This is a genomic window from Bacteriovorax sp. PP10, assembly GCF_035013165.1.
GTDB lineage: Bacteria > Bdellovibrionota > Bacteriovoracia > Bacteriovoracales > Bacteriovoracaceae > Bacteriovorax > Bacteriovorax antarcticus.
This window is the reverse complement of sequence record NZ_JAYGJQ010000003.1, coordinates 1-230,686: the sequence shown is the minus strand read 5'-3', so window position 1 is coordinate 230,686 and position 230,686 is coordinate 1. Positions and strand designations below refer to the sequence as shown.

Annotated in this window: 216 protein-coding genes and 1 pseudogene (1 of these 217 cut by a window edge); 108 read left to right on the top strand and 109 right to left on the bottom strand. The window is 38.9% G+C overall.

Annotated features, from left to right (window positions below; translation table 11 throughout):
• Together SHI21_RS18850 and SHI21_RS18845 are read left to right on the top strand one after the other, a co-directional pair.
• Positions 1–936 carry the 3' portion of a S8 family serine peptidase gene (locus SHI21_RS18850; RefSeq protein ID WP_323578639.1) on the top strand. It extends 462 nt beyond the left edge of the window, so 936 of the gene's 1,398 nt are visible here — the last part of the coding sequence; its start codon lies off the left edge, out of view; it ends in the stop codon at positions 934–936.
• 136 nt (positions 937–1,072) lie between these two features.
• Positions 1,073–1,771, top strand: a complete 699-nt coding sequence (locus SHI21_RS18845) for a hypothetical protein (RefSeq protein WP_323578638.1) — start codon at positions 1,073–1,075, stop codon at positions 1,769–1,771.
• Positions 1,772–1,795: 24 nt separating this feature from the next.
• On the opposite strand, the gene SHI21_RS18840 is transcribed toward SHI21_RS18845, so the two are convergent.
• From SHI21_RS18840 to SHI21_RS18825, 4 genes are read right to left on the bottom strand one after another with little or no spacing between them, the layout of a single operon-like run.
• Positions 1,796–4,498, bottom strand: a complete 2,703-nt coding sequence (locus SHI21_RS18840) for a phosphoenolpyruvate synthase (RefSeq protein ID WP_323578636.1) — start codon at positions 4,496–4,498, stop codon at positions 1,796–1,798.
• 10 nt (positions 4,499–4,508) lie between these two features.
• Complete coding sequence (locus SHI21_RS18835; RefSeq protein ID WP_323578634.1) at positions 4,509–5,408, bottom strand: UbiA family prenyltransferase; 900 nt, start codon at positions 5,406–5,408, stop codon at positions 4,509–4,511.
• 2 nt (positions 5,409–5,410) lie between these two features.
• Entirely contained in the window at positions 5,411–7,834 is a 2,424-nt protein-coding gene (locus SHI21_RS18830) for an AMP-binding protein (protein WP_323578633.1), read from the bottom strand.
• A complete protein-coding gene (locus SHI21_RS18825) occupies positions 7,831–8,595 on the bottom strand; it encodes a formyltransferase family protein (RefSeq protein WP_323578632.1) in 765 nt (254 codons plus the stop codon). The genes SHI21_RS18830 and SHI21_RS18825 overlap by 4 nt, the downstream gene beginning before the upstream one ends.
• A gap of 125 nt (positions 8,596–8,720) precedes the next feature.
• Here SHI21_RS18825 and SHI21_RS18820 point away from each other — a divergent pair, with 125 nt between their 5' ends.
• From SHI21_RS18820 to SHI21_RS18795, 6 genes are all read left to right on the top strand, one after another.
• Positions 8,721–9,686 (top strand): diacylglycerol/lipid kinase family protein, encoded by a 966-nt coding sequence (locus SHI21_RS18820; protein WP_323578630.1) that lies wholly within the window; start codon positions 8,721–8,723, stop codon positions 9,684–9,686.
• Between the two features lie 2 nt (positions 9,687–9,688).
• Positions 9,689–10,696, top strand: a complete 1,008-nt coding sequence (locus tag SHI21_RS18815) for an SDR family oxidoreductase (protein WP_323578629.1) — start codon at positions 9,689–9,691, stop codon at positions 10,694–10,696.
• Positions 10,697–10,723: 27 nt separating this feature from the next.
• A complete protein-coding gene (locus SHI21_RS18810; RefSeq protein WP_323578627.1) occupies positions 10,724–12,763 on the top strand; it encodes a hypothetical protein in 2,040 nt (679 codons plus the stop codon).
• A gap of 23 nt (positions 12,764–12,786) precedes the next feature.
• On the top strand, positions 12,787–13,875 hold the full coding sequence (locus SHI21_RS18805; RefSeq protein ID WP_323578626.1) for a DUF3419 family protein: 1,089 nt from the start codon (positions 12,787–12,789) through the stop codon (positions 13,873–13,875).
• A gap of 148 nt (positions 13,876–14,023) precedes the next feature.
• Positions 14,024–17,818 carry a hypothetical protein gene (locus SHI21_RS18800; RefSeq protein ID WP_323578624.1) on the top strand — a complete coding sequence of 1,265 codons (3,795 nt, stop codon included), beginning with the start codon at positions 14,024–14,026 and terminating at the stop codon, positions 17,816–17,818.
• 150 nt (positions 17,819–17,968) lie between these two features.
• On the top strand, positions 17,969–21,745 hold the full coding sequence (locus tag SHI21_RS18795; protein WP_323578623.1) for a hypothetical protein: 3,777 nt from the start codon (positions 17,969–17,971) through the stop codon (positions 21,743–21,745).
• 63 nt (positions 21,746–21,808) lie between these two features.
• On the opposite strand, the gene SHI21_RS18790 is transcribed toward SHI21_RS18795, so the two are convergent.
• A complete protein-coding gene (locus SHI21_RS18790) occupies positions 21,809–24,175 on the bottom strand; it encodes a ribonucleoside-diphosphate reductase subunit alpha (RefSeq protein ID WP_323578622.1) in 2,367 nt (788 codons plus the stop codon).
• Between the two features lies 1 nt (position 24,176).
• The gene (locus SHI21_RS18785) at positions 24,177–25,163 is read right to left on the bottom strand and encodes a ribonucleotide-diphosphate reductase subunit beta (RefSeq protein ID WP_323578621.1); all 987 of its coding nucleotides are present in this window, start codon (positions 25,161–25,163) and stop codon (positions 24,177–24,179) included.
• Between the two features lie 565 nt (positions 25,164–25,728).
• Between SHI21_RS18785 and SHI21_RS18780 the strand changes: the two genes are divergently transcribed.
• From SHI21_RS18780 to SHI21_RS18750, 7 genes are all read left to right on the top strand, one after another.
• Entirely contained in the window at positions 25,729–27,555 is a 1,827-nt protein-coding gene (locus SHI21_RS18780; protein WP_323578620.1) for an APC family permease, read from the top strand.
• A 187-nt stretch (positions 27,556–27,742) separates the two neighbouring features.
• The gene (locus SHI21_RS18775) at positions 27,743–29,254 is read left to right on the top strand and encodes a GH3 family domain-containing protein (RefSeq protein WP_323578618.1); all 1,512 of its coding nucleotides are present in this window, start codon (positions 27,743–27,745) and stop codon (positions 29,252–29,254) included.
• Position 29,255: 1 nt separating this feature from the next.
• On the top strand, positions 29,256–29,858 hold the full coding sequence (locus tag SHI21_RS18770) for a LysE family transporter (RefSeq protein WP_323578617.1): 603 nt from the start codon (positions 29,256–29,258) through the stop codon (positions 29,856–29,858).
• A gap of 11 nt (positions 29,859–29,869) precedes the next feature.
• Positions 29,870–31,891 carry a C45 family peptidase gene (locus SHI21_RS18765; protein ID WP_323578616.1) on the top strand — a complete coding sequence of 674 codons (2,022 nt, stop codon included), beginning with the start codon at positions 29,870–29,872 and terminating at the stop codon, positions 31,889–31,891.
• 82 nt (positions 31,892–31,973) lie between these two features.
• Positions 31,974–32,468, top strand: coding sequence for a TetR/AcrR family transcriptional regulator (locus SHI21_RS18760; RefSeq protein ID WP_323578614.1), 495 nt, complete (start codon positions 31,974–31,976; stop codon positions 32,466–32,468).
• Positions 32,469–32,793: 325 nt separating this feature from the next.
• Positions 32,794–33,426 carry a response regulator gene (locus tag SHI21_RS18755; protein ID WP_323578613.1) on the top strand — a complete coding sequence of 211 codons (633 nt, stop codon included), beginning with the start codon at positions 32,794–32,796 and terminating at the stop codon, positions 33,424–33,426.
• A 215-nt stretch (positions 33,427–33,641) separates the two neighbouring features.
• Complete coding sequence (locus SHI21_RS18750; protein ID WP_323578611.1) at positions 33,642–34,013, top strand: lysozyme inhibitor LprI family protein; 372 nt, start codon at positions 33,642–33,644, stop codon at positions 34,011–34,013.
• Positions 34,014–34,113: 100 nt separating this feature from the next.
• Here the strand turns inward: SHI21_RS18750 and SHI21_RS18745 are convergent, their stop codons facing one another.
• Positions 34,114–35,067 (bottom strand): acyl-CoA desaturase, encoded by a 954-nt coding sequence (locus SHI21_RS18745; protein ID WP_323578610.1) that lies wholly within the window; start codon positions 35,065–35,067, stop codon positions 34,114–34,116.
• A 173-nt stretch (positions 35,068–35,240) separates the two neighbouring features.
• Positions 35,241–36,044, bottom strand: coding sequence for a TIGR02147 family protein (locus SHI21_RS18740; RefSeq protein WP_323578609.1), 804 nt, complete (start codon positions 36,042–36,044; stop codon positions 35,241–35,243).
• A gap of 171 nt (positions 36,045–36,215) precedes the next feature.
• Between SHI21_RS18740 and SHI21_RS18735 the strand changes: the two genes are divergently transcribed.
• The gene (locus SHI21_RS18735) at positions 36,216–37,289 is read left to right on the top strand and encodes a hypothetical protein (RefSeq protein ID WP_323578608.1); all 1,074 of its coding nucleotides are present in this window, start codon (positions 36,216–36,218) and stop codon (positions 37,287–37,289) included.
• Positions 37,290–37,341: 52 nt separating this feature from the next.
• Here the strand turns inward: SHI21_RS18735 and SHI21_RS18730 are convergent, their stop codons facing one another.
• Genes SHI21_RS18730 through lysC form a run of 4 tightly spaced genes read right to left on the bottom strand, consistent with a single transcriptional unit; the run spans position 37,342 to position 41,049 of the window.
• The gene (locus SHI21_RS18730) at positions 37,342–38,094 is read right to left on the bottom strand and encodes a 2,3,4,5-tetrahydropyridine-2,6-dicarboxylate N-succinyltransferase (protein WP_323578606.1); all 753 of its coding nucleotides are present in this window, start codon (positions 38,092–38,094) and stop codon (positions 37,342–37,344) included.
• Entirely contained in the window at positions 38,094–38,987 is an 894-nt protein-coding gene (dapA, locus tag SHI21_RS18725; RefSeq protein ID WP_323578605.1) for a 4-hydroxy-tetrahydrodipicolinate synthase, read from the bottom strand. Before dapA ends, SHI21_RS18730 begins: the two co-directional genes overlap by 1 nt.
• Position 38,988: 1 nt before the next feature.
• Positions 38,989–39,666 carry a 4-hydroxy-tetrahydrodipicolinate reductase gene (locus SHI21_RS18720; RefSeq protein WP_323578603.1) on the bottom strand — a complete coding sequence of 226 codons (678 nt, stop codon included), beginning with the start codon at positions 39,664–39,666 and terminating at the stop codon, positions 38,989–38,991.
• A gap of 3 nt (positions 39,667–39,669) precedes the next feature.
• Entirely contained in the window at positions 39,670–41,049 is a 1,380-nt protein-coding gene (gene lysC, locus SHI21_RS18715; RefSeq protein WP_323578602.1) for a lysine-sensitive aspartokinase 3, read from the bottom strand.
• A gap of 119 nt (positions 41,050–41,168) precedes the next feature.
• On the opposite strand from lysC, the gene asd reads away from it, so the two are divergent.
• The 3 genes from asd (at position 41,169) to ribB (ending at position 44,499) form a co-directional block, all read left to right on the top strand.
• Positions 41,169–42,293: an aspartate-semialdehyde dehydrogenase gene (asd, locus tag SHI21_RS18710; protein WP_323578601.1), complete on the top strand. Its 1,125-nt coding sequence runs from the start codon at positions 41,169–41,171 to the stop codon at positions 42,291–42,293.
• 87 nt (positions 42,294–42,380) lie between these two features.
• Positions 42,381–43,874 (top strand): YiiX/YebB-like N1pC/P60 family cysteine hydrolase, encoded by a 1,494-nt coding sequence (locus SHI21_RS18705; protein WP_323578600.1) that lies wholly within the window; start codon positions 42,381–42,383, stop codon positions 43,872–43,874.
• Between the two features lie 10 nt (positions 43,875–43,884).
• Positions 43,885–44,499, top strand: coding sequence for a 3,4-dihydroxy-2-butanone-4-phosphate synthase (gene ribB, locus SHI21_RS18700; RefSeq protein ID WP_323578599.1), 615 nt, complete (start codon positions 43,885–43,887; stop codon positions 44,497–44,499).
• 2 nt (positions 44,500–44,501) lie between these two features.
• Here ribB and SHI21_RS18695 read toward each other — a convergent pair whose 3' ends face one another.
• The 4 genes from SHI21_RS18695 to SHI21_RS18680 all read right to left on the bottom strand — a co-directional run bounded on the left by SHI21_RS18695 (position 44,502) and on the right by SHI21_RS18680 (position 49,927).
• Entirely contained in the window at positions 44,502–44,813 is a 312-nt protein-coding gene (locus tag SHI21_RS18695; protein WP_323578598.1) for a c-type cytochrome, read from the bottom strand.
• Positions 44,814–44,862: 49 nt separating this feature from the next.
• A complete protein-coding gene (locus SHI21_RS18690; protein ID WP_323578596.1) occupies positions 44,863–45,594 on the bottom strand; it encodes a urate hydroxylase PuuD in 732 nt (243 codons plus the stop codon).
• Between the two features lie 128 nt (positions 45,595–45,722).
• A complete protein-coding gene (locus SHI21_RS18685) occupies positions 45,723–48,998 on the bottom strand; it encodes a response regulator (RefSeq protein ID WP_323578595.1) in 3,276 nt (1,091 codons plus the stop codon).
• Between the two features lie 128 nt (positions 48,999–49,126).
• Positions 49,127–49,927: a response regulator gene (locus SHI21_RS18680; protein ID WP_323578594.1), complete on the bottom strand. Its 801-nt coding sequence runs from the start codon at positions 49,925–49,927 to the stop codon at positions 49,127–49,129.
• Between the two features lie 79 nt (positions 49,928–50,006).
• On the opposite strand from SHI21_RS18680, the gene SHI21_RS18675 reads away from it, so the two are divergent.
• Positions 50,007–50,993, top strand: a complete 987-nt coding sequence (locus SHI21_RS18675) for a tyrosine-type recombinase/integrase (protein ID WP_323578593.1) — start codon at positions 50,007–50,009, stop codon at positions 50,991–50,993.
• Between the two features lie 97 nt (positions 50,994–51,090).
• The gene (locus SHI21_RS18670; RefSeq protein ID WP_323578592.1) at positions 51,091–52,854 is read left to right on the top strand and encodes a hypothetical protein; all 1,764 of its coding nucleotides are present in this window, start codon (positions 51,091–51,093) and stop codon (positions 52,852–52,854) included.
• Between the two features lie 14 nt (positions 52,855–52,868).
• On the opposite strand, the gene SHI21_RS18665 is transcribed toward SHI21_RS18670, so the two are convergent.
• Entirely contained in the window at positions 52,869–53,549 is a 681-nt protein-coding gene (locus tag SHI21_RS18665) for a hypothetical protein (RefSeq protein WP_323578591.1), read from the bottom strand.
• 45 nt (positions 53,550–53,594) lie between these two features.
• Between SHI21_RS18665 and SHI21_RS18660 the strand changes: the two genes are divergently transcribed.
• The 6 genes from SHI21_RS18660 (at position 53,595) to SHI21_RS18635 (ending at position 59,257) form a co-directional block, all read left to right on the top strand.
• Complete coding sequence (locus SHI21_RS18660; protein ID WP_323578589.1) at positions 53,595–54,362, top strand: tRNA (5-methylaminomethyl-2-thiouridine)(34)-methyltransferase MnmD; 768 nt, start codon at positions 53,595–53,597, stop codon at positions 54,360–54,362.
• 49 nt (positions 54,363–54,411) lie between these two features.
• Entirely contained in the window at positions 54,412–55,755 is a 1,344-nt protein-coding gene (locus SHI21_RS18655; protein ID WP_323578588.1) for an HD-GYP domain-containing protein, read from the top strand.
• 73 nt (positions 55,756–55,828) lie between these two features.
• A complete protein-coding gene (locus SHI21_RS18650) occupies positions 55,829–56,689 on the top strand; it encodes an alpha/beta fold hydrolase (RefSeq protein ID WP_323578585.1) in 861 nt (286 codons plus the stop codon).
• Complete coding sequence (locus tag SHI21_RS18645; protein WP_323578583.1) at positions 56,673–57,506, top strand: helix-turn-helix transcriptional regulator; 834 nt, start codon at positions 56,673–56,675, stop codon at positions 57,504–57,506. The genes SHI21_RS18650 and SHI21_RS18645 overlap by 17 nt, the downstream gene beginning before the upstream one ends.
• Before the next feature lie 163 nt (positions 57,507–57,669).
• The gene (locus SHI21_RS18640) at positions 57,670–58,284 is read left to right on the top strand and encodes a sensor histidine kinase (RefSeq protein ID WP_323578582.1); all 615 of its coding nucleotides are present in this window, start codon (positions 57,670–57,672) and stop codon (positions 58,282–58,284) included.
• 19 nt (positions 58,285–58,303) lie between these two features.
• On the top strand, positions 58,304–59,257 hold the full coding sequence (locus tag SHI21_RS18635; RefSeq protein ID WP_323578580.1) for an NAD(P)H-dependent flavin oxidoreductase: 954 nt from the start codon (positions 58,304–58,306) through the stop codon (positions 59,255–59,257).
• Between the two features lies 1 nt (position 59,258).
• Here SHI21_RS18635 and htpX read toward each other — a convergent pair whose 3' ends face one another.
• The 5 genes from htpX to SHI21_RS18610 all read right to left on the bottom strand — a co-directional run bounded on the left by htpX (position 59,259) and on the right by SHI21_RS18610 (position 63,979).
• Complete coding sequence (gene htpX, locus SHI21_RS18630) at positions 59,259–60,152, bottom strand: protease HtpX (protein WP_323578579.1); 894 nt, start codon at positions 60,150–60,152, stop codon at positions 59,259–59,261.
• A 108-nt stretch (positions 60,153–60,260) separates the two neighbouring features.
• Positions 60,261–60,989: an alpha/beta fold hydrolase gene (locus SHI21_RS18625; protein ID WP_323578578.1), complete on the bottom strand. Its 729-nt coding sequence runs from the start codon at positions 60,987–60,989 to the stop codon at positions 60,261–60,263.
• Positions 60,986–61,960, bottom strand: a complete 975-nt coding sequence (locus SHI21_RS18620) for a M14 family zinc carboxypeptidase (RefSeq protein ID WP_323578577.1) — start codon at positions 61,958–61,960, stop codon at positions 60,986–60,988. Before SHI21_RS18620 ends, SHI21_RS18625 begins: the two co-directional genes overlap by 4 nt.
• 7 nt (positions 61,961–61,967) lie before the next feature.
• Positions 61,968–63,314, bottom strand: a complete 1,347-nt coding sequence (locus SHI21_RS18615) for a KamA family radical SAM protein (RefSeq protein ID WP_323578576.1) — start codon at positions 63,312–63,314, stop codon at positions 61,968–61,970.
• Between the two features lie 50 nt (positions 63,315–63,364).
• Positions 63,365–63,979, bottom strand: a complete 615-nt coding sequence (locus SHI21_RS18610; RefSeq protein WP_323578575.1) for a DedA family protein — start codon at positions 63,977–63,979, stop codon at positions 63,365–63,367.
• Positions 63,980–64,099: 120 nt separating this feature from the next.
• On the opposite strand from SHI21_RS18610, the gene SHI21_RS18605 reads away from it, so the two are divergent.
• The 4 genes from SHI21_RS18605 to SHI21_RS18590 all read left to right on the top strand — a co-directional run bounded on the left by SHI21_RS18605 (position 64,100) and on the right by SHI21_RS18590 (position 68,736).
• Positions 64,100–66,130: a hypothetical protein gene (locus SHI21_RS18605; RefSeq protein ID WP_323578574.1), complete on the top strand. Its 2,031-nt coding sequence runs from the start codon at positions 64,100–64,102 to the stop codon at positions 66,128–66,130.
• 170 nt (positions 66,131–66,300) lie between these two features.
• Entirely contained in the window at positions 66,301–67,332 is a 1,032-nt protein-coding gene (locus SHI21_RS18600; RefSeq protein WP_323578573.1) for a tyrosine-type recombinase/integrase, read from the top strand.
• A gap of 56 nt (positions 67,333–67,388) precedes the next feature.
• A complete protein-coding gene (locus SHI21_RS18595) occupies positions 67,389–68,129 on the top strand; it encodes a lysophospholipid acyltransferase family protein (RefSeq protein ID WP_323578572.1) in 741 nt (246 codons plus the stop codon).
• Entirely contained in the window at positions 68,122–68,736 is a 615-nt protein-coding gene (locus SHI21_RS18590; protein WP_323578571.1) for a tRNA-uridine aminocarboxypropyltransferase, read from the top strand. Before SHI21_RS18595 ends, SHI21_RS18590 begins: the two co-directional genes overlap by 8 nt.
• 19 nt (positions 68,737–68,755) lie before the next feature.
• On the opposite strand, the gene SHI21_RS18585 is transcribed toward SHI21_RS18590, so the two are convergent.
• Positions 68,756–69,169, bottom strand: coding sequence for a hypothetical protein (locus SHI21_RS18585; protein ID WP_323578570.1), 414 nt, complete (start codon positions 69,167–69,169; stop codon positions 68,756–68,758).
• A 1-nt stretch (position 69,170) separates the two neighbouring features.
• On the bottom strand, positions 69,171–69,449 hold the full coding sequence (locus SHI21_RS18580) for a hypothetical protein (protein ID WP_323578569.1): 279 nt from the start codon (positions 69,447–69,449) through the stop codon (positions 69,171–69,173).
• Positions 69,450–69,633: 184 nt separating this feature from the next.
• On the opposite strand from SHI21_RS18580, the gene SHI21_RS18575 reads away from it, so the two are divergent.
• From SHI21_RS18575 to SHI21_RS18565, 4 genes and pseudogenes are all read left to right on the top strand, one after another.
• On the top strand, positions 69,634–70,197 hold the full coding sequence (locus SHI21_RS18575) for a pseudouridine synthase (protein WP_323578568.1): 564 nt from the start codon (positions 69,634–69,636) through the stop codon (positions 70,195–70,197).
• Between the two features lie 66 nt (positions 70,198–70,263).
• Complete coding sequence (locus SHI21_RS18570; RefSeq protein WP_323578567.1) at positions 70,264–73,356, top strand: efflux RND transporter permease subunit; 3,093 nt, start codon at positions 70,264–70,266, stop codon at positions 73,354–73,356.
• A 106-nt stretch (positions 73,357–73,462) separates the two neighbouring features.
• Positions 73,463–73,756, top strand: a pseudogene (locus tag SHI21_RS20710) (FHA domain-containing protein); the annotation flags it as partial.
• Positions 73,757–73,807: 51 nt separating this feature from the next.
• A complete protein-coding gene (locus SHI21_RS18565) occupies positions 73,808–76,168 on the top strand; it encodes a coiled-coil domain-containing protein (RefSeq protein ID WP_323578565.1) in 2,361 nt (786 codons plus the stop codon).
• On the opposite strand, the gene SHI21_RS18560 is transcribed toward SHI21_RS18565, so the two are convergent.
• The 4 genes from SHI21_RS18560 to SHI21_RS18545 form a co-directional block, all read right to left on the bottom strand.
• Positions 76,165–78,687, bottom strand: a complete 2,523-nt coding sequence (locus SHI21_RS18560; RefSeq protein ID WP_323578564.1) for an FHA domain-containing protein — start codon at positions 78,685–78,687, stop codon at positions 76,165–76,167. The two genes, SHI21_RS18565 and SHI21_RS18560, sit on opposite strands and share 4 nt — an antisense overlap.
• Positions 78,688–78,706: 19 nt before the next feature.
• Positions 78,707–79,612, bottom strand: a complete 906-nt coding sequence (locus SHI21_RS18555) for a hypothetical protein (RefSeq protein ID WP_323578562.1) — start codon at positions 79,610–79,612, stop codon at positions 78,707–78,709.
• A gap of 41 nt (positions 79,613–79,653) precedes the next feature.
• A complete protein-coding gene (locus SHI21_RS18550; RefSeq protein WP_323578561.1) occupies positions 79,654–81,291 on the bottom strand; it encodes a hypothetical protein in 1,638 nt (545 codons plus the stop codon).
• Positions 81,292–81,556: 265 nt separating this feature from the next.
• The gene (locus tag SHI21_RS18545; RefSeq protein WP_323578560.1) at positions 81,557–84,052 is read right to left on the bottom strand and encodes a U32 family peptidase; all 2,496 of its coding nucleotides are present in this window, start codon (positions 84,050–84,052) and stop codon (positions 81,557–81,559) included.
• A gap of 43 nt (positions 84,053–84,095) precedes the next feature.
• Here SHI21_RS18545 and SHI21_RS18540 point away from each other — a divergent pair, with 43 nt between their 5' ends.
• Genes SHI21_RS18540 through SHI21_RS18525 form a run of 4 tightly spaced genes read left to right on the top strand, consistent with a single transcriptional unit; the run spans position 84,096 to position 86,908 of the window.
• Positions 84,096–84,671 carry a LemA family protein gene (locus SHI21_RS18540; protein ID WP_323578559.1) on the top strand — a complete coding sequence of 192 codons (576 nt, stop codon included), beginning with the start codon at positions 84,096–84,098 and terminating at the stop codon, positions 84,669–84,671.
• Positions 84,671–85,408 (top strand): TPM domain-containing protein, encoded by a 738-nt coding sequence (locus SHI21_RS18535; RefSeq protein ID WP_323578557.1) that lies wholly within the window; start codon positions 84,671–84,673, stop codon positions 85,406–85,408. The genes SHI21_RS18540 and SHI21_RS18535 overlap by 1 nt, the downstream gene beginning before the upstream one ends.
• A gap of 24 nt (positions 85,409–85,432) precedes the next feature.
• Positions 85,433–86,053 carry a TPM domain-containing protein gene (locus tag SHI21_RS18530; protein ID WP_323578556.1) on the top strand — a complete coding sequence of 207 codons (621 nt, stop codon included), beginning with the start codon at positions 85,433–85,435 and terminating at the stop codon, positions 86,051–86,053.
• Positions 86,054–86,056: 3 nt separating this feature from the next.
• Positions 86,057–86,908, top strand: a complete 852-nt coding sequence (locus SHI21_RS18525; RefSeq protein ID WP_323578555.1) for a hypothetical protein — start codon at positions 86,057–86,059, stop codon at positions 86,906–86,908.
• 77 nt (positions 86,909–86,985) lie between these two features.
• Here SHI21_RS18525 and SHI21_RS18520 read toward each other — a convergent pair whose 3' ends face one another.
• The 5 genes from SHI21_RS18520 to SHI21_RS18500 all read right to left on the bottom strand — a co-directional run bounded on the left by SHI21_RS18520 (position 86,986) and on the right by SHI21_RS18500 (position 89,055).
• On the bottom strand, positions 86,986–87,315 hold the full coding sequence (locus SHI21_RS18520) for a hypothetical protein (protein ID WP_323578554.1): 330 nt from the start codon (positions 87,313–87,315) through the stop codon (positions 86,986–86,988).
• A gap of 137 nt (positions 87,316–87,452) precedes the next feature.
• The gene (locus tag SHI21_RS18515) at positions 87,453–87,740 is read right to left on the bottom strand and encodes a hypothetical protein (protein WP_323578553.1); all 288 of its coding nucleotides are present in this window, start codon (positions 87,738–87,740) and stop codon (positions 87,453–87,455) included.
• Between the two features lie 39 nt (positions 87,741–87,779).
• The gene (locus tag SHI21_RS18510; protein ID WP_323578552.1) at positions 87,780–88,091 is read right to left on the bottom strand and encodes a hypothetical protein; all 312 of its coding nucleotides are present in this window, start codon (positions 88,089–88,091) and stop codon (positions 87,780–87,782) included.
• A 168-nt stretch (positions 88,092–88,259) separates the two neighbouring features.
• Positions 88,260–88,628: a hypothetical protein gene (locus SHI21_RS18505; RefSeq protein ID WP_323578551.1), complete on the bottom strand. Its 369-nt coding sequence runs from the start codon at positions 88,626–88,628 to the stop codon at positions 88,260–88,262.
• A gap of 37 nt (positions 88,629–88,665) precedes the next feature.
• On the bottom strand, positions 88,666–89,055 hold the full coding sequence (locus SHI21_RS18500; RefSeq protein WP_323578550.1) for a hypothetical protein: 390 nt from the start codon (positions 89,053–89,055) through the stop codon (positions 88,666–88,668).
• Between the two features lie 99 nt (positions 89,056–89,154).
• On the opposite strand from SHI21_RS18500, the gene SHI21_RS18495 reads away from it, so the two are divergent.
• From SHI21_RS18495 to SHI21_RS18485, 3 genes are all read left to right on the top strand, one after another.
• Positions 89,155–89,952, top strand: coding sequence for a hypothetical protein (locus SHI21_RS18495; RefSeq protein ID WP_323578549.1), 798 nt, complete (start codon positions 89,155–89,157; stop codon positions 89,950–89,952).
• Positions 89,953–90,092: 140 nt separating this feature from the next.
• Positions 90,093–90,737, top strand: a complete 645-nt coding sequence (locus SHI21_RS18490) for a hypothetical protein (protein ID WP_323578548.1) — start codon at positions 90,093–90,095, stop codon at positions 90,735–90,737.
• A gap of 135 nt (positions 90,738–90,872) precedes the next feature.
• Complete coding sequence (locus tag SHI21_RS18485; RefSeq protein ID WP_323578547.1) at positions 90,873–91,181, top strand: hypothetical protein; 309 nt, start codon at positions 90,873–90,875, stop codon at positions 91,179–91,181.
• Between the two features lie 55 nt (positions 91,182–91,236).
• On the opposite strand, the gene SHI21_RS18480 is transcribed toward SHI21_RS18485, so the two are convergent.
• From SHI21_RS18480 to SHI21_RS18470, 3 genes are all read right to left on the bottom strand, one after another.
• The gene (locus tag SHI21_RS18480; protein WP_323578545.1) at positions 91,237–91,725 is read right to left on the bottom strand and encodes a dihydrofolate reductase; all 489 of its coding nucleotides are present in this window, start codon (positions 91,723–91,725) and stop codon (positions 91,237–91,239) included.
• A gap of 9 nt (positions 91,726–91,734) precedes the next feature.
• On the bottom strand, positions 91,735–92,529 hold the full coding sequence (locus SHI21_RS18475; RefSeq protein WP_323578544.1) for a thymidylate synthase: 795 nt from the start codon (positions 92,527–92,529) through the stop codon (positions 91,735–91,737).
• Positions 92,530–92,853: 324 nt separating this feature from the next.
• On the bottom strand, positions 92,854–93,321 hold the full coding sequence (locus tag SHI21_RS18470) for a GNAT family N-acetyltransferase (RefSeq protein ID WP_323578543.1): 468 nt from the start codon (positions 93,319–93,321) through the stop codon (positions 92,854–92,856).
• 125 nt (positions 93,322–93,446) lie between these two features.
• Between SHI21_RS18470 and SHI21_RS18465 the strand changes: the two genes are divergently transcribed.
• Positions 93,447–94,637, top strand: a complete 1,191-nt coding sequence (locus SHI21_RS18465; RefSeq protein WP_323578541.1) for an exo-beta-N-acetylmuramidase NamZ family protein — start codon at positions 93,447–93,449, stop codon at positions 94,635–94,637.
• A gap of 115 nt (positions 94,638–94,752) precedes the next feature.
• Here SHI21_RS18465 and SHI21_RS18460 read toward each other — a convergent pair whose 3' ends face one another.
• Positions 94,753–95,286 (bottom strand): hypothetical protein, encoded by a 534-nt coding sequence (locus SHI21_RS18460; RefSeq protein WP_323578540.1) that lies wholly within the window; start codon positions 95,284–95,286, stop codon positions 94,753–94,755.
• Positions 95,287–95,361: 75 nt separating this feature from the next.
• Positions 95,362–95,622, bottom strand: a complete 261-nt coding sequence (locus SHI21_RS18455; RefSeq protein WP_323578539.1) for a hypothetical protein — start codon at positions 95,620–95,622, stop codon at positions 95,362–95,364.
• 230 nt (positions 95,623–95,852) lie between these two features.
• Here SHI21_RS18455 and SHI21_RS18450 point away from each other — a divergent pair, with 230 nt between their 5' ends.
• From SHI21_RS18450 to SHI21_RS18405, 10 genes are all read left to right on the top strand, one after another.
• Positions 95,853–96,980 (top strand): ABC transporter substrate-binding protein, encoded by a 1,128-nt coding sequence (locus SHI21_RS18450; protein WP_323578538.1) that lies wholly within the window; start codon positions 95,853–95,855, stop codon positions 96,978–96,980.
• A 179-nt stretch (positions 96,981–97,159) separates the two neighbouring features.
• Complete coding sequence (locus SHI21_RS18445) at positions 97,160–98,287, top strand: ABC transporter substrate-binding protein (RefSeq protein WP_323578536.1); 1,128 nt, start codon at positions 97,160–97,162, stop codon at positions 98,285–98,287.
• A gap of 2 nt (positions 98,288–98,289) precedes the next feature.
• Complete coding sequence (locus SHI21_RS18440) at positions 98,290–99,186, top strand: branched-chain amino acid ABC transporter permease (RefSeq protein WP_323578535.1); 897 nt, start codon at positions 98,290–98,292, stop codon at positions 99,184–99,186.
• Complete coding sequence (locus SHI21_RS18435) at positions 99,187–100,059, top strand: branched-chain amino acid ABC transporter permease (protein WP_323578534.1); 873 nt, start codon at positions 99,187–99,189, stop codon at positions 100,057–100,059.
• A complete protein-coding gene (locus SHI21_RS18430; protein WP_323578533.1) occupies positions 100,060–100,845 on the top strand; it encodes an ABC transporter ATP-binding protein in 786 nt (261 codons plus the stop codon).
• Positions 100,845–101,570, top strand: a complete 726-nt coding sequence (locus SHI21_RS18425) for an ABC transporter ATP-binding protein (RefSeq protein ID WP_410198834.1) — start codon at positions 100,845–100,847, stop codon at positions 101,568–101,570. The genes SHI21_RS18430 and SHI21_RS18425 overlap by 1 nt, the downstream gene beginning before the upstream one ends.
• 12 nt (positions 101,571–101,582) lie before the next feature.
• On the top strand, positions 101,583–101,783 hold the full coding sequence (locus SHI21_RS18420) for a hypothetical protein (RefSeq protein ID WP_323578531.1): 201 nt from the start codon (positions 101,583–101,585) through the stop codon (positions 101,781–101,783).
• Positions 101,784–101,811: 28 nt separating this feature from the next.
• Positions 101,812–103,401: a lysine--tRNA ligase gene (gene lysS / locus SHI21_RS18415; RefSeq protein ID WP_323578530.1), complete on the top strand. Its 1,590-nt coding sequence runs from the start codon at positions 101,812–101,814 to the stop codon at positions 103,399–103,401.
• A 148-nt stretch (positions 103,402–103,549) separates the two neighbouring features.
• On the top strand, positions 103,550–104,149 hold the full coding sequence (locus tag SHI21_RS18410; protein ID WP_323578528.1) for a hypothetical protein: 600 nt from the start codon (positions 103,550–103,552) through the stop codon (positions 104,147–104,149).
• Positions 104,150–104,200: 51 nt separating this feature from the next.
• The gene (locus SHI21_RS18405; RefSeq protein ID WP_323578527.1) at positions 104,201–104,857 is read left to right on the top strand and encodes a hypothetical protein; all 657 of its coding nucleotides are present in this window, start codon (positions 104,201–104,203) and stop codon (positions 104,855–104,857) included.
• A 68-nt stretch (positions 104,858–104,925) separates the two neighbouring features.
• Here the strand turns inward: SHI21_RS18405 and SHI21_RS18400 are convergent, their stop codons facing one another.
• From SHI21_RS18400 to SHI21_RS18390, 3 genes are all read right to left on the bottom strand, one after another.
• A complete protein-coding gene (locus SHI21_RS18400) occupies positions 104,926–105,180 on the bottom strand; it encodes a hypothetical protein (RefSeq protein ID WP_323578526.1) in 255 nt (84 codons plus the stop codon).
• A 189-nt stretch (positions 105,181–105,369) separates the two neighbouring features.
• Positions 105,370–105,777, bottom strand: a complete 408-nt coding sequence (locus SHI21_RS18395; protein WP_323578525.1) for a hypothetical protein — start codon at positions 105,775–105,777, stop codon at positions 105,370–105,372.
• 121 nt (positions 105,778–105,898) lie between these two features.
• Positions 105,899–106,885, bottom strand: a complete 987-nt coding sequence (locus tag SHI21_RS18390; protein WP_323578522.1) for a polyprenyl synthetase family protein — start codon at positions 106,883–106,885, stop codon at positions 105,899–105,901.
• 112 nt (positions 106,886–106,997) lie between these two features.
• Here SHI21_RS18390 and ubiE point away from each other — a divergent pair, with 112 nt between their 5' ends.
• The 8 genes from ubiE (at position 106,998) to SHI21_RS18350 (ending at position 115,169) form a co-directional block, all read left to right on the top strand.
• A complete protein-coding gene (gene ubiE / locus SHI21_RS18385; protein ID WP_323578520.1) occupies positions 106,998–107,711 on the top strand; it encodes a bifunctional demethylmenaquinone methyltransferase/2-methoxy-6-polyprenyl-1,4-benzoquinol methylase UbiE in 714 nt (237 codons plus the stop codon).
• Positions 107,711–108,967 carry an isochorismate synthase gene (locus SHI21_RS18380; RefSeq protein WP_323578517.1) on the top strand — a complete coding sequence of 419 codons (1,257 nt, stop codon included), beginning with the start codon at positions 107,711–107,713 and terminating at the stop codon, positions 108,965–108,967. Before ubiE ends, SHI21_RS18380 begins: the two co-directional genes overlap by 1 nt.
• A 7-nt stretch (positions 108,968–108,974) precedes the next feature.
• Positions 108,975–110,723, top strand: coding sequence for a 2-succinyl-5-enolpyruvyl-6-hydroxy-3-cyclohexene-1-carboxylic-acid synthase (menD, locus tag SHI21_RS18375; RefSeq protein ID WP_323578516.1), 1,749 nt, complete (start codon positions 108,975–108,977; stop codon positions 110,721–110,723).
• Between the two features lie 10 nt (positions 110,724–110,733).
• The gene (locus SHI21_RS18370) at positions 110,734–111,615 is read left to right on the top strand and encodes a 1,4-dihydroxy-2-naphthoate polyprenyltransferase (protein ID WP_323578514.1); all 882 of its coding nucleotides are present in this window, start codon (positions 110,734–110,736) and stop codon (positions 111,613–111,615) included.
• Entirely contained in the window at positions 111,612–112,532 is a 921-nt protein-coding gene (locus tag SHI21_RS18365; RefSeq protein ID WP_323578513.1) for an enolase-like domain-containing protein, read from the top strand. The genes SHI21_RS18370 and SHI21_RS18365 overlap by 4 nt, the downstream gene beginning before the upstream one ends.
• A gap of 103 nt (positions 112,533–112,635) precedes the next feature.
• Positions 112,636–112,821 (top strand): hypothetical protein, encoded by a 186-nt coding sequence (locus SHI21_RS18360; protein ID WP_323578511.1) that lies wholly within the window; start codon positions 112,636–112,638, stop codon positions 112,819–112,821.
• A 39-nt stretch (positions 112,822–112,860) separates the two neighbouring features.
• Complete coding sequence (locus SHI21_RS18355; protein WP_323578509.1) at positions 112,861–114,063, top strand: hypothetical protein; 1,203 nt, start codon at positions 112,861–112,863, stop codon at positions 114,061–114,063.
• 170 nt (positions 114,064–114,233) lie between these two features.
• The gene (locus SHI21_RS18350; RefSeq protein WP_323578507.1) at positions 114,234–115,169 is read left to right on the top strand and encodes a trypsin-like serine peptidase; all 936 of its coding nucleotides are present in this window, start codon (positions 114,234–114,236) and stop codon (positions 115,167–115,169) included.
• Positions 115,170–115,188: 19 nt separating this feature from the next.
• Here SHI21_RS18350 and SHI21_RS18345 read toward each other — a convergent pair whose 3' ends face one another.
• From SHI21_RS18345 to SHI21_RS18330, 4 genes are all read right to left on the bottom strand, one after another.
• Positions 115,189–116,235, bottom strand: coding sequence for a HoxN/HupN/NixA family nickel/cobalt transporter (locus SHI21_RS18345; protein WP_323578505.1), 1,047 nt, complete (start codon positions 116,233–116,235; stop codon positions 115,189–115,191).
• 7 nt (positions 116,236–116,242) lie between these two features.
• A complete protein-coding gene (locus SHI21_RS18340) occupies positions 116,243–116,515 on the bottom strand; it encodes a metal/formaldehyde-sensitive transcriptional repressor (protein WP_323578504.1) in 273 nt (90 codons plus the stop codon).
• A gap of 260 nt (positions 116,516–116,775) precedes the next feature.
• Positions 116,776–117,765, bottom strand: a complete 990-nt coding sequence (gene hemB / locus SHI21_RS18335; protein ID WP_323578502.1) for a porphobilinogen synthase — start codon at positions 117,763–117,765, stop codon at positions 116,776–116,778.
• Between the two features lie 14 nt (positions 117,766–117,779).
• Complete coding sequence (locus SHI21_RS18330) at positions 117,780–118,214, bottom strand: SufE family protein (protein WP_323578500.1); 435 nt, start codon at positions 118,212–118,214, stop codon at positions 117,780–117,782.
• 146 nt (positions 118,215–118,360) lie between these two features.
• Between SHI21_RS18330 and SHI21_RS18325 the strand changes: the two genes are divergently transcribed.
• The gene (locus SHI21_RS18325; protein WP_323578499.1) at positions 118,361–119,479 is read left to right on the top strand and encodes a hypothetical protein; all 1,119 of its coding nucleotides are present in this window, start codon (positions 118,361–118,363) and stop codon (positions 119,477–119,479) included.
• A 1-nt stretch (position 119,480) separates the two neighbouring features.
• Here the strand turns inward: SHI21_RS18325 and SHI21_RS18320 are convergent, their stop codons facing one another.
• The 5 genes from SHI21_RS18320 to SHI21_RS18300 form a co-directional block, all read right to left on the bottom strand.
• Complete coding sequence (locus SHI21_RS18320; RefSeq protein WP_323578498.1) at positions 119,481–119,885, bottom strand: hypothetical protein; 405 nt, start codon at positions 119,883–119,885, stop codon at positions 119,481–119,483.
• Between the two features lie 90 nt (positions 119,886–119,975).
• Complete coding sequence (locus SHI21_RS18315) at positions 119,976–120,635, bottom strand: RluA family pseudouridine synthase (RefSeq protein ID WP_323578496.1); 660 nt, start codon at positions 120,633–120,635, stop codon at positions 119,976–119,978.
• Positions 120,625–122,238: an asparagine synthase B gene (gene asnB, locus SHI21_RS18310; RefSeq protein WP_323578494.1), complete on the bottom strand. Its 1,614-nt coding sequence runs from the start codon at positions 122,236–122,238 to the stop codon at positions 120,625–120,627. The genes SHI21_RS18315 and asnB overlap by 11 nt, the downstream gene beginning before the upstream one ends.
• A gap of 68 nt (positions 122,239–122,306) precedes the next feature.
• Entirely contained in the window at positions 122,307–123,233 is a 927-nt protein-coding gene (locus SHI21_RS18305) for a SelL-related redox protein (RefSeq protein ID WP_323578492.1), read from the bottom strand.
• Positions 123,234–123,297: 64 nt separating this feature from the next.
• Positions 123,298–123,987: a DUF4097 family beta strand repeat-containing protein gene (locus tag SHI21_RS18300; RefSeq protein WP_323578491.1), complete on the bottom strand. Its 690-nt coding sequence runs from the start codon at positions 123,985–123,987 to the stop codon at positions 123,298–123,300.
• Between the two features lie 58 nt (positions 123,988–124,045).
• On the opposite strand from SHI21_RS18300, the gene SHI21_RS18295 reads away from it, so the two are divergent.
• The gene (locus SHI21_RS18295) at positions 124,046–124,945 is read left to right on the top strand and encodes a DMT family transporter (RefSeq protein WP_323578489.1); all 900 of its coding nucleotides are present in this window, start codon (positions 124,046–124,048) and stop codon (positions 124,943–124,945) included.
• Here SHI21_RS18295 and SHI21_RS18290 read toward each other — a convergent pair.
• Positions 124,924–125,529 (bottom strand): murein L,D-transpeptidase catalytic domain family protein, encoded by a 606-nt coding sequence (locus tag SHI21_RS18290; protein WP_323578487.1) that lies wholly within the window; start codon positions 125,527–125,529, stop codon positions 124,924–124,926. The genes SHI21_RS18295 and SHI21_RS18290 overlap by 22 nt on opposite strands.
• A gap of 217 nt (positions 125,530–125,746) precedes the next feature.
• Here SHI21_RS18290 and SHI21_RS18285 point away from each other — a divergent pair, with 217 nt between their 5' ends.
• The 4 genes from SHI21_RS18285 (at position 125,747) to SHI21_RS18270 (ending at position 127,990) form a co-directional block, all read left to right on the top strand.
• Entirely contained in the window at positions 125,747–125,959 is a 213-nt protein-coding gene (locus SHI21_RS18285) for a hypothetical protein (RefSeq protein WP_323578486.1), read from the top strand.
• A 101-nt stretch (positions 125,960–126,060) separates the two neighbouring features.
• Positions 126,061–126,873, top strand: a complete 813-nt coding sequence (locus tag SHI21_RS18280) for a class I SAM-dependent methyltransferase (RefSeq protein WP_323578485.1) — start codon at positions 126,061–126,063, stop codon at positions 126,871–126,873.
• Positions 126,870–127,463, top strand: coding sequence for a hypothetical protein (locus SHI21_RS18275; RefSeq protein WP_323578484.1), 594 nt, complete (start codon positions 126,870–126,872; stop codon positions 127,461–127,463). The genes SHI21_RS18280 and SHI21_RS18275 overlap by 4 nt, the downstream gene beginning before the upstream one ends.
• Positions 127,464–127,591: 128 nt before the next feature.
• A complete protein-coding gene (locus SHI21_RS18270) occupies positions 127,592–127,990 on the top strand; it encodes a response regulator (RefSeq protein WP_323578483.1) in 399 nt (132 codons plus the stop codon).
• Between the two features lie 12 nt (positions 127,991–128,002).
• Here the strand turns inward: SHI21_RS18270 and SHI21_RS18265 are convergent, their stop codons facing one another.
• The 3 genes from SHI21_RS18265 to SHI21_RS18255 are packed head-to-tail and all read right to left on the bottom strand — an operon-like array spanning position 128,003 to position 130,491.
• Positions 128,003–129,331, bottom strand: a complete 1,329-nt coding sequence (locus SHI21_RS18265; RefSeq protein ID WP_323578481.1) for an exonuclease domain-containing protein — start codon at positions 129,329–129,331, stop codon at positions 128,003–128,005.
• 33 nt (positions 129,332–129,364) lie between these two features.
• Positions 129,365–130,018, bottom strand: a complete 654-nt coding sequence (locus SHI21_RS18260; RefSeq protein ID WP_323578480.1) for a thermonuclease family protein — start codon at positions 130,016–130,018, stop codon at positions 129,365–129,367.
• Positions 130,018–130,491 (bottom strand): hypothetical protein, encoded by a 474-nt coding sequence (locus SHI21_RS18255; protein WP_323578479.1) that lies wholly within the window; start codon positions 130,489–130,491, stop codon positions 130,018–130,020. Before SHI21_RS18255 ends, SHI21_RS18260 begins: the two co-directional genes overlap by 1 nt.
• 270 nt (positions 130,492–130,761) lie before the next feature.
• Here SHI21_RS18255 and SHI21_RS18250 point away from each other — a divergent pair, with 270 nt between their 5' ends.
• The 3 genes from SHI21_RS18250 to trxC all read left to right on the top strand — a co-directional run bounded on the left by SHI21_RS18250 (position 130,762) and on the right by trxC (position 132,652).
• Entirely contained in the window at positions 130,762–130,929 is a 168-nt protein-coding gene (locus SHI21_RS18250) for a hypothetical protein (protein ID WP_323578478.1), read from the top strand.
• Positions 130,930–130,988: 59 nt separating this feature from the next.
• Positions 130,989–132,059 (top strand): hypothetical protein, encoded by a 1,071-nt coding sequence (locus SHI21_RS18245; protein ID WP_323578476.1) that lies wholly within the window; start codon positions 130,989–130,991, stop codon positions 132,057–132,059.
• Positions 132,060–132,226: 167 nt separating this feature from the next.
• Positions 132,227–132,652: a thioredoxin TrxC gene (gene trxC, locus SHI21_RS18240; RefSeq protein ID WP_323578474.1), complete on the top strand. Its 426-nt coding sequence runs from the start codon at positions 132,227–132,229 to the stop codon at positions 132,650–132,652.
• Here trxC and SHI21_RS18235 read toward each other — a convergent pair.
• Positions 132,649–133,503, bottom strand: a complete 855-nt coding sequence (locus SHI21_RS18235; protein ID WP_323578473.1) for a LysR family transcriptional regulator — start codon at positions 133,501–133,503, stop codon at positions 132,649–132,651. The two genes, trxC and SHI21_RS18235, sit on opposite strands and share 4 nt — an antisense overlap.
• Positions 133,504–133,601: 98 nt before the next feature.
• Between SHI21_RS18235 and SHI21_RS18230 the strand changes: the two genes are divergently transcribed.
• Together SHI21_RS18230 and SHI21_RS18225 are read left to right on the top strand one after the other, a co-directional pair.
• The gene (locus SHI21_RS18230; RefSeq protein ID WP_323578472.1) at positions 133,602–133,940 is read left to right on the top strand and encodes a hypothetical protein; all 339 of its coding nucleotides are present in this window, start codon (positions 133,602–133,604) and stop codon (positions 133,938–133,940) included.
• A 106-nt stretch (positions 133,941–134,046) separates the two neighbouring features.
• The gene (locus SHI21_RS18225; protein ID WP_323578470.1) at positions 134,047–135,222 is read left to right on the top strand and encodes a polysaccharide deacetylase family protein; all 1,176 of its coding nucleotides are present in this window, start codon (positions 134,047–134,049) and stop codon (positions 135,220–135,222) included.
• A gap of 45 nt (positions 135,223–135,267) precedes the next feature.
• On the opposite strand, the gene SHI21_RS18220 is transcribed toward SHI21_RS18225, so the two are convergent.
• From SHI21_RS18220 to SHI21_RS18210, 3 genes are all read right to left on the bottom strand, one after another.
• A complete protein-coding gene (locus tag SHI21_RS18220; RefSeq protein ID WP_323578469.1) occupies positions 135,268–136,125 on the bottom strand; it encodes a hypothetical protein in 858 nt (285 codons plus the stop codon).
• Positions 136,126–136,223: 98 nt separating this feature from the next.
• Complete coding sequence (locus SHI21_RS18215; RefSeq protein ID WP_323578467.1) at positions 136,224–136,487, bottom strand: hypothetical protein; 264 nt, start codon at positions 136,485–136,487, stop codon at positions 136,224–136,226.
• 77 nt (positions 136,488–136,564) lie between these two features.
• Positions 136,565–137,989, bottom strand: coding sequence for an L-serine ammonia-lyase (locus tag SHI21_RS18210; RefSeq protein ID WP_323578466.1), 1,425 nt, complete (start codon positions 137,987–137,989; stop codon positions 136,565–136,567).
• Positions 137,990–138,132: 143 nt separating this feature from the next.
• On the opposite strand from SHI21_RS18210, the gene SHI21_RS18205 reads away from it, so the two are divergent.
• Positions 138,133–138,612: a GlcG/HbpS family heme-binding protein gene (locus tag SHI21_RS18205; RefSeq protein WP_323578464.1), complete on the top strand. Its 480-nt coding sequence runs from the start codon at positions 138,133–138,135 to the stop codon at positions 138,610–138,612.
• Here the strand turns inward: SHI21_RS18205 and SHI21_RS18200 are convergent, their stop codons facing one another.
• From SHI21_RS18200 to SHI21_RS18160, 9 genes are all read right to left on the bottom strand, one after another.
• The gene (locus tag SHI21_RS18200; RefSeq protein WP_323578462.1) at positions 138,613–138,954 is read right to left on the bottom strand and encodes an FKBP-type peptidyl-prolyl cis-trans isomerase; all 342 of its coding nucleotides are present in this window, start codon (positions 138,952–138,954) and stop codon (positions 138,613–138,615) included.
• Positions 138,955–139,002: 48 nt separating this feature from the next.
• Complete coding sequence (locus SHI21_RS18195) at positions 139,003–139,719, bottom strand: substrate-binding periplasmic protein (protein WP_323578461.1); 717 nt, start codon at positions 139,717–139,719, stop codon at positions 139,003–139,005.
• Between the two features lie 239 nt (positions 139,720–139,958).
• Positions 139,959–141,224: a non-hydrolyzing UDP-N-acetylglucosamine 2-epimerase gene (gene wecB / locus SHI21_RS18190; RefSeq protein WP_323578460.1), complete on the bottom strand. Its 1,266-nt coding sequence runs from the start codon at positions 141,222–141,224 to the stop codon at positions 139,959–139,961.
• Entirely contained in the window at positions 141,221–142,963 is a 1,743-nt protein-coding gene (locus tag SHI21_RS18185) for a hypothetical protein (protein WP_323578459.1), read from the bottom strand. The genes wecB and SHI21_RS18185 overlap by 4 nt, the downstream gene beginning before the upstream one ends.
• Entirely contained in the window at positions 142,960–144,786 is a 1,827-nt protein-coding gene (locus SHI21_RS18180) for a DUF2334 domain-containing protein (protein WP_323578457.1), read from the bottom strand. The genes SHI21_RS18185 and SHI21_RS18180 overlap by 4 nt, the downstream gene beginning before the upstream one ends.
• Positions 144,783–145,856, bottom strand: a complete 1,074-nt coding sequence (locus SHI21_RS18175) for a glycoside hydrolase family 26 protein (RefSeq protein ID WP_323578455.1) — start codon at positions 145,854–145,856, stop codon at positions 144,783–144,785. The genes SHI21_RS18180 and SHI21_RS18175 overlap by 4 nt, the downstream gene beginning before the upstream one ends.
• Positions 145,856–147,115, bottom strand: coding sequence for a glycoside hydrolase family 113 (locus SHI21_RS18170; RefSeq protein WP_323578454.1), 1,260 nt, complete (start codon positions 147,113–147,115; stop codon positions 145,856–145,858). Before SHI21_RS18170 ends, SHI21_RS18175 begins: the two co-directional genes overlap by 1 nt.
• A 15-nt stretch (positions 147,116–147,130) precedes the next feature.
• Entirely contained in the window at positions 147,131–148,540 is a 1,410-nt protein-coding gene (locus SHI21_RS18165) for a glycosyltransferase (RefSeq protein WP_323578452.1), read from the bottom strand.
• Positions 148,540–149,274 (bottom strand): hypothetical protein, encoded by a 735-nt coding sequence (locus SHI21_RS18160; protein ID WP_323578449.1) that lies wholly within the window; start codon positions 149,272–149,274, stop codon positions 148,540–148,542. Before SHI21_RS18160 ends, SHI21_RS18165 begins: the two co-directional genes overlap by 1 nt.
• 340 nt (positions 149,275–149,614) lie before the next feature.
• Between SHI21_RS18160 and SHI21_RS18155 the strand changes: the two genes are divergently transcribed.
• Positions 149,615–149,782: a hypothetical protein gene (locus SHI21_RS18155; RefSeq protein WP_323578448.1), complete on the top strand. Its 168-nt coding sequence runs from the start codon at positions 149,615–149,617 to the stop codon at positions 149,780–149,782.
• Between the two features lie 26 nt (positions 149,783–149,808).
• On the opposite strand, the gene SHI21_RS18150 is transcribed toward SHI21_RS18155, so the two are convergent.
• Positions 149,809–150,174 (bottom strand): hypothetical protein, encoded by a 366-nt coding sequence (locus SHI21_RS18150; protein WP_323578446.1) that lies wholly within the window; start codon positions 150,172–150,174, stop codon positions 149,809–149,811.
• A 326-nt stretch (positions 150,175–150,500) separates the two neighbouring features.
• On the opposite strand from SHI21_RS18150, the gene SHI21_RS18145 reads away from it, so the two are divergent.
• Both SHI21_RS18145 and SHI21_RS18140 read left to right on the top strand, forming a co-directional pair.
• Positions 150,501–150,701, top strand: a complete 201-nt coding sequence (locus SHI21_RS18145) for a hypothetical protein (RefSeq protein ID WP_323578445.1) — start codon at positions 150,501–150,503, stop codon at positions 150,699–150,701.
• A gap of 122 nt (positions 150,702–150,823) precedes the next feature.
• Complete coding sequence (locus tag SHI21_RS18140) at positions 150,824–151,585, top strand: glycerophosphodiester phosphodiesterase family protein (RefSeq protein ID WP_323578444.1); 762 nt, start codon at positions 150,824–150,826, stop codon at positions 151,583–151,585.
• Positions 151,586–151,588: 3 nt separating this feature from the next.
• Here the strand turns inward: SHI21_RS18140 and SHI21_RS18135 are convergent, their stop codons facing one another.
• The 7 genes from SHI21_RS18135 to SHI21_RS18105 form a co-directional block, all read right to left on the bottom strand.
• Positions 151,589–151,915 (bottom strand): hypothetical protein, encoded by a 327-nt coding sequence (locus SHI21_RS18135; protein WP_323578443.1) that lies wholly within the window; start codon positions 151,913–151,915, stop codon positions 151,589–151,591.
• 15 nt (positions 151,916–151,930) lie between these two features.
• Positions 151,931–153,124, bottom strand: a complete 1,194-nt coding sequence (locus tag SHI21_RS18130) for an alpha/beta hydrolase (RefSeq protein WP_323578441.1) — start codon at positions 153,122–153,124, stop codon at positions 151,931–151,933.
• A 118-nt stretch (positions 153,125–153,242) separates the two neighbouring features.
• Positions 153,243–153,566, bottom strand: a complete 324-nt coding sequence (locus SHI21_RS18125; protein WP_323578440.1) for a hypothetical protein — start codon at positions 153,564–153,566, stop codon at positions 153,243–153,245.
• A 118-nt stretch (positions 153,567–153,684) separates the two neighbouring features.
• A complete protein-coding gene (locus SHI21_RS18120) occupies positions 153,685–154,239 on the bottom strand; it encodes a dihydrofolate reductase family protein (RefSeq protein WP_323578439.1) in 555 nt (184 codons plus the stop codon).
• Between the two features lie 98 nt (positions 154,240–154,337).
• Positions 154,338–155,468 carry a tRNA 2-thiouridine(34) synthase MnmA gene (gene mnmA / locus SHI21_RS18115; RefSeq protein WP_323578438.1) on the bottom strand — a complete coding sequence of 377 codons (1,131 nt, stop codon included), beginning with the start codon at positions 155,466–155,468 and terminating at the stop codon, positions 154,338–154,340.
• Positions 155,469–155,492: 24 nt separating this feature from the next.
• On the bottom strand, positions 155,493–156,542 hold the full coding sequence (locus tag SHI21_RS18110) for a M28 family peptidase (protein WP_323578437.1): 1,050 nt from the start codon (positions 156,540–156,542) through the stop codon (positions 155,493–155,495).
• On the bottom strand, positions 156,487–157,716 hold the full coding sequence (locus tag SHI21_RS18105; RefSeq protein WP_323578436.1) for an aminomethyltransferase beta-barrel domain-containing protein: 1,230 nt from the start codon (positions 157,714–157,716) through the stop codon (positions 156,487–156,489). Before SHI21_RS18105 ends, SHI21_RS18110 begins: the two co-directional genes overlap by 56 nt.
• Before the next feature lie 128 nt (positions 157,717–157,844).
• On the opposite strand from SHI21_RS18105, the gene SHI21_RS18100 reads away from it, so the two are divergent.
• Positions 157,845–158,552, top strand: a complete 708-nt coding sequence (locus SHI21_RS18100; RefSeq protein ID WP_323578435.1) for a hypothetical protein — start codon at positions 157,845–157,847, stop codon at positions 158,550–158,552.
• Positions 158,553–158,594: 42 nt separating this feature from the next.
• Positions 158,595–159,737: a DNA cytosine methyltransferase gene (locus SHI21_RS18095; protein ID WP_323578434.1), complete on the top strand. Its 1,143-nt coding sequence runs from the start codon at positions 158,595–158,597 to the stop codon at positions 159,735–159,737.
• On the opposite strand, the gene SHI21_RS18090 is transcribed toward SHI21_RS18095, so the two are convergent.
• Genes SHI21_RS18090 through mtgA form a run of 5 tightly spaced genes read right to left on the bottom strand, consistent with a single transcriptional unit; the run spans position 159,727 to position 166,339 of the window.
• Positions 159,727–160,872, bottom strand: a complete 1,146-nt coding sequence (locus SHI21_RS18090) for a HAMP domain-containing sensor histidine kinase (protein WP_323578433.1) — start codon at positions 160,870–160,872, stop codon at positions 159,727–159,729. The genes SHI21_RS18095 and SHI21_RS18090 overlap by 11 nt on opposite strands.
• 38 nt (positions 160,873–160,910) lie before the next feature.
• Complete coding sequence (locus SHI21_RS18085) at positions 160,911–162,776, bottom strand: ABC transporter ATP-binding protein (RefSeq protein ID WP_323578432.1); 1,866 nt, start codon at positions 162,774–162,776, stop codon at positions 160,911–160,913.
• Positions 162,776–164,470 carry an ABC transporter ATP-binding protein gene (locus SHI21_RS18080; RefSeq protein WP_323578431.1) on the bottom strand — a complete coding sequence of 565 codons (1,695 nt, stop codon included), beginning with the start codon at positions 164,468–164,470 and terminating at the stop codon, positions 162,776–162,778. The genes SHI21_RS18085 and SHI21_RS18080 overlap by 1 nt, the downstream gene beginning before the upstream one ends.
• Positions 164,471–164,499: 29 nt before the next feature.
• The gene (locus SHI21_RS18075; protein ID WP_410198833.1) at positions 164,500–165,546 is read right to left on the bottom strand and encodes a lipoate--protein ligase; all 1,047 of its coding nucleotides are present in this window, start codon (positions 165,544–165,546) and stop codon (positions 164,500–164,502) included.
• Positions 165,479–166,339: a monofunctional biosynthetic peptidoglycan transglycosylase gene (gene mtgA / locus SHI21_RS18070; protein WP_323578427.1), complete on the bottom strand. Its 861-nt coding sequence runs from the start codon at positions 166,337–166,339 to the stop codon at positions 165,479–165,481. Before mtgA ends, SHI21_RS18075 begins: the two co-directional genes overlap by 68 nt.
• 146 nt (positions 166,340–166,485) lie before the next feature.
• Here mtgA and SHI21_RS18065 point away from each other — a divergent pair, with 146 nt between their 5' ends.
• The gene (locus SHI21_RS18065; RefSeq protein WP_323578425.1) at positions 166,486–166,827 is read left to right on the top strand and encodes a hypothetical protein; all 342 of its coding nucleotides are present in this window, start codon (positions 166,486–166,488) and stop codon (positions 166,825–166,827) included.
• 6 nt (positions 166,828–166,833) lie between these two features.
• Here SHI21_RS18065 and SHI21_RS18060 read toward each other — a convergent pair whose 3' ends face one another.
• Entirely contained in the window at positions 166,834–167,496 is a 663-nt protein-coding gene (locus tag SHI21_RS18060) for a response regulator transcription factor (protein ID WP_323578423.1), read from the bottom strand.
• A 103-nt stretch (positions 167,497–167,599) separates the two neighbouring features.
• Between SHI21_RS18060 and SHI21_RS18055 the strand changes: the two genes are divergently transcribed.
• Entirely contained in the window at positions 167,600–168,805 is a 1,206-nt protein-coding gene (locus SHI21_RS18055; RefSeq protein ID WP_323578422.1) for a sensor histidine kinase, read from the top strand.
• Between the two features lies 1 nt (position 168,806).
• Here SHI21_RS18055 and SHI21_RS18050 read toward each other — a convergent pair whose 3' ends face one another.
• Both SHI21_RS18050 and SHI21_RS18045 read right to left on the bottom strand, forming a co-directional pair.
• Entirely contained in the window at positions 168,807–169,580 is a 774-nt protein-coding gene (locus SHI21_RS18050) for a TIGR02147 family protein (RefSeq protein WP_323578421.1), read from the bottom strand.
• Positions 169,581–169,605: 25 nt separating this feature from the next.
• Positions 169,606–169,971 (bottom strand): hypothetical protein, encoded by a 366-nt coding sequence (locus SHI21_RS18045; protein WP_323578420.1) that lies wholly within the window; start codon positions 169,969–169,971, stop codon positions 169,606–169,608.
• A gap of 325 nt (positions 169,972–170,296) precedes the next feature.
• Between SHI21_RS18045 and SHI21_RS18040 the strand changes: the two genes are divergently transcribed.
• Positions 170,297–170,653, top strand: coding sequence for a hypothetical protein (locus SHI21_RS18040; protein ID WP_323578419.1), 357 nt, complete (start codon positions 170,297–170,299; stop codon positions 170,651–170,653).
• Positions 170,654–170,848: 195 nt separating this feature from the next.
• Here the strand turns inward: SHI21_RS18040 and SHI21_RS18035 are convergent, their stop codons facing one another.
• The 4 genes from SHI21_RS18035 to SHI21_RS18020 form a co-directional block, all read right to left on the bottom strand.
• Positions 170,849–173,005, bottom strand: coding sequence for a DUF7844 domain-containing protein (locus SHI21_RS18035; RefSeq protein WP_323578417.1), 2,157 nt, complete (start codon positions 173,003–173,005; stop codon positions 170,849–170,851).
• Between the two features lie 129 nt (positions 173,006–173,134).
• Positions 173,135–173,623: a hypothetical protein gene (locus SHI21_RS18030; protein ID WP_323578416.1), complete on the bottom strand. Its 489-nt coding sequence runs from the start codon at positions 173,621–173,623 to the stop codon at positions 173,135–173,137.
• Positions 173,620–174,147 carry a D-glycero-alpha-D-manno-heptose-1,7-bisphosphate 7-phosphatase gene (locus tag SHI21_RS18025; RefSeq protein WP_323578415.1) on the bottom strand — a complete coding sequence of 176 codons (528 nt, stop codon included), beginning with the start codon at positions 174,145–174,147 and terminating at the stop codon, positions 173,620–173,622. Before SHI21_RS18025 ends, SHI21_RS18030 begins: the two co-directional genes overlap by 4 nt.
• Positions 174,140–175,177, bottom strand: a complete 1,038-nt coding sequence (locus SHI21_RS18020; RefSeq protein ID WP_323578414.1) for a hypothetical protein — start codon at positions 175,175–175,177, stop codon at positions 174,140–174,142. The genes SHI21_RS18025 and SHI21_RS18020 overlap by 8 nt, the downstream gene beginning before the upstream one ends.
• Before the next feature lie 110 nt (positions 175,178–175,287).
• On the opposite strand from SHI21_RS18020, the gene SHI21_RS18015 reads away from it, so the two are divergent.
• The 3 genes from SHI21_RS18015 to pyrF are packed head-to-tail and all read left to right on the top strand — an operon-like array spanning position 175,288 to position 181,341.
• Positions 175,288–176,238, top strand: coding sequence for an aspartate/ornithine carbamoyltransferase family protein (locus SHI21_RS18015; protein WP_323578413.1), 951 nt, complete (start codon positions 175,288–175,290; stop codon positions 176,236–176,238).
• On the top strand, positions 176,222–180,646 hold the full coding sequence (gene carB, locus SHI21_RS18010; RefSeq protein WP_323578411.1) for a carbamoyl-phosphate synthase large subunit: 4,425 nt from the start codon (positions 176,222–176,224) through the stop codon (positions 180,644–180,646). The genes SHI21_RS18015 and carB overlap by 17 nt, the downstream gene beginning before the upstream one ends.
• Positions 180,646–181,341: an orotidine-5'-phosphate decarboxylase gene (pyrF, locus tag SHI21_RS18005; protein WP_323578409.1), complete on the top strand. Its 696-nt coding sequence runs from the start codon at positions 180,646–180,648 to the stop codon at positions 181,339–181,341. The genes carB and pyrF overlap by 1 nt, the downstream gene beginning before the upstream one ends.
• A 1-nt stretch (position 181,342) precedes the next feature.
• Here pyrF and SHI21_RS18000 read toward each other — a convergent pair whose 3' ends face one another.
• Positions 181,343–182,641: an inosine/guanosine kinase gene (locus SHI21_RS18000; protein ID WP_323578408.1), complete on the bottom strand. Its 1,299-nt coding sequence runs from the start codon at positions 182,639–182,641 to the stop codon at positions 181,343–181,345.
• Positions 182,642–182,665: 24 nt separating this feature from the next.
• On the opposite strand from SHI21_RS18000, the gene SHI21_RS17995 reads away from it, so the two are divergent.
• Positions 182,666–183,607 (top strand): hypothetical protein, encoded by a 942-nt coding sequence (locus tag SHI21_RS17995; RefSeq protein WP_323578406.1) that lies wholly within the window; start codon positions 182,666–182,668, stop codon positions 183,605–183,607.
• Here SHI21_RS17995 and SHI21_RS17990 read toward each other — a convergent pair whose 3' ends face one another.
• The gene (locus SHI21_RS17990; protein ID WP_323578405.1) at positions 183,608–184,876 is read right to left on the bottom strand and encodes a hypothetical protein; all 1,269 of its coding nucleotides are present in this window, start codon (positions 184,874–184,876) and stop codon (positions 183,608–183,610) included.
• Between the two features lie 140 nt (positions 184,877–185,016).
• Here SHI21_RS17990 and SHI21_RS17985 point away from each other — a divergent pair, with 140 nt between their 5' ends.
• Positions 185,017–185,670 (top strand): hypothetical protein, encoded by a 654-nt coding sequence (locus tag SHI21_RS17985; protein ID WP_323578404.1) that lies wholly within the window; start codon positions 185,017–185,019, stop codon positions 185,668–185,670.
• Between the two features lie 6 nt (positions 185,671–185,676).
• Here SHI21_RS17985 and SHI21_RS17980 read toward each other — a convergent pair whose 3' ends face one another.
• Both SHI21_RS17980 and SHI21_RS17975 read right to left on the bottom strand, forming a co-directional pair.
• Positions 185,677–186,534 (bottom strand): hypothetical protein, encoded by an 858-nt coding sequence (locus SHI21_RS17980; RefSeq protein WP_323578403.1) that lies wholly within the window; start codon positions 186,532–186,534, stop codon positions 185,677–185,679.
• Positions 186,535–186,585: 51 nt separating this feature from the next.
• Positions 186,586–187,476, bottom strand: coding sequence for a hypothetical protein (locus SHI21_RS17975; protein ID WP_323578402.1), 891 nt, complete (start codon positions 187,474–187,476; stop codon positions 186,586–186,588).
• Between the two features lie 264 nt (positions 187,477–187,740).
• On the opposite strand from SHI21_RS17975, the gene SHI21_RS17970 reads away from it, so the two are divergent.
• The 3 genes from SHI21_RS17970 to SHI21_RS17960 are packed head-to-tail and all read left to right on the top strand — an operon-like array spanning position 187,741 to position 189,527.
• Positions 187,741–188,052, top strand: coding sequence for a hypothetical protein (locus tag SHI21_RS17970; protein WP_323578401.1), 312 nt, complete (start codon positions 187,741–187,743; stop codon positions 188,050–188,052).
• Positions 188,053–188,055: 3 nt separating this feature from the next.
• Positions 188,056–188,340 carry a hypothetical protein gene (locus SHI21_RS17965; protein WP_323578400.1) on the top strand — a complete coding sequence of 95 codons (285 nt, stop codon included), beginning with the start codon at positions 188,056–188,058 and terminating at the stop codon, positions 188,338–188,340.
• On the top strand, positions 188,337–189,527 hold the full coding sequence (locus SHI21_RS17960) for an Hsp20/alpha crystallin family protein (protein WP_323578398.1): 1,191 nt from the start codon (positions 188,337–188,339) through the stop codon (positions 189,525–189,527). The genes SHI21_RS17965 and SHI21_RS17960 overlap by 4 nt, the downstream gene beginning before the upstream one ends.
• 14 nt (positions 189,528–189,541) lie before the next feature.
• Here SHI21_RS17960 and SHI21_RS17955 read toward each other — a convergent pair whose 3' ends face one another.
• Positions 189,542–190,282 (bottom strand): MgtC/SapB family protein, encoded by a 741-nt coding sequence (locus tag SHI21_RS17955; RefSeq protein WP_323578397.1) that lies wholly within the window; start codon positions 190,280–190,282, stop codon positions 189,542–189,544.
• Between the two features lie 66 nt (positions 190,283–190,348).
• Here SHI21_RS17955 and SHI21_RS17950 point away from each other — a divergent pair, with 66 nt between their 5' ends.
• Positions 190,349–191,512, top strand: coding sequence for a phosphatase domain-containing protein (locus SHI21_RS17950; protein ID WP_323578396.1), 1,164 nt, complete (start codon positions 190,349–190,351; stop codon positions 191,510–191,512).
• On the opposite strand, the gene SHI21_RS17945 is transcribed toward SHI21_RS17950, so the two are convergent.
• A complete protein-coding gene (locus SHI21_RS17945) occupies positions 191,473–191,712 on the bottom strand; it encodes a hypothetical protein (protein WP_323578394.1) in 240 nt (79 codons plus the stop codon). The genes SHI21_RS17950 and SHI21_RS17945 overlap by 40 nt on opposite strands.
• Before the next feature lie 30 nt (positions 191,713–191,742).
• Here SHI21_RS17945 and SHI21_RS17940 point away from each other — a divergent pair, with 30 nt between their 5' ends.
• From SHI21_RS17940 to SHI21_RS17930, 3 genes are all read left to right on the top strand, one after another.
• Positions 191,743–193,365, top strand: a complete 1,623-nt coding sequence (locus SHI21_RS17940) for a C45 family peptidase (protein ID WP_323578393.1) — start codon at positions 191,743–191,745, stop codon at positions 193,363–193,365.
• Between the two features lie 24 nt (positions 193,366–193,389).
• Entirely contained in the window at positions 193,390–194,043 is a 654-nt protein-coding gene (locus SHI21_RS17935) for a class I SAM-dependent methyltransferase (protein WP_323578391.1), read from the top strand.
• A 78-nt stretch (positions 194,044–194,121) separates the two neighbouring features.
• Positions 194,122–194,775 (top strand): hypothetical protein, encoded by a 654-nt coding sequence (locus tag SHI21_RS17930; RefSeq protein ID WP_323578389.1) that lies wholly within the window; start codon positions 194,122–194,124, stop codon positions 194,773–194,775.
• 35 nt (positions 194,776–194,810) lie between these two features.
• Here the strand turns inward: SHI21_RS17930 and SHI21_RS17925 are convergent, their stop codons facing one another.
• Both SHI21_RS17925 and SHI21_RS17920 read right to left on the bottom strand, forming a co-directional pair.
• Positions 194,811–195,704 (bottom strand): chemotaxis protein CheX, encoded by an 894-nt coding sequence (locus SHI21_RS17925; RefSeq protein ID WP_323578388.1) that lies wholly within the window; start codon positions 195,702–195,704, stop codon positions 194,811–194,813.
• A 125-nt stretch (positions 195,705–195,829) separates the two neighbouring features.
• Positions 195,830–196,261 carry a hypothetical protein gene (locus tag SHI21_RS17920; RefSeq protein ID WP_323578387.1) on the bottom strand — a complete coding sequence of 144 codons (432 nt, stop codon included), beginning with the start codon at positions 196,259–196,261 and terminating at the stop codon, positions 195,830–195,832.
• 166 nt (positions 196,262–196,427) lie between these two features.
• On the opposite strand from SHI21_RS17920, the gene SHI21_RS17915 reads away from it, so the two are divergent.
• Genes SHI21_RS17915 through phnE form a run of 3 tightly spaced genes read left to right on the top strand, consistent with a single transcriptional unit; the run spans position 196,428 to position 199,206 of the window.
• Positions 196,428–197,333, top strand: a complete 906-nt coding sequence (locus SHI21_RS17915) for a phosphate/phosphite/phosphonate ABC transporter substrate-binding protein (protein ID WP_323578386.1) — start codon at positions 196,428–196,430, stop codon at positions 197,331–197,333.
• Between the two features lie 32 nt (positions 197,334–197,365).
• The gene (gene phnC, locus SHI21_RS17910; RefSeq protein WP_410198832.1) at positions 197,366–198,130 is read left to right on the top strand and encodes a phosphonate ABC transporter ATP-binding protein; all 765 of its coding nucleotides are present in this window, start codon (positions 197,366–197,368) and stop codon (positions 198,128–198,130) included.
• Between the two features lie 26 nt (positions 198,131–198,156).
• Positions 198,157–199,206 (top strand): phosphonate ABC transporter, permease protein PhnE, encoded by a 1,050-nt coding sequence (gene phnE, locus SHI21_RS17905; RefSeq protein WP_323578383.1) that lies wholly within the window; start codon positions 198,157–198,159, stop codon positions 199,204–199,206.
• 39 nt (positions 199,207–199,245) lie between these two features.
• Here the strand turns inward: phnE and SHI21_RS17900 are convergent, their stop codons facing one another.
• A complete protein-coding gene (locus SHI21_RS17900) occupies positions 199,246–200,697 on the bottom strand; it encodes a sensor histidine kinase (protein ID WP_323578381.1) in 1,452 nt (483 codons plus the stop codon).
• Between the two features lie 186 nt (positions 200,698–200,883).
• Here SHI21_RS17900 and SHI21_RS17895 point away from each other — a divergent pair, with 186 nt between their 5' ends.
• The 5 genes from SHI21_RS17895 to SHI21_RS17875 are packed head-to-tail and all read left to right on the top strand — an operon-like array spanning position 200,884 to position 206,310.
• Positions 200,884–202,464 carry an ABC transporter substrate-binding protein gene (locus SHI21_RS17895; RefSeq protein WP_323578379.1) on the top strand — a complete coding sequence of 527 codons (1,581 nt, stop codon included), beginning with the start codon at positions 200,884–200,886 and terminating at the stop codon, positions 202,462–202,464.
• A 6-nt stretch (positions 202,465–202,470) separates the two neighbouring features.
• Positions 202,471–203,487, top strand: a complete 1,017-nt coding sequence (locus SHI21_RS17890; protein WP_323578378.1) for an ABC transporter permease — start codon at positions 202,471–202,473, stop codon at positions 203,485–203,487.
• Complete coding sequence (locus SHI21_RS17885; protein ID WP_323578377.1) at positions 203,488–204,354, top strand: ABC transporter permease; 867 nt, start codon at positions 203,488–203,490, stop codon at positions 204,352–204,354.
• A 1-nt stretch (position 204,355) separates the two neighbouring features.
• Positions 204,356–205,357 carry an ABC transporter ATP-binding protein gene (locus SHI21_RS17880; protein WP_323578376.1) on the top strand — a complete coding sequence of 334 codons (1,002 nt, stop codon included), beginning with the start codon at positions 204,356–204,358 and terminating at the stop codon, positions 205,355–205,357.
• A complete protein-coding gene (locus tag SHI21_RS17875) occupies positions 205,354–206,310 on the top strand; it encodes an ABC transporter ATP-binding protein (protein WP_323578374.1) in 957 nt (318 codons plus the stop codon). The genes SHI21_RS17880 and SHI21_RS17875 overlap by 4 nt, the downstream gene beginning before the upstream one ends.
• Here SHI21_RS17875 and SHI21_RS17870 read toward each other — a convergent pair.
• Positions 206,297–207,139: a phosphatase domain-containing protein gene (locus SHI21_RS17870; RefSeq protein WP_323578373.1), complete on the bottom strand. Its 843-nt coding sequence runs from the start codon at positions 207,137–207,139 to the stop codon at positions 206,297–206,299. The genes SHI21_RS17875 and SHI21_RS17870 overlap by 14 nt on opposite strands.
• 98 nt (positions 207,140–207,237) lie before the next feature.
• Here SHI21_RS17870 and SHI21_RS17865 point away from each other — a divergent pair, with 98 nt between their 5' ends.
• A complete protein-coding gene (locus tag SHI21_RS17865; protein WP_323578372.1) occupies positions 207,238–207,825 on the top strand; it encodes a hypothetical protein in 588 nt (195 codons plus the stop codon).
• Between the two features lie 3 nt (positions 207,826–207,828).
• On the opposite strand, the gene SHI21_RS17860 is transcribed toward SHI21_RS17865, so the two are convergent.
• The 8 genes from SHI21_RS17860 to SHI21_RS17825 all read right to left on the bottom strand — a co-directional run bounded on the left by SHI21_RS17860 (position 207,829) and on the right by SHI21_RS17825 (position 215,808).
• Positions 207,829–208,836, bottom strand: a complete 1,008-nt coding sequence (locus tag SHI21_RS17860; protein WP_323578371.1) for an alpha/beta fold hydrolase — start codon at positions 208,834–208,836, stop codon at positions 207,829–207,831.
• Positions 208,837–208,869: 33 nt separating this feature from the next.
• The gene (locus tag SHI21_RS17855) at positions 208,870–209,610 is read right to left on the bottom strand and encodes a 2Fe-2S iron-sulfur cluster-binding protein (protein ID WP_323578370.1); all 741 of its coding nucleotides are present in this window, start codon (positions 209,608–209,610) and stop codon (positions 208,870–208,872) included.
• Positions 209,611–209,617: 7 nt separating this feature from the next.
• Complete coding sequence (locus SHI21_RS17850) at positions 209,618–209,902, bottom strand: polyhydroxyalkanoic acid system family protein (protein WP_323578368.1); 285 nt, start codon at positions 209,900–209,902, stop codon at positions 209,618–209,620.
• Positions 209,903–209,924: 22 nt separating this feature from the next.
• On the bottom strand, positions 209,925–210,392 hold the full coding sequence (dut, locus tag SHI21_RS17845) for a dUTP diphosphatase (RefSeq protein ID WP_323578367.1): 468 nt from the start codon (positions 210,390–210,392) through the stop codon (positions 209,925–209,927).
• A gap of 3 nt (positions 210,393–210,395) precedes the next feature.
• Positions 210,396–212,525, bottom strand: coding sequence for a polyribonucleotide nucleotidyltransferase (gene pnp, locus SHI21_RS17840; protein WP_323578365.1), 2,130 nt, complete (start codon positions 212,523–212,525; stop codon positions 210,396–210,398).
• Between the two features lie 229 nt (positions 212,526–212,754).
• Positions 212,755–213,033, bottom strand: a complete 279-nt coding sequence (gene rpsO / locus SHI21_RS17835) for a 30S ribosomal protein S15 (RefSeq protein WP_323578364.1) — start codon at positions 213,031–213,033, stop codon at positions 212,755–212,757.
• An 80-nt stretch (positions 213,034–213,113) separates the two neighbouring features.
• Positions 213,114–214,079 (bottom strand): RNA polymerase factor sigma-32, encoded by a 966-nt coding sequence (locus tag SHI21_RS17830; protein ID WP_323578363.1) that lies wholly within the window; start codon positions 214,077–214,079, stop codon positions 213,114–213,116.
• A 52-nt stretch (positions 214,080–214,131) separates the two neighbouring features.
• Complete coding sequence (locus SHI21_RS17825) at positions 214,132–215,808, bottom strand: hypothetical protein (RefSeq protein WP_323578362.1); 1,677 nt, start codon at positions 215,806–215,808, stop codon at positions 214,132–214,134.
• A gap of 41 nt (positions 215,809–215,849) precedes the next feature.
• Between SHI21_RS17825 and SHI21_RS17820 the strand changes: the two genes are divergently transcribed.
• Positions 215,850–217,262, top strand: a complete 1,413-nt coding sequence (locus SHI21_RS17820) for a hypothetical protein (RefSeq protein ID WP_323578361.1) — start codon at positions 215,850–215,852, stop codon at positions 217,260–217,262.
• Positions 217,263–217,271: 9 nt separating this feature from the next.
• Here SHI21_RS17820 and SHI21_RS17815 read toward each other — a convergent pair whose 3' ends face one another.
• Genes SHI21_RS17815 through SHI21_RS17805 form a run of 3 tightly spaced genes read right to left on the bottom strand, consistent with a single transcriptional unit; the run spans position 217,272 to position 221,967 of the window.
• Positions 217,272–218,765 carry a SpoVR family protein gene (locus SHI21_RS17815; RefSeq protein ID WP_323578360.1) on the bottom strand — a complete coding sequence of 498 codons (1,494 nt, stop codon included), beginning with the start codon at positions 218,763–218,765 and terminating at the stop codon, positions 217,272–217,274.
• Positions 218,766–218,768: 3 nt separating this feature from the next.
• A complete protein-coding gene (locus SHI21_RS17810; protein WP_323578359.1) occupies positions 218,769–219,884 on the bottom strand; it encodes a DUF444 family protein in 1,116 nt (371 codons plus the stop codon).
• Between the two features lie 25 nt (positions 219,885–219,909).
• Positions 219,910–221,967 carry a PrkA family serine protein kinase gene (locus tag SHI21_RS17805; RefSeq protein ID WP_323578358.1) on the bottom strand — a complete coding sequence of 686 codons (2,058 nt, stop codon included), beginning with the start codon at positions 221,965–221,967 and terminating at the stop codon, positions 219,910–219,912.
• A gap of 197 nt (positions 221,968–222,164) precedes the next feature.
• On the opposite strand from SHI21_RS17805, the gene SHI21_RS17800 reads away from it, so the two are divergent.
• The 5 genes from SHI21_RS17800 to SHI21_RS17780 all read left to right on the top strand — a co-directional run bounded on the left by SHI21_RS17800 (position 222,165) and on the right by SHI21_RS17780 (position 229,557).
• Positions 222,165–222,908, top strand: a complete 744-nt coding sequence (locus SHI21_RS17800) for a Stp1/IreP family PP2C-type Ser/Thr phosphatase (RefSeq protein ID WP_323578357.1) — start codon at positions 222,165–222,167, stop codon at positions 222,906–222,908.
• A 127-nt stretch (positions 222,909–223,035) separates the two neighbouring features.
• Positions 223,036–224,151 (top strand): M23 family metallopeptidase, encoded by a 1,116-nt coding sequence (locus tag SHI21_RS17795; RefSeq protein WP_323578356.1) that lies wholly within the window; start codon positions 223,036–223,038, stop codon positions 224,149–224,151.
• A 45-nt stretch (positions 224,152–224,196) separates the two neighbouring features.
• Positions 224,197–226,755, top strand: coding sequence for a preprotein translocase subunit SecA (gene secA / locus SHI21_RS17790; RefSeq protein ID WP_323578355.1), 2,559 nt, complete (start codon positions 224,197–224,199; stop codon positions 226,753–226,755).
• 16 nt (positions 226,756–226,771) lie between these two features.
• The gene (locus SHI21_RS17785) at positions 226,772–228,112 is read left to right on the top strand and encodes a hypothetical protein (RefSeq protein WP_323578354.1); all 1,341 of its coding nucleotides are present in this window, start codon (positions 226,772–226,774) and stop codon (positions 228,110–228,112) included.
• Entirely contained in the window at positions 228,109–229,557 is a 1,449-nt protein-coding gene (locus tag SHI21_RS17780) for a glycerol-3-phosphate dehydrogenase/oxidase (protein WP_323578353.1), read from the top strand. Before SHI21_RS17785 ends, SHI21_RS17780 begins: the two co-directional genes overlap by 4 nt.
• Here SHI21_RS17780 and SHI21_RS17775 read toward each other — a convergent pair.
• Positions 229,550–230,506, bottom strand: a complete 957-nt coding sequence (locus tag SHI21_RS17775; RefSeq protein WP_323578351.1) for a hypothetical protein — start codon at positions 230,504–230,506, stop codon at positions 229,550–229,552. The two genes, SHI21_RS17780 and SHI21_RS17775, sit on opposite strands and share 8 nt — an antisense overlap.
• Positions 230,507–230,686: the final 180 nt, after the last annotated feature.

The following is a 230,686-nucleotide window of genomic DNA, read 5'->3' as shown; positions in this document are numbered from 1 at the left end:
TTAATTCCTACTGAAGTAAAACTTCCAGGAAAAGAGTCTGCTGATCTAACAATTACAACTGGTGATAAATCAGAAGCTGTTGGAACAAACGATAAAGGATTAAAAGAAACGTTAATTAAAAAAGCTCTTGAAGCTCTAGCAAAACAACAAGCAACGACTTTTGGTGAAATCGGAAGATACATCAACGGTTCTAAAGCTGCTGTTATGAACGGATCTTTCGGGACTTCATACGATGCTATCTCGGGAGTGATCTCTCAAATTTACAAATCGATCTTCAAAAAAGATCCAACAGCAGAAGAATTAAAAACTTATGTTGATCATTACTTTGTGACTGCTGTTGAACAAACGAAAGCATTCACAAGTTCTGCTCCCAACACACTTTTCATCTTTGCTGCTGGTAACGATGGATCAAACAACGACATTAAACCAACAACTCCAACAAACGTTGTAGCTGAAAACAAAATCTCAGTTGCGGCAACTCTTGGTGACCAAGCTCTTGCAACTTTTTCTAACTACGGTGTGAAGAATGTTGAAGTAGCAGCTCCTGGTGTAGGAATTCTTTCGACTTCTCCAAAAGACACTTATATCCACGTATCTGGAACGAGCCAAGCTGCTCCATACGTAGCTGGTGTTGCTGGTGCAGTTAAAGATGCTAACCCGAAACTAGACTTCCGTGGAATCAAGAAAATCATTCTTGAAACTGTAGACGTTAAAGAATGGTTAAAAGGAAAAGTAACAACTTCAGGTCTAGTGAACCCAACTCGTGCAGTAAGAGCTGCTGAGCTTTCTCGTTCAATGGATTTAGGAGCTGCTATTGCTCAATCTAAAGTTGATGTTCTTCCAAAATCAGACAACGAAAAAGCAATGGGAAGACAATATTTCCAAGTAGAGAAGTCACTAATCATGCCTCTACCAAGCACTATCATTGTTAAATAATCTTAATATACCTAGATAAAATAAATTGGGCCTCCTTCGGGAGGCCCTTTTAATTTGTACAACTTGTATTCAAATCTGCACTCATTAATCAATTCTATCTTTGTAAACTTGCTTCATTGGTTTAATTTAAACTTCAATGACGACAGCAAATACCAAAAACTATTACGAGAGTATCGATAACTTTCGCTGCAATGAATATGAGTTTAAAAAGACCGCAATGGAATTTTGTGAGGCCCTGAAAGTTGTAGGGATTCATACATTACCATTTCATTCCAGCTACGATTTGCATTTTTCAAAACGCTCAAAAAAAGACCAGAAAAAAATTCTTGCTTACCTTGATATCAGTCTCTCTGTTTTAAATGAATGTATCATGTCTGGTGAAGATGCATTTGATAACAGAGTTTTATTATGGCGGGTTTTTAAGAAAATTGGCGGAGCACCTCAGGACGATCTGTTTGATAAAATAGGTGACGACGATTTAGTGGAAATTTACTTTCCTGATCACACACCACTTTTTAGAAATTTAAAATTCTACCGCGAATTTTCCTACACAGTTGACGAGGCCTTATGTCAGACCTGGTATCAATTCTGTCGCAGAGATTTAGTCGTCACTCTTAAGACGATGAGATTTGCTCTCAATTTTATGAAGGATAGCAGACATACAAAGGCCTGGACGATTCCTCCTCATTACGTTGATGAGAGAGGAACTGCGATGGAGTACAGGGCCTTGATGATTCAAAAATATCTTTCAGGGATTCATAGTGGCGGAGAGTTGAAGGCCATCATTAGCACCAGCGACGTGACCATCGTTGGTGCTAAAAGAAAGCTTTTCTAGGCGGTACTGGGTAATCCTCGAGGATTACTCATCAAGAATATCAATAATCCCGGTCTCACCGTTAATTCTGATTCTCATTCCCGATTTTAATTTTTTTGTCAGACCTTTAATCCCAACAATCGTCGGAAGTCCCATTTCACGGGCCACGATGGCCGAGTGAGACAGAAGTCCACCGCGCTCGACTAATAAGGCCGACAGTGAAGGGTAAAGTGGAATCCAGCCTGGATCTGTCCTCTCTGTGACCAGGATTTCCCCATTTAACGTCATATCGTCGTTTGAATCAATAATGACCTTCACGATTCCTTCAATGACTCCTGGAGAGCATGGGATACCTCTCATTTGATTTGGAAGTAGTGTCGACTCATCGAAAACAACTTCCTCTTCTTTTGGCATGTGTTGGTTGTTCCAATACACAGGGCCGCGAGTAGCAAAACGAGAAGCAGGTTCTGCGTCTTTATACAGGTCGTATTCGGCCTTTCTTACATTGATGACTAAACGAAGATTTTGAATCGTATTGGTTCCTTCAAGAGCTCCTTTTAATTCCTCAAGAGACAAGAAGAAGATATCTTCTTTTTTGTCGATGATATTGCTCTTTGTGAAGTCTTCACCGATCGCATAGAACATAGCGCGGACCACACCATAGATGCGCGTTCTGCAAAATCTTGTGTTCTCGCGGTTCATAACGGCTTTGCGTGCATGCTTAAGCGACCATTTGTAGATAATTTTTTTATACCCAGAGATATTTTTATCTAAAAGTGCTTCAGCATTTTCTCTGATTTCTTTTTCACGTTTTTCATACTCGTGAAGATCTACTTGTCCGCAGTTGATTAAGTTTTTCAGGAAAACGAAAAAGAGACCAGGCTCCTGGTGTAAATCTTTTTGCTCCAACTTCATTTCACTCATACAACGGAAACCATACTTATCAATGTACTCTAAAACCATATGGTAGAATTCTTGAAAAGGGGATTGGTTGATGGCCTCAAGACACATATCGTTTGGTGTCGTCAGAATGAGCTCTTTTAATTCCGGTTTTCTGGAAACATAACCAGACATCACGATTAAACGTTTTGTTGGCTCTGCCGATTCAAGATTTCCATTTCCGGCAAGCAGGTCATTGTGGAACGAATCACCTAAATGACTTAACCATTTAGAAGTTAGTTTATTAAAAATCCCGTAGTGGATCATACATAAAAAGTCGTTGATGATGGGTGCATGCCACTGCCATAACATTTCACGTTCCAGGGCCTGGTAGTGTTCATAAACTTTGTCGGCCGAAAGACGGTGGTATTCAATCTTTCTGAACTTGTTATACACGATATGGAAATTTGTTAAGAAGTCATCGACAACATTTTGAATGTTTAAGTGGAAATAGAAAAACTTCATTCCCGTCACGAATGAACGAACTTTTGCTCCAGCACCATTATGGAATTCAGGTGGCTTCACTCGTTCTGCAATTTCTTCCTGCAGGGCCTCGTTAGTTCCCATCATCGTTTCCATGAAGGCACGATTGTATTTGTACCCTGGAAGAATCGACGTTAATTTATACCAGTTTAAAAGGTTGTAATAAACGCGGCCGTAAAAAAGACCTAACATGTTTTTTAAGAAGTAATCCATTTCTTTAATGCGCGACTGTGGCACTAAAAGGATTTCACAAAACTGCACGTAAACCTGGTGGTAAACGTAATGAGCAAAACCGTAAGTTAATGGCATCGTTAATCCACCATAACTTTCTACGATATTTGAGTTATCCCATAAGTATAAAATCCCGCGGCTGTTTTCAATTCCAGTTGTCACCGGACGAGACTGAAGAATGAAGAGTTCACCATCTTTGATGGCCCACTCAACGTCTTGTGGTCTTCCGTAAAAGTTTTCAATCTTGTTGGCGATTTCAAAAAGAGCTTTTAAATCGTGATGACTGATTGATTCAGCATTTTGTTCATTTAAATGCACTTCGACTTCAAGACACTTTTGCTCTTTTGCATCTCTAATAAGTTTTTTCGTTTTTTCAACAATGTTTTTTTCAATCACTGTTCCGTCTTTTTTATTCAAGACGTAAGTGTCCGCATCGAGAAGACCAGACACTAAACCTTCACCAACACCATAAACTGAGTTGATAAAGATCTGATCGTTTTTACCGTTGATCGGATTACATGTGAAAAAGACCCCACTGATATCCGGGTCAATCATCTCTTGCAGGATAACAGAAACTTTGATGTTCAGTGTATCAAGCTTATTGATTGTTCTGTAGTGAAGTGAGCGCTCAGAGTAAGCAGAGGCCCAGCATTCTTTAATCGACTTAACAGTGTTATCAAGGTCGGCAATGTAGAGATAACTGCTCAACTGGCCGGCAAATGAGTGCAGAGCACTGTCTTCATCGTGGGCACTTGATCTCACCGAGATTAAATCTTTTTCTAAGGCCTCATAGGCCTTGGCAATCTCTTCAAAAACCGGCAGAGGCATGTTGGTTTCAACAATCTTAGCTCTGATTCTGTCAGCGATTTGAACCATCGAGAGCGTACTATCAACCAGGATCGCCTGAAGTTCAGCATCAATCCCGCTTTGAGTTTTAAATTCCTCAAAGAAGTTTGGTGGCAACGTTATATACTTTGGAACTTTGATTCCATTGGTACTTAAAAGATAAAGATTGTGTCCTTTACCGCCCGACTCTTTTTTAGCAAAGTGGTGGGTACTTTCATTGGTGATTGTGTACAACTTACTGTGTTTCATTTTTTGCCTTTTAAGCTTTTAGGTATGAGAAAATTAATATTAAGTAAAAAACGATAATATAAACTGAACTAAATAATCTGAAGCGTTTTGCTGTTTTTGAACTGTCTGCAAAAATGTAGTGCAGAGATAAAACGGCCAGTAAAACAAGTAACGATCCTAAACCCCAAAATAAAATAGTGGTATTAGAACCAGTTAAAGTTGTGGCCAGGTAGTAGGTAATAACAGCTTGAGACGCCACTAACACCACGGCACCAGTGCGGCCAAAGAGCGATGAGTAAGTATCGACACTTTGTCTTTCTTCAGAGCTGGCAAAAGTCTTTCTTCCGAATTCAAAAATGTTAAACAGCAGCCAGTTGGCCATGGCAAAAGAAAGAAATGACGGAGTCATGATGATTTGAATGATTGTTAATTTCGTTAAGAAACTAAAAATGGCAAAACTTAAAAGTGTGGTCACGATCGTATGAATGAGAGCGTACGTCGTTAAGTAGGGTCTGATTTTTTCAGCGATAAAAAACTCTTTATACATCAGTAGAGAATAAAGAATCGCGATCACGATACTGATAAAACTCTCGAGGCCCATTAAAGAAAAACAAACCAATTCAATCGCGATACAAATCGCCATTCCTCGGTACATGTCTTTATGGTTTAAAAGCCCGCGAGGAAGTGGTCTGGTTTTATTGATCACGACATCGAGTTCATAGTCTTTGACTTCGTCGTATAAACGAAGTTTAAAATAAAAGGCGATGACACCAATAAGCAACACCAGATAGTTCATAGATGAGGCCACGAGGGGCACCGTCGCTTTTGCTACCAGAATGTGAGCGATGATAAAAACCAGAATCATAGTTAAATGACTAGCTGGCTCGAATCTTTCTTTGGTGAACTGCCACCAGGCCTGTTGTTTTGTCATTATTAAGCTTTCCCTAATATTTTTTTCTTCAGGACTTCATACTCAACCTTACTATGGTGGCGTGGGTCCATCGGAATGTCATCAACATGCAGGATTTCATCAACGATAAATTGATTTTTTTCCATAACGCGCTTAATTTCTTTTTTTGCTTCTTCAATGTTTAGATTTTTATCTTCACTTGAAAAAACTGCGTAGGTTTTTTCGTTAAGAGTTGGATCAGCAATTCCTAAGAAGGCCGCTCTGTGAACGAACGGGAATTTCTTTAAGATGATTTCCGCGCGGACAGGGAAGAAGTATTGCCCTTTTCTGTTAATAGCGTTGTGAACGCGACCAACAATCCAAAGATTATTGTGCTTGTCTAGTTTTCCAAGGTCTCCGGTTCTGTGCCATACTATACCTTTTTCATCGCGGATTTTTGCACGGAAGAAGGCCTCTTCGTTATTGAAGTAGCGCTCGCACACGTGTTCACCTGCAACGATTAACTCTCCGACCTCTCCAGGTTTAACTTCTAATTTATCCCAATCAGAACTTGCTTTGACATAAACAGCGTCTTTTTCAATATGAATAAATTTATATTGAAGACCACTATCAAGCGCTCCAACGTTAACACCTGCTTCAACGATTTCAGGATCCACGTCCTGAGTTTCGGCCAGCATTTCTACCGCTTCAATATGGGCCATTGGTTCAACTTCAGTTGATCCATAAAGAACAAGGATTTCAGCGTTTTTAGCGACACTCTTCATTCTTGCGACGTCATCTCTCGAAATAGGCGCTCCACCTGTTACAATGCGCTTTAAGAAGTCCAGGCGAAGGTTTTTTTCGATACAGAATGTCGCCAGGTGATTAAACAGTGAAGGTGATAATGTCGTGCACGTGACACCTGCTGATTTCATCTGAACGAATAAAACAAGTGCGTCTGTCGGTTGTGGTTGACCTACATCGATTGCTGGAATGATTGTTTCAACTCCGGCCGCAAGGTTGTTTAATGAGAAAATAGGGAACACTGGTAAATCTTTATCGCCATCAGCGTATGGAAGGTGGCGGTTTAAAGCGTAATGTTGAGCAGCTAAGAAACGATGGCTTCTGTCGGCACCTTTTGGTGTCCCGCTTGATCCAGTGGTAAAAGTAATAAGAGCAGGATGCTCTTTTTCAACCGGAAGATCACTTGCTGGAGTTTTACCTTGAAGTAAAACTTCTAAGCGAGCTGTGTATTTAATTTCCGATGTCACTTCACCGGCAACAATCTTAATGGGAATTTGTGCGATCTCTGGAACGTCAGCAAGGTAAGTAAAAGCACGATCAGCACTAATCATTGCTGTTGGATTGGCAACCTTGGCACTGACACCCATCTGGTCACGTCTTGCCCATGAATCAAGGAAAGTTGGAATCGCTCCCATCTTTTGAAGGGCAAACATCGCGGCATACATATAAAGAGACATTGGTAAAAATAGAATAACTCTGTCACCAGACTTGATGCCCTGGTTTTTAAACTCAGTTGCAAGAACGGCAACTAAATGATCAAGCTCGGCCACTTTAACTGACTGGTGAGGCAGTGGCGTATTAATATCGCCGTTCCAGTTTTTGATATCAGCAGGGTTAACCCACGTTAAAATATTTCTCGTTGGAAATTTTTCTTTGTGATCTCTCAGGAAGCTTGCCACGTTATTGTTGGCATCGGCCCCATCGAAATAACCAAATTTTTTATTTTTTTTATCACTACCGTTTGATTGACCCATAAATTTCCCCATGGATTCTTCAATTAAACCGGCAAGCTCTTTTGTGTGAGTCCACAATAGGGCGTGTCCACCGTCTTGAAGTAATTTGATATTAATATTTTTAAAAGTAAGTAATGGATTGAATTGGCGCTCGCGGTTGATCCCTTTATAACAAGTCTGATCACCTTCACCCATAATGACGACAACTGGAACGTTGTTGTCTCTTAGAGTTTCTAGCATTTTATAAACTTCAGAGTGTGAAATATCTTTTTCTAAAAGCGACATCGCCAAACGTTCGGCGTTGTAATACTCAAGCGAGTCTTTGATGTAATGATCAGGGGCCTGTTTCGGGTGAGAGCTTTCTTTTACCATCTTCTCAATGCTTTTTTTCGCCAGCATGGGAAGAGCGACATTTCTAAAAAGATCACTTAAAAGTAACGCCTTCATTAGTGCGCCAGGTTTTTTCGCTGGAAACATATAGGGAGCAACGAGAATAACAAGTTTTGTCGTTTTGTTTTGCACAGCTTGTTTAATCGCTTCGACACAACCAAATGAATAACCCAGTTGAATATCAGCGGCTTCAATTTCTTTTGTACTAGTTGCAAGAACACGATCGTAATCGATGATCTCTATATCTTTTAATTGGTTTTTTAGATGTGCGAAGTCCGATCCCTTTCCAGGTGAGCCGTGGTGAACAATCATTTTCGTCATAGTTCTATGCCTTTTTGTAACAACTTCCTGATATCTAAAAATTTAGGATTTTTAGTGTAAACAGGATTAAGTGAAATATTGTCTGCCTGTATCGGTAGGTTATAATTTTTTTTGATAGTTAAAATGGTTTTTGCCATCTCTATTCCTTCGATTCTTGAGCTTTCTTTTATAAGTGTGGCAAAATTCGATCGAAGTGGGTTTCCCAGGACGCTGGTTTGGACTGTTCTAATGATAGCGCCGTTGTCTATTTTTTTATCCATTACGTGAATGGTGAACCCGGTAGGACGGTCTTCCTTCAAGGCCCATAGGTCGCACATGGTTCCACGGTAATCGGGAAGCAGACCGTGATGAATATTGATGGCCGCAATCTTGGGAAGTTTTAGTGTTTTATTTTTATAAATAAAGCGCGTGCGTGCATTGATTAAAAGATCAGTCTCATGAGTCCTAATAAATTCTCTGAACTCCGGTGTATTGGGGTTTTCAAAGTAATGGGTTTTAATTTTAAACTTATCAGTTAATTCTTTGCGGTCTTTGAAAGCGGCCTTTAAAGTATTTTTCATCAAGTGAAAGCCGATGTGCCTGGCCCCCATAAGAGCGAGAGCAAGACCCTTGGCCGTTAAGGCCGGTGAGTTGTTCTTTAGGATCACAAGCTCAAGAGAGAGTTCATTTTCAGAGGACAATTCACTAAACAAACCCTCCAGAAACAGGTTGTAATTTTCAGGGACAAAAGTAACTTCGCTAGTAACTACCAGTATTTTCATATGACTCCAAAAAATCAGTTGTTTATAGTTTAGCCATGTAATGTATTTTTTTCAAAGGCAATCGGTTTAATCCGTGGGCAAGTTAAGATAGGGGGTAACTAATATTAAAACGCCCGAGGAATCTTATGCAGAACATATCGGTCTATCTGAACCAGAAAGCTTCGAATGGAAGTCGTGATTGGCAAGGAATGATTAATAATGCTCTTTTCAGAAGCCAAATCGAGTACCCCATTTCAAATTCTATTGAAGAGCTTCACGAAAACCTGGATCGCGATCTGGAAAATAAGGTCGATGCTATTTTATCAGTTGGTGGAGACGGGACAGTTCATTCTATTATCCAAAAACTTGCCGGCACAGGAGTTGGTCTTTTGGTTGTTCCTGGTGGGACAGCAAACGATTTTGCTCGTGTAATTGGATCAAGCGGTAACATCAAAAAAATTACGCAAACTCTTAGACAAAATACCAGAAAAAAGATCGACTTGATTAACATCAACGGAACTTTCATGGCCACAAACGGTGGTTTAGGTTTTGCTGCTGAAGTGGCAAACGAAATTAATGAATTAAGAAAAGCTTATCCGAACTTCAAAAAGTTTATGAAGTTTTCAGGAAAGAATATCTACTCACTTTTCATTGCTAAAAAAATGTTAAAGAGAGAGATTACAAGTTATAAATTTAAAATTGCTTCAAAAGAATATAATGAAGTTGTAGTGGCACCACTTATTCTGATTAATAATCAGCCAATGCTTGCCGGAAGTTTTGAAGTAGCACCTAATACTAATCATCAGGATGGAACTTTTAATATCATGATTCTAAAGCATGAAAACCGTCTGGAGTTGATTAACTGTTTACTGAATATCTTAAATGGAAATTTCCCTCATGATGATAAGAACTTAATCACGTTTGAAACTGAAGAAGCAAAAATTGATTTGCTTGATGGTGCAGACCAATTATCATTCTTTGGTGACGGAGAAATTTTTAATGCAGCTAAGAGCTGGAATGTAAAATGTCTTCCAGGTGCTTTAACTGTTTTTTCTCCAAAGGATCAGACTGACCTATCTAACTTTAGTGGTCAGATGGTGAGTCTTACATAACTATGAATATCTTAATTACAGGTGCGACAGGATTTTTAGGTGGGTATCTCATTCGTGAGTTAGCTGCTCAATATGAAAATATCTATGTGGTGTCCCGCAAAGAACAACTTTCAAAATTTACTGAATTCCCCAACGTAAAATGCATCAAAGGTGATATCACAAGTTTGGATGTTATTTCACTGGAAGGATCTGAGAAAATAAAATTATTGGATTCAATTGATGTCGTCTTACATGCGGCAGCTTTATATGATTTAAGTGCAAGTTACTCGGACTGCTTCCTGCAAAATGTTGTGGGAACTCAAAATATGCTTCACCTGTTAAAAGGGATGAAAAACTTAAAAGCATTCTATTATGTTTCAACGATCGCCGTTGGCGATCCTGAGGTGTATTTCCTGGATGAAAATCAACTTCCAAAGAGAAATAATTTTGGAGATAGTTATTCAGAGACAAAATACTTAGCAGAACAAGTGGTAAGAGATAACGTGAACGAGCGCTTTGTTACTCGTATCATCAGGCCAGGAATCATTATTGGTGATTCTGTGACACTTGAAATGGAAAAGATCGATGGCCCTTATTATTTCTTAGAGGCCTTCAAAAAATACTCTCATTTATTAAAATACACTCCGATTGTTCCATTAAGCTTTAACCCACGCTCAAAGCTTCCGATCATTCCGGTAGACCATTGTGCTCATTTTATTAAACTCCTGATCGAAAGAGACAACCATAAAGTGAATCTTAAAACTTACCATCTGGTAAGTTCTGAAATTCCAACTCTTATGGAATTCCTGCGCGACCTGAATAAAAAATTCGGAGTTAAGACCCATTATTTTCCGGTAAAAGAAAACCGTATTCACAATTCACTACTAAAACTCTTAGGTATTCCCGAAGAAGTTTTACCATTTATGTTTTCACGAATTTCATACGATAAGACCAGTACTTTAGAGGATTTGCCTGAGATCAATGAGAGTACGTACAGTACTTTCAAAAGTATTCTATTTGGCAAATCATAATCTATTAAACTGATTATTGAGTAAATTATGAAAACGATTCTTTCATTGGCCTTTGCCCAGGATCAATACAATTTTGATGAAGAGGTAGACTTCTTTGGTGAAGTTTATCGAGTCATCCAGTACTCTACAAATTTTGATGTTGAACTCACAGAAAGTTTAATTAAAAAATATGATGGGCAGTGTGATGTCATTTGTATAAGCGGGATTCCGCAAAAGATTAAATTCAAAAAAGGTTTTTTTCTTCACCCGTTAAGCTCACGTTTGAAAACGGCAGCTAGGTACACGCCGATTGTGGACGGACAAATCGTTAAAGACGTTTACGTCCCGTATGCATTAAGACTTTTTCATCTTAAGAATCCGATGTTTTTTAATCGCAAATCAATTGGTTTTTACTCTGGTGGATTGCAGATTAGTTTCGTTGAGCCTTTATCAGAGTTGTGCAACAAACTGGTTATGGCCGATCCGTTTTTCCTTTTAAAACTTCCATTTAATCTTCATAGTCCACAAACGCTGGAAAAGTTTTTAAAGACTTTAAGTCCGGTTTTAAAGGCGATGAAAGTTCAAAAGAATTTTATTCCTGATTTTGATAATAAATCAATGTTTAAAAGTAGAGCACTCAATGAATTTTTGAGCTGTGATATTTTAGTTGGTAACGAAGCCAACATTAACTTTCTTAATCTGTCGCACTTAAAAGGGCGCACATTGATTATTGATATTGTTTCACCACAATTAGAAAAGAAATTAAAAGAAGCAGGGCTTAAAGAAGCTCTTGTTTGTCTTCCTCAGTTATCTGACCCTAAGATGAATTATGCTATTTTAGAAGGGATTATTCAGATTAAAAAAGGTGAAGGTCTGTCGGTTAAACAAGACGACGTCATCAAAATGGTAGAAGAAGTTAAATTCTCTCCGGAGATTAAATCTTTTAATCTGGATACAGATGAAGTGATTAAATTCTCTTTTGTAATCCATCCACTTTCCTCGAGTTATTTATTTAAGCATCCCTACTTAAAGTTCATGAGAAAATACTCAAAACCTCTTGAAAAATTAACTGAAGAAGCACTGACTTTGTCTCCAGGTTTTTACTATGGAAAAATTCAAGGTGTGGTCAGTGAGAAGAATGGAAGAAAGGTCGAAGGATTAATTTATACAATTACAGAAACTCCCAAAAAGATGATGCAAGCAGATGCCAGCGTTATCTATAATAAGATTTTAAAATTATGTGAGAAAGCTTCTACCGCCGGATCAAAAATCATGGGGCTTGGTGCTTACACGAAAATTGTAGGTGATGCGGGGGTGACGATTGACCGTTTAAGTCCTATTCCGGTGACAACTGGAAACTCTTTATCGGCCGCTTCAACTCTTTGGGCCGCAAAACTTGCGGTAGAGAAGTTAGACTTCGTTAAAAAAGTCGACGGACATTTTAAAGGGACTGTAATGGTTGTTGGTGCAACCGGAAGTATTGGAGCTGTTTCAGCAAAAATTCTGGCGCTTACGTGGGATAAGATTATTATCGTTGCTCCTCGTGCTTATAAGTTAATGGAGCTTAAAGACGATATTCTAAAAATCAATCCAAAAGCAAATGTGGAAATTTCAACTGACGCTGATAACTTCTCTGACGTGTGTGATTTGATTATCACGACGACTTCAGGGCAAGGGAAAACCGTTTTAGATATTATGAAAGTAAAACCTGGATGCGTGATCTGTGACGTGTCTCGTCCGTTTGATATTAAAGAAGAAGACGCCATCAGAAGACCGGATGTTTTAGTTATTGCCAGCGGAGAGGTGACTCTTCCAGGTGAAGTGCATATGAATATCGATTTAGGTCTGGAAGGAAATATCGTTTATGCCTGTCTGGCCGAAACGGCACTTCTGGCGATGGAAGGAAAGTATGAGTCTTTCACACTTTCAAGAAACATCAATTACGAAAAAGTTATTGAGATCGACCGTCTGTCTCGTGAGCACGGAGTGCGTTTATCGCAAATCATGGGGCACAGTGGATTTATCACTGATGCTGAATTTGATTTATGTAAAGAGCATGCTGAGAGAAAATTAAAAAAATCTAAATAATAATATTTATAAGTGAGAGTTAAATGGGACAAAAGTATTTTTCTGGACTGAACTATACCTTAGGTAACGAAGACACGAGTGTTGAAATTGAAATGATTAAAGCACTAAAACCCGTGAATGTTTTTTCTATCTGTGGCTCAGGAGGAAGATCGCTTCCGCTAATGCATGAGAAGGCAGAAATCTTATCTTTGTCAGATTTATCTAAGGAACAGTTGAGGCTGGCAGAATTGCGACTTGCAACTTACAGAGAATTAACTCATGAACAATTTTTAATGTTCTGGGGTTATTATCCTTATTCAGATGATAACAATAAAACGGAGCGCAAAAAATTATTTGCTCAGGTCACTTTAAACCCTGAAACCAGAGAGTTTTTCACACAAGTCTTTACTGAAATCGATTTCGATTCACTTTTATACTTAGGAAAGTGGGAAAGAACATTTGCGGTCTTTGCAAAAGTTAACCGCGTTTTATTAGGGGCCGATTACGATCGTATTTTGCGTTTCGATAATCTTGCTGAGCAAACAGAATACTATCGTACAAAATTTCCAATGAAGAGATGGAAGGCCTTAATCCAGATCCTTGGGAACAAAGCAATGTTCAATGCCCTTTTATACAAAGGGGACTTCATTACTAAAAACTCTCCACTGTCTCATTTTGATTATTACTTTCAATCTTTTGAAAGACTCTTCACGAGGGACCTTGCTCAGAAAAGTTTTTTCCTGCAGTTATGTTTTTACGGAAAAGTTAAATCCCTTCTAGGTGTTCCGGTTGAAGCGCAAAAGGAAAACTTTGAGCGAGTGAATCACTCAAAAACAAAAGTGGATTATGTGCAGGAAGATTTTGTGAGCTATCTTGCAAAAGGTGAAAAGCAATATGACTTCCTTTCTTTAAGTGATGTTCCTTCATATTTTCAAGGGGGCCTTGAAAAAGAATTCATGCAAAAAATTAAACCAGGCCTGAAGCCTGGGGCGATATTAGTTTCTAGGTATTACCTGAGAAAATCAGAATGTGATTTAACTGGTTATGTTGATATCACTGAAGAGTATCGCGAAGTCATTGATCTTGAAAAAGTGCAGATGTATGACATCCGCGTTTATAAATATCAATCGTAAATATTTAGTTATTCAACAGTAATCTGTTTCTTTTTAAAAAAAGAAACAGATTATTAAAAAATAGTTCTATATCCTTAATAAAAAACTTCATTGTAATCGTCCACTATCCGAAGAAACCCTTGAACGAAAGCTGACAAGTACGTTAGCAATGACAACGGGTTTTATTTACATGAAGATGAATGCTCTTCTCCAGGCCCTCATTTTACTTATCTTGGTTGCTTCGTGCGCGAAAACACCGGGAAAGACCGATGCAAAATTCAAATTAAAAATTTCATCTCTTACTGATCTTGGAAGTGCTGGTGCAGGTGGTGCCATGCTTTGGGGGAAATCAGATAAAGGGGATATGTTCGGTGTAAATATCTCTACAGGTTCAGAGCTGAGTCTCGAGCTTGCTAATGGATCATGGTCTTTCTGGTCTGTTGCCTGGGAAGGCAAAAATACTATTTATAATTTTCAAGGTCTCACTCGTTGTGCAAAATCCAATTCTATTTTTAATGGAACAGATGCACAGATCAATATTAATTTATCCAATGCGACTTGTGCTGATAGCGATTTCTCTCCGGCCGTAAGTCTTCGTTCTGGAGTTTATGAATTTCCGACTATCTCACGTTTTGAATGTGACAAGTTAAGTAATCACAATGGACTTGGTTGTGGAGTGGGCGATCTCTCTGGCAAAACGACATCAAGAAGACTTCTTATGCCTGCATTTAAAAAGGCAAGCGGCGGGGCCATTGAGTTCAGCGGAGGCGCTTTAGTTTCAGCATGTCACAGTGGCGGCACAAATGAAATGATTGATACTCATCTGCCAGTTGGAAATGGTGTCATTCCAGCGTTTACAGTTCTACAGTCTTTTTTCAGCGTTTCATCATGTGATGAAACAGATCCAAAAGGTTTTGCCAAAGAAAATTTTGAAATGGGATTGAAGGCCACTCCTAATCCAAATGCTATGACCTTTATTAACAACGGAACTTGTAATGGATCCAATTTTACCGAGACCAGCTGCGGACTTTTTGGCGGAAGTTATTCAGCAGGAGTCTGTAATGGTTTAATAACATATGTTCAAACTGAAATTTCTGAAAATGCCTGTATCGCTTACGGCGGAACTTATACCGTGGGCCCAATTAAGAAATTCGAATTGATTACAACCATTCCCGATGATGTTTTATGTAGTGGAAAAAGAATTGATCCAGCTGTTAAATCCCCTCATGTGTTTGCAGCGGGAGTAGGAATACCTGCTAATCCTTTTCGAATTTGTAAAGAGTATCAACTCAATAGTATTGGAGCTGCTTACACTGATAAGTCTTTCTCCCTTCATGCTGACCTGGATATGAATGTTACTTCTGTTTTGGGAAATGGGCCGGTGAATTCTTGTTTAGGCCCTGGGGCCAATTTTATTCCCATTGGTGGATTATATGATGAGAGCTGTAATGAAATTCCTGCAGTTCATTTTGGAACCGGTGTATTCAGAGGGAATAATCACACTATTTCAAATATCAGACTGCATAGTAAATTAAGCAATATTGGTTTTATTCGAGATGGCGGATCAGTTTTAAATCTGACACTAAATAATATTGAAATTGAAGGGACGTCAAACGTCGGTGCGTTTTCGGGATCGACATCTGGAGTGTTATCAAACCTGTCACTTAAAAAATCAAAAGTCAGAGGGCAGACCGCTGTCGGAGGAATTGTTGGGACCTATACTCCAACAGTCGCTGTTTTAAATAATCTAAACGTTAAAAAAAGTTTTATTCGAATTGATGGCACTCAAGGATTTGGAGGAGGTCTGGTTGGCGATACTAAAATGCTTGATATTCCACTCACCATTAATAAATCTTCTTTTGAAGGTGTGATTACTGCCGCTGGGACACAGGTCGCTGCTGGAGGTCTGGTAGGAGCAGCTTCGATCACTCCTTTAACCATTAATGAATCCTATAGCTCAGGAGCTGCTCTTGTTCATGGATCATCTTGGGCCGGTGGTCTGGTTGGTGCGGCACCTCTAGGAGTTAATATTAACAATAGTTACTCCCGCATGAATTTCGGACCTGGCACATATGATATTGGTGAAGGTGGTAATATCGGAGGCCTTGTTGGTAAGTGGGCCATTTTTTCGAATGTCACTAATTCTTTTTATCATGGCTCAATCATGCATCCATGTTTTGAAAAAAGCACTCCTTGTAGTGTTGGCCCTCTTAGTGGTGGAGCTCCAGCAACTGTTGTAAATTCTGAAGGAACACTTCTTTATAGAGCTTGGTTTAGTGGGATCACCCTAGGGAATACGCAAGAATTATCAACATTTGAAACCACTACAACTAAAAATAATTTCATTCAATCCAGTACACCTTCACTATTTAAGGATACGGGAGCTTCATTTCCAAGACTTGCTTGGGAGTCTGGAGAATGTGCTCTTAATACAAATAATCTTTCAGTGGCCTTGCAATCGAAAACAAAAGGCTCGTTAACAAATCCAATTGTTCTTTGTAATAAAGAGCAATGGAAGGAAATAAAAAATTACCCAACGCTTAATTATATTGTGGCCGATAATCTTGGTATTGGAGAAATCGCAGCGATCGATATCATACCTTCTTTTTCTGGAACCATTAACGGTAATGGAAATGTTATTGGTGGTATTTATAATCTGGCCACGACAACCACATCAGGAATCATTGCTAACAATTATGGAAAAATTAGCAATACTATTTTTGCAGCTTCTTATCTCGATATTATTAGTATGGCCAATCCTGCAGCAGGACTTGTCGGAGTTAATCAACAAGCAGGGCAGATTTTTGATAATCAATTTTTATCTGTGAATATAAAAAAGAGTACGGCCGATATGACAGGTGCTGTGGCCGGAATAAATTATGGGCGCATTTATCGCAATAAAATTTCTTCAGTGAGTTCAATCACAAATAGTGGTGGATTACTTGTTGGATCGAATATGAGCGAAGGTGTGCTGACGGGGAATCAAGTCTCCGGGACTCTGACCTTATTAGCAAATACAGATAATATCTACGTTGGTCTGGCCGCAGCGACTAACTCTGGAAAGATTTCAGAAACAGATATCAGTGGAACTATTGTAAATTCAGCAACAGGTAATACCGGATCTGGTTCTGGTATTGGTGCTTTTGTTGGGAGTCATTTTGGTGTTGCCGAAGACATTCTTGTAAAACCTTCTGCTAAATTAATAATCGGAATCGCTGGTCCTACTTATGGCCAGGTCTTTGGACAAGTTCTCGATGGGGCCAAAGTTAAAAATGTATTAGCTCTTAATGAAACACCTATTCCTTTAAGTGCAACTAGTGCAAACGTACAAAGTTTTGCAGGTTTTGGTGATTCATCCGCCACTTATAAAAATTCATATCAGTTAACAGGAAATGTTTTTAGATTTAGTTCATCGCCGGTAGTTGTTAATGGATGCAATCAAACTGGAAATATATTCACTTACGATCTAAGTGCTTTTTTGGTTTTAACATCTCCTTATCTGGATGGATTATATCTTCCAAATATATCTGGAGCTCATGTTAGTTCACGAATTACATCCACTCTTTCAAATGGGATAGGGTCGATCGTCTCTAATCTTGATGATGGACATTTTGTACTTCCATGCAGTGCTGGCGGTATTGCAGTTGGAACGACGACTTTTTATCCGATTAAAACTGAACCTGATTTTAGTCATGCAGAAGTTCACAGCAGTTCAATGCGTAACTTAAAAAGTTTTGAGTATTTTTGTCCTTCAAGTTTATCTGTTTCAAGTTCGTCTAGAACCTATGCATTTTGTGGTTCAGGAGAGCTGAATATGGTGGAGGATGCAGGTGCCTTCGGATTTGGTTTTCAACGTCTTTTGAGTGCTCATAAGACTTGGCTTCAAACTGGATATCCACCGGAAGACAGGCCGGTTTGGGTTATGTCTGACGAAGGATACCCTAAGTTATTTATAGCTCATTAAAGAGGCCATAAGAGCCTCAAAATTAAGGCAGTTTTTTAGGGGTGTTCTCTTGAACATTGCTATAAGTTTATAGGATTAAATAAATCACAGGCACCTGCCGATAACCTACTAGAATAGTATGAAAAACTAGTTGGTTTCTTGGGGTATGTGATGATGACAAAACATAAAATTGTAATTTCGATTCTCATCAGCTTTTTAGTTGTGTCCTGTTCGCAGGCAACTAAAAAAACAACAGCGAAATTAAAATTAAATCTTTCAGGCATTACCAATTTAAGCAGCGGCATCGGAAGTGGTGGCGCGATTTTATTCGGAAAAAATTCGGCCGGAGATACATTCGGTAAAAAAATAAATGCCACAGAAGAAGACCTGGAACTTCCCAACGGAGCGTGGGTTTTTTATGCTTTAATGTGGGGGAACGACTCAACTGCAATGAATGGAAAAGTTCATTGTGGAAAAAGCATCAATCAATTAAATGGAACTGCTGCAACGATCTCGATGTCACTGACTAATGCCAGCTGTACTGATGCTGAGTTTTCTGGTGGGAAGTCTTATTTGGCCTCTACACTCAATCGCTTTGCAGATATTTTTATTGAAGAATGTGATGGGATAAATGCGACGACTGGCTTTAGTTGTGGAAAGCAAAATCAAGGTAGTGCTCTTTCTTATCGTTTTGTTTTTAACAATTATAAAAAAACTGGTGCCGGAATTTCTATAGAAGGTGAGTCACTTGTTTCTGATTGTAAAATGATTGATAGTGCGAATACGACACCTAATATTTATTCTTCAGGATTGCCGATTAACTTCCCAAGTGGAGGTCTCGGAACTCCTTTTATTGGTAGTATTGAATTTTTCATGAGTTCTGTTAACTGTGATGTGAATGATCCAAAAGGTGTTTATAGATTTCCACTTAATCAGGGATTGGCCACTTCGACAGCTCCAGAACATCATGTTTTAGTTTCAAGCAGCACATGTGCACCATCAACTCCTGATTTCACTGGTACTGAAGAAGATAAAAAAAATAAATGTGATCAGTTTTTTGGGACATGGAATGGAACAAATTGTAGTGGAACTTTCTTACCAGTTGCGACTAAATTTGGAGCAAGTGCCTGCACTTCTACTTCTCCTGTGGCCTCGAACATCGCGATCAAGCATCAATTTTCTCTGCCTAGATCTGTTTTATGCGCGCCTTACATAAATAATTCTACAACTATTGGGTCACACCCATTTGCCGGCGGCGAAGGATCAGCAATACGTCCTTATAAAATCTGTACTGAATGGCAGTTAAACCAAATTGGTGAAAGAAATACGCTCTTAGCTACTTACGATAGTGCAAACTATAAACTTGTTAATGATCTTGATATGAATAAAGCTTCAAATCTTCCGGGTGTAGGATCTTATTCAGCTCCAATTTGTTCAGGGAATGTTGGTTCAGGTGTTGATAAGTATCATAATTTAAATCCACTAGACGGGCACCTTTGTGGCTCTGGTGTCCCGACAAGTGATGTTGGTTTTATTGGGACCTTCGATGGTGCCAATTACACAATTGCCAATGCACGTATTACTGCTGAATCTCTTTCTGAGATCGGTTTTGTACGTGTACTTGGTACTAGAGAAAATAATGGAAGTTCGGGGACTATTAAAAATATCAATTTCAAAAATCTTTCAGTGAGAGGTTTAGGTTACGTTGGTGGAATTGCCGGAGAAGTTAATGGAAATGGTTTAATTTCAAATATTAAAATTGACGGTGGTGAAGTTGAAGCGCGAAGCAATTACTCGGGTGGTATTTCCGGAAACTCACAAGGGACTGGATTCATCTTTGAGAAAGTATTATTAAAAAAATTCAAAGTCCGTGGAACTGATTATGTCGGAGGCCTTGTCGGTCAGTTTACTTCAATTTTAAGAGGCTCAATGTTCTCTGGAATTGTGACCACTGATCAATCAAATGCTTCTGTTCCAGACTTTGCAGGAGGTCTGGTTGCGACGAATGCCGCAGGAGGAATGATTTCATCTAGTTTTTCTGAAGGATATATTGCAACTAATACCAATTATACTGGTGGAATTGCCGCAAAAAATTTTGGAACGATGGAAAATATCTATTCAACTATGGCGATCTCATCTTTAAGAAATCAGCCTGGAACTTTTAATGCCGGTGGTATTACCGCTTATAATTCAGGAACTATTACCAATTGTTTTTCAGATACAAAACAATTGTATACTGGTGCTGGGACTATGACTTATTCAGGGACTGTTGTCGGAGCAGGCGGAACTATCAACACTTGTTTTACAGATGCAACGAACATTCCTACAGCTCACGTGGTGGACTCGTATTCGAATTTAAGAAGTGTCAGTTGGCAAAGTGCAAACTTCTTAACGAGTGTGAGTACTCCTACTGCATGGAAATTGGCCGCAAGCGACGGTATGACTCCGAGATTGAGCTGGGAAAATAGAGAGTGTTTAGTGGCCAACAATCTTTTAAGTATTCCACTTCAGGTCTCAACTCTTGCCAGAGGAACTCAAACAAACCCTATCGTCATTTGTACGCTTAATCAGTTTATAAGTATGAACGGACGCAGTTCATCTGAGTATTATCGTATGGCGGATTCAATTAACATTTCTTCTCTCAGCGTGGTAGCGAGTGCCGTTGTTGCTGTTGATACCTTTAACGGAAAATTAAATGGAGAAGGAAACGCTCTTTATGGATTAAATGTTAATATCGACAACGTAATGGACAGTGAAGTCGGAATATTTAAAACGATTTCAAATGGAGCAGTTGTCTCTAATTTAAATTTATATGCTAATAGAGTTTATACAAGTGCTGATAGTGTAAGTAATGTAGGACTTCTCTCAAGCATCAACAATGGTGAAATTACAAATGTAAAATCTTTCAGTTCTTCTATTATTGCCAACTCATTCCTTGGAACTTTAGCGTTTCAAAACAATGGAGTCATTAAAGATTCAAACTTGCAAGGTGTGCATATGGTGGGAGATTCAAATTATGGTGGAGTTGTCGGGGCCAATAATGGAACTATTTTACGAGCATCTGCTGAAGTCAATATTGTAGACTCAATATTTGTACCTGCTAGTAAGGTTGGTGCAATCGCTGGGGTCAACTTATCAAGTGGAGTCATCAACCAAGTAAGAGCTAGCGGACAAATGAATTTAGTTAGTGGTCCACCTACGAAAGTTGGTGGTCTTGTTGGTGAAAATGGCGGGATACTAAGAAACGCTTACGTCTCTCAAATGGATATGAATCTTGCGATTAATTCTTCTGCTAGTGGCATTGGTGGACTTGTAGGAGAAGACGCTTCAGGTTCTATTGAAAATGTATTTTTCGCAGGGAAAATTGTTGGGACACAAAGTTCAGGTGATTTAACAGTAAAAGTTGATACTGATAATACAACTGATGAAAGAACAATTGGACCAATCATTGGAAAAATTAATAGTGGAAGTGTTGCGTCTGCATTATCTTTAAATGATTACCTGGTGTGGGGACCAACTAATTTAACAGTTAGTTCATGTGATCCGGGAACTAATACAATTTCAATGTCTGGAAGTTTTGGTTCGGGAACAGGAGCTCTTGCTCATCGCTCAACACCATTTTTAATTCCTTTTACTGCAGCATCCAGCACAATTTCACTTTCAAGTATCTCTTCTTTACTTGGAACTTGTCCTGCTAATGGTGAATCTCTTGCTCTTTATCAAAGTTACCGCAACTTTGCCGAACATGGAGAGCTGGCCACATTTACTGACTTAGCAAGTCTTCCATACTTCGCAACTAGAGGATTCAATATCACTTTAGACGATGATAACCGTGCCCTTTCTTATCACCTGGCACTAATGAATGGAACACCTGTTCCTGCGACTGCCCCAATCTGGACATTAGAAGATGGGGATGAGTATCCAAAACTTTTGCAACTTGAACACTAAAATAAAAAAGGCCAGCTTTACAGCTGGCCTTCTTATTTCAAAATAATTTTTTAATCTAAAAAATTAAGACCCACACATTACACAGTCTTCTGGATTGTCGATTGAACAAACCATTGCTGCCATTTGCTCTTCAGTAGACTTAGCAACTGGAGCATCATTCTTAACTGTGAACTGAACAGCGTTAACAGCTGCACGAGTTCTTAAGTAATACATCCCCGTCTTAAGTCCTGCTTTCCATGCATAAAAGTGCATTGAAGACAGTTTTCCGAAGTTAGGATCTTCCATAAATACGTTAAGCGACTGCCCTTGATCGATGTATGGACCGCGACCTGCTGACATGTCGATAACAGACTTTTGCTTAATTTCCCAAATCGTTTTGTATAGAGCTTTAACTTCGTCTGGAATTGAGTTTACGTTTTGAACCGAACCATTGTTAGCAATGATTTCGTTTCTCATCTTATCATCCCACAGACCAAGCTTAATCAGATCGTTTACCAGGAAGCGGTTAACAACAGCGAACTCTCCACTCAGTACACGTCTAACATAAATGTTTGAAGTGATCGGCTCGAAACACTCGTTGTTCCCAAGAATTTGAGATGTCGATGCCGTAGGCATTGGAGCTACTAGAAGTGAGTTTCTTACTCCGTAAAGAGCGATCTCAGATTTTAGTGCCGTCCAATCCCAGTTTCCTGAAGTTGGTTTCACGCCCCACATATCAAATTGTAAAATACCTTCTGATACTGGAGATCCTTTATAAGTTTCGTAAGGGCCAAATTTCGCTGCTAGATCTTTTGAAGCTGTAACAGCTGCAAAGTAAATAGTCTCGAAGATGTCATTGTTTAATTTAAGCGCTTCTTTCGATTCGAAAGGAAGTCTCATTTCAAAGAATGCATCCGCTAGTCCTTGAACACCTAGACCAATTGGTCTGTGTCTCATGTTCGAGTTACGAGCTTCTGGAACCGGGTAGTAGTTGATATCGATAATGCGGTTTAAGTTAACCGTCATTTGATAAACAACATCGTATAGTTTCTTGTGATCGTAGAACGGAGTTGATCCCGCTTTATCTACGAATCTGTTAAGTGCTACTGAAGCAAGGTTACAAACAGCTACTTCATCTGGAGCTGTGTACTCAAGGATTTCTGTACAAAGGTTAGATGACTTAATCGTTCCCAGGTTTTTCTGGTTAGATTTTTCGTTAGCTGCATCTTTGTAAAGCATGTACGGCGAACCAGTTTCAATTTGCGATTCAAGAACAGCAAACCAAAGGTCTTGTGCGCGGATAGTTTTCTTTGCAAGTCCACGAGCTTCGTAAGAAGTATAAAGTTCTTCGAACTTTTTCCCAGAGCAATCTGGAAGTCCTGGAGCTTCGTGTGGGCAAAATAGTGACCACATTCCATCTTCTTCAACACGCTTCATGAAAAGATCCGGGATCCATAGAGCGTAGAATAAATCTCTTCCTCTTTGCTCGTCTTTACCTGTGTTCTTTTTCATTTCTAGGAAGTCGAAAATATCAGCATGCCAAGGCTCAAGATAAATAGCGAAAGCACCTTTTCTCTTTCCTCCACCTTGATCAACGTATCTAGCTGTATCGTTGAAAACTTTTAGCATTGGAACGATACCGTTTGAAGTCCCGTTAGTTCCTTTGATGAAAGTTCCTTTTGCACGAACATTGTGAACCGCTAGACCAATACCACCAGCTGATTGAGAAATCAGGGCCGTTTGTCTAAGAGTATCGTAGATACCTTCGATCGAGTCGTCTTTCATAGTTAACAGGAAACATGACGAAAGCTGAGCTTTGTTTGTTCCAGAGTTAAATAGAGTAGGAGACGCATGTGTGAAATATTTTTCAGACATTAGGTTGTATGTTTTAAGCGCAGACTCGATGTCGTTTAAGTGAATCCCTAGAGAAACTCTCATTAACATTTGTCCCGGGCGCTCAACGATTTTTCCGTTCATCTTTAGAAGGTAAGACTTCTCAAGAGTTTTGAATCCGAAGTAATCGTAGTTAAAGTCGCGTTTATCAACAACAGACTTATCTAGGATTTCAGCGTTCTTCATAACAGCTTCATATAGGTCTGAAGAAACTAGTGGTGAATACTCACCAGTAATCGGGTTATGGTAGTTGAACATTGCTTTGATGTTTTCAGAGAAACATCCACGAGTTTCTTTATGAAGGTTAGACACAGCAATTCTACCCGCCAAGGTAGCATACTGAGGGTGTTGAGTAGATAAGTATGCCGCTGTTTCAGCTGCAAGTTGGTCTAGCTCACCAGTCGTGATTCCATCATAAATCCCTTCGATAACTTTTTTAGCGATCTTCATCGGATCGATAAAGCTGCGATCTAGGTCGAAGCATAGTTGTTCAATTCTTTCTGTAATTTTGTCGAACTTAATTGGCTCTCTTTCGCCACTTCTTGTAATAACGTACATGTTAAAACTCCGCGTCTATTGTGAATGTGTGTGATTGTTTCTCTCCGAGAATTCCAGGTCTTTGGTACTCAGAAACTCGTTTTTCAAAAAAGTTTGTCTTCCCTTCAAGCGAAATTAATTCCATCCACTCAAACGGGTTTTTAGTGTTGTAGAACGTTGGTGCTCCTAATTGAGTTAACCAGTGATCTGCAACGAATTCAATGTACTGAGACATTGATTCAGCGTTCATTCCAATAAGTGATACTGGAAGAGACTCAAGGATGAATTCTTTCTCAATTTCTACTGCTTCAGTAATGATCGCAGTAATGTCTTCAACTGATAATTGCTCATCAGCATCTAACATTGAGTGAAGAAGACATGCGAACTGGCAATGAAGACCTTCATCACGAGAGATGAATTCATTTGAAGTACAAAGACCGGCCATCAGTCCTCTTTTCTTCAACCAGTAAATTGCACAGAAAGATCCAGAGAAGAAAATCCCTTCGATCGCAGCGAAAGCTACTAGTCTGTGAGCAAATGATTTCTTAGATGAGATCCAGTTAAGGGCCCACTTAGCTTTCTTTGCAACACACGCCATGTTTTCAGTTGCGTGGAATAGCTTATCTTTTTCTTTTGCGTCTTTGATGTATGTATCAATTAGAAGTGAGTACGTTTCAGAGTGGATGTTTTCCATCGCAATCTGAAATCCGTAAAAACATCTTGCTTCCGGAATTTGCACGTCTTTGTAAAAACGAAGTGCAAGATTCTCGTTAACGATCCCGTCACTTGCAGCGAAGAACGCTAGAACGTGAGAGATGAAATATCTTTCGTCATTGTTAAGTTTGTTTTCCCAGTCATTTAAATCTGGAACTAAATCGATCTCTTCTGAAGTCCAAAAAACCGCCATGTGTTTTTTGTACATCTCCCAGACCTGGTGATATTTAATTGGAAAAAGCACGAAGCGATCATCGTTCGGTGCTAAAATAGCTGACTTGGCATCCTTTACCATAGTGTTGACTCCTGAATGTCTCTAGTATCGTTGTGTGTGTGTATAAAGTTCTTAAAACATTTCTAAAAAAACTTTTGAGCTCCAATGCTCGCTAATTTCTCGTTAAAGATTTGATAAAATCACTCTATAAAATAAAAGATAACAAGATATGGTGAGTTTAAAAACTAATTAATTCCCAGACGAGGGCCAGCAATTAATTGACTATTTTATTTTATCATTTTTCGTAGATTCGGAAAATATGTATTTTTCCAAACACTTATACTAGGCAAAAATGGTCCTATGAATCTATTTTTTCACATCTAATTAAAACTTACATCGAGAAAATTTAAGTGTAATTAAATAAAAAAAAGCTAAAAAAAGGCCGGACCACCACTATATATAGTGCTACAACACCTTCAACCCTCATATATCTTGTAGGGTGTTACTGGTTTTTAAGCGTCATTCCGTAAAGATTTAGTAAAGATTTAGTAAATTTACACCCATTTATTTACGCTTTTTTGATTTCCTAAAGTACTGGGAGTACCATGCAATCTTTTCGAAATTGAATACAAAAGGATGACGGCAAATGTTGATCTCTAGGATTAAGCACGTTTTTATTGGTAATCCACTTACATTAGATAAGTTGGAAGAAGAAAGAATTCCCAAATGGAAGGCCTTGGCCGTTTTATCTTCAGATGCTCTTTCATCAGTGGCCTATGCTACTGAAGAAGTTCTTATCCCTTTATCTCTTTTTGCAATCACGGCGATGGCATGGTCAATACCAATGGCCATTGGAGTTGCAGCTCTTCTTTTAATCATTACACTTTCATATCAGCAAACGATTAGTGCTTACCCTCACGGTGGTGGAGCTTATACTGTTGCCAAAGAAAACTTAGGTGAGAACGCGGGCCTTGTTGCAGGTGCTGCACTTTTAATTGATTACATTTTAACGGTGTCAGTTTCGGTTTCAGCAGGTTTAGAAAACATTGGATCAGCTTTTCCTTTTATTGCAGAACACCGGGTTGTCATTGGTGTTTTAATTATTTTTACTATAATGATGTTAAACCTTCGCGGTCTACGCGAGTCTTCTAACATCTTTGCTTACCCCACATACTTTTTTATTTTTTCAATTCTCTTAATGGTCTGTGTTGGTGCTTATAAAATCTTTATGGGTTATGCACCTGTGATTCATCCGGTAATCCATGAGTCTTATCCGGAAGTGCCGCTGTTTTTATTAATGCGCGCTTTTGCTTCAGGGTGCTCGGCCTTAACAGGTATCGAGGCCATCTCTAATGGTGTTCCTATTTTTAGAAAACCTTCTCAGCACAATGCTAAAGTTACGATGCTTTGGATGGCCTTTATTTTAGGAAGTTTCTTCTTAGGAATTACATTACTTGCTCACGTTTATGGAATCGTTCCATCTCACGGTGGTGAAACTGTCATGTCTCAACTGGCACGTCAGATTTTTGGACACAACGTTTTCTATTATGCCACTCAAGTTGCAGTAGCATTAATTTTATTACTGGCGGCCAACACAAGTTATGCAGACTTTCCACGCTTAACTTCTTTAATCGCCAAAGATCGTTTTTTACCAAGACAAATGTCGAGTGTAGGGGATCGCTTAGTTTTCTCAAACGGAATTATCGGCCTTACTTGTGCGGCCGCATTTTTATTGATTGCTTTTAAAGGATCAACCCACTTACTGATTCCTTTATATGCTGTTGGAGTATTTTTATCATTCACACTGTCTCAGACTGGAATGATTATTCACCATATAAAATATAAAGAAGCTCACTGGAAAAAAGCACTTTCAATCAATGCACTCGGAGCTCTTACAACACTTAGTGTTTTGATTGTAATTGGAATCACAAAATTTATGTCTGGTGCATGGATGGTTATTATCCTTATCCCATCATTAGTTATTTTCTTTAAACAGATTAAAAGCCATTATGTGGCCGTTGGTCACCAGTTAGCACGCGATAGCTACCATCAGGATATTGATCTTAAAACGACCGAGCATTTTACTGCCATCGTTCCGATCTCGGGGATTCATCCTGGCGTTGTGAAGGCCGTAAGATACGCTTTAACCGTGAGTGACGATGTACGCGTCTGTTATGTTGACGTTGATAAAGAAGCGACGGCAAAGATGTTAAAGGTGTGGGATAAGTGGTCTCAGGGATTACCGCTGGAAGTTTTAGAGTCGCCTTATAGATCGGTTTTAAGTCCGCTATTAGCTTATATTGATAAGGTTCATGTTGAGTCAGGTAAAGAAATGATTTCGGTTATTGTTCCGGAATTTATTACGAAGAGTTGGTATCACCAGTTCTTGCATAACCAGATGACTTTTGTTTTAAGAGCAACGTTAAGGTTTAAGCCTGGGAAAGTTGTGACCGCTATTAAGTATTATCTTTAAAATAAAAAGGGCCCTCAATCGAGGGCCCTTTTTTTATACGCCTACGAAATTTCTCCTATTTCTTTGACAAAAAACCGCATCATCCGTCAATTTTGACAAAACCACTCAAATTCTGTCGAGGCCTTGTCGTGCACTGTAACGCCTCACTTGATAAAAATTCGTTGCAACAAAAATTAGTGAGGGTTTTATGAAAACAATCAAAAGAATTATTTCTAAAATTATTTTAAAAAATAAATACCAAAGTCTGGCACTATCGCAGTCTCAATTTTTACAAGTGCAACGTGAGAACTTTGAAATACTAAAAACAGAACTTGATGGAACAGATATCTATAATGACCTGGGAATGGATAAGATTTTTACCTATGAACAATTCATTAATGAAGTCAGCGTTCGTGGTTACGATGAATTCAAGCCTTATATTGATAGACTCATTGATGGTGAGAAGAACGTTCTGTTTAATAATAACTCGCTTTATTTTGGATTAACTTCCGGAACGAGTGGGAAAGACTCAAAGAAAATTCCTTATAACAAACAAATGATTGCGACTTTCAAAGACTCACAACAAATGCTTGCTTCAGTTGTGAATGAGTTGGTGGAAGGCATCGATCTGGTGAATTCTGCAAGATTAACTTACGGATCAAACCCAGAAACTTATGAACACAATGGAATTAGTTACGGTTATATTTCAGGAATTCTAAGTGCTCAGACTCCTTACGCCTTAAAGAATGTCACTTTCCCAACGAATGATATTCTTGCCATTGAAAACTGGGAGCAAAAACTTGATAAGTTAAGTGATCAGGTTATCCCAATAGATATTAAGGTGGCCTCAGGTATTCCTTCGTACTTAATTTCTATTTTCGAATACGTTTTAGAAAAGACTGGTAAAAAAGAAATTAAAGAAGTCTGGCCGAACCTTGAAACGGTTATTTATGGTGCGACTTTAATCGATCCATACAGAGACAGACTTAATACTTTAGTTGGAAAGAAATTAAACTATTTTGGAATTTATGCTGCGACAGAAGCTCCACTTGGAATTTCTATTAATAATGCCCGCGATGAAAAACAAATTTATGCTTTTCACCCGAAGATGCTTTTTACATTCACTGATGCAGACGATTTATCCAGAACAATTGGTGTTGGGGATATTGAAGAAGGGAAGTCTTACTTCGTCAATACATCGGCCTCTAATGGGTTTGTGAACTACACAATGAAAGACATCATTAGAATTAAGTCGGTAGCACCTATTTTAACTTTCGAAATTTTAGGAAGAATGGGAAGTGGGATCAACTTAGCAGCGGAAAAAACAAGTGATGAGCATGTTTTGGATTCAGTTTTAACACTGAATAAAACGCTTTCAGTAAATGTTGACCACTACTTCTTATGCCCATCAAATAGAAAAGGTATTCCTTGTTACCAATGGACAATTTTTTCTGATGAATTAAAAACGAAAAACGAAAAAGAAGTGTCAGATTTATTAGACGCTATTATGTCTGAGCAAAATAAAGACTACTCTGATTGTAGAGAAGACTTCATTCTTGCAGAACCGATTGTTAAAATTGTTTCACCGATCCACTTAAAAGACTACTTCAATGCTAATAAAGACCGCGGCCAGTTTAAAATGAAAACTGTTTTCTCTTGCCCGGAAACATTCACTGAGTTTATCGCACAGGCCTTTCCTGCTCTTTTAGGAAACGTTTAATATGATAACTCCAATCATCTTTTTATGGGCCTACCTTTTAGGTGTGGCCTCGACTCTACCTTTAGGCCCGAGTGGAATGTGCATCGTCAGCGCATTTGCACTTAAGGGGTCTAGAAAAGGTCATACAGCACTTTTGGGTCTGCTTTCGGCAGAACTTCTTTATATGGGGTTAGCACTTGTTCTAAGATGGATCGGAGTGCTGGCCCTTTCTCATTCAGTGGAAGTTTTCTTCACGCTGATTTTTTCTCTCTTTTTAATTATTTTCGGATTAACAACTTTTAAGAATTCAAAAAAAGAAGATATTGAATTCCCTTCGAAGTTTTTAAACGTCTTCGCTATTTCAGCAATGAATCCTACGATCCTTATTTTCTATCTTGGACTTATTATCACCATTGAAAAAAGCTTTGGGCCGAATTTAAGTTCAGGTCTGTTAATTGGATTAGGTTCAGTATTTCTGATGGGAGCGATGAGCACCCTGATTGGACTTGGAGAGATCGCTAGAAGAAAAGGCGATTTTATTAAAAACAATATGGTTAAGATCAAGGTTGTTCTTGGACCGCTATTTATAATTTTAGGAATTGGCTCTGCCATTTATTCACTATAATGAGGTTCACAATGAAAGGCCTAGTATTTACCATTTTCATGTCTCTCTTTTTTATCACTGTCACTCACGCTCGCGCAGATGAATGCCGTGAAGTGAATTCTGAAAACGGACAAACTCACTCAGTTTGTACAATTGAAGGAAAGGATTTTCACTTTTTAGATATCCATGGTTCGATGAATGACCTGGCCTACTATCATGGGAAGTTTTTATCTTCTTATATGAAAAAGGGAGTTCTTCAAGCGGTGCTTGATAGAAGAGATGAATCCCTTGCAGCTATGTCTAAAAGTGACAGAGCTCAATTTCAAACGGTCTACTCATGCATTATGGGAAGATATGAAAGAAGTGTGGGCAAAGGTCTTATTTCAGAATTCGAATCCCTGGCACAGGGAACGAGAGATGGTGGAACTTATGTAAGCGATAAAGATGTTATCGAAGCTTCACTTATGATTGAGCTTTCAGGTTATGTCGATTCACTGATGCTTGAAATGGAACAAAATAAAACGAAAGCGACAATGGAATTATTTTCTCGTTGTGGATTGAAGTTAACTGCGAATGCCGCTAAAGGCGCTCTAGAAAAACTATCAAGACCACTGAGAAATATGAAAATGGGTTGCACGGGATTTGCGGCCTCAAATGAATTCACGCAAACTGGTGCAGACATCCATGGAAGAAATTTCGATACAGGATTTGTCGGAGTCTTTGAAAAATACCCGGTTATTTTAAGACATACTCCAACAACAGGTGTGCCTTATATGGGAATGTCGACAGTTGGTCTTCATTACTCTGGTGGTATCTCAGGAATGAATGCGGCCGGAATGAGTATATCAACTCATGAATTAAGAACAACGAACTACAGAACTCTTTATCCATTAAAACTTGATTTAAAACCTTTTAATGGAAAACTTTTTAAAAGAGAACTGGCCCTGACAGGCCCTTACCTTGCTAATAAAATTTTAAAAGAAGCAAAAAATATTGATGAGGCCGTGGTACTTGTAAAAAGAACGGGGAACTTCGGAGCATGGTCGTTTTTAATCACTGACGCTAAAACTGGTGAAGCGGCTTCAATTGAAATTTCAGGTGACATTGTAAGAGTTGCTAAAAGAGCAAAAGGATCAATGGCCCAGACGAATCACTTTTTATCTCCTGATACAAAAGCAGATAACTTCGAGCACTCAATTAATAAATCTCTTGAGTCACGTGCGAGATTAGCACTGGTTGAAGAGTCCTTAAAAAACAGCAAGGGAAATATCGATATCAATTGGGGAGTTGAACTCCTAAGTGGTCACAGAGACTATTACCAAGGTCTAAGATCTTTTGGGCGAACTGTTTCAAAGGCCTACACATCAATGACTCATGTGATGGATGTGACGAATAAAGAATTTTGGTTTTCGATTGGAAACACATACCCGACAAATCTTTCAAACTTTGCGGGAATCAAAATTGATTTCAAAGCAAAAAAAGATTTCTTTCAATTGATTAACAAAGTTGAAGGGCAAAAAGACTTAAAGGCGAGCATGCCAAATTTTATAAGCTCATTACATGAATACACGATGGCCTACTTTTCATACAACTCTGCAAAGGGTGAAACTGCAATTGGCCTGAAAGAAACGCTAGGGCACTTAGAAACTGCAAAATCGATGTCGATGCTTGACGATGTCCAGGACTTTCCGACATCCATTATGATTTCTCGTGTAGCGATTAAGCTTTATGCAGATACAGGTGATGTGGAATTTTTAAACAGAGCAGACCAGGAGCTCACGACTATTTATACTGGCGACTTCGCAAGTCTGCACACAGCTGAGCGCTCACAGGTTATGCAGGATATAGGAATCGTCTACTTCTTCAAAGGACAGCGTGAGCTTAGTCAAAAATACTTTAAAGAAGCACTGAGACTGCTGGTTCCGTTGCAAAAGCAGTTTCCCGATCACTTCTATTTACAGAAGTTGGTAAGCACGATTAATAATTATGAAAACAACGGTTTAACTGTGGCGGACGTAAAGCTCAACCATCTTGATTTCGCAACAGTTGAATAAGTAAGCGGGGGAGGAATCCCCCTCTTATGAACTTTTTTCAGTAGTACTGTTAAGTGCCTGTCTCATGCGATATTGTCCACTTATGTTGGAATTATCAAAAAAAGAACAAGTTTATTTTAAGATATGTGACAGCGTCCTTTTCTATGAACTTTTTAAAGGTCATTTGAATTGGTCGCTTTCAGATATTTCAAAGCACAGTGGTGTCACTCGTTCGCTTATTTACTATTACATGGGTAAAGAAAAAGAGCAGATCCTTCAGGAAGCTGTTCGTTTTATGCTAGAGCTTTTTTTCAACACTAATCACGAAAAAAGCTTGGGTGTTGAAGAGCGCATGGTGATGGTTCTCACTCAAACCAGACAAATGCCTCATATCTTTTTGTATTACTCTAGTGAACGTATCAAAGATTCTGAGTACGGGAAAATTATCAGAGATGCTGAAGAAGGTCTGTTTGCTTATATGGAAAAAGAGCTTCATGTAGATCGTAAAACAGTTTTAAAACTGTTTTTGATGGAGCTTGGTGCTTGTGCCTTTCAACTTGAGCCAGAGAAGGCCTATGAGTTCTTTAAGCTGAAATAGCAGAGTCATATGAAATAATTCTTAATATTTTTATTCATATGTTTCACAACGAAGGTTCATGCCAACGATTGTATTTTTTATTCTCATCCAAAAATCATTTCACAAGAATCCCCCAGATACTGATCCTTATGGTGAAATATGAAGTTTAGAATCTCGAGCTCACGATAGAGCAACTCAATTTATGCTTATATTAATCTAATTGGAATAGTGTGTTACTGAACGTAATTTTGAATTCGAGGACTTACAAAAAAAATTAATCTTGGCAGGTCGTTTAACCAAGAGCAACCTATTCAATAGGGCCATTATGCGAAAGCAGGGAGGACCAATGAGATTGGCAGATAAAATTCTCGGTGGAACTAAAATTTTATGCGTAGATGATTCTCTTGATGTGGTGGAGTTTCTAAGTACTTTCCTGATCAAAAAAGGCGCGGAAATCACGACCTGTATCTCAGGAGAAGAAGCGGTTACAATTCTTATGAAGGAGCGCTTCGATATTTTGATTTCAGACCTCTCAATACCAGCTGGACTTGATGGCTATGATCTCGTGCATGCGCTTCGAAAAATGGAAAAAGAAAATCCAGATAGGAAGGCGACACCTTCGATAATGATATCAGGTGATGCTTTACGGCCATCTAGGAAGAGACGCTTCGCTGACTTTCAGGTGTATATGCCAAAACCTTTCGATGCAACACGCTTGGTTTACATCATTGAACGTCTCGCTGAAGCTGATGCCGAGGCGGTGAAGATGGGGTCTCTCGCTGGCTGGGAGGCAAAACAAGCAACTGAAGCCGCATTGATTGCTACAGAGGTCGCGGCGGCGGCCACCGCAGCAGCTACAGATGCAACACTTGCTGCACTCAATGCCACGAAGTCGGCAGTGAAGGCAACAGAAATGGCTTCAAAGGCCGAGATGGATGCAGTTACTGCATCTGTCAGTGCACCACCACATCATTCTTGAAATTTTTGCTTCACTATAAATTTATTAACGTCGAAAAAAATCTTCTATCACTTTTTTACTGGTCAAAAGAGTTAGAAGATCTTTAAAAAAAATTAAGGTAACACTAAATTTTTCTATAAGTTTTTCAGGCCAATAAACTAAGAGCAATTTCAAAGTTGTTAAAGAAAATTAAATAAATTAAGATCAATTCTTATTGAAGCAATAAGGAGTTTTCTTTGAGAAAGACATTGATCGTTGCGGGTATTCTAATCCTTTCAACAAACATTCAAGCAGAAGTTATAAAGGACACTGCCAAGTGCGATGGAACAACTGTGCAAATGAATGATTGCTTAAGCGAGAAAATCAAAGCTGCGGATAAAAAGCTTAACGATGAATACAACAAAATTATGGATACCCTTAAAGATAAAAAACAACTCAATCTTTTAAGACAGTCACAAAAGGCCTGGCTTACTCATATGACGAAAGAAATCGAATTCACGAGTTTGTATTTTAGCGGTGGAACTTTTGGTTCTATTCGTGCTGGAAATTTGAAGTTGGATTTCTTAGAGAAGAGAGCTCGCGACTTAGCAGAATTAACTAAATTGTAGTAATAAAAAAAGGCCCTCTTTCGAGGGCCTTCATATTTTAAGCAACTTTCTGATATTTTTTCATTGTGCGACTGAACTCTTAATACGAAGTTCAAATCATTTATTTTCCAAGCGCAGTAAAATTGCTTGTGCAATTTTTCAGTCGCATTTCAAGCTTCGCCTGATTGATCAATTTCTCAGGAACCATTTTCAAATCATTAGTAAAACCAACGTATGAAAGAGTCTTGATTAACCACTTCGTTGGATCGAAGTGAAACCATCTGATCCCATTTCTATAATCAGTTGGGAAGTAGTGGTGGTAGTTATGGTAACCTTCTCCGTAAGAGAATACGGCCATCACAGCTGAGTCTCTTGCAGTGTTTGTATCAGTGTAAGGACGAGTCCCGACAATGTGACAAAGAGAATTGATAAAGAATGTACAGTGGTGAACGAATACTACACGAGCAAGTCCTGCTAATGCGAATCCACCAAGTGCTGATCCCAGGAAGTAACCAATAAGAGTTGGAAGACCAAATCCCATCACTACACAAAGGATCCAGTAGTACTTGTGTTGCCACATAACTAATTTATCGTTTGTTAAGTCTTTCGGGAACTTTTGGTCAACGATCTTCTCTTGATAGAAAATCCATCCAATGTGAGCGTACCAGAAGCCTTTATTGATGTTGTACGGGTCTTTCTCACCATCAACATGGTTGTGGTGAATACGGTGGTCAGAACACCATTTTAAAGCTGAGTTTTGGAAAGTCGCTGCACCAAAAAGAAGGTACACAAGCTTAACAAAATTATTTGCTTTATATGCTCTATGTGACAACAGACGGTGGTATCCACCTGTGATCGACATTCCTGTCACGAAGTAAAATATGACGGCCAATGCAACTTGCGACCATACTAGACCGTTGTTTTTGAAAAACAACCAGCTTAGTGCAATTGCTGCAATTGGAGTAGAAGTTAAAAAGATAGTGTTAACCCAATCAAGTTTCGCAACTTTCTTTTGAGTCACGTGAGCTATATCCATGCCCACTTCTAAATTTGTTTCAAAGCTTTCTGGCTTCATAAGCGTTCTCCCTATGTCATAAAGTGTAACAGGGTGGAGAAGCATGAACTGTAAAACAATTGTCACAATTGGTAGGGAATACGCGCCCTAAATAAATGGCGTTTTAGAGGGGATTGTCTCAAGTAGCAGAAGTCTCACACTTTGTGTCATTGATATTGGCCTAAAAAACTCTATTACTGGTTGGTAGCTTCAGGAGAGTCCAGGCGAAAGAATGAAGTTGTCAGGCAAAAAACACTGTCATGCCCGTCTCCAGTTTGTACACGGGAAGCTATATCCCTTCTGGCGTCCTTAAGCGTTTTTACCACAGATTCCATTTCCGAGGCCCGCATTCTAATCATAACAGAAGCAATATCTCTCGACGATCTTTCGACTTCATCAAATGAGCGCGTGATTTTTTGCAGGACCTGAGTTTGAAAATGTTTTGCAGCGGCCGAAGGGGCCTTTGAGAGAACGATCAGATAATCACTCGTCGGACGAAGTTTGCCTTTATGCATCTCTACAATTTCTAAGCGTACTAATCTCTCTAAACTATCCTGAGCTTCTTCTTCAGTAATCTTTAGTCTTTTAGCAATCCATGCAGCTTCAGGTTTAAAACCCTTGATAAGAGTAAGCTCCATTATTGCAAGATGAAACCAGTCTTTGATCACATGAAAAATATCTGCTTCGACACTGCTGTATCTTGTCTCGTATCGAAATAATTTTGCGCTAGCGATTTGTCTTTCAGTTTTACTTTTTGCACATGTTGACTGAACGAGATCCTGGAAGAAGTCATTTTCATCTGGAGGCAGTTGAAGTTTTTGTGAAACTGAAGCTGCCTTTTTTTGAGAAAGACCTGCTTTCTTTTGCAGAATTAAAGAAAGAGTTGCAGGTGAAATATCCAAGTCTCTGGCAAATGCGCGCAACGAATAACCTAAGGGGTTACGCTTTAAGCGAGCATTGAACTCCTGTTGGATAATTTCAGAAAAATGATTGGGCATGGGTTGCATTTTATTATTTTTATAGAATGGGCAAGGAAAGGCAAGTTTCTATTATGTATTACTGTTTACTGCTACTTGGGGAAGGCTAAACAGTTTGTTGGCAGGTAGATAAAGTTGCACTCGGTAAACCCGATAAGGCCAATAGGTGTCATCGAGAGTGGAGGATGTGTCATGGGAAGATTTTTTGTATTAACGGTCTTAATGGTGTTGAGTTTAGGATTTGGAAAAGATGTTTTAGCAGAAGAAAAAGGTGGAGAGGTTGGTAACCCCATTAGAGGATCGTTTGAAGAGTACTTCCAGGCCCTAAACTCAGATCCGCAATTTGATCGCCTTAAAAAAGCTGCTGCTGGAGATAAGTCTATGGCCGGCGAAGAAGTCGGAAGATTTGTGACTGAGTACTGTATGCAAACTAAAAAATGTTATACTTATCCAGATCCAGAAGGATTTAAAAGTGAGGTTGCAGTAGCATTCGCCAAAATTCATCTTAAGACAATTGAGGAGTCTAATAAAAAATACGCTGAAGCACTGATTGAATTCAATAAGCAATTAAGTGAATGCCAGGAAAAAACAGCGACTCTTTTTTCGCAAGATTTTAAAGAAAGTTGTTCTGAAGAAATTGTCTGCAAAGGGAAAAAGGCAGAAAGACTAAAAGAACTATTTAAAGAATATAAAGGTTTTGAAAAGAGCAGAGTTGGAGTCGTTCACCGAGAACTTAGCGAAGAAGAAAAAATGGTTGGTGGAGAGGACATTTCTTTTATGCTCAACAAACCAGTAAGGGAAGAGAAGATATTTGATATGAATATCGACTCTGTTTATCCGAAATTTTCGATGGCCCCTGTTTTAGGGCATCGAGATCTCAATACACGTGAAAAGAAAATGTTCAGTACAAAAACTGAGGCCATTAACTACAAAGAAGTTAAATTTGATAAAAACTATATTCCGAATGGGATCATGGCCTTGAGGGCCCTAAAATGTGCAGACGAGAAAACTGTGAAAGGTGATCAAGTTAAAATAGATGACTTTGGTTGCCGTATTTATATCGGTAATACAGAGGTCGATAACGACTCAAAAGATAGAAAGAGTTGTTTGGTTCCTGAAGAAAAAGGTCTGTTTGCCTCATTTAAAAATCTATTTAAGAAAAAAGATTCTGTGGAAGTTGATGATAGTGGGCGTAGCAAGGTGAAAGCAGCAGAGATTGAAACATCAGGAGCTCAGCAGAAAGCTAGTAAGGGTTCAGAACGATAATTAAGCGAATAAGTAAAATAAAGGCCCTCTGTAAAAAGAGGGCCTTTTTATTTTAGCGAAGAAAATCTTCTAAAACTAAAGACGTTTCACTTTTTTCATCACGGTACTTTACGATAATTGCACATTGAAGAGTTAACCCCAATTGAGTCGCATAAGCATTGTCCGACTTAACCGGTCTATTCCCCGGAACAACAACTGCGTTCTCAGGAATCGGCTCACCTTTATCAAGCATTCTTCCATTAACGATATCGTACACAGGAATCCCTTTAGAAAGAATTACACCCGGAGCGATTACAGCTCTTCTCTTAACGATAATCCCTTCAACGATAACAGCTCCTGCACCGATGAATGCTTCGTCTTCAATAACTACTGGAGCAGCTCCAATTGGCTCTAGAACTCCACCAATTTGAACAGCAGCAGATAAGTGAACACGTTTTCCAATTTGAGCACATGAACCAACTAGAACGTGTGAATCAACCATTGTTCCTTCGTCTACGAAAGCACCAACGTTGATATAACTTGGTGGCATGATGATGACACCTTTAGCGACGTGAGCTCCACGGCGAACTGATGTTCCACCAGGAACGACGCGAACTCCGTGTTCAAGTCTAAAATTTTGTGGCATCAAGTTGTGTTTATCAACGAAGCCGTTTTCTTCTTTTAAGATACCAGCTTTGAAAGCTTCAAGGATTTGTTGTTTGATGGCCGTATTGGCAACCCATTGTCCGTCGATGAAGTTAGCAGAGCGAACTCTTCCTGCTTCAAGTTCATTTAATGTTTTTTCCCATTCTGTAACTGCAACCATTATAAATTCTCCTTATGCCATTGTTTAATTTTTTTATCTGCTTCTAATACCGGTGTATTGTCGGCCAGGTCTCTATGATCCAGAGGTGCACGAAGCACGTTTGTTTTTAATTTACCTTGAGCGTGCATCAGGTTTTTTACAGGCACTGGGTTAGCTGCGATAAAAAGAGTATCGCAAGACTTTGCCCATAACTCAGCTTCAGCTTTTGATAATTTTCCTTCAAGCGTTTTTGTCACATAGGCACGAGTTTCAACCGGCCATGCATTCGATGCTACTGAAACTAATCCAACACATCTGTGTGGTTGAAAGTCAGGAACCATTCCGTCATCACCACTATACATGCGAGCGTTAGGTGCCATTTCCCCGTATTTCTTGAAATCTTCTACCGATCCACTTGCTTCTTTAATTGCCCAAAAGTTTTTGTGGTTTGAAAGATTTTTAATGGCATTGAAATTCATTTTTACGCCAGTTCTTCCTGGAACGTTGTAAAGCATACAAGGCCTGTTTGCTAAATCTAAAATAGTTTTAAACCATTCAGTTTGTCCGAATTCACCTGGCTTTGCATATAACGGTGTCACGACTAAATAAGCGTCTAAACCTTTTAGTGAGTTTAAATAAGTCACGTATTCAAGAACGTCTTTTTGTCCGAATCCACCAATCCCAGTCATAACCGGAACTTTTAAATTAAGTGATAATCCGAATTCTAAAACTTTTTTGCATTCTTCTTTTGTTAAGTTTAATGCTTCACCAGTTGAACCTAAAATAACAACAGCAACGTCAGCAGCTTCTTGTTCTCTTAAAATCTTTTCAAACGTCGGGTAGTCGACAGATGAATCAGCATTCATTGGTGTAACGATCGCAGTCCATAGTGGATAGTTGTTCAGGTTTTTCATTTTAGTTTCTTCCTTTGAGAAGTTCTTTTTGAACTACATCTTGAAATTGATGAAGTCCGGGATTTAATGTTGTTATTTTGTTAGCAGCAAAAAGAGCGCCTTCAGCGAAAATCTTACGATCCTTTGCTTCGTGTTTTAATGTGATTTCTTCAGTTGGAGTAGATAGTTTTAATTCGTGGATTCCTATCACGTCTCCGATTCGTTCAGAAGTAATATCCACTTCGTGATCTAACCATTTTTTCCAAGACAATGCAGTCCCTGATGGAGCGTCTAGTTTTTTAGTGTGATGAATTTCGTTCATTGAATAGGTAACACCTTTAATGATTGAATCAGCTTCTTTCATAATCAGGATCATCTGGTGAACGATATTCATTCCAAGACTAAAATTCGTCGCATAGATCCACTTGGCGTTTTTTTCTTTTAGTTTTTTATCGAAATCTAAAGGCCATTCCATTCCTGTACTTCCTGTCACAACAGGGAGAGTAGAGTCGAGTAGAAGTGGCATGTATTCTTTGAAAACATCACCTGATAAAAAAGAGATGACAACGTCATGTCCTTTCAAATTTTCAAGGGTTGGTTGGTTTTTAGAATCAAAAATAGTATGGGGAATCTTCCCTTCAACTAGAAGCTCTAAAACTTTTCCGCCGGTCTTTCCTTTACCTAATAGTGCTATTTTCATTAATTACCCAATAAAAGTTTTGTGTAGTCTCTTGATTGCTTCTTCACCGTGAGCACCGTCTACAATAAAGCAGAAGTTGTGTTTACTTGCTCCAAGACAAATCATACGAACGTTGATGTCGCTGATGGCATCAAAGATTTTTTTAGCAAGGCCTGGTGTGTGATTGATGTTGTTACCAATCAAAGAGATGAGAGATAAGTCTTCTTCAACTTGAACGTCAGCTTGCTGTTCAAGATCGCGGATCAGAGCTTTATTTAAAAGAGCTGAATCATCTAACGTCATTGAAACTGAAATCTCACTTGTCGTGATCGCATCAACGCTGACTTTGTGGTCGTTAAAGATTTTAAAAATCTGAAATAAAAATCCGTGGCTATATAACATTTCAGGAGTTGATAAAGTCACGAGTACTTGTTTTTTTCTAAGGGCCATAGCGCGAACCAGGGGGGTGTCTTCCACATCTTTTTTTACCCATGTTCCACCTAAGTGAGCACCAAAACTGCTTCCCACAAAAACTGGAATTTGTGATCTGATAGCTGGCATAAGAGTCGCTGGGTGAAGAATTTTTGCACCAAACGTTGCAAGCTCTGAAGCTTCTTTAAAAGAGATTTCAGAAATCGCGCGGGCCTCAGGACAAATGCGTGGATCAGTTGTGGCGATACCAGCAACGTCAGTCCAGATTTCTAAAATGTCCGCTTTAATTCCTTCAGCTAAAATAGCTGCCGAGTAATCACTTCCACCGCGACCTAGAGTTGTCGTCATTCCATCGATTGTTGATCCGATAAAACCTTGAGTCACATAAACTGTATTTTCGTGTTTGATGGCCCCTAGTTTTTTAGCGCATAATCTTGCGATCTCTTGAGTTTCAGGACGGGCCTTTCCAAATTGATTATCAGTAATTAAAACTTCTCTGGCATCAAGCCACTCTGATTTTGATCCTGGATTAGATTTTTTTAAAACGATGTTCATCGCTTGAGTAAAAAGAATTGAAGAAAGTCTTTCTCCAAAACTCTGCATTGAATCCATGGCCTTTAGTGAGCAGTCTTTTAAAAGATGAATCCCGCGAGACATTGATTCAAGTTCCACTAACATTTCGTTCATGATTTTTAACTGAGACTCTGGAAGCTCCAGATCTGTTGCAATTTTTTCATGTTTTGTTTTGATCTTATTGATAATAACCGATGCTTTTTCCCAACTGCTTTTTTCTGCCGTCGTCGCAAGCTCGATCAAATCGTTTGTCGTTCCTGATGTTGCAGACACAACAACTAATTTAGATCCTTGTTTGAGTGAGACTTCAGCGCTTCTAAGCATGCACGCGGCATCGCCCATAGAAGTTCCACCAAATTTAGAGACAACAAGTTGATCTGCGTTGTATGCTGTTTTCATAAAAAAGACCCAATCAGGTTAGAGTTTGAAAATATTGTTTCGAGAATCAGAAATACATTTTACAAAACATTCTAAAAGATAAAAAATTGAGTGAAAACATCAAATACAGGAAAAATCATATGAAGTTAGGGATTGTTGGATGGCGTGGGATGGTTGGACAAGTTTTAATGGAGAGAATGCTCCAGGAAAACGACCTAAGTCACTTCGAAACGACCTTCTTTTCCACTTCAAATGCCGGTGGAGACCACCCTTTTTCCAAAATGCCTAAGGTCGATCCCAAGCTAAAAGACGCTTATTCGCTTCCAGACTTGAAGTCTATGGACATCGTTTTAACGTGTCAGGGCGGAGATTACACAAAAGAAGTCTTTAAAAACTTACGCAATTCAGGCTTCAAAGGCTTTTGGATTGATGCAGCTTCGGCCATCAGAATGGACGAGGCGAGTACAATCATCCTTGATCCAGTGAACTTAGACGTGATTAAGAAGGCCCTTAAAGACGGTAAAAAAGACTTTATCGGTGGGAACTGTACAGTTTCACTGATGCTTTTAGCACTTGGTGGATTATTTAAAGCAAACCAAATTGAATGGATGACGACGATGACTTACCAGGCTGCAAGCGGTGGTGGTGCTCGTCACATGAATGAACTTTTAAACCAAATGAAATTCGTCACTGACCGCGTGATGGATAAAGAAACAAATCTTGCGAGCAGAATCCTTGAAGTTGAAAAACGTGTCACAGGATTAATGGGGGACCCTGCTTTTCCAAAAGAAAATTTTGGTGCACCTCTCGCTTGTAATTTACTTCCATGGATTGATTCAGATCTGGAAAATGGTCAAAGCCGTGAGGAATGGAAGGCCTCTGCTGAAGGAAACAAAATCCTTCAAAGTGTAAAAGACATTCCTATCGATGGGACTTGTGTGCGCGTTTCTTCGATGAGATGCCACGCTCAAGGAATGACGATTAAACTAAAAAAGAATATTCCAATTGAGGAAATCGAGTTGATGCTGGCGGAACACAACCCTTGGGTTAAAGTGGTCGCTAACAATAAAACCGATTCACTTAAGTATTTAACTCCAGAATTTGCCAGCGGAAAATTAACAGTTCCCGTCGGACGTCTTCGCAAAATGTATATGGGAGACGACTATCTCAATGCTTTTACAGTGGGAGATCAACTTCTTTGGGGAGCTGCTGAACCACTAAGACGTATGCTTCATATTATTTTGGAAAATAATACCAGGGCCTAAACGCTCTGGAAAAATACACGATAATCGACTAAACTTATAGCTAGCTTGCCTAGGATAGGACGAGAAAAAAATCAGGAAGATGTAACAATGTTCAGAAAAAATAATAGAAAATTTTTAGGGCCCCTTATTGTCGCAACAATGCTTTCAGGTTGTTCAACTGGCAGCAATCGAAATCCATCTTCCGAACAAGATGTGACTCTCGCTCAGATTATTGAAGGCATCAGGCTGACTTCTGAAAGACAAAAAACGGACCACTCAATCTGTAAACCTGCCTACGATAGTCTTTACCAACAATTATTTAATCTCGCTGGCGACACAACTTATTTTGACATGAATAATATTGAGGCCATCGATCGTGAAATTAAAGCGAGCTGGAATGCAAGAATTGCTCTTAAAGCAACCTTTAAAGATTTCGATGCAGATCCTGACTGTTTAAAAAGTGCTACCGATGTTTTCAGAGGTCTAAGATACGTTGAAGACTACCTGATTGAGATGCGCGTTTCACTGATGGCCAATGCTCCAGTGGAATACACAAATTTAAAAGGTGAGTTCCCATACATGCTGGTGAACCCAAAATATGAAACTGAATTTAAATCATACGAAGACTTAAAGTCCGGTGATGTGATTTTATCCCGAGGTAATGCTTTTTCATCGGCGGCCATCGCCAGAATTGGCTCTAATGATTATCAATTTTCACACTTAAGTTTCGTTTATAAAAATCCTGAATCACAGGAAACTTATACAACTGAAGCGCACATTGAAATTGGAAGTGTGACAGCTCCAATTATGGAACACGTAAGTAGTAAGAATGCCCGTGAAGTGGTCTTCCGTTATGAAGACGCTGACGTTGCTCACCGTGCTTCGAAGTATATGTATGACCGAGTCCTGGCAAAACAGAAAACAAAAAAGACCATTGAGTATGATTTTTCGATGAACTATAAAGATGACGAAAGACTATTTTGTTCTGAAGTTGTCTCTAGTGCCTTCAAAAAAGTTTTACCAGACGCAGATTACTTCCCGATCTTCAAATCAAAGTTTACACCTGGAATGATTCCTTTTATCAATACAATCGGAGTTCCGGCGACTAAAGAAAATATTGGTAAACTAGATGTGTTTTCTCCCGGTGATATCCAGTTCGACCCAAGGTTTGACCTGGTGGCGGAATGGAGAAATCCTAAAAAAATGGAAGAAAACAGGCTTAAAGATTTCATCCTGACAAAAATTTTCGAGCGTATGGAAACTGAGAGTTACAAAATTGATCCTACGTTTAAAATGGATGCCCAGTCGAAGACATTCTGGCTTCTAAGAAGACTTCCTATTGTTAAAAAATTCGTTGCGGATAAGTTCCCGTTAAATATGTCTCCGTCTCAAATGGAGCTTTTTATGGCCTTAGATAAGCTGGGTGATGCGATCTACAAAGAAGTGGAAAAAGCATCTCTGGAGTATGACCGTCCGATGACGCCTAAAGAAATTTACGTTGCTTTAGACAACTTTTTTAAGCAAGACTTTGAGCTTTATAAGCGTTATAAGAAAGGACAAGAAGTGACGAAACCTTCTTTTCACTTATTGTTTCATCCATAGGTCGTGCCCATTGTCTCATACAATTGAACAAGCGATTTCTGCACTTAGGCTTGGTAAATTCATTCTGGTTTGTGATGATAAATCACGCGAAGATGAAGCTGACTTAATTATGGCCGCGCAGTTTGTGACCAAGGAACACGTCAACTTTATGATCAATAACGGACGTGGATTAATCTGTGTTCCGTTATCCAATGCCACAGCAAAAAAACTCAATCTTCCTTTAATGGTTCACGAACACGTGGGCACATACGAAACTGCTTTTACAGTTTCAGTCGATGTTAAAGCGGGAACTCATACTGGTATTTCATCTAACGATAGAGCGCTGACAATTTCAGCTCTTGGAAACGCTAACAGTGTGGCAGAAGATTTCGTTCGCCCTGGACATGTCTTTCCTTTAATTGCTTGGGATGAAGGTGTTTTGGTTCGTCCAGGACACACAGAAGCTTCTGTAGACTTGATGAAAATAGCAGGCCTAAATCCTGTAGCTGTTTTATGTGAAACGCTCTCAAACGAAGGTGTGCCACTTAAAGGGGCCGAGCTTGAGGCCTTTGCAGCACAATTCCACATCCCGATTATTTCAATCGTCGATTTAATCGATTACAGACGCGAACGCCAGATCTCTTAATTCTATTTTTTAATAAAAGTATTTAAGTAAGCATGAAGCGCAGGAACGTCATCTTTTAGCTGCGGAAAATCCGGCATAACATCAGAGTTTCTTTTAGGTTTATACCCCGGCGGATAATCACGTGTTAAAACACGGTGAGTGATCAAATCCAGACTTGATCCCGCAATCGCAGGCCCAATACTTCCGTCCATTGATGGGTTGGGATTATGGCAAGCAATGCAGTTAGAGAGGAAGACGCCTTTTCCGCGTGACTCTAGAGACGAAAGTGGTTGTTTAGGAACGTCACTTTTTTGGCAAGAAACTAGTGAGAGCATTGCTGCTCCCACTAGAATTACAAATTTAGTATTTTTTAAAATCATAGAATTAGAATTTTTGTACGCCAAATTCAATTACGAAGTAAAGAATTGCAGTTAGTAAAATTCCCATGTGAACAACACCCATAACAGATGTAATTTTCACGTGATCTGTTTTTCCTTTAATCGCGTTTAGCTCTAGAGCTCCGATGATTACAAGAAGAACTAAAAGAAGAAGTTTTCCGTTGTACTCAGGGTTTACTTGAGCTGGAAGGTGAGAAGCCGCCCCCATTAAAAACAACATTGGAAGAGAAAAAAGTGTGTTGTGACGAGAAGCTAATCCCGCTTTTCCTGCAGCTGCAGCAGCTTCTGGAAGAGCAGTTCCACCACCAGCAACTTGTTTAGCTGAAGCGATAACGATCTTTTGATTTGGCCAGATAATCAACCATACGTTTAAGAACATGATCGTTCCTAAAAGAGCTCCAGTTCCGATGAATGCCCACCAAGATGTGTTGAACATTTCTGAACCAAAACTTTGTCCTTTAATTCCAAGAATAGCTACCCCTGAAATGAAAGTTGCAAGAGCACCATATCTGAACCAAGCAAGAACTCTTGGCACTAGTGTTCTAACTGCAACACCACGAGAAGATTTAATAGCGTCGTTAGCGTCTAGTTCTTTGAACCATTCACCTTGAACGAAGTTAAAGTAATAAAGCATTCCAATCCAGATCACTCCAGAAAAGTAATGAATGTAACGAAGAAACAATTCAAGGCCCGCGCCTGAGAATAGTGAAAATGTCATTGGTCCCCCAAAGGTTTAATGTGTAACTATAAATTCATATTATTACTAATATTCAAATGGAATAGCTGATTAAAGTCAATCAATATACTATTTTATAGGTCGTAGATTCCTGTGCGTTTTTTTAAAAACTAAATGAAAGTCTTCAGCTTAATAAAAAAGTCATTCGGACGGAATGGCTTAGTCACAAAATCGTTCATGCCAATAGATTGTAGGGAAGACACAGACTCCGTCATAACGTCGGCCGATAGACCGATGATAGGCGTGTCCTTATTGAACTCTCTAATCTTTTTCGTCGCTTCAAAACCATCCATAAGCGGCATGTGAAGGTCCATTAGGATTAAATCATAGCGAATAGCACGCACGTGATTGACGGCCTCTAAACCATTTATAGCAACGTCTACTTTAAGGCCCCATTTTTCTAAGAATTTTTTAGTCACGATAATATTGACCTGGTTGTCTTCAACTAAAAGGATTCTTTGCCCTTCAAAGCCAACTTGTTCTTTTTGAGATGAATTAGATGTAACGCTCATAGAAATTTCCGGTCTAAGGTTAAAATGAATCGTGAAAACAAAACTCGTTCCTTGATTGTTGTTTGAAGTTACATCAATGCGTCCGTTTTGGATTTCAACCAGACGTTTTGTAATCGCAAGCCCAAGGCCAGTTCCACCATATTTGCGGGTGTGATCGCTTTCTGCCTGAGTAAAATCTTTAAAGATTTCACGTTGCTTATTTTTATCAATACCAATACCTGTATCGCTGACTTTAAATTCAATCACACAAGAGTCTTCTTTTTTCTGCTTTAGGCGCACAAACAAGGCCACTTCACCGGACTCAGTAAACTTAAGTGAGTTACTAAGCAGGTTGTTTAAAATCTGCGTGTTTCGGTATTCATCGCCAATAACTTCGGCCGGAATCTTTGGATCAAATTCCAGGGTAAGTTTAAGATTCTTTTCAATGGCCTTCGGACGGTGAATTTTTAAAATGTTTTCACAAAGATTCTTTAAATTAAAGACTTTCTTTTCTAAAACGATCTTTCCTGACTCGATTTTGTTGTAATCTAGAACTTCATTAACAATATGAAGCAGGTTATCGGCCGAATATTTGATCGTTTCTAAGTCTTCTCTGATTTCTGATTTTGGATTTTCATCTAAAATGATATTAATCATTCCGATAACACCGTTTAATGGGGTTCTGATCTCATGACTCATCGTCGACAAGAAGTTCGATTTTGCTCTGGCCGCATCTTCAGCTAGCTCTTTAGACTTCGTAAGGTTTTGCTCAATTTTCTTTCTTTCTGAAATGTCTCGTACAACTGCCTGATAAATGAATTTGTCGTTAACTTCAATATAGTGTAAGTGCATTTCGGCAAAGAAGGGGAGTCCTGAGCGCAGGCAAAAGCACTCAAATTTCACCATTTTTTTGTACTTAACTTCACGGACCTTGCTCTCAAATAGATTGCTGCTTTCAACTGAGCCTAAGTCTCTGATCGAAAAGAAGTCGTATAAAGGCGTATTGAGAAGGTCTTTTTTTGAGCGTTTTCCAAAGAGTTCTAAACTCTCCGGATTGCAATCGATAATTTCATTGGCATTGAATAAAATAACGGCATCACTTGAGTTTTCAAAAAGTGATTTAAATTTTTCTTCTGATTCACGTAACTCAAATGTTTTACTGTCGGCAATTTTGTTGGCCTTCACACTGATGAGTTTAAGATTTAAAAAGAAGCCGGTAAAAATTAAGCTGAAGCATGAGCCCACTAAAATAAGCAGCGCATTTTGTGAACTATGAGATGTTACATAACGGAGAGTTTCATTCCAATCAATTGTAAAACTGTGATCGGCGAGTAAGACATTTGTAATTCTCGAATAAGGAGATGGCCCCTGTCTTAGACGTTCATCGACAATTTTACTATAAACTTTCTTTTGATCAATATTGCTGTCGCCATCATAAATATCAATATCGATGGCCGGGTATCTGACTTCGGCCACTGATTTAAAAAAGAGATCCATTTCAATCGGCGCAATAATCCATGCGACAAAACGGTCATTTTTCTTTACAGGATGGATTAAAAACGAAACTAACTTCTCAGCTTTTCCGTCCAGGTTAATTTTAATTGCCGGTGATAAAAGCGGTTTATCGCGATTAATGGCCTGTTGAAGCAGGCTGAACATTTCCGGATGATTAACAATGTTTTCAAAGTTGCTGTTAAAATTTAAATCTTCAGGAAAAACATAAACATGAGAAGGTGATTTATCAAGCTTGGGATAAATAATTCCAACGCCATCAATTCCACTTAATTTATCAACCACAGAAATAGATCTGACGTATTCGCTCCATTCATCTTTTTGAACGGTCATCGATCCGGCGACAAAACCAGAAGCGCCTCTGATCGAATTTTCATAAAAACTCATCTTTTCAACCAGGCGTGTTTCAAAATCCTGGATAACATTCGTGATGATTTTCTCATTCGTAAGGTCTTTTTGCGTGTGATAATGGTAATAAACAATGCCGGTCAAAAGCCAGAAGGATAACAATGGCGGCAGCGCACTTTTAAAAAGATTCGTCTTTTTAAATCCTTCCAGACATAGCGCTGTTATCGCTGCGGCCAGCAGGAAAAACTGCATAGAAATCATGTTTTCCTGAAAACTTCCCAATGAAAATGGCCCCGCATGACCTACTAAAAACCAATTTAGTGTCAACGCGACAGCAATAAGCGAATAATAAATCCCCATAACAGAGCCAAAAATGGCCGGGACTAAAAGTGTTAAAAATAAGAGAAACAGATACGGCGCCATAGTCTCTATTTTGAATAAAAGCGTAAATCCGATCGCTATCACAGGCGCAAAAAAATCGAATATCCGGTGCTTTTCACGTTGAGACGCTATAAAGGCCGGCAATATGATCAAAATACTTAAAAAGTCACCCGTATACCAAGTGATGAAATTGGTAAAATAGCTCGTATCCGGGATGATTCCCAAATAATAGAGATTGGTGACGCCTAAAAGTGCTGAAAATATCGGTGATAAAAGGCCCACTAAAACGACTAAGGTTAAATGGGACTGATATTCGAAGAACTCGTCGATTAAATAGCGGAATGAATTGTAGAGATAATATCCGATGTAAGCTTCAACACCGCTGGCAGTACAACTAATAAAATTTTGATACAAACTGCGGTCATGGGAAATTCCCAGGATGAATTTTGCCAGGAAAATAATCGGTAGAAATCGGACCCCAAAAACGATCAATATGGCGATGCTTAAACCGGCCGGAATATAGAACGCTGAAACCTGGCCCGGGACGGCCGTAATTAACAGGGAGAATTCTGCGACATAAAATGAAACGACGCCAACAATGATGGAGATAATAAGAAACTTGGTAATTTCGGCAAGATTAGGCTTTGAATTCATGGTTCATTGTTATCGCATTTTCCATGAAATGTGACCAGTTTTTGTTTAATTTTGGCCTTAGATTCTCTACCCGATAATGGAAGTTATCAGGTAGAGGTGCTATTTGAACCGTATTTGATTATAGAAGCTTAGATCCTTTTGACGTTCTTTTCAACTGCATATCCAATTTTATCTTCAAATTCCTGAAAACCAAATGGTTTTATGATGTGGTCATTAATTCCGTACTTCAATAATGTCATAATATCTTCAACATCATCACGACCCGTTATAACCACGGTTACAGCGGCCTTAGTTCTGGAACTAACCGGATTATTTTTGATAAAATCGATCACATCAAAACAAGTTCCATCATCTAAATTCCAGTCTAATAAAAGTAAGTCGTAATCTTTGCTTAAAAGGAATTTTTTAGCGGCCAGGATATCTGTGCATAATTCAATTTTTTCATGACCGAGTTCCTGCAGATGCAGCGAAATCACTTCAAGGATTTCAGGGCTGTTGTCTAACACTAAAACATTAAAATCTTTTGGGATAACCGGCATCAAATTTTTAACGATTAATTTTCTTAGATTTAAAATGACATTGTTTAATTCAAATGAAAGATCAAAAATATAATCAGAATTTAATTCATAAAATTTGTTATCTACTTTTTTTAGATTTGTAGAAAAAATAGATATCACCGACTTTTTATACTTTGGATTTCTTTTTATCTGATCGACCAAATCGATGGCTGCACAATCCTTGTATCTTTCTTCGACAATGAAACAATCAATTTTGTCGGCATTGGTAATTTTTAATAAAAAATCACTAAAAGTCGGCGCGATAATGAAATGAATATTGGGTGCAATTTCTTTTAATTGTTCACTCAGAGTTATCGCCTCAGTTTCACTGTTAAAACAAAGTGCAATATTAATCTGTTCTGAAAATAGCATGACCCCTCACCTACTAAAATTTGCCTGTTTATTTAAAAACTTTTATTCCGTATCGTATGTATTACAATCAAAGTTAACTATGAATACTCCAGTAAGAAAAAATGATAGTTCTCTTAAAGTTCACAATCAGGGTTCATTTAATTATAAACTAGAGTATGAATTCTTTAGTAACTTTGAGTCCCTTCATACACGTAAGTCATATCGTATCGACATCACTCAGTTCTTTGAATTCCTAAAGGAAAACTTTAGAGAGGTAAACGGCTATACTGGAGTTGAGCGAGTGCATGTTGTTGCCTTCAGAAATTGGCTTACCGATAATGGACTTGCCCCAAAAAGCATAAATAGAAAGATAGCGGCGAACTCTAGTTTCTTTGATTTTTTAATCGAAAAATCGATGATTCAGTTTAATCCCTGCTCATCTATCAAACGTCCACGACAGGAAGTTGTTCAGCCAACTAATGATCTTAGTGATGATCAAATTTCTGATTTACTCTCCCTTATAGAAGATCTAAAAGGCCCAGGACTATTGCATAAAGCGGTGATTTACACGCTTTTTACAACCGGAATTAGAAAGGCAGAATTAATCAATCTTCGCCGCAAGAATTTCAGCATCCGCGATTCACATTATGTGATTGAAGTACGCGCCAAAGGCGGAAAGCAATTAACAAAAGTTGTGCATCCGAAATGTGCTGAAGTGATTTTAGAATACATCAATCACCTGGAGAGTTCAGGTGAAAAAGTTCATGCAGAAGACTGGATTTTCAGGCCTTCAAAAAACCCGCTTGAGCCTACTCATATTATTAAACCTCTCAATCCTAAGTCTGTAGACTACATCGTAAAAACTTGGTGCAAGAAGGCCGGAATCCATCACAGGATCTCTCCCCATTCAGCGCGCGCAAGTTATATAGGATCGGCCCTCGATGCTGGGATTGATCTTTATAAGGTCTCTAAGGACGTGGGGCATGCTTCCGTTAAAACCACTGAAGAGTACAATAAAAGACGCCAAAAAATGGAAGACAGCCCGGTCTTTGGATTAGGGTTCTTAAAGGCCAAAAAAGAGTCATAAGCCACGATATTTGGGCGCCCTTTTCCCTAAAAACCATCGAAAATACAGTTTTTACAGGAATAACCGATAAGTTTGGTAGAATAAACTATCGGGGTCTATGAAAACATACTTCATCATTATCTTCATTCTTATGAATGCCATCGCGATGGCAGCAGATTCTACGCCTAAAAAAAATGACGTGAGCGGTGGAATTGTTATTAATGATTCTCTTCAAAAACTTATGAAGATTGAAGGTGTCGAGCCGATCTATGCCGATTGCCAAAAACGATATGCTGTAGAAACAGAGACGCAGACAAGCGATACATTTACTTGTTTGTGGGATGCCGTTAAAAAAAATACCGCACTAAAAAAGCAAGTTCAGGAAGTTTACGCTCAGGAATTAAAGGGTGAAAAAACTGCTCCTGAAGAAGGGCGAGCTCCGGCCAGCACTTCACAATTAAGTCTAACAGCTAGAAAGGCCAGTATCGCAACTGACTATGAATCTGATCCAGCGGTAGCGGCACTCTCCGATTATTATGGTAAAAAACTGGATGTTATTTTAAATCCTGACGTGGCATTAACTGTTGAAGAAAGAAAAAAGAATACCATTCTCTCAGTTGATCACAGACAGTTTATCGATCTTTATAAATCAGAACTTGGTAAGACGATCATCAGTGCTTTTACTTCTTACTGTCTTGATACCGTCCCGGATTCATGTGCTTGCTCTCAAGCAGAGCAAAAAGTATGTGTCGAAGATAAATCAAAATGTACGTGTGAATCTTCAAGCTGTGTGATCTCTAGTGACGAAACTCAACGTAAAAAAGACCGTGAATCTAACTTAAAATCTCTTAGATCAGCTGACTTAAAAAGTAATAGTTCTGACGGTATTAAATGGAACATGTGTATTGGTTCCGTTTCTAAAGCATGTGTTAAAGACCCTTCTTCTGATCATGCCGAGACCAGTAAGAGGGCCTGCCTGATTATGGACTACGTGAAGTCTGCCAGAAAAAACATTATGGTCGCCGACACTCAACTGACTTTCTATAATGATTTAAATTCTACTCAAACGGCCAATATCGCTTCAAACATGAAGGCCATCACTGATCTTAAAAAGACTTCATCAGACGCTTTACTTGATATGACTTCTACAGACGTCAAGACGGCGCTGGAAAAGCCTCTGAACAGCAAGCTCAAAGATCTTGAAGGCTGTTATAAAGACGGCGTGATCGTCAATGCGAAAGCTTGTGAAAAATACCTGAGTGTTAATAAAGATGAAAATGATAAGGCCCTGGCAGAGCTTGGTATGCGCCAGATTGCTCAGGAAAGTATTTTAGAAGAAGAGCTTTCTTCGTCTCCTCAAAAGGTTAAAGATTATTTAAAAGAAGAAGGATACAGCAAACAAGAAATTGAAACGATGACTGCCGATCAAAAAAGTATTGATCAGGTTAAAAAAGAAATTCTTGATCGTTACTCCAATCAAAAAGCTGCCATTATTAAAGAAATGGCCGAACGAATTGCCGCTAAAACATCCGCGACTGACGGCAAGATTGAAAACGTTGATGCCAATATAAATAAACTTGATAAGATCAAAAAAGAGCTGGAATCAAGAAGCTCTGATTTACAGAACCTGGTTTACTTCAACAACGTGGTGTCTTCATACCTGGAAGTTGATGACCGCAAAGGAAATAGCTCCCGCAACACGGCTTCGTTATTTGCTGAAGCCAACTCTCTTGAAGATGATCAGGGCAAGCTGATAAAAGATCAAATCAAGAACGCAAGTCTGAAGGACCAGAAAGGAAATGCTGATACCACGAACCTTGAAGTTAAGACGATCAACGATGCCTTCCTGAAATATTCAGTCCAGAAAGATAAAAATAAATAAATTTTTTTTGAAAGTTATAGGAAGTTGATAAAGTTCTGATTGAACTCAGAGTACTTATCGCTGGTTCCACAGGTCTGTTGGATCGTATACTTCTCATCCATTCCCAGGATTCCAGTGCTCGAGTCCGTTCTTACCTTGATAGTTTCAGCACTCGTAATCTTCATCGCACCGTTAGTTCCGGTTGGTGTAAAATAACGGAGAGTATAGCTATCAAGAGTGTCCTTAAAGAATCTAATTTGAATTTTTGTCGACGTTTCCGTCACTGTATTACTAACTGGTTTATTGCTTCTGATCTTCGCACATAACTGAGTCAGGTAACCTGTCGTATCTGTCTGAACTGTTTTTTGGAAAGGTTTAGCTGTGTCCGGCTCCATAGTCATAGGAACAGTCAGGGGCTTTAGAACAGCATTCACTGTATAACTTGTACGAGCGTCTACACAGTTTCTCGAATCGATATTATAAATGAAACTTCCAGCATTATAGGTTTGCCCCCTGAAGCTTGAACTCTTTGATTGATACGCGTAACAAATACGAGTAGCAATCGATCTTTCTTCAGTTGATAAATCCTGAACTACTGACATTTGAGCATTATTCGAATATCCTGTGGGATCTTTACTACCAGCTCCACCGCAACCAGCTAGTGCCAGCATGAAGGTTGATGTTAAGAGTAAATGTGTTCTACGCAAGTTGCTCATAGGCACAGTATCGGTACTAACAAAATTTAATTAATAGAAGGCCATATGGATTTCACCGGAAAATTAGGAAAATATAAAATCATTGAAACTGAAGATCAGACAAAAACACTTTGGTCGGAATTCTTCAATGAGGCCTGTCACAATCTTTCCGGCGCTTACGATGAAACAGTTTACAACTATATTTTAGGTTGCCACGTCGATGATCAACTTAAGGCCCGCCAGAATGTTCATGTTTTAGATGTGGGTTTCGGTGTGGGAATTGGTCTGAAGGCATTTATAGACGAAGTCATGAAGCACGACTCTCACAGTTTGGAGCTTAGTTACACTTCCATCGAACTCGATGAAGTTCTTTTTTTATGGTCGGCCAAAGAAACATTTCCCGATTACGTTTTTCATAAGCAAAATGAGACTTATGTCTGTCAATTAGATCTTAAAGCAGACACTCGCCTATCGATTACAATCTTTATCGGCGATGGCCGAAAGACTCTTCCTGAAGCATTTAAGTTAGGTTTATTGCCAAAATTCACGGCCATTTTTCAGGACGCTTTCTCCCCTAAAAGAAACCCTATGCTCTGGACGGTTGAATGGTTTGATGACCTAAGGATTATGTCTGCACCCGAGGTTTTTTTATCAACTTATAGCGCTTCAGAAAGTGTCAGGAAGTCTATGATCGCCTCTAGATGGAAACTCGAAAACAAAAAAGGCTTTGGTCAGAAAAGAACGATGACTAAGGCAAGACTCATTGGAGTAACCGACGAGGCCATTGCGGCAGATCTCTCCAGATCACCTGCGCTTGAATTAAGGGATAACTAAGCTAAAATAATAGAGACAAGTAAGATAGTTTTTTCAAGGATAGTCTCTTATGGCACAAGTCATTCTTATTGAAAGCAACAAGACGATGAATGATTTAATTTCAGTTAACCTTACAACTTATCTTGGAGTTGATCTTATTCATCGAACAAATGCACAAGATGCTCTCAACCTGCTGGCGATTTTACCAAGCATTGATTTGATCATTACCAACTCTTTTGTCGACGGCGAAGACTCGGCCAATATGATTAACGATTACCTGATTGAAAACCAACTCGATATCGGCCTGATTGTTTTGGGAGGTAAAACGAATAAATCTTCTGAGCACACTGTTCACATCCCCAGCAATACTGACTGGGAAAAAGTCATCCAGACAACGGCGAAGATTCTAGGGATCAATGAAGAGGTTCTGGCGAGAAAGGCCGTGCCTGACTACGTCTCTATCCCGGTAAGATATTTTTTCAATCTCGATTCAATTAACTGCGATGTCTTTATTCGTATTAAAAAATCTCCGACTGAATTCCAGTTCGTAAAAAGGATTCATAACGGAGACGCGATCTCCCTGGAACTGATTCAAAGATACCAGGAACAAGGCCTGGAGTTTTTCTATATTCCTAAAGAGCACCATAGAAACTTTACGATCTTTTTATCCAACCGCCTGGTTGATAAAATCGAAGCACCGGGAATCGATGAAGTACAAAAAATTCAAGTCATGGGAGAGTCTTTCGATATAGCCACAAAAGAAATTGTGACGTTGGGCTTTAACAGCGAGACCATCCAGTTAACTGACACCATCATTGAAAATATGATTAAGAATTTTCAGAAGTCTCCAGAAATGTCGGGGCTACTTCATAAAGTTATCAACTCAAAGACCGGACCTCTTTACCAAAAAAGCCATATGACTTCTGTCGTGGCCTCTGAAATGGTGAAGAACTTAAAGTTCAGTGATCCTCTGGCCTTTGAAAAAATCGCCTTTGCTTCTTTCTTTCACGACATCATGCTGACAGAACGAGAAGACCTGGCAAAGATCAACTCCTTTGAAGAACTAGAAAAGGCCCACTTGTCTGAAGAAGACTGGGACCTGGTGTTCAACCACGCTAACGAGGCTTCTCAATTGATCAAAAACCATCCTGAAGCGCCGCTGGGGGCCGATGAAATCATTCGCCATCATCACGGTGCCTTTAACGGAAAAGGCTTCTCAAATGCCATCGAAAAGCTCCCTGATCTTTCTAAGATCTTTATTATCGCTCACCATTTCACACTTGAGCTGATGAGATTTAAGGAAATTGGCGGACAACCAAAACCGGTCACTGAAGAACTATTCAGACGTTACCCGAGCCCGGATGCGGCCCTTATAATTAAGGCACTTGAGCGTACTCTTAAGAAGAAGAAATAGTTACAAAACGCTTTTCCAATGGTATTTCATTAGGGATTAATTAATTGGGCCTTGCCCAAAGAAGAACCCCTCTATGAAAAAGCTTTCCATTAATGGTGTAAGTTTAAACTTTATTGAAAAAAATATTGAGCAGGAATGCGCCATTATTTTTCTTCATGGCAACTCTCACTCTCTAAGAACTTTTTCAAAACAAATGGAATCACCTCTTCTAAAAAACTACCGTCTTGTTTTTGTAGACCTACCTGGTCATGGCGAGAGTTCAGCGCTGGAAACATATTCTGTTAAGATTTTGTCACAAATCTTGTCGGAGTTTTTAAAAACTCTAGAAATTAACAAATTTATTTTTGCCGGCCATTCACTGGGTGGGCACGTTGCGATCAACTTTTTAAAAACAGAAATTAAGCCTTACGGATTATTTTTATTTGGAACACCTCCGCTTAAAAACCCCTTTGATGCTAGGGCCTTTACTCCTAATCCCAATGCTTTTCCTATGGGAAAAAGCGAATCCAATTATGTAGAAATCTCCACATTAATGGATGAAATGAATTATGTCGGGCCTGAGAAAGCCATCGCAATTGGGGATTTCTTGAACACCGACCCTAAATTCCGATTAGGTATTTTGGAGGACGTCACTTCCTTCAAGAATGAAGACGAGGTAGAATTAATTAAGAGTTTCAATGGCGCCGTAATGTTTTTACTAGCAACAAAAGACTCTCTGATTAATAATACTTATATTAGTCAGGAATGTTTTTCGAATTTAAGTCAGGTTCATTTTAATGAAATTGAAGCCGGACATTCACCTCACGTAGAAATGGATGTAGACTTTAATCGAAAACTGGCAGAATTTTGTAATAAGGCCTTTAACGAAAAAATAGAAATAGAATTTAAAAATGACCGCCAACATGAGAGAAGTCAAAATGAGCAAAGAAATTAACAGTAGCATCGCTGTTTTATTTAAATCAACCCGTAAATTTCACCGTCTGCAGCAGACAGAATTTTCGGCCATTTTAGGTGTTACTCAAGGGACAATTTCAAAAATTGAAGCTGGATCAATGAGCCCTGAGCTTGGATTATGGTTTAAATTCCTTCGTGCTTTTAATATTCAGGATCCATACTGCTTCACATATTATGGACTAGAGCTTAACGAAAGCGCTTTCCAAAATCTTAAAACTGAAGGGGCCGCTCTGGCGTCAGGATTTGATTTCTCAAAAGGGAACTACATCTTCAGCGTAAGAAAAATTCGCCCTCTTTTTGATTTCCTGGTCAAAAACCATAGCAAGACATTTGAAGCATTCTTAAAACAAAATGGAATTGCTAAGGAAATTTTCTATATTTTAAATCATCCAATCACAACGGAGCTTGCTGATACGTTTTTCTCATTTTTGGAAGACAACAAGATCAACGCAAAATCAGTGGCGCTACTAGACCTGAACTTCGATCACGCTCTTGGGCGTCAGATGAAGCAATTGGCGTCTTCAGAGTCTGTAGCTGATCTTTTTACTATCATCAATAATGACGAAGACAGCATTCTGGAATACGAATTCACTGGAACAAAAGGTGAGTACTTCGTTAATTTAAAGAAAAAGAATCTTCCATTCATGAAGTCGCTTGAAAAATCAGACCTGGTTATGAACTACAGCTTCCTGTATCCATTCCATGTGATGAAATCGACAAAAAGTATCAAAGGAACAGGTCCTGCGATCCACGAAATTAAAAAAGACCAGAGATGGCAAGTCACTTACGCTTCATAAAAAACACAATTCTAAAAGGCCAAGAATCAAAGAGAGATCCTTGGCCTTTTTAGTCTAAATAAACAAACCTTATTTTTTCGTTAATGGGCAACATGTCCCCCCTTGACGTATTCGTGGCGGAATATAAAATTCCTACTAAGGTACATTTAGGAGTCCATAACTAATGCTTACTTATTTGCATGATATCCGCAATAAGCTAACACTTATTTCAGGCCATACGGCCATTCTTTCCAAGAAATATGGAGAGGAGGATTTTCACGCGATCAGAACAAACCTCATTCGCATTAATGAAATCATCAATGACGCCTACAAATTTATGCAGGAAGGATACGAAGAGTGCAAACTCTCCTTCACTTCGATTGAATTTATCCGCCAAATGGATTTATTAACAGAAACGATCAGCTTTCTTTATCCTATCGAAGTCATCAACGAAACACGCGACTACAAACCGAAATCTGACTTTAGTATTGATTTCAATATCAATTTAGTTTTTCAGGTGATCGAAAATGCCATCGACAATTCCCTTAAAGCAAAGTCGACAAAATTAATTATCAGACTCCTTGAAACCGGTAACCATTGTGTTTTTGAAATCGTTGATAACGGCATGGAAAAAAAACAAACTGAAAACAGTTTTGAAGAAATCTCTATTATCCCGCACGGTATTGGCAAAGCAATTATGAATGACAACATGAAGAAGGTTAACGGGAAGATCGAATGGGGCCGTCGCATTGATAACTCAGGCATGATTGTCAGATTATACTTTCCTAAAAAAGCTTAAATTCGCTATCATAGTGAATATGAATAATCCCATCACAAAACTTTTTAATGTTAAATACCCTATCGTTCAAGGTGGTATGGTTTGGGTGTCTGGTGCAAAACTGGCGGCCGCTGTATCAAACTCAGGTGGCCTGGGTTTAATTGGTGCAGGCTCTATGAAGCCTGATCTTCTACGCACTCACATTATTAAGGCACAGGGGCTAACGAATAAACCTTTTGGTGTGAATGTTCCGCTACTCTATCCTGGCGCTCAAGAGCAAATTGAATTAGCGCTTAATCTTGGAGTGAAAATCTTTTTTACTTCGGCCGGATCTCCTAAGAAATTTACAAATTTTTTAAAAGATAAAGGGGCCACTGTCGTTCACGTAACTTCTTCGCCCGAACTTGCCGTTAAATGTGCTGATGCCGGCGTGGATGCTATTGTTGCTGAAGGCTTTGAAGCTGGTGGCCATAATGGGCGCGAAGAAATCACAACACTCACTTTAATCCCCCAAGTAAGATCTGCTGTAAAAATCCCGTTGATCGCTGCCGGTGGAATCGCTTCTGGAAGCGCTATTGCCGCTGTCCTTGCTCTTGGTGCCGACGGTGTTCAATTAGGCACGCGCTTTCTTATGACCCGTGAATCAAGCGCTCACGACAACTTTAAGAAGCTTGCTTTAAACGCACTTCCTCACTCAACTCAAATGGCGATGAGAAGCACTGTTCCCGTCAGGCTTTTATCAAATCAATTTGCTCTTGAAATCAAACAAATTGAAAATCAGTACATGGGCGATGAACTCAAAACAAAACTAGATGAGCATCTTGGAAAGTATCGTGCGATGAATGGAATGCTTAATGGTGATGTTGATCAAGGGGAATTAGAAGTTGGTCAGATTGTCAGTTTGATTAAAGATATTCCGTCTGTCGAAGAAGTCATGAAAGAGTTAGTTAGCGATTACCAAAAAACTCTCTCACGACTACCTGTCAGTTTGTAAATTACATAGCTTTTTTAAGGGCAGCAATTCTCACGTCTAATGGCGGGTGAGTTGAAAACAATGCCATGAAACTTCCCTTTGATGAAATTTGCATCGAACGGAAATTTGGTTCTGCTTCATTCTTACCTTCCGCTAATTGTGGGTAAGCTCTCTGAAGAGACTCAAGTGCAGCAATCATTTTTTCTCGTCCAGCAAGATCTGCTCCGCCTTTATCTGCACGGAACTCTCTGTAACGAGAAAACCATGCGATGATTGGCATTGCTAAGAATCCGATGACAACATCTAAGGCCATAGTGATAAGCATATTGGCCCATGGGCTTTGCGGCTCATCTCTATCGTCGCTTCTCATTGCTTGAGAAATAGCGAAAGCAATAATTCTAGATAGGAACATAACGAAAGCGTTTACTACACCTTGAACCAAGGCCATCGTAACCATGTCTCCGTTGGCAATGTGGGCCACTTCGTGAGCTAAGACTCCTTCAACTTCAGCATCATCCATACGAGTTAAAAGACCAGTTGAGACAGCAACCAATGAGCTGTTTCTTGATCTACCTGTCGCGAATGCGTTTACATCCGGAGACTGATAAATACCAACTTCCGGCATTTCTGTTAAACCAGCACGTCTTGATAGACGGTGAACTTTTTCAACGATGTTTCTGTGTGGGCCTTCAAGAGTTACGATCTGAACTCCCATTGTCCATTTAGCAAGCATCTTTGAAAGGCATAAACCGATAAGTGAACCACCGATACCCCAAAGTAAACAAAACGCCATAAGGGTTCCGTACTGGATTCCGCCTTGAGAGATATAGTGTCCGATACCAAGAACAGACATGATGGTACTAATCGTAATTGAAATAAGTAGCGATACGGCCATGAAAATAAAAATTCGCTTCATTTAAGCATTCTCCAAAAATATATTTGTGACAGTATAAAATGTAACACGGCCATTTGAAAAATAAATTCAATAATCTAAAACAAATGGTTCACTTTAAACGTACTGAATTTAAATATTGTTCGCCAAAACCGATAAAAGCCATTCTGGAGCGTCCAGTGGGATATCGTGGCCAGCGTCTGGATGGATATGTACTTGTGCCTTAAGAACCTCGGCGAGCTTTTTTGAGCAACTTGAATGGACTAAGCGGTCTCCCAAGGAATAAATCACATGAGTGGGTACTTCGGATTTTCTGAATACCTGAAAACTGCGTCCGGCAAAGAGTTGATTTAAACTCGATCTTTTAGAAACCGGGTGCTCGAGTTGGACTTGTTTAAAGTACTTTCCTAATTCTTCTTTTTTTTGATCAGTAATGAGATTCGTCGTAATACTTAAAATAAGCTTTTCTTTGTTTTCAAGGTCACTAGTCATCAAAACTTTTAGCAAGACTCTCCAGTGACTTAAATTGAAGCGCTCATTAGCTGTTGAGAGATTGTTGGCAGAAGAATTAATCGTAAAAACTTTATGGACTTCACCAGGGTACAATTCGGCCCAGCGAAGAGCGATCATTCCGCCCATTGAGATACCGATTAAAGTGATCGGCCCCCCTTTAGGTAAATGCTTACGTAAAAATTCAACATAGTGATTGATGTTTGTAGGGGACGTGAGAGCAGCATTCTCACCTGCTCCAGGCAAATCTAAAGTAATAACCGGTATTCCGGTTAAGGCCTGAAATTTTTCCGGCAGTCCATCCCAATGGCGGATTTCTCTAGTGAGTCCTCTTAAGAAAAGTGCTCTCATGATTTAGTCGTCCATGTTGTCGTGTTTTGCATTAGTCTGGTGATGAATTCAATCAAGATATAATGCCTTCTCATCGTTCTTTGGAATCTATGCTCTACCACCGGATTAAAAAATCCTTGTCTGGAAAATAACTGAATAGGATTTTTCTTAAGCCAACTCCACGACCCCATTTCCAATGTCCATGGGATGAAGATATTGTCGGGATGAAGGCGTCTTGATTCTTCAAACATGTAGTCCCACATATCACCGTGAGTGGTATAGGAGTCTGATTGCTGCTCAATTTTATAAATATGATGAGGGTGAGTTGTCTCGTAAAGATTTACGGCGCGCTCAACGACGTCTTTAAATAAAAAGGGGTCACTACTTTTAGCGTAAGGAAACCAAAGACGATCTTTCAGGCCAAAGCCTGAATGAAAATCTAGCCCCATTGAAATCTTCGCCGGAAACATTTCTCTTTTTACAAAGGACTCGACCGCCTGGAATTCTTTTTCCAGCGTCTGTGATCCTCTATACCAAGGAAGTTTATTGCTGATTCTGTGACCGCGATAAATTTGATAGAACTTTCCTTTGCCAGCTTCTATCGGAGAGTTTCTCATCAGGTCCACGCCGTTGCCGTTAGATCGTTTGTGATACTTCATCCCGACTGGATTAATTAAAGGAATAGCGACGATGCGGTAATGTTTTAATGATTCCTGCAGTCCTTTATCCCATTCTAATTGAATGAAAAAACTTTTAAGAAATCCCAGGAGAACATGAGTTCCCACGCGCTCTAAACCATGGACTCCACCGAATAAACCCATTGTAGGGGCCGACTTATCGGTAGATCCAATAACAAAAGCATGAATGGGAAGTGATTCGTTTTGGTACTCAATATGGGTGAGCACTTCTGGCCGGATAAGGGCCTTAACTTCAGGAGAGCAAAGCTCAATTGAGTCTATGAGCTTTGCTACTTCTGTTAGTTCTTTGAACATATAATAATTAAAATCCTGCTTTTGCTTTAGCGTCGGCGATCATCTTTTCACGCATCATTGGATCGGCCCAACGAGCTTGAGCTTCCGGTGATAGCTTTCTGATTGGATCGAAGTAGAAAAAGACTTCGCCCGGTTTTACGTTTGGTGCTGTCCAAACTGAAATCCCGTTTTCTTCATCATAGTATTCGTAAGAAGCGATATGGCGTTTACCACCACCACCTGGAGCATCACACACGAAAGTTGGTGTGTTGAATCCGGCAGTCGTCCCACGCATTGCTTTTTCAAGAGCTACTGATTCAGCGATAGTTGTTCTAAAGTGCTCGCACCCTGGAACCATATCGTGGATATAAACGTAGTATGGTTGAACGTTCATGTACTCCATCTGACGGATCAGAAGAACCATGTCGTTGATACTGTCGTTAACACCTTCTTGAAGAACCGCTTGGTTTCTTACGATAATTCCGGCAGCAAATAATCTATCCATCGCCATCTTAGAGTAAATGGTAATTTCTTTTGGTGAAGAAAAGTGAGTGTGAACCACTACTGATTTCCCCATATCTTTCCCCATTTGATGAACACCGCATAGAGCGTTGAACCATTCATGGTCTGAAGTAATTTTTTGTGGATAGATCGCAATCCCTTTCGTGGCAAAACGAATACGTCTGATATGTGGGATGTTTAATAAACTTTCCCCGATATAAGTTAATTGTTTTGATGTAAGCATGAAAGCATCACCACCAGAGATAACCACGTCTTCAACTTGAGGAGTGTTTCTGATGTATTCAAACGCCGCTTCCATTCTTGCCGTGTTAACACCGTAAGTTTCTTTTTCAACTGTCTCAGTCGATCCACCAATAAGGCGTGAGCGCGTACAGTATGAACAGTAAACCGGACAGATAGTCGTCGGTAAGAATAAAACTTTGTCATAGTATCTGTGAGTCAGACCTGGAACCGGTGAATCCACATCTTCGTGAAGTGAATCAGCTTCATAGTAAGGATGATCCGGTAGGAATTGTGATCCAATCGGAAGGAATTGTTTTCTAAGTGGATCGTTGACCGGATCTTTCCAGTCAATTAGTGCGAATACATAAGGAGTGATCCTGATGTTCATCGGCGTCTTATGTTGTCCGTCCAGCATGTCCTGGTAAAATTCTTCAGTACATAGTTCAGCAAGAACAGTTTTAACTTGTTCTACTTTTTTAATTGAATTTTTCATCTGCCACATGTGATCGCTGAACTCTTCTTTAGAGACATCTTTCCATGCAGGAATTGTTCTCCAGAAGTCATCAGTTCGGAATTCACGATGAGCACCATCTTTGAGGGTCAGGGTTAAATCTTTCTTAATAGTCTTCATAAAATCCTCGCGATTTATAAATAGGGGTCATTTAATATTTTATGATTTTATTATCGCTTATTCTTGAAGAATTTTAAAAAAAATGGAGAAATGAGCAAAATAATCAACAGTATGACAAAATAGTGAAAATAAGCAGTGATGTCAAAGTCGACTGTTTTACCAAGGTAATGGGCCCCACCGACGATTCCAACCACCCATAGTACTGCTCCGGCCACTTCGTATAAAGTAAACTTGAGATAACTCATTTTACTTGTACCAGCAATGAAAGGTGCGAACGTTCTAACGAAGGCAATAAACTTACAAAATAAAATAGTCTTTCCACCATGCTTTAAATAAAAGGTGTGGGCCATATCAAGATGCTTTTCCTCTAAAAGAATTTTATTCATATTCTTCTTGGTCCAGTCAGCAAATTTGCGGCCTAGAAAATAACTAAAATGATCACCTAGAATAGTGGCCACCAGTAAAGATGGGATCAGGATTTTGATATCGATATCGCCTTTTGCCGAGATCAATCCAAGAGTTAGAAGCAGTGAATCCCCTGGAAGAAAAAATCCAAATAACCCAACTTCTGCAAACAAAATTGCAGCAAGGCCTAAGTAGCCAAAAAATTGAAAAAAAGCGAGTGGATCAGTCGCAATTTTTAAAAGAGGATCAAAGATTTCCATTGGGAAAAGTTTATCAAACAACCTTTGTACTACCTAGTAAAAAATACATACTCCTAATCTCCGAGTGGTACACAGCAATATAAGGAGCTAAGATACGCGCATAATACCAAGGGATTTCAGATGAAAAATTTAACATTTCGATTTTTACTCGCGTCGATTCTTACAACCGCTTTCAGTATTCAGGTTTCACAAGCAGGTCTTGGGGACTTTCTTGACAACAGAGAACTGCCAAAAAAAGTGCGTGATGAAATCGCAGATCTAGACATTAGCTTTAGTGCTGACCTGGGAGATTTTGATCTCGTTAACGGGATTAATATTTCAACAAAGTATCGTTATGAAGTTGAAGCTTCATATATGGATCAATACTACACACGTATCGACAAGTGGGATTTAAAAACCGGTGTTGATGTAGGTGACATGATTGACAATTTTGCTGACACTCCTTTTTCATTTTCTATTGATAGAAAAAACAGCTTCTTTTTCGTAAGACAATTTAAAAATAAAAAGGAAGCGGTTAAGTCACTTCCCTACACTCCAAAAAGACTTCCACTAAGTGCTGATCTTGCTCTTAAAAATTTAAATGTTGGTGACTTCGTTAGTATGCCAGCAACACTCAACGTTGCCGCTTCTGCAGGTGTTTCTACTTCGACAGCAGGCTCAGTTGTTGTTGATGCCGGTGCCAGTGTTTACTGGATCGTGAGCGGAGAGTTTATTGTTCAGGTTTTTAAAGTTGACGAAACTCACGTTCGTTTAAAGCTTATGTCACGCCGTGGATACTCTCGCGGAACGAGCGCTGAAGCAGGACTTTCTTTCAAGTTCTTCGGTGTAAGAGTTTTAGACAGACAGATTGACCGTTTAGTTGAACAAGACCTTGTAGAGCTAGGTTATGGAATCAATCCCGGTTCACAATTTATCGTAGACTACGTTTTTGATTTAAAAAATGATGAGGCCAAAGATGCTTACAACCAGATTTTAAAATCAACGTTAAAATTCAAAGACGTTATTGTCATGAATAAGTTTGACGGTGCAGATCTTAAAGAAAAACTTATTTCTTCATATGAAAAAGCTGACAAAATTTTTGAAGCTGATAAAACACGTGAGCCAAAAGACCGCAGAGTTTCAAGAATCTTCAAAGGATTCAATAACTATAAAGCAGAAGCAAAACACTTAAAACTTGCTCTACTTGTAACGTCTTTCAAAAAAGACAATACATATACTGAAAACAAAGTGACTTATATTGATAAGAACGAAAACAATCTTGAGTTCCTATACCCTACATACTCAAAATATATGCAAACCAAGACAGATAAATGGTTCCTTGATTTAAAAGATCAAAGCTTCCAGAACAACTATGGTTTGATTCCAAGACTTAACTCTGAAGACACAAAAAAGAAGAACCCTGATTTTGGTTTAACTTTTGAGCGTAAAGATAAGTTTTTCAGAGCTCCTGAGCAAAAAGCTATTCAAAAATTTCTCATTGGCCAAATCCCTGCTCAATTCTCAGATAAATTAGACCTTCCTGAATGGAAAGACGGTAAAAAGAAAATCGATACTCGTATCTACTTCCAATTGGTTTTAAAGGCCCAAGGGTTTAAATACCTAAATGTTTACTCTAAAGAGGAATTACGCAAACTCCTGGTTGCCTACACAGTTAAAAAGAAAAAAGAGCACGTTCTGGACGACTCTGATTCAACTTTAAGCAAACTGAAGGACTTCCTTTTCATTAACCGCTTCATCAAAGAAGAGCGTTTAGAAAATCTTGCTGATGATATTTACTCGATTCTTCAAAACAAAGAAAACGATTCAGAGATTATGACTCGTAAACTTGTGAAGCTAAATGAGCACGGAATTTTCAACAAAATTGGCGTGGGATTTTTAATCTCATTATTGCCTCAGGAAAAACTTGAAGAACTTATTTACTTCAAAATTGAGATGACTGGAAAAGATTTGGGCGCTGTAAATTTCGAATATGGGAAGTTAAACTACCGTGCTCTTTACAACGAGCTTGCTCAAGCTCAATCGAGAATCTCAAATCGTGAATACGACCTTCGCGTGACTGATGAAGATCACCAAATGGAAGATACAGATGTGTCTGTAGATAAATCTATGCATGAAGATACAGTGCTTGAAGATATTTTGGGCTTAAATTAGCTATTACAGAAAAAGTTAACGATTTCTTTGACTTAAAATTAAAAAGCTACATATAATATAAATTATATGTAGCTTTTTTTGTTTCTGATTGAATTTTTTGGAAGCTATCAAGACCTGCACGTAAAAATTTAGACTTCTCATCAACCGCATTTTTTAAAGGATTAAAAAATTTGGAAAGCCTGCCTACATCGCATCTATTGCTCGATGAATACCTTCAAAATTTAAGACGCTTAAATAAATCGGAACATACGATCAGAAACTATAGAGCTGATTTGCTAAAATTTTTTCAATGGATGGAGCACGAAGAGCATCAAAAAATTGAAAAAGTGAACGGTGAAACCATCGGGAAATATAAAGAATTTTTAGGCAATGGCGGAAATGTTCACCAGGAAGTCATCAGAAATGGCGAAAATCCAGGAACGATTTTTTTATTATGGTTCAAATTTATAATAGGGAAGGCCTTCTTTAAAAAACGTACGGAAAAGTATCTCCTATTTTTCCAAAGTCCCATGAGTGTGTCCTCTAGACGCCGCCATTTATCCAGCCTTAAGAATTTCTTCGAGTATTTGAAAGAAACCCATGAAGACACCTCGGATAAATTTAATAAGAATCCGGTGAAGAGTAAAATCCACGCAATTACTCTTAAAGAAATTGATGTGGTCCCAACGACCATGATAGATAAGGCCGACTTCAAAAAAATTGAAGAACAAACCTTTAGAACCAGTGAGCGATTAATCCTCTATCTGCTTTATTATGGGGGCCTTCGTTTAAGTGAACTTTGTGAGCTTAAAATTTCAAACTTTGACCGTGCTTCACGCACGATTACTTTTAATCGCAAAGGTGGATATGTTCACACGTTAGTGATTCAAAAAGACGAACTTATTTTTAAGAATTTTAATTTTTATGTCGGCGTAAATGAATTCAATAAAATTTTTCTTTTTCAAACCAAAAAAGGGAAGGCCTATTCACCGAAGGCCATGTACAACAAAATTATCAAGATCATTGAAAGGGCCATTCCCAACAATGAGATCACAACTCGAATCACACCCCATAGTTTTAGAAAGGCCTGTGCCACTGAACTTTATTTAAAATCGAAAGATTTGTTATACGTCCGTGATTATCTCAACCATAAAGATGCGAAAATCACCCAGACTTATATTGATAAACGAACACTTTCACTTAAAACAAGGCGATATCACTGACAAATTGGCCTGAAATTCATAGAAATCGTGTGTTTTTTATGTAAATATGTCCGCATATGCTTTTAATACTTAGATTACCACTTATCTGTATCTGGATTATCATCACAACTGTTATAGGAATAATCGCCTGTATCCTGCGTCCTTTTAATCCAAAAAATATTCGTGTCACAACTCAACTGTTGCAATACGGGCGTTTTATTTTAGGCCTTAAGATCGAAATGAGAAACGAACATCTCATGAACGAACACCGTCCATGTGTTTTCATCAGTAATCACCAGGACAATTTAGATATTTTTGCAGGGGCCATGGCATTGCCAAAAAGAACTGTGAGTATCGGAAAAAAAGACATTTTATATATTCCATTTTTTGGTCTTTATTATTGGTTGTCAGGAAATATTCTAATCAACAGAAGCAATAAAAGAAAAGCATTCGAGACTATGGATATTGCAGCTAACACAATAAAGAACAAAAACATTTCTGTCTGGATTATGCCTGAGGGGACTCGCTCGCGCGGGCGCGGACTTCTTCCATTTAAAAAAGGCCCATTTATCACAGCGATCAAAGCTGGTGTTCCTATCGTTCCGGTTGCATGGAATAACTATATTGTTGAAGGTGTACATTTAAACAAATGGCATTCGGGAACAATTATCATGGAAGCTCTTCCGCCTATTCCAACAGCTGGATTAAAAGTTGAAGATGCTGGAATGTTAAAAGACAAAGCTTACGACATCATGAAGGCCGCTATTGAAAAGCTTGATGCCGAAGTAAAAATCAGACACAAAAAATCACGTGAATAAAAGACGAGCATCAGCAGGTAAACGTTGTCTTCGTTGTAAGATCCACAATACTTTGTGTTTCTGCGGAAAATTAACTGAAGTTCAGACGAAAACCCGCGTCTCGATCATCATGCATCACCGTGAAACTCACCTCACTTCAAATACTGCCAATCTCGCCTGTCTTGCTTTGCCAAATTGTAAAATTTCTCTGCGTGGTTTACCTGATAAACCATTTTCAATTGAATCAATTGGATTATCTCCAGATGAAATGCCTCTTTATTTATTTCCTCATGAAGATGCCATTGAATTAACACCAGAATTTTTTGAACAAAACAAAGATAAGAAATTTCATCTTATTGTCCCTGATGGAACCTGGTCACAAGCGGTAAAATTTTATCGTCGAGAAGTTGGTCTTCAAGGTATTCAGTGTGTAAAACTTCCTCCGGGAGTTCCAGGAAGATATAAACTTCGAAAATCTTCCGATGAAAATCGCCTTTCAACTTATGAAGCTCTTGCTCGCGCACTTGGCATTTTAGAAAATGATGAACTAGTTCTTAAAGAACTAGATCGTATGTTTGATGTAATGGTTGATAGTGTCGTCAGAGGAAGAACTGCTTTTGAAAATTAACTCTCAAAAGCAGCGCTCATTATTTCGTAATTTTGCAGTTTGATCTAAAAGAAAAGTTATCAATCGTGAAAACTTTTGAAGCTAATCTATCTGGGTATCCCAATAATAAATTAATTGATTTCAGGTATGGCTCGTTAGTTGTTAAAACCATCTGATCAAATTCAGTAGCGACAACTTCACCAGCTTCAATGTGACGGATAAATCCTTGCACGCGAACTTCTTCAAATGTTTGCACAGACTGAGCTGATTGAGCTTTTTCAGCATGAAGTGAAACTACACCTTCAACGTTATTAACGTCATCAACACTGACAATTCCTTCGGCATCAAATTTATGAATTCCTTGAACGTCGATTGATTGGCATTTAAAACTGATGGTATTAGCAAAACCAGTCATTGGTAGAATAAGGGCCGATGCGATTAAAAAATTTTTCATTTTACAGTTCCGACTTTGTTTCTACAGCATTGACGCCGTTATCTGGGTTTTCGATATATTCAGTATTCGGTTTTTCAGTCGTCAGCGTGCGAAGATCCGGACCTGTCCCCGATCGTCTATAACGTCTGGTCTTTGCCACTCTGTTGTTCTTTGATTTTTTCTTCTTACTATTTGTTGAAACGTAACTTTTGCTTGTTTTAGCTTTTTTCTTAACTGTTTTAGCGGATACTTCTGAAGAAAATCCGGCCATTAGAAAAAAGGCCATCAGCGTAAATGTCATACAGGCCCTAAACATATTTTATCCTTATGAAACTCATTAATCTGCTTAAAAGTATTTTTATGGACTCGAGACCATGTGGCAAGCATAAATACTTCACCTATTTAGACTTCTTTTTGTTTATTTAATAAAGTGCACAGTAATCTGCGTTCTTCAAAGATTTAAAAAAGTCTGTTACGATGGTTTAATGTCATCACCAATTTATATCGCATTCTTTAAACCTTATGGAATCTTGAGCCAATTCACCTCAGATAATCCCGAGGAAACCCTGAGCATTTTCAACCTGCCAAAGGATGTCTATCCCTGTGGACGCCTTGATAAAGACTCTGAGGGCCTGCTCATCTTAAGTAATGATGGCACTTTCATTGATCAACTTTTAAACCCGAAATTTGATAAAGAAAAAATCTACTGGGTTCAAGTTGAAAATATTCCTTCGACCGAGGCCTTGGATAAAATCAGAAAAGGTGGAATTGAAATTCAGGATTATAAAACTAAGCCCGGGACTGTGAAAATCCTCGATCCTCAACCGGAAATGGCAGAACGAAATCCTCCTGTACGCTTTAGAAAATCTATTCCCACATGCTGGCTTGAAATCAAAATTAGCGAAGGGAAAAACCGCCAGGTTCGTCGTATGACGGCCAGTATAAACCACCCCACTCTCCGCTTGATCCGCATGCAGGTAGGAAAGCATAAGCTCGGAGAACTACTTCCAGGCCAATGGGTTGAGATCAAAAAATCTGATATTTTATAATTTTTAAGTGAAACTTTTTGAAATTTGTCTCGTATACTTTTTGAGCACACCTCAAAAGGAATTGAAATGAATTTAATCGACCTTTCCATAAAGCGACCCGTCTTTGCATGGGTTCTCATGTTCTCTCTTATTGTATTTGGTGCCATCTGTGTAAATCAGATGGGGATCAGTCAGCTTCCAGATGTGGATTTTCCTATCATTAACGTTTCAGTTAACTATGAAGGGGCCGCTCCTGAAGTTGTAGAGTCAGAACTTATCGACCCTATTGAGCAAAAGCTTTTAGCGATTGAAGGTATTAAAGAAATGCGCTCAAGCGCCGGTCAAGGGACTGGTCGTGTTACTTTAGAATTTGATATCAATCGGAATGTTGACGTAGCTCTTCAAGAGGTTCAATCGGCCATCAGTACCATCAGACTTCCGACAGGGATCGACCCGGCCGTCGTTAGAAAACAAAACCCGGAAGAAGATCCGATTTTAATTATTTCCGTTTTCGGTGATGCCACTTTAAAAGAAATGCTTGCGTGGGCCGACAGTTACCTGCTCGATCAAATCCGCTTTCTTCCCGGAGTCGGTGAAGTTAACGTTGGTGGGGCCAGTGATAGAAATTTAAGAATCTGGATCGATACTAAAAAATTAGAAAAGTACGAACTGACTGTAACCGACGTTGTTGCGGCATTAAACTCTCAGCACGTTGAAAGTGCGGCCGGACAATTCACGGAAGGCAGAAGAGAGCTACGTGTACGCTGGTTAGGTGAAGCGGCCGATTTATCTGAAGTAGAAAACATCCGCATCTTAAAGCGCGGCGGAGAGCGAATTTTTAACCGTGATATTTTTATTAAAGATGTCGCACGTGTTGAAGATGGTCTCTCAGACATCACACGTCTGTCGCGCGTAGGTGGAAAGCAGGCCATTGGGATCATGGTCAAAAAGCAACGTGGAACTAATGAAGTTGTTGTTGCTGAAGAAGTTATCAAAAAATTCCAGGAGATCAAAAAGACTTTCCCCAAAGGTCTTGATTACCGCGTAAGTATCGACTACACCAAATCAACAGAGTCTACCGTTCATTTAACGGTGGAAAAGCTTTGGGTAGCGGCCATCATTACCATCATTATCTGTTTTTTATTCTTAGGAAGCTTACAAGCGGCCATTAACATTTTATTTTCTATTCCCACATCAATTGTCGGGACCTTTACTATTTTATATTTTTCAGGTTTTACCTTAAACCTGTTCACACTTCTTGCTTTGACTCTTTCTATTTCGATCGTTGTTGATGATGCCATCATGCTTTTGGAAAACATCGTCCGACATTATCGTATGGGGAAAGACTCAAAAACTGCGGCCAGTGAAGGGGCCAAAGAGGTTTTACCTGCTGCTATTGCGGCCACACTTGCGGTTGTTGCCGTTTTCCTTCCGGTTGTTTTCATGGAAGGAATTATCGGGAAATTTTTCTTCCAGTTCGGTGTCACAATGTGTGCGTGCGTTCTGATCTCACTTCTTGAGGCCATGACCATTACGCCAATGAGAGCTGCTGCCCTTTTAAGTTCAGAACCAAAGATTTCTAAATTTGAGCATTTTTTAGATGAAGCTTTTCATAAGTTTGGAGAAAAATATCAAAGAGTCCTGGCCGTCACACTTCATTATAGATACCTGGTTGTTGCCGCTTCAGCGATCTTCTTTATAGTGTCTTTATTTCTTATCACGAAAGTTCGTCAGGAGTTTGTTCCTCAGCAGGATCAGAACTTACTTATTATTCAGGCACAAACACCTCCTGGAACTGCGCTTGAAATCACAAGTGACATTACAAAAGAGTTAGAAGATATTTTAAATAAAAATGAAAACGTTGAAGGCTTCTTCGTAGGTATTGGTGGATTCGGTGGTGGATCTAATACCAGCCAGGCCTTTATGCCGGTTACACTTAAGCCACGCGATCAACGTAAGAAAGGTCACATTGAAATCATGAATGACCTACGTGAGGCCTTTAAGGCCGTGAAAGGGATACGAGTCACTATCAGAGATAACTCGGCAAGAAACCTTTCATCAGGGCGACAAAACCCGATTGGTATTAACCTGCGAGGGCCTGATTTAAAAATCCTTCAGGAAAAATCTCAAATCTTAATGAAGCGTCTTGAAGATGAAAAACTTGGCGTAGATATGGATACAGACTTTAAAGTAGGTATTCCAGAGTTAATCCTAAGACCAAACAGAAAGGCCATGAGTCTTCGCGGAGTTTCCGTTGAAGAAGTCGGTATGATTCTCGCTGCCGGTGTCGGCGGAACTCGTCAGGGTAAATATACATTTGATGGAAAACGCTACGACATTAGATTTAAAATTAAAGATGACCAGATTAAAACGGCCGAAGACTTCAAACATCTTTATGTAAGGAACTCTGCTGGAAATTTAATTCCATTTTATGAACTGGTTAAAATTGAAGAAGGAAGAGCGATCCAAAGTATCTCGAGAGTTAATCGTCAAAGAGCGATTTCAATCTTTGGTAACTTAGCTCCAGGTGTGTCTCAGTCTAAAGTTTTAGATCGTGCAAAAGTTATCGCTGGTGAAATTCTCCCAGGTGGTTATTCATTCGCACTTGAAGGGGCCTCTGCCGGATTTGCTTCATCGTTTGCAAGTTTATACTCAGCTTTAATGATTGGTATCTTAGTGGCCTACCTTATTTTAGCTGTGCAGTTTGACTCGTTCATTCACCCTATCTCAGTTCTTGTGGCCCTGCCATTCTCAGTGACGGGCGCTTTGATAGCTTTGTGGATGTTCAACGTTTCATTAAACCTTTTCTCATTCATCGGTCTGATCGTTTTAATGGGTATTGCTAAAAAGAACTCCATCATGCTCGTAGAATTTACTAATCAAATTCGTAAAGGCCATCTCGATGGCAAAAATGAGCCTCCACTGGATGCCTTACTAAAAGCATGTCCGGTTCGTTTAAGGCCCATCATTATGACGTCTGTAGCGACGATTGCGGCCGCAGGTCCTCTGGTTTTAGGTTCTGGTATTGGAGTTGAAACTAGAATCCCAATGGGTCTTTCAATCATCGGTGGGACGATTGTTTCGACATTCCTTACCCTGTTTGTTGTTCCTTCTTTATACCTGATGCTGACTCCACTTGAACGTGGGGATTCTTACAAGTTAGAAACTAAAAATGACTAATTTCTCATAACTTACCCTGCCCGACTTACACAGTCGGGCATTTCTCAATAATATTACTAATTAAAAAGTTATCCAAATCCGATCAAGAAAAGCGAGCAAATATTAAATTTGTTCACGAACGCTTTGTGGGTGGATTACGTCACTGCAATTTAAGGTTACTATTCACGGCTTAAAATCTCCTAAATCAATTGATATTGGTAAGGAAGCTTGCGTTTTAGGACGTGGGAAAGACTGTGATATTGAAGTAAACGAAGACCTGATCAGCCGCAAGCATTTAAAAATCTCACTCGAGCACGACATTATCTTTGTTGAAGAATTAGGTTCTTCAAATGGTTCATGGTTTAATTCAAAAAAATTAGAGACTGGAAAAAAAACAATTTATTCTCCAGGCGATGTTATTTACTTAGGCAGATCCACGGCCGGTATTTCCATCACGATTGAAAATATTAGGATGAAAGCTGTCAATCAGCAAGCTGCTGCCATGAATTCTGACAATGAGAAAACTCTTGTTCACAGAATCATCCCGAAAGAGTTTTCACAAATTGAAACTCCGACACTTCTAGTGGCCAACGGTGCTCCTGAAGTTGATCGTGTAGCAACCAGAACGGCGATTAGGATTGTCGAAAACGACACCCCTGCTTCAAGGCCAGCTCATTCAGCAGGACTGGAAAATAAAGTTAAGAATCTGATCAACCAAGAGTCAGATAAACTTCGAGATATTGCTTTAAAACAATCCAACGAAGTCTTACAAAAAGCAAAAGAAGAAGAAAGGGCCATCCTTCTTCGGGCCCAGCAAGAAGCTCAGGACATCATTAACCAAAGTAAGCTTGAAGCAGAAAGAATCAAACAAGAAACAAGCTCAACAATCCTCTCACTTCAGGAAAAAGTCAGGTCAACGAAAAGTGAAACTGATGAATCCATTAAGATGTTCAAAGTCACGGCCTTAAAAATTGAGACATCAATTCAAGGGCTCAAAAAAGACGAAGAACAATACCAGCAAAAAATTAAACACCTGGAAGATAATGTTTTATCCATCCAGGAAAAAATAAGAAATGAAAACACACTTCTTGATGATATAAAAACTCAGGCCACAACGCTGAGAAAAAATGCTGACATAAAGTTTGAAGAAATTGTCATGGAAGAAAGACGAGCGCGTGCTCGCATTGAAACAGAACTCATTGAGGCCAAAACTCAGACCGCGAAGATCTTTGCTGAGGCTGAAAAAGTTCAGGCCCACAAAGAGTTTATGGAGTCTGAAATCTCACAAATGAGATCTGATAAAGGCCAGATTGAACGCGATATTAACGAACTTCATATCAGTTTCAAGCGCCATGAGTATGAATTTGAAAAAACAACTCGTGAATACAACACTCTTTTAGAAGAAAAAAATACTGCTCAAATCAACTTTGAAAGCTTAATTGCTGAAGGTAAAGGTTTAGCTGATAAGTTCATGGACAGACAAAATGCTCTGCTTGAACAAGAAAGAGAACTTCAGGAAAAGGTTTCTGAACTGCAAAATACTGCTGATCATATTATCAGTTCTGCTAAGGACGACGCTCAAAGAATGCTTGCGGCAGCAAATGCCAAAGCTAAAGATGTGGCCGATAGAAGTGCTAATGAAGTTAGAGAACTGGATGCCAGAAAGACAGTGTTCTTTGCCGATTTAGAAATTGAAAAGAAAGAAAAAATCAAAGAGATGGAAGCTGATGTTGAAAAACAGAAGTCTCACCTACTGTTTGAATTGAAAAAAATAGAGCAGAAAAAAGAAAATGCTTTTAATGAAACGAAATGGATCGAAGAAAACGCTCAAAAGAAATCTGACAAGATCATCGCTCAGGGACAAGCTGATGCTGATGCCTTAAAAATACTTCTGCAAAAAGATGCTGAACGCCAAATAGCGGCCATGGAATTAGAATTTCAAACTATGAAGTCTCAATTCCTAAAAGAAAATGAAATGTTAAAGGCCAACGCTCAAAGAGAGGCCCAGGCATTAAAAGAAAAGGCCCAGGCCGAGATCTTCCAGTTAAGATCGCACGCTGATCAGGAAATTGCTGCTAAAAATAATGAAACTCATGGCTATTCTTTAAAAATGAAAGAAAAAGCTGATGATATGATCATGGATGAGAAAGCTAAGTGGGAAGACAAACACCTGCAGCTTAAAGCAGAACTAGAGGCCGCGCAGGATGTATTAAAACGTCATGAAGCCGCTCTTGCTAAGACTGAAGCGCTTAAAGATGAAAATTTCATTCAGGCCAATTTAAAGGTTCAATCGATTATTTCAGATGCTCATAAAAAGGCCACAGAGATTGAAAAAGAATCTCAGATGAACAAAGCAAAAGAGCAGGCCACTCTACTTGAAATGAGAAAAGTTGAGCTGGAAAAAATTGAAGAGCTAAAAACAAAATTCGAGCAGTTCAAAATCGACAGCAAAAAAGATATAGCAGAACAAGCTTCACTTGCCGTTCAGGAATTTTTAATCAATGACATGATTAAACAAAGAAACCTGATGTTGAATGAAAAGCTGATCAGAAAGTTTGGTGAGCGTGCTAAAAAGCTTTCAGTAGAAGCATTTTTAGGTCGAATCCAGGCCTCTGAAAAAGGACCGAAACCCTACCCAACTAAAGACTATAGAAAGGTCTTCAGATGGATTATGCGCGGTTGTTTCCTACTCGCTCTGGCCTATGTTGCTTTTTATGCTTGGGAAAATTACTCAAAAGAGATCATGATGATTGAAGGTGAAGCTGAAAAATTCATCAAAGAGCAAGACATCAAAGTTCCAACCAAAGATCAGATTATTGATTTCCTTCGTTAGTTAGTCGCTGCAGCTGCTGGCACAACATTCATCACATAGTCTTCATAATAACGAGTCTGAAACTTCATAGCAGCTTCAAGTCTGACTTCGTTACCTAAAATCTTCTCGAGTTTTTTCATGGTTTCTTTTTCCATGGCACTCATTTTACCAATATCGCGTTTTTCAAAATCAGGATCTATCTTCCCGCTTTTTTCATGAAGCACATCGATTAATGACAAAATCATTGAATAACTCTGGATTGATTTTTCTTCGTCGATCTTCCACTGTTTATAAAGATAGACGCTTCCTTCTTTCATTAGCCCTGAACGAAATTTTTCCATCGTCACCGTTTCATAAAATTGATCGGTATAAATCACAGAGTCTACCAGTGTAGCTCCTAGCTTATTAACTTTTGTTGGAGTGAAGACTTTTATAGGTGGAGCTGCCGCAGCTCTGGCATCAGCTTCCATTTGCAGTCTGACCGGATCGTTTTGATCTTTCACGTGCTGAAGAGCTAGAGGGATCGCACCAAACACAATCGCCCCGATTGAAAGACCAATGGCCATTGGCTTCCATGATTTTTGTGTCGATGAAAGATTTTTCTTTTTATTAGGATCAGCTGGAGTCAATTCATTTTGCAGAAGTTTTAAAACTCCGGCCTGCAAAGACGCGCGGATACTTTTTTCGAAGTCCGGGGCAATCTCTCTGAATTTTGTCATCCCGATAGTTGTCGCAAAAACCTTTGATGTGGAGTTCGACAATTCTTTTGTAATTGAATCTTCCAGGTCTAAAACAATACGAAGGGAGTCTGCTTTAATTTTATTAATTTGATTTAATTCATGGCGAGTCAGATTTTGTAGACGCTCTTCTTCAGCGGTTTTATGTTTTCTCATCTCTTCTTCAAGGTCTTTTTTCATTTGCAGAAAATTGCCTTTAAGTGCCGTGACTTCTTTATTGTGTTCAGCTCTCAAGTCATTATTTTGCCTTGAGGCCGCTTCATTCTTTCTAATTAACTCAGACAACTCCGTTTTAAGTGGAGTGAGTTTACTCATGATTTCATCTTTTTCTGCGGCAAGTTTTTTAAGTTCTGCCTCTGCCCCTTGCAACTCCTGCTTTTTTTGTTTTAAAGCATGGTCTTCTTTTTGAACTGCAGTTTGTGTCTCAGTGACTTTCAGTTGAAGATCAGTCAGTGAGTTTTTTGAAGTCTTATAAGTATTTTCTATTTCAATTTTAGTCTTCTGGATTTTATCAATTTCAGATTGAAGAGCATCCATCTGAGTTCTGGTATCTGCTGAAAATTTCGCATTTTGAATTTTTTGATTCGCCAGTGTTTCAGTTAAGGTTTTAATCTCAGACATGACCTGCTCTTTTTGAGCGATTAGCCCCTCAAGAGTTTTAACCTGGGTGTCTTTTTGCGTATTATAGTTTTCATACAGCGATGAAAACTCTTTTTGAGCTGCCGCCACTTTAGATTCAACGGCGTCGAGCTCTTCTTTTAATTTAAATTTCTTATTTTCAAACTGCGCTTCCATCAGCTGCAGCTGTTTTTTCTTTTCTTCTTCATGATTGGCCGTAAGCGCAGCCAATTCTTGCTTTTGCGTGGCAATCTGCTCATCCACCAGCTGCATCTGCTTTTTCATTTCTGATTCTTGATTGGCCGTAAGCGCAGCTAACTCTTTCTTTTGAGTGGCAATCTGAGCGTCTAGATCTTTCTTCTTTTTGTCGACTTCGGCCTCAAAAACCTTATCAAGATCCTTAAGCTCAACTTTTTTCGCCTGAATTTTATCAATTTCCGACTTAAGTTCGTTACTTAATTCTTCACGTCTTTTAGCGTGGTCACTTTCAATTTTTTTTGCCTTATCTTCTAACTCGGCATAGAGATTTTTTCTATCTATTTCAAAAAGATCATTAATGTCTTCAAGCCTATGAGCTTTTTCAACTTCCAATTCTTTTTTTAGAGCGGTCTTTTTATCGACAACTTGCTTTTCGATATAAGCATCAGCATGGGCCTGCTTATCAGCAATTAATTTATCACTGCTTCTTTGAGCGGCCAGGATAATTTCCTGAGCATCAATGTGAGCAGTCCTGATGATTTCTTCAACCCTTAAATTGGCCTCTTTAATAATTTCCTGGCTTAAGTGATCAATGCCAAAAGAGTCCTCAGAGAGTGATTGTTGTGGAGTGTATTTTAAAATAGTCGTCGCATCACCATCTGCCTCTCTCTCAATGCTCACAATCGTGATTTTGATATCAGAGTTAGTAACGGTGATCATATCCCCGTTTAAAATCGCTTCAGCATTTACAGGACTCGCCTGAACTCCATTAATAAAGGTTCCATTAGATGAACCCATATCAACAAGTTTCATTGAGTGACTGTCGGCCACCAGTTTAAAATGAGATCTGCTGAATGCGGGATCGTTCAGGTGAACTGTCGAAGCAGAGTTTCTGCCGAAGATGAATTCTTCCCCCTCAAGACTGACAGTCTCGTTTTTATCGGGGGAAGAAATCAATATTTTAAGCAATACGTGAGCGTTATTCATTATCGAGTAATCATTCCTTTTAGCTTGCCTGAGTCATCTTAGAAGTCTCAAGTTTAATGGCCTCTTCTGCCAATGCTTCAGATGGATCACGGTGTTCATTGAATGGTATATTATGATCTGGAAACTTATTGTTGTCACTTCTGTACCATAGTAAATCCAGTGCACTTTCAAAACGATCCATCATTGACGAAAACACTCTGTCTGGATTGAAGATCGTGTTAATCACGTGAAGCATAAGTGAGAAGGTAATACCAACGATCGATGACCCCATGGCAAAAGCGATCTCTTGAAGGAAATGATCCATTACTTTTCTTGTCGCATCTAAGTTTTCAACACTCATAGACCCTAGAGCTGTAAGACCACCTCTAATACCTAAGAACGTTCCTAAAATCCCGGCAACAACGAATAGACCTGGAAGAATTGAAACTAAATCGTTCATCACACCAATCGGGAAGATCCCGAAGATTCTGTTGAAACACGGATTGTGATTGAAAGTTGTTCTGGTGATGTTAAGCATTTTTGGAGTGTCTTGTGTCCACTTTAAAAATTTGATCTGCTTTAAAATATCTTTAACTAACCAGGCACAGCCTTGTTTAATTAAAAACACTCTGTCTCCGACTCTCATCATTCTGTCGGGTTTTCTTCTTTGCATTCTGTCTCTTAATTCGAAAACTTCATAATATGTTTTTTCTAAATATTTTTTAGATAACACATAAAAAGAAACATCCTGAACCTGCCCTGGGTCTTGCGACTCAACAAATTGATTCACGCGTTTTTCAAATTCAATGGCAAACCATTCATGGCGCTTAACTGTAAAGTGAATCAGGACTCTTATAATCACAGCGACAATAAAAAACACTCCCATAATGTAGGGCAAGCTGTAGATAAACCAGTTAATCCACTGAGTGGTAGTTTGGGCAGACATTAGTAACTCCTTGCTTGATATGAAAAAATCTTATTCGTTAATTATTTTTTATCCATACTGAATCTGATAACAACTCTCTGGGCCTTTTTACAATCGTTCACCTGACAAAATTTTTCAGGGCTTACGTTTGTTTTAACATTCCCTGCTTCTAAGAAGCTTCGTCCCGAAACTTTCATCAGGGCCATTAAGCTTTTGTTGTATGGATTTTGGTCTTTTTGATTATCGATCATGTAGTTGAAGATCGATTTAGCACGCGAGTAAGAAAGATCCATGTTGTACTTAAGAGCTTCTTTATCTTCTTTAGCGCTACTTTTTGGATCAACGAATCTTCCTTTATAAGTAGGAGAGGCAAACCCGATAATTTCAACGGCAGAAACTTTTTCAGAAATTTTTGAATTTCCTAAAAGTGATTTTGCATAAATTGGAACGGCCTTTTCAATAACGTGCTTCATTTCATTTTTCAACTGAGCAGAACCACTATCGAAGTATGACTCTCCGAAATCCAGAAGGACTTCACCTGTCTCATTGTTAACTTCCGCCTTAATTCCAGCGTTAGCAAAACTCTTAGCGATATCTTTAGCAACCATCTGTCTTGCTTCAAGTTCAGCTTTTGCTCTTCCAAGTTCCCCTTGAAGACCACCGATCTTATCGTTCATCGCTCTTTCTTTATCAGCAGCAGCGGCCCTGAAAGCGCCTTCTCTACGCTCTCTTTCAGCTGCACCAAGTTTCATCTTTCCGAGCTCTCCTTCAAAGGCCGCTTTCTCACGTGCCTGTTGAGCAGCAAATCCTGCTTTAAGGTTCGCAATTTTTGCATTTCCTTCAGCAGCAGTTTGTGAAACTTTATTTTGAAGCATTTCAGCTTCACCCGTTTTCTTTTCCAGTAATCCCTTAGTCTCATCAAGGTTAGACGCCACTGCATTTAACTTTTGAGTCACACCAGTAAGCTCTTCCTGGTATTTTTGTTTTTCAGCTTGCAAGGCCTGAACTTTATTTTTACTTTCTGAATTGGCCTGCGCCATCTTTTTCTCTAAAATAGCACGAGTGATTTTATTATTTTTATAAGCAGAACGTAGCTCATGTAAACGAACATCAAGTTGCTCTTTTGCTTCAGTGATGTCGCGCTCACCTTTAGCAATCAGCTGCTTATTTTGTTGAACTTCTTTTTCCAGATCAGAGATCTGACCTTCTTTCACTTCGATAACCTGCGACTTCTCTTCAATCACCACTTCACGTGTATTGATTTTCGTCTTCGCAAGCTTGTTAGCATTCAGCATGTTTCTTACCATCTGCTGATACTTATTAAGTGAAGCTTCTTTTTTTGAATTTTCTAAAAGTTGTTTTTTTAGTTTGTCGTTTTCAGACTGGTTTTCTTCCTGCAGAAGAGAGAGTTTATCAACCAGTTCGTTGTACTCGTTTTTCTCTTCAACGCTGGCCTGGTCTTTCATGTACTGGTTCTTGATATCTTCGTAGGCCTTTAACTGATTTTTTAGGTCGTTATTTTCCTGAGACAATTGCTCGTTCACTACTTGTTGCTTAATTGAGTCCGCTCCCTGGCGCATACTCGAAACAACATACAAAAGTAAAAAGATACAACTAAGTCCTAAGAATAAATCTGAATAGGAAGTCCAGAAACTATCGTTAGAGTGCTGATCACCGCTTTTTTTATAGTTGAAAGACATAGAAAAACCTCAGCTAGACACTAGTTATTTTTTTATTTAATTTAAACTATTGTGACATAGTTATTCGTTTTCAATTAAATTTAAATCTTTGGGAATTTATCGGTCATAGGTGCTGAAAATTTTAGGCATTTAAATTAAATCTACTGATGTGCTTGAGTGGTTCAAATTTGCCAAAATTCCTTGTCTTTAGGGTACCAAACCATGAGTTGTCCAATACTTAGTAGGGCCCATGAATTTGGATTATTCCGACTTGTTTGAGAGGGTATTACTGACTTTTCTTACGGTCTTTATATTCGCGGTCGCGATGAGTCCCATCAGAGACGCCGTACTTTTCAAGAACACCGATAGTCTCGATAATTTCCTGAGTTAATCCTTGCGATTTATTTTCTAAAAGGTTTTTGTAACCCATCACTTTTTTCGCCAGCTCAGCTCCCCTTTCATAAAGAGATTCAAATCTAAACTCCATCACTCCACGCTCAAGTAGTGTCGGGATAAGTTTTGCAGCAGACTGAGGAACAGCATTGAACATTGTATTTCTACATTCCTGATCCGCTCTAATCTGATGGTGGTTTCCAAACTGATCTTTTAATTCAAGCCTATGCTCTTCACACGGCTTACCGCAATCTCTAAAGCTTGATCCTTCACTCATGAAAGCAGCAAACACACAATGCTCCATATGAAACGATGGCATGTACTGGTGAGCTGTGACTTCGATTCTTCCCATTTCAGAATGAGAAACTAAATCAAAAAGTTGATTTGAATTTAAATCGTATGAAGCACAAAGAGTCGCGAGTTTCTTATTTAAGAAATAGTCCGCTGTCATTGAGTTCGTTACGTTTAAGCTGAAATCCCCACGAAGCTCGAAAGCTTTATCCTGGAAGTAATAAACGGCCCCAAGGTTACGACATAGGATAACATCTGGGTTAGCACGTTCAATGATTTTGAAATTGTAATATTCGTTAGGTTTTAAAATACGAGTTGTAGCGATCCCGACTTTAATCCCTTTTTCTTTTAGCATCGTCACTGATTCAGCGTAACCTTTACCGAATTCGTAATCTAAATAGACTACGCCAAGAGTTGATCCTAGGGAGTCTGAGAACTCGATAAAGTCTTTTACCTGAGAGATTTCACGAAGCATGACGTTTAGTTTAGCGCCAACAGACTTAACTGTAGAAACAACCACAGGAGCGGCAACATCGTTAAAAATAACTTCCGGAGCTTCAATTCTTTTTTGCATTAAAGCTTCAGTAAAATCACGGCGGATTTTCTTCAGCGATTTTTGGTGAATGAAAAATGGTGCACTCGATTTCATTTGAAGTTCATCCAAAATAAAACAAGTCGCTCCCAGAGCTCCTAACTCTTCTGCCAGATCCCCTTTTGTTAAAGGACGATCTTTGGCCGCTTCAATCTCACCTTCACTTAAAACTAAAACTTCATGCTCACCATCAGTCACAGTCACTTTTAACTGCTCACCAATGTTTGCTTCAACTTTAATTTGTAGAGGCATTCTCTTCTTTGAATTTTTATCTGTATAAGACTGAGTTAATTTCTTTTCAACGACAGCGTCGTGATTGAAATAAACAATCATCCCCAATTGAATCTTTTTTAGATCAACGTCTTTACCAAAAGTCAGCTCATATGTTGTGCCCGTTAATTTCTTAACAGCATAAAGCATTCCACCGATTTCAGTCTTCTTTCCACGAACAGCTCCAGCAATTAAAACCCCATCACCATTTTTTAAATTTGGATAATTGATTTCAACCACGATCACTTTCGCTTCTACTTTTAAAACTTTCCCGATTTCAAGACCACGGTGAGCACCGAAAGTTCCATCGACAAGCTCCTGGTGATCAACACCATGAAGCCATCCCGAAAAAAACCCACGGGAGTACGTTAAACTCATCTCAGTCTTAGCGTTCTCAATATCTTTTTTCGTAAACTGTTTCTTATCTTCAACTCTATTAATCGCTTCGCTGTAGTTCTTAGCTGCGCTTGCTACGTATTCCGGAGTTTTTAAACGCCCTTCTACTTTGAAGCTTTCGATTCCAATGTCTAGAAGCTCAGGAATCTCGGCAATTCCACATAGGTCCTTAGGAGAGACTAGGTACTTAAGATCTCCCAGGTCGCGCTTTTGTCCATCGACGATCATTTCATATTCAAGGCGACAGCTTTGAGCACACTGGCCGCGGTTGGCACTTCGGCCACCGATACTTTCACTTGTGAAACATTGTCCCGAATAGGCCACACATAAAGCTCCGTGAACAAAGACTTCCAGCTCTCTATCCGTTTTTTCTTTTATCGCACGCATTTCAGGCAGCGATACTTCTCTACCTAAAACGAATCTTTTAATTTTTAGGTCATCTAATAAACTCATCGCTTCATGATTGGTCACAGTCATCTGAGTTGAGCCGTGGATCACTTGGTTCGGCGCCATTTCTCTCACTAACTTGGCAAGACCTACGTCTTGAACAATCAGAGCATCAGGGCCAAGTGGAAGCACTTCTTTGAGAAGAGAAATCACTGCGGGAATTTCATCTTGAAAAATAACAACGTTGAAAGCGAGGTTGACTCTTACACCGTATAGGTGACAAGTCTCGATCATTTCTTTTAACTGAGCGACGTCGAAGTCAGTTGTTCTTCCACGCGCATTGAAGTGTGGCATCCCAACATAAATTGCGTCCGCTCCATTATGGATGGCAGCAAGGCACATATTCATGTTTCCAACAGGAAGTAGCAGTTCACTTTTCTTTGACTTTAACATAAGCTTGTCTATACCATTTTTAGGACTCAATTAGGAGACACTTATGAAATATTTATCTTTATTATTCGTTATGCTTTTTACAGTTTCTTGCGGGATGCAGAGTATCCCAACTGCCTTGAATCAAGTGGACGCAGACTGGGCAGAGGTACAAAACCAATATAAACGCCGTGCAGACCTGGTTCCGAACCTGGTTGAAGTGGTAAAAGGGTACGCTTCTCACGAAAAAGAGACTTTAGTAGGAGTTGTAGAGGCCCGTGCTAAAGCTACACAAGTTAACTTTACAGCAGACCAATTGACTGAAGAAAACATGAAAAAGTTCCAACAAGCTCAAGGTGGATTAAGCTCTGCACTTTCTCGCTTAATGGTGACAGTTGAAAAATACCCTGATCTAAAAGCAAACGAAAACTTCCGTGACCTGCAAGCTCAACTTGAAGGAACAGAAAACAGAATTACAGTTGCTAGAAAAAGATACATCGATGCCATCAATAACTTTAACAACCTTGTAACTGTACCTCCAACTTCTTGGTACAACTCAATCTTCTTAAAGCATGCTAAGAAACCACAATTTGCTGTGGAAAATATCCAAGATGCTCAAAACGCTCCAGCGGTTAAATTCTAATGAATTTTTCCAACTGGTTTAAATTTTTAATTTTATTTTTTGCAATCACTTTCAAGGTTTCTGCCTTGGAAGTGCCTGCACTTACCGGCCCTGTTGTTGATGAAGCTCAATTTTTAAGTAGAGATGCAAGTGCTGCGATTCAAAATGCACTTAGAAACTTATACGAAAAAGAAGGCATTCAGTTTCAAGTTCTCATCATTGATAAATTAGTTGATGAAACCATCGAAGGTTATTCAATTAAAGTTGTCGATGAATGGAAAATTGGAAAAAAAGGCGACGATCGTGCTGCTTTATTTTTAATTGCTCTTGATGACCGCAAGATGAGAATCGAAGTCGGAAGAGGTCTCGAAGGAAACCTGACGGACTTAACTACTCACAGAATTATCGAAGAAGTTAAACCCTTCTTTAAAAAAAATGATTTTGATAACGGCGTTGCTTTAGGTCTTGCCCTTATGGCCCAGGCCGAAGGCAAGAAACTTGATTTCCAGGGTGAAATCAGACCTCGCCACGCTAGAAAAGGCGGAAGCGCCTCTATGGTTCTCTTTGCAATCTTCGGACTCATTTTCTTCCTACAATTCTTCTTCCCTAATTCTCGAGGAGGAGGAGGTCGCGGTGGTATGGGTGGCTTCGGAGGAGGCGGATTTGGCGGCGGAGGTTTCGGTGGTGGATCCGGCGGCGGCTCTTGGGGAGGCGGCGGTGGCGGCTTTTCCGGTGGTGGCTCGTCAGGCAGTTGGTAATTAAAAAACAATTAAGGATTAAAAATGAATATTTCAATTAAAGACAGAGAATTGATTAAAGAGCTGATCACAGAAGCAGAACAAAAATCTGATAGCGAAATGGTTCCCATGATTGTCTCTCGTAGTGACAACTACCCTGCTGCTCATTTTCGTGCGGCCATTATCGTTTCATTTTTATTTTCACTAGGACTTTATTTTTCTCCACTCTCAATCATCAACCCGATTTACTTCCTGTGGATTCAACTTCCAGGACTTATTTTAGGTTATTACTTGGCCAATATTCCATCAATCACTCGCCTGCTTATTACAAAACAAGAAGTCGAATATGAAGTCACTCAAAGAGCGATCGAAGCTTTTTTCGAGCACAATCTTCATACGACAGAACAACACAATGGAGTTTTGATTTTCATTTCGATATTAGAAAAGAAAATTAAAATCATCACAGATGTTGGAGTGAGAAAAAAGGTTGATCAAAAGATCTGGGATGAAATTATTTATTCTTTCACTGAAAAAGTTAAAGAAGGTGAATTCGTCGAGGCGCTAAAAAGCACAATTGCTGCCACTTCTACCGTTCTTGAAAACTACTTTCCAGCGACTGGAAAACCAAAAAAGAATGAACTTAAAAATGACATCATCATTGAGTAATGAATGTTAAAAACACTAGCTGCGACACTCATACTTTCATCAACACTTTCTTTTGCTGGAACTCTTCCAACAACGAAAGCTGAATTCTGTGCTCGTTATGAAGATACAACGGTGCTCTCTACTTATTCGAGTGAGAGCAGCAATCTGATGGCCTTCAAGAATAATGGTGGGATCTTTAATGGTGGTGTGTGCTGGTGGCACTCTCGTTTTCAAAGAAACATTTTTTACTTATCTATCTTTCGTCCGGATCTTCCCGCTCCGAGCGCTTCTGAAGTTCGTGCACTGATTAAAGAAGTCCGTGCAGGACAGTCGATTGTCACGATCCCTGGTTTTTCAAACTTCGCCGAATTCAGCGAGACTTACAAAACGGAAATTCAGGCCGAATTAGATGCCTGGCAACGTTTTGATGGAATTGTATGGGGAGTTTGGATTGACGGCCTTAAAGGTGCAACCAAGGTTAAACCAGAGGTTTTAAATACGATGATGGATACAGTCTTCAAATACGTGGAAGTCGACAAGAAGATTGCCTATCAAAAACTCCAAATCAAAGGGATCACTTCTCATGCATGGCTGATTGTCGGAATGAAGAAAGGTGAAAATGGTTACGAAATTGGTTTGATCGACAGTAACATGCCTAGAATGTCCCGCAACTATTCATACAAAGCTGGCGATACAAGCTTCAATGAAAAATCTTACGGTGACTTTGTTCCCTATCTGGAATTTACTCGTGAAGAATCGAGAGTTTCAAGTGTGGCCAAGACGTTTTGTGGAATAAGGGATCTAAATGCCTCTCATCCAGAAGACTGGACGAGAGACTATGAATTAGATTTATTAGAAGCAAAAACAGTTCACTAGTCTTTTTGATTAGCGATTAAAATCACTTGAGCTGTAGCTACTAGCATATCAACAACTTCTTGATCAGAAACTTCGTATTAATTTAATAAACCTTGTGCCATATCCACGATAATATCAACTGCTTCTTCATCAGAAACGTCGCTCATACCTTGAACATTTTTAATTGATTCAGCTAAAGCAATTGTCGCTACACCTGACAGACGAAACTCCTGAGAGTCTTGAATAATTATTTTTGCAATTTTACGTTTAGATGAAACTGCATCAGTACTTCCTTCACTTGATACCTCTAGCATCGTTGTTCCAAAGAACGGAGCTAAAGTCGTTCTGTCAGATGGATCTAAATAAGATCCGCTAGCAAAAGAGTTAACAGAAAAAGCGATTGCCAAAAGTGTAATTAAAATTTTCATAGTATCTCCTAAATTTGTGTTGGCCCATCCTATTACTAATTTGAAAAATTTTATTAAAGTATGAATTTTTTACGCTGACTGCGAAAAAAAAAGGCCGACATAGGCCGGCCTTCAATGACTTAATTCATCTAATAATCTTAAACTCCAATCATATCCATTGCCATATCTACAGCTTCTGCATCAGATACTTCATAAATTTCTTTGATCTCATTTACTAAAGCTTCCAACTCTCCAGAAAGCTTTCCCGATTGGTGATATTCATTCACACCTTCGATAATTTTAGCTTCCTTCCATCCTCTGCCCCCATTAGACATAGATGTAAGAACAGTTGGCAATAAAGTTATCGCAGTTGTTCCTCTAGAAATGTCTAGTGCAAAAGAGCTAAACGATAGGGCCATTGCAAATAATACGATTAAATTTTTCATAGTTTCTCCTAATATGTTTTTAAAAAAATGATCTATATTTTAGTAATTTAAGCTCAAGATTTCTTTTGCTGCTTCAACCAATAGATCGACAGCTTCCGCTTCAGAAACATCCATTTCTGATTGAAGATTTTTAACCTGGTCCGCAAGATAAAGTGGTGCGATTCCAGTTAAGCGGTATTCATTGGCCTCTCTAATAATGGCCTCTGCTTTCCCAAAAGGTTTAATTCCACTTGTTGTCGAAGTTAAAATCGCGGTAGCGGCCCCCATCCCAATTGTTGATTGAGATACAGCTTCGTTTGCAAAAGAGTTTGCAGAAAAGGCCATTGCAAGCAATACGATTAACGATTTCATAAAGGCTCCTAAAAAAGAGATTTAATAATTTATGAAATCATAAACTGAAAAAAGGATGGATTGTTTAAGGTTGTAATTTTTATGAAGGCCGAAAAAAAAGTGTCTAAATTATGGGCAGTGAAAGCAGTCTCGCCCAGAGCTAACTAAGCGAGACTGCTCATATTTTAATTATTTACAAAGACTGCTGTGATCTTGAGAAATTTCGAAAGAAACTTTTTGTTCCATAGTTTCATAGTTGCTGTAGTCCCAGTCAATCAACTTAACTTCTAGTCCACCTAAAGCTTCTCCGCCAACCATATATCCAAGATCAATTGTATAATATGTATCTACAACACCGTTATCTACAACGTGTTTTTTAGCGTCGATTTTGTAAACTACGAAAGACTCTTGAGCTACACCTTGAGAACATACTGCTAATCTCTTAGCTAGGTAGTCTGTAAGGTCACGGCTAAGTTTGTTGTCACCAAGATCAAGGTTAACTGATCCGAATGCCTGAGCTGATACCATCATTACAAGTGCGATTACTGCGTTTTTCATAAAATCTCCTAGTGGTTTAAGAAAGTTAGTTTATCTATTATTTACAAAGTCCCGAGTGATCCTGAGATACCTCAAATGAAATTTTTTGTTCAATCGAATCATAGTTACTGTAGTCCCAGTCTATAAGCTTAATTTCCAGACCTGCCATAGCTTCACCGTTAACCGAGTAACCTACATCAACCGTGTAGTAGTAATCGATGACTCCGTTATCTACTTTATCTTTTTTGACTTTCAAATTTAAAACTGAGAACAACTCTCCAGCTACGCCTTGAGAACATGCCGCTAATCTCTTAGACATGTAGGCCGAGATCACTCTATTTACTAATCCACCATCATCAACCTTCACCAATCCGCGCTCAACTCCATGACCTGCAAAAGACTGTGCTGACAAAAGCGAAAGAGTCAGGATTAAAATTATTTTTTTCATCGTGTTTTCCTAAAAGTTTTTCTAATGCCCCGATTTATATCTGACGATAACGGTACATTCCAATCTTTTAAAAGAAGATTTTCTCCTACTAGGATACTTATGAGCTCACTTGGTGAGGTTTTGATTAAGATCAGGTTAGAACAAGGCCATAGGACGTCTAAGGCCTTCTATAAACATCTGGAATCCAGAAGTCTCGAGTGCAATTATCAGTATTACGTTAAGATTGAAAAAAATTTAGTATTGCCATCTTCAAACCTGGTTAATCAAATCGCCAAAGCTCTTGATCGAGATAATGCCGAGAGATTGATTAAGGCGTTTTGCTCTGATCAGTTTAAAAGTTTTTCTTATATGTTTGAGAGTAATGAAATCGCAGTTACAGCAAGCTCTCCTGCGAAAAACTCTGATTCACTACAGGGACAAAAGACTCTGACTGAAAAACAGGTTCATGCTCTCGCAAGTAATAAAGAAAATTATCATTTGTTTTTGATGATGACTCTTGCAAGAAAACCACTAGAGCAAAAAGACTTGGAAAATTTTAAAAGTTTTAAGAAGGCCATCGTTGCACTAAAAGCAGAAAATATTCTTATTCAAAATGGTGACGCGATTCAAGCGGCCTCAACAGAGTTTGCTTTTCCTAAGGCCGATACACCTGCCCTTATTAAATATTATGAGACTTTCGATCTCTGGGACAAAGAATTCGAAAAGAAATTCTCCCTTGAGACACTAGTGAATAAAATGATGATCAGAAGAATAAGCCCAAGGTACTTAGGTCTGATTCAAAAACAGATTGAAGTCCTGGTCGACATCCTTAGGATTTCGGATGAAAGCGATATCCGCCATAATAATCAAGTCATTCAACTTCAAATCAATTTATGTAAAGGTGAAATACCAGGTTAAAATTAACATCTGTCATTTTTCTTATGGCCCCTCATCACCTTTTGCTTTCGTCTTCCCTTTGCCCCCTATAAAAACACTCTTTCCTATAAATACACTTCTGCCTGAATTGCTTTTGCCTTTGTCTATCAAAGGAGTATCAGATGAAGAAAATAAGAAAAAATACCCAACTTAGTTTACTCAATACAAAACAAGCAGGCAGACCGGCCAAAGTCGATATCGGAATTAGGCACATAAGACGCGAAAGATTCTCAAAACTGACGGCTCTTCACTTAACTATAAAGGTTAGAGACAATAAGGCAGATGTTCAAAATAAGCGCATCCTCAAGGCACTCCACCATGCGATTAAGCGAGCGAGGCTACAAAGGTTGAGAGTGATTCATTATACGCTGGAGTACAATCATGCTCATCTGGTGGTGGAAGCGGCAGATAACAAAATTCTTCATAGAGGGATGCAGGCCTTCGGGATATCGCTGGCAAAAGCAATCAATAAGATTAAGCAGCTCAAAGGGGCCGTCTATAAACACCGTTATCACTTTAGAAAACTCACATCGAGACGCGAATTAAAAAATGCACTTCACTATGTTTTTAGAAATGGAGTGAAACATAAAAGGTCTACGTCACTTTTTGATTTATATAACTCGCTTCCAGCTGAAAAAAGAATTACGGCAGATATGAACATCATTATAGAAAGAAGCCTAAGTCTTTCGAAGCTCAGAGTCGAATTAAGAGAGATTTTAGATGTGACGAAGGTTTTTTACTTGGATTCGTATTATCTGTGGAATTAATCGCATTGGGCGCGTAGTCATAATGCGTTTTTATTAGGATCTTTTCAAAAAATGGGACTGAGGACGGCCTGTCCTCCTGGCCTTCTAACAATTAAGTTGTTAGAAATCGCTCATTAAACTTTAACTGGAGATCACATGAAAAAAATCATTCTTGCACTAGCACTATCTGCTCTATCAACAACTGTTTTCTCGAAAGATCTTTCTCTGTGTACTGTTCAATGTTTAGTAACAAACAATATGTCACGTGAAAGTGTTGTAACTTTAGTAACGGGAGTGTCTTCATCTCTTGAAGAAGCAAAAGCACAAATTAAAGCAAGATGTTCAACAACTGATTCTGATAAAAAACAAATTATCGCGAGCGAAATTTTAAACGAAAATGGAAACAGATTTTACAATAAAACGGCCACTGTTCTTGACTCTCAATGCTCATCAGTTCATTTATAATTATTTTTTAATATTTTAGATAAAAAAAGGCCGCGAAATTCGCGGCCTTTTTTTTTTAGATTCTCGTTAGAACTTTAAACGTAAATTTTTCAAACTTCTCAGTTTTTTCAATTTCCCACTCTTTGTAATTTACCGGTGGAAAAAAAGCATCGGCCGGACCTGTATAGTCCACTTCAGAAAGATAGATCTTATGAGTGTATGGCAAAAAGGCATTGAAGATCTCTCCACCACCAATAACCATCATTTCAAAATCATCTTCTCCTAAGTCTTCTTCAGCTTCAAGCGCCAAATCGAAGGCCATCATAGGATCATGAATAACGATCACTCCATCATGCTTAAAATTTACATCACGAGTGATGACAACATTCGCTCTATCAGGAAGAGGTTTTCCAATCGACTCGAAAGTCTTTCTTCCCATGACAATCATTTTCCCTGTCGTAATCTTTTTAAAATTCTTCAGGTCTTCCGGGATGTGCCACAGAAGTTTATTATCAAGGCCAATTTCACCTTTAGGCCCATAGGCCACTACCATTGAAACATGCATATCGTTTACCTATATAGCAATTGGAGCTTTAATTGTCGGGTGCGGATCGTATCCTTCCAACTTAAAGTCTTCGAATTTGAAATCAAAAATATTTTTAATATCAGGGTTTAGCTTCATTTGCGGAAGCATTCTAAAATCGCGAGTCAATTGAAGCTTCGCTTGATCAATGTGATTTGAGTATAAGTGAGCGTCACCCATTGTGTGAACGAAGTCACCATAACCAAGACCAGTTACCTGCGCCATCATCATTGTTAAAAGCGCATATGAAGCGATGTTAAACGGAACACCTAAAAAGATATCCGCTGATCTTTGGTATAACTGACAAGACAGTTTTCCATCGGCCACATAGAATTGAAAAAACGCGTGACATGGAGGAAGTGCCATCTTTTCGATCTCAGCTACGTTCCATGCAGAGACGATTAAACGTCTTGAATCCGGGTTTTTCTTAATCTGGTTAACAACAGTTGTGATCTGATCGATCGTCTCACCGTTGGCCCCGTGCCAGCTTCTCCATTGAGATCCGTAGACCGGTCCAAGATTTCCATCTTCATCGGCCCATTCATCCCAAATAGAAACGCCATTGTCTTTTAGGTATTTAATATTGGTTTCACCTTGAAGAAACCAAAGCAATTCGTGAATGATTGATTTCAAGTGAAGTTTTTTTGTCGTAACAAGCGGGAAGCCTTCAGCAAGATTGTATCTCGCTTGGTAACCGAAAACAGAAAGAGTTCCTGTTCCAGTACGGTCTTCTTTTTTCGCGCCATTTTTAAGAACGTGCTCCATCAGATCGTGATATTGCTTCATGTTCCATCCTTGTGTGTATTGTGAGTGTGTGTCTCAATGAAATAGTAACTTTTCGAGCAGATCTTTACAACGTAAGTTTAGAATCCGAAGCCATTTTCGTCAGCGCATTAACGCATTTTTAAATAAAAAGTCTCTTTCAAAATAGAGAAAATCTTACTGAAACAAACAATGGTGAAAGAAAAACGGAGGTTCAGGTGATACATCGCTCAAAAAAGCTTACCGAGAATTCGAGAAGTTTTCTGGTGGGGGGAAATCTAAAAAAAGCCTGCAAGCAGATTTAATAACCCCCCACCAGTTTTTATTCTAGCAAGAGGCTTAAAATTTTCAATAAGAAAGTTTTTTTGACATCAGCGTATTCTTAAACTCAACATCATTTCTGACCTTAATATATTCCTTCTCAGTGAGAAAACCAGAATGCTGAAAAAACTTTCTTGCCGTTAAACTCACATCACTAGTGAGCTTATCTAATTTCAAGTCTTTCGCATGATTTTCTAAATGCTTTAGAAGAACTTTTCCGACTCCTTTTCCCTGACTCTCGGCGCTGACGTAAAACATATCTATATTTCCATCATTTTCCAGATTGGCGAAACCTAAAATCAAACCGTTTTCTTCGGCCACTAGAGCATAGCTTTTTTCAAGCCGACTCTCCCAGACAGAATCATCTATAAAATCCGGCGCCCAGGCCTTAAGCTGCTCAACTGAATAATCAACACAGCAAACTCTGTGAACTGTCTCTCTGAAGAGTTCAATTAATGTTTTGGTGTCTGTTTTATGGAAATTCCTAACAATCATGACTAAAAAGTAAAATAAATACTCCCTTCGGTATAGTCTAAATTCTTTTAGCTTTACAAAAATTCACCTCAACCACAAAATTAAGGGATAAATTATATACCTTGAAAGGAATCTAGGAAGTAAGTATGACAAAAGTTGTGACGGGTCTTGAGCGCTTAATCGCAGAAAAATCTCTTCAAGAGAGCATCAAAGGAAATATTGGTTATCTATGCCATAGCGCTTCGATCGACTCTCAATTCAATACTGGAGTTGTTCTTCTTCAAAAACTTTTCGGTTCTCGTCTTAAAAAATTATTTGGACCTCAACACGGATTCGTGACAGACGTTCAAGATAACATGATGGAGACGGCCCACTACGTTCACCCATTTTTTAAAATCCCGGTTTATTCACTATACTCTGAAACAAGAACTCCAACTGACGAAATGTTAGAAGGATTAGATACGTTAATCATCGATCTTCAAGATGTAGGAACTCGCGTTTATACCTACATCTCTACTCTTTCATTAATCATGGAAAAGTGTGTTGGAAGAGATATTAAACTTGTTGTACTAGATCGTCCGAATCCAGTTGGTGGAGACATGATCGAAGGGACAATCTTAAAACCTGGATATGAATCTTTCGTAGGAAGATACCCAATCCCTCAACGTCACTCATTAACAATGGGAGAAGTAGGATTGTTCGGACAAAAAGTTTTAAATACAAATTGTAACCTTGAAGTTATCTCAATGAAAAATTGGAAACGTTCAATGTACTGGACTGACACTGGTCTTCCATGGGTATTACCTTCTCCTAACCTTCCGACACCGGAAGGAGCGATTACATTCGCTGGAACGGTTCTTTACGAAGGAACGAACATTAGTGAAGGACGTGGGACAACACGCCCTCTGGAGATCGCTGGATACCCTGGAATCGAGTCTTTTGATTTCGTGGATCGCATGCAAAAAAGATTTAAAGAAGAAGGTTTAACTGAAGGCTTTAACCTTCGTCCAATCATCTTCCTTCCGACTTTCCAAAAACACCAAGGCCAAAACTGCGGTGGAGTTCATATCCATCCAACAGAAAATGCAAAGTTTAAATCGTGGACTGTTTCTCAAATGATTTGTCGTGAATTCAAACGTGAGCTTGGTGACAAGTTCGAGTTTCACAGCAAACCATACGAGTATGAATTTCATAAGCTAGCGATCGATTTGATCAATGGTACGGATGAAGTAAGACTGTGGGTTGATAAGCTAGGATCGTTATCAGAACTTCAAAAAATCGAGACTCAAGGTCATCAGGAATTTTTAAATAAGAGACAAGATATTTTAATTTATTAATTTGCGGAAAAAATGCTCCAGTGGAGCATTTTTATATCGCTTGAAAAATAAAAAAACTGAACTTCTTTAAAAGAGTTCCGCAAATATAAAAGGGCCTCACTAGAGGCCCTTTTTTTTACTTAAAAGATAAAACAAATCCACCGTAACGTTGAACTAATCCATCGATTGATCCAATTGGCGAAGAGATGTTGCTTGTTAATTCAGCAAGGATATAAGCTTGTGTTACATCTTTTTTAAAAGATAAAAAGATTTTAAATGTCCCTGGAGTTTTTCCCAGTGAAAGAGTTGAAAGAGTCACTCCCTTTGGATCAACAGCGTAAAAGTTAACTGCTGTTAATTTGTTATTTGTAGTGCCTAAAGTTCCATCGTCAAGAATGATGTAATTGTGAAGGATTTCGTCAGATGAACTAGCAACGAACTTGTAACCATTGTCGACTTCAGCACATTTCAAAAAAGACATCTCAAGAGTTACTTCTCTAGTGTCATTCAGGATTTCTTCTGACTCCAATTTTAATGAATAAGAACGAAAACCTACGTCTGCTTTAGTTTTGCAAATAGCGTTCATATTATCGTTGTTTCTTGTGATTGCTGTTTCAGCGAATGCTGTCGTTGCCAGAAATAAAGATAAACAAATTGAAAGAAATTTCATAGTGCCTCCACATAAATATATATGCAGGCACTATCATGAAATTTGTTTTGTTGTCTTTTAAATAAATAAAAAAGTTTAAGCGGCGATTTTTCCAGCGTAAGAAACTGTCATCGCAAAACGATAATAATCCGGCACCCTGCGCTCTAAAATCCCCCAGATGATTCCTTCTTCTATCCCATCAACTCGTGCGGCCTGAATCAAACCTCGCACGCGAAAGTCCAGTTGATCAAAATCCAAATGAGAACGATAGACTGATTCACTCTCCACAATAATCTCTTCGATTACCTCAGAGTATTGCTTGATCAGAGTTTGCTTGAAATCGTCTTTACTATGCATTCCTTACCTTCCTCGATTGGATTTTTGCTTTTTCGCAAAACCATAATTGAGTCTAAGCGAGTTCTGAAAAATCTTAATCTATATTGAAAAACTTTGGTATTTCTGCACCTTACGCAAATATATAAATATTGTTTAAACCTCTTTACATAAGGTTCCCGCATGTTACTGTTATTATTGTTAAAGGTTTGACCAACCAATTACATCTACTTAATTTTACAATGGAGCACATAATGAAAATGACATCTACGCCGCACAAATTCTTGGCAACGATGACCGCTTTAGTGGTTATGGGATCTGCAATGGCGGCCGACCTAAAAATCGGAGTTGTATCATCTTTAACGGGTCCCACTGCAACCTTTGGACAAGAAGACGTAAACGGAATCAAGCTCGCTTACGAAAAATTAAAAAAAGGTACGGGAAAGAAATTTGACCTGGCCATCGAAGACGATAAATCTGAGGCCATGGAATCAACAAGTGCGACAAGAAAACTTTTAAGCGTTGATAAAGTTTCTGTCATGATCGGGTCTCCGACTTCATCATTGGCACTAGCTTCAGCTCCCATTGTTCAGCAAGCAAAAATTCCATTCATCACTCCTACTGCAACAAATCCAAAAGTAACAATGGTTGGTAACTATATCACTCGCGCTTGTTTCACTGATGATTTCCAGGGTATTGTTATGGCGAAATTCGCCATCCAGACTTTGAAAAAAACAAAAGGTCTCATCCTTATCGAAAACACTTCTGACTACTCTAAAGGATTAGCGAAAGCTTTCACTGAGCAATTCACAAAACTTGGTGGAAAAATGGTTAACACTGAAGAGTTAACTTACGCTGCTAAAGATACAGACTACCAGTCACTTTTAAGAAAAGTAAAAAGAGCAAATCCAGATTTCATTTTTGTTCCAGGCTACTATGTTGAAGTTGGTTATATCGTAAAACAAGCTCGCGCTTTAGGAATTAACATTCCTTTCCTAGGTGGTGACGGATGGGCCTCTCCAAAACTTTTCGAAATCGCCGGAGCTACAGTTAAAGGATCATACATTTCTAGTCACTTTGCTCCAGATGATAAAGCTCCCATCGTTCAAAACTTCGTAAAAGATTATGAAAAAGCTTACGGAACAAAACCGGGATCATTCGCGGCCCTTGGATATGATTCACTTGGTATCATTGCTGATGCTATCAAGAGAGCAAAATCTACAAAGCCTTCTGACATCAGAGACGCTTTAGCTGCAACGAAAGACTACCAGGGTATTACGGGGACAATTACATTTGATAAAGACAGAAACCCAATGAAGTCAGCCGTTGTTTTAGAAGCAACAACTTCTGGTTTTATATTCCACTCTAGAGTGAATCCATAACAATGGAGGCAAGATGCAATCTCAAACTATATCAAAAAACTTTGGTATTTCGGGGTCTTACATGTTTACAATAAAAATAGTGTAAATAACTTTACATAAGAATCCGCCATGTTACTGTTATTATTGTTAAATACTTAACCGACGAATTGCATCTGCTTCATTTTACAAAGGAGTGCTTAATGAAAATGACATCTATGCCACACAAAATGCTAGCAACTATCACCGCTTTATTGATGGTTGGAACAGCTATGGCCGCTGACCTTAAGATCGGAGTTGTATCTCCTATGACAGGTGCTACTGCTACGTTTGGACAAGAAAACGTAAACGGTATCAAGCTCGCTTACGAAAAATTAAAAAAAGGTACGGGAAAGAAGTTTGATCTAATTATTGAAGACGATAAGTCTGAAGCAATCGAATCAACAAACGCGACAAGAAAACTTTTAAGCGTTGATAAAGTTTCTGTTATGATCGGAGCTCCGACTTCATCATTGGCACTAGCTTCTGCTCCAATCGTTCAGGAAGCAAAAATTCCATTCATCACTCCAACTGCAACAAATGCAAAAGTAACAATGGTTGGTGATTATATCACTCGCGCATGTTTCACAGATGATTTCCAAGGTGTAGTAATGGCGAAATTCGCCATCCAGACTTTGAAAAAAACAAAAGGTCTCATCCTTATCGAAAACACTTCTGACTACTCTAAAGGATTAGCAAAAGCTTTCGGTGATGAATTCACAAAACTTGGTGGGAAACTAGTTAACACTGAAGAGTTAACTTATGCTGCTAAAGACACTGACTTCCAGTCACTTTTAAGAAAAGTAAAAAGAGCAAACCCTGATTTCGTTTTTGTTCCAGGTTACTACGTTGAAGCTGGTCTTATTATTAAGCAAGCTAGAGCGTTAGGAATTAACGTTCCATTCTTAGGTGGAGACGGATGGGATTCACCAAAACTTTTCGAAATCGCTGGTGAGTCTGTTAAAGGTGCATACATCTCTAACCACTTCGCTCCAGATGATAAATCTCCAGTGGTTCAAAACTTCGTAAAAGATTATGAAAAAGCTTACGGAGCAAGACCAGGATCATTCGCGGCCCTTGGATATGATTCACTTGGTATCGTTGCTGATGCTATCAAGAGAGCAAAATCGACAAAGCCATCTGATATCAGAGACGCTCTAGTAGCGACAAAAGGTTACCAAGGTATTACTGGAACAATTACATTTGATAAAAACAGAAATCCAACTAAGTCGGCCGTTGTTTTAGAAGCAACTCCTTCTGGTTACGTTTTCCATTCAAGAGTGAATCCATAATAATGAGTCAAGATACAATCTATTTTTTTTGGGATTGTCTTCAATATCTAATCAACGGTATTGCTCAGGGCTCGCTTTATGCGATCGTGGCCCTGGGCTATACCATGGTTTATGGGATTATCCGTTTAGTTAATTTCGCGCACGGTGAATTCTTAATGCTTGGTGCTTTTTGTGGCTACTTTGCATTAAGGTTCCAGTTGCCGATGCCGGTTGCCATACTTGCAAGTATGCTTGGTGCAGGAATCGTCGCTCTTATTGTTGAGCGATTTCTCTACCGCCCAATTAGAGGCGAAGGAAGAATTCCCGCTTTAATTACGGCCATCGGCGCTTCGCTATTTTTCCAATACACGGGCCAGCTTGCTTTTGGAGCTGATCCAAAAACAATTCCTCCGGTTTTCACAGAAGTGATTTATAACTTCGGTGAAATCAACGTTTCAAACATTCAGATTTTCATTTTTGGTCTGACACTTTTTATTTTACTTTTTTTGTGGTGGCTTACCCACTTCACAAAAATTGGTGTGGCCATGAGAGCGACGTCTTATAACTTAAAGGCCGCTGAACTTATGGGGATCAACACTAATAGAATTATTGCATTTACATTTTTTCTGGGAGCTGCCCTTGCTGGTCTTGCCGGAATCCTTATGGGCTATACGATGTCAATCGAGCCGATGATGGGAATGAGTTTAGGATTAAAAGCTTTCGTTGCGGCCGTTGTTGGCGGTATCGGAATCATTCCTGGAGCTGCTCTTGGTGGATTCATTATTGGAATCGCTGAGAACATGGTCGCAGGATTATATAAGTCGAGCTTCAGAGATGGAGTCTCATTTTTTATTTTGATTATTATTCTTTTAATTAAGCCTTCAGGAATTTTAGGCAAAAATGTGAAGGAAAAAGTTTAGATGGATTATTACTTACAGATTCTCACTAACGTGGGGATTTTCATTACACTGACACTAAGTTTAAACCTGATCAATGGTTACTGCGGGCAATTTTCTCTAGGCCACGCAGGCTTTTGGGGCGTTGGTGCGTACGCCAGTGCGATTTACGGAGTGTATTTTGCTCTGCCTATCGATCCAACATTAAACATGATCATCGCCGTCTTAGTTGGTTTTTCAGCGGCCGCTCTTTGCGGACTATTGATTGGAATTCCTTGCTTAAGATTAAAAGGCGACTACCTCGCTATCGCCACCATCGGCTTTAGTGAAATCCTTCGCATTATTATTATGAACACTGAAAGTATTGGTGGACCTCGCGGGTTTACAAATATTCCCAAGTGGACCAATGCCTGGTGGGTTTGGGGGCTAGCACTTATCACAACCATCTTCATGCTCAATTTAAAACGCTCCGCTTTTGGCCGCGCCATTATCTCAATCAGAGAAGATGAAATCGCTGCTGAAACCATGGGGATCAATCTTTTTAGGTACAAACTTTTTGCTTTCATTATTGGTGCCGGTATTGCCGGAATCGCCGGTGCGCTAGTGGCCTATGATCAGCAATTCCTTCACCCGAACAATTTTAGTTTTATGTGGAGTGTAAGTATTTTAGTTATGGTGATTTTAGGCGGACAAGGATCTGTAACAGGTTCTATCGTTGGAGCGGTCATTTTAACTATCCTTCCAGAAATTCTAAAACTTATCGGTTCAGACATCTCCACATGGCGTGTTTCAATCTACGCGGCCTTAATGATTATTCTCATGCTGACTCGCCCGCAAGGAATCTTTGGTCCACATGAACTCTTTGAAAAAAAGAGACTTCAAAAAGGGAGTGTATAAATGGGTGCAGCAGCTCTTTTAAGTATTGATAAAGTCACCATGAGATTTGGCGGTTTAACGGCCGTAAAAAATGTCAGTATCTCGATTGGTAAAACAGACTTAGTCGCAGTTATTGGTCCCAATGGCGCCGGTAAAACCACACTCTTTAATACCATCACTGGAATCTATTCTCCGACTGAAGGGACCGTCACTTTAGATGGAGAAAAAATCAGTGCAAGAAAAGCGAGTGATATCACAAAGCTTGGTATCGCCAGAACTTTCCAAAACATCAGATTGTTTAATAACCTGAGTGTAATCGACAATATTAAAATCGCTCGTCATACGAGAATTAAATACTCTTTCTTCGATGGAATTTTTAAAACGAAAAAATACCGCGAAGAAGAAAAACTAATTACAGAAGAGTCATTAAAACTTTTAGAACTTTTTAATCTTGCTGATAAAAAAGATCTGCTAGCAAAAAACCTTCCTTACGGTGCTCAAAGAAAATTAGAAATGGCCCGCGCCCTTGCGACGAAACCAAAACTTCTGCTTCTTGATGAACCTGCGGCCGGAATGAACCCGACTGAAACAAAAGAACTAAGTGAGCTGATTCATTTTATCCGCGACCAATTTCAAATTGCCGTGATTTTGATTGAGCATGATATGAACCTGGTTATGGGTATTGCAGAGAGAATTTACGTTCTCGATTATGGAAACTTAATCGCTGAAGGGGCCTCTCGTGACATTCAAAACAACCCAAAAGTTATCGAGGCCTATCTAGGTGCCGATATAGATACGGGACACTAATGACAATTAATCAAAAACCTATTTTAGAAATAAAAAATTTAAATACCTATTACGGAAATATTCACGCCGTAAAAAATATCAGTCTGGAAATCAACCGCGGGGAAATCGTCACTCTCCTAGGAAGTAACGGAGCGGGGAAAACAACTACACTCCACACCATTTCAGGTCTCTTAAAAGCGACTTCCGGTGAAATTAATTTTGAAGATCAATCGATTCAAAAGTTATCCGCTCACCGCATCACAGCTTTAGGACTGGCCCAATCCCCTGAAGGCCGCCAGATTTTTGCCAATTTATCGATTAAAGAAAATCTCGATATGGGCGCTTATCTTAGAAAAGATTCCGACGGAATAAAAAAAGATTTAGATTTTGTTTATAACCTGTTTCCAAAATTACTAGAGAGAAAATCTCAATTGGCCCAGACTTTATCAGGCGGAGAACAGCAAATGCTTGCTATTGCTCGCGCTTATATGGCCAAACCAAAACTTCTTTTATTAGATGAACCCTCACTTGGAATTGCGCCTATTCTGGTTGGAACGATTTTCCGTGCGATCACGGAAATAAATCAATTGGGAATGACAATTTTACTAGTTGAACAAAACGCTAATCTTGCCCTAAAAATTTCTCACCGCGCTTATGTTCTCACCAATGGCGAAATCACTTTGCAAGGCAAATCGAGTGAATTATTATCTAACCCAGAAATCAAAAAAGCATACCTGGGTAACTAAAGGATAGAATTCATGACATTAGATGAAGCGATCACACTTTTAAAAAACGCCGTAAAGTGGTCAGAAGTAAAAGATCAAAAGCACATTGACCTAACTGTTATTGCCGCAGAAGAACGCCCTCTTTACCAAAGAGCTCTTGCTGTAGCGAACATTGAAGTAGAAAAAGGAACTCTTACACAAGACGCTCTAAAAGCTCGTCTTGGTCTAGATTAATCACCGTACAAATAAAAGGACTCACATTATGTCTCAAGCACTAAACGATGCTGTTCACTGGGCGGACCTTACCGCTGATAAATTAATCCGTCAGGAAGACAAAGACACATACACTCTAGCAAGCGGGATCACTCCTTCTGGTGTTGTTCACTTTGGTAACTTCCGCGAAGTAATGACAACTGAATTAGTTGCTCGTGGATTAAAGAAGCGCGGAAAGAAAGTTCGTTTTATTTTCTCTTGGGATGACTACGATACATTCAGAAAAGTTCCAGCAAATCTTCCTAAGCAAGACGAGCTAGCGAAATATTTATTCCAACCAATTGTTGATACTCCAGATCCTTTTGGAGATCACAAGTCATACGCTGCTCACCACGAAGCAAGCTTTGAAGCACAACTAAAGAAAATGGGAATCGAGCTTGAGCCGATTTACCAGGCAGACAGATACAAAGCTGGGGCCTACAAAGAGCAAATTAAATTAACTCTTCAAAAGAAAGATACAATTGCAGCGATCTTAAATAAATGGAGATCAACTCCACTTCCAGATAGCTGGATGCCGGTTTCTGTTTACTGTGAAAAATGTAACCGCGATAAAACGACGGCGACAAAATATGACGGTCACAACAAACTTGATTACACTTGTGAATCTGAAGACTGTAACAACGTTGGAACTCTTGATCTTGAAACAACTTCAAGAGCAAAACTGCCATGGCGTATGGACTGGCCGATGAGATGGGCCTTTGAAAAAGTCGATTTCGAGCCAGGTGGAAAAGACCATTCTTCTCAAGGTGGATCTTTTACAACAGCTAAAGATATCGTTGCTGAAGTCTACGGATGGAAAGCACCTATGTACCTTCAATACGATTTCGTATCGATCAAAGGTATGGGCGGAAAAATGAGTTCTTCAAAAGGGAACCTTGTTACCGTTAACGACGTACTAGATGTTTACGAGCCGGAAATGGTTCGTTGGATTTTCGCTTCTTATAAAACAAACATCGACTTCGGATTATCATTCGACTTAGACGTTATTAAAAACTACGAAGACTTCGACAGAATGGAACGTCTTGCTTTCGGCCTTGAAGCTGGAAACGAGAAAAAAGTCGCGATGGCAAAAAGAGTTTATGAGCTTTCTCAAATTGGAGAGACTCCAAAAGAGATGCCATTCCAACCTGCTTTCCGTCACCTTTGTAACGTTCTTCAAATTAACGATCTTGATATTAAACGTGCTCGTGGTTTCTACAATGATGAAATCAAAAATGAGCGCGATGAAAGACGTTTCCAGGAGCGCGCTCAAAGAGCTGCTTACTGGATTGAAAACTCTGCACCTGAAGAATTTAAATTCTCTTTAAATACTGAAGTTGTAAAAATGGATCTGGATGCAAAACAAACAGCGCTTCTAAACGATCTACATTCGTTTTTAAAGACTGAATGGTCAAACATCCATGATGATAAGGCCCTTCATGAGAAAATGTATGAAATCATCAATTCTCACGAGCTAGAGCCAATGCCGGTGTTCACTCTTCTTTATAAGAAGCTGATTAACCTGGAAAAAGGACCAAAGCTTGCTGGTTTCATCCGTACCATTGGGCAAGAGCGTGTATTAAAGCTCCTAGTGCCATAATGATTCTGAATTTCTCTTCTCATTAAAAAAATACTTACAAAGGCCGTGAAAACGGCCTTTTTTCAAATATTACCGCTGACTACCATTTGATTAAAGCGCAATACTCAGATAAACCAGTTTTGCAGATCTAAATTAGAGGGGGACATCTATGAGATTTTTACAAACGTTGGTTTTAAGTACAGTTGCGATTTTTTCCGCAACAGCATCAGCTGAGTACTGCACAACGGTTATCCGCGAATATAAAGGAGAGAACTACTCTTACGAGTACGATACTTTCACAAGAACATCTTACTCAACAGACGCTGCTTGCAGTGATGCTATGTTTGATTGTTCGAGAAAACTTTCTGAGTATCAGTCCCGTGGATATTATTACAACGCTCAATGTGCGGTAAAATCGAATTCATATCCATCAGACCCAAGACCTTCGTACCCTTCTTATCCGTCATACCCATCATATCCAAGTTACCCACCAAATTACCCAACATACCCACCACGTGATCCATACCCATCGTATCCACCACGTGACCCATATCCTTCATACCCACCAGGACGTGATCCTCATTATCCGCCAGGACGTGATCCACATTACCCAGGAAGATTCCCTCCAGGACGTGAACCATACCCAGGTTACCCACCTCCAGGAAGAGACCCTGCAGATGATCCAGGAAGATATCCTGGTCGCGATCCTGGAAGAGATCCAGGCAGAGACCCAGGACGCAACCCAGGAAGAAATCCAGGTCGCAGATAATAAAAAAATAATAACGAACAGCTAACGATGAATACTAATTAAGGAGAGATTATGAAAACATTACTGGCCCTTATTCTACTGAGTGTTGCAAGTGTATCATTTGCAAGTGACACATGCTCTTATGTAATCAAAGACCGTTACGGATACGAGTATGAAACACACACTCGCCTATCATATAACCAACAAGCAGCTTGCAGTGATGCAGACTACGCTTGCCGTGTAGCGATTTCAGATGGACAAAGAAACGGAAAATACATGGATGCTTATTGCGAGCAAAAAAGTGTTATCACTCCTAACAGACCTCCACTTCCTCCAACATCAACAACAATGTGTACAACTGACCTTGTTGATTACTACGGTGGAATCGTAAGAAGTTTTGCTGGATACGGAAACACTCAATGGGAAGCTTGCAACCAATCAGAGCAGTTTTGTAACTACGAACTCTCGCGTGATACAAGCCGCGGATGGAGATGTGTAACAAGAAACGGGAACTACCCTAATCCATACCCACAACCAAGACCACCACGTGATACAACTGAAACTTGTAAAGCATCACGCTTTGATCCAGCTGGATACTACATTCAATCGTACATCCAGTCATACACTGGCCCATACGGATCAGATGTTAAAGGTGAAGCTTGCAGACGTGCTTACCAACAATGTTCATATGAAATTCGTGGACGTCAGACTTGTAGAATTGAAGGCTAATTTAAAAGACATTTCATAAAATAAAAAGGCTTCCTATGGAAGCCTTTTTTATGTCATAAAGTTTGCGACTATTTACAAATAGAGTATCTGGCCATTTCTTTTTCGCAAAAGACTTTAGCATAGAGTCCTGAAAAATAAGATTTCCCAAGTGTTTTTCTAGTTTCCACATTCGTGTTTAAATTGAGAATAACCAATTCAACAGAATAGCTTCCCCACACTTCGCTACATTCACAATACGTTGCAAACTGATCTCTGCATTCATTTGTATTATCTGCAAATGCCGGAACTGATAGTAGGACAATCAATAAAGCTAAAAATTTCATCAAAACCCCTTTCATGTATAGTTCCTGTTTTTATCAATATTAAATACTGATGCCAAATATTAATTCTTCTCAATCCATTGGCCAAACAGAATTTCAAGCTGTTAGTTTATTTCCTCACATTAAACGAACTCAAAAAAAAGGGCCTCCATCAGGAAGCCCTTAATCGTATCAATATTTTTTTAGCAACAACTAGTTCATGTATTCACAAGTTGTTTTCACAGCGATCGTAGAAGATAGTTCTTCATCAATAACCAGCTTCCCTCTTAATATCATCGTTGGTTTTGTGTAATCAAACATAACAATTCCATCAAACTTAGATGCACCGTCAGTCGTTGCTAAAGCAACAGCTCCATTCATGTCATTGCTTGTATCAAGCTGACCTACGATTAAACGTGTTCCCATGATCAAAGTGATATCGTTCACTCTTTTATCATTTCCTTCGTCGTCCATTCCAGCTCTGTGTTCAACTGAGTTGATAACGATATTCATTTTTGATCCTTCAAGATCAATTTTTCCTTTGCATAATAACCATGAGCTATCTGCTGCAAGAACACTTGTTGTGAATGAAAGAACAAAAAGACTGATAAAAATTTTCATTAGATACTCCTCTAAATAATTTTAGAAATCGAGGATAGATTTATCGTAAATAAAACATTTTTACCAAGAGATAATGAAAATAATACAACACAATTAGGTATGCGAACGATAGACAAATAGATTAGTGAGACCTTAAGGCCATGTATGAAATGATAAGTTCAAGACCGCCGATGCGAGCTTGAAGTTCTTCTGGATTTGATTTGTATTCTGGAACAACAGACAGGATGACTGAAAGTTCTTCCAAGATGTTTTTAGCAGCTTCAAGATGAGAGTGTGCTTCCGTATTAATTTTTTCAACGAATGCATTAAAAGGAATTCCTTTTACAGCGTCGATCAACTCCTCACCTTTTTTAAAGCGAGCGAAGTGAGCAGGATGAGCATCAAGCATTTCATAAACAACAGCGTTTACGATTCCGTTTTTCAGATCTAGTTCCTGATCTTTTTGTGAGTCACCTGAGTAATCAAGAGTGTCGTCAATTAACTGGAAAGCTAATCCCAAGCGGCGACCAAACTCTCTACATAAATCAACTGTCGCTTTATCTGCACCACTTAAAATAGCAGGGGCCACAGAACAGTAACACATAACTGATGATGTTTTTTTCTCAGCAACTTCACGGATAAGTTCGCGAGTGTAATTTCTATCGCCGATTAAATCTAATTGTAACCACTCGCCTTCTGTCAGGTCTTTAATAACCAAAGACATCTCACGAACCAGTTCAAGGTTCCCGGCATTTGTCAGGTCAACGATGACACTTGAAAGTAAGTAATCCCCAGCAAGAACCGCTCTTTTATTGCTAGCAAGAATGTTTATTGAGGGTGCGCCTCTTCTCATAGTTGCGTTATCAATAACGTCGTCATGAGAAAGTGAAGAAGCGTGAACTAATTCAGAAGCACGTGCGTAAGGAACCACTGTTTCGAAGTCGACTCTAAATAAATGGGCCATCAAAAACGTTAGAAGTGGGCGAAGTCTCTTCCCCCCTTTCAAAACTGTTTGAGATAGAATTGCGTCAATCGCCTCGTGAGCTTTCACTGAGCGAATCTGCAAATCCATAATTTTTGAATTCTCGAGAGCTTCCTTTGGGAGAGCGTCGAGAAAGTCGTTCATCATTGTGTTTCCCCTAGACTTGGCAGCGTAACAAATACGTTAATTAAAGTAAATCCAAATCTTGCTATGTCTATGATGTTTAAGGTAAAAAGGAAGCATTCAAAAGGATAAAAAAATGACAAACGAACTAGATGCTAGAAAGAAAGAATCTTATAAAATTTTCGATGATATCGCAGGTACTTACGATCTGCTTAACCATTCGCTTTCAATGGGTATCGATGTTTACTGGCGCAATAAAATGCTTAAGCATCTGCCAAATAAAGAATCAATCAACGCATTAGACCTGGCAACAGGTACAGGTGATGTTGCTTTAACTCTTGTTAAAGATAAACGTGTTAAAAAAATTACAGGTCTAGATCTTTCAAAAGGAATGATCGACGTTGGAATTAAAAAAGTAAAAAAGAAAGGCCTTGAGAAAAAAATCTTCTTAATGCTTGGTGATGGTGTAAGCATTCCAACAGGGGACGCTGCTTTTGATTTAACAACAATCTCTTTTGGTATCAGAAACTTTTCTGACCCTCAAAAATCTCTTCACGACATTCACCGTGTATTAAAAAGAGACGGACGCCTGATGATTATGGAATTCTCAATTCCAACAAACTTCATCGTAAGAAACGTTTACTTCTTCTACTTCAGACATTTATTGCCATTCATTGGTAATATTGTTTCAAAACATAAAGACGCTTACACATACTTAAATAAAAGTGTGGAAGACTTTCCTTACGGAGACAAGTTTTTAGGAATGATGAGGACAGCTGGTTTTCAAGACTTAAAAATGATCCCTCTCACTTTTGGAATCGCGACTCTTTACATCGGTGATAAGAAGTAATGACTGCGGTAAGTTTCTTAAAAAAGGAACTTCAAAAAATTGACTCTCAAGTAAGTCAAAAAATCACTACGTTTACATTTCCAGATATTTCTTTAGTGGACCTGCTTCCTTTTGCGGCCACTGAAGAAGTTTTTTTCTTTGAATCAAAAGAAGAAGACTTCTCTTACCTGGCCTTAGGTAAATCAAAATTCTTTCTTAAGTCAGATGTTCAGGAGTTCCTGGATCATAACCCTGAAGACATTTTGGTTTTTCAAGATTCATTCGAAGAAAACTCGGCCACATTATGCTATTTACCGGAATGGTGTTTAGTCAGAAGAAATGGGTCTGTGACATTAAGAGTTCACCACTCGCTGGAATACCAATCGTATTCTCCAAGTAACATTATTTTTAACCTCTCTATCTGGGAGTCATTTCTCGGACCGTGGATTTCTTACGAAGAAAGACCCGAAAGCGATGAGTGGGCCAAGATGATAAACGATGCCAATCGTTTATTTTCGAGATCTGAGTTAGAAAAAATTGTTTTACATAGAAAAAAGATTTTCACTTATGACTCCCCGATTGAAATGACGGTTTTATTTCGCGAAGTCTACGAGGCCAATAAAAACAGCTCGCATTTTACGGTTTATAATCAACTCAATTATATGGAAGCGTTTATCTCGCTTACGCCAGAGCGCCTTTTTACATTAAAAGGTCAAAACCTTGAAACGGTTTCACTGGCAGGAAGTATTGCCAGAGGAACTGATGAAGAAAGCGATCGTGAATTAGAAGAAAGACTTACAACTTCAGATAAATTAATTCGTGAACACAACATCGTCACAAAAGCGATTGAAGAAAAACTTCGTCCTGTTTTATCAGAACTTACGATCTCACCTCTGATTACGATGAAGCTTCCCTACATTCAACACCGTCAAGCAGTCATTAAAGGCGTCTTAAAAGACACAACAACTGTTTTAGAATTAATTGAACTGCTTCATCCGACACCAGCGGTTGGTGGAATCCCTCACGATAAAGCAAAAGTTAAAATTCTTGAAATTGAAAAAGAAAAACGTGGATACTACGCAGGCCCAGTGGGCGTGCTTTCACAAAAGTTTTCTGAGATAGCTGTAGGAATCAGGTCTGCACTGATTCTTGGGCCTAACCTCACTGTCTACGGTGGAGCTGGCATTGTTGCCGGTTCAGAGGCCGAAGAAGAATGGATTGAAACCGGCACAAAGATGCAACCCTTTATTAAAGTCATTAACAAAAGCACGCTCTAGGTATTTTATGGAAAAATTACTCTCACAAAATATTAATCGCATCTGGTCTAGTTTAATCATTGATGAGTTCGTAAAAAACGGCATCACTCAATTTTATCTTTCTCCAGGAATGCGAAACGCCCCTTTAATTGCGGCAATGATTCAACTGCAGAAGTTTCACAAAGAAGTAGAAATCATTCTTTGTATTGACGAGCGAGGAGCTTCTTACCGCGCTCTTGGATACACGAAGGCCACAGGGAAACCTGCCGTTTTAGTTTGTACTTCCGGAACGGCCCTTGCGAATTATACTCCAGCAGTAGTTGAAGCAAAAAAATCAAATCTTCCTTTAATTGTTTTATCAGCTGACCGTCCGGCAGAGTTAACTTTCTGTGACGATAATCAGACGATTGATCAGACAAAATTCTTCGGGGACTACATTCAAGGTGAAATGAGCCTTGGTGCTCCTACAGTTGATATTTCGCCTTTAGCGATGACTTCAAGTTTATCAAACCTGATTCACAAATCACTTTACCCGCAAAAAGGTCCTGTGCACTTTAACTGTGCTTTCAGAGAGCCACTTGAAGATACTAGTATTCCCGTTCCAGCTGATTACTTGAAACTTGCTCAAATTCAAATTGAGAGATCAGGGCCATCAACTCGTTATGTGAATCTTGAAACCAGACCGGATAAAAATGCAATTGCTGAAATTGCAGAAGTTTTAAAGAAATCTAAAACTGGTTTATTAGTTGTAGGAAGCCTTGCTCCTCACGAATCGACTGCACTGGTAGAAGAATTCGTTAAACTTTTAAACTGGCCGACATACTTTGATGTATCGAGTTCACTTAAATATGTTTTCAACTTAAGCGACGACACCATCCCTACTTTTGATCACCCGGAAGTTCAGGCAGAGTTGATTAAAAATCCACCTGAAACAGTTTTCCATATTGGTGGGCGCTTAACTTCGAAGCACTATTATACATTTTTAAAAAAAGTCCCTCAGATCAATCTGATTACACTTAATTTAAACATGGAAAAAGAAGACCCTTCTCACCATACAAAAATCAGATTGAATGCTCATATCAATTCAACGCTTGAATCCATCATGGGTTATTTCGAAGGAGTTAAACTTCCTAAAAAATCCTTGGCACTAAACTTTGAAGCTTCTTCGAAAAGTAAAATTAAGCTCATCGATGACGGGCCTTTAAGTTACCCGAGTGTCAGCAAAATCATTATCGACAACATCGACGACTACTCAATGCTCTACATTGGTAACTCAACTGTTGTGCGCACATTTGATGCTTATGTTTCTTATACGAATAGAAAACATATTGTGGTGGCCACTAACCGTGGAGTCAGCGGGATTGAAGGTTTTATCGCTTCTAGCTGCGGTTTCATCGATGGGACTAAAAAAGATGTTTATCTGATTATCGGTGACGTCGCTTTCATTCACGACTTAAATTCACTTTATTTCTTAAAAGATTTAAAGACGCCGCTTAAAATTGTTTTAGTGAACAACGACGGTGGAGGAATCTTTACACTCCTTCCAATCAACCGTGAAAAAACTGTTTTAGATTATATCTCTAGTCCGCACGGGCAAACTTTCAAGAAGACTGCAGAGAGTTTTGGAATTGATTACGTTCAGGTAACAACAACGTCTTCTTTCCAGGAAGAATTTAAAAAAATGCAGAATAAGAATCATCACACGATAATGGAAGTGATGTTCGATCATGACACTAACAAGTCGGTCTACGACCAATTAAAAACAATTAAACTATAAGAAATATTTCATGAAAAACTGGATGCTCGCTATTCGCCCTAAAACTCTTTTTGCTTCACTGGCCCCGGTTGTACTGGGTCTTGCTGTTGCTTACGTAGAAACTCAAACGCTCAATGGTCTCATCGCCGTTTTAACGATTCTTTGTGCCTTAGTGCTGCAGATTGCAAGTAACCTTGCCAACGATTATTTAGATGCTCTTCGCGGAGTGGATAATGAAACTCGTCTGGGACCTACGAGAGTGACAAGTTCAGGATTAATTTCTCTGACTTCAATGAAAAATGCTTTAATTCTGGCCCTTGCTGTCGCCTTCGCATTGGGAATTTATCTCATGTTTGTCGGCGGCCCATTCATTATGGTGATCGGCCTTCTTTCACTATACTTTGCTTACGGCTACACAGGTGGACCTTTCCCACTTTCATACAATGGCCTTGGTGAAGTCGCGGCCTTCATTTTCTTCGGCGTCATCGCGGTTGTAGGAACAACGTACTTACAAACTCACAGTGTTTCTCGCCTTGCTTTAATTTTAGGAATGGGCCCAGGGTTTATTTCAGCTTGTATTTTAGCAGTGAACAATCTTCGCGATATCGTTTCAGACACCGATACCAACAAGAGGACATTAGCTGTGCGCTTTGGAGAAAAATTCCAGCGCTACCTGTGTATTTCAACAATTCTCCTTTCAATCACTGTTTGCATTTACGTGATGGTCGCCTACCAGTTTAAATGGCTTTTACCAGTCATTATTCTGCCATTCTTTTTTCACAAAACATGGCTGCAGATTTTATATCACCCAATCGATGCAAAATTAAACACTGCTCTTGCTAGAACGGCCCAATACAATCTTCTTTACTGCGTGTCTGTTTCCGCAGGAATGATTTTAAGTTATAAATTATGATTGATATCAAGACGAGTTTTGAAACGATAAAATACCGCTCACCAGTGCCAGTGAGAGGAGTTGCTATTGATTCTAATCGTTTTTTAAAGGTTCGCGTGCTTGAAAGAGATTACTATCTTTCAGTGCTGCCAGGACTTCATAATGTGACGATTGAAGAACTTGATTTCAAAGTGAAATACTTTTTCTCTCACTACGATCTGGATTTTAAATCTATTGATTTCTCAGTGAAGTTTTTTAATCTGGTTCACCTCAAAGATGTCTTCCTTGATTCCATAAAAGAGGAAACTCTTTTTAATATTGAGGCCATTTTACTAGGGATGATTAAAACCACTCACCCACATTTATTTTCTCACGACTCTATCGCTATCAATCTTTTATACAATGATAAAGACGGTGCTGAGTTTTATCTGGACGCTGATTGTGTAAAAATAAAAATTGCTCCGGGACGTGTCGATCACACGATTAAAACAATCAATGAACTCTATAAAATAAATCCTGAAATGATTTATCGACTGGATGGAAATAAACGTTTTGAACTCAATGAGCTTATTGAATTCGAACACGCCTTAAAAAATGGCATTTCGAGTGTTGCATTTTCTAAAATTGACTACATCGAAGAGCCATTTAAAAACTTCTACGACACAACAATATTTACGAAGCGATCGCATTTACTTATCGCCATTGATGAATCCTATAAAAATTACATGGGGGTTCAGGATTTATTTTATCCCGCAGTGATCAAGCCTTCTTTGATTGGCATCAGTCCAGTTTATTCATGGCTCGGATCTCATATGGAAAACCGTGCGATTATCAGCTCTAGTTTCGAACATCCTACTGTTTTAGTAAGTCTTCAATTCCTTGCAGCTCTTCGTCCAAATGAATTCCATGGACTTGAGAACTTTCTTCCAAAACTATAGTAATTCAATCAGTTTAGACATTGAGTACAACATCAACTAGGCAAGTATTCTTATCTTCTCCGGTATCCAAATCAGGAGTACACTGGATGGTAAGGAGAATGATATGAAAAATTCTGTCATCACATTAGGTTTTATTCTTACACTCGCATCTGTAGTGGTGTCATGTTCACACCAGCAACCAGGTGTTCCGGACCGTTACGTGGCCTCGGATAGCTGTAAGGTTAAAGGCGAATATCACGCTTATTTCGACGAAGTCGAAAAGTGTATAGAAAAAGAACAACAGAAGTGATATTTATCCCCCCATCTAAATTGATGTTACGGGGGATCCATGAAGAAGCTAGTTCTTGCACTCACAACTGTGTCTTGTCTATTGCCACTTACTGCTCATTCTTTTGATACATCTGTTCGCGGATTTATCGCACTCGACGCTCTTAATTACGAAAAAGTTCAAGGTGAAAAAGCAGGTGCCGTCATGGGTATCGGTGTTCTTGATTTAAAAATTTTCGCTGAACAAGACGACATGGCCGCTGCGATCAAATTAGATCTCGATGGAAAACTTGAAAAAACAAACGGTATCTTTGAAGAAGCCTACGCAACTTACAAAGGAATTCCCAACATGAGAATTTCTCTTGGTAAAGGTGTCGTAAGATTCCAAAACCTTCACTGGGGTGCAGTTGAAAACTCATACCAGGACGGCGGAACTGTTATCGGAACAGAAAACGGATACAGAAAAATCAGCAGAAAAGCTTTCTTAGCTGCTTCTTACGGTGGACGCGCTCAAGGCTTCATCAATCAATTTACAGTATGGGGCGATAGCACTGAGATGTCTCAGGAATCAGACGGAAAAATCACTTATGTGACAACTTCTGGCCCGAACAACACTAAACAGATCACTGGTTACAAAATGGAAGAAGTGAAGGCCTTCAATACCAGCAAACAAATTGGTTTTGGAAACAAGCTTGAACTATTTGCAACTGACGCTTGGAAATTCACGTTTGGACAACTTTATTATAAAAACAGACTTGGTGGCGGAAAAGCAAACTACGCTTTCGACCTAGGGGCCAACTTTGAAAGTAGCGCAATGGAAATGTGGGTTGAAGCGATGTACGGGCTTTCTTCAAAACTTCCCTACGATGCTTTCACAACTAAAGAAAAAACAGAATACTTTCTTCAAGTCGGAATGGAGTATTACCTAGACCAGAAATGGAGCTTAGTAGAAAACGTTGAAGGATTGTACGTAAAAGATCTTCAGCATACATACCCTGCTACTTTTACTCTAGATGGGACAAATTACAGTTCAACATCTCAACAGATAGAAAAAAGCGGAGCGACTTATAAAGTTTTCGTTTATAAACTAGAAAGTGCCGTAAAGTACAAACTGACAAAATCGGCCCAAATTACAGTTGGTGGTTTATACGAGAAGAAGATTTCACAAAGAAACGGCGTAAAGGACCTGGAGTTCATTAGAGACGTTAGAAACGCTAATAAAGAAGCTTATAAGCTAGCTTCAAGTGTTTCGTTCTGGTTCTAAGCACCTAAAATATTTTCAATCAGCGCTCGCCTACAAAACGAGCGCTTCTCCTATGTAAGTTTTTCCCTCTCTATTGTCGATCCCGAACGTATTATCGTACTTATGTTTTCGGGGATTCTAATTTTCAGACATTCTTTTTTCTTATCGTTCTATGGGCCGGGGGGCTTTTTATGGGGAGATCTTTCACAAGATCAATAGGGACTTTGTCTCTAGTGCTTTCAATTACAAATTTTGCAGCTGCCTTTGAGCGTCCACCTGTTTATCCGGGAGACCTGATCTACGGAAAAGACAACCGCCAGGAAATCAACGATTACTATGAAAAAGACTTTCGTGATAAATCTGCTTCAATCGCTCTTAGAGTTTCTAAAAGACGCTTAACCGTTGATAGAAATGATTCAAATAGAATTTTATTTCCAAACGTTTCACTAGAAAATGCCATGCCTCAAATATGTAAAGATGAGCGCTTCATTGAACAAACCACTCTTGGTACTTGCTCAGGATTTTTAGTTGGCCCAAAAACTCTAGTGACGGCAGGTCACTGTGTGGTCAATGAAAAAGAATGTGCAGACAACAGATGGGTCTTCGGTTTCAAAAATGGCGTAACCGAACTCGCTAGCAATCAAGTTTATTCATGCAAAAAAATTATCACTCAAAGATATGTCTACGACGGTAACGAAGTAAGTGACTATGCAGTGATTGAACTCGACCGTAAGGTTGAAGGATACGTTCCACTTAAAACCAGAAAATTTGGCCGTGTTTTACTTAACACTCCCCTGGTTGTTATCGGTCACCCAATGGGTTTACCAATGAAAGCAACTGACGGTGCTGTTGTTAGTCGCATGAATGAAAAAGAATTAACTAAAAAATGGACTTCACTAAAGCTTCGCTCTCATTACTTCACCGCAAATCTTGATTCATACGGCGGGAACTCTGGTTCACCGGTATTCAATCAAAAAAATGGCCAGGTAGAAGGGATTTTAATTCAAGGTGCAGATGACTTCGTCTACAACCCTGATAAGGAATGTCTGGAGTCCAGACAACTAAGTGACTCTCATTTAAATACTTACGAAAAGGTTATGAGAATCAATAAAGTGCCTGGCCTGTAATCCGTCAGGCACCATATTCTTAATGAGTGAAAACTAATGCAGCAATGCCTGACAACATAACTATTCCAGCGCTGATAATTGGTGCTTTCGAAGACACCCATTGAAATCTTCCTGAGCCTTGAATTTTATTTAAACTAACAACTACGACTAAACCGATTCCCACCAATGTTACAGCTAGCCCAATACTAAAACCGGCCACAGCAAATAAACCAGCTCCAACTTTTCCAATTGATAATGCCAATAACATGACTGTAATTGAAGCAGGACATGGGATCATACCTCCGGCAGCTCCAAAACTTAAAATCTGTAAGCTTGTCGGTCTCTCCCCTTTCTTAGCATATTCAGGAATTGAGGCAGCATGAGCTCTGGCATGCTCATCATCTGACATTAGGTCATGGTCATGATGATCATGGTCTTCATGCATTTCAAAAGTTTTAACTTCTCTACAATGAACAGAAACGATTTCTAATTCTGCAGAAAACTCATGAGGTTCACTTGGCGCAACCGCACTCTGAAATATCTTTCCCTCACCTAATTTTACAAGTTCTAGAATTTCCAAACCTTGAGGCCTATTAATAATAACTTTGATTTTAAGGTCATTAGCTGTTTGAGCGCATGAATATCTCATTCGCTCACCTTCATCAGTTTGCACTATTTCTAACAAACCTGAAGCGAGGTCTGATTCAATATGTACTTTCTCTGAAGCATGATGATGGTGATGAGAATGTGCTTTGTTCATTTGACGAATTCTCTTAACCATTAGCCAGAAACCAAGCAAGATAACTATAATTCCGCTACCAATCTGTAGCCATCTTGTTACATCCTGAGTAAATGTTTCTCTTCCAATATAAAGAGCTAGTGCTGATATACCAACAACGACGATACTATGAGTAAGTGCAACTGATAGACCAAGAAGAAGCGCATCCTTCTTAGTGCCTTTAATACCTATTAAGTAAGCAGCTGTTAAAGTTTTAGCGTGCCCTGGCTCAAGAGCATGTAAAGCTCCAAGCAGTAAAGCTGTTGGGAAATAAACCCACGTTAAAGGGTTCTCAACAATTGGATTCATAATTTTCTCACTTTAAAAAACTTCTCATTATTTCTATTAAGTCTTCACCTGACTCAGAAGCGGCCTTTTTATTTTCAGCTTCTACTATATGCTCTCGTATATGATTTTCGACAACTTCACTCATAAGACCATTCATCGCTCCTCGACATGATGCCAAGAGCTGAAGAACTTGATAACAATCCTGACCAGAGTCAACTGCTTTAGAAAAGGCCTCTAGCTGCCCTTTGATTCTATTAACTCTTGCTAAGATCTTTGCTTTATCAGCAACAACGTGTGCCATGCTATCTCCATATAGTATAGTGGGGTATACTATATGGTATCATGTTTTTCAATATAAAAATATTAATTCCTTAATACTTATAATCGACCTCACGGAGTTCATCTTACGAATTACTTAAAGATGATGTGCGAGTTTCTGAAATGACTATTGGATTGTCTAGAGGAATTGGCGTCTTGTTTGGAACAGAATTATTCTTGAAATTTGAAACTATAAATATGAACGAAAAATAAACTGCTCCATAGGAGCAGTTTTATGATTATCTATTTGTGATTATTTAAAACTCTGGCAGCGTCTTTGGCGAAATAAGTTAAGATCATATCAGAGCCCGCTCTCTTGAATGCCCAAAGCATTTCAATCATCGCTTTCTCTTCATCCAGCATCCCCATCGCTGCAGCAGCTTTCACCATCGCGTACTCTCCACTAACGTTATAAGCAGCAATTGGAAGAGTTGTATTGTCTCTTAGAGTTTTAATAACATCTAAGTATGGCAGTCCTGGCTTAATCATTAAAATATCTGCGCCTTCTGATTCATCCAAGTAAGCTTCACGAAGAGCTTCTCTCACATTGGCGTAATCCATTTGATAAGTTTTCTTATCGCCTTTCTTAGGTGCTGATCCTAGAGCGTCTCTGAAGGGCCCGTAGAATGCTGAAGCGTATTTAGCAGCGTAAGACATAATCGTTACGTTAATTAAATTTTCTTCATCAAGCGCGTCTCTAATGTATCCAATACGTCCGTCCATCATGTCTGAAGGGCCAATGATGTCAGCTCCCGACTTTGCTTGAACGATAGACATTTTTGCTAATACTTCCAGCGTTACATCGTTTAAAACTTCACCAGTCTTTTGATCGACTAAACCATCGTGTCCATCACTTGAGTATGGATCAAGAGCAACGTCAGTCATAACCATTAAGTCAGGAATGGCATTCTTAACTTCTTTAATCGCACGTTGATAAAGTCCGTTCGGGTTATAAGCTTCGCTTGCGCGAGTGTCTTTTAATTTTTCTTCAATAGCAGGAAACAATGATACACATGGAATACCAAGAGCGTATAGTTCACGACATTCTTTTACCAGCTCATCAACTGAGAAACGGTAAACCCCAGGCATCGTTTTAATTTCTTCACGAAGGTTTGTTCCTTCTTTCACAAATAGAGGCGCAATTAAATCACCTGGGCCTAAATGTGTTTCACGAACTAAGCGTCTGATAGCATCTGTCTTTCTGTTTCTTCTTGGACGACTGATATTTAACATAACTAAAATCCTCGTTATTTATTTTGCATAGCTAGCTTCGCTTTGAAGGCCATGGCAAAAAAAGAAATTTGTTTCATCATTGAGTTTAAACCATTCGCTCTCGACATTGATAAATGCTCGCGCAGCCCGATGTCTTCCAGGAATGTTGGTTTGGTTGTTAGGATTTCATCCGGAGTTGAGCCATTATAGACACCAACTAAAAGGGCGATGATCCCTTTAACGATTGAGGCATCACTGTCGGCCTGAAAATAGATTTTTCCATCGTCATGAAGATCAGCATGAATCCAAACTTGTGATTGGCAGCCTTTGACAATATTTGCGGGGATTCTATTGCTTTCTTCCATCTCCGGCATTTTTTTGCCAAGGTCGATAAGATGTTTGTAGCGCTCTTCCCAGTCACTAAAGCGCTTAAAGTCTGAAATCAGGGTATTAATTCTGTCGGTAATCATGAACTCTCCGAAAGACTGAGGTACTTGCCTTTTTTGATAAGGTAAATCCACAGCTCGCTCTCTAACAATGCCCCTTTTATAGCACGCTGGACTTAGAAAAACTATTCCTACATTTCTAAATAATCTAAGTATGTTAGAATAGATTTATGAGTCAAAACACTATTAAAAAAGGCCGAATTCTAGTTTACCGCGTATACGACATCGGTGAAGAAATCGACCTGGAAAAAGCAGAGAAAATTCTTCAACAAGAAACGACGGAAAGAGCGAAATTTCGTTTGAAAAAAATCAATCAGCAAGCGGTGATTGTATCAAACGATCCACTCAGACTCTCGCTGGGAAACTACGCTTATACAGATGATAATCTTTCATTCAATCCTGAAGTGAGCGCTAAAATTTGGGAGTTCGGTACACTCTCACTGACGTTTGATTTTCCCATTCCTGAAGGCACAACGATTGATCAACTAAGAGTGATCTCAGACAAAATTCAAAACTATGAAATCTTGGATGTGTACGCACGAGGAAAAGCTCGTGAATTAACCAATCAGATTAAAGGCGCAATGGCCAAGATCAACGAATGGGAAGTCAACGAAGACTATATTCTCTACTTCGTAGAAAATTTTGCCAATGAGTACACTGATGCGTCTGTCATTCTTCAAGAAGAAGATATTGCAGCACTTATATTAAATGAAGAAAAAGATATATTAGCTCCCCAAATCAGAGAGCGTATTTATTCTACAAAACTTCAATACTACAAAAACGACATGGCCGTCATCGACTGGAACTCGGCCCTGATTATTGAACCAAGTGGCTCAATGGATATCCCGGACGTTATTGAGTTCGCACTCAACCAGTTATTAGAAATGCGCTACTACGATGATCTTCTGGATAAAAAGTTAAAAGATATCTACTCAGCAGTTGAATTAAAAGAAATGAACATCTTCTCGTCTCGCTATACTGACTTAGCTCTTGAAGCGGGACAAAGATATATTGAGATTGCAGAGATCGTTGAGAGTGTTGAGAACTCACTAAAGGTCATTGGGGATTTATATCACTCGACGGTTTTTAGAACGGCCTCTAACAAGTTCAGATTCTCTGACTGGCAAGGATCAATCGATAACAAGCTCGATAACATGGCAGAGCTTTGTAAGCTCCTGCTGGACAATATAACTTCAAAAAGAAGTCATCTTCTTGAAGTCATCATTATCGCTTTAATTTCAATTGAGCTGATCCCCTTCATCAGAGAGCTCTACGCGTTCTTAAAATAGACTAGTTTAAAACTGGTCTAACTTTAAAAGACATTCCGCGAAAGCTAACTTTAGAGTCTTCATTAAGCTTAGCGATAATTTCTTTCTTGTAGAAAGCTTTCGATCCTGAAGCCTTATAGAATTTCATATCTAGAGAAATCTCGTCAGCTTTTTTTCCGCGACGTGGATTGATTTCGATAAGAATGTTCTTATCGCCGATCTTTCTTTCAAGCTCAGCTGTTTGGTAAAATGGCATCATCAGTTCAGACTTCACCATTTTATTTTTTGATTTGATTTGGAAATTTAAGTTAACCAGTTGGTTATTATTCTGAGCATTCATTGCTCCAGAGTTAATACTCGCGCTAGCTCCAACAGATGTGAAGACTAATGCTGAAACCAGGATTGCTTTTAAACGTGATACGACCATTTTTCACCCTCATAGTAAAAAAAGACAATTTTATATTGATAAATTCAGTATAAATTTTTCGTAAACACACTGGCAATAAAATTTTGAAAATTAAAATTGCCTGATTTCTAAAATGTCTGGTAGGGAAAAATTTTTGGAGTTCAACGTCTTCGTGAAATCGATTTTGAAAGCTCGAAGAGCAATCCCCGGTTCACTAAACGGAGCGTCCGAAGAATAAAGAACATCTCCTAAAATGGGATGGCCATGGCGGAAGAGTTCGAAACGAAGTTGATGAGAGCGCCCGGTTACTGGGTTCATTTCCCAATGAAAAATCCCGTTTTCAACTTTAACAATTTTAGCGTGAGTCACGCTGTCTTTCCCATGTGGAGAGATGTAGGCGCGCTTTTTCCCGCGCAGAAGTTTGGCCTTCCAGATGTAAGGCTCGCCTGTTTTTAAGTTTAGGGGCTCGGCCTCTGGAAGTGGAAATGTTTTGGCAGTATAAGTTTTAAAAACTTCTTTTTTCTCAAACCAAGCGTTCCCAGCTTTGTGAGCGGCAGGAGTTTTGGCGAACATGATGAGACCTTGCACTTCAAAATCAAGGCGATGGACTGGATAGATGGTGATGCCTAAATCTTTTTCAAGTATACGCCCAAGTACTGGACGGTCATCGTCTTCGCCCTGGCGTCCTGGAACACTTAAGATCATCGCTTGTTTATCAACTACGATAAAATGCTCATTATCAAAAACTGTCGTGTAAGATTTATTTTCCACTGGCACCATAATTGGGAAGAACACGGGCAGATGGATCTGTAACTTTGCAGTTGTCCCATGTTTGATTTGGGAGCCAATAGTCTTTAATTAGCTCCGCTCGTCCTGGATAGAACTCTTCAAAGATCTCTCGATACATTAAAGACTCTTTCGTAAACGGCGTTTTGTACGGATATTTTAGGTGAGCGTTTTTCACGTCATCATCTGTGTATTTCTTTTCAGCGAACGATTTAAGCTCATCCACCATACTGTGACCGACAGCGTCTGAGAAGGCCGCTTTGTCTCTCCAAAGGATGTGATCCGGTAGAAGTTTTTCTTCTCCCTCTCCTGCTTTGAAAGATTCTCTTAAAAGAAACTTCCCCATTCCCGTTGTATTCATTTTTAGTTTAGGGTCGATGGCCATCACGTATTCAACGAAGTCCTGATCTGAAAACGGCACGCGCGCTTCTAATGAGTGCGCTGAAATACATCTATCAGCTCTTAGAACATCGTAGATATAAAGCTCGTGAATTCTTTTTGCTGCTTCTTTTTGAAACTCTTCTGGTGTTGGTGCAAAGTCGGTGTATTTGTAACCGAAGAGTTCATCACTCACTTCACCACTTAATAAAACTTTGATGTTGGTTTTTTCACCGATGTGTTTACACACTAGATACATTCCAATGGAAGCTCTAACAGTTGTGATGTCCCATGTTTCTAAATGATAAACCACAACGCGAAGAGCGTTCATGACATCTTGAACTGTCATCGACACGTTCGTATGAACTGATCCGATATAATCGGCCACATCTTTAGCGTATTTTGAATCAATCGCATCGTCGGTCATACCGATTGAAAAAGTCCTGATTGGTTTTTTACTAATCTTTTGAGCAAGAGCACACACCAGACTTGAGTCCAGTCCGCCACTTAATAAAAATCCAATCTCGGCGTCTGACTGTAAACGTTTATCAACGGCCAGGCGTAGTTTTTGATTGATTCCTTTTAGTACTTGCTCTTGAGAGTCATTGTGGAATTTTTTAACTACCGAAAGATCCAGGTAAGAAAGTATTTTCTCACCGTCGTAATAATGCCCTGGAGGAAATGGTATAATCACTTCACAGACATCGTGAAGAGCTTTAACTTCAGAAGCAAAACACATTCCGCCTTCTTTCGTCTTGCCATAAAATAGCGGACGAATTCCCATTGGATCGCGGGCCGCTAAAAGTTTTCCAAGTTTGGCGTCCCAGATAACTAAAGCGTATTCAGCATCCAGCTTTGAAACCATGTCTTTAATTCCATGCTTTTCATATAGTGGAAGTAAAACTTCACAGTCTGAATGAGAAATAAAATTGTGATGAGTGCACTCTGTTTTTAATTGTGGGTAATTGTAAATTTCACCGTTACACACTAATAAATTTTGAGTCTCAGACTTAAATGGTTGAGCTCCTTGCGGAGATAAATCCATAATCGCCAGGCGGTGAAAACCAATTACACCTTTAGCAAAAGGTACGACTTTGTGGTCGTCAGGTCCTCTGTGAGTCAATTTATTGTAGAGATTTTTAAAAGGACCGATTGTTTTAGACTCAAATTGCGAATCAAACTCACCTTCGATTACGATAAAACCGCACATCTACATGACTCCCTTGGATTGATGCTCTCTAGAATACGAGAAAGCTTCAATTATTATAGCACGTAGACCTATAATTCTGGAAGTGTGTTAAAATGGAACAGGTCAGAGGCACAATTGGCCTTCTGTTCAAAGATAATCTGGCCATTTGAAAGAATAAAAACTCCCCCAAGTTGCATAGTATCGCCCTCAAATTCTCCTAATCCATGTCCTTTAAAAATTCCGGCATAAACTCCGCGAACCCAAGTCATAGGCCCTAGAAGTTGATAAAGGCTTCCACGTTTTAGATTTAGGCTTTTGTAGAGATTGCGTCCTGGATCCGAAATATGATGAACCGGATGGTCGTAGTACTTTGAGAAAAACTCATCGCCATATGAAGGATCACTCATGTGAACAAAAACTAAAGTGAGCTTTCTTCCAGTGATGGCCCTATCAATTTTGGCCATCTCAGAGACGGTTTCACGGCAGAAAGTACAACCAAAATGGCGGACAAAAACCAAAAGAACATTATTCTGAGCTGATAAATCAGCGAGTGTTTTGTTTTGTGAAGTGCGGACAAATTTAAGCAGGTCATGGAATTGCTTTGGAGGGCTTTCCTCCATCGTGTTTTCTTCATAGGCCGATTGAAGAATATAATAAAATGGAATAATCCAAATCGCTGTACTGATCAAAAGAAGAATTGAAAATAATGGTGGTAGATGGCCGGTTGTCAGGGCCTTGGCGAAAACAAATGTCGCCATCAGGTTGCCAAGAAAACCGATAAACACGGTCGGCCAATGCTTGCCTGGATCAAAACTCGCGATGAAATAACCAATCCCCGAAACACCAACAATCATTCCGAAGAACTGCCAGAACTCGATGACCAAAAGCGTATCTACGTGAAAGAAATTCAGAATCACTCTTGGTAAAAGAGTAATAATAAAACCCCACAGGACGCTATAATAGGCCGCAACCCTTAGTACTTTCTGATTTACTTCTAATGTGAACAAACTCTTCATCTTTAAAGTTTAACCAATATCTCTCCTTTTGGGGATGAGACTCCGTTTAGACAGACTTTATTTCTTAATATTTATTAACCGTTAAATCTCCGCTAGCACTCTTAGCGTTGATTAATACCTGGTAATCTTTCGATTCCCCGATTGCATTAAACAATTTACCTGTCGCACTCTTATAGTCTACACGGATTTTACAGCTTGCTGGAAGCTTTATAGACGTTTTTCCCGTCGCACTCATAAAATCAAGATCTGCTCTGGCATTACAAGTTTTATAAGAAAAATTCAAAGCACCCGTTGCCGTTTTTGCTGTCACATTTTTTAAAACATCACCTTGAACAAAAACATCTCCCGTTGCCGTTTTCAAATTGATCGCACCGTTAAGTTCTTTTATTGTCACTTGTGCGCTTCCACTTGAAATATCCATATCAAAGCTCGCTGTCATCGGCATCACAACAGTCACGTCGAAGTCACAATCTGCTTTTTCAAATAAAATATTTTCACTTGAGATTTTCACGAAGAATTCTGCATTCTCTAGTCCGACACTTTTAATACATTTTTTTCCGTCATCTTTTTTCGGGCCAACAACAGTTACGCTGATGTCTTTTTGATTTTTAGAACTCGATAACGAAATCTTTCCTTTGGGTACAGAAATATTAACTGTCTTTACACCTGCCGCAGGAAACGTCATCGGGGCCACGGGAACGTCAGCAAACGAGAATGATGAAAGCGAAAGAATTAATGTTATTAGTAATGACATAAATCACCTTTGAGTTAATATAGTATTGTCGATTATCCTATCAGAGAAAAATATTAAAATGAACTCTAGAAACATGTTTTTATTCTCCATTTGCTCACTTATCTGGGGAACGACTTGGTTTGCCATAAAGTTTCAAGTTGATTCAACAACGGCCGTTGTTGGCGTTTTCTACCGCTTCTTAATTGCGGCCATCATCATGTTTTTGATTAATGTCATTTTCATCAAAAAGAATTTGAAATTCCCGTGGGAAAATCACAAGTTTTTCATTCTTCAGGGATTATTTAACTTTTGCTTAAACTACATCCTGACTTATATTTCTGAAAAATCAATCAGCTCAGGCCTGGTGGCCGTGACTTTTTCCACACTCATTTACTTCAACATGTTCGGGATGAGAATTTTTTATAAAAAAGAAATCACCAGAAATATTATCTACGGGGCGACCTTAGGTTTCCTGGGAATGATTTGTTTATTCTGGAAAGAAATAGCGAATTTCAACGCTGATCAGGCAACAATTTTCGGAATCATCATTGGTATTGTCGCGACATTTTTTGCTTCAATTGGAAATATGTTTGCTTACAGAAATCACCAATTAAAAATTCCTGTCATGACTTTTAATGCTTACGGAATGCTTTATGGGGCCTTGTTCAGTTTGATTTTAGGGCTCTTTATGGGTGAGAGCTTTGCTTTTCCAACAACTCCCTCATTTCTTTTCTCGCTGGGGTATTTAAGTATTTTTGGAACTGTTATCGCTTTTTATGCTTACCAAACATTAGTAGGAACGATTGGAGCTGACCGCGCGGCCTACACCAGCATCATCAATCCGGTTATCGCCATGCTGATTTCATCTATGTTTGAAAACATCACTTTCACTCCACAACTCTTCCTTGGAATAGTCTTGTGTTTTGCTGGAAATTTAATCGCTTTAAGAAAAACGAATCAGAGACCAAGTCCTGCATAAAGAAGGGCACCGCCCTTTATCTGATCGATCAATTCCTGATGGTAGCGCATTTCGACGGCCGGGCATCCATAACTTCTTCCAATCTTTGGCCCTGGAGTGACATAGTCTGCTCCGTGAATCACAATCGCACGCTCTCTAGCATTTGAATTTGTACTCGATAGGCCATCAAGTCGTAGCGAATAACCATTTTTACCGTAATAAGTTTCTGCGGTTAGAAAAAATCCAAGGGATGTTGTATTTGAATCGGGAACATTGGAAAACTTTGTCGCGTATCCATCAAAATCAGGATCAGAGTTTTTCCCATGAGCAGTCAGGTATCTCTCAACTCTTCCAGACTCCATATCAATAATATAAAAACGCTCTTTTGAATTGTGTTGTTTGTAATCAATCACACCCATCACACGCTGATTTTCAATTTTATCTAAATTGGCATCGTAATAGGCCACAGCTTCCTGCAGAAGTTTCGCCGGAACAACTTTATCCGGGTCCAGATAAGAGTAGTCGCGAAAACTGGCCGCCTGGGCCAATTGAGACAACAAGAGGAATAAACCGACAAAAAGGCCTGTGTAGAATGAATTTTTCATAATTCATTTTATCGGCAGATTTTATTTCAATCCTGAAGAGGAAAATCCTGCAGGGATCTGTGCAGTAATATTTGCCCATAAAATACCTGATCATTTAAGGAGATTTCGTTTACTCATCGTTAATACGAATGATGCCATTGATATTATCGAATACCCTGCAGTCCATAATAGGCAGATAATTGGGAGGTCCTTTTAAAGGAATTGAACGAGGAGATTTATGAAACGTCCTACAGCAAAAGCACAAGCGATCGATCTAACAAAAGATAAAATGATTCTGGGAGGTCTTGCACTTCTAGCAGGTCTTATGGCCATAGCAGTTTTTTCATCATCAACACACGCTCAGGTTCCTCACACATGGAACTCTTACAGCGTAGGTGAAGGTGAAACCAAGGTTCCTTTCAAGTTAAAGTCTCAAAAGTTAGGTCACTAAAAGGTCCCTATCGCCCAGTGAACAATGAAAAAAGTTCACTGAGCGAGGCTTTTTTCGTCCCTCACCTATACAATTTGCCCTAATTTGCCTATCTTCCCCCTATGACTGAGATCAGACCAAACCAATCCATTAAGCTTCTTCAAGAACTTCACATCCTAACTCGCGATGGGAAATTAAATCAAGACAGCCGCAGAAAATTAAAGCAGGTGTATCACCTGTATAACTTTATTGAGCCTCTGCTTAAAACATTGAGCGAAGAGAAAGCTGATTTTTCTGTCGTCGATCACGGTGCGGGAAAATCCTATTTAGGTTTTATTCTTTACGATCTATTTTTTAAAGAATTAGGTGCAGGAAAAATTTACGGAATTGAAACTCGCGATGACCTGGTTAAAAAAACCACCGAACTTGCGCGCGATTGTAAATTTGAAAGAATGCATTTTTTAAATCTCTCAGTTGAAGCTTCGATGACAGACAAGAGTCTTCCTGAAACTATCGATATGGTCACAGCTCTTCACGCCTGTAACACGGCCACAGATGATGCCATTAAATTTGGTCTGCAAAAAAAGAGCAAGTACATGGTCATCGTTCCATGCTGCCAGGCCGAAGTGGCAAGTATTCTTAGAAAAAATAAAACACCTAACTCAAATTCACTAAGTGAAATCTGGCGCCATCCTCTACACACCAGAGAATTTGGAAGTCAGCTGACAAACGTTCTTCGCTGCCTGCAACTGGAAGCTCACGGTTACCAAGTGACTGTGACAGAACTTGTTGGTTGGGAGCATTCGATGAAAAATGAATTAATCATCGCCAAGTACAATCCGGATACAAACAAGAAAAAAGCTGCTTTAAAACTCTCAGGTCTTTTAGAAGATGTAGGTCTGACTGAAATGCAAGAGCGCTTCTTTACTCCATGAAACTCACACAGGGAATTCAATCTCTAAGTGAGTCTGGTCTCAATATTTTTTTGAGTACAAAAGTCAGTTCACTTCCTGAAGATTTATTTCCTTTTTCCGACGAACAAAAAAATAAAACATTGTGCCTGATTGGAAATGGTGGAAAAGCACTTTGGGAAAAACTCCCTCATCCCTTAGATACCAGCACTCACCCATTTGATCTTTATGTTGAAAATAAAATGCAAGAATTCGCAGAAAAGATTTTAGAAGATAAAATCGAAGTTCTTTATCCGAACTACAGTTATACATTGCCTCTTCAAAAACTTGGCCGCGCTTTAAATCTTTGCACTCAATCTCCCATCGGCCTGGATATTCATTCTGAATTTGGATTATGGTTTGCTTTTCGTGGAGTTTTTCTCACATCAAAAGATATTCCGGACACTGCACTAGATAAAATATCATCACCATGCGAGACGTGCTTAGAAAAACCTTGCCTCACAACTTCAGATATCGCGCGAGGAAGACTGTGTTGCCCAATAAAAAAAGAGCATCAATATCTTCCTGCTCAAATTGATTTTCACCAAAATGCTTTAAGTCTTCTAAAACTTTAATTCATTACCTAAAGACGGTCTTCTAACGCATTCCTTAATCCCAAGAGACTCTTAGAGTCAAATGATATTCATTGTTATTCGCTCATCGAAATAGTAAAGTACCCTATTGTATTTTTTAGAGGACATACATGAATACTCCTGCATCAAAGAAAATTTTAATCATTGAAGACGACATCGATATCAGAGAACTGATTGCTGAAATCTTAAATGAAGAAGGTTACGTGACTGCGACTGCAGAAAATGGAAAAATTGGTCTTGATTATTTAATTGCATGTGAAGAAAAAGATCGTCCAGACTGTATTATCCTGGATCTTATGATGCCGGTGATGACTGGCCTTCAAGTGCTAGAGCGCCTTCAAGTAGACCATCCAAATGACTTAGCAAAAATTCCAGTGATTATAGCAACGGCAAAAGGAAGTCCAAAAGAAGACTTAAAAAACATGCCAAGCAATGTAACAAAAATCAGAAAGCCTATGGATGTGAATGAACTCATTGATACGGTTGCAAAGCACAGTAATCGCGTTTAACTAAAATTTCATTCAGTGAATTTCAGCATGCATCATCTCAACCTGACTTGAGATATGTAATTTCTTAAATGTCTTTTTAAGTAAAGGTAAAAGAAGCGCTCTCATATCCGGCGTCTCTTCAATCGTCACCACTCCAACATTTTTCACCCAAATACTTTTAAGTGAATTGTCTTCAATCATAAGACTCCAGTTTCTTTTTTCAAAAATAGTATCAGGAAGCACCTGAAGTTTTTCTTCGTAGTGATCGCTGATTTTTTTATAAAACAGATCTTCACCTAAAACTCTTTTATAATTATTGATCTGATCAGCAAAATTTAAATCGGTGAAAACCAATCCAAAAACTTTTGCGTAGATCATCTCTTTTGCTCTGATTGCTCCCCTTTTAGATCCGTATGAATAAACTAAAGGGACATCTTCAACACTTTTAGTGATTTTAATTTCATCACCTGGGGCATGACATTTGGAAGGGTGATTTAAAATGATTCCATAACGAAAGTTTTTTCTGGTTCCCACCCGATTGAAGTAAGGCCTCATGGTTTTTATATAATGAAGCTCCAGGAGCGTCGTCGGTAAATCGTGAAAGCATTCTAAATACTCCACACGCTCCACCCGCGATTTTAACTGCTGTTCTCGCATCATCCCCTGAAACTGCTTAAAGTGCTGTTTAAGCCGTCCACGGATATTTTTACTCTTACCGACATATAGAAGTGCACTATCTTTATCGTACATAAAATAAAGCCCAGGAGTTTCCGGAAAATTCTCAAAATCAAAATCTTTCAACTGGGCCGGAATCAAGTGATCCATTTCCTCTCTCAAGGTTTTTATTTCTGATTTACTTGAAATCATCTTAAAAAGCTCCAGCGCATCTTCGGCATCAGATAAAGCGCGGTGAGCGGCCTTTCTGGGGATGCTAAATTCTGTGCATAGATTTTGTAGGGAGTAAGAAGAAAGGCCCGGAAAAACGCTTCTAGAGGTTTTACAGGTGCAAAAAACATCGCGCTTATAAACGTAACCTAATTCCTGGAACTCACGTTGTAAAAAGCGGTAATCAAAAAAGACATTGTGAGCGACAAACACACGGCCTTCAGTCATCTCGACAATCTTCTTGGCCACTTCATAAAACTTCGGAGCATCAGCAATCATCTCATTGGTGATTCCGGTGATCATCGTGATTCCGTGACTGATATATTTTTCGGGATTAATGAGAGTGCTGTAAACTTCTTCGATTTTTTCACCATCGTAATTGATGATTCCAATTTCAATAATCTTTTGTCCGAAAGCATTGCTTCCAGTAGTTTCCAAATCGATGACAGAGTATTTTGTATTTGGTTTGATTGGCATATGATTATTATGCCACCTTCTAAAACGAAAGTTCTACCAATTAAAACCATGTATAAGGGCCGTCTCCTCTAAAGAGAAAAACACTCGGTGATAATGTGGCACTAATTCGATGTCTTTTGATGAATAGAGTTTTTTAGTTTCAAAGTCAGCAACGAAATTTGTTCCAGGAACTCCTTTCGTCATTTGTCTGAACATATAACCAAGTGGAGCTGACTTAAATTTTTCAGAAAAAATTCCCAAACCATTTTGCGCTGCTGTTTCAGAAACACTCATGTATTCGATGGCAGTTTTTTTATCATAAGGATAAATGAAATACACGGCGCCCATTCCGGCCTTCAGCATTTCAAGATTGATATCAACGCCGTTATAGAGAATTTTTCCCAGGTAACGTCCATTAGAGTCAAGGCCGTTTTTTGGAAGTTCAACCTGGATAGTCGAATTAACAGGCAACAGAGATTTTAAATAACTGCGGGCCATCTCAGCGACTTCCCCTTGGGATTTTCCGTTGAAATCAACTTCGGGAGTGTCTACACCAAGCAGGCGGACTTTTTCTTTTTTAGATTGGGATTCAAACTGAACAGTGATTGTATCACCATCGTGGAGGCTTAAGACTCTCCCAACCAGCGTCTCGGCAGACGCTAGTTGAAGAAAGCTTAATATGAAAAGAGCTAAGTAAATTTTAAGCACTAAAATACGTCAGAGAATTCATCAACAATACGAGCTGGGAATTCTGAGTTGTAGTCGTAAGCAGAATTGTTGTTTCCAAATTCTGATCCTGCGTAGTCTGGGTTTTCAGTGATCACTACATCGCGAGAGTCAGATAGTTCTGATGGCCCTGAGATTTTATTGAAACAAACTGCTGTTTTATTTTTTACAGAACAAGACTCATACATACCAATTGTGCTGTAGCTAGAAAGCTTGCAAAGATTTTTTGCAGAACATGTGTAGTAAGCGTCTGCGACTTCGTAAACGTGTAGTCCCCATTGAGCGACAATTTTACCAGTCACGATATTTGATTTTTTAATAAGCTTTACGTCAGTGCTTTGGAAAACAACTTTGTGTCCAAAGTCCCCGATCGCTTTTACTTTTTGAATTTTTAGTTCAGCTGCCTGAGTAGATGCAACTGCCAACAAACCGATTAAACCAATTAGTAACTTCATAAAAACCCCTTTTTCATTTTTTGTCTCTCATATCGCATCGGTTCTCCAATCGTCAAAGGGAATGAGTTGTTCTCATTGGAGAACGCCACCAGAATACTGGTAGTTATAGGAGCGAAGTGGGTTCTTACAGCATATTATTTGCTCGGGTATAGGGGGCCTTTAGTCACCGACAAAATCTATCGATCTTAAATTTTATTTTCCCCCTTTAAACTGGGGTTCATTTCCTCTATCCTGAAGTCTCTTTACTAACTTTTTTTTCAGGATGAAAAAATGAATAACCTTATGATCGGCGCTGTTGCTGGCGGTCTCTCAGGCGCTGTTGGTCACTTCCTCGCTGGTAAATTTCACGGAAATGAAAAAGGTCAAAAAATCTATCCAGTCTACTCTGCCACATTTTTCGGGCTTATGGTTTTGGGTGCAAAGTTCATTGCCGTTTAGTATCAGGCAAAAAGCTCAACCGCATTTGATTTAATCTGGTTTTGTCTTAGAATTTAGAGATGACTGAACCGGCCCAAACCAAAAAGAACTGGTATATCAACAGTAAGGCCTCTGACCTTACCTGGATTATACTCTGTCCGCTTATCGCCTTGATTGTCGTGGCGACTGTCTGCGCTCCTCGTACTGATAATTTTATTTATAGCAGCCTGACTCCTGTATGGTTTGCGATTGCTGCTTCCGTTTTAACTCACGCTCATGTGCTTTTAGTTTTTACCAGAAGCCATTTGAACGCTGATGTTTTCAAGCGCTACAAATACCGCTTCACACTTGTTCCTCTTATTCTTTTAATCGCCATGTGTGCTTCTCCAGTGCTTTTTATTTTAATGGGTGTCTTAGGCGCTTATTGGGATGAATGGCATTCATTAATGCAGACGTTTGGTTTCGGTAGAATCTATGACGGAAAGATGGGCAATGATCCCCTAGCTGGCCGCAAGCTTGATATGGGCATGGCCTTTGTTGTAGGTCTTCTTCCTAACCTTGTCCTTCTGACTTACTTACCGGACTCACAATTAGATGGTGCCTTAGTTGAATACTTAGAAATGCCACTGATGATTGTTAAGCAGTATGGAAGTTTTATTACCTGGCTTCGCATTCCACTAATAGCTTTTGCTGTCTTCTACACAATTTTTTATATCGTCTCTTATAGAAAACTTATCAATAATGGTTATCAATACTCCAAAGCAAAGTTCGCTTTATTTGCAGTCACTGGTGCGACAACAATTATCATTGCTTCTAAATATACAATTGCCGATGGAGTTTTCTTCGGGAATATCTATCACGCCATTCAATACATCTTTATCGTGTTAGTCAGTGAGAGATCAAACCTTGCGAAGATCGCGATCAAAAAAGATCAGTCCAAAGAAAAGAACATTAAAATCGGAGTGCTTATCTACTTCGCTTTAATTATCCCAATGGTTTTTATTTTTGCAGGCCTTCGTCAGTTCACTCAACAAGAAGAAAATCCCAGCGAGATTATCAGATGGGTTGCGGCCTTCTGGTTACTCACGTCGATTATGCATTTTTGGTTTGATGGATTTATCTGGTCAGTTCGCAGGCAAGACGTCAGTTAAAAAACACCAGGCAGTCAGAGCGAAATCGTAAGTGCCTGGCAAATATTTCGTGATATAAGAATCACAGAAGGCTTATTTTTAGACAGGCAGACAATAATAGATTGTATTTAAATTTTATAGGACTTTCTCGTCTCTTTTGATAAAATTGAGATAGTCAGGAGGAATCTATGAGCAAAACTTTTTCTCAATGTCCGAAATGCAATGCACTTAATAAACTCTCTACCGAAAAAGCGATTGAAAAGGCCCCTGTTTGTGGAAAATGCGGATCAGATCTCTCAATGCACGGTCTTGTCTCAGATGTGAACACCCAAAATTTCAGAAAGATCTTAAGCATGGCCGAAGGTTCAGTGATTGTGGATTTCTGGGCCAGCTGGTGTGGGCCATGTCGTTCGTATGCTCCCGAATATCAGAAGGCATCCATACAAAACCAAAACACTGTGTTTGTTAAAATCAATACAGAAGTTGAACAACAACTCTCAGCGGAGTTTGGTATACGTGGTATCCCTTGCACGATTTTATTTAAGAATGGAAAAGAAGTGAAACGCCAAAGCGGAGCGATGAGTTCTGATCAGGTGAGACAGTTTCTTACTTAATTAAGAGAGTCTAAAAAAAGTTTGGCCTCTTTAGAGAGCTGGTGCTCACCTTTGTGAACAACGGCGATTTTATAGTTCATGGTTTTGATGGCCTCAGTTAACTCGGGTTGAACTAAGCACTTACCAACCATGAACTCAGGTATAATTCCTACACCTAACCCATTCATGGCCATCTCAACAATAAGCTCCCAGCTCTCTACCGTATGATAATGAAAAGATCTCTCTTTCATCTTTCTCTTTACGATAGATTCAAATTCATGAATCCCAGGGGCCTCATTAGTAATGAGAATTTTTATTTTCTTTTGATCATTATAGATAAAATCGCGAGAAGTGATTGCAACGAAATTTCCCTCGTGAAGAATTCTCTTCGTAAAAGGAACCTTAGTCTGATCTTCCATAAACACACCAAGCTCTGCCTGATTCGTTTGAATCTGATCAATAATAAATTTCACATCGCCAAGATTGATATGAAAATTTACATCCTCATACTTACTCGTAAAATCTTTCAATGGACTTATAAGATAAAAAGGAGCGACTCCCATTGAACTTGCAAGATTAAGCTCACCGGAAATTGTATCGGTCTGACTTTGAAGACTCACCCTTAAATCTTCCAGGGCCTTCATCAAACGAGGGGCCTCTAAAACTAATTTCTCTCCTTCCGGGGTTAGTTTGAAGCGATTTTTAAGGTTCATAACCAGTGTGACGTTAAAGGACTCTTCAAGCTTATTTATAGCTAAACTTATGGCGGGTTGACTCACCCTGTGAAACTTCGCGGCCTTAGCGTGGCTACCTAGCTGCACAGCAGTCAGGAAGTATCTTAAGTGGTTTAAATTAGGGTCATTCTGTTGCATATGTAATAAATATATTAAATTGTTTCTGTATATTTAATTAAATTTTCTTATGTTGGCAAGCGTAGTAATCTCCGTTTATTCAACCTAAAGGAGTTTTTATGAAAACGATTATGATTCTAGCTACTCTTGCTTTTAGCTCTCAAATTTTCGCTGCACCTGTTTGTCACCTAGACATCACAAAAAACAACGTTACTGAAAGAACTGAAATCAACCTTATTGAGATTCAGAATCCAAACGCAGACATTCCTGGTTACTACTTCAATGCTGAAACAGAAAAATACACTCTTTCTGTATTCAATGCTGACGGTAACTACAATGGAACTTTAATTGTTGGAAGAAAAACAGTTGAAGGATCAGTATCTGATGAAGATCTAGTTTTAGAATTAGATGCTAGAGGTTCAAACTACCTACTTACTTGCCCAAAATATATTTTCTAATTTTTAAAATTAGTTACTTATAAAAAAAGGCCTTGAATTTCTTCAAGGTCTTTTTTATTTTATGTTAAGCTAGTTGAGGTATTAACTCTTACAAACTAACTAAAATATGTTGAACCTTTTTTCCCTTTCTGCTCTAGCGATCTTGTCGCTAACAAACGTACAGGCCAACACCTGCTCATCACTCAACAACGATCCCATGTACAATGATCTCTTAAAAGAATTAAGAGCACAGAACATTAACTGTGAAGGCATCAGCACACATCTGACTTTCGATGATGGGCCTAATGAAAAAACCAGCGGAGTGATTTTAAATGAGCTTGATAAAAGAAATATCAAGGCCACATTTTTCATAACGACGACTAATCTTATTCCTAACAAACCTGGCGTTGGTGATCGAGAAGCGATTTTAAAACGCGAATTAAAAAATGGTCACACAGTGGCCAGTCACGGCCATGAACACAATGCTTACGACTTGCGAATCACTGGAACCAAAGAAGCTGGATACAGCGCCAGTGAAAGAGAAAAACAAATCAATACAAGCGTCACACTTTTAGATAGAGCGACAGGTGGACAATTTTCGGAACAAAAATATCGTCTGTTTCGATTTCCTTACGGCCGTGGTGCCGCTCCTTCTCAAAAAGAAATTGCAGACATGGAGCTCAATAAGAAGATGGTCTTTAAAGGATCGACATACGCTGAGAAGCTAAAAGAATACCGTCGCATGAGTCCTGCACTTCAACAAATTGCCGGACATGATTTCTCTCACCTTGGCTGGAATCATGATTCAAACGATTCAAGCTTGCCTTTTAAAATGCCCAGTGAAGATGTTTTTAGAAAGTACGTAAAGGCCAATATGGAAGAGTTATGCTCGCCTGGCAAACCAGTGAAAGTCAGCCTCTTTCACGACATAAAAGAAGTTAACACCAGAGCGATTCCTTTGATTGCTGATTTGGGATCATGCCTGGGATTGAAATTTTTGACTCCTAAAGAAATGGTTAACAGTTCATCTTTAACCAACACTGATGTCCTTATCAAAAACAACCAACTGAAAAAAGCGCCGGTTGAAATGGTAGATGAAATTAGCAACTTGTTAAAGTCCGTGAATGCTCCCGCTAAACAATGCCCTGACGTGGCAAAAAACGACTCTCCTGTTGGTGAAGGCTGTTATAGTACTTACCTGAAGAAGACATTTAAGAATTGCGAAGGCGAAACTTCTAAGTGTTATGAGGGGAAATGGTATGGGGCCAATGATCCGACGATTTTATTAAACTGTAGTTTATAAAAAAAAGGCCATCGTTATGATGGCCTTTTTTATTTTAATTTTTATCTAAGAAAGTTTTTCTAAAATTTCTTTGCACCAGCTTCTGTCTGCTTCGCTTAATTTATCAAAGGCCATCTCCATTCCATAAATAGAGCTCTTCTGACCGATTTCACTATTCGTTGCTTTGTTCGCTAGCACTAGAGCTTCATAAGCAAAAAAGAGCTCTAAAGGAACATCACCATTTTCATTAATGATGCCCAGGCACTTTTCAGCATGCTCAAGGGCTTTCACAGGTTGTTCAGCTTTTAAGTAAGTCTGAGACAAGCGATACTCAGCTCTCTCAACTTCCATCCACGTTCCAGCGATCTCCCAATGTTTTCTCGCTGTATGTGCAGCAAGAATCATAAGATCAACCTCATTAGGTTTTCTCGATTCTTTTTCCTCTAAGCTTGTTGCAATACCATTTCCAGCAATTGCTAATGCTTTATGGGCCGGATCTTCTTTTGAGATATTGGCAGAAAGCTCAACTGCTTTACTAAATAGTTTTTCAGCGTTCTTTAATCCACCAAGAGAGGCCAGGGCAGAAGATGTCCCTGAACAAATTCTAATTTGATCTGACGGTGAAAATTCTTCAATTGAAATATTAGGATTATTTCCAAGATTTAAGATCGCCACAAATCGCTTCATTTGTTCTTTGTCTTTAATCGGAGCATTGTTTTTTAATTTTTTAAGTAACTCAATTCCCTGTTCCCAACTTCCTAAATGCTCACCACAAACATGAACAATAAGACCGGCCATCGACATAACGTCGTCTTCAGAGTCCATCAGATTAAAATTTAATTTGAATTCATCAGCGATTTTTTTGGGGTCAGTTGCGTGCGTAGACCATGCGTTTGCAAGATACTCTTTAAAAGTTGTCGTCATTATTTATTCTCTAATTAGGTTAAAACGCGACCTTAGCACTAATTAGTCTCTGAGTCATCTAAAGTAATTGCACTTACATTGCTGTAAAAAGGTCAGTCTTAAAGATAAACAAGCTCTCCTTCGATCCTGTCTCGAGTTTTCGCCATCTGCATTTTCTGCACCTCTGTGGCAAGAGTGTAGTCTCTCATATATTGCTTTTTGAGAAGTTTGTGTTTGTCTTCAGAAGAAGATCTTTTCCATTCTTCACTAAGAAAAAGCTTTTTAAGGCCGGCCGTTGCAATCGGTTCATGCAACTGATTGATGGCCAGGCGGCAAAGAATGAATATTAATTGAACTTCTTTGGAACTCTCATTTGTTTTCATAAAACCTCCTCGTCCTAATGAACACAGGATAATCGAAAACTTTGTAAGAATTATGGAAACAAATTTTTAACCAATTATCAGCATTCTGCGAGACCCACAGTGATATTCGTAGCAAGCCCGCCTTCTGAAGTTTCTTTATACTTGGTATTCATGTCCTTTGCAGTTTCCCACATAGATTTTATAACATCATCGAGACTCACTCGTGCACTTTCCGGATCACTCTCCAGCGCAATGCTTGAAGCAGTGATGGCCTTCATGGCACCCATGCTATTTCGCTCGATACAAGGAATTTGTACTAACCCACCAATTGGATCACAAGTCATCCCCAAGTGATGCTCCATCGCGATCTCTGCGCCCATTAAGACTTGTCCAGGAGAGCCTTTAAGAGATTCTGTAAGTGCTGCCGCGGCCATGGCACTCGATACACCAATTTCGGCCTGACATCCGCCCATGGCAGCTGAAATAGTGGCGTTCTTTTTAAAGATCGTTCCAATTTCTCCGGCCGTTAAAATAAAACGCACAACCATGTCATCATCAAAATTTTCAGTGAAGCAATTGGCATACATAAGGACAGCTGGAATCACTCCGGCCGCTCCGTTAGTTGGGGCCGTGACGATTCTTCCAAAAGAAGCATTCTCTTCATTAACTGCCAAGGCAAAACAACTCACCCATTTGGTAATACTCGTAAAAGACTTATCACTACTTTTAATCGCACTAATCCAGTCATCTACATTATCAAATTTTTGTCCTTTTAATAAACGATCATTGATTTCAGCGGCACGCCTTTTAACATTGAGTCCACCAGGCAAAATCCCACTTTTATAAACGCCTCTGAACATACACTGCTTAATTTCATGCCAAATGTTCAAGGCCTCAGATCTAATCTCAGCGCGCGAGCGCCATGCCTCTTCGTTGACATAAATTAACTCTGAAACAGAGAGATTTAATTTTTTACAATAGTCAGTGATCGACTTGGCCTTATGGCAAGGATAGGGAGTCACGATGGCATTTTCAGTGATGGTATTTATTTCTTCCGTGGCGACAAAACCACCACCAACTGAATAATATTTTTCTTCAAATTTTTCGCCGCTCTTTGTTTCAACCTGAAACATCATTCCATTAGGATGAAAATCCAGCGTTGTGGAATATTCAAAGAAGATATTCTTTTTATACTCAAAATCAATTTCGACTTGCCCTGCCAGCTTTAACTTATTGGTCACTTTAATTTCTGCAATAATGCTGGGGATTTTTTCAGTATCAACGGTGATATAATCATAACCAGAAAGCCCCATTAAGACCGCAATGTCCGTCCCATGCCCGATACCTGTTTTGGCCAGAGAACCATAAAGAAAAACATTTACCTTTAAAACATCTTCTAACTGTATTTTTTTGTCTTTCAACAAATTCAAAAACATTTCAGCAGCTTTCCATGGGCCCATCGTATGTGAGCTGGAAGGGCCAATGCCTATTTTAATCATTTCAAAAACACTTATTGATTTCAATGGTGACTCTCTTAGAAGGACGGTTCAATATCTATCATTATGATGCTACACGAATTTCCCGACACTGGCCTGAGAATTGCTCTAAAAAAAGTTGGAAACTTTTAAATGTAGCGCTATCTACATGCATCACCAGGAGAACATCGATGAAAACAAATTTGATCAAAACGATTGGATACATCTTTCTAGCACAGACACTTTTCCTTCCTCATTCTTATGCCAAAGACATCTCCTCAGAAAGAGCACACCGAATGGCCCAATTTGCTGCTCTTCATTGCTCAGGCCTGGGATATAAAGTCTCAGCAACCGTAGTTGACTCTGCAGGGTATTCAATGGCGGTCTTTAGAATGGATGGCGCTGGCCCACACACACTCGATGCCAGCCGAAGAAAGGCCTACACTGCAGCATCGGCAAAAAATAAAACCTCTGCAATGCTGATCGCTTCGCAAACAAATCCAGAAGCTCAAAACCTTGGGCAGATAGATGGATTTTTACTTTTAGGTGGTGGTATTCCTCTGACAATGGCCGGTATTCCAATTGGCGGGATAGGTGTTGGTGGAGCGCCTAGTGGAACGATTGATGAGATTTGTGCACAGGCGGGAATTGATAGTGAACTAAAAAAATAACTATTCTCTAGGTCTCACTTCTAATAATTCAATATGAAAAAGAAGATTAGAATTTGGTCTAATGAATTGTCCTATTTGTCTTTCACCATATGCCAAGTGGGCCGGAACAAAGAGCGTACGTTTTCCACCCACTTTCATTCCAACCAAACCTTGATCCCATCCTTTGATAACCCGGCCAGTGCCAAAGACAAATTGAAATGGTTTTCCGCGATCAATTGAAGAATCAAACTTTGTTCCATCTTCTAAGAAACCTTCGTAATGAGCAAAAACCAGCGCTCCTTTAGAGGGCATAATTCCCGTTCCGATTTCTAAATCTGTTATTTTAAGTTCATTATTTTCCATGATGTCGATACTAACCTTTCTTCCTCAATTTGTCTTGGGACAAGTCTGTTAAAAAGTCGTTTTCATCACTTTCGCAATCGTTCCATTATAAGTAAGCACTTTGATTGCAGCATTGATTTTTTTAATTTTCTCAGACGCATTTGATGTTCTTATCCCTGTCGCTAAATAGTTTGGATCTTTAGAAACGACAACAGGAAGAATCGAAAAGTTGTCCATAGAATAACCTGCCAACTTGGCAGAGTAGACAATCCCTGCTTTCCCAAGGGAGAAAAATCCACCATCAATTCTTCCGTACATTATTTTTCTTACTCGAGAGACATCGTTAGAATCAGTTTCGATAATCATGCCTTTTTTGAGTCCCTGGTTTTTTTGACCAAACCCCACTCCAAGCTGTGCACCGATTCTTTTTCCTATACATTCCTTAGTCTCATCAAAAGCAAATTCCTTTCCTTTTTTTGTGACTATAACGAGGTCGTCGTACATGATAGCGTCAGTGTAAATGAAGTTTTTTAAGCGTTCATCGTTTTTTGAAAAACCAGTAATGAAGGCACCTTCATTTTTTGCAATCACCTGGCAACGCTTCCATGGACAAGTTTTAACGATCACGTTGTAACCAGCTTTTACTAGAATCGCCTTACCGATCTCTACGGCAATCCCCTTAGCAACGCCATTATCTTCCCACATCAAAGGTGGGAAAGACTCTCCTGCAAGTAACGTGACTGTTTCAGCTGCCCGTAGGTTGCTACAGAGTAAGAATATAATCATAACTCCTGCGAATTTTGACACTGAAGTCCTCCCGAACTTTTAAAACGAGACAGTAAATTTAGTTTAATTTAAAAATGAGGTTAGAACTAGTGAATTAAATGAATGAATATAGTAGATAAACTTTTTTGATATATAATCCATTCAGTAACCTTTATTAATGGCCTTAAGTGGATTAGTAAAAATAGAAAAGTAGAAGACCTCAATGCAAAAAGGCCATCGATAAACGATGGCCTTTTCTTTTACATACTAATAGAAACTAGATCAGTTTTTTTATAAGTTACAACAGATGGCCCTACCGCCTCTGCGATGGAAGCAGATAAAACGATCTGCTCTTCTTTCTTTTTATTGACAGCAAAAAAATAACCTTCCTTACAAGTCAAAGACTCAATAACGGAGCTTATCTGATCTGCAGCTGTCCCATCTCCATAAGGATTTTCTTCCAAATCAAGGTACTGCTTAAGACTTATAGAATCTAAGAATTCATTAGAAGCATCAATAATTTTTTGTTTATCAGTTCCGACTAATTTTGCCCATCCTTTTAAAACAGCTTCTTTTCTTTCAGTCGTTTCGCGAGTCACAACTGCAGGAACCTTAAATGAAGGTGCTTCTTCCTGAATTCCACCTGAATCTGTAATCACCAGACTTGAGCGGGATAAAAGCCAAACCATTTCCGAATATGGAAGCGGGTCAACTATATGGACAGGACAATCACTAGTAATCAATTCAGCAAAAGAAGAACGAACTTTTGGATTTGGATGAACTGGAAAGATAATTTCCACATCTGATCTTTTTGAAAGTTCTAAAATAGCTTGCATGACATTATTTAGACCTTCACCAAGATTTTCTCTACGGTGACCTGTCATAAGAATCCATTTTTTGTCTGCATTTAAGAAATTATATTTTCCTTCGAAGCCAGTTCTTAAAGCATCGTTCTTTTCAATCTCATCATTCATCATATAAAGAGCATCAACGACAGTATTGCCTGTTACAAAAATTTCATCTCCTGGAACATTTTCGCGCAGAAGATTTTCTTTCGCGAGAACAGTAGGAGCGAAATGCAGTAATGTCAGATCAGCAGTCAATTTTCTATTAATCTCTTCCGGCCATGGGTGAAAAATATTACTTGAACGAAGTCCTGCTTCAACGTGGCCAACAGGAATCTTTTCATAATATCCGGCCAGTGCGCCCGCCAGCGTGCTTGATGTATCGCCATGAACTAAAATTAAATCTGGTTTGATCTCGCGAAGCTTCGCACACAATCCAGGTATAATAAGAACAATTGGGTCTTCTACATTTTTCACTGATCCTTGAATGTTGAGCGTGAAATCTGCCGATTCACCAAACAATTCTAATAACTGATCTACCATATCTGTATGCTGTCCAGACAACCCTACAGTCACTTTAAAACCTTTGTTACGAAGTGATTTAATAACCGGAATCATCTTAATAGCTTCAGGTCTGGTTCCAAAAAAAGTCAAAATGTTTTTTGAATTATTGAGATTCATTCGTCGTCTCCATAATATTGTACGAAACGAACTTTCCCCAATTTTCCCATTCCACCAACGATCGCGTCACCAACAAGAGTTTCATACCCTTCTTGTTTTAAACGCAGGTGAAACCAAGTTCCTTTTCCTGTGCGTCCAGATGTTAAGTAAATGAATCCCGCCTTACCATCAGTTCCTTTATTAAGGTCTACTCTGATAACGCTGTCTTCAGATTCAAGTCTTCCGATAGAATACTCACCAAAGCTTGTGATCATCAGGTCATACTCTTTAAGCACTCCATTAACTTCCATCGTTCCTTTAAAATGCCCTTCAATAGCAACAGCATTTTCATCGGCCATACTCATGATATTTTCATATGACTGAACTTTTTTTCCGGAAAAACGGCCACTCACTTTAAAAGCGTGTGGTAAATCTAAAGAAACAGTATTGTCTGCTCCAAAAATAATTTGGGCAGGAGCATTTTGGTAAGAGTCGTCGTTTGGTAAATTTTCAGAAGCAAAAAAGACATTTCTTTCCATGTTGTACTGGATATTAAAAAATGAAAAGCAAATCACACCTGTTGAATCACATAAAGATGCGACGACACGCGACTCTGTCTCACGAATAATTGTAAAAAACCATTCACGTCCATCAAGACCTTTTAAGTTATAATGTCCTTCAATACCATTTTGAGAAGCAACTACCGGACCTAAACGAGATGAAACAAATCTTTCAAGTTCAAGTGAGTTCTGAGTCAGTTTAAGTTCTTTAGTTCTTAAATAAAGAATTTTTGAAAGAGTCACAAGTCTTAGGGCATATACATCACTTGCTGTCTTTTCAGGATTTACCCATCTAAAAATAAGACCTCTTAAAGAACTGATATCGAGAAGATTGACAATAGTCTTGAAGCTGGCCTCATTAATATCGTATTCGTAAAAAATTGCTTTTGCAGTTAAATCAGTTACAAAAACACCATAGTTATTTTTTACTGAACCAGAAAGACGATCAATTGCTGTTAATTGTTTACCTAGAGTTTCAGCAAGTGCAAACCATTGAGGTATTTCTTCTTTTTTAAGGCTATCCATGAGGATTTTTTCGTTAAGAAAAGATAAGTAATCCTGAGCGGCCGATTGAGAACTCAGTCCTCTAATCCAAAATGTCCACTCTTCCTGATCTATTATCTTAGTCGTTAAAAGGGCCTTGAAACTTAAATCAGAAATAGTCTTCTGGTATGTTGGATAAAGATATAAATCATTCGGGAAAGTTACTTCTGCCCATGTTTCAAGGCTTAAAAGATTGACGTAAGCTTTCTTAAAAAGCTCTTCGTCTTTAATCTTATTAAGCTCTTCAATGACTTGCCCTTGGAATAAAAGAGCTGCAGATAAGTCTGCCCATTTTTGGTAGGAAAGAATTTTCTTGTCACTATCAACAGAAATTTTCAGCCAGCGATTACCATGCATAATCATATTTTTACCGACTTCTTTAACAGCATCAGGATAAATCAGCGCAAGATTATATTCTTTTGCCAGAGCATCCAGAGGTCCAAGTAGAGCAAAAAATTCATCAAATGTAGGCTGATCACGCAGCTCTCTCACATTGTCTTTTAAACGCAGTAGAACTTCTAATAATTCTTTTCGCCCTTGTTTTGCTTCTTTTAATAGTGTCCCAGGTCTTCCAAGATTAGGAACATCAACCTGTGCGTCTGCACTACCTGTGGTAATGACAAACATTAATAATAGCAGACTCAATAATTGTTTCATTTTTTTCTCTCCCAAGAATTATCTATTTTCACTTCTATTCGTTTTACGTTTGCCACATTTTTTGTTTGCTCGGCGAATGTTTCAAGATTTACAAATTTATAACCAAGTTTTTTCATTTCTCTTAGCAGCTCTCTCAGAGGTCTTGTATCTCCCGGGTAATCTCCCACTCCTCCATTCACAATATCCGTCAGAATATAAGGATGGAAAAATGAAGCTGCCCAACTATCTCTTAAAACTAAATTTCTTCTGGCATCTTCAAGCATGTCTTTCAATGAACGTGGGTACCATACGTGATCACTCGTAAAAGGCTGTGGGTTCCCTAAAATTTCAGGAAACATTCTTTGTCCATAGACATCACCGTAAATCTCGTAAGGATAAAGCTGTCCAAACCATTCTCCGTGAACATCTGTTTCGAAATCTTTAAACAGTTGTCTTCTAAGAATTTTATTTCCGCCGTCTTTAGCACCGTACTTAACTTGTTCCAGTAGTTCCGGATCGCGTGAAAGCTTTTTAGGTTCTTCAAGAAAATAAATCGCTCTTCCAATATTCCAGTCAAAAACATCTGCAAAAATGTGGTAGTCCAGCGCTGATGCCTGATAGTGTGGAGTCAGCCATATTTTTGGAAAAATATTGGCCTCTTTTAAGTAGTCACTTCCAAGGTCAAGGCGGTCAAGAACAAAGTCCACACTATCATCGGCAACAGGGATATTATTAACAGCATCCCAAAACTCGAAATCATCCGAACTGTAACCAGAGTGGGGATTAGGAATATTTTTGTATTGGTGAGTCGCTCCATGCCAAATAAATACACCATTGTCTTTTTGAACGTCTTTAACCCAGCTCATGAACTGAGGTACGGCCGTCATTGGTAAAAATGTTTCGTTTGGTTCGCGGTCATAACGAAATAATGGATCGTAGAACATTGGTATTAAGGCCACATGTAGTGGAACACCTTCTTCTTTAAAAACAGTCTGAAGAAGATTTAAATTTCTTATAGGAACTTTGGGATGAACATCCTCAATTCTCATAATCGCTAATTTTTCTTTATGTCTAGGCGCCAGATTTAGGATGTCAAAAAGAAGATCCGAAAACACGAGATAACGATCAGATTCATGAGCGTAGCTAAAGGGGATATCGGCCACATAAAAACGATTTTCAGATCTCAGAGCATAGGGAAGTTTTTTTCCGCTGTAGTCGTGACGGCTTAAAGCTAAAACTTTTACTGTTGTATTCGTAGTTTTAGGATCTTTCTTTAAAGCAACTTGTTCAAATGGAGCAGCGAATACATTTTTTCCGTCTCTCTTAACCCACTTAGAAAATTTTTCAAATTGTTCACCTTTATATTCTACATATTTAAAAAATGAGGGATTTCCTTCTTTGTTTAAATTTTCAGCATCAAGGCTCGTTAAAGAGTCATAGTTATGACCGAACATTTTTGACATTACATCTTCAGGGAATTTCCAGATGTTATATCCAAGCCAAGCCACATTCTTTTTAGTGTTTTGAAAATCCAGATAGAAATCTTCAGGGATGTCATTTTCAAAATAACTTCCAATGTAGATAGTGCTTCTACATTTTTCGATTTCACCTTTCGTGTATCTTTCAATAGGAGAAACAATCTGAGTTAATTCAGGAAAATGGCCCAAAAGGTTCTGAGCATAGACCGAATAGATTTTACCTAAATGATAGTTTGGATCTTTAGAAAGATCATAATAGATAAGTACACACTGTCCATTACTTGGAAAAACTGTATTTAAGTTTTTATTCTCAGCATGGGCAGCATTCGTTATTAGAAATAAAAATAGTAAGAATATCTTGTTCATTGTTCATCTTCACTTGGTTGAATAGGGGCCGTTATTATTTTCCAAAAATCCTGATTGATTCTTCCAACGAAAGAATTCAATGCCTTCTCTGAAGACGTGATCCTGAAATCTGCTGATCCGTCTGCAAGCCATCCTGGAGAATTCCAATAACTAATCCCTTTTATTGGATAGAGTCCCGACTCTATAGTTCTTAATGCCCTGGCAATCCAGTCTGCTTTTCTAGATGGATTTTTTTTATCTTCAATCACGGCAAACTCAGAAATGATGACGGGTTTTCTTTTGGCGATCTCTTGAATCTCAGGCCAGAAACTTTTAAATTTTGGCATAAATTCAATCCAGTCATGAGTTGGCAGTTGAGCGCCAAAGACTGATAATCCAATCCAGTCAATATTCTCATCTCCTGGATAATAATTAGAAGTTGAATTCCATGAGGCCTCAGGCATTCTTGCTGTATCCACATGAAGAACCCATGTCGCTTCTGTCAGTCCACCGATTTTAAATAGCGTAATAATTCTTCTGTACACATCACGGAATTTTTCAGGGCCATCCGGAAGGCGTGGGTCCCCATACCGAGTTGTGCGTGAACCACCATTCCATTGGCCATTCCATGGAAACCAGTTTCCATTAACCTCAGGTCCGAATTCTAAAATAATAGGACCTGGACTTTCAGAGGCCTGTCTTGCCCATTCGATAAGTTTTTCATCGAACGTTCCTTTTAAAAAAGCATCCATGGTAAAAATAGGATCTGCTTTTCCATCTCCACTATCTTCCGACCATGGCATTAGACGTATATAAGGAATTCTCCCCATCTTTCTGCAAATCTCTACATTTTCATAAGGGAAATCAATCTCTCCATCAGTCCAGTTATTTGAAAAATAAACCCAGGCCATTGGTTTACCAGTGAGTAACTCGAAGGCTTCAATTTCATGAGGCCTGACTTCTTCTGCTAATGGACCGGCATCAACGTAGGCCCCAAAGTACGCACCTTTCTCAGGCAACATCACTTTTTGTGCATAGGCAGATGCCATGAAATTTACACTACACAAAAATGTAAGGATTAATACTTTCATTACTTGAAATACCTTTTAATCACTTCTTCTGTTTCAACTTTTCCAATGGGAGAAAATCCACGGTCAGTTGGACCATTATGACCAGGAGAAAGTGGGATATCCCAAAAAGCAAAACCAGAAAACCATTCGAAACCAGGTAGAGCAAACCCTTTAAAAAGAGCTTCATAACCAGCGGCCTGGTGGGCGATATTTAAAGCACCAAGTGCAGTTGCATAAGTAAATGGATCGACAAAAGTATTTTCTACACTTCTAAAACCAACTTCTTTTAAAATAACCGGCTTCATAGAACCTGAGTAAATAGAAATTTCAAGCAGAGTTACGTCCAGCTGATTAGCGTAAGTCAGGGCCCTTTCACTTAATAATTTTACAAGTGTTTCTTTGTTAGCTGGAATAACATCATTTTTGAATGCAAGCGAGCGGTACATATCAACACCGATAGCATCAAGACCATTCCAAAAATCCAGCAATTGTTGCCAGATTTTTCTTTGTGCTTCGTCATCAGATTCAGCAAGATCTACCAGACGGTATCTCCATCTCTCAAGCTCTCCACCACTTCTAGAAATATCTGTGCTTGTATCAGTGTCGTCAGTGAAGTTAATGTCGTACATGATACGAACTTTCGCTCCTAGCTTACTTCTTGTGTATTTTAATAATTGATTCCATCTTCCCGGGAATCCGTGTGGGTACTCTTTCCATTGGTCTTCAATTCCTACAGTCATACTGTAAAGTTCTGCGCCAATAGTAAACTCTTCAACTTTTGCAAGCTTTGCAATTGTCATATAACGATCAAGGTATAACTGAAAATTATCAAACCAACGATCAGGATCGTGAGGTTGAATATTTCCATGCCACCAGGCCTTTGTACTTCCATCCGGCTGAACTTCTGAATAAGGAAATTCTCCGTTAGGTCCAAGTACGAAAAAAATGGGTCTAATCCCAACAGTCATATCCAATGAATGGATGTACTTAATCAGGTTCGTCATCTTTCTTGCTTCTTGAGCAACCGGGCCAGATCCAGTTAATGGAATAATGTCCACTGACTTTGGCCCTACCATTTTTGCTCTTACGTTAAGAACGATATGATTCGTTCCAAGCCTTTTGACATGGTCAACAGCAATTTGTGCTTCTGTTTTTTGGTCACCAGTTAAATTTGCATCAAATTCAAATGTTCCATCTTCGGTCAAGTTGAATCCCTTGACGTCCATCGCTTGTACGTTTGCTAATGTAAAAAACATCAGCAACATTGTTAAAATCTTCATTAAACTCTCTCCCTTTTAAAGCTGTAAAGTACTCTCATGATCTAAAGATAATTGTGAAATTGGTTGTCTATGATTAATTGGCTCTAAAACTTCTCCGAATCCTTCAGGTAAGCGGTGCTCTGTTTTAACCCATTTAATTTTTTTACCTGTAAGCGAGCTTTCAATATACTGTCTGGTCGAACGAATTCCTGACCACATATTAATGACCATAGCTGACGGCCATCTAAGAATTGCCGAGTAAGCACAGGCCTTCCCATAAAGTTTTTCAACACAACTAATGCGTGAACCGAAACGAATAAACATTCCAAACGTATTCAATAGCAATACGAACTGAAGATACTTATTACTAAAATAAACTCTGTCTTCAGAAAGAAACGGAAGAAGGACCATGATAAAAATTAAGTTCAATGTTAAAAATGCATTGATAGGACCTTTGCGGTCACGCCATAAAAAATAACGCTGCCAAAAGTTACCAAACCAGCCAATGTTTTTTGCACCTTGAAAAGCAATCCCGGTTGTCCAGCGTGTTTTCTGGCGAATAGATTGCCAGAATTTATGTGGAAAAAACTCTCTGGTAGATATGATTTTTGAGCAATCTTCTCCTTCAATATAACAGCATAGGAAAGTTGACCTAAAACCCCAAATCGTCGTCTGAAGTCCAATCTGATAATCTTCTGTTAATGAATCCGGTAAAAAAACCTCTTCATTTTGACGGCTTAAAAAAGTAAGAATAAGTTTTCTCGATAAACATGTTCCTACACCCGCAGAAGGTAAGGCCGCTCCCATGTGCTGACGAACTAAAAGATCTTTAGTATGAATTTCTGAAAATTCATCCATATAAGTTCCTGCCGTCAAATCCCACCACTTTACTGGCAAACTAAAGACCGGCGTCTGAATGAAATCAGCTTCTCTCAATCCTAATGAGTAAAGATATGGTATATTAGGATCCAGGACATCTTCTGAATCATGAAGAATAAAACCTTCGAACTCTACGCCCAGCTTATCTTCTTTAATGAAAATATACTTAACAACCTCATTTAACATTTGTCCTTTATAAGTCGGACCTTCCTGAGTATTGATGACTGCATGAACGCGCGGAAAACGCGCTTCCATCTTTAAAGCAATCTCCATTGTTGCTGTATCGTTAGGATAGACGCCTAAGAAAATATGCACGTTCTCCATCGGAAGATTGGCCATATTCCCTTTGATCATTGCCTCAAGAACAGCATCTTCTTTCCAGTTGGCAACCATGATCGCCAGCATTTTAGAATTTTTAGAATCGTATAAAATATTTTTTGAAATAGCTTTAGGACCTATTTTTTTAATACGCGCAGTAAAATCAATGAACAAGTCATCAATTAAAAATAAAAGGACGCAAAGACTGATGCTCCAAAGATAGTATTCTGTGAAAGGTAAAAGGTTCATTAGAACACCTCTCTTGAGATAACAAGAAGTGAGTCAATTCCACCTTTTTTAACATTGCTTACCGGTGCATAGGTCATGGAAACGCCTGCGGCCCAGAAGCCTTTTAAAAAGGTCAAGCGTGATCCTAATCTTAATTCATTCTCATCCGGCCCATATCCAGGATTTGGGCTCATGCGAGTGAATCCTTCAAGATAAACATCCGGGCGAAGCCAGGCATAAGGAAGGTATCTAAAACCAAGCTTGTTCCATAGAACTGTGACCGGTTTCGTGTCTACTCTATCTACAACGATAATTTCGCCATAGAATTCATTAAACATATTTTTTGGTAGATCCAGATAATGATAAGCAAAAGCACCATAACGAAGTTCTTTTTCGCTATCGTTTCTCTTTTCATTATTAATTCGATAAAGCCTTCTGGCCTCCCCGAAAAAATAAAGAAATGGCAACGCTTTAACCTGAAGCCCTGCAGTCGGAGCAATCATATTTTCAGTTAAAATGGGGGCCTTCCCATTAGAAAGGTCTTTTGAAAATGTCACGCCTGCATAAGGCCTCAACCATTTATAATCCAGCTCAGGAATCAAGCGCAGACGCGACTCATTCACTGCTCCTGAAATGCGAGAATCGTAAATGGTTTCAGAATAAAAACTTACGGATACATCAATATCAGTAAGATCTTTAGCATGTAGTAGCTGGAGGCCACATAAAAATAATATTAAAGTAAAAAATCCTTTCATGAAGTACCTGTTCAAAACAAACGAATAGTAATGAAAAGGAAAATAAATTAAATTTCTTAAAGAAACCTTGAGGATGAATCTTTTATATAGAAATCAGGTGTTTCTTATTTTTTATGACAACAAAGAAAAGTACAGACTCAATAACAAATTGCTCAAGCGACTTTAATTTTTATTAAATTATTCTGCCTGACATTCATTTTAGATCTCACAACAGAATCAATGATTAATAATTTTGTACCTGATATATCAGTAAAAATGGAAACAGTCATGAAGGCCACTCAAGGAGCTACGGCCATTGAACTTTATTTGAAAAGCTCACATATCTGTATGGGAGACGAGAATGAATTATTATATTGTCGCAAAAGATGATCGAATGATTCAATCTGATTTACAAAGAGCTTTTGCTCTAAAATTAAATGCAAAAAGCAACGCTGAAAAAATTAGCGCACGTACCGATGCTTTCTCAGGCAAGAAAGGTGGCGGACCTCATTCTGGATGCCGCTGTTAGCATACAAAAATAATGTCGTTGATTATTTAGCGTTTTCTTGGCAAAAACATGTCAATTTCATCTAAGTAAAATTTGATACGTTCTTTTGCTTCAGTGATTGCTTGCATACGCTCATTAATAAGTTTCACAAGTTTATCATCAGGAGTTAACCCGTCTTGATTTTGGTTTCTTGCCATGAAGGCCTCAAGACTTCCAAAAATGGTATCGTCTTCTAATTCGTCTTCAAAGCGCTCATCTAAATGAGTTGGAATATCAGCGTCCGTCATGTGCGAGTATTCGTTTAAAAGATCCATCATAGGATCTGTTAAATCTTCTTCCTTATGGAAGTTCTTCGCTGATGGGAACAGCACGAGATTGTCGGTTTCGTTGATGTTTTGAGACGTCGTTTTCATTTAGTTAGCACCCTTATAGAAATATCAATAAATTAGTCGTTCTTATTCCCATGTATATAAATGCAGTATCGATGCCTACTTTCTGGTTGTGATTCACGTGACTTATAACATCTAGGTGATCAAACTTAAGGCACTCACAAGAACTTTGGTCATCTTTCATACAGATTATGACCTTCTTGCCTCACCTGAATCCTAACATGCATGAATTTCGCACTATTAAAAAACTGCAGGTCTATGTAAGATTTATAATAGGTGTCGATGATAACGACATTTAAACAAAAAACTGGGACGTTTTCATGGAAGAAACAAATCAGAGAATCGCATGCATGCGCTGTAAGCACTACCATACGACATTTGAACCGAATGCCCCTAGAGGCTGCAAGCTCTTTCAATTCAAATCCCCCCTAATGCCTTATATCCTGGTTAAGCAATCTACTGGCCACGACTGCACATCCTTTGATGAGCGCCAGACCAAAAAAGAAGACGACAACGGCAAAAAAGATTTTAACGATCCCAAATACTGGTAACCCCAAAAGGTGCCAGCAGACTTGTGGTAGAGCAAGTGCACAACCACAAGTCTGCTAGCCTAGAGACCTATAAGTTTTTCCAAATCTCACCTATTCTTTTTTATTTTGTTATAACTCCCGACATGAAAACTCATAGTATTTTTATTGCGACTTTGGTCTCACTCTTAAGCTTTAGTGCTTTTGCAGCACAACCATTTTGTGTGGCCCATAGATCCTTAGGTTATGGTGGGGTTGAGAATTCTTTAGAAGCATTTGAGAAGGCCTCAAAGGCCGGTGCTAAGGCGATCGAATTTGATCTTCTTCATACTAAAGATGGAAAAACGATTGTTCAGCACGATGGCAAGTTTGGCAGAGTAACTACCGGGTGCGGAAAAAGAAAGATCACCGAGATGACCTTGAAAGAAATCAAAGACCACTGCAAGCTTAACAATGGAGAGGCCATCCCAACTCTGGATGAAGCCTTGGCCATTTTATCTCAATACAATTCGACACTGTTTATAGAATTTAAAGATAAGACGATTACCAAAGATGATTTTAGTAGTATTAAAAGTTATTACTCTGCTCGCCCTGATAAAATCATGATCATTTCTTTTCTTAAAAATATTCTGCTGGAAGTTGAATTAAAAAAAGAAAGCGACTCATTTTATAAAGAAGTTAAAACTCTACAGTTAAAGAAAATTGGATTTTATGCCAACATAGATGACTTTGATGGGATCAGTGCCAAGTATATTAACAAAAATCATGTTGAGAAATTGCAGAGTATGGGAAAGCTAGTAGGAGTTTATACCAAAGACTCTGAGGAAAAGATTCAGAAGTACCTTGATAAGGGAGTCGACTTCGTGACGACTAATAATTCTTTATTATGTGAGTCTTTGATTAAGTAGCCTCTATTTAGAAACGTAAGTGCATACACGGTCTATGCATTTTGCTTCTCCAGTACACATCACTTTACACATTTTCTCAGGTGGATTAGCTAAACACATTTGTTCCAGCTTCTGCGCGTACTTTGCAAAATGTGCTTTATTTACTCCTTTACCACAGCTACAAGAGCACTTCACACCTACAGTTCTGCAATCAGTATCTTTGCGACAAGTGCGATCGCTTGCCGATATTTTAATTTGAGCAAGAATCGACTCCGTTTTCGCCGAAACAGTTTCTACTTTAAAAGTAGTCATAAGAGAAAAAGCTAGAATCGCCCATACAAAATGCTTCACGGTCACTCCCATAAACTACGGTCTCAAATAATATTTTTCAGTACTGTTAGGTTCACTCTTCTTCATAAACAAACGGCGATCGGCCTCAATTCCCAAGAGAACTTGAAAGACATCCGTAAGAATTTGTCTGGAAGCATAGTACCCATGGTTCAAACCAAACGTTGAGTTATCGAGTAAACTGACATTAATTGAATCTACTCCTTCCATGTAAGTGCAACCACCAAGCCTCTTTGAACTATTAATTGTCTCAGAAGCAAACATCGCCTTGTCATTGTAAGAGCAGTACAGTGTCACTCGGCGGCTCAGATTTTTAATCACTTCAATATTTTTTACAAATAAATCAGAATCAAAATCCGGCGCATTTAAAATAACTTCTCCCAATGGCATTTGACTGTCAGTCACCTGCAATTGCCCGTTTTTTCCTAACTCAAATAAAGCAGGTAGTACAACTTGATGCCCCATTGAGTGAACGACAATATTGGGAATGATTTTATTTTCAATTAACTTGGAAACAAATAATTTAAATAAACCTACTGAACTTTGGGCCGTTTTTAAATTGGCCGCATAAGTTCTTTGAATTAATTTTTCATCGAGAAAACTATCACCTGCTCCTGCCGGCCATGAAAAAAGAATAACTGGCCCTTGGTATTTTAAATCATAAGTTATTTGTGAAGCTCGGAGTACGGCCTCTTGATGTTTAACATTAAAGCCATGAACAAATAAAAGTGGTGAGCGTTTTGCTTTTTTAAGGTAGTCCACAAGTGTGGCCAGATTTAATTCTTTCTGAGCTAAAATCTTAAAATAATCATGAGAGCTTTCACGTTGATTAGCAGTGAAACTTATTTCACCTGTACTATGATTTCTTGGTACATTAACTCGGCAGACACCAAGGCGAAAGTTTGCATCAGCTCCTGTTCCAAAATAATCATCAGTGCAACCGAAACCTTTCCCTTTAAACTGTCGGTTCGTCACAACCATGACATTCACAGAGCGAGTGTCATTGAACTCTTCAACGAAGTACTGTTTCCAGACTCCTTGCAATTTTTCTTGTAATTCAAGATCTAGGTTGATCGGTTCTTCGGGAATGTCTGGAGTCACCGGAGCTTCAGTGATCTTTTTGATATTCTCGGTCACTTCCGGGGCCTTTTCATGACTAGAACAACTAATAAGCACAAGACCTAATAGAAGCAGTAAAATTATTTTTTTCATTCACCAAGGGTAATGGAAGAATAAATAAAATAAAAGCTCTAAGTCTTAATTAAGAGGCTCGCGCAGAGTGTCTAATAGGACAATTGCGAGCGACTACATAGTAGTCGCTCGCAATAGATTATCGACTAGCGAGATATTTACAATAATTAACTCGGATACTTCCCAATGGCTGGTCAGTCCTAGCACTTAGTGTTTCACCAGGCCCAACAGTTTGATCGATACGATCTTGAACATCATAACTCGCGCTATCACCAGAAATAGGCTCAAAGTTAAAAACAACATACTTCATGTTTTGAGTGGCACCCGTTGTATTTTCATAAAAACATGTCAAAACATGTCCTCTTTGAACTGCTCTTCCATAGAAACTTTCCAGGCCAATAGCATGAGCAGAAACAGAAACGGTAGAAGCAGCGACAAATAAAAATGATAAGAACTTTTTCATTAAAGACCTCCTTAAATTGTTAAGGATAATAAAACTAGCGGTCCTAGAATTCGTCAATCAATGGAGTTTTACTTAACATTTAATTTTGTCTAAAGAGTATAATTGGGTTTGAAAAAGGTTAGACACAAGAAGGGATTTCATAATGCAATTCTACAAATAGACCACCAATAGGCTTAGCAGAAATCAGGCGCATTGGTGGATGAGTCGTACGAGGAAAAAGAGGAGCTCCACCATTCAATGTCACGGGTGCTATTTGAATAATTAATTCATTAAGCAGTTTCGCATCATAAAACTTACCGGCCAGTTCTCCTCCACCCATAATCCAAATGTTTTTATCTTCAACGACGACACTCATTGCTTGATGTACTGGCCTTACGTCTCCACTAACGAAACGAATATCGACATTAGGAATGATAGGTAATTGTCTTGTCGTAAATACCCATGTGGGAACTTTATAAGGCCAAGGTTGAAGCTTGCCTGGTTCATTGGCAATTTGATGGTCATAGATCCATTGATAAGTTGTAGACCCCATAGCAATAGCGCCGACACCATTTATGAAACTATCAAAATCATGGCCGCCCTCGCCTTGAAATTGGAAGAGCCAATCAAGAGAGTTATTTGAGTCTGAGATGAATCCGTTTAAACTGCTAGCGCCATAATAAATCGTTTTCATCAAGCACTCCTTTGGTTGATGTCATATTTAAATCTTAATTAAAATGGTGCTTCAAATCCAATGAAATTTCCGAATAGATCTGGATATTAATTTGATAATTATTGAATTTCAGGAAGAGTTTTATTCATCTCAAAGTAACTCGGCCCAGATTTTTCAATCATCGCCCCACCTAAACAGATATCCCCATCGTAAAAAACAACTGATTGTCTTGGCGTAATCGCTCTTTGAGGTTGATCAAATTCAACGAAGATCTTATCACCTTCAATCTTAACCACTGTGCAGTCTTGATCTTTTTGACGGTAACGAACCTTAGCTTTGCATTTAAAAGGAAGTTCTTTATTCCAAACTCCAGAAACAAACGACAAGTCTGTCGCTGTTAACGTATCAGCGTAAAGATGAGGATGAAACTCTCCTCTTTCAACGAACACAACATTCCTAGACATGTCTTTTCCAACCACAAACCACGGCTCCCCTTGTCCACCAAGGCCCAGGCCTTTACGTTGTCCTAGAGTGTAATACGTAGCTCCTGTATGGCGACCTACTTTAGTACCGTCCAGAGTTTCAAAATCACCGTCTTCAAACGTCACGTAATTTGAAAGGAACTTCTTGAAGTTTCTCTCACCGATAAAACAGATCCCTGTAGAATCTTTTTTCTCTTTAGTGGCAAGATCATATTTCGCGGCAATCGCGCGCACTTCAGTTTTTGGAATATGTCCGATAGGAAACATGACTTTTTCTAAAATTTCTTTTTTGTTTGTATATAAAAAGTATGACTGATCTTTTAATGGATCGGCACCTTTTACTAGACGGTACTCACCATCAACTAATAAGCTTTGGCAGTAGTGACCTGTTGCCAGATAATCAGCTCCAAGCTCCATTGCTTTTTCAAAGAAGACTTTGAATTTGATTTCTCTGTTACAAAGAACATCTGGATTAGGAGTGAATCCTAATTTGTATTCATCAACGAATTGCTTGAAGACCTGGTCTCTGTACTCTTCGATGAAATCTACTGAATAATATGGGATGTCTAATTTCTCGCAAACTTTAATAACATCAGCGTACTCAAGGCTCGACTGACATACACCATGCTCATCAAACTCTTCCCAGTTTTTCATAAAAAGACCGACGACTTTGTAGCCCTCTTCTTTTAAAACGGCGGCCGTCACAGAAGAGTCTACTCCTCCTGACATTCCGACGATAACTAATGTTTCTGACTTTGGTTTTTGCATGAAGGGTTTATAGCAGAAAAGCCGCTACTTTACCACGTCATAATTCCAAGCGAGCACGCCACTGGTAACGTACCTGAATACATTGGTGTAAGTATTGATATTCAAAGTCTCAGCAAAATCATTTGAGGTCATATAGCGAGGGTTTAGATCCCCTTCACGGTTCTGACTGAAGGTAACAGCGGGTACACCGGCCTCTCTAAAGAAACTCGAATCGGCCGGTAATTTAGAGGCCTCGGTAGCTTCCGTAGGAGTAAATGTCACAGTACTGTAATTTTCTTTACCACTTTTCATCAGCATGCCTGCGAAAGCATCATTTGGTTGAGTGTAGAGATTCATATTGCTCATCTTTTTATCTTTATCGCCGGTGCGTGAGTCATGGCCCAACATATTTAGGTTAATGACTCCTACTAGTTTTTTGTTTTTGTCGGCGAGGAATTCTTTTGAAGTGGCGTAGTTTTTCGCGCCTTGAGAGTCAAACTCTCCGAAGTCCAAGAATACGAGCTTCACTGTTTTAGGAAGATTGAGTTTATTTAAAAGATCCATCATCGAAAGCAGAATAGAAACTCCTGAGGCATTGTTGTCTGCTCCTGGCATTTCTCCTTTAAAGATCGCTTTTCCTGTTTTTGGATCTTTTATCAATGTATCGTAATTGGCCGTCAGAATAATCACATCATCAGGACTTACTAATCCTTTTTTTTCCCAAATAAAATTCACACCTGTAAGGGATTTTTTATCGGCCACTCCTTCGAACTCTAACTTACTGAGTGTTGCCCCTGCACTATTCATGCTTTTTAATTTTGCTTCTAAATATTCTTGTGTTTTTTTATGCCCTGGTGATCCAACCAAACGATTAGGACGGCCACTGGCAATGAATTCACGCAGTGTACTCTCCAGGTCTCTGCCTGGTAATTTTTCAATCACAGATCTGACACTATAATTATTTTTAATTTTTTGCTCATAGGCCTGAATCTCAAAGCTCATGGCATTTGAAATCGGCAGAGCAAGAATAAGTGCTAATTTAAAAGCGCAGTTTATCGAGATGATTTGGTTTTGATGATTCATTGTTTTCTTCATCAGCATCCTCTTTTTTATCTGGAAGTGTATTGTAAGACCATTCATCGAACATACCACTGGCCTCAACAAGAGCTGAGCCAATAACTTTTCCTTTGTCCAATTGGCGGGTGTAAAAAACTAAAAACTGGCCGGCCACTAAAAGGCCCGGACGTACATCATCAAATTCAACCAATGCCATATTGTTATTTTTTAAATATAAACGGCATGGGATCTTTTCTCCCTTAGGAGACATTTTCACATAACACATCATTGGAAGTGACATGTCTAAATTGGCAGCAGGTGAAAACCCTGTCACTATAATCTCTTTGTATTTAAGTCTATTGGGATAATCAATAAAGATATTTCCCTTGTAAGAGACGATCGAGATGATTTGTTTTAAGGGATCAATTTGAATTTCTTTTTTCTTATCAAAAGTCAGATTAGACTGACCTACGTAATAATGATGAATTCCTTGATGCTCACAGATTGAAGCGTCAGTTGTATAGTCGTAAATGTTTCCAGTTCTTCGAAGATCTTTCGGGCTTCTTGCTTCCACCAATTTACTCATGCGTGGATCGTGCATGATATGAGCGTATTTGCTTTTAACTCTTGGAATGAATTCTACTTTAATTAGTTCACTTATTTTTTCAACTTCTTTCTTTCTGATTTCCGACAGAGGTAAAATCAAGTTTTCCAGGTGACGCTGCTCTAATCTTGCCAATGAATACGACTGGTCATGCTCTAGATCGTTGGCCACCATAAGTTCATATGATCCGGTCTTTTGATTCTTTAAAACTTTTGCATAGTGAGCAGTTGCGATGAGAGTTGTCTGGAATTTTTTTGCTTTTTCTAAAAGCACATCAACGAGAACTGCGTTTAAAAAAACTAAGGGCTCAAACGTTTGACCACTTAATATTCTTCCAACTAATGGATCTAAGACTTTATCAGTGAAAATATCAGCAGCATTAACGGCATAAAAAGGGATGTCTAAATAGTTGCAGATATTTTTTATTTTATTCAAATCTAAAACAGCAACATCTGCAAAAGGCCCTGACTCTTCACCCTCTGCAAAAAGTTGTAATCCGATTCCGATACATTTGTACCCTTGTTTTTTTAAAAGATAAGCGGCAACGGTTGATTCAATCCCGCCGGTCATCGCAATAAGAACTGTTTTGGTATTCGCCTTTTCAATCATAAAACAATTATATCTTGTTCTTTTATTTTTTGGGACTGTTTTAAACAGTGGAAAAGAATGAATTCCGAGTACTTCTCTCGGTTAAACTTTTCCTTAAGCTGGACTCCCCGGAGACCGATAATAAACTGATGAGTAAAATCGACTTCGAAGAAAACTTCGAAATATATTTATTTACGTACGAGAATATGGATCTTGGGCCCTCGAAGCTCAACGAATTCCTGTCGTTTTTAAAGTTCCATAAAGTGGCCCTTCCTTTTAAGTTCTCATTCGTAAGTAAAGAGGCCAGCCTTATTCCGGAAATGACTTTAAGTGAAAATATCCTGATTGATTTCTCTCCAAACTCACTTACAGAGTCTAAAGAAGTTCAATTCCAGGAGTTCTTAAAAGACCCAAAACACCGTGCTTTAGAAGAGCTTTATCACACGATTGCCCTTCCTCACGAGTTGCCAGGTCAATCTGATGCGCAGATGAAGAAAGTCTGTTCACTGATTAAATCTTTATTATATGAAGGCCAATTCGTCTTTTTTGAAGAGCCAGAAATAGATTTAGGGCCAGAAACTCTGAAGTTATTCACGGCCGCTTTAAGAGAACATGCGAAAAATCGCCAGATGAATATTTTCATTTATTCCAAAGATCTCCCTCTGTGGACGCCACAATCTCATAAAATGGTAGAAAGAAAGAAGGATTTCAGCTTTCAAGTCTCTCCCGTTTCGAGAAACTTTATGTGGGATGAAGAACGCGCAAGTTTTTATGGGAATCCAAAAACTGCTGAAGAAAATAGCGGTCTGTCTTTCATTCGTCCTATCGGTAAAAAACGCTCAAATAACGCCGCTTAATAATTGACAGATCTAGTATGAAATCGAGATAATGATTTCATTATGGCAAAATCAAAACCAACACTGAACTTTATCGACCTTTTCTCTGGCGCGGGCGGACTCTCATGCGGTCTCGAACTGGCGGGGATGAAATGTGTCCTTGGTGTTGATATGGACAAACATGCGATTGAGACTTTCAAGGCAAATCACCATTTTGCTGAAACATACTGTGGATCAATCGTAGACCTTACGGCCGCAAAAATTAAATCATTAACTGGCAATCAAGAAATCCACGCAGTCGTTGGTGGACCTCCTTGTCAGGGCTTTTCAACTGTTGGTCTAGGAAATCCTAACGACACGAGAAACTCTCTTTTTAAAGAATTTATACGCGTAGTAAAAGTCACTAACCCATCATATGTGGTTATCGAAAACGTGACGGGTCTTCTTGCTAAGAAAAATGAAAAAACGATTCAGGAAATTTTTAAAATTTTCAATAAAATGGGCTACACGCTAGACGTTCAGGTGATGTCATCTGAAAACTATGGTGTTCCAGAGCGCAGAAGACGCACAATCATCTTAGGATCAAAAATCAATACAACGATTACTTTCCCTAAGATGCAATCAAAGATCATGACTGTTGGTGATGCTCTTAAAAACCTGAAAAATACTTCCGGAAAATACTTCAACCACGATATTGAAGCGGCCCATATTAAAAATGACCTCGATCGCGCACGTATTGCTTGTATCCCAGAGGGAAAAGGCGTTCGTTACGAGATCGATGAAAAAACTTATTTTAAATCAAAAAAGTTAAAACTTAATGTGAACTGGAAAGAGCTTAGAGAAAATCGTTTCAGACAAACGAAGTTCCAAAGACTAGACAGAAAAAAACCAAGCCCTACGATCATGACTCACAGGCATAACTATTTTCACCCGACTGAAAATAGATACCTTACTCAAAGAGAAGCTGCAGCCCTTCAAAGTTTCCCGAACGACTTTAAATTCTATGGAACACTTTCAGCTCAGTGGAGACAAATCGGTAATGCCGTTCCTCCTCTATTAGGAAAGGCCATCGGTGAAGCAGTTCTAGGTATGCATGCTGAAAAGTCTGCTTCTAAAAATGCTAAAATTTCTAAAGTGACTACTAAGGATTTAGTAATCAACGTAAGAAAGAAGGCCTTCGTTTATAAAGACCTGACTATTTCTTAAATTCTATCAAAAATGTTGTATGAGGAGCGCTATTATCAATAGCGAGACTTCCGCCGTGTGCTTCTAAGATCTTTCGGCATAGTGAAAGCCCAAGACCCGAACCTACACCTCTATCTTTAGTGGTGAAAAAAGCATTGAAGATTTTTTCCTGATAATCCTGGGGAATACCCAATCCAGAATCTTGAAAACGAATCACGTATTTAGAATCAGTTTCACTAACAGTGATCTCAATGGATTTTTCCTGAAGCTCACTGATGGCGTCGACTGAATTCGAAATAAGGTTCACGAACACTTGAAAGACTTGAGTAAAGTGGCAAGGGATTTCAATTTTATGGAGCTTGGGATCGAGGACAACTGACACCATATTTTCTTTTAATTTGTGCTCACAAATCACCAGAGCATCATCGATAATACTCCCAAGGTTTTCAGAGACGAAAGGTTCATCATTATCTTGTCTGATATAAACCTTGATCCCCTTAACAATTTTAGAAATCTTCTGCGAGCTCATTTCAATTTTACTTAAAAGATCGATGACCTCTTCATCCGTCACACGTTTTTTAATACGTCTGGCAGTCCCCTCAATCATCATCAGAGGGTTGTTGATGTCGTGGATGATTCCTGCAAACATCTCCCCTAGATTGGCCAGTTTTTCCGTGAACGAGACGTGGTCTTTTAAATTGGTCAGTTCAGTTATATCGACACCGATGACGACGGCCTTTTCTTTATCTTCTAATTTTGTTCCGGATACCAGATAAGTTCTGTCGACTCCGCTGATACGTGCTTCAAGCTCACGATAAACAGTATCGCTTTTTGAGCGGAAGAGTTCTGTGACGAATTCATAGAAAAAGCGCTCTTTCGTATGAAAGCCGATTGTTTTTCCAACGAAGTCGGCCGTGGTGACGTTGCAACTGTCGGCCAGAGCTTTGTTGACTCCGAAATAAGTCATATCGCTATTGACCCATGAAATAGTATTGGGGATGAGGTTGATGATAACGTTTAAGCGCTCATACTCTTTTTTAATTTCATTATGAGTCGAGCGCTCTTTTGTGAGAAGTTCATCAAAGGCCTTTGCAAGCTCGACCGTTGATAAGTTTTGATTCATCAAATTTTTAATTTCAAGATTATTGAATTTCATATGAATTCATTTTATCTCATGATCAAAAAAAATGATACCTAGTGAACTGCTTGAGCGTGATGGAGCTTGTAAAAGTAATTTCCCTGAGAAAGCAGCTCAGATAATGGCCCTTCTTCCACCAAGGCCCCCTGATTGAAAACCAGGATGCGGTCACACTGCTTAAGTGTCTCCAGCCTGTGAGCAATCATCAGGCACGTTCTTCCATCCATCATTTTCATGACGGCCTCATGAATGATTTCTTCGTAATGTGGGTCGATATTGGCCGTGGCCTCATCGAGAATGAGAATCGACGGGTTCTTTAAAAGAACGCGGGTAAGACTTACTAGTTGGCGTTGCCCGACACTAAGGTTGGTCCCACTTTCTAAAATATCCATATCAAGATTGAAGCCTTCTTTGGCCAGCGCTTTGACAAGGCCTGTGGTCTTAGCGGCATCAATTAAGTACTGGTCAGTTTGTGCTTCCTCACATGAAAGGTTCTCTCTCAAAGAGCCTTTGAAGATAATCGCATCTTGTGAAACGAAGCCAATTTTATCTCGAAGATTATGGCGGTCAAAATTTCGAATAGGTATGTCATCAATTAAAACTTCACCGCTTTGGTATTCATATAAACGAGACAGAAGAGCGACAGTTGAACTTTTTCCACAACCAGTCTTCCCTACAAGCCCAATTTTCTCACCAGCTTTAATATGGAAGTTCAGATCTTTTAGAACCCAATCACCTTCTCCATATTGCATGAACACGTTTTCAAACTTGATGTCACCATCAAGACTAGTCGTAATCATTTTACCGTTATTCTTTAAAACAGCGTCTTCCCCCGGCTCGTTTAAAAAACTCATCACGCGCTCAGTGCTGGTAAAAGCTTGTTGAACAACGTGGATTTCGCGGGATAAAAGCATCATCGGGTTAAAAAATCTTTCGTAGTAGCGAACAAACGACACGAAGAGACCAACTGAATAAACACCAGTCAAAACGCCGTGTCCTCCGTACCAGACTAATCCGATCAAAGGAATCGTCGCGCAGAAAGACACCAGAGGCATACTCCATGCAAACAACATGTTCCCTTTTAACTGAGCAAATAAATAGTCATCACATGTATGAGCGTATTTCGTCATCGACCATTTTTCCAGGCCGTAACTTCTAATCGTCTCCATACCATTTAAGTACTCAGAGAGTTTTGCATTGATGGCCGAAGAAAATTTTGAAACGCGACGGTTAGAATTTCTTAAAAAGTCTTTCGTTTTTAAAATAAGAATCAATGACGGAATAATTGATAACGTCATGACAGTCCCAAGCTTAAAATTGGAAATAATCATCGCGGCAACCGCAAGCATTGTCATCATCGAAGCAGAAATTAAATTCCCTAAACTCGATGTGAAAAATTCTTCAATTCCTTCAACGTCGTGAGTGACACGAGTGACGATTCGCCCCTGAGGTTGGCGGTCATAATACTGCATGGGAAGGTCTTGCAGTTTAGAAAAAAGACTTTTTCTCACATTGAAAATAACCTGAGAAGCAGAGACGGCAAGTCTCTTTCTTCCAGTCCAGATAAAAAAGATACTTCCGATTTCAAGTAAGACAATCGCCACCGAATAAATGATCGACATGCGCATGTCACGAATCATAAGTCCTTTCTCTAACAGATCCCCCATTAACTTTGATGAGTAGATCGCGAGAATTGAACTGATAAAAATTAAAGAGAGGGCAAATAGAATCTGTAAGCGAAAAGGTCTTGCGTATGAATAAAGAATTTTAAGCGAGCGGGTATCGGCCATCCCTTTTTCGCCTGTCATCGATTCATCCTGATCATCGGCCATCAAATAAGCTGTCTGATGCAAATACATCTGGTCCGGCAGTATGCGATTCGCGTTTTTCTTTTTGAATATAGATTTAAATTTTTTGACCATTAGTTTTGTGTCCTAAGTTCAAACGTGTGATTACAGTATTTCAAAGTCGACTTTCTATGGGCCACCCATACCAACGTAACATCTTTTAAATGCTGATCAAGATTTTTTAAGATGCGCTCTTCAGTGATAGTGTCCACCGCACTTAAGCAGTCATCTAAAAATAAAAGTTGAGGTTTGCGTGCCAGTGCGCGCGCCAGAGTCAGGCGTTGTTTCTGCCCACCTGAGAGGTTGATCCCCCACTCGCCTAACTGAGTTTCGAGTTTATTGGGAAAACCTTCTACGTCTTCTTTAAGACCTGCCAGATCGAGGTATTTCCAAACTTCTTCATCATTCATCTCTCTATCCATTGTCACGTTGACTTTAATAGAGTCAGCAAACAGGAATGCTTTTTGATGAACATGTCCGATGTAGTTTCTTAGATCGTGATGAGTGTAATCTGAAAAAGGTCTTCCAAAGAAATTAACCTCTCCACCATTATGTCTTTCAAGGCCAGTTAGGATGGAAACTAAAGTCGTTTTCCCCGATCCAATAGGGCCGGTAATGCCAAGGCGCTCACCTTTTTTAAGTTTGAAACTTAGATTTTGAAATAGAGGCAATGACTCTTTAAATGTAAAACTTAAATTCTTTACATCTAAAACTGCTTCTTCTGACTTCTCAACAATCGGATCCCCTTTTCTTAAAAGGAACTGCTCTTTTTCATGTTCATAAATTTCAGAAAGACGCTCAAGGGCCGTGAAGCCTTTTTTCCATTCTGAAATGATAAATCCTAATGACATTAATGGATCATGCAGAAGAAACATTAATCCTTGCATCGAGATAAATTCACCGACACTCATTTTACCGTTGAAGGTAAAATAAATCCCCATCACAAAAAGCACGACATAAGAAATAATCGCGGCCACGCCCATCACTGGAATATAAAGAAGAGAAATACCGATTCCAGTTAGTCTCTGACCACGATGAGTGTCAGCAACGTTCATTAAACGGCGTTCCCAAAATGGGCCAGTCTGAGTTAAGCGCTGAAGCTTAATTGTTGATACGGCCTGAGAAGATAAGTCGTTAAAGTGAGAAAGTGTATCTTGAATCTTTCGATACTGTTCAACTTCTCTTTTAGAGAGTTTTCTAACAAAGATTGGAACGAACAATAAAACCACGAATGACATTAAGGCCATTGGTATATGAATATTGGCCATGGTGATGAAAGTAAATAATCCCAAGAAGGCCACGTCGAATACGGCCACTAAAGTGAATCCAAAAATAAAACGCGCACTCAGAGTGTCTGAGGCCGATGCACTCATGAGTACACCTTTCGTAAATTTACGATCCAGGTCTTCTTTTTTAAAGAAGCGTACATGCTCCCATACATCTCGCCTTAAATCAGCGGCCGCATAGTGAGTCTGGCGTCCAAGAGTAATCCTCCACATAAAGCGGAAGATATTAATGAGAATTCTTGAAGCTGCTAAAACAATGAAGAGGTAAAGAAATGTTTCTTTATCAGTTTTCCCCGTCAGAATTTCCGGAACAGGTTTCTTGGCAAAAAAATCAACGATCCATCCGATATTTTTTGGTGCAAGAATTTGCATCAGGTTAGTCAGAAGAACAGCGAATGCTCCCCATGAGTAAGTGAGCCAACGGTCTTTTAGAAAAGACTTCCAGATGAAAAGTGCGTGGTCATGAAACTTCGTGTTTCTCATAAAATTTTATTTTTTTTGGTAAGGGTGAATTAGCTAATTTCTTTTGTTATCCATTCTTGAAACTCATTGAGGTAATCCTTAATCATCGGCAGATCTAAGGCCACTTTTTGAATTGCACTCTGGAAAGCATCCCTAGTATAAGAAATCTTGGTTAAAGAGGCCATAAGTTGTTCAATCATTTCAGGATGAAGTGAATCAGAAAAAATCTGTGCTTTTTCTACAACAGCTTTATGCACATCAAGGTGAACTTCCATCATTCCCCAATCAAAACGCTCGGTCATTTGGTGGTTAAATTGCGGGGCTTCACCAAAGCGCCAGTTCCAGTCACTCATTTTTTGGAAGTGCTCATTAAGCGCCGGAATCGTTTTTAAAAACTCGTGATCTAGGATTTCAATCGGACAAGTACTTCCGTAGAAATCAAAGAAGGATTCTATAATTCTTTCGCATAAAAGTTCGTGATTAATTTCCGTAGTTAAGTCTTGTAAATTCGCGACTCTCGCTCTGACAGAAGTAATTCCTTTAGACTGGAGCTTCTTAATATTAGGATTTAAATAAAGGCCCAATTGAGACATATCTGCATTGATTAAAAGTGTCCCGTGATGAAACGAGCGGTCTTTTGTTTCTTTAAATGCACTTCCGGAGATTTTCTTTTCGCCCTCGGCCGTATCAACTAAAATATCGTTACGCCCTGAAGGCGTCGCCTTTAAACCAAAAGTCGCTAGAGCATTTGTAATGATTTGATTGTTGGCCGATTTATCAAAAGTCAGTTTATCAGATAGAAAGGTAAAATTCGTATTTCCTAAATCGTGAAAGACTGCGCCGCCACCACTTTGTCTGCGGGCCAGCTTAATTCCATTTTCTTCCATTTTTTGAGTATTGCATTCTGTCCAAGGATTTTGAAAACGTCCGATAACAACAGTTTTATCGTTTCTCCAAAGGAAAAGCGTTTTTGTTTCAGGGTCCATGTCTCGGAATATAAAATCTTCAGTTGCTAAGTTAAACCAGGGATCAAAGGTCTCTGAGATCATAACTTTCAATTTCACTGGCCTCTTCGGCAGGTGTTTGGGGTTCGACATATTTCTCCCACGAAAAACGACTGTCTAGACTTGTGTAGTACTCTTCAGTTCCAATATATCCCCCTTGCTGCATTTTCAAAAGAATAGAATTGATAATTCTAGTCGCAAAAGGAGTTAATTCTTTCTTTCTGAATGACTGGGCATATCGTTTTGGGCTGGGCAGAAGCATCGCAAGGAACGCACTTTCACGAGCGTTTAAGTTTGCGGGGTCTTTCTTAAAATAATACCTGGCCGCATCTTTGATCCCATAGAGATTATCGCCATACTCAATAACATTTAGATAGGTTTCTAAAATTTTATCTTTTTCAACTTTGTCTTCAATCCACAAAGTCAGGGCCATCTCTTTCGATTTTCTCCACAGACTTCTATCCGATTGGAAATAAAGATTTTTTATCAATTGTTGAGTAATCGTTGAAGCTCCACGAACTTTTTTCTTTTTCTTTACGACACTATCGTTAATGGCATCCTGAAGCTCTTCAATGTCGTAACCAGGATGAGTATAAAACTTTCCATCTTCGCTGGAGATAATCGCACCACGCAGGCGCTTTGAAATTTTATTGAGTGGTACCCAGTCTCCAGGCATCGTCGTCACTTGTTTATAAGTGGCCTTCGAGTCTTTCACTTTTACTTCGAAATATGTTTGAGGAATTTTAGTAATGGAGTACATTGATCCCAAAAATGGCGACACCAAATGCAGAACATACAAAGCTAATAGTACCCACATGAGCAGAATGATCTTCCCAATGATGTTGAATACGAGTGGCCATCTCGGCTTTTTTGCAATGTCGTTCATGGGCAATAAATAGCAGAAAAGACACAAAAAGATGAGTAAGATTTTTGAAATTCTTCGTAAACGATAATTTTTACAGGTTCTCGTCTCTTTTTGGCCCTGCTTATGCTAAAAGGCCTTTAATTAAATGCTCTTATCCTGGATTAAAGATGAATAAAATAGTTTTAACTGCTGCACTTCTAACTATAACCCATATGGCATTCGCCTTTGATGCAACTTCAGAAACGATGGCCTCAATCTCAGAAGAGATATTCTTTACAACGGCCATCACTTCAGTGGGATCTGAAGCAACAAGTTTTTCAACTTCAGATGTTCAAAAAATAGAGGCCCGAAAAATTTTAAATGAAATTCAAGAATACAATCAAACGGGATCAATCACTGTTCTTGTTGCTGAGAAAATTGCCATCATTCAATCTAAAGATAACAGTCTTTCAATTGATGAATCGGTAGATGTTTTAATTAAAACTGCAGAAATAATTTTAGCGAAATAAAAAGATCTACTCAATCGTCTTGAGCATAACCCCTTCGTTTTTAACTGATTTTATATCAATTCCTCCAAAAAGAATTTTTGGCCTTAGATTCGCAAGATGAGTGGTTAATGTTTTATTTAAAACGACAATATCATTGCCCCAGACTTTTTCAATCAAGACTTCTCGCTCAATCAATGCGTCCGGCGAATCCATTAAAACTCTAAAAATTTTAAACTCGATAAGAGTAAAATCAACTTTCTTATCAGCTATAAAAATGTCCATCGTCGAGGTATTCATTTTTATATTTTTATAAGAAATAATATTGTCCTGAATATGTTGCACTTGGTTTCTTACACGCAAAAAAATCTCTTTCGAAGTCATTTGAGTATTGAGAAAATCAACAACACCTAACTCCAAAGATGAAATTCTGGTATTGAGATCATTATCAGCGCTAAAGATAATCGTTTTTGGAAGGACTCTTCCTACCTCTTTGGACTGTCTTAGAAAATCAATTCCACTAATGACTGGCATATGAATATCTAAAATCAATAAATCAATCTTTATCGTTTCAATGAACTTTAGGGCCTTTAACACATTACTTGCAAGGCTTACGTCAAAATCAGACATAAGGATCCCTTCCAGATAAGTTAATTGGTTTTTGCTGTCATCAACGATAAGAATTCTTGGCATAAAAAATCCTGAATTAATCAGTGATATTAATTTATATTTCTACAGTTTAAAAGGTATAAATTAAGCTTAAAAAAAATTGTACATCAACAGTGATTAAAAAATTATGAATCTCATTCAAAGTGAAATTAACGACATTCTAAAAGAACGATGGATTCCACGCCCAAGCGCCCGTGACGGAATCAATAATTTAATCCTTCAGTGCTTCATACTTTCTATAGTATTTATTGTCATCTACTGGGATTTTTACCAGTTTAATCAGCTAATAACTCCTCAATACATCGCTCTAAAAGGCATGACTGTCTTCGTATATGCTGTCTCAATCGTCGCAACATACTTTAAGAAGGCCATTAATTTCTGGCCAATTTTAGACATGATCATGATGCTCGTTTATGGTTTTTACGGAATGACGATGATTCATTTCACTTACTGCTTCAGTTTTTGGGAATTATATCTATGTATTAGTATTTTTTTTAACTTCTCAAGAAAAGTGTACATCCTGCTGATGACTGCCGGAATCATCACTAACTATTACGCGATTCTCCTGGCCTCAGAGCCCGAATACATCAAAGAAGGCATGAGCTTTAAGCCAGATATGCTCGCGGCCACTTATATTGTTTTTGCTCTTTCAAGTATCATATTTTTTGTTGTCACGAAGAAAAAACAGGCGTTATACGAAATGCAGGAGAGATTTGCCAATATTGGAAGACAATCCTCTTTTGTTTTTCATGAAATCAAAAAGCCAATTAATCGCTTAATAAATTCCTCTCCAATTCAGGATCAGGATTTAAAAAGAGTAAATAACATTATTTTGAATATTGAATTAATGTTAAGTAACTCCGAAGTTTTTGCTCATAGCTTTAAGCATTTTGAAGTTAAAGGCCTTTATGAAGAATTAGAAAAAAACTTTTGTGATTTTTTTGAATTGTATAATATTCATTTTGAATACGTTAACAACAGTACAATTCCATTTTTTGCCAATGAAGATTTAATATATCAGGTTTTAAATAACTTAACAGTTAATGCTATTGAGTCTATTTCTCAATCGACAAAATACAATAAAAAATCCGAGAAAATTAAAATCACCTCACGAAATATTGGGAAAAAATTTGAAATTAGTTTTAAAAATACAGGTTCCCCCATCCCAAAAGAATTTGAAAACAAAATTTTTGCTCCATTTATTTCTTCTAAAGAAAAGCAGTCTAACTCCGGCCTAGGACTTTCATTCTGCAAAAGTATTATTGAGGGGCATTTAGGAGAAATTAAGCTAATCAACCATAAAGACGGGCCGGAATTTATCATTACTATTTAATTTATTCGTTTTCGAGCAAAGGAAAAAAGCTTATCTGCAGCTCGTAGATTTGCTCAGGCCTTAGATTGTTTTTTACAATATAGTTTCCTAGAGTCCTTCTGAATTTTTTGATTCTATCTTTGATTTCAGGTAAAAGTTTTTCATCAACCTGAATCGTAATCGTACTGTGATCGCGTTTATGAATAGAAATTGTATCTATCTTCTCTGCACTTAGCTTAAGAACTTGTTTCTGCCTCTCTCTCATAGCAATTGAAGAAAAACTATAATCCAAAATGGCCGTGAACTCATCTACTCTATAGTAATTATCCTCTTCATCTATTCCCATTAATTTATTTTCAAGGAGTCTTGTGATCGCTTGTTTAATAAGAGTCACATCTTTTATGCCAAGTCGCTTAGCAATCCATTTAGGGTCTTTATTAAAATCCTCAAGAGAGCACATGTGCAAAATAGCGTAATGGTACCAATCAGCGATTAAATTGAATTTCTCCATCTCTATGGCGCTCATGCCACGGTGTTCGACGTTACGAATATTCCCCTGAATCTTCTTAAGCTGCAGAGAACTCAACATTTGAGTCATCTGACTTGGGCCTAAGTTTAACTTGTCGCCTATAACTTTAAAAATTTTGGGAGTAACTTTTGTTTGCCCAGAAAGAATTCGAGAGAGACTGGCCGGAGAAATACCTAAATAGTTAGCATAGGCCCTCAAAGAATATTTTGGATTGTTCTCTAATTTATTACTTAATTCTTGATTTATAATTTCAACAATATCTTTCATCAGCTAATGACCCATCAAAGAATAGTTAATAAGAAGTCCTACTTCTTAACTTCGCCTTATAATTCCCAACCATCTCTGAAGTCACAGCATAATTTGTATCTGTTCGTCCTAATAACGGTAAGTATTCATGCACCGACCATTTGTCACAATCCAAATAAATAACCTGATTTTTCTTATTCGGGAAATTTATACCATCTTTAAGCGATCCATCTAAAATCAATTTTTTTGAACAGATCACTTTGGAATTTTTGATCACTCCTCCATAAGCTTCACTCCAGCCATTTTTTACTTTTTTTGAGTTCTTATTATTAGAACTGCAAACAGCGGTATTGGCCGACAAGATAAGAATTAGGAAAATAACAGATTTGTATAATTTATTTTTTAAGTTCATTTATTCTTATGATAATGCAATACAGGTAAAAGAAAATCCAAATTACACAATCTCAAGAAGTAAGTGTTGCTCTTAAATTCCATAAACACAAGTATACCTAACAATCAAAAAACTCAACGATAAGTTTTCTTAGCTTATGGCCTTTTTCTCACCTGAGAAAGTATCTTCTGCTATACTTCGCCAAGCAATTTTTCAAGCAGTACAGATTAAAAAGTAAAAGACCTTCCAAAATTATTTTATAAACAGGTCCAATAATTCAGAGGATGTGCTATCTGAATTTTTTTATTATATAAGAAACGGAATAAGACAATTTAGGAGTCCGGAAATGAAAGTTTCATCAAATGAAAATTCAGCAGCAGCAAACTCATCAACAGATGTGCTATTAACACTGGCCCCTAGAACAGAGACCTTTTTGCTATACCAAAGAAAATCAAAGGCCCTTAAACTGGTTGCTGACTGCAAACAATATATTTCGTCAAAGAATGCAACAGAAGAGCTTCAGGAGCGTATAAATGCCCTTAAAGCACAAGATAGTGCCCTTTCAACAATGGAAACTATTGTCATATTACTTGACTATGCTGAGCGAGAAACGGTTGCCGTTGCTCAATTAGAAAAAGGTGAAGTCAGTTTTTTAACGAAATCAAAAAACTTCTTCCAGACCGTTTTTAATATCTTTGAATAAACGACTTGCAAACTACTGACTCTGACAAATCAGATAATGGAAAAGCACTTACAAAGATTGTAAACTGCCCTCTCCAAAGTACCCATCACGACTCTTTCGCCACATCCAATGGCAAAGACTTTGGATCAACATTTAAGATTTGACGATGAAGTTTAGTTGAAAATAAAAATGCCCTCTTTCGAGGGCATTTTTTATTTATACAAGTTGTTTAATTAATCGGATTAATTTGGAATCAAGCATTTCGTTTGTAGTAGCTATATCTTTCCCAATAAACTCTCTCACCTTCTTTAAACTTTCGGCATCACCGTTGGCCGCATTAATCATAATTTCTCTAGTGAAATCGTCCTTAGTAAGATTTCTTAGTACCTGGTCAATATAGGCTTCTAACTTTTTTCTGTACTCAAGTCTTACAGCTAAGGAAGCTTTATTATAAACATTAATGTTTTTAGCAATTCCATCAAGTGTCGCAAATTCATTAGGCATCGTTTCTCTTAAAAACTTCTCGGCCCTTAGAAGAGATTCTGAAGCAAGATAAACTTTATCAGACAGCTCTTGCTTCGTTACCATTTCTCCTTCAAGAGGAATTCCGTAACCACTTTTTGAAAGATCTGTGAAAGATTGAGCAAATGCTGCTCCTGTTTCTTTAATCATCTCTTTTATTTTTTCATCTTTCGAGTTCATAAACATATCTGCTGCTGCTTTTCTATATTTAAGCGACAGACTTCTCAGAATTTGTTGCTCCATTACTGAGAAAGATGATGCCGTCACATAACGATCTTTTAAAAGAGTCAGCTCAGTATTTGCATCGCTTTCAGGAACTTTTGTCTTTTGAAATTGATTAAAACGCACCATTCTTTGTGCTGCCGTACTTTCATCAATAAACTTTAAAACTGCATCTTTATTCGCCTTATCACTTTTTAATTTGTAACCATAAGCTTTATTGTATGCAAGAACGATCTGATCAGTTTTTGCTTTAAACATTTCCATTTTCTTCATGTCGTTCATGTCGACAAAATTGATCGCATCTAAATCTTCCAATACACCGTTTGGAGTGACTGACGATTTAATTTCTAGTTCATTACGATTAAGAGCTGATTTTAATAAGTCATAACTTTCTACTGCACAGTTATTGTTAATGAACTTATAAGCTCCTCTATAGTTCCAATGTTCTTCTTTTACTCTAGCGATGAAATCTTCACGCTCTAGTGTTGAAAGGTTAAGCGGATAAGACATGATATCTCTTAATTCATCACGGTTATACTCATCAAGAACGTCATTGAAGTTCAAAAGGAATAGAATTGATGGGTACCCGCCAGTTAATCCTTTCCAGTAATCAAGTTTTCCATCATCAACGTTCGCTCTATAACTTACTACCATGTGAAACAATTTATCCTGAAGACATTTTGGTCCAAATGGAGTTGCTGCGATTGTTCTATTTGTGATTGGATCGAAACGCTCTGGAGCACAGATGATAATTCTAAACATTGTGTGTCCGAAACCACTCATGATTCCTTTACCAGCAGAAGCTAGAAGGTAGTCAATTCTATAAACTCTTCTCGGGTCAAGTTCTGTTGGAACATACCCAACTTGAGAAGACAGCATGATAGTGTTACTTACTTTACAGTTTCTATTTGGATATGGATCAACGCCTAATAAACGTTTGTAGTAATCAAACATTGAAGGTTTTCTACACATGAACTCCGGGTCCATTGTGAAGTATTCCATGTTAACAGCAAATGATTCAGCGATATTTACAAGTTCGTAAGCATCAGCAGATCTCATCGCCTGGATGTTCTTGCTTTTTACTTTCATTAAACCTTTTTTAAATCCCGCACGTCTGATGAATTCCATTGAGTTTGAAATTTTTCCACTGTTAAAATCGTAAGCGTGAGTTAACTCATGCACAATTGTCGCAATGGCCTGCTCATATAAAGACTTATGTTGGCAATTAATACGCTTTGAACTGTCTTTTCCTTTAGCTAGTTCAGAAAGAACCGCTGTATTGATTGTCAGGGAATTTCCCATCTGTTGGTACATACCGTAGATAAAAGGTTTCTTCTTATCTTTAGATGCATCTATTGAATCCTTAGTATGGGCATCTGTTGTCGCACACACTTCATCTGGAATCACTTTATGGTCAGATAATTTTGCAATCTTGATTTCAATATTTTTTGGAAGATTGGCCTTTAGTTTTGCTGGTAATAACTCTGCCACTTCTTCCATGGCAACTTCCATAACCTTTTTATCAGCGTCTTTAACGGCACTAGAATACTTAAGACTTAAGTCATGAGCATACGAGTTAGAACCAAACGCTAAATTGACTAAAAAGAAGCTTAAAAGCATTGCTTTCATGATTACTCCAGGATTATTGAATCATGGAAGTAATTGCATTAAGAGTGCCAAAAACGGCCTTTTGATAATCAGGGATTAGAAAGACCTTAGTGTCTAAACTTTTGACGGCCCTATTAAAGTGTCGATGAATTAGGCGAAAGCTTTAACGATATTCTGGTGGTGTTTTAAGAAGGAAAAGTACAATTGTGGGGTGATAAAATACTTCACAAACAGGGTATTTAGGAGCCCTCTTTTGTAGACGATATCTATGGATCTTTTAACGTGTGTTGATTGTCCGTCAGGAGTTAAAATCCAGTCTTCTTTGAAGGCAATAATGGGAGTCGCAAGCTTCGATTTAAATCCAATCATCTGGAAATTATCCAGATAAAGAGAGTATCTACTTCCAAAATCTAAAATCACCGTGCGAGCATCATGAGAACTTCCATCAGTATTAGAAACTGCATCAATTGTTCCGACTTTTCTCACGCTATCGCTTGAAACAACATTCTTAATTCCGGGAATAAGAAAACATCCTGTGTATAAAACCATATTTTCAGGTCTTGCTACAAAAGTAAAAAGCTCCTTTGCCTCAATGGGCAAAGTGAAATTCATAATGAATGAAGTTTCTTGGTTTTTCATAATCTCTTTTTTAATTCTTCCAACACTTCGGCATGATTTTCAAAAACCTTTACCCCCGACCCAATATCGGGGTGAGTGAGGTCGTAGTTACCACGAATTAAAAAAGTCATAGGTCTCTTGAACGATCCATCAGTTTCAAAAATATCAGTGGCCTTATCGCCTACCATAAATGATTTTTCCAGATCGATATTGTGCTTTTTTTGTGCGGACAGAAGCATTCCCGGACGAGGCTTGCGGTCGATGCTGTCCATTTCGGCACAGTAGAACCAGTCGTCTATATGCAGACCCTTTTTCGTTAAATGCTCTTCCATTTGCTTGTGAAGTAAATGAACATCTTCTCTCGTATACATCCCACGGTGAATCCCCGATTGGTTTGTAAGAATAATCACTTTATATCCGCGGTCATTGGCCATTTTAATGATTTCAAAAATCTCTTCCATCCAGACCAGGTCGTCCCATTTATAAACGTAACCCTTATCAAGATTTAATATTCCGTCGCGGTCGAGAAATAGGGCCTTATTCATCACTTGCTCCTTTCATTTTTATCGAGCAGTTGATTTTATAAGCTGCAGTCGTAAATTTATTCATTGGCTTCACTCTAATCTGGAGGACAAACTTTTTAAAAGCTATATCGAACGAACTCGCTCCAGAGTTTAGCTCTTTCACCACAATCTCAGCTGGGTCATTACTAAAAAGATCGCCATGGGCCTTAATTAAAATATCTTTTAACTGCGCATTCTGGTGGAAACAATGAACCTGAATAATATCAGGATTTCCAAATCCACAAAGTGCATGCAGAGATTGATAGAATTTTTGTGGATCGGATTTATGAAGGGCACCTAAGAACTCACGAACCTTTTGGGCCACGCGAGAATAGTTTAGGTAAACCACTTCTTTCATTTCATCAGGAAGCTCTCCTGGAAGCTCTGTATAGCTCTGACTCCAGCGTGCATCGAAACTCCCCTTAAACTCCTGATCAATCATCGTATAAAGCTTGTGGCCCATCATATGAAATGATTCATCGACTTCGAGGTTCAATTTTTTCTGAAAGACGGCCGCTTCCGGACCTAGCGTTGTAAAATACTTTTCAATGAAGCTTTTAATCCCGGCACTTTTTGTATTCGTATAACTGTGATCTTTTGTAAGTTTTAAACTGATAAAATATTTTTTAGAACTTCCGTCTTCTAATTCTTCGATCGCCACGATATCTGTTTCATTCCAGACAGAGTTATCATTAGTCGCCACCATCTTTCCGATTACCGAAAAACTGAAATGGGATTTATTTTTAAAAAGTGGATGATTTTCTAATTTTTCGGCCACACTGTTGGCCAGAATCGGAAGATTTTTAAGAAGATCTGAGTCAAATTCGCGGATCGTCTCTTCATAAAACTGTAAGCGCCCGCGAAAATCGCGAGGAAGGCTTATTAAAAAGAGGTCTTCTTTCTTAAAGCGGCGTGAAAGCGATTGTGCAACGAGGAATTCGAAGAGATTCCCCTTACATTCATTTAATAATGACTCGATTTGCAGCTGATTGTTAGGATCAATTTTTTTCATCACAAAATTCTTTTCAAACGGTTCATTCTTTATATAGACTATTACAAATCCAAAAAACGAGTACTTTTTATGCTTAAAAAATAGCATAACAAGACTTAACAAGGAAGAAAATGGCTTCATTTCCTTCATTACTTGAAAGTATCGACGATCTTTCCCTAGAACAGATCGAAGTACTTGTCTCTCGTTCCCAGCATTTCAAAAACAATCCACAGCTATCTCCTTTTAATACGACTCCCAAACCCATCATTGCCACTTCATTTTTAGAAAACTCGACTAGAACTAAACATTCTTTCGCTGTTGCTATCAGAAGATTAGGCGGGCTTTATTTAGACTTTAATGCAGAAACATCAAGTTTAAAAAAGGGCGAGAGCTTAGAAGAAACATTCCTGACTCTTTTTTACCAAGGGGTCAACCTTTGCGTTTTCAGATCGAGTGTCTCAAATCAATTAGCGCAGTTTAAAGACGCCCCTCCTATTAAGTTAGTTAATGGTGGCGACGGTGTGAATGAACACCCTTCTCAGGCCCTTTTAGACCTCTTCACGCTATTAGAATTGTCTCCCGATCTAGAAGGAAAAACCATTTCCATTATCGGCGACAATATTCACTCCCGTGTGGCCCATTCTTTAATGAAGCTTCTTCCACAATATGGAATGAAAATTATTTTAAGTGGCCCAAAAGAATTTTTACCAGACGCTTCGACCTTGCCTCCTAATGTTGAACTTTCAACAAACAGAGATGAAACCGTTAAGAGAAGCGACTTTATTTATCTTTTGAGAATTCAAAAAGAGCGTCACGCCGATTCAAATAATTCAGATGACCACTACCTTGAAACTAATGGTGTGAGTTTAGACCTATTAAAAAAATTAAATAAGCTTGTACCAGTTCTGCATCCAGGCCCTGCCAATATTGGCGTGGAACTAGACCAGGCACTGATAAAATCGTCTTTATATAAAGGCTACCTGCAAGTTGAAAATTCAATCCCTATGAGAATGGCCATTATTGAGGCCATGCTATTAAATAACGATTCAAACATTGGAAGAATTAATGGAGAGAAGTTTTAATCTCAAACTAAAAAAATCGAAGGCCTATCTTCACTTTGAGGACGGGACGTCTTTTAAAGGTTACGTGAATAGAGATGAAACTGATGCCGAACTAACAACAGGAATTTGGGGAGAGGCAGCTTTCACCACAGGAATGAGCGGTTATCAGGAAACAATGACTGACCCTTCCTTTCTCGGTCAGCATATTATCTTCACCAACGCTCACATCGGAAATTACGCTGTAGATGAGAGAATCATGCAGTCGAAAAAATCACATGCGACTTGCCTCATCGCCAGAAATTTTTCACACAACGACTTCTTAGACAATATTGATATCCCACTTTTTTCAGGTGCGGATACAAGAAAGCTGGTTCGTTACTTAACCAGTAAAAAATCATCATCACATAAATCTGTTCTAACATTTAGTGCGACAACTCCGAATAAAGAAGCTTTCAATAAAGCTCGTCTTCTAACAGATGATCTTCCACTAGTTTCTCAAAAAGATGCCATCGTTCATATCCCGGGTGAAAACCCAATCGTTCTTATGAACTACGGGATTAAAGAAGCGATCATCACTCAGTTAATGGATCTAAAAGTTCCACTAGTGAGTCTTCCCCACAATGCCACTGTCGATACAATTAAAAAATATAATCCAAGACTGATTTTCTTATCGAATGGTCCTGGAGATCCAAGAAACTTCACGCAAGAAATTGCCGTTGTAAAAGATATTTTAACTCTGAACATTCCAGTTCGCGCGATCTGCTTAGGTCACCAGCTGATTGCTTTAGCTTTAGGAATAAAAATCCTAAAACTTCCTTTTGGACAACGTGGTGCCAACCATCCGGTTATCGACCATATCACTAATAAAATTGTGATCACGTCTCAAAACCATGGTTATGCGATTGATACAGAATCATTTCACCAAATGCGTGTAGAGAACTCTCTTAAAAAAGAGCTTTTCGTTCAACACACATCTTTATTCGATGACTCGATTGAAGGGATCGCAAGTTCTGATCACTTTTTAAAATCAGTGCAGTTTCACCCTGAAGCAAATCCAGGGCCTCATGATGCTCATGAATTCTTTCTGGAAGTGCGTGAGTTTTTAAAATCAAAGAGTCATGCTCCAATTGATACAAAAAAACTTTTCCCATTCAATAAACTTTCAAACCGTCTTAAGAAAGAAACTCCTTATAAGAGAATCCTTCTGATCGGCTCAGGCCCAATTAAAATTGGTCAGGCCTCTGAGTTCGACTACTCTGGAACTCAAGCACTAAAATCTCTTAAGGAAGAAGGAATTGATGTTGTCCTGCTGAATTCAAACCCAGCGACAATTATGACTGACCCTGAAATGTGTACGCGCACTTATATTGAGCCCATCACTAAAGAGACCATTAAAAAAATCATCATTAAAGAAAAAGTCGATGCCGTTTTATCAACAATGGGTGGGCAGACTGCACTTAACCTTTGTGTTGAACTAGAAGAAGAGAACTTCTTAAAAGAACACAACGTAGCTCTACTTGGAGCAAACGTTGATACAATTAAAAAGACTGAAGACCGTGCTCTTTTTGCAAAAGAACTAGATAAGCTTGGATACCAGACAGGCAAACGTTTTACAGCTAATAGCGAAGCTGAAGCTCTAAAAATGGCCACAGATCTTGTAGAATTCCCTCTTATCATCAGACGCGATTTCGCTCTTGGTGGAAAAGGTGCGGCCCTTGTTTATAATACAAAAGAATTAAAAGAAGTTTTTACTTCAGATATCAAATTTCCGGTAACAATGGAGAAATCCCTTGTTGGCCAAAAAGAGATTGAACTTGAAGTCATGGTCGACTGTGAACGTAACGGTGTCATCATCTGTTCGATTGAAAACGTCGATCCTTGTGGTGTGCATACGGGAGATTCAATTACGGTTGCTCCAGCAATGACGATCAGTGATCGTTGTATGCAACAGCTTCGTACAATGACTCTGACAATTGCCAAACATATGGGAGTTGTCGCTGGTGGAGCAAATGTTCAGTTCGCCATCAATCCAGACAATGAAGATGACATTACTGTTATTGAAATGAACCCACGTGTTTCAAGATCGTCTGCCCTTGCTTCAAAAGCAACCGGCTACCCGATTGCGAAAATCTCAGCTCTTCTTTCTATTGGATACACTCTTTCAGAAATTTTAAACGATATTACGAAAGCATCTCCCGTAGCATTCGAGCCAACACTGGACTACGTTGCTTTAAAAATTCCAATATTCCCTTTCAATAAATTCCCAAGTTCTTCTCAAACTCTTGGACCTCAGATGAGATCAGTTGGAGAAGTTTTAGCTCTTGGTGGAAGTTTTAATGAAGCTTTCTTAAAAGCACTACGCGCTCTGGAAATGGGACTTGAAGTTCCATCATTATCACAATTAAAAAATGCACCGGTTGAATTAAACCGCGAGTATCTGGTAAAGAGACTAAGCACGGCCAATGAACTCTCTCTGCTAACAGTTCTTGAAGCTCTTCGCTTCGGAATGACAAAACAAGAGATCTTCGACATTACAAAAATCACTCACTGGTTTATCGACCAGATGATTTTACTAGTTGAAGCTGAAAAGAAATTAAAACACGACGTTGCTACTTCTCATGCTCATAAAGACATGAACATGGAGCGCGAAGAATTTGTTGATTACAAAAAACTTGGATTCTCTGATAAGCATCTAGCTTTCATGATGAACAGATCTCAAAAAGAAATTTTAGAGTACCGCTTCAAGCACAACATCTTCCCAGTTTATAAAGCCGTTGATACTTGCTCGGGAGAATTCCCAGTTGAAACTCCTTACTTCTACTCTACTTATGCGGAAGAAAACGAAGCTGAATCTCTTTCTCTAAAAGGGAAATCAGTAGCGATTTTAGGATCAGGCCCAAATAGAATCGGCCAGGGAATTGAGTTCGACTACTCTTGTGTAAAATCTTGCGAGAGACTAAAAGAAAAAGGTATTCAGTCCATCATGATCAATTCAAACCCTGAAACGGTTTCAACTGACTATGATAGCTCGAACAGACTTTATTTATCGCCACTATACTCTGAAGATTTATTCGATATCTTAATTAACGAAAAACCTTTTGGTGTTATCGCTTCTTTCTCAGGTCAAACAGGGATTCAATTAAGAGAGCATCTAGAAAGAAGTTTCCGTCAGGACTTCTTCAAAATTAATTTCCTTGGACCTACTTGGAATGTTTTAGAGTTAACTGAAGATAGAAAACTCTTCAGCGAGATCACAAGAAAAACTCAATTATCTCAAACTCAAGCAAGAGAAGTTTCAGGTCACAAAGAATTAGTGAATGCCATGGTTGATATCGGCTTTCCTGTTATCATCAGACCAAGTTATGTTATCGGTGGTGAATCGATGTACATTTTCTACGGACACGATGACTTAAACCAATTGCCACAAGCTTTTAAAGATCAGCTGCAAAACTCAAATACAGTTTTCCAGGTTGAAAACTATCTTGAAAACGCAATTGAATACGATGTGGATTTAGTCCGCGATCAATTTGGAAACTTCTGTTTTACGGTTTGTGAGCATATCGAATTTGCCGGAGTCCACTCAGGTGACTCGGGAATGATCACTCCTCCTGTTGTTTTAACTCAGAAAAATTTTAATGAGCTAAAATCTATTTCATTTGCTCTAGCTAATGAATTGGGAATCGTGGGACCGATTAACTTCCAGTACGCGATCAAAGACGGAAAAATTTATTGTATCGAAGCTAATCCAAGAGGATCGAGAACTCTTCCGTTCTTAAGTAAGGCCTATAATATTTCTCTTCCAAAGATTGCCACAGATGCGATGCTTGGAGATAAGATCGATGCCCTTGAGCAACCAATTACCGGTTACTTCTCGGTAAAACAATCGACTTTCCCATTCGACAGATTCATTCAGGACAATATTTTACTCGGGCCTAAAATGAGATCGACTGGTGAGACGATGGGAATTGACCGCGATAAAGAAGCGGCCATTTTAAAATCTTATCAAGGGAACTACCCGAATATTTCAAAGAAAGGAAAAATCCTTTTAAGTCTTGCAGACCAAACGAAAGAAATGATTCTTCCATACTTGAAGTCCCTTCATAGAATTGGGTTTAAGTTTATCGCGACATCTGGAACTTGTGACTATATTAAAAAACAAGGGATTCCTTGTGAACTGGTTAACAAACTTGATGAAGAAGGGTTAACGATTCTTGAGGCCTTAAAAGATGAAAATATGAAAATGGTTTTCAATACTCCACAAAACCAAGGGCAGTCGCAAAATGATGGAGAGCATATTAGAAACTCTGCTATCCAATACGCGATCCCATGTTTTACTCGCCCTGAGAATATCAAGGCCGTGGTTGAAGCATTGATTGGAACGAACGATATGGAAATCATCCCTCTTGCACTACAGGAAATGAAACACTAATGAGCTTAGATAGAATTATTGTGGCCCTTGATCAAATGTCTATTGAAGAGATTGATGTCTTTTTAAAACAAAAAGATAACACTCTCCCATTTGTAAAAATTGGATTAGAGCTCTTTGTAAAACATGGGCCGGAATTAGTTCATCGTATTCACAATGATTATAAGAAAAAGATTTTTCTGGATTTAAAGCTTCATGATATTCCGGTGACGGTGGCTAAGGCGATTTCTTCTTTGAAGGGATTGCCGATAGATTTTTTAACTGTTCACTTGAGTGGTGGTGAGGCGATGTTGAAAGCAGCTGTCGCGGAAGCAAGAGTGAGCATTCCTGATTGTAAATTATTAGGAGTGAGTTTTTTAACGAGCCTTGAAACAACAGACTTAGAAGATCTATTTGGAATTGAAGATACTGATGAAGCTTTCTTGAGATTGTTTAAAGTGGCCTCAATTTCTGGGATTGATGGAGTTGTCTCTTCTCCGCTGGAAGTTTCGCTACTGAAAAAGCATTTTCCGAATTTGCTTTCAGTTACACCAGGAATTCGTTTTAGAGATGAGATTGATTCGAATGTAGTCCAAGATCAAAAAAGAGTGATGGATCCTGAGCAGGCGTTTGATGAAGGTTCAGACTATTTGGTCATGGGACGCTCGCTCACTAAAACAGATCGTTTTAGTGAACGAATAAAATCACTTCAAGAATAAATTACTTATCCCAGTAAGCATCTTCCAAACTCTCTTCACGATTCGGAAGGCCCTTAATCAGCCTCGGTGAATTCTGCTTTAAAACCTCAAAGCTCGCTCTATTACAATACTTACTCACCTGATGAATCGACGAATACGTTAAGTAACGAGTGTTATGCTTAGGCGAATTAGGACTCACCTGACGGTGATAAGTATTCGAAGCGATATCATGCAACAGCGCCGACAAAGCAGCATCCCCTGCACCATTCGTATTTTTAATTAACCCTGGTCCACCCATATAAGGATTAATGTGAGTGTAAATTTTAAAAGGTGCTTTCGCATCTGCTTTTAAAATCGCACGCGAGTATTCATACTTGTTGTATTCAGGAAGTGATTTCGAGTGAATTAAATCTTTCGTCTCACGTTTAAAGTCTTCATCAGAGTAAGCAGCAACATATAAACCACGAGGGCCTACAGTTAATAAAACCATGTCTGTGTATTCAAGAACTTTTTCACAAGCTAGTAATGGATCAGTCTCTCCAACAAGTGCCTGAGCTTCTTCTTCGTTCATCGCACACAATGAAACATTTTCTTTAATGAAGTCGATGAAGAATTCTCTCTTAGATGAAATAAGTGAACTTGTTCCCAATGATAAAACCACTGGCACATTGTATTTCTTAGCGTACTCACAAGCTTTTAAGTTTGCTTTATACATCGAAGAGTTTTCATCACGAAGTGAATATGCAGAAACTAAGACAAGCGATGATGACTTGATCACTTCTTCTGGAATGTAGTCTGGAGACAACTCATTCATGATCCCTTTACCAATTAAAAACGATCTTTCACGATCAGGAGTCAGAAGGCAAAGTGCTCTTCCCATCGGCCCTTCAACTGGTTTTAAAAAAGAGAAATCGACGAATGAATTTGTAGTACAGATATATTTGAAAGCGTAGTCACCTACAGAAATGTTTTTTGAAATAGCACCAAGAGCCACTGAGCGAGAGTCTGATAGAACACTGAAGTTATGAAGTGTATTCCCAATGGCCCCACCAGCATACTCTCCAACAATGGCCTTCTCGATTTTTAATTCTCGATAAATTTCTTCAACTATTGCGTCGTCCAGGACCATCGACTCGCCTTTAGCGATTTTATATTTATCCAGGAACTCGAAAGTGACGTTAGCTTCGATATCAACGATCAATTGATCCAGACCAACGATATAAACTGAGCCTCTTTCTGAGAAATCCGGATCGAAAGGAATACGACCTGAATCAGTGACTGGGAAGTAATGTTTCGTTTTTCTTTTGCCTGGAAATTTCAAGGAATACCCCTTACAATTTATTTAATGCGAAAAATTAAAAATATACTGGTCATATTAGGACTTCTTTCATCATTCGTCACTATGGCGGCCGACAATTCCGTTATAAATGAATACGGCAAAGTGAATCTGGCCGGCAAGACTTATACTGCAAGGATTATAAGCCCAAAAGCAGTGGTTTATGCTGATGAAAACATGTTGTCTCCACTTGGGTATATAGCTAACGGCAAAGCAATTGTTGTTGGAAACCCGAGAAGAATGAACAGAGACCTGGTACCGACAGTGATATACGGTCGCCTGGCCTTTATCGAAATCAAAGATATCCGTTACGAAGACACGGCCGATGAAGAGTACAATGCCAGACGTGGGGCCCCGAGAGAGCACAATTTTGATATCACCATTCAAAAGCCTGAAGAGCGTCTTTCGGAAAACAACTCGGTTTTTTTCAGCCTTCATACTTATGGAGCTGGCGACGAAGTTAAAAATGCATTTGTTAATATTCAGGATGCTGAAGTTACAAATTTCAGCGGATTCCAATTTCAATTCATTCACCGCAAGCCTCAGTCACGCTTTTTTTGGGGCGCTAACTTTGACTACAGTGGAGTTTCAACGGCAGACATGAAGTTTAATTATTTTATGTTCGGTCCGGTTTTCGGATTCACGCCTATTAGAAATCCATTATTCTTTATCGATGTTTATGGCTCGCTGGATTTATCCGTGAATACAGAATTCGACATTGCCAATAACTATGAAAATGAACCGTCGGGATTTGTCTGGGGTCCTCAGCTCAACGCTCGTATCATGTTTTTCCCTCAAGCAAAATACCATGTCTTTGGTGGAGTTGGTCTTCGTAAATACTCTGTCAGCAATCTGGAAGTACTAAAAGATTTAAACGATAACGAGATTGATGGAATAAAAAGCATCACTAGTGCTCAGGTCTTTATTGGTGTTGGAATGGAATTTAGATAATTATTCGATCGAGAGAGCTTTCTCTTTATCGTCTGAATTAATCTTATTGTCTTTGGCCTTTTGCAGATTGAATTTAATCTTATCTTCCGGAGAGCCAAACTGCCCTTCGAAATTGGCCGCTTTTCTCTCGGTCTCTTTTTTAACTTCCGCTTCAAGATCCTCAGAAATTCTTCGCTTTAATGTTTCGGCCGGTGTTTCACTTAGAAAACCGCTGGCCGTCGACAAGCTCGATCCAAATTTTTTGTAAGCGTATTCGTAAAAAGGCTTCAGGTATTTTAAGTTTAATTTACCACGCTCTAAAAAGAGAATAATCACTCGGATGTAATCCTTATTCTCAGGGTCGTGAGACCACGCTGAATAAAGATATGTCATCCCTTGCTGATCAATACGCTGCCCATAAGGAATTTGCTTATAACTGGCGTAAATTGAGATCGCAGAGTCTGTGCTGGTCGACTTATATTGAATCTCTCTGATAAACTTGGCCCTGAAATTCATGGCCGAAATATCTGACGCCCGAGTTCTGATCACTAAAGGGTAAACCAGACCTTCATGAGTAATATAAAGTCTTTCAACTAAAATCTTTGGGTCATCACTTGGCAGTTTTACTATCCCCATGTTTTTTTCTTTGTAATAAGAAAATCCCTGAGTGTTGCTCGGTAAAACATAACGGCGGTTATAAAGAATATAAAGATTATAAACCAGGTCTTTGTAACTCACTTTACGAAGAGTCTTAAGCGATTCAAAAAAGCTCTCGCCTTCATTTGAAGGAAGAGAAAGTTGCTTTTGAAATAAATCACCCCAGATTTCATCACCGGATTTTCTTGAAATATAATTTTTAAAAATCGGCAGAATAAAAAGTTTCTGATCACCGGAAGTGGTTTCTAATTTATAAGTCTTCTCCAGCATAAAACTAAAGAGCTCAGCATTTTTACCGTTTTGAAAACGTGCACCCAAACGCGGGCCACTCGATTCAATTTTGATGGTTGGGATAAGTGAAAACAATAAATGGTTCATCGGCATCGGCAGTTCAAAATGATAAAAATGAAATGTCTTATAAAGGCCTTCATCATCCATTCTGCTAGGCCTTTTTATATCGACAATTTTACCATCATAGAAAACCGATTTAGTCGGGTCCATTTGCAGGAAACGAGTGTTCACCCCTTCAGTAAGGGTTAAGGTATAGATGTGATATGGAGCTATCACAACGAGAAACCCGGCCCCTATAATGAGTGCGAGGGTAATGATCAAGTAAACAAACTTTCTTAACATAAAAGCTTATCGGCCCATTGGGAATATAAGTTAAGGTCCTGGGATCAGTAAATCTGCATTTTTTGCTAAACTATTTGAAATAATGATCCGAAAAGACAGGTGTACAAATAGGCGAACCTTGAGAAAAGGTGGGTAAAATTATGAAAAAACTAATAGCTCTTATGGCACTCTTAATGATCACTACTGCATGTGACTCTCCGAGATCACAACGTTCAATGATAAGTTCAAGCTCTAACGGTAACGGTCTGACGAGTGGAAATGGAACTGACTTTGGTACTGGAAATACTATTCCGGACACCACAACGACGACACCTTCAAACATTCCAGCAGACGCTACTCACTGTAAATTTTCAACTGATGGGATCAACGGATTTGCTACGACAAGTGCACATCTTGGATCATATACACTTTGCCAAAGTAGCACAGATAAAACTGTTTTCTACGCTCAATTTAAAACTCCACCAGTCGGAGCTAACGGTGACGTAAGTATTTGCTTCATTCCACACACAACAAGTGGATCGAATTCAATCTACGTTGGTAACCCAATGTGCGGAACTTTTACAGATCCAAAATCTGTTAAGAAAATTACTTTCGTAAAATACACGCAGTACTCTAGCGCTTTAATTAACAACGTTATGTTCTTTAAAGACACTTACTACTACTACCCAATGTACGGTAAAAACGTGATGACTTTAGATGCTTACAAAGACTGTATGGCGAGACTTGCTCTTGGTGTTTCAACATACTGTAACTCTTTCAAGTCAGTAAACCAGTACGTTCTTCAATCTTTTTAATCTAATTTAATTTTTTAGGGGGCCTGATAATCTTGTGCCCCCTCTAAATTCCTGGCACATTTCCATATCAATCGTCGGCAACGCAAGAATCGGATAAACATTCACATTCTCAGCTTCCATAATGCGCTTTAAACAAGTCACAATATAATAGAAAGTTTCACGGCCTCTGGAAAATGCTTTGATGTAGGTGAATATCATATCGCCTTCTTTATCTTTCTTTTCAAAAACCTCATCAGGAGAATCCAATGTTTCCTGGAAACATGATTCATAACCTGTGTAGTCTTCAAAAGGGATATCATCGTCTTTTCTATTCATGAGAATTTCAGCAAGCAAGTTGGATTTTTTACTTTCCAAGAGCTGGATAAAAATCATGTCTTCATCTTCGTCATGCTCGTCCACATTCACCTCGTCAGCTTCAAGCTCAACGCTGATTTCCTCGTCTTCTTCAACTTCAGTCCTTGCCCAGTCCATCACCAGTTCACCATAACGAAATTCTGTTATAAGGGCCTGTGACTTCGTTCTGGTAGCAAGAAAAACAAAGGACGCTTCTTTGCGGTACACGCTGGCAACAACGATGACCGAAAAATCAGTATAGTGCTTTATAAAATTATAAAATGTTTCATGGAGTTCATTAGTCTGGCGAAAAATTTCACTGGGATTTTCCAACACTGCTTCAACGACATCTGCTTCGATAATAGTTCCCGGAGGAAGCTCACTTTCGATATTGTGTTTGCGTCTCAGCGAATGCTCGATCATTTCATAGTGTTTGATCAGAGGAAAATAGAAATCCTCGATACACTCTTCAGAGCAAAATCCTTTATGAGAGTATTCGTCTATAAAAAGCAGGTCATCAAGATGATCCATGACCTTTTTACATTCAGAACAAAAATAAATCGGCGAGTTTAAACTTTTCACTTAGATAGTAATATTTAATCCCGCAAAAAGTGAGTTCGTATAAGCACCATGAAGGTCAAAAACTTTCGATGCTTGCAGATTGGCCTCTTCTTTTGCTTTTTTCATTCTAAAACGGGCCCCTAATTCAAGGTTTACGGCCGGAGCTAATCCCAGATTTAGTTTTGGAGATAATGTTGAAAAACTTACTTTTTCTTTTAAACGATTGGTACGAGTTTGATCACTGGCAGCTGCAATTGAAAAGTTCTCTGCTTCAACTTCAAACTGAATATCTTCAGAAACCATCCAGCCACCACTGATTGTCAGACGACTAACATTCCCGATAGCATTTTCATCACTCTTTTTTGGAGTTCCTACAAGAGTCATATCGTACCCGATACCAACACCGAAAGTTCCAAATCTTTTTGTCGTTTCAGCTCCAACCACTTTATCTGTACGAGAGCTTCCTAAAGTTGAATTTGATGAGAGCTTAACTCCCCCGTAAATATCAAGTTTTGCTTCTTCACTTGGACTCCCAAAACGAAGCCAGTTAAATCCTAAAATTAATTTTGGGTTACCACTTGATGAGCCTTCGTCACCTTTAGCATTCCAGTAAGAAGCATCTAAGAAAACATTCACTGGAGTTTGAACGTGAGCATTCATATTAAGAACGCCGTATTTATTACTGCCAATTTCCATTGATTCGTAATTTGTGGCGAATGAAAAATCTGATTTCCACGTCAGGCCTCTTCCACTGCTAGAGTTAGATGGTGCCGACATTTTTTGCATACTCTTATTAGATGGAGCTTTTTCTTCTGAGCCGCCGACTGTATTTGAATAATCAACTAGTGCATGAGCGCTTGGGATAAAACATGCTGAGATAAGTGCGCATGAAAATAGTAGAGACTTCGACATATAACCATCCTGGTAATTTTTTGCCTCAATTCTTAAGGCAAAATGTTCACACCTGATCATTATACAACAAAAGTCGTTCATTAAAAGAGACTATTTTATAAGGAAAATTAATCCGAGTAAAAAAGACCGATATCTAACCCCTGATTAAATAAAGGGGCCTGTAATTTCGGTAATAGTTACCCTCTCCTAAAAAGTTCATACAATCACTTAACATAAGAGAGTACTCGCTCATCAAGAGTGATTCCATCTAATCAGGAGGATTGTTTGGATATTTCTTATAGACCTGAAGAATCAATGAAGGCCTTAATCCAATTGGGGACAACTGGGCACTTCCCTCTCTTTCACGAAGTTTGGCTAAGCGATCCGGAAATTAAAGAAAAGAGATTTCAAAAAATTACAGGTCAAGAAAGAGCTCGAGCAAAAAAACTATTTCAACAAGTTTCAAAACACCGTCAACTAGAACACAAAAAAACTGTGCTTCTATCGATGACAGATGACGATAGAAAACTCTTCGTTAAAGCTTTCTTTAAACTAGTCGAAGGAAAAATCCTCGATCAGAAAATGGAACTTCATTAAAAAATGAATAAGGCACTTTTAATATTGATGACTCTAGTGACGACGCCGGTTTTCGGCGAGTACAGAGTCTATCAATATTATGTCAGATCAAAGGTGCAAAACATAAATCCTCCCAACGCTCAGGTCGTCACTTCAACACTAAACCCTATCAGCTATGCTGCTTATAACGGTGGGAAACTCTCAGTGGAAGTGAATCTATTGCGCTCATGGGTTTGCATGGGAAATACTTCTCATAAAGACGTGTGCAGTATCAGCGAAGGAAAAGAATTGGAAGGAGCTACTCAATGAAAGTCGGAACAAGTGCCGAGGCATTAGCTTTTAAAGAAAATGAAGATCTTTATAAGAGAATGAATAAAAGTATTGAAAAAAAGATCGAGTCTAAGCAACAAGAGATTAAAAACCTTGATACGCTTTATGATAAAAAGATCGAAATCGCCCGCGTAGAAGGTGAAGATCAGTACATCCAAGCTCTGGATCGCAATAATCAAAGAATGATCAGCGACTCTGGTGTCTATGAAGACAAAATCAAAGGGTACCAAGATAAATTAAAACAGGTTCAAAACACGGTTGCTAAAGAAGAATTAAATCTTAAAACCAGTGAAAAACAAAAGCTGACTGACTTAAAAGCTCAGCTTGAAGAAAATTTCGAAGAACAATACAGCAACACGCAGGAAAATCAGCGTGCGATCGCTGAGTCTACTCAGGCCGCAGTGAAAGAAATCACGGCCAAATCAAAATCTGAAAAAACTATTCTGGAAGGCAATGCTCAGTATGAAATCAACGCTCTTGCCAGCGGATTCAACCAGAAAGCTGCCGACAGTGAAAAAGACTTCCGTACAAAACTAGATAGCGATGTCCGTATTCATAATGCTGAAGTTAATACTCAAAAAGAAGAATTAAAAAAACTCATGACTATGGATATGGAAAAAAATAAGCGCTTAAGCAATGAGCAAAACCGTGTGAATCAGGATCAGTTAACATATCAGGAAACTCACCAAAAAGACATGCTTGCTCAAAGAGAAAAAGACTTTAAGGTGCGCTATGAAAACATGGTAAAAGAGCACGATACAATCTTAAAAACTTTATCGGCGAAGTTTGAAGCAGACGCTCAAAGGGTGACAGCTTCAACATCGACAGACAAAAAAATTCTTAACGATAAAGCGACAGATCCTTTTTATAGAGTGGATAAATTAAATCCCAAACTGACGGAAGATTTAAAAACTGTCACTGTGTCGGTTCCAGTGGCCGAGTATGAAAAAGAAAACATTCATCTTTCGACTCAAGGCCGCTCGGTTAAGATTACACTTTCAAGAAAGTACACTGATTCATTAAATGGTGAAGATGGAAGTCTTAATCGCTCAACGAGAAGCGAGCTCTTCAGTAAAGAACTGAACACAGTAGATCTTTTAAGCCCAAAAAACATCACTCAAAACTACAGTGATGGAATCCTGACTTTCAAAATCAATAAAGCATAAAAATTAAGGGGCCCTTACGTATCCGAAGGGCCGGCCTTGCTATCAATTTGGTGGAAATGCACGCGGTCAGCTTGCACGATGTCTCTTAGTTCATCGCCCATGATGCGCATTTTTTTCGGGTGTAGATAAACGTAGAAATCGATATGGCGTTTGTTTGATTCCTTATCGATAATCTGCTCGTGAAGTTCATCAATTCTATCAGTCGTATTAAAAACGATTTCTTTAACCAGATTTTTAATATCACCGTGAGAAAGAATTTCAATGTGGTAGTACTTGTGATTTTTTGTCGACTCGAACCCTTGGTAGATTGGCCCCAGAAGTTTTAAAACCGACAAAATCGTAATTGTAAAAATTGTCGCGATAACTGGAAACCCATATCCAATCGTCATCCCGATTGACGCCACAACCCAAATAGTCGCCGCAGTCGTTAAACCGATAATGTTTCCTTTATCCTTCATGATCGCACCGGCACCAAGAAAACCGATCCCCGATACAATCTGTGCTGGAATTCTGGCCGAGTCATACTCAATTCCGCCGCCCTGGACGTGCCCAAGCATCGAAATCGCCGTATACAGCGTCGCTCCTAAACAGATAAGAACGTTGGTCTTAATCCCCGCGTTTTTCATCTTCTGTTCGCGGTCATAACCAACTAAACTTCCCAGGACAAGTCCTGTGACAATCTTAATTCCCATTCCCAGGTAGACGTCGACGTTGCCTAAATATTCAATGTAGACGGTCTGAGTAACATGATCCATTCGCAATTATCCTTTTTAACTATTCTTTAATTCTGCTATACTTCCAGTAAGAGAGCAATACAGTTTATGAAAAGACCTCACCTCGTCCATTTTTTAGCAATAGTCACTGATGATTCAATCAACATCAAGGCGTCTATTACTATGAAAGAGAATCTGATGGCACAAAACCTTGATCTCGATATTCCCACTCCCAAATTTCCCATTCAGGCCTTACGTCTTTTGAACGCTTACCAATTCACTATGAAAATAATTGGGGTATCAAAGGATCAAAAAGAAATTTATAAAAAATCATTTGAGTCTGACTCTTTCGGAAATTTCAATTTTAAGATCCCACTTACCAAAGACCGGGAGTCTATCGAAATTCTTCAGCTTTATGAAACAAAAAAGAAGCCAGGATTAGAATTACATCTGGGAACCTATATCCCGCTTCGTATTTTCTCTCCGAAAAAAATTATTATCTGTGATTTTGATAAGACGTTAGTTGATACAAAATACTCTACGACAAAAGAAGTTTACAGATCCCTTACCAGATCAATGGAAGAAAACCCTACCGTTATGAGCAGCGTGGAGATTCTTCACCGCTACATCAAACGTGGCCATCACCCCTTTATTCTTTCGGCCTCACCGCACTTCTATGAAGACTCGATGAGAGACTGGCTTTATAAGAATAATATTTTTTCGGCAGGTATTTTTTTAAAAGACTACCGCCATTTCTTTTCATTCCTGGATGGTGAACTCACAACCAAAGACTTAAAGCTACAAGGCCTTTATAAACTTAATCACCTTCTGGATATTCTCCTGATGACAGGAATCCCTGATGAGTTAGTTCTTATGGGAGATAACTTCGAATCAGACCCGGCCATCTATCTGACTCTGACAAAAATCTTAAGAGAAGATATCGACCCATGGGTTGTATGGAATGATATTAAAGAGCAGGATATTTTTCAGCTTAAGAAGAAACAGAACTCACAATTCTTAAATAAAATTTATCAGCTCGACAATTTACTGACTCGTAAGAGAAAAGAAAGTTTCGGCAAAAAAATCTCGATTAAAATTTATATCAGAAAACGTTTCAAAGAAGATGTTCTGATTGCTCCACAATCATTTGAGAAGCAAAAGAAGTATTTAGACATGGTTGAAATGTACGATGGGCTCTACCAGAAAGAATTCGAAAAAATGATGGAAGAGCGTCACGCAAAAAGTGTAAAAGGTGCAGATAGCACAATATAACCCAGACTCAAGTACAATCCGTTTCTATGGAATTTCTGTGCTTGTTCTTTATTCCCTTTAAACATTCCCGATGTAAGTGGTAGTGCAGTAAAATCATATTTGATAATTTCTAAATAGACTCTTGTTACGGCCGCAATTAGAAGAAAGATATTCAACCACTGATTGCTTCCACTACCAACATCATTTACAATATCAAACATAATCACTCCTCATAATGGATAAAAATCCCCATGGATCTTATTACTCTGATCGGCGATATTGACGAAAACTTTTACCAATTGGGACTCAAGGACCGTGAAGCCGGAAAACTTGTCCACCACGACGTAAAGATGATGCTTCGAACTCCCTGGAAACCGGCGAATATGGTGATTCAGGAAGTGGGAAAGGCCGTCATTAAAAATTCCATGCTCAAAAAACCAGATAATTTCCGTCACCTAAAGTCTTATGCTGAAGGACTGGGATTACCACTTGAAGAATGTGCTTACACAATGCTGATTCCCGAACTCGTCAGCTGCATGAGTAAGTGGGCCCCTGGATTTATGAAAGGAAACTTAGGCTGCTCGAGCTTTATGATGAGAAATGAAATAGGAGAAGTGGTTCACGGACGCATCCTCGACTTCCCTTTACAAGGCTCTTTTGACACTTATGAACGTGCGATCTCTTACGACGTTACAGGAATGCCCAGGACGCTTGGATTTGGCTCTGTAGGGATTCCTTACCCTTCAATCACGCTGATGACAGAAGATGGCCTGACGATCGCTCTTCACCAGAAATTTACCAATGTCTTTAACACCCAAGGGCTCTCGATCTTTGAATATATTTTCAAACTGATCCAGACGGCCAATGATAAAAAATCAATTATCGAATTCGTCAAAGCTCATCAGACCATTACGACCTGGTGTCTTTACATGACTTTTAAAAACGGTGATGTTTTGGCGTGTGACTTAAGCGGTGATACTCCCTACATCAATGAACTGCAGGTTCCGGAAACAGGAATTCTTTATTTCTGTAATCACCTCGAAGATAAATCCATCAATCAAAGACAATTTCTTCCATTAGGATTTGATCAATACAATCTCATGAGAGAAGAAATCGCGACGAAAAAAATCATGAATTTGATGAACAAGAAAAAGACTCAACCAACCAGTCTCGAACTTCTTCATATGATGACCACTCCCCTTGATCAAAAAATCAAAAGTGATGATTTAAAAGATTTTAAACTAGATAACATCACTCTTAGCAGCCTAAGTGCAATGACTATGAACCCGACAGCAAAAAGTGCATTGTTCATGGGTGGCCCTGCTCCGAAAATATATAAAGACGAAGTCATCGAAATCAGCAATGCCTTCTCACGTGCGACTCAAGCTCCCGTGAAAACCAAAAAGATGCCAAGCTTTGATCCTGAGTACCACGAAGGTCTCCACGCAATGATGGAGGCCCAAAAAGGTTTTGACGCTCACGACTCATCTAAGATTTATCATAATCTGCAAATGGCCATTGACCACCTAGACAATTACCCGGAAAAAAAGATTGCTGAGTTCTATTTCTTAATCGCTCAGTATTTATATGAAAGTCACACCCAAGTGCTGGCAAATCTTTTAAACGAATTTAAAAACTTTGAAGATAAACTACCGCCTTATTTAAACGATCACTGCCTACTATTTATTGGAAGGCTGGAGCGCATTTTAAAAATGCCTCCTAGCATGGAAGAAGACAAGATTGAGACAAAAAAACTACGCGAACTTTATCAACGCGAGTTAAAAATCCCTCGTGCGGTTTTCCATATTTCTAACAAAGGGATGATTGTGCCAAGAATTGATATTCTGGATATTATTTATATCATGACGGCCTAGAATCTCTAGGCTACTCTCTCCTTTATGGAAAAAACAACAACACCATTAGAATTTTGGTCACAAGTCTGGGATGAAGGAACAATCAGATTCCATCAGAATAATTATAATTCTGAGATGGTTAAATACTTTAAGGATATTGACCTCAAAGGTAAGTCTGTTCTTATTCCTCTTGCTGGAAAAACCAAAGACATTCTTTTTTTCTTAGAAAAAGGTGCTCATGTGACGGCCATTGAATTTTGGGAACCTGCTGTCATCAGCTTTTTTGAAGAAAACAATATCCCTTATAAAAAACACGGCTACAGCTTTTTTGCAGATAACTTAACTTTTCATGCGATGGATTTTTTTAATTTCACGACAGAAAAACCTTTTGATGTTTTATTTGATCGCGCCAGCCAGGTCGTTTTTAATAGGGCCGACAGACCTCGCTACTATGAACATATTTCAAAGCTGATTAATCAACGCTCAATCCTACTTTTATTTTCAATCGATCATAACGGATCATTTGATTACGGTCCTCCTCATAAAATCCCTAAAGCTGAAATCATCACTGCTTATAAAAAAATGGGAATCACTCTCCATACCAATTCAGAAAACATTGAAGTCGCAACCAGTGATAAAATGCAGGCCCAAGGAATTATGTCTCTCACTGCTTTTACTTTAATTAATGTTAATTCTTAAGAAAAACCTGACATGATCATAACTTGAGTCCGATTTGTTTTAATGGCATAAACCATGAAAACTAACAGGAGATTCAACATGAAATCACTTCTTGCCCTGACACTCGCAGTTACTTCATTCACTACATTTGCTTTTGATAGAAGCACAACCCTAGACCTGACTAACGTTTACGGAAACAATAATGCTGGCCTATACGATGTTATAGTTGAGTTCGCACCTAAAACCACTCTAAGCGAAAGCTCATTAACAGAAGAATTGGTATATGATGACGGATACGTTAATTGCAAAACATCAGCTTCATTTGATATTGGCGAAATGAGATTAACACTTATTACTAAAAAAGATGGATACACTAAGAGCTACACTAAAAAGGTAGTTGCGACAGTGACTCAAACTTCACCTTCTGAAAAATGTATTGCGACTCTGGAAACTCTTTCTGGAGCACAAGTGACTTACTCATCGCTGGGAATAAACTCAATCACACTTCCAGTTAAGGCACCACTAAACTATAAAAAAGTAGAGGCCAACCTTGCTCCATTTTCAGGATTTCTGAGATTAAATACAGAAATTAAAACTGTAAATGGAAAGCTGGTAGTTAATCCATCTGATTTATTAACTGAAGCAAATGTTTTAGAATTAAATGCTAACCACGCTAACCTTTCTTACTATGTACAAGCTACAGGTGAAGCAGGGTCATTGTCTCTTGCAAGCGGATTAGCTCCATTAGAATAATTTTTGAAATGGCCTCTCGCAAGGGAGGTCTCCTCTTATATAAGGCCTGGAGCAACGGCCAGATAAAATTTCCCTAAATAACATTCAAAGGGAATTAAGATGACCACGTCATACTTTATCTCTCCCATATGAAGGGATGGAATCACCATTTCCAGATTAAGCCCGTCATCTGAGAATTTCTTTTTACACTGTCCATAAATAATATTGGCAAGCTCGCTGGCGAAATCTTTATTGTCGTTGGTAATCTCGGTTTGTTTCTCCATGACTACTTTTTCATAAAGATTCAAAAATGTACTCGCAGGAAAAGCGATGTAATAACTTCCTTTAAAATAAGCTGAAGAAATTAAAATTTTAGATGATATTGCAATATCTAACGGCTCTTTAAGAGTCGCCATTAATTTAGGCTTCGAAGATTTTAAGTCCTGAATGTCGGCCATCTCAACCATAACTTTTTTTGTGGCCGTAATAAAAACATTCACGAACTCTAAATCAATATTAAGTGGATCTTTAGAAACTTTTCCGTGTGCCGATGACTCAACTTTGCCAAGAACGGCAATTTGAATTTTCTTTACTAAATCCCCGACATCTAATGGTGTATGAAGAATAAGGAGTTTCTCCAGAGGGAATTCTGCTGTAATCTCTGCCAGCATTTCGTAGTCGTCTGAAGCTAGAAAAATAGTGATTTCACTTCCGTCTTTTTCTTTGAGCATAGAAAAAAATCTCAAAATAAAAAAGACATCCTTCTTACCAATATTGGTATTCATGTACATGCATTTCATTTTATTTTGAGCAGTGATCTCTGCAAAATTCTGGCGCCCACTTAAAGTAAATGTGACAATTTTTTTCGAAGCAAAGGTGACTTCGCTCTTGATAAAATCCCTGTCCTTAACAGAATTATCTATGATCAATACATTTCTGCTAAATTCCATAATGGATATTATCCTCTAGTAATCACTATGCTCCCAACAATATTCTATCGGCGATTCAAGTGATTAAATGAAGAGGTTGAATATTCAAGCTTTCTCAATTCTGGCCAATTAAAAGCTTAAGATCTCTATTTGAGCTGGGATTGCAAAATGCCTTGAATCGATTGCACTGAATAATTGAGTCCTTGAATTTGAGTGCGGATTGACTCAATGTCTTCGTTCTTAAGGGCAGTAAAATCTGCTTTTAGTTTATCTAACTCTCCTGGAGCGATCTCTTTTGGAGGAGCACTTTTCTCACCAAGCTTAGTCCTAAGCTCTTTAATGTCTGTCTCTTTAATTTGGGCCACCACTTTTTCCAAAGCGTTCACTTTAATGGCCGTTGCGTCGACTTTAGCCTCAATATTTTGAAGGGTCCCGGAAAGCGTCGCCAGATACTGCTCAATCACCCCTATGCGCTCTAATTTGTTGATTCCGGTATTATCCGTACTTTTATAAAGTGCGACCTCTGCGCTGCACAATCCACTAAGAGTAAGTCCGAACACTAAAATTAGCTTTTTCACTCTCGAAATCTCCTAAACAACTGTACTTGCTACCTATAAAAAATACCATTTTTTCAAAAAAAGCCCTACAAAATTAATTCCTGACTAACCAAATCTAATATTCTATGTTAGCTTGCCCTCATCATTTTTTAATATAAACAGTTGATTTCTTTGTTAGGGAGATTTTATGAAAATCCTGAAAAGACCATTATTAGGCCTATTACTTGTTGCTGTATCTGCCACATCTTTTGCTGAAGATAAGCTAGGAACAAGAGACAACCCAGTTAAAATTTTCTTCACGCCTTCTGTTGATGCCAACACAATCGCTACAAACTCGACAAGCTTTTTAAAATTCATGGAAAAAGAAACTGGATTTTACTTCAAGTCTGGAATTCCTTCTAACTACGTTGCCGTTGTAGAAGCATTCGGATCAAACAGAGCTGACGTTGCTGTTATGAACTCATTTGGTTATTTAATGGCCAACGCAAAATACGGAGCAGAAGCAAAACTTAAAGCTCTTCGCCACGGAAAAGACTACTACGCTGGAGCAATCTACGTTTCAGAAAAATCAGGAATCAAATCTGTTAAAGACCTAGCTGGAAAGAAATTCGCTTTCACAGACTCATCTTCAACATCAGGTTACCTATACCCTCTAAAAATCTTTAAAGATGAAAAAGTAAAACTAGGTAACACTATGTTTGCTATCAAGCACGACAACGTTATCACTATGATCTACCAAGGTCAGGTTGATGCTGGAGCTGCTTTCTACTCTGACGCTTTCGATGGAAAAATCAAAGACGCTAGAGAGAGAGTTATGACTCAATTCCCGGACGTTGAGAAAAAAGTTAAGGTTCTAAAAGTTACGGAAAAAATCCCTAACGATCCATTCGTATTCAGAAAAGGTATGGACCCGGCAGCTGTTGATAAAATCATCGTTGCTCTTAAAAAATACCTGGCAACTGAAGAAGGTAAAACAGTATTTAAAAACATCTACGCTATCGACGGTGTTGTTCCTGCTACAAACAAGGACTACGACTCTCTGAGAGCAGTTATTAAAGCTGTTGGTGTTGATGTTGGAACGCTTGTTAAATAAGAATTTTTTTAGTTAATTTTTTATAGGAATAGATGCGTATGTTAGAAATTAAAAATCTAGAAAAGGTTTATCCGAACGGACACCACGCTTTAAAGAATATTTCTTTTAGCGTCCCTCAAGGGGAATTTTTAGTGATCATCGGTTTATCAGGTTCTGGTAAGTCGACAATGCTTAGATGTGTAAACCGCCTTCACGATCCAACTTCTGGGGAAATCAATTTCCACGGAACGGACACGACGAAGTTAAAAGGAAAAGCTCTAAGAAAAATCAGATCTGAAATCGGAATGATCTTCCAGCATTTCAATTTAATTCCTAGAAAAACAGTTATGGAAAATGTTCTGTCGGGAAATCTTTCTCGCACAGGAATCTTAGCTTCAATCTTCGGAATCCATACTGCAGAAACAAAGGCCCTGGCACAAAAGTACATTGAGATCGTAGGTCTTAAAGGAAAAGAAAGAAACCGCGCTGACAACCTTTCAGGAGGCCAGCAGCAACGTGTTTCGATCGCACGTGCTCTTATGCAAAACCCTAAAATTTTACTAGCTGATGAACCAGTTGCTTCACTAGATCCAGCTACGTCTCACTCAGTTATGCAGTACCTGAAAAAAGTTAACGAAGAATTAGGTGTAACAGTTATCTGTAACCTTCACTTCCTTTCTCTGGTTCGCCAATACGCTCACCGTGTAGTTGCTCTTAAAGCTGGAAAACTTATCTATGATGGTAAGCCACTTGAGATCAACGAAGAATGGTTCAAGACTATTTATGGTGAAGACGCAGTAGAAGTAACCATTAACTAATTTAATAATTTTCGAGATATAAAAAAATGAAACAACTGACTAATAAAAAACCAAACAAATACGTACAAGGCTTTAAGGCCTATGTACTAGATACGCTTTCATGGGCGTACCTGGCGCTTATCGCTTATAAAGTTATCTATGAAAAAATCATTATCGACGAAAGATATCCTGAGTTCTCATGGAACCAGCCACTTCTTTCTCTTTATGTCGGTCTAGCGATTGCTGCCGTATTATTTTTCACAAAGTTCTCACTTGGACGCGGACTATTCGGTCTCATTAAGTACGACGAAAACGAAAGCCCTGCTTCTCAACCATTTGCTTGGCTTGGGTACCTTCTAATCGCTCTAACTTTTGTAACAGGTTTCTACGCTTCACAAATTTCAGTAAAAGAATTCTTTTCTGAAAGTGGACTTGAAGGAGCAAAGAGAATCTTTAAAGCACTATTCACTCCGAACTGGGGAATCTTTGAAGAAGGTCTATTTGCTGCAATCGAAACGATCTACATGGCATTCATTGCAACGGCTGTAGCGATTCCTATCGCTTTCGTTCTTGGATTCTTTGCTGCTAGAAACTTAATGAATGGAAGCAAAATTGCTTTCACTATTTATAACGTTTTAAGAGCATTCTTAAACATCTCTCGTTCAATCGAGCCACTAGTTTGGGCCATTATCTTCTCAGTATGGGTTGGTATCGGACCTTTCTCTGGTATGCTTGCTCTTTGTATCCACTCAATTGCTTCACTTACTAAGCAGTACTCTGAGCAAATTGAATCAATCGACGACGGGCCAATCGAAGCTATTACGGCAACTGGAGCTCATCCAATTCAAATCGTATGGTTCGGGGTTGTACCTCAAATCGTTCTTCCATACCTTTCGTACACGATCTACCGTTGGGATATCAACGTACGTATGGCGACTGTCATCGGTCTTGTTGGTGGTGGTGGTATCGGTAACCTTCTAATGCAATACCAAGGTCAGGCACGTTGGAATGAAGTTGGAATGCTGGTTATCTTAATTGCAGCTATCGTTTGGACGATGGACTGGGCCTCATCTAAATTAAGAGAAGCACTGAAATAATTTAAAATAAAAAAAAGCCTCCATTACGGAGGCTTTTTTTTAAGCTTTTTTAAGTGTAAAAACAAACTGCGTATTCGGACTTTCTTTATTGTACTCAAGATGTCCGTCGTGTTCTTCAATAATGTTCTTCGAAATACTTAAACCCAACCCCGTCCCCTTGTTCACTCCTTTCGTCGTAAAAAATGGGTGCATGATTTTTTCTTGTAAGTCAGGAGGAATCCCCTTTCCGCAATCTGTTATATAAAAATAAACTTTATCGTCTTTTTCCTTAACCTCAACTCTTATCCACTTATCCGGTAAACCTGTGACGGCATCAACAGCATTTCCAATAATGTTAACCAGAACCTGAGAGATTTGAACTTCACGTCCAATGGCCTGTAAACCTGGATCGGGAATCACAACATCAAATCTAATATCATGGCTTCTGACTTTCATCTCAACCAGCATCTTCACATCTTCAATCATACTCGAAATGGAGAAGGCCACCAGTGGATCAGCATGCCCATCACGCGAAAGAGACTTTAAGCCCTTAATGATTTTCCCGATTCTCTTCACCATCTGCTGAACTTTATCTATCGAATGAGATACATCTTCAGGAAGACCAGATTGCAGTCTTTTCAACTTCGCAGCATGAAGATCGATAACTGTTAATGGATTGTTAATTTCGTGAGCGACATCAGCGGCCATTTCACCAACAGCGGCCAGACGGGCAGTGTTCAAATTCTTCATCATCTGTTCTTCGAGCTCAGCCGTACGGTGTTGAACCAGTTTTTCCAGATCATTGGTATAAAACATAATATCTTTATTTCTTTTTTCAATAACAGAAGCGGCCTGGTTTAAGGCCCGTGAAATTGAGTCCAGCTCCCTGGGGAGATTGGCCAGCTCATGCTGAGTATAATTTTCTTCTTCAATGTGATGAACATGAGTCAAAATTTTGGTGAGTGGCACAGTCAACGTTTTATTAATGTAGTAACTGGCCAGTTTAGAAATGATGATCATTAAAATAGTCATCGCAATGATGATAATAATAAACTGGTCTCTGAAGGCCTTGATGTAACCATAATTCGTCATCGCAACGGAGATCATTCCAATTTTTCTGTCATCTTTATAAATGTCGATGACTCTCGTTTTAGTGAAAGGCAAAGAGGCCGTACGGAAGTAATCGCTTTTTTTATCCTGAGTCTTTTCAAAAAGAGTTTCATTCGTTGTTGTTTCAACTTTTAAGGCACTCACATAAGTATACTTGGCGTCACCCAGAAGCGAATTTCCAATTTCATTAATTTGATATTGATCGTAAGTCCAGATAGGAACAGCAAAAGCTTTCTGAATGAAATTTGATTTTTCCTGCAATTCATTGTCTAAAAATTTATTTCCGAAGGAAACAATCGTAAGATAAACAATTCCAGTCACAATAATCAACGTTCCCGCAATTAAGGCGATGGTCGAAACCGTGAGACGTTTAGCAAGGCTAGGCTGATTTGTATTATTCATCAATGAGCCATCCTAGCATCGTTATCTCTTTCTAAATGTAAACCAATGCTTCTAACCAATTAGATCCTCATTTTTGCAGACAGTAGAAAAAGATGCTGAAAAACTGACTAAAAAAGTTGTCATAAGGCCTTTGTTATTAAACAATTATCCTAATAATTTTTAATCATCGTCAACCAATGAGGGTTTATGAAGACCATTCTTTTTCTCGCCGTACTGGCAATATTCCCACAGACATCATTCGCTAAAAACTTCGTCTACTGTTCAGAAGGTTCGCCAAGTTCTTTTAACCCACAACTTGTCACTGATGGTACATCTATTACGGCTACCTCAGCAAACATTTATAATCGTTTGGTTGAGTTTGAGGCCGGTGGCACTAGAATTGTTCCAGGTCTTGCGACGTCATGGGAAATTTCAAAAGATAAAAAAACCTACACTTTTACACTAAGAAAAGGTGTTAAGTTTCATACTACAAAATACTTTACTCCGACACGTGATTTTAATGCTGACGACGTTGTTTTTTCATTTGATAGACAACGTTTAACAAGTCACCCTTACCACAACGTGAGTGGTGGAAAGTACGAGTACTTTGATGGTATGGAAATGGGTACTCTTATGAAAGAGATCAAGGTTCTAGATCCGTACAAGATTCAGATCACCCTTGCTCAACCTGATGCTCCATTTTTAGCAAACATGGCCATGAGTTTCATGAGTATTCTTTCTAAGGAATACGCGGATAAACTAACGGCCGCGAATAAAAAAGCAGATATGGATAACTTCCCGATTGGTACTGGTGCTTACCAGTTTATCTCTTATCAAAAAGATAGTGTGATTCGTTATGAAGAGCACAAAGGATATTGGGGGAAAAAAGGAAATGTTGATAAATTAATTTTCGCTATTACTCCTGATGCAAACGTTCGTACGCAAAAATTAAAAACTGGTGAATGCCAGTTTGCAAGTGAACCAAGCCCGGCCGACATCCCAGAAATGCAAAAGAATCCAAAGCTAACCGTTATTTCAGACGCAGGTCTTAATATTGGTTTTCTTGCTATGAACGTTACAAAAAAACCTTTTAACAACGTTTTAGTAAGACAAGCTATCAGCCACGCACTTGATAAAAAAACTTACATTGCTGCAATTTATATGGGAAATGCCACAATTGCAAAAAACTTAATCCCCCCAACTGTATGGTCATATAACAATGCCATTGTTGACTACGATTACAATATTGCAAAAGCAAAAGAGCTTCTAAAGAAAGCTGGCTTCCCTAATGGATTTGAAACAGAAATGTGGACTCTTCCAGTTGCTCGTCCTTATAACCCAAATGGAAAAAAGATGGGTGAACTTATGCAAGCTGACCTTGCTAAGATTGGCATCAAAGTAAAACTTATTTCTTATGACTGGCCGACGTATTTAGAAAAATCAAAAACAGGTGCTCATTCACTAATTCAATTTGGGTGGAACGGAGACAACGGTGACCCGGATAACTTCTTTAACGTTCTCCTTAGCTGCTCAGCTGTGAAGGCCGGAAGTAACTACGCTCGTTGGTGTAATGACAAGTTCAATAAACTTATCCTGGACGCAAAAACAGCGACAGATATCAAAACACGCACGAAACTTTATGAACAAGCTCAAGTAGTGATCCATGATGAAGCACCAGTTGTAAACATTGCTCACTCAAAAGCATTCAAGGCCATGGCAAAAAATATTAAAGGTTATAAGATCGATCCTCTAGGATTAGATTATTTAACAAATGTAGTGGTTGAATAAAGCTCGATGAAATATATCTTAAAAAAATTATTGGATATGATCCCGACCATGATCGGGATCAGTCTGGTTTGTTTCTTCATGATTCGTATGATCCCGGGAGATCCTGTACTTAACCTTATTGGTGAGCGCGGTGCTGATCCTGCACGCTATCTTGAAATGAAGAAATCTCTAGGCCTTGATCTTCCTATTACAGAACAATACTGGGTTTATATCAAAAAGACTCTTCAAGGAGATCTTGGAAACTCGATCATTTCAAACAACACTGTCTGGAGTGAATTCACTGAGCGTTTTCCCGCGACAGTAGAGCTTGGTATGGTGGGATTATTTTTCGCCATCGTCATCGGAATCCCATTGGGGATCTTTGCGGCCATTAAAAGAAACAGCTTCTTTGATTATTTTTTAATGAGCTCATCTTTAATCGGTTACTCAATGCCGATTTTCTGGTGGGGTTTAATTCTTATTTTAGTTTTCTCGGTAAAACTTGGAATCACTCCGGTTTCCGGAAGAATTGATTTCATCTACGACATTCCGACTTTCACAGGTCTTTATATCATCGATACTCTTCGCCCTGCAGTTGTTTCAAGCGAAGGGTTCGCTCCTTTTATCAGCGCTCTTAAACATCTTATCCTGCCTTCGCTTGCCCTGGGGACTATTCCTCTGGCCGTTATCGCACGTATGACAAGATCGAGCATGCTGGAAGTTTTAAACGAAGATTATATGAGAACGGCCAGAGCAAAAGGTATGAGTCGAAAGCGTGTGATCTTTATTCACGCTCTAAGAAATGCCCTTGTCCCGATTGTGACAACCATCGCTCTTTTATTCGGATCCATTATCACCGGTGCGATTTTAACTGAAACCATTTTCAGCTGGCCTGGAATTGGTAAGTGGATCGTGGCCAGTATCACGGCCCGTGACTATCCGGTCATTCAAGGCGGAGTTTTAATTATTTCTTTCATCATCGTTTTGACTAACGTGTTAGTAGACGTGATTTATTATTTCCTCAACCCAAAGATGAGGTCATAAATGAGAGTCTTTTTAAAAGAATTATTTTTTGAACTCAAAAAAAATAAAGGGTCAATGATTGGAGTGATCATCATTATCCTGGCAACCATCATCGCCATTTTTGCGCCTTTGATTGCCCCTCACGATCCTACTCATATTTATACAGAATACCTTCGTTTGCCTCCAAGTTTTACGGTTGGTGGAAACCCTCAGTTCTTTTTTGGAACTGATGACTTAGGTCGCGATCTGATGAGCCGTTTAATTTATGGTTCACAAGTTTCACTCTCTGTAGGTTTTGCTGTTGTTGTCATCTCACTTGTTATTGGAACATTCATGGGTGTGATCGCCGGCTACTACGGTGGTTTTATCGACAAAACGGTTATGAGAATCACTGATCTCATCATGTCTCTTCCAAGTATTTTATTTGCCATCGTTATTGTTGCTGTCCTGGGACCAGGAATAACAAATGCCATCGTCGCTGTAAGTGTTGTGGCCATTCCAAATTTCGTTCGTATTATCCGCGCGCAAGTGATGGTGGAAAAAAGCCGTCAGTACGTTTCAGCAGCAAGACTTTTTGGTGCAGGACATTTCAGAATTATGTTCATTGAAATCCTTCCCAACTGTATGGCCCCATTAATTGTTCAGGCCTCTCTAGGGTTCAGTGATGGAATCTTAAACTGTGCGGCCCTGGGATTTTTAGGATTAGGAGCACAAGCTCCCATGTCTGAATGGGGAACGATGCTCTCGGATGCCAGAAGTTATATTGAAAGCTCTCCGTGGATGGTGACACTTCCAGGGTTATGTATATTGATTGTTGTTTTATCGTTTAACCTTTTAGGTGATGGATTAAGAGACGCTCTTGACCCACGCTTAAAGAAGCAGAATTAAAATGTTACTAGAAGTTAAAAATTTAAATATTCATTTTAAATCTGATAGATCAGATACACCGATTCACGCCGTTCGCGATCTTTCGTTCTCCCTTAAACAAGGTGAAATGTTAGGTGTCGTTGGTGAGTCTGGTTCGGGAAAAAGTATTACCAATCTTGCACTAATGGGATTACTTCCAGACAGTGCCATCGTTACAGCTGAAACTGCAAAATTTAACGGTGTTGATTTATTAAATCTCAAAGAGCGTCAGTGGCTAAATATTCGCGGACGTGAAGTCGCGATGATTTTCCAGGATCCAATGACAGCACTTAATCCTTTTTTATCAATTCAATATCAATTGATGGAAACGATTCAGACCCATTTAAAATTATCTAAAAAAGACGCTCTTGATAGATGTATTGAACTTTTAAGTTTGGTAGGAATTCCTTCACCAAAAGATCGTTTAAAATCTTATCCGTTCGAACTCTCAGGTGGGATGGCCCAAAGAGTGATGATCGCCATGGCGATTTCAACAAATCCTAAATTACTCATTGCCGATGAACCTACAACGGCCCTTGATGTAACAATTCAAAAACAAATTCTCGACCTGATCAAAATGCTTCAGGAAAAAAATAATATGTCGGTGATCCTGGTCACTCACGACCTTGGTGTCGTCAGTCAGTACAGTGAAAACCTGCAGGTTATGTATGCTGGTGAAGTGGTGGAATCAGGAACAACTTATGACCTGATCACTCACCCACGCCATCCTTACACGCACGCCCTGCTGGGAAGTCGCCCGGGTGCCCTTGTCGATAATATTAGACGAGCTCCTAAAACAGCTCTGCCTTCGATCTCAGGAATTGTCCCGGCCTTTCATCAAAGACCCATTGGCTGCCAGTTTAATCCTCGTTGTGAATTCGTCACACCTGAATGTAAACAAGCTCCGATTCCTTTGACGTTAGTTGAGCCAAGACATCGCGAGTATCGTTGTATTCACCCTATTGCAGTGGAGGCCATAAAATGAGTGCTCCCATTTTAGAAGTCAAAAAATTAGATAAGACCTTTGATATCAAAAAGATGTTTAAGAAGCCTCTGCACTTAAAAGCACTTTCCGATATCAATTTCGAACTAGGCCCTGAAGAGACATTAGGAATCGTTGGAGAATCTGGTTGTGGAAAAAGTACGCTTGCAAAAGTGTTAACCAAACTTGAAGCTCCTACCAACGGAAGTATCGAACTCTTAAATAAGAATTATAATGATTACGATTCAAAAGAGTTTCACTCTCTGATTCAAATGGTTTTCCAGGATCCATACCAATCATTGAATCCAAGAAAAAAAGCTTTCGATATTATCGCTGATCCACTTCGCATCAACACCAATAAGACTGAAGCTGAAATTAAAGAACTCGTTTATGCCATGATGAAAAAAGTTGGTTTACGAGAAGAGTTCGGCAGCCGCTACCCTCACCATTTCAGTGGAGGTCAGCGCCAGAGACTTGGGATCGCGCGCGCTTTAATGTTGCGTCCACGCGTTTTAATTTTAGATGAGCCTGTGTCGGCCCTTGATGTTTCTATTCAAGCTCAGGTTTTAAATTTATTACTGGAGCTACAAAAAGAATTTTCACTTTCGTATTTATTTATTTCTCACGACCTTTCTGTTATTCAACATATCTCAGACCGCATTTTAGTTATGTACCTGGGAAGAATCGTTGAATACGGAAGCCGCGATGAAATTTTCAATAACCCCAAACACCCGTACACAAAAATACTTCTAGAGAGTGCTCCTAAGATTGTGGTACCGGAAACTCACCCCACAAGAGTGGAAACAGAATTAAGTGAGGCCCCTTCAGCACTATACCTGCCAAAAGGATGTGCTTTTGCTCCACGCTGTCCCGACCGTACAGACATTTGTCTCCAGTCGGTTCCACCGCTGGAAAGTAAATCAAAAAGAATGGTTGCTTGTTTTAACGCTCGCTAGTCTTGAAGCGATCGTAATACTCGCGCCAGTATTTATTGGCATCAAGTTGTCCTTCCACTGTACAAGCGGCCACGATCAAATTCGTCACGACGATATGCTTGTCTACGCAAATTTTCTTCAAGCGAACTGCCAAAGTATCAAGCGTGTAGAGTGGAATGAGATTCTTTAATTCATACTCTTTCGTAATTCCATCAATTAATTTATTGCTGATAAAAAGAAGATGGGGATTTCCAACTAACTCCATTTCAGAAAAGAAATAATACACACCCGGAAGTTTCACTAGCGGAATGTCACGATCAAAAACAGTGGCCTCTGTACTCACGTCGCGGATAAAAATTTCTGAATTTGATAATTTCATCTCTAATTTAAGATCGTAATAAACTTTCCCATCGAATTGAGAATTGTCTCCGAAGAAGAGGATTTTCAAGTCAGGATCCAGGGCCAGTTCTTTTTCGAGAATCGCTTTAATCGTGCGGTATTTATAAGCGTACGTCTCTCCACCATTTTCTGCCGTTTTTAAATAGGTCGGCCCTTCTGGAAAATTGTTTAATTTAATCCATGCCGGTGCATCGAAAGTAAAAGCGGGTGCAGCTGAAACATAATAGAAAGTTGTCTCTTCACCTTGAATTTGCTCATAAGCGTTTATTTCATTAAATAAATCGCGAGTGTACTCGTAAGGCTTCTTCTTTAAAAAGTGGTACAGACCGCCTACACCGCCCATAGAGTTGGCCTTTTTTATCGTATCATCGATATCAGTCACAATAATTGTCTTAGCAAGACCCGCAATCGAATATGAGAATAAGCTAAGCAGTAGAATGATTTTTTTCATTGCGATGGAACCCCTGAATGTTTACACCTTTACCCAAAATATACTAAAGTCTGAACACACGATAAAGCAAACTTAACGCAAGGTATACAATGGGCCTGATGTACATATTTCCTGTCTCTGATGATTCTAGCGAAGGCGACCGCGCTGTTGTCCGCGATTCAAAACTGATTTTAAAAACTTACGGTCTTCCCATGATCTTTTGGGGATACCTGGCAGCGGCATTCGCAGTGCTTCTTATTATGTGGCTTGCCAGTCACGCGGTTATTTTAAAACTTTTAAGTTATAAAGAAGACCCTACTCTTTTATTTTTAGGCCACTTGGTTCAATGGACACTGATACTTACACCGATTGTTTTATTGGGATTTTTTTTCTACGAGAAAGTTTTAGAAAAAAAAGGACAAGAGCTGACTCTGACTTACAAAGTTTTCTTCATTCCTTTCTGGAGAAAAAGTTTTCACTTAACAGCGAAAGACTCTTTTATCGTGAATCACTTTTTAGATTCGCCTAATATGGCCAAACTTCGCGCGAGACAAGGAATTGAGAGTGCAGAAGCAATGAAGCACTTTGAGAACAAAGGTTATTTCGAGCTTTGTATCAAGACTGATAAAAAAGCATCAATCGCGATTGACCGTCACTCGAGAAAAGCTGACCTGGTTAAGATGAAAGATTTATTGTCGAAGTACTAAAAATTATTTCAGAAACTTCTCAAGCTCACTGATCACAATATCGCGATTCACATCTCGATCCATCATGACTTCGTGTTTTGATGTTTCGAGATAAGTGCGTGTGCAGTGAGGGGCCTGATCACATAAACGAATCATTTCATTTTTATCTGAATAAGATTCAATCCCCGCGTGAAAAACTTTTAGTGGAATTTTAATATCGTTGTAATGAGCACGGATCGCTGCCGTTGCGTACATCACTTCATTCAACCACTGATTCGTCACTCCCCCTAACTTGGTCGCTGGGAAGAGATCAAAGATATCCATCGCCATGTCATAACGAACTGGTGACGTCGTAAAAGTATTGGCCTCAAAGTTTCTTGTTGGATCAAAAGGCTTTTGTCCTGGCCCGTAATTTTTCCCCTGTCCTGCGATCATCGCTGCCACAACAAGAGCGCGCGCAACTTCATAACGATAAGGGGCCGTTTGAATTTTTAGCATGGGAGAAGATAAGGCCGCACGGTCAAAATACTCTGGGTATTTTTGTAAAAACTTTGCACTGATCCCTGCTCCTAGCGAGTGAGCAAGCAATAACGTTTCACTACAATTGCGATCTTTCACAACCGTATCCATAAACTTTTTTAAATCCAGTACGTAGTAGTTAAAAGCATCGACGTGACCTTTTTCTTTATCTTCCAACATTCTTCCAGAAGAGCCTTGCCCTCTGTGATCCATGAGAAAATACTGAAACTCTCCGGCCAGAGCGCCGTTATCCAGGTCGTAGACAACTTCAGCATACTTCTCTAGCGCTTCACTTCTCCCTGGTAAAATAACCAGACAGCGAGTCGCACTGGGATTCGTTGTGTAAGTTGCATAATGAATAGGAATATTCTTTTGGCCTGCAAAAGTGTTGGTCTGAAAGGCCAAAATCGTGGGAATAATTTTTTCTTGATACTCTGATTTGTAATTAGTCTCACTAATTGCGAAAGCATTAAAAGAAACACAAGCTAGAGCAAACAACATTATCTTGATCACAACAACGTTCCTGTCGAGTAGATCTGAATAAGGCTATTTTCTAAACTTAGTAAATTCCTTATCAGAAGCTGGAATCTCTTTGCTCTTTTGAGCAAATTCTTTATCCGCTCTCTTATCTTTCTTTTCTTGAGCTTCTTTGGCAAGACGCTCATCTCTCATTTTTTGTTTATCTGCAGACAATGGACGCGTATAAGTGTCGTTTTCGTAGTCTACCTTATCAGTGTTGAAGTACTTTGGACGCTTCCCACCACCAAGTCTCTTTGGCATTGCACTTGGGTCAACATCACCTTTTTCTTTCGTCCAGTGACCTTTCCACTCATCGTTCTTTTGCTTTTGTTCAGCTTCGAACTTTTCGTGTTCAGCGACTCTTTCTTCTCTGATTTTTACAATATCAGATTCTTTTCTTACCGAAGTTTTGACCTTTTTTTTTGAAAAGTTAGACGTTTTATTCTTTAACTTCTCTTCATCAGTCGCTTTATCGTGTTTTGCAATATCAATTGTCACAGGTCCTGTTACACAAGTCTGGCAAGCAAGACGCTCTTTCGTAATGTGAAACACGTTTCCAAGAAGTTTTAATTCTTCAAATGGCGGTGGAGTGACATTGTCTTCACCTGAAACGATTTTAATAATGCAATCAGTACACGTCGCGTGTCCACCACAGCTTGATTTAATGTATGTATCAGTCGCACGAAGTGCTTCAAGAAGGTTTTTTCCTTCTTCTACTTCAACAACACGGCCTTCTGGTTTTAACGTAACTTTGTGAGTGATTGACATATATCCCTTATAAATTCTTTTTAATCTGACCTTCGATCTTTTCTAAAATTTTCCCTTTAAGAGGCTTTAGTAGAAAAGATAGATCTAAGTCAACTTCACAGTGTTTTTCTAAAAAACACAGGTCCAACTTAAACCCACTGCCTTTTGCAGTGACTTGTTTTTTAACATCATCGTAGTTGATGTCTGCTTTAACCTGAAACTTTGCAATGTATTCTGGTGTGATCAATTCTTTTACTTTCGCATAAGCTTGATCGGCATCAGTGATTTGCTTGTAATCAATTTTTAAACTCATCCTTGAATCCTTTTGTTAAATACTATTGTTTTCCAGTTGAACCAAAGCCGCCCGCTCCGCGTGCTGTCTCTGTCAGTTCATCCGTGCTCACCTCGTAGTGAGCTTGAGTCACAGGTGCCAAAACTAATTGAGCGATCCTGTCACCGTGATTAATCACTTCATCAACTTTTCCTAGATTCCCAAGAATAACTTTAACTTCTCCACGGTAATCTGAATCGATTGTACCGGGTGAGTTTAAAACCATCAGACCTGTCTTGTAAGACAGTCCTGAGCGTGGACGAACCTGCACTTCATACCCCATAGGAATTTCCATAGATAGACCTGTGGTAACTAATACACGCTCTCCCGGCTTAATCAGGAGCTTTTCACCAGCTCCAAGGCTCGCGCGAACATCAGCTCCCGCGGCCCCGGTAGTTTCATAACTTGGAAGTGGAAAGCTCTCATCATAATGAGAGAGCTTTTTAACTTTTACTGTAACTGGTTTAAACACGATCTATTTTCCTTCTTTTTTCTTTAGTGATTCAACAGCTTTTGCCGACAATTTGATTCTTCCCATTTTGTCGATTTCCATAACTTTTACTTTAATCATGTCGCCTTCGCTAATGAAGTCAGCTGGGTTTTGAACGCGCTCATCAGACATTTCTGATACGTGAACAAGACCTGAAACACCGTTACCAATTTCAACGAATGCTCCGTATTCTTTAATCGAGTCAACACGTGCTTCGTAAACAGATCCAATTTCTGGTCCATTGATTTGCATGTTGATTGTAGCGATTGCAGTCTTAAGAACTTCCGTATCAGATCCAAGAACTTTAACCATCCCTTCTTCAGTAATTTCGATTGTAACAGCGAAACCTTCTTGAAGTTTTTTGATGTTCTTTCCACCAGGTCCGATTAGTGCCCCGATTTTATCTGTAGGAATCATCACAGTCATAATTGTTGGAACACCTGGCTTGAATCCTTCTCTAGAAGAACCAATAGTTTTTGCCATTTCAGCAAGGATAGTCATTCTACCTTTGTAAGCTTGTCCAATAGCATCTTCGATAATTTGTGGAGTAAGACCTGTAATCTTGATGTCCATTTGAATAGCTGTTACACCATCTTTTGTACCAGCAACTTTAAAGTCTAAATCCCCTAGATGATCTTCATCACCTAAAATATCTGTAAGAATTTTGTATCTCTTTCCATCAGTGATTAATCCCATTGCGATACCCGCAACTGGGTTAACGATAGGAATACCAGCGTCCATCATTGCCATTGATCCTGAACAAACAGAACCCATTGAAGATGATCCGTTTGATTCTAAAACTTCACACACAATACGAGTTGTGTAAGCGAAATCTTCTTGAGATGGCATAACAGCTTTAAGAGCGCGTTCTGCTAAGTTACCGTGACCTAATTCACGTCTACCAGCTCCACGAGATCCTTTAGCTTCACCAACAGAGAATCCTGGGAAGTTATAATGTAAGTAGAATTTAGAGTATGAAAGACCAGTGATACGGTCTTGCATTTGATCCCCAAGAGATCCACCAACTGTTACTGTTGCCATTACTTGTGTTTCACCACGAGTAAATAATGAAGATCCGTGTGGGTGGTTAAGAATGCTAACTTCAGTTTCGATTTTACGAACTTCGTCTAACTTTCTTCCAGCAATACGTTTTCCTTCATCAAGAATGTCTGCTCTCATCATGTCGTATAGAAGACCATCTACTGCTTTGTAAGCTTCTTTAGATGCGCCTTTATCGTCTTTTAATCCGAATGCAGCTGGGTCTAATTTAATTTGATCAGCTACGGCTTTGTTAAGAGCTCTAACAGCTGCTTGACGTTCCATTTTATCGTTGATTCCAAGAGCTGCTCTCGCAGTCGTTGTGAAATCAGCTTTAACTTTTGCAGATAACGTAACGTTTGCTTCAGCAGAAGTGTACGTACGTTTTTTCTTTCCAACTTCTTTTTGCATTTGATCTACAACAGCACAGAAAGTTCTGATTTGCTCGTGACCAAAGTTGATTGCTTCAAGAACTTCTTTTTCCGGAACGATCTTAGCTTCACCTTCAACCATTAGGATTGCATCTTTCGAAGCAGTGATAGCGATTTCGATATCTGATTTTTCCCATTCAGAGAAAGCTGGGTTGATCACAAGTTTACCGTCAATACGGCCAACTTTTAATGTTCCTAGAGAAGCTGAGAATGGAATGTCTGAAATAGCGATAGCAGCAGAAGCTCCTAATCCAGCTAGAACTTCAGGGTCACCGTTTTCGTTGTATGAAAGAACTGAACATGTCACTACAGTGTCGAACATGTAGTCACTTGGGAACATCGGGCGAAGACCGCGGTCGATAATTCTACAAGTTAAAATTTCTGCAGTCGATGGGCGGTTTTCACGTTTAATGAATCCACCTAAGAATTTACCTGCTCCGTAAAATTTTTCTTGGTATTCAACTAAAAGAGGAAAGAAATCTTGTCCGTCTTTTAATTCTCTTGCCGAGCAAACAGCAACTAGAACTTGTGTTCCGTTACAGCTTACAAGAACTGAACCGTCAGCTTGTTTTGCAAGTCTTCCAGTCTCGATTGTGACTTCTTTGCCACCGTAAGTGAGTTTGTACTCTTTTTTGTTTTCGTTCATTCGAATCTCCATTTTTGGACACCATCATTGGTGCCGTTTATATGGAAAAGAACATTTGATTTTTATGGACAGGTTTTAAAAGATATTTCAAGACAGTGGTGTGGTGGACACTAACTTCAAATATCCTTCAAATTCCTACACCCACAAAATTCGAAGTCTTTTCACTAGTAACAGTTTAGCGCTTTAAAACAAAAAGGGAACCTCTGAGGTTCCCTTTTTGGTAAGTTTTTTACTTTCTTAGACCTAATTTTTTGATTAGAGCTTGGTACTTTGGAGCATCTGTTCTAGCGATGTAAGCTAGAAGTTTTTTTCTTTGACCAATCATCTTTAAAAGACCACGGTTTCCAGAGTAGTCGTGCTTGTTAGCAGCGAAGTGAGGAGCAAGGTTAGAAATTCTAGTTGTTAAAAGTGCAACTTGAACTGCTGTACATCCTGAATCGCGTTCAGACGATCCAAATTCCTTTCCAAATTCTGCTGTGATTTTTTTCGATTCTGCTACAGTAATCATAAATTCTCCTTGCCAAGACTCGAGTCTAAGGGACTTCCCTCAAACCAAAATAAAGGTGTTTTTTAAATAGTTCCCACGTTTTAGCGGATAAACTCCGACATGTAAACCTTTAAGTTACCAATGAGACGTTCTTCAATTTGACGGATTCTTTCACGCGACACGCCATACTGGTCGGCAATCGTTTGAAGTGAGGCAGGAACCTCCGAAAGAAGTCGCATTTCAAAAATCTCACGATCTCGGTCTTTTAGACCACCTAAAAAGTTCTGCAATTGCTCTTTTAAGATCTCGACGCCCTGAAGGTCGCCAAGTTTTTCATCCATAGACAATTCTTCTTTATCTGTCAGGATGTCGGCCAGGCTCGGCCCATTTTCATCCAGCTTTGCTTCAAGGGATAGTTCACCACCACCTTGAGAAAGTCTCTTATCCATCACGGCCACGGATTTTTCTGAAACCCCAAGACTCTCAGAAATCATTTTATTGTCGGGACTAAATCCCAGACCAATCAGGCGCTCTTTTTCTTTCATTAAATTGAAGAAGAGTTTTTTCTGTTCGTTGGTTGTTCCGATTTTTACCAGGCGGAAGTTATCTAAAATAAATTTTAAAATGTATGAACGAATCCACCAGCTGGCGTAGTACGAAAGTTTTGCGCCTTTGGTTCCATCGTATTTTGAAACGGCCTTCATTAGACCAATGTTCCCTTCCTGAATCAGATCCATCACGTTTTGCCATGCTGATCTGTACTCAATCGCGATTTTTACAACCAGTCTTAGATTGGCAAGAACCAGTTTTTTTGCGACATCAATATCACCTGTCTCTTGTAATTCTTTTAAAAGAGTTTCTTCTTCTTCCAGAGTCAGGAGTTTATAGCGGCTGATCTCTCGCACGTATTGTGTAAGCGGATCTGTCGCCGACGGAAGTGTGTCGGATTGATTATGACTTAAAATATTCTGAACAATTTGCAGCTGATTACTCATAGGAGTACTGGCCGTCATAACGGCTAATGCGTCTTTTTGATTGTCAGTTGATTTAGGTGTTTTTTTGGCCATGAAGGATTTTAAACTAATACCGAGTTCTTGTCATTAACCATACTTTCCAAGGTTACTTTTTAGGTATTAATGCACTATTTGCCCGACCCTTTCTCACGTTTAACTGGTGATTAATATACTTCAGTGCGAAGAGTCCATAGTTGATTTCAACCTCAATTGGACGCATCCCTGGGCCACTAAAGTCTAAAAATTTTTCAGGGGTATCAATAATCTGAGAAGTGATTTCATTGGCAATCAGTTCTTCTAAGTCACCTCTCCATGGAGGAATAATGAATTTTTCGCGAGCAGCTGTGACGTCTTTTGTGAGCTGCATTTTTAAGCGTTTTTTCAAACGTACTTTTTCTTCTACGTCTTTAAATGTCAGGGCCTTCATCGAGTTTCTATAGAAATTTAAAAAGCTATTTTGAACTTGAATATTAAAATTAACTTTTACTTTTCCTGCGCGTTGGTTGATGCGGTCAAACTCTCCAAGATTTACATCGAAAGCAATTTTTAACTTCCCGGATCTGAAATCGTAGTACTGATTTGTATCCACTTGCTCAAGAGTTAAAGGCTCTTCAAAAAATAAATCGCGAGTGAAATTTTCACTCATATTCTTGGCCCATTTATTCCATGTGTAGTCGATACTCGATCTGAAAATATCGGCGCCTTGATTAAAAGTTTCAGCGCGGATAAAAAAATCAGGAACTCCGGTAATCAGAGCGATGAATTGAGAATTGATAAAGTTTTCTTCATCAAAAGACATGCTGTTCATCATCTTTGCTAAGCGTGGGTCACTCTCTTTAGGTTTAAAATCGCTGTTTCTGAAATCTTCACAGTACAGGCGTTTAATATCATCGTTAACGTTAGTTCCGCCGACTGAAAAGAAAAATTTATTCATAAAAGTCTCACTCGAAACTTTCCTACAAATTAAATTATCACACCAGACCTGTGCGGTTTGTTTGTCTTCTTTTAGAAATAAAGAATTGTCGATTTCTTTCCATCCAATACTTTTATTGCTCATTTGACGGGCGAAAAAAGACATCAGTGCACTATTTTTTAAGATCGGAACCATGAGTCCTGGATTGGTCGGACTTCCACTCCACGAGCATAGTGATTGAAAAAGTTTTACTGTGTAGAGCATTTCATGCTCCAGGCCTTTTCTTGCTGGAAGATAACTTTCTAAATTGTCCGGGAAATAAGGATTGCCTTCAACGCTTGGAAGTTTGAAACTATTTTCTTTATCGAACTTGATATAAAAATTATTCAGAAGCTCACGCTTACTGATCACCGATAAATTCGTTGAGCAGTAATTCCCTACTAACCCATCAACCATGTTGACGTATTCTTCGCGAGTGTACTCCAGGGCCTTAGCATATTGAGGAAGTGCTCTCGAGATAAGATCGAGACCGATGTATTGAATCAGGCCCATGGTCGAGCGCTTGACCTGAACTTTTTCCCATTCTGTTGCGTATTGAAGAGGATGATTTTCTCGGCAGTAGTTGGCCGTATTTTTCCCTTCTTCATAGAAGCCACGATAGATCGCCAGCTCTTTTTTGAACTCACTCGTGCTACTTTTAATGCTTTTGTCGCGAGAGTAAACATAGTTGAGCGGATCAGTTTTGTTTTCAGAATACTCGTCGCTAAAATTACCTAAAACCAGACTTTCCACTGGGGCAAGCGCATACGCTCTCTGCAAAACTGCAGGCAACATAAGTGCGGTTAAAACGATAATTTTTAGAGCTTTCATATTTGTTTAAGTTATCGGGACAAAGACCCGAAATATTAAGCATGAAAGTTATATGTGTTCTTTTATTCCTGAGTGTTTTCGTTGGAAGTGCGTTTGCTCAATCCAATGAAGATGAACTTAAAGAGATTATTCTCGAGAGTGAAGACACGTCTATTGAGGCCGCTTATGCGTCTTCTATTACCAAAGACCATAACCAACGTCAGGTGGATCTCTTTAACCTGCAGAAGGCGAAATTTAAGCTTATCAGTGGAGATTTAAAGCTCGCTGAGTTCTTTTTAAATCGCATCAGTGAAAGAGAAAGTGTCGTGACCGGGATTAAAAAAAGATACCTGGCCATTATTTATTTCATCAATGGGCGCTTTGATAAATCCCTTGCTGAACTTAACGACAAAAGAATTAACAACAATAACTACTACACTCAAAACTGTCTTTTAAGACTGATTAACTTCATGGCCGTCAACGACGTTGCTTCGATGATGCGTGAAAAAGGTGCCTGTCAGTTTTATACTTCTAAGTTCTCTCGCAACGATCAGGCCTGGCTGGACTCAATGATTATTTTGAAAACTGCCGACGCCAAGGCCTTGAAGAAAAATTTAATGACTGACGTTGAGGCCACACTTAGCGATGATGAGATGGCGCGCCTGTGGTTAAAAACCGGACTTTATTTCAACAAAGAAAAAGAGCTTTTAAATCTTCTGTCTATTTTACCTGAGTCTTCTTACCAGTCTAAAAAGCTACGTGAGATCGTGGCCTTCATGTACCTGCGCTCTGGTGAAAGTAAAAAAGCACTGGCCTTCATTGATGACGTCGATTCGGCGAACGCTGAGAACATTAAAGGAAATATCAATCTTGCCAATAAAGAATATGAACTGGCCTTTGGTCACTTTAGATTGGCACTACAAAAGAAGCAGGATTCAACTAACTCTCTTGAGCGCGCGATTCCACTTGCGTGGATGCTCAACCAGTGGAATGACGGTTTGATGATGCTGGCAAATATTTCTAATAAAAATCTTGATCCAAGAAACACACAGGCCATTAAGATCGCTTTTTTAATTCGTGAAAAAAGATTTATTGAAGCTCAAAGAGAATTAACTTTGCTTAAAATTTCCTTTCAGAACGAGCCACCTTTCGAAGTCAGTATCATGGACACTTATGTGAATTTAGTTCTGGGTGAAAACGATAAAGTCTACGATAAGAGACGTGTTGAAGAGTCTGCTGAAAAATCATGTAAGTCTTTTGATGGAATGAGCTGCTGGGTTTCTCTGCAGTATATTCAGTGGGAAAACTTAGGAAAAACCATCAAGCGTGATGAGCCCATTTATAGTGATAAATCAATGACGATTGAATCTTTAAAAGAGAGAAAAGTTGTTGAACCGTTGGTTGAAGCTAAGAGTATTGACCAGGCCGATATCGAAGAGCTTGATGGCGAGACCATTAAGGTCACGCCACAATAAGCTCACTTTTTATTTTACTTGTTTAAATTCTTTTCCATCAAAACTTAATGTGATGTTTTGATCTTCCTGACGGCTTGTGATGTTCACTGGTCTCTTCCATAATGCAAAAAGATTTCTCAGTGTATCTGAAGCGTACCCAAAATCAAGGTCAACTCCCTGGTGAACGTGGCGAAGAAGTAACTCTCCACGGTTCTGGAAGTTCCCGCTTTCAACTTCAATCACGGGAGATCCAAAGTTAGAAAGTTGAGTCAGAAGTTTATTTTTAATATCCATGAAGTCGCGAGTTTCAATTTCATTGCGACCCGTGCGTGGATTAAACTTGTACGTGAATAGCTGTTGGCGTTCACAGAATTCCGGTGTGAAGAATTCATCAATGAAGCTTACATCATTGTGAGTTTTTCTTACGTCGAAGATTTTTTGTCTTCCAAGACCTAAGTCTTTATTCCAGCTGTGTTTAACGGCCATGTCTTCACATTCGTTATATTCTTTTCCAAAACGACCTGTGTTCCAGCGGTATTCGATATCTCTGTAAAGCTCAATTCCGATTTTATACGGGTTGATGTTTTGTTTGCTCATCGCCATGACACCAGCGTGGTGATCGGCGTAATCGATGATCTCAGATGCTTTAAGCGCTCTGGTCGTCATGATGTGAGAGTGCCAGTAACTTGCCCAACCTTCGTTCATAATTTTTGTTAAACGCTGAGGCAGGAAGTAATAAGCTTCATCTCGAAGGATTCCAAGAATATCTGATTCCCATTCTTCAAGAGGAGCATTATCCAGGATGTAGTACATAACATCGCGAGGTGAAACCACTTTTTTATCGCGAAGATTTGGTGCTTCTTCAACCGGCGCTACTGGGCCTTGTTGATTTCTATCTTTAGCACGCATAAAAGACTTCAGCGCATTTGATCTGTCATCAGTTTGATTGGCAATTTCTTCACTTGCCACTTTCATACGCTCATCAGATTGTCTTCTTGATTCCGTTGTCTCAAAAAGAGTTCCAACATCAATTAAGTTTTCAATTGAGTTCACACGGTCGATGAATTCCTCGACTCTATTTTGTCCGTATTTTTCCATGTAACGACGGATTTTAGTTCCGTGGTTGGCCATAACGGCCATCATGTTTCTATCAGTGTTGGCAAACCATGCATTGTTTTTGAAGAAATCCGCGTGGCCATAAACGTGGGCCATAACGATTTTCTGGTCAACAAGGTGGTTGGCATTTAGAAGGTAGGCATAACAAGGATTCGTGTTAATAACCATCTCATAAATCTTTTGCAGACCATAAGCATAGCCTTTTGAAAGTTGATCGTAATCCATTCCGAAACGCCAGTGCGGGTAACGAGATGGGAATCCACCTTGAGCAGCAAGGATATTAATCGTGTCGTAGTCACATACCTCGAAGCGAACTTCGTGAAAATCAAGACCGAACTCCAAAGCGTAGCCGTGGATTTCATCTCTGATTCGTAGTAACTCTCCATCCAATGGTTTCGTTCTAGACATAACTTATTTTCCTTTCCCTAGAAAATCTTTAATCGAATCAAGAATTGCTTCTTTGTTTTTAATCTTCGATAAAATAACTTTTTCATCGTCCTCGCCATATCTTCCGGCAAGGTCTTTATAAAATTGTCCTGATCCATATCGACTTTCTACTTGTCCGTAACAAAATACGTTCGAAGCAGGAAGAAGATGAGTATCGAGAATTTCCAGACATAGTTTTGTATCGTCAGCTGACCAGTTATCCCCATCTGAAAAGTGGAACGGGTAGATGTTCCATTCACTCGGGTCGTAGTCGGCGTCGATGATTTCTTTGCACAGCTTAAGAGCACTTGAAATAAGTGTCCCACCGCTCTCGCGCGTCTTGAAAAAAGTTTCTTGATCCACTTCTTTTGCCGTCGCATCGTGAATGATGTATCTCACTTCAATGTCTTTATACTGGCTTTTTAACCACAGGTTGATCCAGAAAGATTCAGTACGAACGATTTCTTTTTGTTCGTCACCCATCGATCCAGAAACGTCCATCATGTAGATTACGACAGCTGAATTTTCAAATTCAACTTTCGCATCCGAAGCACGGTATCTAAAATCGCGCTTGATTGGAACAACCTTAGGGTCATTGAAGTCATAAGTTCCAGAAGACATCTGGCGCTTCATCGCTTCTCTGTATGTGCGTTTAAAATGTTTTAATGAGTTTGGACCTGTCATCCCAATCGACGTGTACTTATTCGTTACAGAAGGCATGGCCTTCTTCCCTTTCGGTTCAATCTTTGGAAGTGCCAGCTCTTCTCCGAGAATTGAAGCAAGTTCTTCTAGAGATAAATCGACTTCAAGCTCTTTATTACCAGCTTGATTCCCGACTTCTTTTCCATCTCCGGGCCCTTCACCTTCTTGTCCATCAACTGGATCTCCAGCTTCGCCGTTTCCTTGTCCCATTCCGCCTTGATTCTTATCACCGAATTTAAATCTCGGCGTATCGATTGAAGGCATCGGTATTTTAAAGGTACCGTCCCCTTTCGGGGCCGGCATTTCACCTTTTGAAACATATTTTCTTAAATTGTCGCGGATTCTTCCCTTAACAATTTTTCTAAATCTGGCATGGTCTCTTTTTATTGGATGATCCATCTATTATCCCTTAAAAAAATTAAACCTATGACTTAGCTGAGTCGCCTTTAGCAAAAATCGAAGCTACGAAATTCAATGCATCAGTTGCACAAATTTCACAGTATCCATGATTTTTGATCAGACGAGACTTAACAACATCGATCTTCTCTTGAGTTTCTTTATCGACAACTTTAGAGATGATTGTTGTTAACTTGATTGAGTCTTTTTGGTCTTCAAAAAGCTTCAGTTCAAGGGCCCTGTGTAGGCGTTCATTCATTTTGTAATCGAAAACTTTCCCTTCAATTGCAAGAGCTCCGATATAGTTCATGATTTCTCTTCTGAAATCATCTTTACGTGACTCAGGGATATCGATTTTTTCTTCGATTGATCTCATGAATCTCTCATCAGCGTCTTCTAACTTATTAGAGTACTTATTTCTGATTTTCTCTTTTTGTGTGTAAGCTTTAACGTTGTCGATATAGTTTGCACAAAGAGTTTGAATAGCTGACTCATCTACAGAGATCGCTTTTTGTACGTCATTTTTAACAGTATCTTCATACTCTTGACGTGCCATCGCTAGCATCTCTTTATAGTGATCTAATTGCTCAGAAGAGTTAATTAAACCGTGGTGCTTAAGTCCTGATTCAAGTTCATTGAAAACCATGAATGGGTTAAGACATCCAACATGTCCGTTTTTTACCAGAGCATTTGAAAGTTTATCCTGGATATAACGAGGAGAAATACCTTCTAAACCTTCTCTGATTGCTTCTTTTCTTAATTCTTTAACGTTGTCTTCATTGTAACCAGGAAGAGTTTTTCCGTTATAAAGTTTAAGTTTTTGAAGTTTTGTTAAGTCAGACTTCTTTGGTTCTTCAAGGCGTGTAAGGATCGACCACGTCGCTGCCATCTCAATTGTATGAGGAGCAATATGGATATGAGGGATCTTTTCAGCGTTGAAGTCTTTTTGATAGATTTTTACTTCCTGATCAAGTCTCGTGATGTACGGAACGTCGATCTTTACAGTTCTATCTCTTAGAGCTTCCATGAACTCATTCGATTGAAGTTTTCTAAATTCCGGCTCGTTTGTATGGCCTAAAATAACTTCATCAATATCAGTTTGAGAGAATTTCTTTGGCTTAATTGACTGCTCTTGAGATGCCCCTAAAAGGTCATATAAGAAGGCAACGTCAAGTTTTAACATCTCGATAAATTCAACGATACCGCGGTTAGCGATGTTAAACTCTCCGTCGAAGTTAAATGCACGTGGATCTGAATCCGATCCGTACTGAGCGATTTTTCTATAGTTGATATCCCCAGTTAATTCAGTTGAATCCTGGTTCTTCTCATCTTTTGGCTGGAACGTACCAATCCCTATTCTGTCTTTTTCCGACAGCAGAAGACGCTTAACACGTACGTGATTTAAAACTTTTTTCCAGTCACCATTATATTTCTTTAAATAAGCTCCAAGAATATAACGATCTGCCGGACAAACTTCAGCTTTAATATTTACTTTGTGTCCGTCTTTTCTACCTTTATTGATTTCATCTAAGAATTGCTTTCTTACTTCAACTGGAAGAAGTTTTAGCGGCTCTTCATGCATAGGTGATGGGAAGATTTTCGCTCCACCTAAGATTTCAGATTCTGTTTCATCAAACCATTCAAATGTATAAAGAGCTCCAGCATCAGTGCGTGAGTAGTGCTCAATACCTTTTTTAATCATTCGAGAAATTGAAGATTTCGCTGATCCTACTGGCCCGTGCAATAGTAGAACGCGTTTTTCTGTTCCGTATCCAGCTGCTGCTGACTTAAAGAAGTTAACAAGCTTCATTAAGTGAACATCAATACCAAAAACAGCGTCTTTTCCGTTTTGAATTGGATCATCAAAGAAGTGATATCTAAGAACATCTTTTTTGTATTCAGAGTAATTTGTAGAACCATATGACATGATCATATCGTGTACACGTTGGAATGCATTTCTAGTAATTTTTGGATTCGCAGTTACCAGATCCAAGTACTCTTGAAATGTACCTGTCCAATGTAAATGCGAGAAATCTGAAACTCTATAGTTATCATCCATGAACTTATTGATATCTAATTTCGACATTAGTCCCCCCATCAAAACTTTCTAATTTGGTCTTTTGTTAAGTCATTTTAATTATGACATAAGTTCAAAAAATTACCTAACCAATATAGACTGAGCAAAACACTCCGGTGTTTTAAAAATGAATTTGACAAAAATCGGGGCCACAATGACAATAGATTTAATCAATCAATGCGAACTTTAATGGAATAATTACACAGATGGGATTAATCGCCGCCGGCCACACCGATATCGGACGAAAAAGAAAGACTAATCAAGACTCGTACTTTTTGAGTCTTGAGAAAAAGCTATTTGTCGTTGCCGATGGAATGGGTGGACATAATGGTGGAGATATCGCTTCGCAGATGGCAGTTAAGGCCTACCCGGATTACCTTTCACAGAATCTGGAAATGGAACCTCAGATGTTAATCACCAGCTCCATTAAAGAGTCTAACCGCGCCATTAAAAATTTCGGAGAAACCCATCCAGAGCTTGTTGGAATGGGAACTACAATAGTCAGCTTTTACTTTCGTGGGCAAAATATTTACGTCGGAAATGTTGGTGACTCACGTGCCTATTTAATCAATAACAAAATGATTTATCAGCTCTCACGCGACCATTCCTTGGTGCAGGAAAAGCTTAATTACGGAATGTATACTAGAGAACAGGCCGCTATGGACCCGCAGAAAAACGTGCTGGTTCGTACTGTGGGATTTGAAGATGAAGTTGACGTGGATGTCTTCACGTATAAAGTGGTCAAAAATGATATTTTTCTCTGCTGCTCAGACGGGCTTCATGGGAAAGTTAGTGATGAAGATATCGTTTATATCATCAATAAATTTATTCCTGACCCAAGTGTTGCGACTCAAGAAGTCGCGGATAAAGTCGTTCATGCGCTCATTGATCAGGCCAACGAAAATGGTGGTCAAGATAACATCACGGCAATTCTTGTCATAGCTCAATAGAGCGAAAAAATGCGCAGCATTTTTATTGGTTAATATAAGAGTTCGCTCTATATTTCCATTGCTTTTACTCCCCTTCAAATTTACAATTTACTAGTGCAATTTTTGATGCTTTTACCAAAAAAGAAAAATGGAGTTTCCATTGGATCGCTATTATACACTGATGATTATTCCCGAGAAAAACAAAGACGTAAGATCGATTAAGATCCCTCGCCTTGTTTTTAAGAGTATCGTCTTTCTTTTTATTACGTTCTCAATCCTTTTAGGAATCCTAACGTACGACTACTGGAATGTTTTAAGTCAGGTTTATGAGAACAAACATCTTCTGGTAGAAAACCGTCAGCTTAAAGAACAAGTTCAACTTTTCCAGATGAAGCTCAACTCGATCACCGAAGATCTTGAACGCATCAACGTGTTTGAAAGAAAACTTCGTGCGATCACAGGCCTTGAAGCGATTCAGCCAACAACTGTTGATGCCGGATCTTTCAATAACCGTCCGAACACAAACAATGTTCTGGCAGAACCTGACCGCGACTACACTCCTGGATCAATGATCAGGATTTTCAAACAGACTCCAACAAAGACTGCTGAAAAATTAGAAAAGTTTGAAGACGATAAAAAGTTTGTTGAAACAAAAAAATCATACGAAGAAAAAATTGCGTCTGCATATGTAGACAATACTGATGTGACTTACTCAAAAGAATGGTCGTTCTTAACTCGTCAGAGTTTAAGTATGGCGCCCATGTATGCTGAGTTCGATTACAAGTACGACGTTGTCGTCAATTATTTAAAAGAAATAGAAGTGCGCGTTCATCAACTCGATCAGCACTTACTGGATAAAGAATCATTTCTACGTTCGACTCCGACAATTATGCCAACTGCAGGACATTTAACTTCAAGCTACGGGCCACGTATGTCTCCGTATGCTGGAAGAGTTAAAATGCATGAAGGGATAGATGTTGGTGCACCAAGTGGAACTTCTATCGTGGCACCTGCCGATGGAGTTATTACTTATGCCGGAGCGAAATCAGGATTTGGTAACTTCGTTCAGATCGACCACGGATACGGGGTCGAAACTATCTACGGTCATGCTTCTACTGTTACCGTTAAACGCGGGCAAAAAGTAGTGCGTGGCGATCGAATTGCAACCATCGGGAACACAGGGTACTCGACAGGGCCGCATGTCCACTACGAGGTTCGTGTCAACGGCACACCCGTTGACCCACTTTACTACACACTTAATTAACATTTTTAACGACAATTTTTATATCTGACTCAGGAGACTTTTTTTATGTTCAATCCACTGCAAATTATTTTCGGTACGAAATACGATCGTGACCTAAAGAAACTAAGACCAATCGTAGAAGTGATCAATGCACTTGAACCACAAATGCAAAAATTGACTGACGAAGAGCTAAAAGCTCAGACTCCGAAACTGCGCGCCAAGCTTGCTGCTGGAGCAACGGTAGAGTCCCTTCTTCCAGAAGCTTTCGCAACAATCAGAGAAGCTTCAACTCGCGTTCTAGGAATGAGACACTTCGACGTTCAGTTAATGGGTGGAGCTGCTTTATACAACGGTGGTATCGCCGAAATGAAAACCGGTGAAGGTAAGACTTTAACTGGTACGCTTCCTCTTTACCTTGTTGCTTTAGAAGGCAAAGGCGCTCACGTTGTTACGGTAAACGATTACCTGGCAAAACGTGATGCTGATGAAATGGGAGTTTTATACAACTGGCTTGGACTTTCTGTTGGGGTTATCCTTTCACAAATGTCTGATGAAGACCGCCAAGTTGCTTACAAATGCGACATTACTTACGGAACAAACAACGAATTCGCGTTCGACTACCTTCGTGACAACATGAAGTTTTCTCTTGAAGAATATGTTCAAAGAGACCACCACTTTTGTATCGTCGATGAGGTTGACTCGATTCTAATCGATGAAGCGAGAACTCCATTATTAATTTCTGGGCCGTCTGAAGGGGATCCTTCTCTTTATTACGTTGCTAACGATATTATCCCACAACTAAAAAAAGATGTTCACTTCACAGTAGATGAAAAAGCACGTTCTGCTATGTTCACTGAAGAAGGGGTTGTTAAAGTTCAGGAACTTCTAAAATTAGACAACCTTTACAATGTTGAGCACTCTAACCTGCTTCACCATTTAAACCAGGCATTGAAAGCTCACAGCCTTTTCAAACTTGACGTTGACTATGTTAACCGCGACGGACAAATCATCATCGTTGATGAGTTCACAGGACGTTTAAAAGAAGGTTCACGTTGGTCTGATGGTCTTCACCAATCGGTTGAAGCTAAAGAAGGCGTAAAAATTAAATCTGAAAACCAGACTCTTGCTTCAATCACTTTCCAGAACTACTTCAAACTTTATAAAAAGCTTTCAGGTATGACGGGTACAGCAGATACAGAAGCAGAAGAATTCATGACGATCTACAAACTAGACGTTGTGGTAATCCCTACTAACCTTCCAATGGCACGTGTTGATGAAGCAGATATCATCTACAAAAACCGTTCAGCTAAGTACAAAGCAGTGGCTGAGTTAATTAAAACTCTTCACGCTAAAGGACAGCCGGTTCTTGTTGGTACAATCGCTATTGAGACTTCAGAACTTCTTTCAAATGAATTAAGAGCTGCAGGAATTCCACATGAAGTATTGAACGCTAAACAACATGAGCGTGAAGCTGAGATCATTAAAAACGCTGGTCAACCAGGTGCTGTAACAATCGCAACAAACATGGCCGGTCGTGGTACCGATATTAAGTTAACTCCAGAAACTAAAAAAGCTGGTGGTCTTTATATTCTTGGTACTGAACGCCATGAATCTCGCCGTATCGATAACCAGCTTCGTGGTCGTTCTGGTCGTCAGGGAGATCCAGGGAACTCGAAATTCTTCTTATCACTTGAAGATGATTTAATGAGAATTTTCGGATCTGATAAAATCGCAGGTCTTATGAATACTCTTGGTATGAAAGAAGACGAGCCTATTGAACACAAAATGATTTCAAACGCGATTGCTAAAGCTCAAAAGAAAGTTGAAGCACATAACTTTGATATTCGTAAGCATTTACTTGAGTACGATAACGTTATGAACGAGCAACGTCGTATCATTTACAAAATCCGTCGCGACATCTTAAACGATGCTGACAACCACGGTTTCGTTCAAGAGATGACGGAAGACGTAGCAATGGAATGGTTAGAAAACTACCGTCCAGAAAATAAAAAAGCTTCTCCGGATACTTGGAACTGGGAAGAAATGAAACCTGGATTCAAAACAACATTCAATACTGACTATGAAATTTCATACAATGATTGTGTGGCGTCTGCTGGTGGAGAAATTGAGCGTTATATCGCTAACACTGCTAACGGAATCCTTGAGAAAAAATTCTCTTCTTACGAGCCAGAACAAGTTACATACGCTCTAAGAGAGATTCTTCTTTCAGCTTTCGATCAGCATTGGAAGGATCACTTACTTAATATGGACCATGCGAAAGAAGGGATTAACCTGCGCGCTTACGCTCAAAAAGACCCTTTAACTGAATACAAAAAAGAATCTTTCATCCTATTCGACGCTATGAAAGGCCAAGTAAAGAATTCGATTGTTAGTAACTTATTTACTGTTAGACTTTATACTAAGGCCGAGATCGAAGAGCTTCAAAGAAGACACCAGGAAGAACTTGATGCTCAACTTGAAGCACACAGAAGATCTCTAGAAGCTGAAACGGTAAAAGAAGAAGCTAAGGCCATCAAGAGATCAAATCCAAAAGTTGGAAGAAATGATCCTTGCCCTTGTGGATCTGGAAAGAAATACAAGCAGTGCCATGGAGTAGACGCTTAATTAATTGGTAAAAAAAATGGCTAAGAAGAAAAAAGGTGCCGACAATAACGATATGACAAGAATTGAGGATCTTTCTGAGTTTTTACATCAGGAAGATTCCGATCTTGACTCGAGATTCGACACCTTTTCTTCTCCGCCTAAAGACCTCACTTCAACTGGCGTCGATGTCAACGCACTAGACGAATCGAGTGAAGCACTTCCCGACCTTCCATCAGAAGATACATTTCAAAATACAGACGAAGAAGAAATTAGCTTTGAGCCTAGTTCACTTGATGAAGTGACTTTTGAATCATCTGATTCAGAAGAAGTCTCTTACGATAAAACATCTTTTGGTGAGAATCCTTTTGGATCAACAGATGAGTCTGAACCTCTTGAAGAGTTAGCAGAAGTTTCTTTCGGTGAAGTCACTGAAGAAAGCATGCTGGAAGACTCATTAGACGATCACCAAGATCATTCAAATGATGTTTTAGACGATGACATGGACGTTGGATATGACAACCGTGCATCAACGGCCAGCGAGCCAATTTACACGAATACATCTGAAAAATTTGAAGACGTAAAATCCTTTGCTCAAAATTTCTCATACGGAAAAGTTAGTTTAGGTGGAGGAAATCCTCCCTACACGATTATCGCCCGTAACATAAAATACCAAGACGATGCTGAAAACATTTTAGATATCCTAAGAGAGTTCGGAATCATCAACGACCAAAATGAAAAAGATACTCAAAAGGCCATGGAATTTGGCGCTCTGATCATTCCTCAGATCAGCGAATACACGGCCATCATTATCGCGCACAAACTGCGCCGTTTTGATCTAGATCTTCAAGTCGGTTTATCTGACGAAGTTCATCCTTCAAAATCAGGCGAAGGAAATCCTAGGGGATTACTAAAAAAAGACAGCCTAAAACAAAACCGTTCAGAGAGTTTAAAACTTACTGACTTAAATACATCAATTAAAGATATTATCATTTCAACAACAGCGGCCATTCCTGGTTACTTCGTTGAAAGCTATATTGGCGTTCAGACAACTTTTGCAGTTGTCGAAGAAGCTGAATTAGAAAAACTTCAGTACGTTGAAAAATCACAGCGTGAACATTCTGAATTATTTGATTTCAACAACAATTCAGAAATTTCAACTGAAAAAGTTTTTCAGGATTATCACAATTCATTTGCCCTATTATACGAAGACCTGACTGCCCAATTAAAGCAGAAAGCTTTCGCTCAACACGCGAACGCCCTTCTTGGTCTAACATTCCAACTCTCACCTCTGCAATTTGAACGCTCTCACGCCCGCGTGAACGCTTACCAAATCACATGCAGCGCTACACTTGCCATTGTCGGCAGGGAGAACTCTTGAGCTCAGATACACACCTAAAAACGAATTATAAAACTGTCATCGTCGGTGGCGGAATTGTCGGGGCCGGAATTTTCCGCGACCTGGTCATGAATGGCGTTGAAACTCTTTTAGTTGAGGCCGGAGATTTTTCCTCTCAGACAAGTGAAAGAAGTTCAAAGATGCTTCATGGTGGAATTCGTTATTTAGAAAACTTTGACTTCCCATTGGTATTTGAAGCACTTCACGAGAAAAATCTTTGGTTGAAGCTGACTCCTCACCTAGCAAAAGAAGTTCCTTTTTATCTTCCCGTTTATAAAGATGCGAAACGTCCGCTTTGGATGATTCGAGTTGGTTTATATTTATATGACCTGCTTTCGAGTTTTAAAAACTCTCCGTACACGACAAAAAATAAGAATGAAACGCTTCATGATATCCCTGGCCTGAATCCTAATGGATTGACTGGTGCTGGTGTTTATTATGATGGGATCATGGACGATGCTAAAATTACTCTAGAAGTGATTTATGATGCTCTTATCGAGCCGCATGCGTATGCCATTAACCATACGAAAGTCGTCAACGTAAGAAAAATTAATAACAAAAACACGCTAACGCTAAAAGATGAATTTACAGGCGTTGAAACAAATATTGTTGCTGATCAAGTGGTGTATGCGCTTGGGCCTTTTACAGACCAGTTTTTAAAGCAATACAGCTTTTATAATTGGCAAGACGTGCTTCTTCCTTCAAAAGGATCGCACATCTGGATTAGCGCTAAGGATCTTCCCTTAACTCATCCGATTGTTATGACTCCTCAGGATGAATTCGGTGATCGAGTTATTTTTGTTATTCCTCATGGTGAGAAAGTTTTAGTTGGGACGACTGAAGTTCCGAATAAAGATGATCTGTTTCATGTGAAGCCGACTGAAGAAGAGATTCAGTACTTGCTTAAAAACTTAAATGTCTACTTTCCAAATCTTAATTTGAATAAAGAAAATATCATTGGGTCGTTTGCTGGGATTAGACCGTTAGTTCGCGATGCGAATTCTGGGGCCGATCGTGGGAAGACGTCGCGTGAGCATAGAGTGTTTCAACCGAGCTCTGATACTTATGTTATTGCTGGTGGGAAATATACGACGTTTCGTGTGATGGGGCGTGAGATTACGCAGAAGATTTGTCATAGATTTGGGTTGAGTTTTAATCGTGATAAGACTGAGACGCCACTTCGTAGACCTTCTGTGGTTGCGCCGTTTGAGTGGAAGCTTCCGACTGAAGAGGATTTGATTCAGATTTGTAAGACTGAGATGCCGAAGACGTTTGAGGATTTGGTTGTCAGAAGGTTGTCAGTGCCGACGAGAAGGATTTGGGCGGAAAAAACTTCGAAAAGTTTTGATGAGTATTTTGAACTGCACTTACATTCTTTAATCAAGTATATCAAAATTACAAATCAAGACATTAGAAATTTTAAATAGTATCTCTTGAGTAAGTTTTAACAAATGTAATTTTCCACTCTTTAGTATTGTTTCCATTTTCCATTTTTGTAATTTCCATCGTCAAATTAGTTGTATTCTCACAAGCTAGCTTACTGTCTATATTGCTACTTAAATCTATCATCTCGGCACTTTTAAATTTTTCAGTTCTTAACACAATTGATATTTTATTCTTATCGAATGCTAATAAATCATCTAATAAATTCCAGACGATTGGAGAATCTTTAATTTTATATTTCTTGGTCATTTCTTCCATGTCTTCCCATGAATTCAGTCCATCATATGCTAAAAATTCTTTGCATAGTTTAGGGTCCTCAGCAATCTCACGATACTTAAACATTTGCTGAATATTTTTTTCTAATTTAGTATATTTAATAAGACAAGGAATACTTTTCTCCTTTACACATTTTTTAATTCCTGCAAAAAAATCTCTTAAACTTTGATCTTTTTCCATAATTTTACTAAATTCAGTAAATGCCTCTGTTTTTGAAAAGACCTTCCAAGAACTACCATCCGGCCACTGAGAAAACTTAAAATCCTTTTCCGACATTTTCAAATAATAATTTTTATCATTCTCAACTACTTTCAAAATATTATTATCATTACCTTCAACAGCTAGAGATACAACGTGATAATGTGCTTTTACAAAATCTGGAATTTTTTCATCAGAACATTTATTTAAATTATTACTTAACTCACATTTTAAAATTTGATCGTATAGAATTATCTTTCTATTTATTATCAACCCACTTTCATTAATAATATATTTAGGTGCTCCAATAGTATCAGGATTATCAAAAACACTAATCTCTTTCTCTAAGGTGGCCTTGCCAGATGCAAACAACTTTATTGAATCTTTTGAACCAAATGAATCTAAAGCGAATACTTTTAAAGAAAAAAGCAGAGTACAAATTATCATAAGTGTTTTCATCATAACCTCTTAATCATTATTCCAATCGAAAGTATCCCACATACGGAGCACAGTACCTTGTAGTGTTCACAAAAAAACTTCCTCTTCATCTACCGTATTCCAATCCGCATCTTTTTCTTTTTATCATCTCATGCTTTTCGAGTAAGCACATAACTATTTCTCGTTCTTTCATTCTTTTTT

Excerpts from the sequence above, each read along its gene's own strand:
- SHI21_RS18845 (WP_323578638.1), top strand. The coding sequence starts at position 1,073 with ATGACGACAGCAAATACCAAAAACTATTACGAGAGTATCGATAACTTT.
- SHI21_RS18840 (WP_323578636.1), bottom strand. The coding sequence starts at position 4,498 with ATGAAACACAGTAAGTTGTACACAATCACCAATGAAAGTACCCACCAC.
- SHI21_RS18835 (WP_323578634.1), bottom strand. The coding sequence starts at position 5,408 with ATGACAAAACAACAGGCCTGGTGGCAGTTCACCAAAGAAAGATTCGAG.
- SHI21_RS18830 (WP_323578633.1), bottom strand. The coding sequence starts at position 7,834 with ATGACGAAAATGATTGTTCACCACGGCTCACCTGGAAAGGGATCGGAC.
- SHI21_RS18825 (WP_323578632.1), bottom strand. The coding sequence starts at position 8,595 with ATGAAAATACTGGTAGTTACTAGCGAAGTTACTTTTGTCCCTGAAAAT.
- SHI21_RS18820 (WP_323578630.1), top strand. The coding sequence starts at position 8,721 with ATGCAGAACATATCGGTCTATCTGAACCAGAAAGCTTCGAATGGAAGT.
- SHI21_RS18815 (WP_323578629.1), top strand. The coding sequence starts at position 9,689 with ATGAATATCTTAATTACAGGTGCGACAGGATTTTTAGGTGGGTATCTC.
- SHI21_RS18810 (WP_323578627.1), top strand. The coding sequence starts at position 10,724 with ATGAAAACGATTCTTTCATTGGCCTTTGCCCAGGATCAATACAATTTT.
- SHI21_RS18805 (WP_323578626.1), top strand. The coding sequence starts at position 12,787 with ATGGGACAAAAGTATTTTTCTGGACTGAACTATACCTTAGGTAACGAA.
- SHI21_RS18800 (WP_323578624.1), top strand. The coding sequence starts at position 14,024 with ATGACAACGGGTTTTATTTACATGAAGATGAATGCTCTTCTCCAGGCC.
- SHI21_RS18795 (WP_323578623.1), top strand. The coding sequence starts at position 17,969 with ATGATGACAAAACATAAAATTGTAATTTCGATTCTCATCAGCTTTTTA.
- SHI21_RS18790 (WP_323578622.1), bottom strand. The coding sequence starts at position 24,175 with ATGTACGTTATTACAAGAAGTGGCGAAAGAGAGCCAATTAAGTTCGAC.
- SHI21_RS18785 (WP_323578621.1), bottom strand. The coding sequence starts at position 25,163 with ATGGTAAAGGATGCCAAGTCAGCTATTTTAGCACCGAACGATGATCGC.
- SHI21_RS18780 (WP_323578620.1), top strand. The coding sequence starts at position 25,729 with ATGTTGATCTCTAGGATTAAGCACGTTTTTATTGGTAATCCACTTACA.
- SHI21_RS18775 (WP_323578618.1), top strand. The coding sequence starts at position 27,743 with ATGAAAACAATCAAAAGAATTATTTCTAAAATTATTTTAAAAAATAAA.
- SHI21_RS18770 (WP_323578617.1), top strand. The coding sequence starts at position 29,256 with ATGATAACTCCAATCATCTTTTTATGGGCCTACCTTTTAGGTGTGGCC.
- SHI21_RS18765 (WP_323578616.1), top strand. The coding sequence starts at position 29,870 with ATGAAAGGCCTAGTATTTACCATTTTCATGTCTCTCTTTTTTATCACT.
- SHI21_RS18760 (WP_323578614.1), top strand. The coding sequence starts at position 31,974 with ATGTTGGAATTATCAAAAAAAGAACAAGTTTATTTTAAGATATGTGAC.
- SHI21_RS18755 (WP_323578613.1), top strand. The coding sequence starts at position 32,794 with ATGAGATTGGCAGATAAAATTCTCGGTGGAACTAAAATTTTATGCGTA.
- SHI21_RS18745 (WP_323578610.1), bottom strand. The coding sequence starts at position 35,067 with ATGAAGCCAGAAAGCTTTGAAACAAATTTAGAAGTGGGCATGGATATA.
- SHI21_RS18740 (WP_323578609.1), bottom strand. The coding sequence starts at position 36,044 with ATGCCCAATCATTTTTCTGAAATTATCCAACAGGAGTTCAATGCTCGC.
- SHI21_RS18735 (WP_323578608.1), top strand. The coding sequence starts at position 36,216 with ATGGGAAGATTTTTTGTATTAACGGTCTTAATGGTGTTGAGTTTAGGA.
- SHI21_RS18730 (WP_323578606.1), bottom strand. The coding sequence starts at position 38,094 with ATGGTTGCAGTTACAGAATGGGAAAAAACATTAAATGAACTTGAAGCA.
- dapA (WP_323578605.1), bottom strand. The coding sequence starts at position 38,987 with ATGAAAAACCTGAACAACTATCCACTATGGACTGCGATCGTTACACCA.
- SHI21_RS18720 (WP_323578603.1), bottom strand. The coding sequence starts at position 39,666 with ATGAAAATAGCACTATTAGGTAAAGGAAAGACCGGCGGAAAAGTTTTA.
- lysC (WP_323578602.1), bottom strand. The coding sequence starts at position 41,049 with ATGAAAACAGCATACAACGCAGATCAACTTGTTGTCTCTAAATTTGGT.
- asd (WP_323578601.1), top strand. The coding sequence starts at position 41,169 with ATGAAGTTAGGGATTGTTGGATGGCGTGGGATGGTTGGACAAGTTTTA.
- SHI21_RS18705 (WP_323578600.1), top strand. The coding sequence starts at position 42,381 with ATGTTCAGAAAAAATAATAGAAAATTTTTAGGGCCCCTTATTGTCGCA.
- SHI21_RS18695 (WP_323578598.1), bottom strand. The coding sequence starts at position 44,813 with ATGCTCTCACTAGTTTCTTGCCAAAAAAGTGACGTTCCTAAACAACCA.
- SHI21_RS18690 (WP_323578596.1), bottom strand. The coding sequence starts at position 45,594 with ATGACATTTTCACTATTCTCAGGCGCGGGCCTTGAATTGTTTCTTCGT.
- SHI21_RS18685 (WP_323578595.1), bottom strand. The coding sequence starts at position 48,998 with ATGAATTCAAAGCCTAATCTTGCCGAAATTACCAAGTTTCTTATTATC.
- SHI21_RS18680 (WP_323578594.1), bottom strand. The coding sequence starts at position 49,927 with ATGCTATTTTCAGAACAGATTAATATTGCACTTTGTTTTAACAGTGAA.
- SHI21_RS18675 (WP_323578593.1), top strand. The coding sequence starts at position 50,007 with ATGAATACTCCAGTAAGAAAAAATGATAGTTCTCTTAAAGTTCACAAT.
- SHI21_RS18670 (WP_323578592.1), top strand. The coding sequence starts at position 51,091 with ATGAAAACATACTTCATCATTATCTTCATTCTTATGAATGCCATCGCG.
- SHI21_RS18665 (WP_323578591.1), bottom strand. The coding sequence starts at position 53,549 with ATGAGCAACTTGCGTAGAACACATTTACTCTTAACATCAACCTTCATG.
- SHI21_RS18660 (WP_323578589.1), top strand. The coding sequence starts at position 53,595 with ATGGATTTCACCGGAAAATTAGGAAAATATAAAATCATTGAAACTGAA.
- SHI21_RS18655 (WP_323578588.1), top strand. The coding sequence starts at position 54,412 with ATGGCACAAGTCATTCTTATTGAAAGCAACAAGACGATGAATGATTTA.
- SHI21_RS18650 (WP_323578585.1), top strand. The coding sequence starts at position 55,829 with ATGAAAAAGCTTTCCATTAATGGTGTAAGTTTAAACTTTATTGAAAAA.
- SHI21_RS18645 (WP_323578583.1), top strand. The coding sequence starts at position 56,673 with ATGAGCAAAGAAATTAACAGTAGCATCGCTGTTTTATTTAAATCAACC.
- SHI21_RS18640 (WP_323578582.1), top strand. The coding sequence starts at position 57,670 with ATGCTTACTTATTTGCATGATATCCGCAATAAGCTAACACTTATTTCA.
- SHI21_RS18635 (WP_323578580.1), top strand. The coding sequence starts at position 58,304 with ATGAATAATCCCATCACAAAACTTTTTAATGTTAAATACCCTATCGTT.
- htpX (WP_323578579.1), bottom strand. The coding sequence starts at position 60,152 with ATGAAGCGAATTTTTATTTTCATGGCCGTATCGCTACTTATTTCAATT.
- SHI21_RS18625 (WP_323578578.1), bottom strand. The coding sequence starts at position 60,989 with ATGAGAGCACTTTTCTTAAGAGGACTCACTAGAGAAATCCGCCATTGG.
- SHI21_RS18620 (WP_323578577.1), bottom strand. The coding sequence starts at position 61,960 with ATGTTCAAAGAACTAACAGAAGTAGCAAAGCTCATAGACTCAATTGAG.
- SHI21_RS18615 (WP_323578576.1), bottom strand. The coding sequence starts at position 63,314 with ATGAAGACTATTAAGAAAGATTTAACCCTGACCCTCAAAGATGGTGCT.
- SHI21_RS18610 (WP_323578575.1), bottom strand. The coding sequence starts at position 63,979 with ATGGAAATCTTTGATCCTCTTTTAAAAATTGCGACTGATCCACTCGCT.
- SHI21_RS18605 (WP_323578574.1), top strand. The coding sequence starts at position 64,100 with ATGAAAAATTTAACATTTCGATTTTTACTCGCGTCGATTCTTACAACC.
- SHI21_RS18595 (WP_323578572.1), top strand. The coding sequence starts at position 67,389 with ATGCTTTTAATACTTAGATTACCACTTATCTGTATCTGGATTATCATC.
- SHI21_RS18585 (WP_323578570.1), bottom strand. The coding sequence starts at position 69,169 with ATGAAAAATTTTTTAATCGCATCGGCCCTTATTCTACCAATGACTGGT.
- SHI21_RS18580 (WP_323578569.1), bottom strand. The coding sequence starts at position 69,449 with ATGACATTTACGCTGATGGCCTTTTTTCTAATGGCCGGATTTTCTTCA.
- SHI21_RS18575 (WP_323578568.1), top strand. The coding sequence starts at position 69,634 with ATGTCATCACCAATTTATATCGCATTCTTTAAACCTTATGGAATCTTG.
- SHI21_RS18570 (WP_323578567.1), top strand. The coding sequence starts at position 70,264 with ATGAATTTAATCGACCTTTCCATAAAGCGACCCGTCTTTGCATGGGTT.
- SHI21_RS18565 (WP_323578565.1), top strand. The coding sequence starts at position 73,808 with ATGAAAGCTGTCAATCAGCAAGCTGCTGCCATGAATTCTGACAATGAG.
- SHI21_RS18560 (WP_323578564.1), bottom strand. The coding sequence starts at position 78,687 with ATGAATAACGCTCACGTATTGCTTAAAATATTGATTTCTTCCCCCGAT.
- SHI21_RS18555 (WP_323578562.1), bottom strand. The coding sequence starts at position 79,612 with ATGTCTGCCCAAACTACCACTCAGTGGATTAACTGGTTTATCTACAGC.
- SHI21_RS18550 (WP_323578561.1), bottom strand. The coding sequence starts at position 81,291 with ATGTCTTTCAACTATAAAAAAAGCGGTGATCAGCACTCTAACGATAGT.
- SHI21_RS18545 (WP_323578560.1), bottom strand. The coding sequence starts at position 84,052 with ATGTTAAAGTCAAAGAAAAGTGAACTGCTACTTCCTGTTGGAAACATG.
- SHI21_RS18540 (WP_323578559.1), top strand. The coding sequence starts at position 84,096 with ATGAAATATTTATCTTTATTATTCGTTATGCTTTTTACAGTTTCTTGC.
- SHI21_RS18535 (WP_323578557.1), top strand. The coding sequence starts at position 84,671 with ATGAATTTTTCCAACTGGTTTAAATTTTTAATTTTATTTTTTGCAATC.
- SHI21_RS18530 (WP_323578556.1), top strand. The coding sequence starts at position 85,433 with ATGAATATTTCAATTAAAGACAGAGAATTGATTAAAGAGCTGATCACA.
- SHI21_RS18525 (WP_323578555.1), top strand. The coding sequence starts at position 86,057 with ATGTTAAAAACACTAGCTGCGACACTCATACTTTCATCAACACTTTCT.
- SHI21_RS18520 (WP_323578554.1), bottom strand. The coding sequence starts at position 87,315 with ATGAAAATTTTAATTACACTTTTGGCAATCGCTTTTTCTGTTAACTCT.
- SHI21_RS18515 (WP_323578553.1), bottom strand. The coding sequence starts at position 87,740 with ATGAAAAATTTAATCGTATTATTTGCAATGGCCCTATCGTTTAGCTCT.
- SHI21_RS18510 (WP_323578552.1), bottom strand. The coding sequence starts at position 88,091 with ATGAAATCGTTAATCGTATTGCTTGCAATGGCCTTTTCTGCAAACTCT.
- SHI21_RS18505 (WP_323578551.1), bottom strand. The coding sequence starts at position 88,628 with ATGAAAAACGCAGTAATCGCACTTGTAATGATGGTATCAGCTCAGGCA.
- SHI21_RS18500 (WP_323578550.1), bottom strand. The coding sequence starts at position 89,055 with ATGAAAAAAATAATTTTAATCCTGACTCTTTCGCTTTTGTCAGCACAG.
- SHI21_RS18495 (WP_323578549.1), top strand. The coding sequence starts at position 89,155 with ATGAGCTCACTTGGTGAGGTTTTGATTAAGATCAGGTTAGAACAAGGC.
- SHI21_RS18490 (WP_323578548.1), top strand. The coding sequence starts at position 90,093 with ATGAAGAAAATAAGAAAAAATACCCAACTTAGTTTACTCAATACAAAA.
- SHI21_RS18485 (WP_323578547.1), top strand. The coding sequence starts at position 90,873 with ATGAAAAAAATCATTCTTGCACTAGCACTATCTGCTCTATCAACAACT.
- SHI21_RS18480 (WP_323578545.1), bottom strand. The coding sequence starts at position 91,725 with ATGCATGTTTCAATGGTAGTGGCCTATGGGCCTAAAGGTGAAATTGGC.
- SHI21_RS18475 (WP_323578544.1), bottom strand. The coding sequence starts at position 92,529 with ATGAAGCAATATCACGATCTGATGGAGCACGTTCTTAAAAATGGCGCG.
- SHI21_RS18470 (WP_323578543.1), bottom strand. The coding sequence starts at position 93,321 with ATGATTGTTAGGAATTTCCATAAAACAGACACCAAAACATTAATTGAA.
- SHI21_RS18465 (WP_323578541.1), top strand. The coding sequence starts at position 93,447 with ATGACAAAAGTTGTGACGGGTCTTGAGCGCTTAATCGCAGAAAAATCT.
- SHI21_RS18460 (WP_323578540.1), bottom strand. The coding sequence starts at position 95,286 with ATGAAATTTCTTTCAATTTGTTTATCTTTATTTCTGGCAACGACAGCA.
- SHI21_RS18455 (WP_323578539.1), bottom strand. The coding sequence starts at position 95,622 with ATGCATAGTAAAGACGATTTCAAGCAAACTCTGATCAAGCAATACTCT.
- SHI21_RS18450 (WP_323578538.1), top strand. The coding sequence starts at position 95,853 with ATGAAAATGACATCTACGCCGCACAAATTCTTGGCAACGATGACCGCT.
- SHI21_RS18445 (WP_323578536.1), top strand. The coding sequence starts at position 97,160 with ATGAAAATGACATCTATGCCACACAAAATGCTAGCAACTATCACCGCT.
- SHI21_RS18440 (WP_323578535.1), top strand. The coding sequence starts at position 98,290 with ATGAGTCAAGATACAATCTATTTTTTTTGGGATTGTCTTCAATATCTA.
- SHI21_RS18435 (WP_323578534.1), top strand. The coding sequence starts at position 99,187 with ATGGATTATTACTTACAGATTCTCACTAACGTGGGGATTTTCATTACA.
- SHI21_RS18430 (WP_323578533.1), top strand. The coding sequence starts at position 100,060 with ATGGGTGCAGCAGCTCTTTTAAGTATTGATAAAGTCACCATGAGATTT.
- SHI21_RS18425 (WP_410198834.1), top strand. The coding sequence starts at position 100,845 with ATGACAATTAATCAAAAACCTATTTTAGAAATAAAAAATTTAAATACC.
- SHI21_RS18420 (WP_323578531.1), top strand. The coding sequence starts at position 101,583 with ATGACATTAGATGAAGCGATCACACTTTTAAAAAACGCCGTAAAGTGG.
- lysS (WP_323578530.1), top strand. The coding sequence starts at position 101,812 with ATGTCTCAAGCACTAAACGATGCTGTTCACTGGGCGGACCTTACCGCT.
- SHI21_RS18410 (WP_323578528.1), top strand. The coding sequence starts at position 103,550 with ATGAGATTTTTACAAACGTTGGTTTTAAGTACAGTTGCGATTTTTTCC.
- SHI21_RS18405 (WP_323578527.1), top strand. The coding sequence starts at position 104,201 with ATGAAAACATTACTGGCCCTTATTCTACTGAGTGTTGCAAGTGTATCA.
- SHI21_RS18400 (WP_323578526.1), bottom strand. The coding sequence starts at position 105,180 with ATGAAATTTTTAGCTTTATTGATTGTCCTACTATCAGTTCCGGCATTT.
- SHI21_RS18395 (WP_323578525.1), bottom strand. The coding sequence starts at position 105,777 with ATGAAAATTTTTATCAGTCTTTTTGTTCTTTCATTCACAACAAGTGTT.
- SHI21_RS18390 (WP_323578522.1), bottom strand. The coding sequence starts at position 106,885 with ATGATGAACGACTTTCTCGACGCTCTCCCAAAGGAAGCTCTCGAGAAT.
- ubiE (WP_323578520.1), top strand. The coding sequence starts at position 106,998 with ATGACAAACGAACTAGATGCTAGAAAGAAAGAATCTTATAAAATTTTC.
- SHI21_RS18380 (WP_323578517.1), top strand. The coding sequence starts at position 107,711 with ATGACTGCGGTAAGTTTCTTAAAAAAGGAACTTCAAAAAATTGACTCT.
- menD (WP_323578516.1), top strand. The coding sequence starts at position 108,975 with ATGGAAAAATTACTCTCACAAAATATTAATCGCATCTGGTCTAGTTTA.
- SHI21_RS18370 (WP_323578514.1), top strand. The coding sequence starts at position 110,734 with ATGAAAAACTGGATGCTCGCTATTCGCCCTAAAACTCTTTTTGCTTCA.
- SHI21_RS18365 (WP_323578513.1), top strand. The coding sequence starts at position 111,612 with ATGATTGATATCAAGACGAGTTTTGAAACGATAAAATACCGCTCACCA.
- SHI21_RS18360 (WP_323578511.1), top strand. The coding sequence starts at position 112,636 with ATGAAAAATTCTGTCATCACATTAGGTTTTATTCTTACACTCGCATCT.
- SHI21_RS18355 (WP_323578509.1), top strand. The coding sequence starts at position 112,861 with ATGAAGAAGCTAGTTCTTGCACTCACAACTGTGTCTTGTCTATTGCCA.
- SHI21_RS18350 (WP_323578507.1), top strand. The coding sequence starts at position 114,234 with ATGGGGAGATCTTTCACAAGATCAATAGGGACTTTGTCTCTAGTGCTT.
- SHI21_RS18345 (WP_323578505.1), bottom strand. The coding sequence starts at position 116,235 with ATGAATCCAATTGTTGAGAACCCTTTAACGTGGGTTTATTTCCCAACA.
- SHI21_RS18340 (WP_323578504.1), bottom strand. The coding sequence starts at position 116,515 with ATGGCACACGTTGTTGCTGATAAAGCAAAGATCTTAGCAAGAGTTAAT.
- hemB (WP_323578502.1), bottom strand. The coding sequence starts at position 117,765 with ATGTTAAATATCAGTCGTCCAAGAAGAAACAGAAAGACAGATGCTATC.
- SHI21_RS18330 (WP_323578500.1), bottom strand. The coding sequence starts at position 118,214 with ATGATTACCGACAGAATTAATACCCTGATTTCAGACTTTAAGCGCTTT.
- SHI21_RS18325 (WP_323578499.1), top strand. The coding sequence starts at position 118,361 with ATGAGTCAAAACACTATTAAAAAAGGCCGAATTCTAGTTTACCGCGTA.
- SHI21_RS18320 (WP_323578498.1), bottom strand. The coding sequence starts at position 119,885 with ATGGTCGTATCACGTTTAAAAGCAATCCTGGTTTCAGCATTAGTCTTC.
- asnB (WP_323578494.1), bottom strand. The coding sequence starts at position 122,238 with ATGTGCGGTTTTATCGTAATCGAAGGTGAGTTTGATTCGCAATTTGAG.
- SHI21_RS18305 (WP_323578492.1), bottom strand. The coding sequence starts at position 123,233 with ATGAAGAGTTTGTTCACATTAGAAGTAAATCAGAAAGTACTAAGGGTT.
- SHI21_RS18300 (WP_323578491.1), bottom strand. The coding sequence starts at position 123,987 with ATGTCATTACTAATAACATTAATTCTTTCGCTTTCATCATTCTCGTTT.
- SHI21_RS18295 (WP_323578489.1), top strand. The coding sequence starts at position 124,046 with ATGAACTCTAGAAACATGTTTTTATTCTCCATTTGCTCACTTATCTGG.
- SHI21_RS18290 (WP_323578487.1), bottom strand. The coding sequence starts at position 125,529 with ATGAAAAATTCATTCTACACAGGCCTTTTTGTCGGTTTATTCCTCTTG.
- SHI21_RS18285 (WP_323578486.1), top strand. The coding sequence starts at position 125,747 with ATGAAACGTCCTACAGCAAAAGCACAAGCGATCGATCTAACAAAAGAT.
- SHI21_RS18280 (WP_323578485.1), top strand. The coding sequence starts at position 126,061 with ATGACTGAGATCAGACCAAACCAATCCATTAAGCTTCTTCAAGAACTT.
- SHI21_RS18275 (WP_323578484.1), top strand. The coding sequence starts at position 126,870 with ATGAAACTCACACAGGGAATTCAATCTCTAAGTGAGTCTGGTCTCAAT.
- SHI21_RS18270 (WP_323578483.1), top strand. The coding sequence starts at position 127,592 with ATGAATACTCCTGCATCAAAGAAAATTTTAATCATTGAAGACGACATC.
- SHI21_RS18265 (WP_323578481.1), bottom strand. The coding sequence starts at position 129,331 with ATGCCAATCAAACCAAATACAAAATACTCTGTCATCGATTTGGAAACT.
- SHI21_RS18255 (WP_323578479.1), bottom strand. The coding sequence starts at position 130,491 with ATGAAGTTACTAATTGGTTTAATCGGTTTGTTGGCAGTTGCATCTACT.
- SHI21_RS18250 (WP_323578478.1), top strand. The coding sequence starts at position 130,762 with ATGAATAACCTTATGATCGGCGCTGTTGCTGGCGGTCTCTCAGGCGCT.
- SHI21_RS18245 (WP_323578476.1), top strand. The coding sequence starts at position 130,989 with ATGACTGAACCGGCCCAAACCAAAAAGAACTGGTATATCAACAGTAAG.
- trxC (WP_323578474.1), top strand. The coding sequence starts at position 132,227 with ATGAGCAAAACTTTTTCTCAATGTCCGAAATGCAATGCACTTAATAAA.
- SHI21_RS18235 (WP_323578473.1), bottom strand. The coding sequence starts at position 133,503 with ATGCAACAGAATGACCCTAATTTAAACCACTTAAGATACTTCCTGACT.
- SHI21_RS18230 (WP_323578472.1), top strand. The coding sequence starts at position 133,602 with ATGAAAACGATTATGATTCTAGCTACTCTTGCTTTTAGCTCTCAAATT.
- SHI21_RS18225 (WP_323578470.1), top strand. The coding sequence starts at position 134,047 with ATGTTGAACCTTTTTTCCCTTTCTGCTCTAGCGATCTTGTCGCTAACA.
- SHI21_RS18220 (WP_323578469.1), bottom strand. The coding sequence starts at position 136,125 with ATGACGACAACTTTTAAAGAGTATCTTGCAAACGCATGGTCTACGCAC.
- SHI21_RS18215 (WP_323578467.1), bottom strand. The coding sequence starts at position 136,487 with ATGAAAACAAATGAGAGTTCCAAAGAAGTTCAATTAATATTCATTCTT.
- SHI21_RS18205 (WP_323578464.1), top strand. The coding sequence starts at position 138,133 with ATGAAAACAAATTTGATCAAAACGATTGGATACATCTTTCTAGCACAG.
- SHI21_RS18200 (WP_323578462.1), bottom strand. The coding sequence starts at position 138,954 with ATGGAAAATAATGAACTTAAAATAACAGATTTAGAAATCGGAACGGGA.
- SHI21_RS18195 (WP_323578461.1), bottom strand. The coding sequence starts at position 139,719 with ATGATTATATTCTTACTCTGTAGCAACCTACGGGCAGCTGAAACAGTC.
- wecB (WP_323578460.1), bottom strand. The coding sequence starts at position 141,224 with ATGAATCTCAATAATTCAAAAAACATTTTGACTTTTTTTGGAACCAGA.
- SHI21_RS18185 (WP_323578459.1), bottom strand. The coding sequence starts at position 142,963 with ATGAAACAATTATTGAGTCTGCTATTATTAATGTTTGTCATTACCACA.
- SHI21_RS18180 (WP_323578457.1), bottom strand. The coding sequence starts at position 144,786 with ATGAACAAGATATTCTTACTATTTTTATTTCTAATAACGAATGCTGCC.
- SHI21_RS18175 (WP_323578455.1), bottom strand. The coding sequence starts at position 145,856 with ATGAAAGTATTAATCCTTACATTTTTGTGTAGTGTAAATTTCATGGCA.
- SHI21_RS18170 (WP_323578454.1), bottom strand. The coding sequence starts at position 147,115 with ATGAAGATTTTAACAATGTTGCTGATGTTTTTTACATTAGCAAACGTA.
- SHI21_RS18165 (WP_323578452.1), bottom strand. The coding sequence starts at position 148,540 with ATGAACCTTTTACCTTTCACAGAATACTATCTTTGGAGCATCAGTCTT.
- SHI21_RS18160 (WP_323578449.1), bottom strand. The coding sequence starts at position 149,274 with ATGAAAGGATTTTTTACTTTAATATTATTTTTATGTGGCCTCCAGCTA.
- SHI21_RS18155 (WP_323578448.1), top strand. The coding sequence starts at position 149,615 with ATGAATTATTATATTGTCGCAAAAGATGATCGAATGATTCAATCTGAT.
- SHI21_RS18150 (WP_323578446.1), bottom strand. The coding sequence starts at position 150,174 with ATGAAAACGACGTCTCAAAACATCAACGAAACCGACAATCTCGTGCTG.
- SHI21_RS18145 (WP_323578445.1), top strand. The coding sequence starts at position 150,501 with ATGCGCTGTAAGCACTACCATACGACATTTGAACCGAATGCCCCTAGA.
- SHI21_RS18140 (WP_323578444.1), top strand. The coding sequence starts at position 150,824 with ATGAAAACTCATAGTATTTTTATTGCGACTTTGGTCTCACTCTTAAGC.
- SHI21_RS18130 (WP_323578441.1), bottom strand. The coding sequence starts at position 153,124 with ATGAAAAAAATAATTTTACTGCTTCTATTAGGTCTTGTGCTTATTAGT.
- SHI21_RS18125 (WP_323578440.1), bottom strand. The coding sequence starts at position 153,566 with ATGAAAAAGTTCTTATCATTTTTATTTGTCGCTGCTTCTACCGTTTCT.
- SHI21_RS18120 (WP_323578439.1), bottom strand. The coding sequence starts at position 154,239 with ATGAAAACGATTTATTATGGCGCTAGCAGTTTAAACGGATTCATCTCA.
- mnmA (WP_323578438.1), bottom strand. The coding sequence starts at position 155,468 with ATGCAAAAACCAAAGTCAGAAACATTAGTTATCGTCGGAATGTCAGGA.
- SHI21_RS18110 (WP_323578437.1), bottom strand. The coding sequence starts at position 156,542 with ATGAAGAAAACAATGAATCATCAAAACCAAATCATCTCGATAAACTGC.
- SHI21_RS18105 (WP_323578436.1), bottom strand. The coding sequence starts at position 157,716 with ATGATTGAAAAGGCGAATACCAAAACAGTTCTTATTGCGATGACCGGC.
- SHI21_RS18100 (WP_323578435.1), top strand. The coding sequence starts at position 157,845 with ATGAGTAAAATCGACTTCGAAGAAAACTTCGAAATATATTTATTTACG.
- SHI21_RS18095 (WP_323578434.1), top strand. The coding sequence starts at position 158,595 with ATGGCAAAATCAAAACCAACACTGAACTTTATCGACCTTTTCTCTGGC.
- SHI21_RS18090 (WP_323578433.1), bottom strand. The coding sequence starts at position 160,872 with ATGAAATTCAATAATCTTGAAATTAAAAATTTGATGAATCAAAACTTA.
- SHI21_RS18085 (WP_323578432.1), bottom strand. The coding sequence starts at position 162,776 with ATGGTCAAAAAATTTAAATCTATATTCAAAAAGAAAAACGCGAATCGC.
- SHI21_RS18080 (WP_323578431.1), bottom strand. The coding sequence starts at position 164,470 with ATGAGAAACACGAAGTTTCATGACCACGCACTTTTCATCTGGAAGTCT.
- SHI21_RS18075 (WP_410198833.1), bottom strand. The coding sequence starts at position 165,546 with ATGTCGAACCCCAAACACCTGCCGAAGAGGCCAGTGAAATTGAAAGTT.
- mtgA (WP_323578427.1), bottom strand. The coding sequence starts at position 166,339 with ATGAACGACATTGCAAAAAAGCCGAGATGGCCACTCGTATTCAACATC.
- SHI21_RS18065 (WP_323578425.1), top strand. The coding sequence starts at position 166,486 with ATGAATAAAATAGTTTTAACTGCTGCACTTCTAACTATAACCCATATG.
- SHI21_RS18060 (WP_323578423.1), bottom strand. The coding sequence starts at position 167,496 with ATGCCAAGAATTCTTATCGTTGATGACAGCAAAAACCAATTAACTTAT.
- SHI21_RS18055 (WP_323578422.1), top strand. The coding sequence starts at position 167,600 with ATGAATCTCATTCAAAGTGAAATTAACGACATTCTAAAAGAACGATGG.
- SHI21_RS18050 (WP_323578421.1), bottom strand. The coding sequence starts at position 169,580 with ATGAAAGATATTGTTGAAATTATAAATCAAGAATTAAGTAATAAATTA.
- SHI21_RS18045 (WP_323578420.1), bottom strand. The coding sequence starts at position 169,971 with ATGAACTTAAAAAATAAATTATACAAATCTGTTATTTTCCTAATTCTT.
- SHI21_RS18040 (WP_323578419.1), top strand. The coding sequence starts at position 170,297 with ATGAAAGTTTCATCAAATGAAAATTCAGCAGCAGCAAACTCATCAACA.
- SHI21_RS18035 (WP_323578417.1), bottom strand. The coding sequence starts at position 173,005 with ATGAAAGCAATGCTTTTAAGCTTCTTTTTAGTCAATTTAGCGTTTGGT.
- SHI21_RS18030 (WP_323578416.1), bottom strand. The coding sequence starts at position 173,623 with ATGAAAAACCAAGAAACTTCATTCATTATGAATTTCACTTTGCCCATT.
- SHI21_RS18025 (WP_323578415.1), bottom strand. The coding sequence starts at position 174,147 with ATGAATAAGGCCCTATTTCTCGACCGCGACGGAATATTAAATCTTGAT.
- SHI21_RS18020 (WP_323578414.1), bottom strand. The coding sequence starts at position 175,177 with ATGAAAAAAATTGATCCTAACAATCAGCTGCAAATCGAGTCATTATTA.
- SHI21_RS18015 (WP_323578413.1), top strand. The coding sequence starts at position 175,288 with ATGGCTTCATTTCCTTCATTACTTGAAAGTATCGACGATCTTTCCCTA.
- carB (WP_323578411.1), top strand. The coding sequence starts at position 176,222 with ATGGAGAGAAGTTTTAATCTCAAACTAAAAAAATCGAAGGCCTATCTT.
- pyrF (WP_323578409.1), top strand. The coding sequence starts at position 180,646 with ATGAGCTTAGATAGAATTATTGTGGCCCTTGATCAAATGTCTATTGAA.
- SHI21_RS17995 (WP_323578406.1), top strand. The coding sequence starts at position 182,666 with ATGCGAAAAATTAAAAATATACTGGTCATATTAGGACTTCTTTCATCA.
- SHI21_RS17990 (WP_323578405.1), bottom strand. The coding sequence starts at position 184,876 with ATGTTAAGAAAGTTTGTTTACTTGATCATTACCCTCGCACTCATTATA.
- SHI21_RS17985 (WP_323578404.1), top strand. The coding sequence starts at position 185,017 with ATGAAAAAACTAATAGCTCTTATGGCACTCTTAATGATCACTACTGCA.
- SHI21_RS17980 (WP_323578403.1), bottom strand. The coding sequence starts at position 186,534 with ATGGATCATCTTGATGACCTGCTTTTTATAGACGAATACTCTCATAAA.
- SHI21_RS17975 (WP_323578402.1), bottom strand. The coding sequence starts at position 187,476 with ATGTCGAAGTCTCTACTATTTTCATGCGCACTTATCTCAGCATGTTTT.
- SHI21_RS17965 (WP_323578400.1), top strand. The coding sequence starts at position 188,056 with ATGAATAAGGCACTTTTAATATTGATGACTCTAGTGACGACGCCGGTT.
- SHI21_RS17960 (WP_323578398.1), top strand. The coding sequence starts at position 188,337 with ATGAAAGTCGGAACAAGTGCCGAGGCATTAGCTTTTAAAGAAAATGAA.
- SHI21_RS17955 (WP_323578397.1), bottom strand. The coding sequence starts at position 190,282 with ATGGATCATGTTACTCAGACCGTCTACATTGAATATTTAGGCAACGTC.
- SHI21_RS17950 (WP_323578396.1), top strand. The coding sequence starts at position 190,349 with ATGAAAAGACCTCACCTCGTCCATTTTTTAGCAATAGTCACTGATGAT.
- SHI21_RS17945 (WP_323578394.1), bottom strand. The coding sequence starts at position 191,712 with ATGTTTGATATTGTAAATGATGTTGGTAGTGGAAGCAATCAGTGGTTG.
- SHI21_RS17940 (WP_323578393.1), top strand. The coding sequence starts at position 191,743 with ATGGATCTTATTACTCTGATCGGCGATATTGACGAAAACTTTTACCAA.
- SHI21_RS17935 (WP_323578391.1), top strand. The coding sequence starts at position 193,390 with ATGGAAAAAACAACAACACCATTAGAATTTTGGTCACAAGTCTGGGAT.
- SHI21_RS17930 (WP_323578389.1), top strand. The coding sequence starts at position 194,122 with ATGAAATCACTTCTTGCCCTGACACTCGCAGTTACTTCATTCACTACA.
- SHI21_RS17925 (WP_323578388.1), bottom strand. The coding sequence starts at position 195,704 with ATGGAATTTAGCAGAAATGTATTGATCATAGATAATTCTGTTAAGGAC.
- SHI21_RS17915 (WP_323578386.1), top strand. The coding sequence starts at position 196,428 with ATGAAAATCCTGAAAAGACCATTATTAGGCCTATTACTTGTTGCTGTA.
- phnC (WP_410198832.1), top strand. The coding sequence starts at position 197,366 with ATGCGTATGTTAGAAATTAAAAATCTAGAAAAGGTTTATCCGAACGGA.
- phnE (WP_323578383.1), top strand. The coding sequence starts at position 198,157 with ATGAAACAACTGACTAATAAAAAACCAAACAAATACGTACAAGGCTTT.
- SHI21_RS17900 (WP_323578381.1), bottom strand. The coding sequence starts at position 200,697 with ATGAATAATACAAATCAGCCTAGCCTTGCTAAACGTCTCACGGTTTCG.
- SHI21_RS17895 (WP_323578379.1), top strand. The coding sequence starts at position 200,884 with ATGAAGACCATTCTTTTTCTCGCCGTACTGGCAATATTCCCACAGACA.
- SHI21_RS17890 (WP_323578378.1), top strand. The coding sequence starts at position 202,471 with ATGAAATATATCTTAAAAAAATTATTGGATATGATCCCGACCATGATC.
- SHI21_RS17885 (WP_323578377.1), top strand. The coding sequence starts at position 203,488 with ATGAGAGTCTTTTTAAAAGAATTATTTTTTGAACTCAAAAAAAATAAA.
- SHI21_RS17880 (WP_323578376.1), top strand. The coding sequence starts at position 204,356 with ATGTTACTAGAAGTTAAAAATTTAAATATTCATTTTAAATCTGATAGA.
- SHI21_RS17875 (WP_323578374.1), top strand. The coding sequence starts at position 205,354 with ATGAGTGCTCCCATTTTAGAAGTCAAAAAATTAGATAAGACCTTTGAT.
- SHI21_RS17870 (WP_323578373.1), bottom strand. The coding sequence starts at position 207,139 with ATGAAAAAAATCATTCTACTGCTTAGCTTATTCTCATATTCGATTGCG.
- SHI21_RS17865 (WP_323578372.1), top strand. The coding sequence starts at position 207,238 with ATGTACATATTTCCTGTCTCTGATGATTCTAGCGAAGGCGACCGCGCT.
- SHI21_RS17855 (WP_323578370.1), bottom strand. The coding sequence starts at position 209,610 with ATGTCAATCACTCACAAAGTTACGTTAAAACCAGAAGGCCGTGTTGTT.
- SHI21_RS17850 (WP_323578368.1), bottom strand. The coding sequence starts at position 209,902 with ATGAGTTTAAAAATTGATTACAAGCAAATCACTGATGCCGATCAAGCT.
- pnp (WP_323578365.1), bottom strand. The coding sequence starts at position 212,525 with ATGAACGAAAACAAAAAAGAGTACAAACTCACTTACGGTGGCAAAGAA.
- rpsO (WP_323578364.1), bottom strand. The coding sequence starts at position 213,033 with ATGATTACTGTAGCAGAATCGAAAAAAATCACAGCAGAATTTGGAAAG.
- SHI21_RS17830 (WP_323578363.1), bottom strand. The coding sequence starts at position 214,079 with ATGGCCAAAAAAACACCTAAATCAACTGACAATCAAAAAGACGCATTA.
- SHI21_RS17825 (WP_323578362.1), bottom strand. The coding sequence starts at position 215,808 with ATGAAAGCTCTAAAAATTATCGTTTTAACCGCACTTATGTTGCCTGCA.
- SHI21_RS17820 (WP_323578361.1), top strand. The coding sequence starts at position 215,850 with ATGAAAGTTATATGTGTTCTTTTATTCCTGAGTGTTTTCGTTGGAAGT.
- SHI21_RS17815 (WP_323578360.1), bottom strand. The coding sequence starts at position 218,765 with ATGTCTAGAACGAAACCATTGGATGGAGAGTTACTACGAATCAGAGAT.
- SHI21_RS17810 (WP_323578359.1), bottom strand. The coding sequence starts at position 219,884 with ATGGATCATCCAATAAAAAGAGACCATGCCAGATTTAGAAAAATTGTT.
- SHI21_RS17805 (WP_323578358.1), bottom strand. The coding sequence starts at position 221,967 with ATGTCGAAATTAGATATCAATAAGTTCATGGATGATAACTATAGAGTT.
- SHI21_RS17800 (WP_323578357.1), top strand. The coding sequence starts at position 222,165 with ATGGGATTAATCGCCGCCGGCCACACCGATATCGGACGAAAAAGAAAG.
- SHI21_RS17795 (WP_323578356.1), top strand. The coding sequence starts at position 223,036 with ATGGAGTTTCCATTGGATCGCTATTATACACTGATGATTATTCCCGAG.
- secA (WP_323578355.1), top strand. The coding sequence starts at position 224,197 with ATGTTCAATCCACTGCAAATTATTTTCGGTACGAAATACGATCGTGAC.
- SHI21_RS17785 (WP_323578354.1), top strand. The coding sequence starts at position 226,772 with ATGGCTAAGAAGAAAAAAGGTGCCGACAATAACGATATGACAAGAATT.
- SHI21_RS17775 (WP_323578351.1), bottom strand. The coding sequence starts at position 230,506 with ATGAAAACACTTATGATAATTTGTACTCTGCTTTTTTCTTTAAAAGTA.